General features: G+C 72.7%; 208 protein-coding genes, 1 tRNA gene, 1 pseudogene and 1 riboswitch (1 of these 211 only partly in view). Of the genes and pseudogenes, 125 read left to right on the plus strand and 85 right to left on the minus strand.

Annotation, left to right across the window (positions count from 1 at the left end):
* Together CP980_RS24135 and CP980_RS24140 are read left to right on the plus strand one after the other, a co-directional pair.
* Nucleotides 1-541: the 3' portion of an ROK family glucokinase gene (locus CP980_RS24135; RefSeq protein ID WP_132755870.1), read on the plus strand. The gene continues 401 nt to the left of window position 1, outside the view; 541 of the gene's 942 nt are visible here — the last part of the coding sequence; the start codon falls outside the window, past its left edge; it ends in the stop codon at nt 539-541.
* Nucleotides 542-600: 59 nt separating this feature from the next.
* Nucleotides 601-1,362, plus strand: coding sequence for an endonuclease/exonuclease/phosphatase family protein (locus CP980_RS24140; protein WP_150529065.1), 762 nt, complete (start codon nt 601-603; stop codon nt 1,360-1,362).
* A gap of 133 nt (nt 1,363-1,495) precedes the next feature.
* On the opposite strand, the gene CP980_RS24145 is transcribed toward CP980_RS24140, so the two are convergent.
* Both CP980_RS24145 and CP980_RS24150 read right to left on the minus strand, forming a co-directional pair.
* Entirely contained in the window at nt 1,496-2,080 is a 585-nt protein-coding gene (locus CP980_RS24145; protein WP_132755872.1) for a hypothetical protein, read from the minus strand.
* The gene (locus CP980_RS24150; protein WP_189999107.1) at nt 2,073-2,852 is read right to left on the minus strand and encodes an alpha/beta hydrolase; all 780 of its coding nucleotides are present in this window, start codon (nt 2,850-2,852) and stop codon (nt 2,073-2,075) included. The genes CP980_RS24145 and CP980_RS24150 overlap by 8 nt, the downstream gene beginning before the upstream one ends.
* Before the next feature lie 160 nt (nt 2,853-3,012).
* On the opposite strand from CP980_RS24150, the gene CP980_RS24155 reads away from it, so the two are divergent.
* From CP980_RS24155 to CP980_RS24175, 5 genes are all read left to right on the plus strand, one after another.
* Nucleotides 3,013-3,756: a lysophospholipid acyltransferase family protein gene (locus CP980_RS24155; RefSeq protein ID WP_132756131.1), complete on the plus strand. Its 744-nt coding sequence runs from the start codon at nt 3,013-3,015 to the stop codon at nt 3,754-3,756.
* Between the two features lie 39 nt (nt 3,757-3,795).
* Nucleotides 3,796-5,007: a MacS family sensor histidine kinase gene (macS, locus tag CP980_RS24160; RefSeq protein WP_165937249.1), complete on the plus strand. Its 1,212-nt coding sequence runs from the start codon at nt 3,796-3,798 to the stop codon at nt 5,005-5,007.
* Nucleotides 5,008-5,063: 56 nt separating this feature from the next.
* The gene (locus CP980_RS24165) at nt 5,064-5,708 is read left to right on the plus strand and encodes a response regulator (protein WP_048480546.1); all 645 of its coding nucleotides are present in this window, start codon (nt 5,064-5,066) and stop codon (nt 5,706-5,708) included.
* A 184-nt stretch (nt 5,709-5,892) separates the two neighbouring features.
* Nucleotides 5,893-6,921: a 6-phosphofructokinase gene (locus CP980_RS24170; RefSeq protein ID WP_150529066.1), complete on the plus strand. Its 1,029-nt coding sequence runs from the start codon at nt 5,893-5,895 to the stop codon at nt 6,919-6,921.
* A 141-nt stretch (nt 6,922-7,062) separates the two neighbouring features.
* A complete protein-coding gene (locus CP980_RS24175; RefSeq protein ID WP_150529067.1) occupies nt 7,063-7,356 on the plus strand; it encodes a hypothetical protein in 294 nt (97 codons plus the stop codon).
* 87 nt (nt 7,357-7,443) lie between these two features.
* Here CP980_RS24175 and CP980_RS24180 read toward each other — a convergent pair whose 3' ends face one another.
* Complete coding sequence (locus CP980_RS24180) at nt 7,444-9,336, minus strand: anthranilate synthase family protein (RefSeq protein WP_150529068.1); 1,893 nt, start codon at nt 9,334-9,336, stop codon at nt 7,444-7,446.
* 280 nt (nt 9,337-9,616) lie between these two features.
* Between CP980_RS24180 and CP980_RS24185 the strand changes: the two genes are divergently transcribed.
* Both CP980_RS24185 and CP980_RS24190 read left to right on the plus strand, forming a co-directional pair.
* Nucleotides 9,617-10,981, plus strand: coding sequence for a class II 3-deoxy-7-phosphoheptulonate synthase (locus CP980_RS24185; RefSeq protein WP_373312996.1), 1,365 nt, complete (start codon nt 9,617-9,619; stop codon nt 10,979-10,981).
* Between the two features lie 168 nt (nt 10,982-11,149).
* The gene (locus CP980_RS24190) at nt 11,150-11,389 is read left to right on the plus strand and encodes a (2Fe-2S)-binding protein (protein ID WP_030863597.1); all 240 of its coding nucleotides are present in this window, start codon (nt 11,150-11,152) and stop codon (nt 11,387-11,389) included.
* A 32-nt stretch (nt 11,390-11,421) separates the two neighbouring features.
* Here CP980_RS24190 and bfr read toward each other — a convergent pair whose 3' ends face one another.
* Nucleotides 11,422-11,901, minus strand: a complete 480-nt coding sequence (bfr, locus tag CP980_RS24195; protein WP_030863600.1) for a bacterioferritin — start codon at nt 11,899-11,901, stop codon at nt 11,422-11,424.
* 211 nt (nt 11,902-12,112) lie between these two features.
* On the opposite strand from bfr, the gene CP980_RS24200 reads away from it, so the two are divergent.
* The gene (locus CP980_RS24200) at nt 12,113-12,745 is read left to right on the plus strand and encodes a sulfite oxidase-like oxidoreductase (RefSeq protein ID WP_150529069.1); all 633 of its coding nucleotides are present in this window, start codon (nt 12,113-12,115) and stop codon (nt 12,743-12,745) included.
* Nucleotides 12,746-12,760: 15 nt separating this feature from the next.
* Here CP980_RS24200 and CP980_RS24205 read toward each other — a convergent pair whose 3' ends face one another.
* The 6 genes from CP980_RS24205 to thiO form a co-directional block, all read right to left on the minus strand.
* Nucleotides 12,761-13,294 (minus strand): DUF4396 domain-containing protein, encoded by a 534-nt coding sequence (locus tag CP980_RS24205; protein ID WP_150529070.1) that lies wholly within the window; start codon nt 13,292-13,294, stop codon nt 12,761-12,763.
* Nucleotides 13,295-13,376: 82 nt separating this feature from the next.
* Nucleotides 13,377-14,234 carry a deoxyribonuclease IV gene (locus tag CP980_RS24210; RefSeq protein ID WP_150529071.1) on the minus strand — a complete coding sequence of 286 codons (858 nt, stop codon included), beginning with the start codon at nt 14,232-14,234 and terminating at the stop codon, nt 13,377-13,379.
* A gap of 15 nt (nt 14,235-14,249) precedes the next feature.
* On the minus strand, nt 14,250-16,184 hold the full coding sequence (gene pknB / locus CP980_RS24215) for a Stk1 family PASTA domain-containing Ser/Thr kinase (protein ID WP_150529072.1): 1,935 nt from the start codon (nt 16,182-16,184) through the stop codon (nt 14,250-14,252).
* Nucleotides 16,185-16,305: 121 nt separating this feature from the next.
* Nucleotides 16,306-17,100 (minus strand): thiazole synthase, encoded by a 795-nt coding sequence (locus CP980_RS24220; RefSeq protein ID WP_132755893.1) that lies wholly within the window; start codon nt 17,098-17,100, stop codon nt 16,306-16,308.
* A gap of 5 nt (nt 17,101-17,105) precedes the next feature.
* Complete coding sequence (gene thiS, locus CP980_RS24225) at nt 17,106-17,306, minus strand: sulfur carrier protein ThiS (protein WP_030156043.1); 201 nt, start codon at nt 17,304-17,306, stop codon at nt 17,106-17,108.
* On the minus strand, nt 17,303-18,490 hold the full coding sequence (thiO, locus tag CP980_RS24230) for a glycine oxidase ThiO (RefSeq protein WP_132755895.1): 1,188 nt from the start codon (nt 18,488-18,490) through the stop codon (nt 17,303-17,305). The genes thiS and thiO overlap by 4 nt, the downstream gene beginning before the upstream one ends.
* Nucleotides 18,488-18,600, minus strand: a riboswitch (TPP riboswitch). It overlaps the preceding gene by 3 nt.
* A gap of 104 nt (nt 18,601-18,704) precedes the next feature.
* Here thiO and CP980_RS24235 point away from each other — a divergent pair.
* The 5 genes from CP980_RS24235 (at nt 18,705) to CP980_RS24255 (ending at nt 23,282) form a co-directional block, all read left to right on the plus strand.
* On the plus strand, nt 18,705-19,925 hold the full coding sequence (locus CP980_RS24235; RefSeq protein WP_132755897.1) for an NAD(P)/FAD-dependent oxidoreductase: 1,221 nt from the start codon (nt 18,705-18,707) through the stop codon (nt 19,923-19,925).
* Nucleotides 19,926-20,148: 223 nt separating this feature from the next.
* Nucleotides 20,149-20,514: an Rv2175c family DNA-binding protein gene (locus tag CP980_RS24240; RefSeq protein WP_030863625.1), complete on the plus strand. Its 366-nt coding sequence runs from the start codon at nt 20,149-20,151 to the stop codon at nt 20,512-20,514.
* A 75-nt stretch (nt 20,515-20,589) separates the two neighbouring features.
* Nucleotides 20,590-21,252, plus strand: a complete 663-nt coding sequence (gene thiE, locus CP980_RS24245; protein ID WP_189999105.1) for a thiamine phosphate synthase — start codon at nt 20,590-20,592, stop codon at nt 21,250-21,252.
* A gap of 92 nt (nt 21,253-21,344) precedes the next feature.
* Nucleotides 21,345-22,262: a methylenetetrahydrofolate reductase [NAD(P)H] gene (gene metF, locus CP980_RS24250; RefSeq protein WP_132755899.1), complete on the plus strand. Its 918-nt coding sequence runs from the start codon at nt 21,345-21,347 to the stop codon at nt 22,260-22,262.
* 51 nt (nt 22,263-22,313) lie between these two features.
* Nucleotides 22,314-23,282 carry a hypothetical protein gene (locus CP980_RS24255; protein WP_165937250.1) on the plus strand — a complete coding sequence of 323 codons (969 nt, stop codon included), beginning with the start codon at nt 22,314-22,316 and terminating at the stop codon, nt 23,280-23,282.
* Between the two features lie 76 nt (nt 23,283-23,358).
* Here the strand turns inward: CP980_RS24255 and CP980_RS24260 are convergent, their stop codons facing one another.
* From CP980_RS24260 to CP980_RS24280, 5 genes are all read right to left on the minus strand, one after another.
* A complete protein-coding gene (locus CP980_RS24260; RefSeq protein WP_189999103.1) occupies nt 23,359-24,771 on the minus strand; it encodes a phytoene desaturase family protein in 1,413 nt (470 codons plus the stop codon).
* 64 nt (nt 24,772-24,835) lie between these two features.
* Nucleotides 24,836-25,471 (minus strand): DUF4126 domain-containing protein, encoded by a 636-nt coding sequence (locus tag CP980_RS24265; protein ID WP_132755901.1) that lies wholly within the window; start codon nt 25,469-25,471, stop codon nt 24,836-24,838.
* A 134-nt stretch (nt 25,472-25,605) separates the two neighbouring features.
* Nucleotides 25,606-26,004 carry a DUF3040 domain-containing protein gene (locus tag CP980_RS24270; RefSeq protein WP_150529073.1) on the minus strand — a complete coding sequence of 133 codons (399 nt, stop codon included), beginning with the start codon at nt 26,002-26,004 and terminating at the stop codon, nt 25,606-25,608.
* A gap of 307 nt (nt 26,005-26,311) precedes the next feature.
* On the minus strand, nt 26,312-27,070 hold the full coding sequence (locus tag CP980_RS24275) for a methyltransferase (protein WP_123514894.1): 759 nt from the start codon (nt 27,068-27,070) through the stop codon (nt 26,312-26,314).
* Nucleotides 27,071-27,159: 89 nt separating this feature from the next.
* Entirely contained in the window at nt 27,160-27,642 is a 483-nt protein-coding gene (locus tag CP980_RS24280) for an SAV_6107 family HEPN domain-containing protein (protein WP_132755903.1), read from the minus strand.
* A 196-nt stretch (nt 27,643-27,838) separates the two neighbouring features.
* Here CP980_RS24280 and CP980_RS24285 point away from each other — a divergent pair, with 196 nt between their 5' ends.
* The 3 genes from CP980_RS24285 to CP980_RS24295 are packed head-to-tail and all read left to right on the plus strand — an operon-like array spanning nt 27,839 to nt 31,438.
* Nucleotides 27,839-28,711, plus strand: coding sequence for an ATP-binding cassette domain-containing protein (locus tag CP980_RS24285; protein WP_150529074.1), 873 nt, complete (start codon nt 27,839-27,841; stop codon nt 28,709-28,711).
* Nucleotides 28,683-30,767 carry a YhgE/Pip family protein gene (locus CP980_RS24290; RefSeq protein WP_150529075.1) on the plus strand — a complete coding sequence of 695 codons (2,085 nt, stop codon included), beginning with the start codon at nt 28,683-28,685 and terminating at the stop codon, nt 30,765-30,767. Before CP980_RS24285 ends, CP980_RS24290 begins: the two co-directional genes overlap by 29 nt.
* Nucleotides 30,768-30,811: 44 nt before the next feature.
* Entirely contained in the window at nt 30,812-31,438 is a 627-nt protein-coding gene (locus CP980_RS24295) for a TetR/AcrR family transcriptional regulator (RefSeq protein WP_229907399.1), read from the plus strand.
* A gap of 355 nt (nt 31,439-31,793) precedes the next feature.
* Here the strand turns inward: CP980_RS24295 and CP980_RS24300 are convergent, their stop codons facing one another.
* From CP980_RS24300 to CP980_RS24315, 4 genes are all read right to left on the minus strand, one after another.
* Nucleotides 31,794-34,232, minus strand: coding sequence for a transglutaminase TgpA family protein (locus CP980_RS24300; protein WP_150529076.1), 2,439 nt, complete (start codon nt 34,230-34,232; stop codon nt 31,794-31,796).
* Entirely contained in the window at nt 34,229-35,602 is a 1,374-nt protein-coding gene (locus tag CP980_RS24305) for a DUF58 domain-containing protein (RefSeq protein WP_150529077.1), read from the minus strand. The genes CP980_RS24300 and CP980_RS24305 overlap by 4 nt, the downstream gene beginning before the upstream one ends.
* Nucleotides 35,602-36,648, minus strand: a complete 1,047-nt coding sequence (locus CP980_RS24310) for an AAA family ATPase (RefSeq protein WP_132755915.1) — start codon at nt 36,646-36,648, stop codon at nt 35,602-35,604. Before CP980_RS24310 ends, CP980_RS24305 begins: the two co-directional genes overlap by 1 nt.
* A gap of 135 nt (nt 36,649-36,783) precedes the next feature.
* A complete protein-coding gene (locus CP980_RS24315) occupies nt 36,784-37,335 on the minus strand; it encodes a beta-class carbonic anhydrase (protein WP_030291882.1) in 552 nt (183 codons plus the stop codon).
* A gap of 348 nt (nt 37,336-37,683) precedes the next feature.
* On the opposite strand from CP980_RS24315, the gene rsmH reads away from it, so the two are divergent.
* The 16 genes from rsmH to CP980_RS24400 all read left to right on the plus strand — a co-directional run bounded on the left by rsmH (nt 37,684) and on the right by CP980_RS24400 (nt 55,905).
* A complete protein-coding gene (rsmH, locus tag CP980_RS24320) occupies nt 37,684-38,613 on the plus strand; it encodes a 16S rRNA (cytosine(1402)-N(4))-methyltransferase RsmH (RefSeq protein WP_229907398.1) in 930 nt (309 codons plus the stop codon).
* Nucleotides 38,610-39,137, plus strand: a complete 528-nt coding sequence (ftsL, locus tag CP980_RS24325; RefSeq protein WP_150529079.1) for a cell division protein FtsL — start codon at nt 38,610-38,612, stop codon at nt 39,135-39,137. The genes rsmH and ftsL overlap by 4 nt, the downstream gene beginning before the upstream one ends.
* Nucleotides 39,138-39,269: 132 nt before the next feature.
* Nucleotides 39,270-41,288 carry a peptidoglycan D,D-transpeptidase FtsI family protein gene (locus CP980_RS24330; RefSeq protein ID WP_167535874.1) on the plus strand — a complete coding sequence of 673 codons (2,019 nt, stop codon included), beginning with the start codon at nt 39,270-39,272 and terminating at the stop codon, nt 41,286-41,288.
* 45 nt (nt 41,289-41,333) lie between these two features.
* Nucleotides 41,334-43,049, plus strand: a complete 1,716-nt coding sequence (locus CP980_RS24335; protein ID WP_132755919.1) for a UDP-N-acetylmuramoyl-L-alanyl-D-glutamate--2,6-diaminopimelate ligase — start codon at nt 41,334-41,336, stop codon at nt 43,047-43,049.
* Entirely contained in the window at nt 43,046-44,470 is a 1,425-nt protein-coding gene (locus CP980_RS24340; protein WP_150529080.1) for a UDP-N-acetylmuramoyl-tripeptide--D-alanyl-D-alanine ligase, read from the plus strand. The genes CP980_RS24335 and CP980_RS24340 overlap by 4 nt, the downstream gene beginning before the upstream one ends.
* Nucleotides 44,467-45,537 carry a phospho-N-acetylmuramoyl-pentapeptide-transferase gene (gene mraY, locus CP980_RS24345; RefSeq protein ID WP_099893131.1) on the plus strand — a complete coding sequence of 357 codons (1,071 nt, stop codon included), beginning with the start codon at nt 44,467-44,469 and terminating at the stop codon, nt 45,535-45,537. The genes CP980_RS24340 and mraY overlap by 4 nt, the downstream gene beginning before the upstream one ends.
* A complete protein-coding gene (gene murD, locus CP980_RS24350; RefSeq protein WP_373312995.1) occupies nt 45,519-47,099 on the plus strand; it encodes a UDP-N-acetylmuramoyl-L-alanine--D-glutamate ligase in 1,581 nt (526 codons plus the stop codon). Before mraY ends, murD begins: the two co-directional genes overlap by 19 nt.
* Before the next feature lie 79 nt (nt 47,100-47,178).
* The gene (gene ftsW / locus CP980_RS24355; RefSeq protein WP_099893133.1) at nt 47,179-48,585 is read left to right on the plus strand and encodes a putative lipid II flippase FtsW; all 1,407 of its coding nucleotides are present in this window, start codon (nt 47,179-47,181) and stop codon (nt 48,583-48,585) included.
* Between the two features lie 6 nt (nt 48,586-48,591).
* Nucleotides 48,592-49,686 (plus strand): undecaprenyldiphospho-muramoylpentapeptide beta-N-acetylglucosaminyltransferase, encoded by a 1,095-nt coding sequence (gene murG / locus CP980_RS24360; protein ID WP_030291900.1) that lies wholly within the window; start codon nt 48,592-48,594, stop codon nt 49,684-49,686.
* A gap of 16 nt (nt 49,687-49,702) precedes the next feature.
* Nucleotides 49,703-50,554 carry a cell division protein FtsQ/DivIB gene (locus CP980_RS24365; RefSeq protein WP_132755923.1) on the plus strand — a complete coding sequence of 284 codons (852 nt, stop codon included), beginning with the start codon at nt 49,703-49,705 and terminating at the stop codon, nt 50,552-50,554.
* A 280-nt stretch (nt 50,555-50,834) separates the two neighbouring features.
* Complete coding sequence (ftsZ, locus tag CP980_RS24375; protein WP_132755925.1) at nt 50,835-52,040, plus strand: cell division protein FtsZ; 1,206 nt, start codon at nt 50,835-50,837, stop codon at nt 52,038-52,040.
* Complete coding sequence (gene pgeF, locus CP980_RS24380; RefSeq protein ID WP_150529081.1) at nt 52,037-52,768, plus strand: peptidoglycan editing factor PgeF; 732 nt, start codon at nt 52,037-52,039, stop codon at nt 52,766-52,768. Before ftsZ ends, pgeF begins: the two co-directional genes overlap by 4 nt.
* Before the next feature lie 3 nt (nt 52,769-52,771).
* Nucleotides 52,772-53,491, plus strand: coding sequence for a YggS family pyridoxal phosphate-dependent enzyme (locus tag CP980_RS24385; protein WP_099893140.1), 720 nt, complete (start codon nt 52,772-52,774; stop codon nt 53,489-53,491).
* 151 nt (nt 53,492-53,642) lie between these two features.
* Complete coding sequence (locus tag CP980_RS24390) at nt 53,643-54,251, plus strand: cell division protein SepF (RefSeq protein WP_099893142.1); 609 nt, start codon at nt 53,643-53,645, stop codon at nt 54,249-54,251.
* A 60-nt stretch (nt 54,252-54,311) separates the two neighbouring features.
* Nucleotides 54,312-54,608: a YggT family protein gene (locus tag CP980_RS24395; protein ID WP_030155988.1), complete on the plus strand. Its 297-nt coding sequence runs from the start codon at nt 54,312-54,314 to the stop codon at nt 54,606-54,608.
* Nucleotides 54,609-54,690: 82 nt separating this feature from the next.
* Entirely contained in the window at nt 54,691-55,905 is a 1,215-nt protein-coding gene (locus CP980_RS24400; protein WP_132755929.1) for a DivIVA domain-containing protein, read from the plus strand.
* Nucleotides 55,906-56,068: 163 nt separating this feature from the next.
* On the opposite strand, the gene ileS is transcribed toward CP980_RS24400, so the two are convergent.
* On the minus strand, nt 56,069-59,215 hold the full coding sequence (gene ileS, locus CP980_RS24405; protein ID WP_150529082.1) for an isoleucine--tRNA ligase: 3,147 nt from the start codon (nt 59,213-59,215) through the stop codon (nt 56,069-56,071).
* 594 nt (nt 59,216-59,809) lie between these two features.
* Here ileS and CP980_RS24410 point away from each other — a divergent pair.
* The 5 genes from CP980_RS24410 (at nt 59,810) to CP980_RS24430 (ending at nt 64,758) form a co-directional block, all read left to right on the plus strand.
* Nucleotides 59,810-60,868: a TraR/DksA family transcriptional regulator gene (locus CP980_RS24410; protein WP_150529083.1), complete on the plus strand. Its 1,059-nt coding sequence runs from the start codon at nt 59,810-59,812 to the stop codon at nt 60,866-60,868.
* A gap of 107 nt (nt 60,869-60,975) precedes the next feature.
* The gene (lspA, locus tag CP980_RS24415; RefSeq protein WP_150529084.1) at nt 60,976-61,536 is read left to right on the plus strand and encodes a signal peptidase II; all 561 of its coding nucleotides are present in this window, start codon (nt 60,976-60,978) and stop codon (nt 61,534-61,536) included.
* Between the two features lie 53 nt (nt 61,537-61,589).
* On the plus strand, nt 61,590-62,531 hold the full coding sequence (locus tag CP980_RS24420) for an RluA family pseudouridine synthase (protein WP_132755937.1): 942 nt from the start codon (nt 61,590-61,592) through the stop codon (nt 62,529-62,531).
* Nucleotides 62,528-62,998 carry a GNAT family N-acetyltransferase gene (locus CP980_RS24425; protein WP_150529085.1) on the plus strand — a complete coding sequence of 157 codons (471 nt, stop codon included), beginning with the start codon at nt 62,528-62,530 and terminating at the stop codon, nt 62,996-62,998. Before CP980_RS24420 ends, CP980_RS24425 begins: the two co-directional genes overlap by 4 nt.
* A 167-nt stretch (nt 62,999-63,165) precedes the next feature.
* On the plus strand, nt 63,166-64,758 hold the full coding sequence (locus CP980_RS24430; RefSeq protein WP_150529086.1) for a Na+/H+ antiporter: 1,593 nt from the start codon (nt 63,166-63,168) through the stop codon (nt 64,756-64,758).
* A 28-nt stretch (nt 64,759-64,786) separates the two neighbouring features.
* On the opposite strand, the gene CP980_RS24435 is transcribed toward CP980_RS24430, so the two are convergent.
* Together CP980_RS24435 and CP980_RS24440 are read right to left on the minus strand one after the other, a co-directional pair.
* Nucleotides 64,787-65,827 carry an SDR family NAD(P)-dependent oxidoreductase gene (locus tag CP980_RS24435; protein WP_150529087.1) on the minus strand — a complete coding sequence of 347 codons (1,041 nt, stop codon included), beginning with the start codon at nt 65,825-65,827 and terminating at the stop codon, nt 64,787-64,789.
* On the minus strand, nt 65,824-67,008 hold the full coding sequence (locus CP980_RS24440; protein ID WP_150529088.1) for a UDP-N-acetylglucosamine--N-acetylmuramyl-(pentapeptide) pyrophosphoryl-undecaprenol N-acetylglucosamine transferase: 1,185 nt from the start codon (nt 67,006-67,008) through the stop codon (nt 65,824-65,826). The genes CP980_RS24435 and CP980_RS24440 overlap by 4 nt, the downstream gene beginning before the upstream one ends.
* A 73-nt stretch (nt 67,009-67,081) precedes the next feature.
* Between CP980_RS24440 and CP980_RS24445 the strand changes: the two genes are divergently transcribed.
* Both CP980_RS24445 and CP980_RS24450 read left to right on the plus strand, forming a co-directional pair.
* On the plus strand, nt 67,082-67,783 hold the full coding sequence (locus CP980_RS24445) for a response regulator transcription factor (protein ID WP_099893160.1): 702 nt from the start codon (nt 67,082-67,084) through the stop codon (nt 67,781-67,783).
* The gene (locus CP980_RS24450; protein ID WP_123514923.1) at nt 67,780-69,183 is read left to right on the plus strand and encodes a sensor histidine kinase; all 1,404 of its coding nucleotides are present in this window, start codon (nt 67,780-67,782) and stop codon (nt 69,181-69,183) included. The genes CP980_RS24445 and CP980_RS24450 overlap by 4 nt, the downstream gene beginning before the upstream one ends.
* A gap of 37 nt (nt 69,184-69,220) precedes the next feature.
* Here CP980_RS24450 and CP980_RS24455 read toward each other — a convergent pair whose 3' ends face one another.
* Nucleotides 69,221-70,273, minus strand: a complete 1,053-nt coding sequence (locus CP980_RS24455; RefSeq protein WP_150529089.1) for a mechanosensitive ion channel family protein — start codon at nt 70,271-70,273, stop codon at nt 69,221-69,223.
* 64 nt (nt 70,274-70,337) lie between these two features.
* Between CP980_RS24455 and CP980_RS24460 the strand changes: the two genes are divergently transcribed.
* Nucleotides 70,338-70,907 (plus strand): dienelactone hydrolase family protein, encoded by a 570-nt coding sequence (locus tag CP980_RS24460; protein WP_150529090.1) that lies wholly within the window; start codon nt 70,338-70,340, stop codon nt 70,905-70,907.
* A gap of 72 nt (nt 70,908-70,979) precedes the next feature.
* On the opposite strand, the gene CP980_RS24465 is transcribed toward CP980_RS24460, so the two are convergent.
* From CP980_RS24465 to CP980_RS24485, 5 genes are all read right to left on the minus strand, one after another.
* A complete protein-coding gene (locus CP980_RS24465; RefSeq protein WP_132756143.1) occupies nt 70,980-71,924 on the minus strand; it encodes a zinc metalloprotease in 945 nt (314 codons plus the stop codon).
* 233 nt (nt 71,925-72,157) lie between these two features.
* Nucleotides 72,158-73,831 (minus strand): alkaline phosphatase D family protein, encoded by a 1,674-nt coding sequence (locus tag CP980_RS24470; protein ID WP_150529091.1) that lies wholly within the window; start codon nt 73,829-73,831, stop codon nt 72,158-72,160.
* A gap of 108 nt (nt 73,832-73,939) precedes the next feature.
* Nucleotides 73,940-74,734: a DsbA family protein gene (locus CP980_RS24475; protein WP_132755955.1), complete on the minus strand. Its 795-nt coding sequence runs from the start codon at nt 74,732-74,734 to the stop codon at nt 73,940-73,942.
* 50 nt (nt 74,735-74,784) lie between these two features.
* A complete protein-coding gene (locus CP980_RS24480) occupies nt 74,785-75,474 on the minus strand; it encodes a hypothetical protein (protein WP_150529092.1) in 690 nt (229 codons plus the stop codon).
* Between the two features lie 109 nt (nt 75,475-75,583).
* The gene (locus CP980_RS24485; protein WP_132755959.1) at nt 75,584-76,909 is read right to left on the minus strand and encodes a DUF2252 domain-containing protein; all 1,326 of its coding nucleotides are present in this window, start codon (nt 76,907-76,909) and stop codon (nt 75,584-75,586) included.
* A gap of 170 nt (nt 76,910-77,079) precedes the next feature.
* Between CP980_RS24485 and dnaE the strand changes: the two genes are divergently transcribed.
* Nucleotides 77,080-80,622 (plus strand): DNA polymerase III subunit alpha, encoded by a 3,543-nt coding sequence (gene dnaE / locus CP980_RS24490; RefSeq protein ID WP_150529093.1) that lies wholly within the window; start codon nt 77,080-77,082, stop codon nt 80,620-80,622.
* A gap of 105 nt (nt 80,623-80,727) precedes the next feature.
* Here the strand turns inward: dnaE and CP980_RS35240 are convergent, their stop codons facing one another.
* Entirely contained in the window at nt 80,728-80,895 is a 168-nt protein-coding gene (locus tag CP980_RS35240) for a hypothetical protein (protein ID WP_165937252.1), read from the minus strand.
* Between the two features lie 223 nt (nt 80,896-81,118).
* On the opposite strand from CP980_RS35240, the gene CP980_RS24495 reads away from it, so the two are divergent.
* From CP980_RS24495 to CP980_RS24510, 4 genes are all read left to right on the plus strand, one after another.
* Nucleotides 81,119-82,432, plus strand: a complete 1,314-nt coding sequence (locus tag CP980_RS24495) for an NYN domain-containing protein (protein WP_132755963.1) — start codon at nt 81,119-81,121, stop codon at nt 82,430-82,432.
* A gap of 92 nt (nt 82,433-82,524) precedes the next feature.
* On the plus strand, nt 82,525-83,562 hold the full coding sequence (locus tag CP980_RS24500) for an ABC transporter ATP-binding protein (RefSeq protein WP_189999101.1): 1,038 nt from the start codon (nt 82,525-82,527) through the stop codon (nt 83,560-83,562).
* On the plus strand, nt 83,559-84,413 hold the full coding sequence (locus CP980_RS24505) for an ABC transporter permease (protein WP_132755965.1): 855 nt from the start codon (nt 83,559-83,561) through the stop codon (nt 84,411-84,413). Before CP980_RS24500 ends, CP980_RS24505 begins: the two co-directional genes overlap by 4 nt.
* A gap of 78 nt (nt 84,414-84,491) precedes the next feature.
* Nucleotides 84,492-85,172 (plus strand): DUF2567 domain-containing protein, encoded by a 681-nt coding sequence (locus CP980_RS24510; protein ID WP_229907396.1) that lies wholly within the window; start codon nt 84,492-84,494, stop codon nt 85,170-85,172.
* 37 nt (nt 85,173-85,209) lie between these two features.
* On the opposite strand, the gene ybaK is transcribed toward CP980_RS24510, so the two are convergent.
* The 3 genes from ybaK to CP980_RS24525 all read right to left on the minus strand — a co-directional run bounded on the left by ybaK (nt 85,210) and on the right by CP980_RS24525 (nt 88,119).
* A complete protein-coding gene (ybaK, locus tag CP980_RS24515; protein WP_150529095.1) occupies nt 85,210-85,701 on the minus strand; it encodes a Cys-tRNA(Pro) deacylase in 492 nt (163 codons plus the stop codon).
* Between the two features lie 13 nt (nt 85,702-85,714).
* The gene (locus CP980_RS24520) at nt 85,715-86,455 is read right to left on the minus strand and encodes an LON peptidase substrate-binding domain-containing protein (RefSeq protein WP_132755971.1); all 741 of its coding nucleotides are present in this window, start codon (nt 86,453-86,455) and stop codon (nt 85,715-85,717) included.
* Between the two features lie 62 nt (nt 86,456-86,517).
* The gene (locus CP980_RS24525) at nt 86,518-88,119 is read right to left on the minus strand and encodes an oxidoreductase (RefSeq protein WP_132755973.1); all 1,602 of its coding nucleotides are present in this window, start codon (nt 88,117-88,119) and stop codon (nt 86,518-86,520) included.
* A 124-nt stretch (nt 88,120-88,243) separates the two neighbouring features.
* Between CP980_RS24525 and hisD the strand changes: the two genes are divergently transcribed.
* Genes hisD through hisF form a run of 8 tightly spaced genes read left to right on the plus strand, consistent with a single transcriptional unit; the run spans nt 88,244 to nt 93,959 of the window.
* The gene (gene hisD / locus CP980_RS24530) at nt 88,244-89,566 is read left to right on the plus strand and encodes a histidinol dehydrogenase (RefSeq protein WP_150529096.1); all 1,323 of its coding nucleotides are present in this window, start codon (nt 88,244-88,246) and stop codon (nt 89,564-89,566) included.
* On the plus strand, nt 89,563-90,684 hold the full coding sequence (locus tag CP980_RS24535) for a histidinol-phosphate transaminase (RefSeq protein ID WP_229907395.1): 1,122 nt from the start codon (nt 89,563-89,565) through the stop codon (nt 90,682-90,684). The genes hisD and CP980_RS24535 overlap by 4 nt, the downstream gene beginning before the upstream one ends.
* Entirely contained in the window at nt 90,681-91,274 is a 594-nt protein-coding gene (gene hisB, locus CP980_RS24540; protein ID WP_030155936.1) for an imidazoleglycerol-phosphate dehydratase HisB, read from the plus strand. The genes CP980_RS24535 and hisB overlap by 4 nt, the downstream gene beginning before the upstream one ends.
* Before the next feature lies 1 nt (nt 91,275).
* Nucleotides 91,276-91,443: a hypothetical protein gene (locus CP980_RS35245; protein WP_167535875.1), complete on the plus strand. Its 168-nt coding sequence runs from the start codon at nt 91,276-91,278 to the stop codon at nt 91,441-91,443.
* On the plus strand, nt 91,440-92,090 hold the full coding sequence (gene hisH, locus CP980_RS24545; RefSeq protein ID WP_099893198.1) for an imidazole glycerol phosphate synthase subunit HisH: 651 nt from the start codon (nt 91,440-91,442) through the stop codon (nt 92,088-92,090). Before CP980_RS35245 ends, hisH begins: the two co-directional genes overlap by 4 nt.
* Nucleotides 92,090-92,821 carry a bifunctional 1-(5-phosphoribosyl)-5-((5-phosphoribosylamino)methylideneamino)imidazole-4-carboxamide isomerase/phosphoribosylanthranilate isomerase PriA gene (gene priA / locus CP980_RS24550; RefSeq protein ID WP_099893200.1) on the plus strand — a complete coding sequence of 244 codons (732 nt, stop codon included), beginning with the start codon at nt 92,090-92,092 and terminating at the stop codon, nt 92,819-92,821. The genes hisH and priA overlap by 1 nt, the downstream gene beginning before the upstream one ends.
* Nucleotides 92,818-93,207 carry a RidA family protein gene (locus CP980_RS24555; RefSeq protein WP_132755979.1) on the plus strand — a complete coding sequence of 130 codons (390 nt, stop codon included), beginning with the start codon at nt 92,818-92,820 and terminating at the stop codon, nt 93,205-93,207. The genes priA and CP980_RS24555 overlap by 4 nt, the downstream gene beginning before the upstream one ends.
* Nucleotides 93,204-93,959, plus strand: coding sequence for an imidazole glycerol phosphate synthase subunit HisF (gene hisF, locus CP980_RS24560; RefSeq protein WP_099893204.1), 756 nt, complete (start codon nt 93,204-93,206; stop codon nt 93,957-93,959). Before CP980_RS24555 ends, hisF begins: the two co-directional genes overlap by 4 nt.
* Before the next feature lie 74 nt (nt 93,960-94,033).
* On the opposite strand, the gene CP980_RS24565 is transcribed toward hisF, so the two are convergent.
* Nucleotides 94,034-94,666, minus strand: a complete 633-nt coding sequence (locus CP980_RS24565) for a TIGR03085 family metal-binding protein (protein WP_132755981.1) — start codon at nt 94,664-94,666, stop codon at nt 94,034-94,036.
* Between the two features lie 84 nt (nt 94,667-94,750).
* Here CP980_RS24565 and hisI point away from each other — a divergent pair, with 84 nt between their 5' ends.
* From hisI to lgt, 11 genes and pseudogenes are all read left to right on the plus strand, one after another.
* A complete protein-coding gene (hisI, locus tag CP980_RS24570) occupies nt 94,751-95,113 on the plus strand; it encodes a phosphoribosyl-AMP cyclohydrolase (RefSeq protein WP_053786912.1) in 363 nt (120 codons plus the stop codon).
* A gap of 19 nt (nt 95,114-95,132) precedes the next feature.
* Nucleotides 95,133-96,623, plus strand: coding sequence for an anthranilate synthase component I (locus CP980_RS24575; protein WP_150529097.1), 1,491 nt, complete (start codon nt 95,133-95,135; stop codon nt 96,621-96,623).
* A gap of 14 nt (nt 96,624-96,637) precedes the next feature.
* Entirely contained in the window at nt 96,638-97,294 is a 657-nt protein-coding gene (locus CP980_RS24580; protein ID WP_132755985.1) for a TIGR02234 family membrane protein, read from the plus strand.
* Nucleotides 97,295-97,390: 96 nt separating this feature from the next.
* A complete protein-coding gene (locus tag CP980_RS24585; protein ID WP_099893212.1) occupies nt 97,391-97,642 on the plus strand; it encodes an HGxxPAAW family protein in 252 nt (83 codons plus the stop codon).
* Between the two features lie 75 nt (nt 97,643-97,717).
* Nucleotides 97,718-98,200 (plus strand): DUF2752 domain-containing protein, encoded by a 483-nt coding sequence (locus CP980_RS24590; protein ID WP_373312994.1) that lies wholly within the window; start codon nt 97,718-97,720, stop codon nt 98,198-98,200.
* 171 nt (nt 98,201-98,371) lie between these two features.
* Nucleotides 98,372-99,181: an indole-3-glycerol phosphate synthase TrpC gene (trpC, locus tag CP980_RS24595; protein ID WP_132755989.1), complete on the plus strand. Its 810-nt coding sequence runs from the start codon at nt 98,372-98,374 to the stop codon at nt 99,179-99,181.
* Between the two features lie 8 nt (nt 99,182-99,189).
* Complete coding sequence (gene trpM / locus CP980_RS24600) at nt 99,190-99,399, plus strand: tryptophan biosynthesis modulator TrpM (protein WP_099893216.1); 210 nt, start codon at nt 99,190-99,192, stop codon at nt 99,397-99,399.
* 227 nt (nt 99,400-99,626) lie between these two features.
* Nucleotides 99,627-100,880, plus strand: a complete 1,254-nt coding sequence (gene trpB, locus CP980_RS24605; protein WP_150529098.1) for a tryptophan synthase subunit beta — start codon at nt 99,627-99,629, stop codon at nt 100,878-100,880.
* Nucleotides 100,877-101,689, plus strand: a complete 813-nt coding sequence (gene trpA / locus CP980_RS24610; protein ID WP_099893220.1) for a tryptophan synthase subunit alpha — start codon at nt 100,877-100,879, stop codon at nt 101,687-101,689. Before trpB ends, trpA begins: the two co-directional genes overlap by 4 nt.
* 124 nt (nt 101,690-101,813) lie before the next feature.
* A pseudogene (locus CP980_RS24615) lies at nt 101,814-102,605 on the plus strand (DsbA family protein); the annotation flags it as partial.
* A 348-nt stretch (nt 102,606-102,953) separates the two neighbouring features.
* Entirely contained in the window at nt 102,954-104,015 is a 1,062-nt protein-coding gene (lgt, locus tag CP980_RS24620) for a prolipoprotein diacylglyceryl transferase (protein ID WP_132760729.1), read from the plus strand.
* 73 nt (nt 104,016-104,088) lie between these two features.
* Here the strand turns inward: lgt and CP980_RS24625 are convergent, their stop codons facing one another.
* The 7 genes from CP980_RS24625 to CP980_RS24655 are packed head-to-tail and all read right to left on the minus strand — an operon-like array spanning nt 104,089 to nt 111,911.
* Nucleotides 104,089-104,910 carry an HpcH/HpaI aldolase/citrate lyase family protein gene (locus CP980_RS24625; protein ID WP_150529100.1) on the minus strand — a complete coding sequence of 274 codons (822 nt, stop codon included), beginning with the start codon at nt 104,908-104,910 and terminating at the stop codon, nt 104,089-104,091.
* On the minus strand, nt 104,907-106,103 hold the full coding sequence (locus tag CP980_RS24630; RefSeq protein ID WP_132760727.1) for a CaiB/BaiF CoA transferase family protein: 1,197 nt from the start codon (nt 106,101-106,103) through the stop codon (nt 104,907-104,909). The genes CP980_RS24625 and CP980_RS24630 overlap by 4 nt, the downstream gene beginning before the upstream one ends.
* Nucleotides 106,100-107,035, minus strand: coding sequence for a ribokinase (gene rbsK, locus CP980_RS24635; protein WP_132760726.1), 936 nt, complete (start codon nt 107,033-107,035; stop codon nt 106,100-106,102). Before rbsK ends, CP980_RS24630 begins: the two co-directional genes overlap by 4 nt.
* Entirely contained in the window at nt 107,032-108,525 is a 1,494-nt protein-coding gene (locus CP980_RS24640) for an ADP-ribosylglycohydrolase family protein (RefSeq protein WP_150529101.1), read from the minus strand. The genes rbsK and CP980_RS24640 overlap by 4 nt, the downstream gene beginning before the upstream one ends.
* Nucleotides 108,522-109,667: an ADP-ribosylglycohydrolase family protein gene (locus tag CP980_RS24645; protein ID WP_132760724.1), complete on the minus strand. Its 1,146-nt coding sequence runs from the start codon at nt 109,665-109,667 to the stop codon at nt 108,522-108,524. The genes CP980_RS24640 and CP980_RS24645 overlap by 4 nt, the downstream gene beginning before the upstream one ends.
* A gap of 7 nt (nt 109,668-109,674) precedes the next feature.
* Complete coding sequence (locus CP980_RS24650) at nt 109,675-110,928, minus strand: ADP-ribosylglycohydrolase family protein (protein ID WP_150529102.1); 1,254 nt, start codon at nt 110,926-110,928, stop codon at nt 109,675-109,677.
* Entirely contained in the window at nt 110,925-111,911 is a 987-nt protein-coding gene (locus CP980_RS24655; RefSeq protein WP_099895760.1) for an ADP-ribosylglycohydrolase family protein, read from the minus strand. The genes CP980_RS24650 and CP980_RS24655 overlap by 4 nt, the downstream gene beginning before the upstream one ends.
* A 280-nt stretch (nt 111,912-112,191) precedes the next feature.
* Between CP980_RS24655 and CP980_RS24660 the strand changes: the two genes are divergently transcribed.
* From CP980_RS24660 to CP980_RS24670, 3 genes are all read left to right on the plus strand, one after another.
* Nucleotides 112,192-112,923, plus strand: coding sequence for a VIT1/CCC1 transporter family protein (locus CP980_RS24660; protein WP_099893236.1), 732 nt, complete (start codon nt 112,192-112,194; stop codon nt 112,921-112,923).
* Between the two features lie 342 nt (nt 112,924-113,265).
* Nucleotides 113,266-117,819: a glutamate synthase large subunit gene (gene gltB, locus CP980_RS24665; protein WP_189999113.1), complete on the plus strand. Its 4,554-nt coding sequence runs from the start codon at nt 113,266-113,268 to the stop codon at nt 117,817-117,819.
* Complete coding sequence (locus CP980_RS24670) at nt 117,812-119,272, plus strand: glutamate synthase subunit beta (RefSeq protein WP_132760720.1); 1,461 nt, start codon at nt 117,812-117,814, stop codon at nt 119,270-119,272. The genes gltB and CP980_RS24670 overlap by 8 nt, the downstream gene beginning before the upstream one ends.
* 678 nt (nt 119,273-119,950) lie before the next feature.
* Here the strand turns inward: CP980_RS24670 and CP980_RS24675 are convergent.
* Both CP980_RS24675 and CP980_RS24680 read right to left on the minus strand, forming a co-directional pair.
* Nucleotides 119,951-120,733 carry a GntR family transcriptional regulator gene (locus CP980_RS24675; RefSeq protein WP_132760719.1) on the minus strand — a complete coding sequence of 261 codons (783 nt, stop codon included), beginning with the start codon at nt 120,731-120,733 and terminating at the stop codon, nt 119,951-119,953.
* On the minus strand, nt 120,730-121,272 hold the full coding sequence (locus CP980_RS24680; protein WP_132760718.1) for a GntR family transcriptional regulator: 543 nt from the start codon (nt 121,270-121,272) through the stop codon (nt 120,730-120,732). The genes CP980_RS24675 and CP980_RS24680 overlap by 4 nt, the downstream gene beginning before the upstream one ends.
* A gap of 147 nt (nt 121,273-121,419) precedes the next feature.
* Between CP980_RS24680 and CP980_RS24685 the strand changes: the two genes are divergently transcribed.
* Nucleotides 121,420-121,809 carry an ATP-binding protein gene (locus CP980_RS24685; RefSeq protein ID WP_132760717.1) on the plus strand — a complete coding sequence of 130 codons (390 nt, stop codon included), beginning with the start codon at nt 121,420-121,422 and terminating at the stop codon, nt 121,807-121,809.
* Nucleotides 121,810-121,870: 61 nt separating this feature from the next.
* Here the strand turns inward: CP980_RS24685 and CP980_RS24690 are convergent, their stop codons facing one another.
* Nucleotides 121,871-122,287, minus strand: a complete 417-nt coding sequence (locus CP980_RS24690) for a hypothetical protein (protein ID WP_150529103.1) — start codon at nt 122,285-122,287, stop codon at nt 121,871-121,873.
* Between the two features lie 234 nt (nt 122,288-122,521).
* Between CP980_RS24690 and CP980_RS24695 the strand changes: the two genes are divergently transcribed.
* Entirely contained in the window at nt 122,522-123,817 is a 1,296-nt protein-coding gene (locus CP980_RS24695) for a DUF1906 domain-containing protein (protein ID WP_150529104.1), read from the plus strand.
* Here CP980_RS24695 and CP980_RS24700 read toward each other — a convergent pair.
* Genes CP980_RS24700 through CP980_RS24710 form a run of 3 tightly spaced genes read right to left on the minus strand, consistent with a single transcriptional unit; the run spans nt 123,810 to nt 125,677 of the window.
* A complete protein-coding gene (locus CP980_RS24700; RefSeq protein WP_132760714.1) occupies nt 123,810-124,322 on the minus strand; it encodes a pyridoxamine 5'-phosphate oxidase family protein in 513 nt (170 codons plus the stop codon). The genes CP980_RS24695 and CP980_RS24700 overlap by 8 nt on opposite strands.
* A gap of 20 nt (nt 124,323-124,342) precedes the next feature.
* Entirely contained in the window at nt 124,343-125,071 is a 729-nt protein-coding gene (locus CP980_RS24705; protein WP_132760713.1) for a VWA domain-containing protein, read from the minus strand.
* 18 nt (nt 125,072-125,089) lie between these two features.
* Nucleotides 125,090-125,677 (minus strand): PadR family transcriptional regulator, encoded by a 588-nt coding sequence (locus tag CP980_RS24710; RefSeq protein ID WP_229907341.1) that lies wholly within the window; start codon nt 125,675-125,677, stop codon nt 125,090-125,092.
* A gap of 109 nt (nt 125,678-125,786) precedes the next feature.
* Between CP980_RS24710 and CP980_RS24715 the strand changes: the two genes are divergently transcribed.
* From CP980_RS24715 to CP980_RS24735, 5 genes are all read left to right on the plus strand, one after another.
* On the plus strand, nt 125,787-126,512 hold the full coding sequence (locus CP980_RS24715; protein WP_150529106.1) for a glucose 1-dehydrogenase: 726 nt from the start codon (nt 125,787-125,789) through the stop codon (nt 126,510-126,512).
* Entirely contained in the window at nt 126,509-127,438 is a 930-nt protein-coding gene (locus CP980_RS24720) for an alpha/beta hydrolase (RefSeq protein ID WP_229907340.1), read from the plus strand. Before CP980_RS24715 ends, CP980_RS24720 begins: the two co-directional genes overlap by 4 nt.
* 94 nt (nt 127,439-127,532) lie before the next feature.
* A complete protein-coding gene (locus CP980_RS24725; protein WP_132760710.1) occupies nt 127,533-127,859 on the plus strand; it encodes a hypothetical protein in 327 nt (108 codons plus the stop codon).
* Between the two features lie 49 nt (nt 127,860-127,908).
* Nucleotides 127,909-128,301 (plus strand): ADP-ribosylation/crystallin J1, encoded by a 393-nt coding sequence (locus CP980_RS24730; protein ID WP_189999063.1) that lies wholly within the window; start codon nt 127,909-127,911, stop codon nt 128,299-128,301.
* Between the two features lie 50 nt (nt 128,302-128,351).
* Entirely contained in the window at nt 128,352-129,086 is a 735-nt protein-coding gene (locus CP980_RS24735; protein WP_132760709.1) for a class I SAM-dependent methyltransferase, read from the plus strand.
* Between the two features lie 13 nt (nt 129,087-129,099).
* Here CP980_RS24735 and CP980_RS24740 read toward each other — a convergent pair whose 3' ends face one another.
* A complete protein-coding gene (locus CP980_RS24740) occupies nt 129,100-130,131 on the minus strand; it encodes an acyl-CoA dehydrogenase family protein (RefSeq protein ID WP_150529107.1) in 1,032 nt (343 codons plus the stop codon).
* Nucleotides 130,131-131,276, minus strand: coding sequence for an acyl-CoA dehydrogenase family protein (locus CP980_RS24745; protein WP_132760707.1), 1,146 nt, complete (start codon nt 131,274-131,276; stop codon nt 130,131-130,133). Before CP980_RS24745 ends, CP980_RS24740 begins: the two co-directional genes overlap by 1 nt.
* A 79-nt stretch (nt 131,277-131,355) precedes the next feature.
* On the opposite strand from CP980_RS24745, the gene CP980_RS24750 reads away from it, so the two are divergent.
* The 5 genes from CP980_RS24750 to CP980_RS24770 all read left to right on the plus strand — a co-directional run bounded on the left by CP980_RS24750 (nt 131,356) and on the right by CP980_RS24770 (nt 136,212).
* Entirely contained in the window at nt 131,356-132,147 is a 792-nt protein-coding gene (locus tag CP980_RS24750) for an SDR family oxidoreductase (RefSeq protein WP_132760747.1), read from the plus strand.
* A gap of 87 nt (nt 132,148-132,234) precedes the next feature.
* Nucleotides 132,235-132,822: a TetR/AcrR family transcriptional regulator gene (locus CP980_RS24755; protein ID WP_150529108.1), complete on the plus strand. Its 588-nt coding sequence runs from the start codon at nt 132,235-132,237 to the stop codon at nt 132,820-132,822.
* Nucleotides 132,823-132,842: 20 nt separating this feature from the next.
* On the plus strand, nt 132,843-134,000 hold the full coding sequence (locus CP980_RS24760) for an acetyl-CoA C-acetyltransferase (protein ID WP_132760705.1): 1,158 nt from the start codon (nt 132,843-132,845) through the stop codon (nt 133,998-134,000).
* A 214-nt stretch (nt 134,001-134,214) separates the two neighbouring features.
* Nucleotides 134,215-134,418: a cold-shock protein gene (locus CP980_RS24765; RefSeq protein ID WP_008743912.1), complete on the plus strand. Its 204-nt coding sequence runs from the start codon at nt 134,215-134,217 to the stop codon at nt 134,416-134,418.
* Nucleotides 134,419-134,520: 102 nt separating this feature from the next.
* On the plus strand, nt 134,521-136,212 hold the full coding sequence (locus CP980_RS24770; RefSeq protein ID WP_150529109.1) for a DEAD/DEAH box helicase: 1,692 nt from the start codon (nt 134,521-134,523) through the stop codon (nt 136,210-136,212).
* 85 nt (nt 136,213-136,297) lie between these two features.
* Here the strand turns inward: CP980_RS24770 and CP980_RS24775 are convergent, their stop codons facing one another.
* The 5 genes from CP980_RS24775 to CP980_RS24795 are packed head-to-tail and all read right to left on the minus strand — an operon-like array spanning nt 136,298 to nt 140,714.
* On the minus strand, nt 136,298-137,236 hold the full coding sequence (locus CP980_RS24775; RefSeq protein ID WP_150529110.1) for a tyrosine-protein phosphatase: 939 nt from the start codon (nt 137,234-137,236) through the stop codon (nt 136,298-136,300).
* Nucleotides 137,237-137,265: 29 nt separating this feature from the next.
* A complete protein-coding gene (locus CP980_RS24780) occupies nt 137,266-138,351 on the minus strand; it encodes an NAD(P)H-dependent flavin oxidoreductase (protein ID WP_268257470.1) in 1,086 nt (361 codons plus the stop codon).
* 4 nt (nt 138,352-138,355) lie between these two features.
* Nucleotides 138,356-139,096 (minus strand): CoA-transferase subunit beta, encoded by a 741-nt coding sequence (locus tag CP980_RS24785; protein ID WP_132760702.1) that lies wholly within the window; start codon nt 139,094-139,096, stop codon nt 138,356-138,358.
* Nucleotides 139,093-139,944: a CoA transferase subunit A gene (locus CP980_RS24790; RefSeq protein ID WP_099893277.1), complete on the minus strand. Its 852-nt coding sequence runs from the start codon at nt 139,942-139,944 to the stop codon at nt 139,093-139,095. Before CP980_RS24790 ends, CP980_RS24785 begins: the two co-directional genes overlap by 4 nt.
* Entirely contained in the window at nt 139,941-140,714 is a 774-nt protein-coding gene (locus tag CP980_RS24795; RefSeq protein WP_150529111.1) for an enoyl-CoA hydratase family protein, read from the minus strand. Before CP980_RS24795 ends, CP980_RS24790 begins: the two co-directional genes overlap by 4 nt.
* Nucleotides 140,715-140,770: 56 nt before the next feature.
* Between CP980_RS24795 and CP980_RS24800 the strand changes: the two genes are divergently transcribed.
* Together CP980_RS24800 and CP980_RS24805 are read left to right on the plus strand one after the other, a co-directional pair.
* Nucleotides 140,771-141,535 carry an SDR family oxidoreductase gene (locus tag CP980_RS24800; RefSeq protein WP_150529112.1) on the plus strand — a complete coding sequence of 255 codons (765 nt, stop codon included), beginning with the start codon at nt 140,771-140,773 and terminating at the stop codon, nt 141,533-141,535.
* 1 nt (nt 141,536) lies between these two features.
* Entirely contained in the window at nt 141,537-142,445 is a 909-nt protein-coding gene (locus CP980_RS24805; RefSeq protein ID WP_150529113.1) for an SDR family oxidoreductase, read from the plus strand.
* Nucleotides 142,446-143,138: 693 nt separating this feature from the next.
* Here CP980_RS24805 and CP980_RS24810 read toward each other — a convergent pair.
* Nucleotides 143,139-144,029 (minus strand): hypothetical protein, encoded by an 891-nt coding sequence (locus CP980_RS24810; protein WP_150529114.1) that lies wholly within the window; start codon nt 144,027-144,029, stop codon nt 143,139-143,141.
* A gap of 131 nt (nt 144,030-144,160) precedes the next feature.
* On the opposite strand from CP980_RS24810, the gene CP980_RS24815 reads away from it, so the two are divergent.
* The 8 genes from CP980_RS24815 to CP980_RS35250 all read left to right on the plus strand — a co-directional run bounded on the left by CP980_RS24815 (nt 144,161) and on the right by CP980_RS35250 (nt 154,346).
* The gene (locus CP980_RS24815; RefSeq protein ID WP_099895767.1) at nt 144,161-144,934 is read left to right on the plus strand and encodes a serine protease; all 774 of its coding nucleotides are present in this window, start codon (nt 144,161-144,163) and stop codon (nt 144,932-144,934) included.
* A gap of 205 nt (nt 144,935-145,139) precedes the next feature.
* On the plus strand, nt 145,140-145,796 hold the full coding sequence (locus tag CP980_RS24820; RefSeq protein WP_132760696.1) for a response regulator: 657 nt from the start codon (nt 145,140-145,142) through the stop codon (nt 145,794-145,796).
* On the plus strand, nt 145,793-146,956 hold the full coding sequence (locus CP980_RS24825) for a sensor histidine kinase (protein WP_150529115.1): 1,164 nt from the start codon (nt 145,793-145,795) through the stop codon (nt 146,954-146,956). Before CP980_RS24820 ends, CP980_RS24825 begins: the two co-directional genes overlap by 4 nt.
* 69 nt (nt 146,957-147,025) lie before the next feature.
* Nucleotides 147,026-147,379: a chorismate mutase gene (locus tag CP980_RS24830; RefSeq protein ID WP_099893293.1), complete on the plus strand. Its 354-nt coding sequence runs from the start codon at nt 147,026-147,028 to the stop codon at nt 147,377-147,379.
* Between the two features lie 58 nt (nt 147,380-147,437).
* Nucleotides 147,438-149,939, plus strand: coding sequence for an aminopeptidase N (pepN, locus tag CP980_RS24835; protein ID WP_150529116.1), 2,502 nt, complete (start codon nt 147,438-147,440; stop codon nt 149,937-149,939).
* A gap of 274 nt (nt 149,940-150,213) precedes the next feature.
* The gene (locus tag CP980_RS24840; RefSeq protein WP_132760692.1) at nt 150,214-151,641 is read left to right on the plus strand and encodes a pyridoxal phosphate-dependent decarboxylase family protein; all 1,428 of its coding nucleotides are present in this window, start codon (nt 150,214-150,216) and stop codon (nt 151,639-151,641) included.
* On the plus strand, nt 151,638-153,047 hold the full coding sequence (locus CP980_RS24845) for a lysine N(6)-hydroxylase/L-ornithine N(5)-oxygenase family protein (RefSeq protein WP_132760691.1): 1,410 nt from the start codon (nt 151,638-151,640) through the stop codon (nt 153,045-153,047). The genes CP980_RS24840 and CP980_RS24845 overlap by 4 nt, the downstream gene beginning before the upstream one ends.
* Before the next feature lie 177 nt (nt 153,048-153,224).
* Nucleotides 153,225-154,346: an ALF repeat-containing protein gene (locus tag CP980_RS35250; protein WP_167535877.1), complete on the plus strand. Its 1,122-nt coding sequence runs from the start codon at nt 153,225-153,227 to the stop codon at nt 154,344-154,346.
* Nucleotides 154,347-154,409: 63 nt separating this feature from the next.
* Here the strand turns inward: CP980_RS35250 and CP980_RS24855 are convergent, their stop codons facing one another.
* Complete coding sequence (locus CP980_RS24855) at nt 154,410-156,209, minus strand: bifunctional metallophosphatase/5'-nucleotidase (protein ID WP_132760690.1); 1,800 nt, start codon at nt 156,207-156,209, stop codon at nt 154,410-154,412.
* Nucleotides 156,210-156,382: 173 nt separating this feature from the next.
* Between CP980_RS24855 and CP980_RS24860 the strand changes: the two genes are divergently transcribed.
* The 4 genes from CP980_RS24860 (at nt 156,383) to pyk (ending at nt 160,550) form a co-directional block, all read left to right on the plus strand.
* A complete protein-coding gene (locus tag CP980_RS24860) occupies nt 156,383-157,633 on the plus strand; it encodes a glycoside hydrolase family 16 protein (protein ID WP_150529117.1) in 1,251 nt (416 codons plus the stop codon).
* A gap of 100 nt (nt 157,634-157,733) precedes the next feature.
* Entirely contained in the window at nt 157,734-158,429 is a 696-nt protein-coding gene (locus tag CP980_RS24865) for an SIMPL domain-containing protein (protein ID WP_132760688.1), read from the plus strand.
* Nucleotides 158,430-158,488: 59 nt separating this feature from the next.
* Nucleotides 158,489-158,971, plus strand: coding sequence for a GNAT family N-acetyltransferase (locus CP980_RS24870; RefSeq protein WP_132760745.1), 483 nt, complete (start codon nt 158,489-158,491; stop codon nt 158,969-158,971).
* A gap of 151 nt (nt 158,972-159,122) precedes the next feature.
* Nucleotides 159,123-160,550, plus strand: a complete 1,428-nt coding sequence (pyk, locus tag CP980_RS24875) for a pyruvate kinase (protein ID WP_099893314.1) — start codon at nt 159,123-159,125, stop codon at nt 160,548-160,550.
* A 64-nt stretch (nt 160,551-160,614) separates the two neighbouring features.
* On the opposite strand, the gene CP980_RS24880 is transcribed toward pyk, so the two are convergent.
* Both CP980_RS24880 and CP980_RS24885 read right to left on the minus strand, forming a co-directional pair.
* Nucleotides 160,615-161,391: a helix-turn-helix domain-containing protein gene (locus tag CP980_RS24880; protein ID WP_150529118.1), complete on the minus strand. Its 777-nt coding sequence runs from the start codon at nt 161,389-161,391 to the stop codon at nt 160,615-160,617.
* Between the two features lie 85 nt (nt 161,392-161,476).
* Nucleotides 161,477-161,560 (minus strand) — tRNA-Leu (locus tag CP980_RS24885).
* Between the two features lie 92 nt (nt 161,561-161,652).
* Between CP980_RS24885 and CP980_RS24890 the strand changes: the two genes are divergently transcribed.
* Entirely contained in the window at nt 161,653-162,303 is a 651-nt protein-coding gene (locus CP980_RS24890; RefSeq protein WP_030155829.1) for an ANTAR domain-containing response regulator, read from the plus strand.
* A gap of 74 nt (nt 162,304-162,377) precedes the next feature.
* On the opposite strand, the gene CP980_RS24895 is transcribed toward CP980_RS24890, so the two are convergent.
* From CP980_RS24895 to CP980_RS24930, 8 genes are all read right to left on the minus strand, one after another.
* Nucleotides 162,378-163,094, minus strand: coding sequence for an ABC transporter ATP-binding protein (locus tag CP980_RS24895; RefSeq protein WP_132760686.1), 717 nt, complete (start codon nt 163,092-163,094; stop codon nt 162,378-162,380).
* Entirely contained in the window at nt 163,091-164,143 is a 1,053-nt protein-coding gene (locus tag CP980_RS24900; protein ID WP_150530345.1) for an ABC transporter ATP-binding protein, read from the minus strand. Before CP980_RS24900 ends, CP980_RS24895 begins: the two co-directional genes overlap by 4 nt.
* Before the next feature lie 5 nt (nt 164,144-164,148).
* Complete coding sequence (locus CP980_RS24905) at nt 164,149-165,882, minus strand: branched-chain amino acid ABC transporter permease (protein WP_132760685.1); 1,734 nt, start codon at nt 165,880-165,882, stop codon at nt 164,149-164,151.
* 5 nt (nt 165,883-165,887) lie between these two features.
* Complete coding sequence (locus CP980_RS24910; protein ID WP_030155821.1) at nt 165,888-166,820, minus strand: branched-chain amino acid ABC transporter permease; 933 nt, start codon at nt 166,818-166,820, stop codon at nt 165,888-165,890.
* Between the two features lie 111 nt (nt 166,821-166,931).
* Nucleotides 166,932-168,170, minus strand: a complete 1,239-nt coding sequence (locus CP980_RS24915; RefSeq protein ID WP_150529119.1) for a branched-chain amino acid ABC transporter substrate-binding protein — start codon at nt 168,168-168,170, stop codon at nt 166,932-166,934.
* A 532-nt stretch (nt 168,171-168,702) separates the two neighbouring features.
* On the minus strand, nt 168,703-168,954 hold the full coding sequence (locus CP980_RS35980) for a hypothetical protein (RefSeq protein ID WP_229907339.1): 252 nt from the start codon (nt 168,952-168,954) through the stop codon (nt 168,703-168,705).
* 371 nt (nt 168,955-169,325) lie between these two features.
* A complete protein-coding gene (locus CP980_RS24925; RefSeq protein ID WP_099893326.1) occupies nt 169,326-169,796 on the minus strand; it encodes a hotdog fold thioesterase in 471 nt (156 codons plus the stop codon).
* A gap of 57 nt (nt 169,797-169,853) precedes the next feature.
* Complete coding sequence (locus tag CP980_RS24930; RefSeq protein ID WP_132760681.1) at nt 169,854-172,124, minus strand: FdhF/YdeP family oxidoreductase; 2,271 nt, start codon at nt 172,122-172,124, stop codon at nt 169,854-169,856.
* A gap of 133 nt (nt 172,125-172,257) precedes the next feature.
* Between CP980_RS24930 and polA the strand changes: the two genes are divergently transcribed.
* Entirely contained in the window at nt 172,258-174,978 is a 2,721-nt protein-coding gene (gene polA / locus CP980_RS24935; RefSeq protein WP_150529121.1) for a DNA polymerase I, read from the plus strand.
* Between the two features lie 33 nt (nt 174,979-175,011).
* On the opposite strand, the gene CP980_RS24940 is transcribed toward polA, so the two are convergent.
* Entirely contained in the window at nt 175,012-175,872 is an 861-nt protein-coding gene (locus tag CP980_RS24940; RefSeq protein WP_150529122.1) for a DUF4184 family protein, read from the minus strand.
* Nucleotides 175,873-176,037: 165 nt separating this feature from the next.
* Between CP980_RS24940 and CP980_RS24945 the strand changes: the two genes are divergently transcribed.
* Nucleotides 176,038-177,225 carry a lytic transglycosylase domain-containing protein gene (locus CP980_RS24945; protein ID WP_150529123.1) on the plus strand — a complete coding sequence of 396 codons (1,188 nt, stop codon included), beginning with the start codon at nt 176,038-176,040 and terminating at the stop codon, nt 177,223-177,225.
* A 79-nt stretch (nt 177,226-177,304) separates the two neighbouring features.
* Here CP980_RS24945 and CP980_RS35255 read toward each other — a convergent pair whose 3' ends face one another.
* Entirely contained in the window at nt 177,305-177,451 is a 147-nt protein-coding gene (locus tag CP980_RS35255) for a hypothetical protein (protein WP_167535878.1), read from the minus strand.
* 124 nt (nt 177,452-177,575) lie between these two features.
* Here CP980_RS35255 and CP980_RS24950 point away from each other — a divergent pair, with 124 nt between their 5' ends.
* Together CP980_RS24950 and pgfA are read left to right on the plus strand one after the other, a co-directional pair.
* Entirely contained in the window at nt 177,576-177,716 is a 141-nt protein-coding gene (locus CP980_RS24950; protein WP_107489825.1) for an SPW_0924 family protein, read from the plus strand.
* A 13-nt stretch (nt 177,717-177,729) separates the two neighbouring features.
* Nucleotides 177,730-178,734, plus strand: a complete 1,005-nt coding sequence (gene pgfA / locus CP980_RS24955; RefSeq protein ID WP_132760676.1) for a cell envelope lipid trafficking protein PgfA — start codon at nt 177,730-177,732, stop codon at nt 178,732-178,734.
* On the opposite strand, the gene hrpB is transcribed toward pgfA, so the two are convergent.
* Both hrpB and CP980_RS24965 read right to left on the minus strand, forming a co-directional pair.
* Nucleotides 178,718-181,264 carry an ATP-dependent helicase HrpB gene (gene hrpB / locus CP980_RS24960; protein ID WP_229907338.1) on the minus strand — a complete coding sequence of 849 codons (2,547 nt, stop codon included), beginning with the start codon at nt 181,262-181,264 and terminating at the stop codon, nt 178,718-178,720. The genes pgfA and hrpB overlap by 17 nt on opposite strands.
* 7 nt (nt 181,265-181,271) lie before the next feature.
* Entirely contained in the window at nt 181,272-182,120 is an 849-nt protein-coding gene (locus CP980_RS24965; protein WP_150529124.1) for a class I SAM-dependent methyltransferase, read from the minus strand.
* A 368-nt stretch (nt 182,121-182,488) separates the two neighbouring features.
* Between CP980_RS24965 and rpsA the strand changes: the two genes are divergently transcribed.
* The 4 genes from rpsA (at nt 182,489) to CP980_RS24985 (ending at nt 186,282) form a co-directional block, all read left to right on the plus strand.
* Nucleotides 182,489-183,997, plus strand: coding sequence for a 30S ribosomal protein S1 (rpsA, locus tag CP980_RS24970; RefSeq protein ID WP_030292147.1), 1,509 nt, complete (start codon nt 182,489-182,491; stop codon nt 183,995-183,997).
* 160 nt (nt 183,998-184,157) lie between these two features.
* Nucleotides 184,158-185,096: a PAC2 family protein gene (locus tag CP980_RS24975; RefSeq protein WP_099895781.1), complete on the plus strand. Its 939-nt coding sequence runs from the start codon at nt 184,158-184,160 to the stop codon at nt 185,094-185,096.
* Between the two features lie 49 nt (nt 185,097-185,145).
* Entirely contained in the window at nt 185,146-185,808 is a 663-nt protein-coding gene (coaE, locus tag CP980_RS24980) for a dephospho-CoA kinase (protein WP_150529125.1), read from the plus strand.
* 66 nt (nt 185,809-185,874) lie between these two features.
* Nucleotides 185,875-186,282, plus strand: coding sequence for a tetratricopeptide repeat protein (locus tag CP980_RS24985; RefSeq protein ID WP_229907337.1), 408 nt, complete (start codon nt 185,875-185,877; stop codon nt 186,280-186,282).
* A 10-nt stretch (nt 186,283-186,292) separates the two neighbouring features.
* On the opposite strand, the gene CP980_RS24990 is transcribed toward CP980_RS24985, so the two are convergent.
* Both CP980_RS24990 and CP980_RS24995 read right to left on the minus strand, forming a co-directional pair.
* Nucleotides 186,293-186,553, minus strand: a complete 261-nt coding sequence (locus tag CP980_RS24990) for a DUF6343 family protein (RefSeq protein ID WP_053688664.1) — start codon at nt 186,551-186,553, stop codon at nt 186,293-186,295.
* A 31-nt stretch (nt 186,554-186,584) separates the two neighbouring features.
* Nucleotides 186,585-187,142, minus strand: a complete 558-nt coding sequence (locus CP980_RS24995; RefSeq protein ID WP_150529126.1) for a hypothetical protein — start codon at nt 187,140-187,142, stop codon at nt 186,585-186,587.
* A 246-nt stretch (nt 187,143-187,388) separates the two neighbouring features.
* On the opposite strand from CP980_RS24995, the gene CP980_RS25000 reads away from it, so the two are divergent.
* Both CP980_RS25000 and CP980_RS25005 read left to right on the plus strand, forming a co-directional pair.
* A complete protein-coding gene (locus CP980_RS25000) occupies nt 187,389-190,274 on the plus strand; it encodes a DEAD/DEAH box helicase (protein WP_150529127.1) in 2,886 nt (961 codons plus the stop codon).
* Nucleotides 190,275-190,316: 42 nt separating this feature from the next.
* Entirely contained in the window at nt 190,317-191,522 is a 1,206-nt protein-coding gene (locus CP980_RS25005; RefSeq protein WP_150529128.1) for an SWIM zinc finger family protein, read from the plus strand.
* Here the strand turns inward: CP980_RS25005 and CP980_RS25010 are convergent.
* The gene (locus tag CP980_RS25010) at nt 191,503-192,051 is read right to left on the minus strand and encodes a hypothetical protein (RefSeq protein ID WP_132760670.1); all 549 of its coding nucleotides are present in this window, start codon (nt 192,049-192,051) and stop codon (nt 191,503-191,505) included. The two genes, CP980_RS25005 and CP980_RS25010, sit on opposite strands and share 20 nt — an antisense overlap.
* A gap of 163 nt (nt 192,052-192,214) precedes the next feature.
* Between CP980_RS25010 and CP980_RS25015 the strand changes: the two genes are divergently transcribed.
* On the plus strand, nt 192,215-192,880 hold the full coding sequence (locus CP980_RS25015) for a chaplin (RefSeq protein WP_308439408.1): 666 nt from the start codon (nt 192,215-192,217) through the stop codon (nt 192,878-192,880).
* Here the strand turns inward: CP980_RS25015 and CP980_RS25020 are convergent, their stop codons facing one another.
* On the minus strand, nt 192,881-193,561 hold the full coding sequence (locus CP980_RS25020) for a DUF2293 domain-containing protein (protein ID WP_150529130.1): 681 nt from the start codon (nt 193,559-193,561) through the stop codon (nt 192,881-192,883).
* A gap of 152 nt (nt 193,562-193,713) precedes the next feature.
* Between CP980_RS25020 and CP980_RS25025 the strand changes: the two genes are divergently transcribed.
* Nucleotides 193,714-194,088: a cupin domain-containing protein gene (locus CP980_RS25025; RefSeq protein WP_132760667.1), complete on the plus strand. Its 375-nt coding sequence runs from the start codon at nt 193,714-193,716 to the stop codon at nt 194,086-194,088.
* Between the two features lie 46 nt (nt 194,089-194,134).
* Here CP980_RS25025 and CP980_RS25030 read toward each other — a convergent pair whose 3' ends face one another.
* The gene (locus CP980_RS25030; RefSeq protein WP_132760666.1) at nt 194,135-195,580 is read right to left on the minus strand and encodes a WGR domain-containing protein; all 1,446 of its coding nucleotides are present in this window, start codon (nt 195,578-195,580) and stop codon (nt 194,135-194,137) included.
* A 91-nt stretch (nt 195,581-195,671) separates the two neighbouring features.
* On the opposite strand from CP980_RS25030, the gene CP980_RS25035 reads away from it, so the two are divergent.
* Nucleotides 195,672-196,349 carry a nucleoside/nucleotide kinase family protein gene (locus CP980_RS25035; protein WP_150529131.1) on the plus strand — a complete coding sequence of 226 codons (678 nt, stop codon included), beginning with the start codon at nt 195,672-195,674 and terminating at the stop codon, nt 196,347-196,349.
* A gap of 166 nt (nt 196,350-196,515) precedes the next feature.
* The gene (locus tag CP980_RS35595; RefSeq protein ID WP_150529132.1) at nt 196,516-197,175 is read left to right on the plus strand and encodes a hypothetical protein; all 660 of its coding nucleotides are present in this window, start codon (nt 196,516-196,518) and stop codon (nt 197,173-197,175) included.
* A 46-nt stretch (nt 197,176-197,221) separates the two neighbouring features.
* Here the strand turns inward: CP980_RS35595 and CP980_RS25045 are convergent, their stop codons facing one another.
* Together CP980_RS25045 and CP980_RS25050 are read right to left on the minus strand one after the other, a co-directional pair.
* Nucleotides 197,222-198,148 (minus strand): carbohydrate kinase family protein, encoded by a 927-nt coding sequence (locus CP980_RS25045; RefSeq protein ID WP_150529133.1) that lies wholly within the window; start codon nt 198,146-198,148, stop codon nt 197,222-197,224.
* Entirely contained in the window at nt 198,145-199,071 is a 927-nt protein-coding gene (locus CP980_RS25050; protein WP_132760662.1) for a pseudouridine-5'-phosphate glycosidase, read from the minus strand. Before CP980_RS25050 ends, CP980_RS25045 begins: the two co-directional genes overlap by 4 nt.
* A gap of 188 nt (nt 199,072-199,259) precedes the next feature.
* Between CP980_RS25050 and CP980_RS25055 the strand changes: the two genes are divergently transcribed.
* Nucleotides 199,260-199,622 carry a cupin domain-containing protein gene (locus CP980_RS25055; RefSeq protein ID WP_099895787.1) on the plus strand — a complete coding sequence of 121 codons (363 nt, stop codon included), beginning with the start codon at nt 199,260-199,262 and terminating at the stop codon, nt 199,620-199,622.
* On the opposite strand, the gene CP980_RS25060 is transcribed toward CP980_RS25055, so the two are convergent.
* The 3 genes from CP980_RS25060 to CP980_RS25070 form a co-directional block, all read right to left on the minus strand.
* On the minus strand, nt 199,612-200,913 hold the full coding sequence (locus tag CP980_RS25060; protein ID WP_150529134.1) for an MFS transporter: 1,302 nt from the start codon (nt 200,911-200,913) through the stop codon (nt 199,612-199,614). The two genes, CP980_RS25055 and CP980_RS25060, sit on opposite strands and share 11 nt — an antisense overlap.
* 170 nt (nt 200,914-201,083) lie before the next feature.
* Nucleotides 201,084-201,656 (minus strand): methylated-DNA--[protein]-cysteine S-methyltransferase, encoded by a 573-nt coding sequence (locus CP980_RS25065; RefSeq protein ID WP_132760660.1) that lies wholly within the window; start codon nt 201,654-201,656, stop codon nt 201,084-201,086.
* Between the two features lie 54 nt (nt 201,657-201,710).
* The gene (locus CP980_RS25070; RefSeq protein WP_150529135.1) at nt 201,711-202,649 is read right to left on the minus strand and encodes a glycerophosphodiester phosphodiesterase; all 939 of its coding nucleotides are present in this window, start codon (nt 202,647-202,649) and stop codon (nt 201,711-201,713) included.
* A 258-nt stretch (nt 202,650-202,907) separates the two neighbouring features.
* Here CP980_RS25070 and uvrB point away from each other — a divergent pair, with 258 nt between their 5' ends.
* From uvrB to CP980_RS25090, 4 genes are all read left to right on the plus strand, one after another.
* Complete coding sequence (gene uvrB / locus CP980_RS25075; RefSeq protein ID WP_132760658.1) at nt 202,908-205,076, plus strand: excinuclease ABC subunit UvrB; 2,169 nt, start codon at nt 202,908-202,910, stop codon at nt 205,074-205,076.
* 86 nt (nt 205,077-205,162) lie between these two features.
* Nucleotides 205,163-205,741 (plus strand): TerD family protein, encoded by a 579-nt coding sequence (locus tag CP980_RS25080; RefSeq protein ID WP_048476673.1) that lies wholly within the window; start codon nt 205,163-205,165, stop codon nt 205,739-205,741.
* Nucleotides 205,742-205,817: 76 nt separating this feature from the next.
* Entirely contained in the window at nt 205,818-207,791 is a 1,974-nt protein-coding gene (locus tag CP980_RS25085; protein WP_150529136.1) for a TerD family protein, read from the plus strand.
* Between the two features lie 239 nt (nt 207,792-208,030).
* A complete protein-coding gene (locus CP980_RS25090) occupies nt 208,031-209,014 on the plus strand; it encodes a TerC/Alx family metal homeostasis membrane protein (protein ID WP_099893376.1) in 984 nt (327 codons plus the stop codon).
* Nucleotides 209,015-209,036: 22 nt separating this feature from the next.
* On the opposite strand, the gene CP980_RS25095 is transcribed toward CP980_RS25090, so the two are convergent.
* From CP980_RS25095 to CP980_RS25105, 3 genes are all read right to left on the minus strand, one after another.
* Nucleotides 209,037-210,404 carry an MFS transporter gene (locus tag CP980_RS25095; protein WP_373312980.1) on the minus strand — a complete coding sequence of 456 codons (1,368 nt, stop codon included), beginning with the start codon at nt 210,402-210,404 and terminating at the stop codon, nt 209,037-209,039.
* A 112-nt stretch (nt 210,405-210,516) separates the two neighbouring features.
* Complete coding sequence (locus CP980_RS25100; protein ID WP_123515051.1) at nt 210,517-211,173, minus strand: MBL fold metallo-hydrolase; 657 nt, start codon at nt 211,171-211,173, stop codon at nt 210,517-210,519.
* A gap of 9 nt (nt 211,174-211,182) precedes the next feature.
* Nucleotides 211,183-211,881, minus strand: coding sequence for a maleylpyruvate isomerase family mycothiol-dependent enzyme (locus CP980_RS25105; RefSeq protein WP_150529137.1), 699 nt, complete (start codon nt 211,879-211,881; stop codon nt 211,183-211,185).
* Between the two features lie 197 nt (nt 211,882-212,078).
* On the opposite strand from CP980_RS25105, the gene uvrA reads away from it, so the two are divergent.
* Nucleotides 212,079-215,060 (plus strand): excinuclease ABC subunit UvrA, encoded by a 2,982-nt coding sequence (gene uvrA / locus CP980_RS25110; protein ID WP_132760619.1) that lies wholly within the window; start codon nt 212,079-212,081, stop codon nt 215,058-215,060.
* A gap of 117 nt (nt 215,061-215,177) precedes the next feature.
* Here the strand turns inward: uvrA and CP980_RS25115 are convergent, their stop codons facing one another.
* Complete coding sequence (locus CP980_RS25115; protein WP_132760618.1) at nt 215,178-215,828, minus strand: NAD(P)-dependent oxidoreductase; 651 nt, start codon at nt 215,826-215,828, stop codon at nt 215,178-215,180.
* A 72-nt stretch (nt 215,829-215,900) separates the two neighbouring features.
* On the opposite strand from CP980_RS25115, the gene CP980_RS25120 reads away from it, so the two are divergent.
* A complete protein-coding gene (locus CP980_RS25120) occupies nt 215,901-216,506 on the plus strand; it encodes a TetR/AcrR family transcriptional regulator (protein ID WP_132760617.1) in 606 nt (201 codons plus the stop codon).
* Here the strand turns inward: CP980_RS25120 and CP980_RS25125 are convergent.
* Nucleotides 216,496-217,377: a carbohydrate kinase family protein gene (locus CP980_RS25125; protein WP_132760616.1), complete on the minus strand. Its 882-nt coding sequence runs from the start codon at nt 217,375-217,377 to the stop codon at nt 216,496-216,498. The two genes, CP980_RS25120 and CP980_RS25125, sit on opposite strands and share 11 nt — an antisense overlap.
* A 108-nt stretch (nt 217,378-217,485) precedes the next feature.
* Between CP980_RS25125 and CP980_RS25130 the strand changes: the two genes are divergently transcribed.
* On the plus strand, nt 217,486-217,917 hold the full coding sequence (locus tag CP980_RS25130; protein ID WP_132760615.1) for a Rieske (2Fe-2S) protein: 432 nt from the start codon (nt 217,486-217,488) through the stop codon (nt 217,915-217,917).
* A gap of 42 nt (nt 217,918-217,959) precedes the next feature.
* Here the strand turns inward: CP980_RS25130 and CP980_RS25135 are convergent, their stop codons facing one another.
* Complete coding sequence (locus CP980_RS25135; protein ID WP_150529138.1) at nt 217,960-218,922, minus strand: hypothetical protein; 963 nt, start codon at nt 218,920-218,922, stop codon at nt 217,960-217,962.
* Nucleotides 218,923-219,172: 250 nt separating this feature from the next.
* On the opposite strand from CP980_RS25135, the gene CP980_RS25140 reads away from it, so the two are divergent.
* The 7 genes from CP980_RS25140 to CP980_RS25170 all read left to right on the plus strand — a co-directional run bounded on the left by CP980_RS25140 (nt 219,173) and on the right by CP980_RS25170 (nt 228,920).
* Nucleotides 219,173-219,778 carry a papain-like cysteine protease family protein gene (locus CP980_RS25140; protein ID WP_150529139.1) on the plus strand — a complete coding sequence of 202 codons (606 nt, stop codon included), beginning with the start codon at nt 219,173-219,175 and terminating at the stop codon, nt 219,776-219,778.
* Between the two features lie 5 nt (nt 219,779-219,783).
* Nucleotides 219,784-220,599, plus strand: coding sequence for a hypothetical protein (locus CP980_RS25145; RefSeq protein WP_229907347.1), 816 nt, complete (start codon nt 219,784-219,786; stop codon nt 220,597-220,599).
* Between the two features lie 93 nt (nt 220,600-220,692).
* Nucleotides 220,693-222,750, plus strand: coding sequence for an excinuclease ABC subunit UvrC (uvrC, locus tag CP980_RS25150; RefSeq protein ID WP_150529140.1), 2,058 nt, complete (start codon nt 220,693-220,695; stop codon nt 222,748-222,750).
* Nucleotides 222,747-223,742, plus strand: a complete 996-nt coding sequence (gene rapZ, locus CP980_RS25155) for an RNase adapter RapZ (RefSeq protein WP_132760612.1) — start codon at nt 222,747-222,749, stop codon at nt 223,740-223,742. The genes uvrC and rapZ overlap by 4 nt, the downstream gene beginning before the upstream one ends.
* Nucleotides 223,739-224,809, plus strand: a complete 1,071-nt coding sequence (locus CP980_RS25160; protein WP_099893400.1) for a gluconeogenesis factor YvcK family protein — start codon at nt 223,739-223,741, stop codon at nt 224,807-224,809. The genes rapZ and CP980_RS25160 overlap by 4 nt, the downstream gene beginning before the upstream one ends.
* Complete coding sequence (gene whiA / locus CP980_RS25165) at nt 224,800-225,789, plus strand: DNA-binding protein WhiA (RefSeq protein WP_030160342.1); 990 nt, start codon at nt 224,800-224,802, stop codon at nt 225,787-225,789. The genes CP980_RS25160 and whiA overlap by 10 nt, the downstream gene beginning before the upstream one ends.
* Before the next feature lie 176 nt (nt 225,790-225,965).
* Nucleotides 225,966-228,920, plus strand: coding sequence for a M14 family metallopeptidase (locus CP980_RS25170; protein ID WP_150529141.1), 2,955 nt, complete (start codon nt 225,966-225,968; stop codon nt 228,918-228,920).
* Nucleotides 228,921-228,975: the final 55 nt, after the last annotated feature.

Raw genomic sequence — 228,975 nt, forward strand, 5'->3', positions numbered from 1 at the left:
GGGCGGCGGCATCATCATCGGCAACAAGCTGCGCCGCGGACGCTTCGGCGTGGCCGCCGAGTTCGGGCACATCCGGGTGGTCCCGGACGGCCTGCTGTGCGGGTGCGGCAGCCAGGGCTGCTGGGAGCAGTACGCCTCCGGCCGCGCGCTCGTCCGGTACGCGAAGCAGCGCGCCAACGCCACCCCCGAGAACGCGGTGGCGCTGCTCGCGCTCGGCGACGGCACCCCCGAGGGCATCGAGGGCAGGCACATCAGCGAGGCCGCGCGGGCCGGTGACCTGGTGGCCGTCGACGCCTTCCGCGAGCTGGCCCGCTGGGCGGGCGCCGGTCTGGCCGACCTGGCCTCGCTCTTCGACCCGTCGGCGTTCATCGTCGGCGGCGGGGTCTCGGACGAGGGCGACCTCGTCCTCGACCCGATCCGCAAGTCCTTCAAGCGCTGGCTGGTCGGCGGCGCCTGGCGCCCGCACGCCCAGGTGCTGGCCGCGCAGCTCGGCGGCAAGGCCGGGCTCGTCGGCGCGGCGGACCTGGCCCGCCAGGGCTGACACCCGCTGTTGACCGAACTGCCCGCCGCGCCCTCTGTGGCACGGCGGGCAGTCTGGCTATGTTGCGGTGCATGCTGCCGAACTCTGTGACGGAACCCGACGGTTCCGCGGTGATCCGAGCCCTCAGCTACAACGTCCGCTCGATGCGCGACGACGAGGAAGCCCTGGCCCGGGTGATCCGCGCCTGCGCCCCCGACCTGGTGTTCGTCCAGGAGGCCCCGCGGTTCTTCCGCTGGCGCAAGCACGCGGCGCGGCTGGCCGCGAAGACCGACCTGGTGGTGCTGAGCGGGGGCGCCACGGCCGCGGGCCCGCTGCTCCTGTGCTCCCTACGGGCCTTCGTGGAACGGACCGAGGACGTCCTGCTCCCGCGGACCCCGGGCCTGCACCGGAGGGGCTTCGCTACGGCGGTGGTCCGGTTCGGGGCCGCACGGGTCGGGGTCGTCAGCGCCCACCTGTCCCTGGACCGGGCGGAGCGGGCCGCCCAGGCGGGACTGCTCGCCCAGCGGGCGGCGTCGCTGGGGGCGCCGCACGCGATCGTGGCGGCGGACGTGAACGAGGCCCCCGGCGGGCCGGCCTACGGGCGCCTCACCGAGAGCCTGCGCGACTGCTGGACGGTGTCCCCGTGGGGCGGCGAGCGTACCTTCCCGGCGGCGGCGCCGGACCGGCGGATCGACGCCGTCTTCGCCTCGCCGGGGGTGGAGGTGCTGGCCTGCGGCGTTCCCGAGGGCCTGCCCGGAGTCACCCCCCGGGACCTGCACGCCGCCACCGACCACCTCCCGGTGCTGGCCGCCCTCCGCCTCCCGGCACAGGCCGGCGTCTGAGACGCGGGTCCGGGGCGGGTGCTGAGACGCGGGATCCGGGGCGGGAGCGCACCCGGCGCCCGGCCCCGGCGGGTGCGCCCGGACCACGGCGTTCCCACGGCGGCGTTCCCGCCGCGGCTCCTACACCGCGGCACTACACCACGGCGCCGCGCCCCGGATCGTCGTCCTCGTCATCGTCGTGCGACATCCGGGCGACGAGCGTCGCGAAACCGCCCAGGAAGCCGCCGATCCCCAGCGTCGTCAGCCACCACGTCATGTCCCACTGCAACAGCACCGCCACCAGCAGCAGCACCGGCCCGCCCACCACCGCGAGCCACGCGAACTTCGCCGTCGTGTCCGCCGGCGGCAGCTCCGGCTCCGGGGGGACGAAGTGGCCCTCGTCCTTCTCGTCCGGCTCCGCCGGAGTGTGATCGCGCGGCCCGCTCCCGGGCCCCGTGGCGCCCGGACCCACCCCCGGCGCGAACACCACCGAGCTCCCGAGCACCGTCGGCGCCGGCGGCGGCGCGGCCGGAGCCTCCGGCGGCTCCGCGGACGACGCGGCTGCCGGAGGCTCCGGTTCCACGTCCTCCTCCGGCAGCATCAGGTTCTCGATCGGCCGGAACGGCCTCGCCCCCGGCGGGTCCGGCGGCTCCTGCCCGTACCCGGCGACGATCGCCGCCCAGGCCGCCTCCTCGTCCAGCGGGGGGACGCCCCCCGGGGACTCCTCGTGCTCAGCCACCGCTGGCCGCCCCCTCCCTGCCGACGCTCTCCGCGAGCCGTCCGACGAACGCAAAACTGTCCGCGAAGATCCGCTCCGCGTCATGGTCCAACGTCGCGACGTGGTAGCTCTGTTCCAGCAGGGTCTCGGTGACGTCCGTCGACGAGATCCGCGCGAGGATCCGCGCCGAGTCGGCCGGGTTCACGACGTGGTCCTGCACGCTGTGCAGCAGCAGCACCGGCTGCGTGACCTGCGGGAGCTCGGAGTCGACCAGCTTCAGGAACTGCCGCAGCGAGGCCGCCGCCCGGGTCGGGACCCGGGTGTAGCCGATCTCGGAGACGCCCGGCTTGGCGATGTCGCTCGCGATGCCCGGGGTGGACCGCAGGAAGTGCTGCGCGACCGGAAGCGCGAAGGCCATCGGGTCGTTGATCTTGTTGACCGGGTTGACCAGGACGATGCCGCGCACCGCGTCCCCGTGCCGGGCCGCCAGCCGCAGCGTCAGCGCCCCGCCCATCGACAGCCCGAAGACGAACACCTGCGCGCACCGCTCCAGCAGCTCCCGCAGCGCCCGGTCCACCTCGGCGTACCAGTCCTGCCAGCCGGTGAGCTGCATGTCCTGCCACCGCGTCCCGTGCCCGGGCAGCAGCGGCACGGAAACCGTCAGACCCTGCTCGGCCAGGTACTCCGCCCACGGGCGCATGGACTGAGCGGTACTGGTGAAGCCGTGGCAGAGGAGGACACCGACCTCTCCGCCCTCGTGGCGGAACGGCTCGGCTCCAGGGAGGACGGGCACCAGGGTCTCCTTCGACGGGTGGGGGGTGCGTAGCGCTGTGTGACTTCACCGTACGCGACGGGGGTGACACCGACCAGGGTCGTCGCCCCCTCCGCCCCGAGCCAGGGGATATGGTCTGTTCGACAGACACAGGAAGGCGCATCAGTTGATCTACGGCGCAATGAAGTTCTCCATCGGGGGGTCCCTGAAGCTCGCCTTCAGGCCGTGGGTGGAGGGCCTCGAGAACATTCCCGCCGAGGGGCCGGCGATCCTCGCGAGCAACCACCTGTCCTTCTCGGACTCCTTCTTCCTGCCGGCCGTGCTGGACCGCAAGGTCACCTTCATCGCGAAGGCGGAGTACTTCACCTCCCCGGGCGTCAAGGGCAAGCTGACGGCCGCGTTCTTCAAGGGCGTCGGCCAGCTCCCCGTGGACCGCTCCGGCGCGCGCGGCGCGGGCGAAGCGGCGGTCAAGAGCGGTGTCGAGGTCATCGAGCGCGGGGAGCTGTTCGGTATCTACCCGGAGGGGACCCGGTCACCCGACGGCCGCCTCTACCGCGGCAAGCCGGGCGGCCTGGCCCGCGTGGCCCTGGCCACCGGGGCGCCGGTGATCCCCGTCGCGATGATCGACACCGAGAAGATCCAGCCCCCCGGCAAGGTCGTCCCCAAGCTGATGCGCCCCGGCATCCGCATCGGCAAGCCGCTGGACTTCAGCCGCTACCAGGGCATGGACGGGGACCGCTTCATCCTGCGCTCGGTGACCGACGAGGTCATGTACGAGATCATGAAGCTGTCCGGCCAGGAGTACGTCGACATCTACGCGACGGCCGCCAAGCGCCAGATCGCCGACGCGGAGAAGGCCGAGAAGGCCGCGAAGGCCTCCGCCGAGAAGAACGCCGGCAAGAGCGCCGAGAAGGCCGCGGAGTAGAACACGGGCGGCATCGCCCGCACGGGGTGGGTGGGGGAGATGGCGAAACGCGAGCGCGTCGTGCGCATGTCGGTCGAGCAGCCGCTGTGGCGGGCTCTGACCGCCTACCGGCTGCTCACCATGGTCTACGCGGTCCTGCTGTTCGCCTCGGCGTACAGGGACTTCGACCGGCCCTGGATCGCGGCCGGCTACCTCGCCGTACTCTCCGGCTGGACCCTGGCCACCCGCCGCCGGGTGGCGAACGCCGCCAGCTGCACCAAGCGGTTCCTCGGCGCCGACCTCACCGTCGCGCTCGTCGGCGTCCTGCTCACCCCGCTCGCGGACACCCACGAGCGGATCGCCGCGGGCGGCCCCACGCTCCCCTCCATCTGGACGGCGGGCTCCGTCCTCGCCTTCGCCATCAAGGGCGGCTGGCGCTGGGCCGGCTTCGCCTCCACCTTCGTGGCCGTGGCCAACATCGTCGTCCACGGTGGCCGGCCCACCCGCGACACCCTGCACAACGTGCTGCTGGTCTGGGTCGCCTCCATCGCCATCGGATACGTCGTCGAGGTCGCCCGGGCCAGTGAGGCCACCCTGGCCCGCGCCCTGGAGATCGAGGCCGCGACCCGCGAGCGCGAGCGGCTCGCCCGCGACATCCACGACGGGGTCCTCCAGGTCCTCGCCATGGTCCAGCGGCGCGGCACCGAGCTGGGCGGCGAGGCCGCCGAGCTCGGCCGGATGGCCGGGGAACAGGAGGTGGCACTGCGCACCCTGGTCTCCAGCGGGCTGGTGCCCACCTCCCGGATCTGCCGTGACGAGTCGCTCGGCGCCCTGGTGGACGCGTACGAGGTGGAGGAGCCCGGCGGCGACGGGGGCGAGCTGGACCTGCGGAGCCTGCTGGCCCCGCACGCCGGATCCCGGGTCAGCTTCGCCGAGCCGGGCACGCCCGTACCGCTGCCGGTGCCGGCGGCGAAGGAGCTGGCCGCGGCCGTCGGGGCGGCCCTGGACAATGTGCGCAAGCACGCCGGCGAGGGGGCCAGGGCCTGGATCCTGGTCGAGGACTGGGGTGACGAGGTGATCGTGACCGTCCGGGACGACGGTCCGGGCATCCCGGCCGGCCGCCTCGACCAGGCCGTGGGCGAGGGCCGGATGGGCGTGGCCCTGTCCATCCGCGGCCGGCTGCGGGACCTCGGCGGCAGCGCCGAGCTGGTGTCCGTCCCCGGGCAGGGCACCGAAGTGGAACTGAAAGTACCGAGGGGGAGGACCCAGTGAGCCAGACCGCCGAGCCGCAGCAGCAGGCGCAGCCGCAGCCGCACGAGATCAAGGTGATGGTCGTCGACGACCACCCGATGTGGCGGGACGCGGTCGCCCGCGACCTCGCCGCCGCCGGCTTCGACGTGGTCGCCACGGCCGGCGACGGCCCCGAGGCCGTCCGCCGGGCCGTGCCCGCCGCCCCCCACGTGCTGGTGCTGGACCTCAACCTGCCCGGCATGCCCGGAGTCCAGGTCTGCAAGGAGCTCGTCGGCGCCAACCCCGCGCTGCGCGTCCTGGTCCTGTCCGCGAGCGGCGAGCACGCCGACGTCCTGGAGGCGGTGAAGTCCGGCGCCACCGGCTACCTGCTGAAGTCCGCGGGGGCCCAGGAGCTGATCGACGCCGTCCGCCGCACCGCCGCCGGCGACCCGGTGTTCACCCCCGGCCTGGCCGGGCTCGTGCTCGGCGAGTACCGGCGCCTGGCCACCGACCCGGCGCCCGCCGCCCCGGACGAGCCGAAGGCCCCCCAGCTGACCGACCGGGAGACCGAGGTGCTGCGGCTGGTGGCCAAGGGGCTCTCGTACAAGCAGATCGCGGAGCGCCTCGTCATCTCGCACCGCACGGTGCAGAACCACGTGCAGAACACCCTCGGCAAGCTCCAGCTGCACAACCGGGTGGAGCTCGTCCGGTACGCGATAGAGCGCGGCCTCGACGACGCCTGAGGGGGCGTCCACCCTCCCGTACGTCGCACTCATGTCCTCGTACGAGTGAACGGGAGGACGCAACGCCCCTTGAATCCGCCGGAATTGACCCTTCCCGGGCACTTGCTGTGACCTGAGTCACCACTAGCGTGACCGCCATGCGGGCTCAGTCTGCTCAGTGGGCCCTGTGGCGAAGGGAGATTCCATGAAGGTCGGAGTGCTGACGGGCGGCGGCGACTGCCCCGGTCTCAACGCGGTCATCCGGGCCGTCGTCCGCAAGGGCACCCAGGAGTACGGGTGCGAGTTCGTCGGGTTCAAGGACGGCTGGCGCGGCGCGGTCGAGGGCGACACCGTCCCGCTCGGCATCCCCGCCGTCCGCGGCATCCTGCCGCGCGGCGGCACCATCCTCGGCTCCTCGCGGACCAACCCGTTCAAGCAGGAGAACGGCGTCCGGCGGATCAAGGAGAACCTCGCCAAGTACGAGGTCGAGGCCCTCGTCGCGATCGGCGGCGAGGACACCCTGGGCGTGGCCGCCAAGCTGTACGGGGAGTACGGGATCCCGTGCGTCGGCGTCCCGAAGACCATCGACAACGACCTGTCGGCCACCGACTACACCTTCGGCTTCGACACGGCGGTGGGCATCGCCACGGAGGCCATCGACCGGCTGCACACCACCGCCGAGTCGCACATGCGGGTGCTGGTCGTCGAGGTGATGGGCCGCCACGCCGGCTGGATCGCCCTGCACTCGGGACTGGCCGGCGGCGCCAACGTCATCCTCATCCCGGAGCAGCGCTTCGACCTGGACCAGGTGTGCGCCTGGGTGACCTCCCGGTTCAAGGCGAGCTACGCGCCGATCGTGGTGGTCGCCGAGGGCGCGATGCCCAAGGACGGGGAGATGGTGCTGAAGGACGCGACCACCGACTCGTTCGGGCACGTCCGGCTGTCGGGCGTGGGGGAGTGGCTGGCCAAGGAGATCGAGGCGCGCACCGGCAAGGAGGCCCGGACCACGGTGCTCGGGCACATCCAGCGCGGCGGTACGCCGAGCGCGTTCGACCGGTGGCTCGCCACGCGGTTCGGGCTGCACGCCATCGACGCCGTGCACGAGGGCGACTTCGGGAAGATGGTCGCGCTGAAGGGGACGGACATCGTGCGGGTGCCGATCGCCGACGCGACGGCGAAGCTGAAGACGGTGGACCCCGCGCTGTACCAGGAGGTCGGGGTCTTCTTCGGCTGAGCCGGAGTGGGTGGACGGACCATGGCACCACGCGGCCGGGCGGAGGTCGCAGAACACGCTCGTCCCGAGTGACGCGAGTTCGCCCCGAGTTCAGGCCGCGGCCATGTGTCCGGCGCGGGCGCATGGCATAGGTTCGCCCCCGTGGACATACCTTCCGCGGCCCGCTGGCTCCTGCTGGCCGCCGCCGCCGCGCAGTTCGTGTACGCCGTACGGGCCCTGCGGCCCGCGCTCCGATCCCGGCCGGGAGCGCGGCTGGACGCATGGCTGGCGTTCGCGGACCCGGCGGTGGGCGTCCCGGTGACGCTGGCGCTGGCCTTCGGGAACCTCCCGGCGTTCCTCGCGGGCATGGCGGTGCTCGGCCCGGTGCTGGCCTGGCAGCTGGTCCGCAGGGTCCTCGCCCGCCGCGGAAAGCCCGGTGAGCCGGCCCCGGCGTAACGACCCCGCCGCGCGGAGCCGGTACGCCGGGCGGCATGCGGCCGGGCCGAGGCCCGCCGGCCCGGGCCGCCTCGCGCCGCCTCGCGCCTAGACCGCGGCCGGGGTCATGCCGAGCAGGAGGTCGCGGAGCAGGGCCGGGCCGTTCAGGGTCAGCACGGACTCCGGGTGGAACTGGACGCCCGCGAAGGCGGGGGACCGCAGGGCGTGGACCTCGCCCGTCACCGCGTCGCGGGAGACCTCCACCCCCTCCTGCGACAGGCGGGCGGCCACGGCGTCGGAGCAGTGCGCCGTGTACGTGTTGTAGAAGCCCACCATCTCCGGCCTCCCGAAGAAGCCGATCCGCGTCTGCGCCCCCTGCGCCGGCTCCGCCTTGCGGATCAGCGGCAGACCCAGCTCCGCCGCCAGCAGCTCGTGGCCCAGGCAGACGCCCAGCAGCCCGTGCCGGTGACCGGCCAGGAGCTCCGCCGCCAGGGCGCGCAGCATCCGCATCTTCGGGTCGGCCGCGTCCGCCGGGTTCCCCGGCCCCGGGCCCAGGACGACCGGGCCCGCCCAGGAGAGCGCCGCCTCCCGCAGCCCGGGATCGTCGTAGCGGCGTACCGTCACCTCCAGCCCGGTCACCCGCAGCACGTGCGCCAGCATCGCCGTGAACGTGTCCTCGCCGTCCACCACCAGCGCGTGCCCGGCCGGAGCCGCCGGCCGCTCCTGCATCCGCAGCCAGAACGGCGCCAGGTCCGTCCGCCGCGCCGCCAGGGCCGCCTGCACCCGGGGGTCCTCGCCGAGGCGCGCCCCCGCGAAGGCCGCCCGCGGCGCCGCCGGGCGCACCCCGAGCGCCGCCAGCACCCCGGCCGCCTTCGCGTGCGTCTCCGCGACCTCCCCGGCCGGGTCCGAGTGCCGCACCAGCGTCGCCCCGACCGGCACCCGCAGCGCGCCGTCCGCCGCGATGTCCGCGGTCCGGATCAGGATCGGCGAGTCCAGCGTCTGGGACCCCGAGGCGTCCACGCCCAGCAGGGCCAGTGCCCCCGCGTAGTAGCCGCGCCCGCCCGCCTCGTACCGCTCGATCACCCGGCAGGCGTTCTGCACCGGCGATCCCGTCACCGTCGCCGCGAACATGGTCTCGCGCAGTACCTCCCGCACGTCCAGCGAGGACCGGCCGCGCAGCTCGTACTCGGTGTGCGCGAGGTGCGCCATCTCCTTCAGCCGCGGTCCGACGACGACCCCGCCCCTGTCCCCGACCGTGCACATCATCTTGAGCTCCTCGTCCACGACCATGGACAGCTCCTCGGTCTCCTTGCGGTCGCCGAGGAAGGCGAGGAGGGACTCGGCCGTCGGGCCCCCGGCCGGGTAGCGGTACGTCCCGCTGATCGGGTTCATCACCACCGTGCCGCCGGACATCCGTACGTGAACCTCCGGGCTGGCCCCCACCAGCGTGCGGTCCCCCGTGTGGACGACGTACGTCCAGTACGCGCCCCGCTCGCCCACCAGCAGCCGCCGGAACAGCGCGAGCGCGTCGGCCCGGCCGAAGCCCTCGATCCGGCCCTCGTAGGTGCGCCGGATGACGAAGTTCGCCCCCTCGCCGCGGCCGATCTCCTCCCGGATCACGCGCTCGACGGTGGCCGCGTACTCCTCGTCGGGCACGTCGAAGCCGCCGCCGACCACGCGCACCGGGTGCTGCGGCAGCGCGGCCAGCGCCTGCGCGAGCGGGACCTCGTACGCCTCCTCGGCGGCCAGCACGGCGAGCGGCGTGCCGTCGTCGCGCACGTCGAACCCGCGTTCGCGGATCTGCCGGAACGGGACCAGGGCGAGGGTGGGAAGCGATCGTACGGGCAGCTCGGCGAGGCGTCCGGCCTCGTGCACCGGACCGATCAGCACCTCGACGGTGTCGTGGTCGCGGCCGGGGGTGCGGCGGCGCAGCAGGGCGAACGGGGGGCAGGACTCGTCGAGCAGGCGGCTGAGCGGGTCGGGCGTGCTGCTGGGTTCCATGGCTGGCGTCCTTCTCCGTGGGGCGGGGTGAAGGAGGGGCGGCCGGGACCGGAAAACGCCGAAGGCCGCCCCTCGGGCGGCCTTCGCGTCGTGCGTGTCAGTGGGTACGCGCGAGAAGTGGGCCGCCGGGAGCGGGCCACCACCAGTTCTGGTTCGAGGGCGCGTACATACGGGCGACCATAGCCCACCGGCGAGGCGGCCAGCGAGCCCCGACGCGTTTCCAGAGACACCTGTCTCACAAAGTGGGCACCGGGCTGGACGTGGCGCAAGACGCCGTAATGTGTACGAGGTGACCGTGAACGCTGAAACCCAAGCCCCCGCCGCCAAGGCGGCCTGGCGAGACCTTCCCGCGGCGCAGCAGCCTTCGTACCCCGATGCCGAGGCACTGCGCGCTGTCGTCGCGGACCTCGAATCGTATCCTCCGCTCGTTTTCGCGGGCGAGTGCGACCAGCTGCGCGCCCGTCTGGGAGCCGTCGCCAAGGGCGAGGCGTTCCTGCTTCAGGGCGGCGACTGTGCCGAGGCCTTCGACGCCGTGTCCGCCGACCACATCCGCGCCAAGCTGAAGACGCTGCTCCAGATGAGTGCCGTCCTGACGTACGCGGCCTCCGTGCCCGTCGTCAAGGTCGGCCGCATCGCCGGCCAGTACTCCAAGCCGCGCTCCAAGGACACCGAGACCCGCGACGGCGTCACCCTGCCGACCTACCGCGGTGACTCCGTCAACGGCTTCGCCTTCACCGAAGAGGCCCGGATCCCGGACCCCGAGCGGCTGAAGCGCATGTACCACGCGTCGGCCTCGACGCTGAACCTGGTGCGCGCCTTCACCACCGGTGGCTACGCCGACCTGCGCCAGGTGCACGCCTGGAACCAGGACTTCGTGAAGTCCTCCCCCTCCGGGCAGCGCTACGAGCAGCTCGCGCGGGAGATCGACAACGCGCTGAACTTCATGAAGGCCTGTGGCACCGACCCGGCCGAGTTCAAGGCCGTCGAGTTCTACGCCTCCCACGAGGCGCTGCTGCTCGACTACGAGAGCGCGCTGACCCGTACCGACTCCCGCACCGGGAAGCTGTACGACACCTCCGGCCACTTCGTGTGGATCGGCGAGCGCACCCGCCAGCTGGACCACGCGCACATCGAGTTCTGCTCGCAGATCGCCAACCCGATCGGCATCAAGCTCGGCCCGACCACCACGGTCGACGAGGCGCTGACGTACATCGACCGCCTGGACCCCGAGCGCGAGCCGGGCCGGCTGACCTTCGTGGTCCGCATGGGCGCGGACAAGGTCCGCGACAAGCTCCCCGGGCTGGTCGAGAAGGTCACGGCCTCGGGCGCGACGGTCGCCTGGGTCACCGACCCGATGCACGGCAACACCTTCGAGGCCGCCTCCGGTCACAAGACGCGCCGTTTCGACGACGTGCTCGACGAGGTCAAGGGCTTCTTCGAGGTCCACAAGGCGCTGGGCACCCACCCGGGCGGCATCCACGTCGAGCTCACCGGTGACGACGTCACCGAGTGCGTGGGCGGCGGCGACGAGATCTTCGTCGACGACCTGCACCAGCGCTACGAGACGGCCTGCGACCCGCGGCTCAACCGCAGCCAGTCCCTGGACCTGGCCTTCCTCGTGGCCGAGATGTACCGCGACCAGTAAGCGGATCAGTACGTAGGTACCTACGACGGTGGGGCACGGATCGATGTGATCCGTGCCCCACCGTCGTGTCCAGGGGTTTTAGGCAAGCCTCACTTTAGGTACGGTTAGGTAAGCCTCACCGAATAGGGGATGGCTGCAAAGACCATTCCTGTCAGGGAGGTGAACCGCGTGTACGTCTGCTCTTGTTTCGGGATCACCGACAAGCAGGTCAAGGACCACGCGGCCGCCGGGGCCTGTACCCCCCGCCAGATCGCCTCCGTCACCAAGGCCGGCACCGACTGCGGATCCTGCGTGCGGACCATCCAGGGCATCCTGGGCCGCGGGGCCTGCCCGCGCCGGGAGCTGCTGGAGAAGGGCAACGCGGCCGCCGTGCTCGCCGCCGACCCGGAGCTCGCGGAAGCCGCGTAGGGCTCGCGGAAGCCGCGCCGAGGGGCGTGGGCTCAGCTCTCCGGCTGTTCGATCAGCTGCGCGATGTAGAGCGGCTCCCCGATGCTCTCGATGAGCTCCAGCTGGGTGTCGAGGTAGTCGATGTGGTGCTCCTCGTCGCCCAGGATCTCCTCGAAGAGGCGCGCCGAGGTCACGTCGCCCTTGCCGCGCATCACCTCGATACCGCGCTTGAGGCGGTCGATGGCCTCGACCTCGACCTGCCGGTCCGCCTGGAACATCTCCGTCAGGGTCTGGCCGACCCGTACGTGGAAGAGTCGCTGGTAGTTCGGCAGCCCGTCCAGCATCAGGATGCGCTCGGTGATCTTGTCCGCGTGCTTCATCTCGTCGATGGACTCTTCACGCGTGTACTTCGCGAGCTTCGTCCAACCCTTGTTGTCCTGGATCCGGTAGTGGAGCCAGTACTGGTTGATCGCCGTGAGCTCGCCGGTCAACTGCTCGTTCAGAAACTCGAGGACCTCGGGGTCGCCCTGCATCGCAGAGGCTCCTTCCAGGCAATGTCAGCTACGTGACGGGGCTGGGGGGTATCGCGGATGTCGCCCCAGCCGCGACTGGGGGAGTGCGCGCATCCTTGCACCGCCGCAGGGGGCCGTCCAGTAAGTGCCTCCTTAGTGTGAGTTGGTGTGAGTTGCCCGTATAGGGCCTACCTGGTCGTGACCACCCTGCGGCGTCTGTCACCATGGAGTCATGGGTCAGCCGGAAAGCCGGGAATCTCCGGGAGCAGAGCAACTGGAGCTTCCTCCGGGGCAGCGGCTGCAGCGAGGCTGGCCGGTCACCCACTACGGCCCGGTCCCCAAGTTCAAGCCGGACCGCTGGGAGTTCCGTGTCTTCGGGGCCACCGCCGACGGTGACAAGCACTGCTGGAACCACGAGGAGTTCACGGCGCTGCCGTTCGCCTCGGTCGTAGCGGATCTGCACTGCGTGACGAAGTTCAGCATGCCGGGCGCCGAGTGGGGCGGGGTCCTCGCCCGGGACATACTCGCCCTGGCGCCGCCGTCGCCGCAGGTCACGCACGTGATGGTGTGGGCCGAGTACGGCTTCAGCTCCAATCTGCGCCTCGCCGACTTCGCCTCCGACCGGACCGTGTTCGCCACCCACGAAGGCGGCGAACTGCTCACCGCCGAGCACGGTTTCCCGGTCCGGCTCGTGGTCCCGCACCTGTACGCGTGGAAGGGCCCGAAGTGGGTCCGGGGCATCGAGTACATGACCGCCGACCGCCGCGGCTTCTGGGAGGAGCGCGGCTACCACAACATCGGCGACCCCTGGCGCGAGCAGCGCTACTCGTACCAGGAGGAACCGGGGGACGGCCCCGAGCTCTAGGGCGTGTCCGGCGGATCAGTGGTACCGGTGGACGACGGCGTGGCCCTTGCCGCGGCCGATCATCCACTTGTTGACCGGGGTCGTCACCACGAAGGCGAGCGCGAGCGAGAGCGCCAGCGCGATCCAGAACAGCGCCTCCGAGAGGTGCGCGTCCATCGCTCCGGGCCAGAGCGCGATCACTCCGTTGTCGATCAGCTCCATGACGGCGATCGAAAGAGTGTCCGCCGCCAACGCCACCCGGACGGCCGTGCGCAGGTCCACGCCGGCGGCGAGGATCCCGCGCAGGGTGAGCGCGTAGCCGAAGAAGAACGCCAGGGCGATCGCCAGGACCGCCGTCGGTACGTTCCCCCAGCCCAGTGCCGTGCCGATGACCATGCCGAGCACCTCGCCGACGGCGCATCCGGTCAGGCAGTGGAGGGTGGCCCGGGCGGCCGTGGCCCAGCTCGGTCCGTCGTGGCCGCCGTGGCCGCGGCCGTCGTCGTGGTGCCGGTGGTCCGGCTGGTGCTCTTCGTGTGCGTGTGCGTGTGAGTGTCCGTGTACGTGGTCCATCGCGACCCCCTGGGGAACGCCGGAAAGCGGCCTGCCTGCGTACAGCAGAACCGTATACCCCCTAGGGGTATTCCCGCCGTGGTCAGCGGAGCTCGCGCAGTTCCTTCAGCAGGGCCACGTCCGCCGCCTGGCCCTCCTTCCCGCCCGGCGTCTCGGTGATCAGCGGTACGCCCTCCATCGCGGGGTGCGCGAACAGCTCGGCGAACGCGTCCCGGCCGATGCGGCCCTGCCCGATGTTGGCGTGGCGGTCCTTGTGGGAGCCCACGCCCTCCTTCGAGTCGTTCGCGTGGATCAGCTTCAGCCGACCCTCGCCGACCGTGTCCACCAGCAGGTCCAGCGTCCGCTTCGTCCCGCCCGCCTCCGCCAGGTCGTGCCCGGCGGCGAAGACGTGACAGGTGTCCAGGCAGATCCCCAGCTTGGGATGGTGGTCGAGCGCCTCGAAGTACGGACCGAAGTCCCAGGTCCGCGAGCACAGCGAGGAGCCCTGCCCGGCCGTGGACTCCAGCAGCAAGAAGGGGTCGTCCTCGTGCGTCAGCTCGTCCAGCAGCGGCAGCACGTACTCCCTGACCTGCGCGTACGCCGCCTCGCGCGGGCGCCCTCCGGTCGCCGAGCCCGTGTGCACGACCACCCCGAGCGCGCCGATCTCCCGGCCGCGGCGCAGCGAGTGCCGCAGCGACTCCACCGACTTCTCCACCGTCGCCTCGGTGTGCGAGCCGAAGTTGATCAGGTACGGGGCGTGCACGTACGCCGGGATCGCCCCCTCGGCGCACTGGCTGCGGAACAGCTCGTCCTGCGCCGGGTTCCCGACCGGGGTGGCCCAGCCGCGCGGATTGGCGACGAAGACCTGTACGGCCTCGGCGCCCATCTCGCGCGCGTACGTCAGCCCCACCGAGGCGAGTCCGCCGGCGACGGGGACGTGCCCGCCCACGGGGTTGCGCATGGCCCGTTCCATCCCCTACAGCCCCTTGGTCCGCACGACGATCGTGCTGCCCTCGGGCGCGCTCTGGCCGCCCGGCACCGACTGGGCGTCCACCGTGTTGCTGAAGGAGATGAGCGGCCGCTCCACCTTCACCTTGAAACCGGCCGCCTCCAGCGTCTTGCGGGCCACGTCCGCCTCCTGGCCGACCACCGGCGGGACGGGGACCAGCCGGGGTCCCTTGGACACGGTGAGCGTCACCGTGTCGCCGGTCGCGGCCTGGGAGCCGGCGCCGACCGACTGGTTGGCGACCGTACCGGCCGGGAACGGCGAGTTGACCTGCTCGGGGGCCGTCTCGACCTTGAGGCCGAGATCCTGGAGGGCGGCCCGCGCCTGGTCCAGGGGGCGTCCGACCACGTTCGTCACCTGGAGCGGTCGGCCCTTGCTGACCACGATCGCGACCGCCGTGTCCGGCGAGCGCTTCTGGCCGCCCGCCGGATCGGTGGAGATCACCGAGCCCTGGGCGACGTCCTGGCTGAACGCCTGCGTCACCAGCCCCGGCGCCAGACCGCTCTTGACCAGCTCGGCCTTCGCGTCGTCCAGCGGCTTGCCCTTCACGTCGGGGACGAAGACGACCTCCGGGCCGCGCGAGACCGTGAGCACCACCGCGCCGTTGCCGCGGATGCGCTTGCCGCTCTCGGGGTCGGAGTTCATCACCGTCCCGCGGTCGAAGGCGTCGCTGAACTTCCGGTCGATCCGCTTCACCCCGAGGCCGGCCGCCGACAGCTCCGACCTGGCCTGGGCCTCGGTCTTCCCGAGCAGGTTGGGGACCTTGGTGAACTGGCCGGAGTTGATGTACCAGACCCCGGTGCCGATGCCCAGCGCGAGCAGCACGCCCACGACGACGAGCAGGGTGGCGCGGCGCGGTCGGCGCGGGCCGCGCGAGCGCGGCGGGAGCGGCGCCTGGGCGTGGCTCTGCGCGGGCGCGGCGGCTTCCGGGCGCTCCAGCCGGGACGTCCGGTCGACGGGCGGCTGCGCCGCGAGGGGCCGCGGGATCACGCTGGTGCGGTCCTCGGCGGCGTTCCGCTGCTCTGCCCGCGCCTGCGGCGGCACCGCGTCCAGCTCGGCTTCGCCGAGCAGCGCGCGGGCGTCGAGCGTCAGCCCGAGCAGCCCGGCGGCGTCGGTGGGCCGCAACTCCGGATCGCGGGCGGTGGCGTACGTGACGAGCTGGTCCAGCACGCCGGGCAGCCCCGGGACCGCGGCCGACGGCGGCGGCACGTCCTCGTGGAGGTGCTGGTAGAGCACCTGGGCGGGGGTGCCGCCGGTGTGCGGCTTGCAGCCGGTGAGCATCTCGTACAGGACGACGCCGCAGGCGTAGACGTCGACGCGGGTGTCGGTGACGCCGTTCTCGATCTGCTCGGGGGCGAGGTAGGAGACGGTGCCCAGGACGGCGCCGGTGGTGCTGGTGACGGTGTCGACGCTGCGGACCAGGCCGAAGTCCGCGACCTTGACCCGGCCGTCGTCGCCGATCAGGACGTTCTCGGGCTTCATGTCACGGTGGACGAACCCGGCGCGGTGGGCGGCGCCGAGGGCGGCGAGGACCGGCTCCAGGATGTCGAGGGCCGCGCGCGGCTGGAGCGCGCCGCGCTCGCGGAGCACGTCGCGCAGCGTGCAGCCGGAGACGTACTCCATGGCGAGGTACGTGTACGGCCCGTCGGTGCCCTGGTCGAAGACGGCGACGACGTTGGGGTGCGCGAGGCGGGCGACGGACTTGGCCTCGCGGATGAAGCGGTCGACGAAGCCGGCGTCGGCGGCGAGCGCCGGGTGCATCACCTTGAGGGCGAGCACGCGGTCGAGACGGGTGTCGACGGCCCGGTAGACCGTCGCCATGCCGCCGGCCGCGATGCGCGCGTCGACGCGGTAGCGGCCGTCGAGTGTCTGCCCGACGAGGGGGTCATCCAGGGTCGTGTCCACCCGGCGATTCTACGAGCCGGGCCGTTCGGGCCGTCCGGGGCGTCCACGCTTGCAGCGCAGCCGTGACATGAACGGCCCGCACGAGGCCCGCGGTGCGGGCCCCGTGCTCCGCCCGCCCTCCTCAGAACGCCGGGCGTTCCGGGTCCAGGGTGGCTCGGCCCTCGGTCGGGGAGGAGGCTTGCGCGAAGCGGCGCTGGGGGATGCGGCCCGCGCGGTGCGCCAGCCGGCCCGCCGACACCGCGTCGCGCATGGCCGCCGCCATCAGGACCGGGGACTGCGCCCGGGTCACCGCCGAGGCCAGCATCACCGCCGCGCACCCCAGCTCCATCGCCAGCGCCACGTCCGAGGCCGTGCCCGCGCCCGCGTCCAGGATGACCGGGACCCCGGCCCGCTCCGCGATCAGCTCGAAGTTGTGGGGGTTGCGGATCCCCATCCCCGACCCGATCGGCGACCCCAGCGGCATGATCGCCGCGCAGCCCACGTCCTCCAGCTTGCGGGCGAGGACCGGGTCGTCGTTGGTGTAGGGCAGGACGGTGAAGCCCTCGTCGACCAGGGTCTCCGCCGCGTCCAGCAGCTCCACGCCGTCCGGCAGCAGCGTCCGCTCGTCCGCCACCACCTCCAGCTTGATCCAGTCGGTGCCCAGCGCCTCCCGCGCGAGGCGCGCCGTCAGCACCGCCTCGCCCGCGGTGAAGCACCCCGCCGTGTTCGGGAGCACGGAGATGCCCAGCCTCGTCAGCACCGACAGGACCGAGCCCTGGACCGACGGGTCCAGCCGCCGCATCGCCACCGTCGTCAGCTCCGTACCGGACGCGACCAGCGCCCGTTCCAGGACGTCCAGGCTCGGCGCCCCGCCCGTCCCCATGATCAGACGGGACGAGAAGGTCCGGCCGGCCAGCACGAAAGCGTCGTCAGCCATCGCGCTCAGCCCCCCTGTACCGCGGTGAGGACCTCGACCCGGTCGCCCTCGCCCACCGGCGTGAGCGGCCACTGTCCGCGCGGGACCACGGTCTCGTTCAGTGCGGCCGCGACGCCGGACGGCGCCGCGGTCAAGGTGGCGACCACCGCGTCGAGGGTGGTGCCGGCCGCGATCTCGCGCGGCTCGCCGTTGACGGAGATGGTCATGCGTACGACTCCTGACGTGCGGCGGAGAACCGGCGGGGGGTGAACGGGCGGGCGATCTCCGGCACCGTGCCGGTGGTCAGCAGCTGCGCCATCACGTCGCCGGTGAGCGGGGTCAGCAGCACCCCGTTGCGGTAGTGCCCGGTGGCCACGTGCAGGCCGGGCAGTTCGGTCGGGCCGAGCAGAGGGGCGTTGTCCGGGGATCCGGGCCGAAGCCCGGCCCGGGTCTCGGTCAGCGGCAGTTCGGTGATGCCGGGCACCAGCTCGTGGGCGTCGCGCAGGAGTTCGTACACCCCGCCCGCGGTGACCGTGGTGTCCCAGCCGAGTTCCTCGCTGGTGGCCCCGATGACGAGCTCGCCGTTCTCGCGCGGCACCAGGTAGACGTGGCTGCCGCGGACCACCGCCCGTACGGTCCGCGAGAGGAAGGGCGCGTACGCCGCCGGCACCGCCAGCCGCAGCACCTGGCCCTTCACGGGCCGTACGGGAGGCAGCGCCCGCGCCGGTACCCCGGCCAGCTTGCCGCTGAGCGAGCCCGCGGCCAGCACCACCTGGTCGCCGCGCAGCTCCGTGCCGTCGTCGAGCCGTACGCCGACGGCCCGGTCCGCGGCGGTCAGCAGGCACTGCGCGGCCGCCCGGCGGATCTCCACCCCGGCCCTCTCGCAGGCGGCGAGCAGCGCGGCCGCCAGCCGGCGCGGATCGACCTGGTGGTCGCCGTCCACGCGCAGCCCGCCCCGTACGCCGGGGGCCAGCATCGGCTCCAGGCGGCGGCACTCGCGACCGGTGAGCCACTCGGACTCCAGGCCGCAGCGGCGCTGGAGGGCGTGCAGTTCGCGCAGGTGCAGCCGGTCGTCGGCGTCGAGGGCGACGGCGAGCGTGCCGCAGGCGCGGTAGCCGATGTCCATCCCGCCGCTGGCCTCGGCCAGCTCGGCGGCGAACTCCGGGTAGCGGGCGGCGGAGGCGAGATTGAGCCCCAGCAGGGTCTCCTCGCCGTAGTGCAGCTCCGTGACGGCGGCGAGCATGCCGGCGGCGACCTGCGCGGCGCCGCCGCCGGGCGCCGGATCGGCGAGTACGGTCCGCAGCCCGTGCCGGGCCGCCCGCCAGGCCGTGACCAGGCCGATGATCCCGCCCCCGACGACGAGGACGTCGGCCCCCGGGGACCCGGGGGATCCGTTCCGAGATGAGTGCATGGGCGTCCAGCCCCTCCCTTCGCCGGCATGACCCGGATCAGGTTCGTACGGTCGGAGGCCGCTCAGCCTCCCTCTCAGCCCGGTCCGCCCGGACTCCCGCGATAGGTACGGGCGCCAGCCTAACCCCGCCGCCGGGGGCGGGTAAGGCTGCCTCCCCGGCCGCCGCGCCGGGCCACTGTTCCTGACGAGGTGTCAGATCGCTAGGCTGGGCGGTGTGAGCGAGCAGACGGAACAGACTCAGAGCGGCGTCGTCATCGTCGGCGCCGGAATGGCCGGGGTGCAGACCGCGGTCGCGCTGCGGGAGCAGGGGTGGCGCCGCCCGATCACCCTGCTGGGCGCCGAGCCCCACCAGCCGTACGACCGGCCCCCGCTGTCGAAGGCGGTGCTGCTCGGCAAGGCCGAGGACTCCGCGTTCGACGTGGACTTCGAGGGGCTCGACATCGTGCTCCGGCTCGGGGTGGAGGTGACCGGGCTGCGGGCCGCCGAGCGCGAGCTGGACACCGAGGCGGGCCCGGTCCCGTACGACCTCCTCGTCCTGGCGACCGGCGCCGAACCGCTGACCCTGCCCGGGTCCGAGGGCGTCCCCGGCGTCCACCTGCTGCGCACCCTGGACGACGCGGCCCGGCTGCGGCCGGTGCTGGCGCGGACCCCGGCGACCGTGGTGGTCGGGGCGGGCTGGATCGGCGCCGAGTTCGCCACCGCGGCCCGCGAGGCGGGCTGCGCGGTGACCGTGGTCGAGGCGGCCGACCGGGTGCTGGCCGGGGCGCTGCCCGCGGAGGTGGCGGCCCCCATGGCCCACTGGTACGAGGAGGCCGGGGCCGCCCTGCTGACCGGCGCCAAGGTCTCCTCGGTGGAGTCCGGGCGGGTCCTGCTCGCGGACGGGCGGGAGCTGCCGGCGGGCGCGGTGGTCGTGGGCATCGGGGCCCGGCCGGCCACCCGGTGGCTCGCGGACTCGGGGGTCGAGCTCGGGCCGGACGGCGCCGTCGCGGCGGACGAGTACCTGCGGACCGGACTGCCCGGGGTGTACGCGGTCGGCGACTGCGCGTCGTTCCCCTCGGCCCGCTACGGGGCGCGGCTGCTGGTCCACCACTGGGACAACGCCCTCCAGGGGCCCCGGGTGGTCGCGGCGAACATCGTGGCGGGCAAGGCGCTCCAGGTCTACGACCCGGTGCCGTACTTCTGGTCGGAGCAGTTCGGGCGGTTCGTCCAGTACGCGGGGCACCACGCGGACGCCGACGAACTGCTGTGGCGCGGGGACCCCGCCGAGGCGGGCTGGTCGGTGTGCTGGCTCCGGGGCGGCGCGCTGGCCGCGGTCCTGGCGGTGGGGCGGCCGCGTGACCTGGCGCAGGGGCGGAAGCTGATCGAGACGGGCGCGCCGGTGGACCCGGCCAAGGTCGCCGATCCCGCGGTCCCGCTGAAATCGGCGCTGGTCTAGGTGCCGGTCCAGGCGCCGGTCCAGGCGCCGGTCTGGGGGTGCCCTGCCGATCGGGCCGGATCAGGGGTGCGAGCCCGGCCCGAGCCCGGCCCGCGATCGGCGAGGCGCCAGGCGCCAAGCGCCCCCAGCCCTTCAGGGGGCCGGGCCCGTCCGGCCGGGTGCGGGGACCCGGACGGGTCGGCTCGGGTACCGGGTGTCGGTCCGAGGTGGCAGGCTTGTGCCCGTGACCGAGATTGACGCAAAGATCGACGCCCTTGTCCCCGCCTGGCTGTACGTACCCGACATCGCCGAGATGCTCGACATCGAAGTGACCCGGGTCCGCCAGCTGGTCAAGGAAGGTCAGCTGATCGCCGTACGCCGGGGCGAGAACCGTTCGCTCCAGGTGCCCGCCCCCTTCATCGACGGCGACAAGATCGTCAAGGGCCTGCCCGGCCTCCTGACCGTGCTCCGCGACGACGGCTTCTCCGACGAGGAGATCCTGGAGTGGATGTTCACCCCGGACCCGACCCTGCCCGGCACCCCCGCGCAGGCGCTGAGCGAGAATCGCGGCACGGAGGTGAAGCGCCGCGCTCAGGCGCTCGCCCTCTGACCCGAGCCGCCTGATCCCACCGCGGTGCGCGGGCCCCGGACGGCCCGTGCACCGCATCCACCCCGGGGGGTACCCATGTCCGCCATCGTCTCCGCGAGCGCACGGCTGCCCGACGCCCGGCTCTACCTGTGCACGGACGCCCGCAAGCGGCAGGGGGACCTCCCCGAGTTCCTCGACGCGGTCCTGGCCGGCGGGGTGGACATCGTCCAGCTGCGCGACAAGGGCATGGAGGCCGGTGAGGAGCTCGAACACCTCCAGGTGTTCGCGGACGCCGCGCGCCGCCACGGCCGGCTCCTCGCGGTGAACGACCGCGCCGACGTCGCGCACGCCATCGGCTCCGACGTCCTGCACCTGGGCCAGGGCGACATCCCGGTGCCCGCCGCCCGCGCGATCCTCGGCGAGTCCGTGCTCGTCGGCCGGTCCTGCCACGCCGAGTCCGAGGTCGACGCCGCCGTCGCCGAACCGGGCGTGGACTACTTCTGCACCGGCCCCTGCTGGCCCACCCCCACCAAGCCCGGCCGGTACGCCCCCGGGCTCGGACTGGTCCGGTACGCGGCCTCGCTGGCCCCCGCCCGCCCCTGGTTCGCCATCGGCGGCATCGACGCGGGCAACCTCGACGAGGTCCTCGACGCCGGAGCCACCCGCATCGTGGTCGTCCGCGCGCTGACCGAGGCCTCCGACCCCGGCGCGGCCGCCGCCGACCTGGCCAAGCGGGTCCGGGACCGCGTTTCCGCCTAAGGCTCCGCCGGCCGTCCGTGCAGGTGTCCAAAAACGTGTCCAAAAGGCGGACACGGCTTCGGAGACCGCGAAGGCACGTCTAACCTGCCCGTATGGCCCTTGGTACCGCTTCCACCCGCACGGACCGCGCACGCACGGTCCGCGACATGCTGGCGTCCGGGAGCCCGTCGTACTCCTTCGAGTTCTGGGCCCCCAAGACGGAGAAGGGCGAGCGCAACCTCTGGAACGCGCTGCGCCGGATCGAGGCGGTGGGCCCCAGCTTCGTCTCCGTGACCTACGGGGCCGGCGGCTCCACCCGCGGCGGCACCGTCAAGGCCACCCAGGAGATCGCCGCCGACACCACCTTGACCCCCGTCGCGCACCTCACCGCGGTCGACCACTCCGTCGCCGAGCTGCGCCACGTGATCGGCCAGTTCGCCGACGCCGGCATCCGCAACATGCTGGCCCTGCGCGGCGACCCGCCCGGCGACCCCATGGCTCCCTGGGTCGCGCACCCCGAGGGCGTGCACTACGCCGCCGACCTGGTCCGGCTGCTGAAGGAGTCCGGAGACTTCTGCGTGGGCGTCGCGGCCTTCCCCGACATGCACCCGCGTTCGGAGGACTGGGACACGGACATCCGGCACTTCGTGGACAAGTGCCGCGCAGGCGCGGACTATGCGATCACCCAGATGTTCTTCGATCCGGAGAATTATCTGCGGCTGCGCGACAGCACCCAGAAGGCGGGCTGCGAGACCCCGATCATCCCCGAGGTCATGCCTGTTGTGGGCATCAAGCAGCTCGACCGGCTGCCACAACTCAGCAACGCAGTCTTCCCCGCAGCCGTGAAAGAGCGCATGCTCGCCGTCAAGGACGATGCAGCCGCTGTACGCTCCATTGGGATCGAGTTCGCCACGGAGTTCTGCGCGCGGCTGCTGTCCGAGGGTGTCCCGGGGCTGCACTTCATCACGCTGAACAATTCCACGGCGACTCTCGAGATCTACGAGAACCTGGGCCTGCACCAGCGGGCCTGATCGGCCGACCCCCGTTTCCTGGGCGGTCGGCCGTACCGAGAGGTGCCACGCATGGGAATGACGGTCCTCTACATCGCGTTCGGTTTCGTCGCGCTGTGGCTGCTTGCCGAGGTCCTGATGCAGTACAAGGCCCGGCTGCGCTGGCGGTTGCTCGCGTTCGCCGGGTTCCTCGGTGTGGTCGCCGGGGTGGTGCTGCCGTCGGTGCCGGTCATCGGCCTGGGCGCGGCTGCGTTCGCCGTGGGCCAGACCCTGGTGACGCTCTCCTTCCGCAAGGGCTTCGAGGCCGGCTGGGCGCTGCGCCGCGGCGGCGAGCCCGTACGGCAGCGGACCCGGCGCCGCCGGGCGGGCGGTGCGCGGCCCGAGCCCGCGCTGGAGGTGACCGCGCTGGAGTACGGGCCCGACGGCACGGCGCCGGACGCCGAGGCCGCCGACCGGGCCGACGCGTCCGAGCAGGCACCTCCGGAGCCCCAGTTCCGGTCCGGGGCCGAGGAGTTCTACAGCCCGGAGCCGCTGCCCGAGGACACGGGCTCGTACGGGATACAGAGTTTCGCCCCCACCGCCGACGCGGGCCGGACGGCGCCGTTCGCCTCGCCGTTCGCCACGGCCGAGCAGGACGCCCACCAGTACGCCGCCTCCTACGGCGCCCAGGGCTACGACCCGCAGGGCCAGGGCGGCTACGACTACTCCGCGGGCTATCCGGCGGGCGGCGAACAGCAGGTCTACGCCGCCTATTCGGACCCGTACATCGGCACCGGCGGGGCCGTGATCCCGCAACAGCCGTACGACTACGCCCCCTACGCCGGCTACGCGGCCGGCGACCCGTACGCGGGCGGCCAGCAGCAGTACTCGATGGACACCCCGCCCGGCGGGGTGTGGGTGCCGCAGCAGCGCTCCACCGAGGGGGGCGCCCCGGGTTACTCCGGAGACGAGCAGAACCCGTACCCGTACCAGCAGCAGCAACAACAACCGCAGCAGTACCCGTACCAGGGCACCGGCGAGTACGAGCAGTACCGCTACTGAGGCACGACGGACACCCGCGCGGCGTGCCGGCGCGCACGTGAGCCCCCGGGGGGAACTCCCCCCGGGGGCTCCGCCGTCACTGGGAGCCGCGGAACCCGGCGCCCTCCACGATCAGCCCGGCCACCAGGGCTCCGGTCATCCCCGCGTGCGCGAGGCCGCCGCCGGGGTGCGCCCAGCCTCCCGCGAGGAACAGCCCGGGCAGGGCGGTGGTGTTGGCGGGGTAGAGCATCGCGCCGCCCGCTCCGGCGAGCGCGGGCGGGGGCACCGCGCCGCCCAGCGCGCCGGTGTCCGCCTCGATGTCCGCCGGCGTGCGCTCGTGCGTCCACAGCAGCCGCTCACGCAGTCCGGGCACCGCCCGGGCCGCCAGGTCCAGCAGGGCCTCCGCGGGGGGCGCAGAGGCGCCCTCAAGGCCGCACGGGGCGCTCACGGTGATCGCCTCGTGGTCCGCGTCGGGCCGCCCGGCGGGGTCGTCGGGGCGCAGCACGGTCACCTGGGCGGCGGGGGAGTGGACCAGGGTGCGGTGGACGGCGTCCGCCGGGCGCGCTCCGCGCAGCGCGAGCAGCAGGGTGGTCCGGCCCGCCACGCCCGGCCCGCGGGCCGGGGCGCCGCCGGCGGGCAGCGGGGCCCGCAGCTGCCGCGGGTCGGCCCCGCAGACCACGAAGTCCGCGGTGGCCCCGGACCCGTCGGCCAGGACCAGCCCGGCCGCCCGGCCGTCCCGCTCCAGGACCTCCCGTACGGGCGTGTCGAAGACGAAGGCGACCTTCCGTTCGAGGCAGCGTTCGTACACGGCGGTGGCCAGGGTCCGCATCCCGCCGCGCACGTACCAGCTGCCGAAGGTCTGCTCCATGTACGGGAGCACGGCCGCCGAGGCGGGCGCGGTGGCCGGGTCGATCCCGTACGCCCGCACCCGCGCGGTGAGCAGCTCGCCGAGCCGGCCGCCCAGCTCCCGGCCGGCCACTTCGGCGAGGGTCGGCGGGCGGCGGCGCAGCAGGCCGCTCCCCCGCACCGCCGGGTACGGGTCCCTGCCCAGCACCTGCCAGTCGGGGCGCAGCGGCTCCTCCAGCAGGGGGCGGCGGGTGGCGTTCCAGGCGTCCCGGGCCCGGCCCAGGACGGAGTTCCAGCGCTCGCCGGCTCCCGCGCCGAAGGCCTCGTCGAGGACGGCGGCGGCGCCGCCGCGCGAGCCGCCGGGGAGGGTGACGGTGGTGCCGTCGGCGAGGACGTGCCGCAGGGCGGGGTCCACCTGGACCAGCTCGGCGCAGTCCTCCAGGGGCCGTTTGCCGGTCTTGACGAACAGGTCGCGGTAGACGGCGGGCAGGTGCAGCAGGCCGGGGCCGGTGTCGAAGGCGAAGCCGTCCCGCTCGTACCGGCCGACGGAGCCGCCGTAGGTGGACCCGCGCTCGTACACCGTCACCTGGTGCCCCGCCACGGCCAGCCGGGCCGCCGTAGCCATCGCGCCCATGCCGGCGCCGATCACCGCAATTCGTGCCATGCGGATGACCCTATCGAGAGGGACCGGGGCGGGCCGGAGGAGGTCGGGGGGAGGTCGGTCGAGGTCAGCGGGGGGGTACCGCGGCCCGCGCGGCGGCCTCGCGCTCCTGGGCCGCGAGCCGCTTCTCCTCGCGGTGCTGTGCCCTTCGGCGCAGGAAGCGGCGGATCCGGCTCCAGAGGAAGACGAGTATGGCCAGACCCGCGGCCAGCAGGACGGCCGCGATGACCGCGGCGGCCTGGGGGTTGAACATCGCGAAGGTGACGATGCCGGCGACGCCCAGGTCCTCGGCGCCGCTCAGCACGATGTTGCTGAACGGCTCCGGTGAGGTGTTGACGGCCATGCGGGTGCCGGCCTTGACGAAATGGCTGGCCAGCGCGGTGGAACCGCCGATCGCGCCGGCGGCGAGGTCGGAGAGCGATCCGCTCTGGCCGGCCAGCAGGGCGCCGACCACCGCTCCGGCCACCGGGCGGATCACGGTGTGCACCGCGTCCCAGACGGAGTCCACGTACGGGATCTTGTCGGCGACGGCCTCGCAGAGGAACAGCACGCCGGCGACGATCAGCACGTCGGTGCGCTGGAGGGACGCCGGGACCTCGTCGGTCAGTCCGGTCGCGCCGAAGACGCCGAGCAGCAGGACCACGGCGTAGGCGTTGATCCCGCTGGCCCAGCCGCTGGTGAAGACCAGGGGGAGCACACTCACCGGGCCATCATGCCGCAGGACCGGGCCGCGGCACGGGCGATCGGGCGGACGGGGCGCAGCGGCGCGGGAGAGCCGTGAGGGGACGGCCGCCGTACGGCGGCCGTCCCCTCACCCGTGTCTGCGGGGGGCTTCTACTACCCCTGTTCGTCGCGGCGGCGCTGCCACCGCTCCTCGATGCGGGTCATCATCGACCGACGCTGCCGGTTCCGGCCGTGGGCCGAACCGCCTGCACTGCCGGAGACGGGCTGCTCGCCAGGCTTGGGTGCCTTGCGCCAACCGGTGACCACGAGGACCGTACAGCCGAGCATGACGAGGAATCCCACCACGCTGACCCAGAGTACGTTCGGAATGATCACACCGGTCATGAGGAGCGCGATACCCACCACAATGCCTGCGACTGCCTGGTAGACCCGTCGCCGGGTGTACGTACGCAGTCCGCTTCCCTCAAGCGCTGTCGCGAACTTGGGATCTTCGGCGTACAGCGCTCGCTCCATCTGCTCGAGCATTCGCTGCTCGTGCTCCGAGAGCGGCACGGGAGTCCTCCTCATCCGTCGGTCGCGGGGGGTAGCGACCAGGGGTCCCCTTCAGGATAGGCGGGGAATCGCCCCCGTGATACCCGCCCTCTACGCGAGGTTACAAAAACACTGCCCCGAAAAGGCACCGCCCCGAAAGGCGCCGCCCGAGCAAAACCTTGCGCGAAACCGTACCGCCGGGTGGACGGTCATGAGGCGCTTATTCCCCACTGGCCCGACCACCATGCCGGTCACTGGTCACGATCATACGGGGCCCACCGGCTGAACGGAGGGTGTCCGGCGTACTCCCTGAGCGGAACCGCGCAGATCAAGCGGGCTTGCCGCCGAGGACGTGCAATTGCGTGGCGACCGCGTGGAAGGCGGGCAGCTCGGCGGCGGCCTCCTCCAGGCGCAGCAGCGCCTCGACCGCGCCCGGCTCGGTGTCGACCAGGACTCCGGGGACGAGGTCGGCGAAGACGCGGACCCCGTGCACCGAGCCGACCTCCAGGCCGGCCCCGCCGACCAGGGCGGCGAGCTGCTCGGCGGTGAAGCGGCGCGGTACCGGATCGCCCGCGCCCCAGCGGCCGGCCGGGTCGGTGAGCGCCGTACGGGCCTCGGTGAAGTGGCCGGCGAGGGCGCGGGCCAGCACCGCCCCGCCGAGGCCGGCGGCGAGCAGGCTGAGCGTGCCGCCGGGGCGCAGGGCTGCGACCGCGTTGGCCACGCCCTCGGCCGGGTCGTCCACGTACTCCAGCACGCCGTGGCAGAGCACCACGTCGTACGCGTCGCGCTCGACGACCTCCAGCAGGCCCTGGGCGTCGCCCTGGACCCCGCGGACCAGGTCGGCCACGCCCTCCTCGGCGACGCGGCGCTCCAGCCCGAACAGCGCGTTCGGGCTGGGGTCGACCACGGTCACCCGGTGGCCGAGCCGGGCCACCGGCACGGCGAACTTGCCGGTGCCGCCGCCGGTGTCCAGCACGTCCAGCACGTCCCGCCCGGTCGCCTTCACCCGGCGGTCGAGGGCCTCCTTGAGGACCTCCCACACCACGGCGGTGCGAAGGGAGGCACGGGGGCGGGAAGTGTCCGACACGGCTGATGGCTCCTCGGCGCGACAAGGGGTGGGAGATGCGAGCCCCACCCTATTGCCTGCGCGCAGCCGTGCCGGTCACCCCGCCCAGCTCAGCCCGCGTCCGGATGCCCCGGCCGGGGCTGCGGCAGCGTCGGAGCCACCGGCTGGAGGGCGAGCATCCGCTCCACCAGCCGCAGGAACATCTCCACGGCGCGCACCAGATCGTCCGCGTCCCGGTCCGTCGCCGCGTCCGGTATCCCGGCCTCGGCCCGCGCCCGGCGGTCGGCGCCGGAGGCGAACAGGGCGCTCCACTCCGACAGCTCCGGGGCTATCTCGGGCAGTACCTCCCACGCGCTGCGGATCCGGGGCCGGCGCCTCGGGCCCACCGGCTCCGGCTTCCCGCGCGCGGCGAGCACGGCCGCGGCGGTGCGCAGCGCGGCGAGGTGGGCGGTGGCGTACCGCTCGCCCGGCCGGTCCAGCTGGGCCGCCTCGGCCAGGCCGGACCGGGCCTTGGCGAGCAGGTCGAGCGCGGCCGGCGGAGCCGCCGACCTGCGCGGGACGGGGTGGACAGGGGACGGGGACGGTGTGGCCATGACGAACCTCCTGTCGTTGCGTACTGCTGTGTCTGTGTTTGTTCCTACCCACATCGTGACGGTCGCCACTGACAATCTCGCTGACCTGCGGCTTTTCCCCCGATGTCCGGTCAACTGCCCCCCTGGGCAAGCGAGGTGCGAGCGATGGTGCTAGTTTTTGAACTGACCAGTCAGTTCAAAAGAAGGAGGGGGCGGCGTGGACAGCCCGCACGGAGCGGCCGTCAGGGCCGAGGACTTCGGACTCAAGGGGCCGCGCGGCTGGGTGTTCCGGGACGTGCGCCTCGACGCCGGGCCCGGCTCGCTCATCGCCGTGGAAGGCCCCTCGGGCAGCGGCCGGACCTGCCTCCTCCTGGCCCTCACCGGACGTATGAAGGCCACCGAGGGCCACGCCGAGATCGCCGGCCACCGGCTGCCGCGGCACCTGAGCGCGGTCCGCCGGATCGCCGCCCTCGGCCCGGTCACCGGGGTCAACGAGCTCGACCAGTCCCTCACCGTCGCCGAGCAGCTGCGCGAGGGCGCCCTGCTCCAGCGCCGCTACGAGGGCCCCGTCCGCGCCCTGTTGCGCCCGCGCGGCGAGCGCCGCACGGCAGCCCGGGCCCGGATCGACACCGCCCTGGCCGCCGCCGGGCTGGACCTCGCCACCCTGCCCAAGGGCGAGCGCACTTCCGTACGGGACCTGGAGCGGCTGGAGGCGGTCCGGCTGTCCGTGGCCATCGCCCTGCTGGGCGCACCGCGCCTGCTGGCCCTCGACGACCTGGACCTGAAGCTCTCGGACGCCGAACGCGCCGAGGCCTGGACGCTGCTCCGCTCGATCGCCGCCGCCGGGACCACCGTCCTCGCGGTGTGCAGCGAGGCCCCGGACGACGTGACGGTCCTGCGCACCGGCGCCGCCGAGGCCGCCGCCCCGGGCCCGGGCGACACGGCCGAAGAGCCCGAAGCCGCCGAAGAGACCCAGGCCGCCGAAGCCGCCGAAGAGACCCAGGCCGCCGAGGCCACCGAAGACACCGATGCCACCGAAGACACCGAGAAGGGGGCGGACGATGCGCTCGCCGAAGCTGGCCGCGCTTGAGCTGAAGCGGTTCGGGCGGGGGAAGCTGCCCGTCGCCGCTCTCATCGCGCTGCTCCTGCTGCCGCTGCTGTACGGGGCGCTGTACCTGTGCTCCTTCTGGGACCCGTACAAGAACCTGAACAAGGTGCCCGTCGCCCTCGTCAACGCGGACACGGGGGCCACCGTCGACGGCAAGCGCCTCGACGCCGGCGACGAGATCGCCAGGAAGCTCCACGACAGCAAGACCTTCGACTGGCGCGAGGTCAGCGCCGAGGAGGCGGCCGACGGGGTGGAGAAGGGGAAGTACTACCTCTCCCTCACCATGCCCGCGGACTTCAGCACCAAGATCACTTCGAGCGCGGGTGACGACCCCACGACCAGCGCCCTGCAGGTCCGTACGAACGACGCGAACAACTACATCGTCGGGTCGATCTCGCGCACCGTCTTCTCCGAGGTCCGCTCCGCGGCGTCCGCCAACGCCTCCCGCGGCTTCCTCGACAAGATCTTCGTCTCCTTCTCCGACCTGCACGACAAGACCGCCGAGGCCGCCGACGGCGCCGACCAGCTCAAGGACGGCGCCGGCAAGGCCCAGCAGGGGGCCAAGGAGATCGCCGACGGCCTCGACACCGTCGAGGAGAAGAACGGGGAGATCACCGGCGGGCTGAAGAAGCTCGACGCGGCCGCCGGCAAGCTGGAGTCGGGTACGAAGGACATCGCCGACGGCACCCAGACCCTCGCCGACAAGGTCGGCGGCGCCGCCTCCCAGGCCAAGCCCTTCCTGAAGGACCCCCAGCAGATCACCGACACGGCCCTGCTCGTCGCGGACACCGCCAAGGTCGTCAACAACCACCTGGACACCTTCGCGAAGAAGGCCCCGGCGGCCGCCGCGGTCACCCGGCGCGTCTCCACCGGCGCCTCCGACGTCTACGCCAAGACCTGCACGGCGGGCACCACGCCGGTGCCCGCGACCTGCCCCCAGCTCAAGAAGCTCAAGGACGACGCCGCCGAGGCCGCCCTGCTCGCCGGAGACGTCAACACCCTGGTCAAGGACGCGGGCGGCGACCTCGACCAGCTCAAGCGGCAGCTGACCCAGCTGGAGAAGCAGGCCCGCGCCCTCGCCGCCGACGCCCCCGCCCTCTCCTCCAAGCTCGACGCCGCCGTCGCCCAGGTCAATGCCCTCAACTCCGGCGCCCACAAGGTCGCCACCGGCATGGGCCAGCTCCACACCGGCCTCGGCAAGGCCACCGACGGCTCCGAGGCCCTCGGCAACGGCGTCGGCAAGCTCGGCGACGGGGCCCACCGCCTCGACGGAGGCATGTACAAGCTCGTCGACGGCACCGGCGAACTCGCCGGCGGTCTGCACGACGGCGTCGGCAAGATCCCGGACTACGACCAGCAGCAGCGCGACGCCCGCACCCAGGTGATGGCCGACCCGGTCAAGCTGGCCAACCAGTCCCTGCACAAGGCGCCCAACTACGGCACCGGCTTCGCCCCGTACTTCATCCCGCTCTCCCTCTGGGTCGGCGCGATGGTCGCCTACATGCTCATCGCCCCGCTGAACCGCCGCGCCCTGGCCGCCGGCGCCTCGTCCTGGCGGATCGCCGTCGCCGGCTGGCTGCCGGTGGTGGGCATCGGCGTCCTCCAGGTCCTCGCGCTGATGTCCGTACTCCACTGGGGCCTCGGCCTGGAGCTGGAGCGTCCCGCGCTCGCCATCGGCTTCCTCGCGCTGGCCACCGCCTGCTTCGCGGCGATGGTCCAGTGGCTCAACGCGAAGTTCGGGGCCGCCGGCCGGATCCTCGTCCTCGTCGTGCTGATGCTCCAGCTGACCTCGGCGGGCGGTACGTACCCCGTTCAGACCAGCCCCGCCTTCTTCAACTGGATCCACCCGTACCTGCCGATGACCTACATCGTCGACGGACTGCGCCGGCTCATCTCCGGCGGCGACCTCACCCGGGTCTGGGTCGGATGCGCGGTCTTGGCCGCGTTCACCGTGGGATCGCTCGCCCTCACCGCGCTCGCCGCCCGCGGCAAGCAGGTGTGGACGATGGACCGGCTCCACCCCGAACTGAGCCTGTAGGGACCGGGCCCGCAGAGATCGGTTGACCTGTGAGAATCAGCGCCATGGAACGCAGCAGCACCGGTACCGCCGGCGGCCGCCGGCAGGCGACCCGCCAGAAGCTCTACGAGGCGGCCGTCACCCTCATCGCCGAGCAGGGCTTCTCCGCGACCACGGTCGACGAGATCGCCGAGCGGGCGGGGGTCGCGAAGGGCACCGTCTACTACAACTTCGCGAGCAAGAACGAACTCTTCGAGGAACTCCTGCGGCACGGGGTCGGGCTGCTGACGGCCTCGCTGCGCGACGCGGCCGAGGAGACGGAACGGCGGGGCGGCACCCGGGTGGAGGCGCTCGACGCGATGATCCGGGCGGGTCTGGTGTTCATCGACCGGTACCCGGCCTTCACCCAGCTCTACGTCGCCGAGCTGTGGCGGACCAACCGGGCGTGGCAGTCCACGCTGATGGTGGTCCGGCGGGAGGCGGTGGCCGTCGTGGAGACGGTGCTGCGCGAGGGCGTGGAGCGGGGGGAGCTCAGCGCGGAGATCGACGTGCCGCTGACCGCCGCCGCGATGGTGGGCATGGTGCTGGTGGCCGCGCTGGACTGGCAGTCGTTCCAGAGCGAGCGGTCGCTGGACGACGTGCATTCGGCGCTGTCGCTGCTGCTGCGGGGCCGGGTCAGCGGGAACCGCTGAGGGGTCTCCCGGGGGGCAGCGGCCCCGGGTGACCCCCGATCGGCGGTGCCGCGGGGTGCCGGGACCGCGTAGAACTGGGGGCGCCGTCCGCTCCGCGTGAGTACGCGTACCTAGTCGCGGAGATGAGTACGCGCGCGGATGGCCCCGACCTGCGCGAACGCCAGACTGGGGATACGGACGGGGACCCGGTCCGGACCGCCGACACGGGGCGGCCGGTGCGGACCGGGTACCTGTGCCGGTGTGCGGCGCGGTGCGGCGGGGCTCGGGGGGAACGAGCCCCGCCGTTTCGCGTCGCCGTTCCGCGTCCGCCCGCGGGGCGGGGCGGCCGACGGGGCGGGGCCCGGGCCCCGCCCCGTCAGCCGCGGCCCCTGAGGGGGAGGCGCGACAGCAGCGCCGAGACCGGGGCCAGCCGGGCCGCGAGGGCCGCCGTCACGGCCGACCAGCGGGCCGCCGCCGACCAGCGCAGGCGCGCCGCCGAGCGGGGCAGGAGCTCCGCGCGGGCCCGGGAGCGGCGGTCGAGCCCGGCCAGCAGGGCGGCGCGGGCCAGCAGGACGTCCGTCCCCAGGCCCTCGTACGCGGCCTCCGTGCCCGGCGGGGCGTACAGCGAACGCTCCACCGCTTCCGCCACCCGGTGCACCGCGTCCGCCGCCTCCGGCGTCAGCCGGCCCAGCTCCACCACCCTCGCCGCGGCCCGGCGCGGGGACAGGGCCTCGTCGGGGGGGATGCCCGCGTCCCAGGCGGCGTCGGACAGCTCGGTCCACGCCTCCAGGACCTGCCCCGTCGCCAGCCGGCGCCCCCGCAGCCGCGTCCGCCACAGCAGCGGGAGCAGCGGGAGGGCCAGCAGGGCCAGGACCGGCAGGGTCCAGCCCAGCACGCCGACCAGCGAGGGCCCGCCGCCGCCGGAACCCCCCTTCGGCTGCGGCGCCGCGACCCCGCACTCGCCCAGCTTCTTCGCTTCCGGCGGGCAGTCCTCGGCCTTCGAGGGCGCCGCCGACGGCTGCGCCGCGCCCGTCGAGGGCAGCGCCGTCGGCGCGGACGGCTGGGCCGCCGGGACCTCGGCCCGGGAGTAGTCCGGGACCGAGATCCCCTGGCGCGGCGTCGGCTCGAACCGGGTCCAGCCCACGCCCTCGAAGTACAGCTCCGGCCAGGCGTGCGCGTCCCGCATCGAGACGTTCACGCTGCCGTCCGACTGCTTCTCGCCGGGCGTGAACCCGACCGCCACCCGCGCCGGGATCCCGAGCGAGCGCGACATCGCCGCCATCGAGAACGCGAAGTGGATGCAGAACCCCTCCTTGTCGGCGAGGAACCGTGCGATGGCCTGCGAGCCCGTGCCCGAGGCCACCTTCGTGTCGTAGCGGAAGCCGCCGGTCACGGCGAAGTAGTCCTGGAGCTTCACCGCCCGTGCGTAGTCGTCCTTCGCGCCCTTCGTCACCTGGCGGGCCGTGTCGGCGACCACCGCCGGCAGATTGTCGGGGATCTTCGTGTACTCGGCCTTGACGAGCGGGTCCGGCGCCGGCGCCGACTGCAGCTGCTCCGCCGTCGGGCGCAGCAGCAGGCTGCGCACCGTGTACATCGCGCCCTGGACGTTCTGGAACCTGTCCCGGCCCAGCTGGTCGCCGACCAGGGTCCGGCCGGCCGGCTCGAACCGCCACTTGCCCGGGATGTCCACGGACGTCGCCGGGTAGGGCATCGGCAGGTAGCGCTGCGCGTACGTGTCCGCCGCGGAGATGCTCGTCCGTACCTCGACCGCCGTCTGCCGGACCTGACCGCTCAGCCCCGGCGGGGCCGGCAGCCGCTCCGGCACGTCGGTCAGGGCCCGCCCCGAGGCCTCCCACTTGACGCCGTTGAACTCGTCCAGCGCGAGGATCCGCAGGTACTGCTCGCCGAGCTGCGGGCTGTCCGTGCGGTACTTCAGCACCACCCGGTTGTCCTGGGCGTTCAGGCTGCCCTGGAGGGAGACCAGCGGGTTGACCGCCGAGATCGTCCCGCCGACCCCGGTGCCGCCGTCCCCGGCCTCGCCGCCCTGCGCGCCCAGCAGCCCGCCGCCGAGCGCGGGCAGCGCCGCCGGCACCGCCAGCGCGATGCCCAGCGCCACCGCGCCGATCCGCCGCCCGGTCCGTACGGGAGCCAGCGCCCGGTCCGAGGCCGCGCCGAGGCCCCCGTACCCCGTGCCCGAAGAGGCCCGCGGGCTCGGGGCCGCGCCGAAGACCCGGCCCCACTGGGCGAGCCGGTCGCGGCCCTCGGACAGCAGCAGCAACAGGTAGCCGCAGCCGGCCAGCAGGAAGGAGACCCACGAGGCCCCGGCCCCGCCGGAGAGCCCCGCCGCGACCGAGTACAGCGCGAGCAGCGGCAGCCCGGCCGCCGCGGCGGTCCGGAAGGTCACCGCCAGCAGGTCCACCAGTAGCCCGATCAGCAGCACCCCGGACAGCAGCAGCAGCCGGATGCCGTCCGTCAGAGGCGCCGGGATCGCGAACTCGCCGACGTCGGCGACGCCCCGCCGGAACAGGGCGCCGAAGTCCGTCACGAGGTAGGCCATCGGCCCGGACCCGGTGGACTCGCCCTTGCCCGCGAACAGGAACATCAGCACCAGCAGCGACACCAGCACCTGTGAGGCCACGGTCAGCGTGCGCCCCAGCGGCACCCGCCGGGCACCGGCCCCCACCGCCCCCTGCACGGCCAGCAGGACCCCCGCCTCCAGCACCCAGAACGAGGAGTCCACCAGCGCGGCCAGCGACCACGAGGTGAGCAGCGTCGCCAGCACCGCGAAGAGCGTCACGCGCGCCCGCCCGCTCATCCCCAACCTCCGGAGGTACCCGTGCCGAGCGGAGCGTTCCCGGCCTGCCGCCACAGCTCCCCGAACGCCACCCCGGGCGGCACGGCCAGGGCCGTCCAGCCCGTGTCGCGCAGCCGGCCCACCCGCGCCCGCGCCCGCGAGGGCCGCCCGGCCCACTGCGCGGAGTCCAGGACGAAGGCCACCGCGGCCCCGCAGCGCCCGCGCATCTTGGCCGCCACCTCGGTCTGTACGTCGTCCAGGTCCCCGAAGAAGGCGATGAGGAGCCCGTCACCGCCGGCTCCGCCGAAGCCCCCGCCCCCGTGGCCGCCGCCGCTGCGCACGGCGTCGTACGCGCGGGTCAGGCCGGCGCCGTCGGAGTGCCCGACCACCGCGAGGGTGTCCATCATCAGCCCGGCCGCCTCCGCGGACTCCTGGCCGCCGGAGGTGAAGCCGCTGCCGTCGCCGGGCACCGAGGTCCCCGAGTCGGTCAGCAGCCGCACCGAGAAGCCCTGTTCGAGCAGGTGCACCAGGGTCGAGGCGGCCCCGGAGACGGCCCACTCGAACGCGGAGTCCGGTCCGGCGCCGTCGAAGCCGGTCCCGCGGGTGTCCAGCAGGACGGTGGCCTTGCTGCGCTGGGGCTGCTCCTCACGGCGCACCATCAGCTCGCCGTAGCGGGCGGTGGAGCGCCAGTGCACCCGGCGCAGGTCGTCGCCGCGCCGGTAGCCGCGCGGGATCACGTCGTCGTCCCCGGCCAGGGCCAGCGAGCGGCGGCTGCCGTCGCCGTAGCCGGAGGTCTCGCCGGTCAGCCGGACCGGGGCCAGCGCCTCGGTGCGCGGGATGACGGTGAGCGTGTCGTACGTGCTGAACGAGCGGGTCAGCTCGACCAGCCCGAAGGGGTCGGTCAGCCGCAGCTGGAGCGGGCCCAGAGGGTAGCGGCCGCGCAGGTCGGAGCGGACCCGGTAGGAGACCTCGCGGCGCCCGCCCGGCTCGACCCGGTCCAGGACGAAGCGGGGCCGGGGGCCGAGGACGTACGGCACCCGGTCCTGGAGCATCAGCAGTCCGGTGGGCAGCCGGGAGACGTTCTCCATGCGCAGCTGGACCCGGGCCTCGGAGCCCGCGGGCACCCGCATCGGGGTCAGCCGGCGGCTGCCGGAGACCCGGTGGCGGGTGCGGTGCAGGGCGAGGACGCACAGCAGCGGCAGGACGGCGAGCAGCAGCCCGACCCGGAGCAGTTCGCCCTGGCCGAGCACGTACGCGCAGAGCGCGGCGGCGACCCCGGCGGCCAGGAAGGACCGGCCGCGGGTGGTCAGCCCCGACAGCGAGGCGCGCAGCCCGCCGGCGCCCCGGCCCGTGCTCGCGCCGCCGGCGCCGCGCGGGGCACCGGCGCTCATCAGAAGCCCCGGATGCCCGCGCCGGGCGGCATCTCGCCGCGGGAGTGCGCGGCGGGGACGGGGGTGCGCTGGAGGATGTCGTGGACGACCTGCTCGGCGGTGCGCCGGTTCAGCTGGGCCTGCGCGGTGGGCAGCAGCCGGTGCGCGAGGACGGGGGCGGCCAGCGCCTGCACGTCGTCGGGCAGCACGTAGTCCCGACCGGACAGGGCGGCGGAGGCCTTCACGGCGCGCAGCAGGTGGAGGGTGGCGCGGGGCGAGGCGCCCAGGCGCAGGTCCGGGTGGCTGCGGGTCGCGGAGACCAGGTCCACGACGTAGCGCCGTACGGGCTCGGCGACGTACACCTCGCGGACGGCCTCGATGAGCTTGACGATGTCGTCGGCGTGCGCGACGGCCTGGAGGTCGTCCAGCGGGGAGATCCCGCCGTGCACGTCGAGCATCTGGAGTTCGGCGTCGGGGCTCGGGTAGCCGACGGAGACGCGGGCCATGAAGCGGTCGCGCTGGGCCTCGGGGAGGGGGTAGGTGCCCTCCATCTCCACCGGGTTCTGGGTGGCGACCACCATGAACGGGCTCGGCAGCGTGTACGTCGTGCCGTCGATGGTGACCTGGCGCTCCTCCATCGACTCCAGCAGCGCCGACTGGGTCTTCGGCGAGGCGCGGTTGATCTCGTCGCCGATGACGATCTGCGCGAAGATCGCGCCGGGCTTGAACTCGAACTCGCGGCGCTGCTGGTCGTAGATGCTGACGCCGGTGATGTCGGAGGGCAGCAGGTCCGGGGTGAACTGGATGCGCTGCACCGAGCAGTCGATGGACTTCGCCAGCGTCTTGGCGAGCATGGTCTTGCCGACGCCGGGGACGTCCTCGATCAGCAGGTGGCCCTCGGCGAGCAGCACGGTCAGCGCGATGCGGACGACCTCAGGCTTGCCCTCGATCACGCTCTCGACGGAGCGGCGCACCCGCTCCGCCGTGGCCGTCAGATCATCCCCCAGTCTCGACTGCGCTCGACCGGGGGTGCCCCCATGGCTCGCTCGGTCGTCATACGTCGTCACCTGGTTCTCCTCGGCCCTTTCCGCAGGGCCGACGCCACTGGCGCACTCCGGCCCACCCCGATACGGACGCCGGACCGGACGGTTTTCCGGGCGACGTCTTCCCGCATTCTTGACGGCGCCCAGGCCTTGTGTCACTCACGAGGCGGGATCGATCTCCCGCAGGAGTCCGGTGTGCACGTCGAAGACGAAGCCTCGCACATCGTCGCGGTGGGGCAGGAAGGGGTTCGTCCGGACCCGCTGCATGGACTGGCGGACGTCCTGGTCCACGTCGCGGAAGGCCTCGACGGCCCACGCGGGGCGCTGGCCGACCTCGTCCTCCAGCTCGTGCCGGAAGTCCTCGGTCAGGCTTTCGAGGCCGCAGCCGGTGTGGTGGATCAGTATCACCGTGCGGGTGCCCAGCGCGCGCTGGCTGATGGTGAGCGAGCGGATGGTGTCGTCGGTGACCACGCCGCCCGCGTTGCGGATGGTGTGGCAGTCGCCGAGCTCCAGGCCGAGGGCCTTGTGCAGGTCGAGGCGGGCGTCCATGCAGGCCACGACGGCCACGTGCAGGACCGGGCGGGCGTCCATTCCGGGGTCGGTGAACTCCGCGGCGTACTCCCGGTTCGCCGCGACCAGCCGGTCCGTCACGGAGCCGCCGCTGGATGCCTGGGGGGTGGTCTCTGCGGGCAGGGATGCGGAAGTCGTCATGTCTACGACGTTAGTGGTCACCGCTGGTAAAGGCATGGAGTGAGGATGGACAAAGAACGTCAACCGACGTTGTTGTGAGCTAACCCACAGGGGTGGGGTGGGGGCGGCCATTTGGATGATTCGCGGCTTTTGCGGGTTCCGTACGAGTGGCGCGCACGGCGCGCGGGGCGGTTCGTTGACCGCGGCGACCGTTGCACTAAAGTGACGCGAACCGGCCGGAGCCCGGCCCTCACCGGCCGCCCGGCCCTGTGAAGACTGGTAAGACTCCGCGTGCGCGGCGCGGCGTATGCCTGCCGCGCCGTTATCTGAGAGGGCGCTTTGACTAGCGAGTCCCGACATGTCCCGGTGATGCTCCAGCGGTGCCTGGACCTGTTGGCCCCGGCGCTGGAGAGGCCCGGGGCCGTCGTCGTCGACTGCACCCTCGGCCTCGGCGGCCACAGCGAGGCCCTGCTGACCCGGTTCCCCGAGGCCCACCTGATCGGCCTCGACCGCGACAAGGAGGCCCTGCGGCTCTCCGGCGAGCGGCTCGCGCCCTTCGGTGACCGCGCCACCCTCGTCCACGCCGTGTACGACGAGCTCCCCGACGTGCTGGACCGGCTCGGCATCCCCACCGTCCAGGGCGTCCTCTTCGACCTCGGCGTCTCGTCCATGCAGCTCGACGAGGCCGACCGCGGGTTCGCGTACGCGCAGGACGCGCCGCTGGACATGCGCATGGACCAGACGACCGGGATGAGCGCCGCCGAGGTGCTCAACACCTACCCGCCGGGCGAGCTCGTACGGATCCTGCGCCAGTACGGCGAGGAGAAGCAGGCCAAGCGGATCGTCTCCGCGGTCGTCCGCGAGCGGGAGAAGGAACCCTTCACCAACAGCGCGCGGCTGGTCGAACTGATCCGCGACGCGCTGCCGCAGGCGGCGAAGCGGACCGGCGGCAACCCGGCCAAGCGGACCTTCCAGGCGCTGCGCATCGAGGTCAACGGCGAGCTGTCGGTCCTGGAGCGGGCCATCCCGGCGGCCGTGGAGCGCATCGCGGTGGGCGGCCGGATCGCGGTGCTCTCGTACCACTCCCTGGAGGACCGGCTGGTCAAGCAGGTCTTCGCGGCGGGCGCGGCCTCGACGGCGCCGCCCGGGCTGCCGGTGGTGCCGGAGAAGTACCAGCCCAAGCTGAAGCTGCTCACCCGGGGTGCGGAGCTGCCCACGGAGGAGGAGATCGCCGAGAACCGGCGGGCGGCGCCGGCCCGCTTCCGCGGGGTCGAGCGCATCCGGGAGGCGCGGCTGTGAGCAGAGCCGGGGGACTGGGGCGGCTGCGCGCCGGCTCCGCGGGGCAGGCGGCGCTGACGCCGTTCGTCCTGCTGGTGGTGGCGTTGCTGGCCGGCGGGCTGATCAGCCTGCTGCTCCTGAACTCGGCGCTCAACCAGGGGTCCTTCCAGCTGAGCAAGCTGAAGAAGGAGACCACGGCGCTCACGGACGAGGAACAGGCGCTGCAGCGGGACGTGGACGGGTACTCGGCGCCGGACGCCTTGCAGCGCCGGGCGCACGAACTCGGCCTCGTCCCGGGCGGCAGCCCGGTCTTCATCGGCCCGGACGGCAAGGTGACGGGCACGGCCGCGGTCGCGGAGCCCCCGCCGCCGCCCCCGAGCCCCTCCGCGCCCCCGGCCGCCGCCCCCGGCGGCGCCCAGGGCCCCGCCGGCACCCCCGGCCCCGCCCCGACCGGCGCCCCGGGCTCCGCTCCGGCGGGCGCCCCGCAGGCCGGAGCGCCCGCGCCGGGCGGAGCCCCCCAGCCCAACCCGACCCCCGGAAGGTGACGTCGTGACGCGGACCCTCCCCCCGCTCCCGCCGGGGGCGTCCCCGGCGGGACGCCGCACCGGAACCTGCGCCCCGGCCGCCGCTTCGCCGCCCTCCCTCCCCGGGGCCGTGTCCGTGCGGGCGGTGGGCGCGTGAGCCCGAGGGTGCCGGGGCCCGGACGGCCGCGGCCGGGCGGCGAGCGGGCGCGGGCCGCGGGGGCCCGGCCGGCGACCCGGCCCGCCACGCGCAGGCCCGCCCCGGCCAGGAAGCCGCACACCATCCGGCTCGGCAGCCCCAAGCCGCGGCTGCGGCTCGTCGGCGTCGGGCTGACCCTGGTCATGGTGGCCTTCGTCGTACGGCTGCTCCAGGTGCAGGCCGTCGACGCCTCCGCGTACTCCGCCAAGGCCTCGGAGAACCGCTTCGCCAGCTACACCCTCGCCGCCGAGCGCGGCGAGATCACCGACCGCAAGGGCGTCGCGCTCGCGACCAGCGTCGACGCGTACGACATCACCGCCGACCCGAAGATGTTCACCCCGCAGGACAGCAAGGCCCCGGACGCCCCCGAGCAGGCCGCCGCCCTCCTCGCGCCGATCCTCGGCAAGGACGCCAAGGAGCTCACCGCCCGCCTCAAGACGAAGAACACCCGCTACGTGATCCTGGCCCGCCGCCAGACCCCCCAGGTCTGGAACCAGATCAAGGACCTCAAGCGGGTCTTCGCCGACAAGGCGGCCGCCGACAAGAAGAACAACGGCCCCGGCGCCAACGTCCTGGCCGGCGTGTTCAACGAGGACAGCAGCAAGCGCGTGTACCCCAACGGGGACCTGGCCGCCGGGATACTGGGCTACGTCAACGCCGAGGGCAAGGGCGCCGGAGGCCTGGAGTCCTCCCTCGACAAGAAGCTGGCCGGCAAGGACGGCGCGATCACGTACGCCCAGTCCGGCGGCCGCCGCGTGCCCACCGCCGGCTCCAGCGAGAAGCCCGCCGTGCCCGGCGAGGACGTCGAGCTGACCATCGACCGCGACATCCAGTGGGCGGCGCAGAGCGCCATCAGCGAGCAGGTCGCCAAGTCCGAGGCCGACCGCGGCTACGTCATCGTCCAGGACACCCGCACCGGCGAGGTGCTGGCCATGGCCAACGCCCCCGGCTTCGACCCCAACGACCTGTCGAAGGCCAGCTCCGCCGCCATGGGCAACGCGGCCCTCCAGGACGTGTACGAGCCCGGCTCCACCGCCAAGGTGATGTCGATGGCCGCCGTACTGGAGGAGAAGAAGGCCACCCCCGAGACGCATGTCGAGGTCCCCAACCGGCTGCACCGCGGCGACCGGCTGTTCAAGGACGACATCGACCACCCGACCTGGTACCTGACCCTCAACGGGGTCCTCGCCAAGTCCTCCAACATCGGCACCATCCTGGCCACCGGCCAGCTCGGCGCCAACCAGTCCGAGGCCAACCGCGTCCTCTACTCCTACCTGGACAAGTTCGGCATCGGACGGCCCACCGGCCTGAACTACCCGGGCGAGTCCCGCGGCATCCTGGCCCGGCCCGAGGCCTGGTCCACCTCCCAGCAGTACACGATCCCTTTCGGCCAGGGCCTGTCCCTCAACGCCATGCAGGCGGCCTCCGTGTACTCCACGATCGCCAACGGCGGCGTACGCATCGAACCGACCCTGGTCCGCGGCACCAAGGGCCCCGACGGCCGCTTCACCCCGGCCCCGGCACCCGAGAAGACCACCGTGATCAGCCCGGACACCGCCAAGACCCTTTCCCGGATGCTGGAGTCGGTCGTCGACGACCAGGAGGGCACCGGCACCAAGGCCCGCATCCCCGGCTACCGGGTCGGCGGCAAGACCGGCACGTCCAACCGGGTGGATCCGGCCACCGGCCGCTACAAGGGCTACACCGCCTCCTTCGCCGGTTTCGCCCCCGCCGACAACCCGCGGATCACCGTCTACTGCGCCATCCAGAACCCCACCAAGGGCAGCTACTTCGGCGGCCAGATCTGCGGCCCGATCTACAAGAAGGTCATGGAGTTCGCCCTCAAGACCCTCCAGGTCGCCCCGACGGGAACCGCCCCGGCCGGGCTCCCCGTCACCTTCGACGCCGGCCCCCCGCCCGCCACCCAGCCCTCCGCAGCGCCCTCCGCACAGCCCAGCCGGCAGCCCGGCCAGTGACCCGGCGGGCCGGCCGGCCCGCCAGAAATCCGTGAGGCACCATCAGTGACAACGATCACCCCGAAACCCGGGAACCCGTCGGCCGACGACCACACGGCCGGGCCCTCACTTCGCGAGCGGCCCGCCGCGCCCGGTACGCTCACCGCCGTGCCCCACGCTGATCAGCCCAGAACCGCCCAGAAAGACGCCCCGGCAACGCCGCCGGGAGCGCCCCGGCCCCAGGCCGCCCGCCCGACACCCCTGGGCGAGCTGGCCGACCTGCTGGGCATCGAAGCCCCCGGCGCGGCCTCCGCGCCGAAGCCCCCGCAGATCACCGGCATCACGCACGACTCCCGTGCCGTGCGCCCCGGCGACCTGTACGCGGCCCTGCCCGGCGCCAAACTGCACGGCGCGGACTTCGCCGCCCAGGCGGCCGCCCTCGGCGCCGCGGCCGTGCTGACCGACCCGGCGGGTGCCGAGCGCGCGGCCGCGACCGGACTGCCGGTCCTGGCCGTCGCCGATCCGCGCGGCCGGATGGGCGAGCTCGCCGCCACGATCTACGGCCGTCCCGGCGAGGGCCTGCTCCAGATCGGCATCACCGGCACCTCCGGCAAGACCACCACGGCGTACCTCGTCGAGGGCGGCCTGCGCGGCGCCGGACGCTCCACCGGACTGGTCGGCACCGTCGAGATGCGCATCGGCGACGAGCGGATCAAGTCGGAGCGCACCACCCCGGAGGCCACCGACCTCCAGGCCCTGTTCGCGGTCATGCGCGAACGCGGGGTCGAGGCCGTCGCCATGGAGGTCTCCAGCCACGCCCTGGTGCTCGGCCGGGTCGACGGATGCGTCTTCGACGTCGCCGTCTTCAACAACCTCAGCCCCGAGCACATGGAGTTCCACTCGGACATGGAGGACTACTTCCAGGCCAAGGCGCAGCTCTTCACCGAGCGCCGCGCCCGCCTCGGCGTGGTCAACCTCGACGACGAGTACGGCCGGCGCCTCGCCAAGGAGGCCGCGATCCCGGTGGTCACCTTCTCCGCCGAGGGCGACCGGGCCGCCGACTGGCGCGCCGAGGACGTCGTGTTCGGGCACATGGACTCCACCCTGACCGTGGTCGGTCCGCAGGGGCAGCGCGTACGGGCCACGGCCCCGCTGCCCGGCCCGTTCAACGTCGCCAACACCGTCGCCGCGATCGTCACGCTCGCCGCCGCCGGCCTCGACCCGCAGACCGCCGCCGACGGCGTCGCCGCGGTCCCCGGGGTGCCCGGCCGGCTGGAGCGGGTGGACGCGGGCCAGCCGTACCTGGCCGTCGTCGACTACGCGCACAAGACGGACGCCGTCGAATCGGTGCTCCGCGCGCTGCGCGAGGTCACGACCGGCAAACTGCACATCGTGCTCGGCTGCGGCGGCGACCGCGACACCACCAAGCGCGCCCCGATGGGCGCCGCGGCGGCCCGCTTCGCCGACACCGCCGTACTGACCTCCGACAACCCGCGCTCCGAGGACCCCCTGGCGATCCTCGCCGCGATGTTCGGGGGCGCCGTCTCCGTACCGGCCGAAGAGCGGGGCACGGTCCTCGTCGACGCGGACCGGGCCGCGGCCATCGCCGCCGCGGTCGCGCGCGCCGAGCCCGGTGACACCGTGCTGGTCGCGGGCAAGGGCCACGAGCAGGGCCAGGAGACGGCGGGCGTCGTACGGCCCTTCGACGACCGCGCGGTGCTCCGCGCCGCGATCGAACGCCAGCAAGGCAGCAACGTCCGACAGGCCGAGGTGAACCAGTGATCGCCCTCTCCCTCGCCGAGATCGCCGACATCACCGGCGGGCGGCCCCACGACATACCGGATCCGTCCGTGCGGATCACCGGGCCCGTGGTCATCGACTCCCGCCAGGTGGAGGCCGGCAGCCTGTTCGCCGCCTTCGCCGGCGAGCACGTCGACGGCCACGACTACGCCGAGCGCGCGGTCGCCTCCGGCGCCGCGGCCGTCCTCGCCGCCCGGCCCGTCGGCGTACCCGCGATCGTCGTCGCCGACGTCGAGAAGGCCCTGGGCGCCCTCGCCCGGGCCGTCGTCGAGCGTCTCGGCACCGACGTGGTGGCCCTGACCGGCTCCGCCGGCAAGACCTCCACCAAGGACCTCATCGCCCAGGTGCTCCAGACCCACGCACCCACCGTGTGGACCCCGGGCTCCCTCAACAACGAGATCGGCCTGCCGCTCACCGCGCTGCGCGCCACGGAGGAAACCCGCCACCTGGTACTGGAGATGGGCGCTCGCGGCATCGGGCACATCGCCTACCTCACCGGCCTGACCCCGCCGCGGATCGGACTCGTCCTCAACGTCGGGACCGCCCACATCGGCGAGTTCGGCGGCCGCGAGCAGATCGCCCAGGCCAAGGGCGAGCTCGTCGAGGCCCTGCCGTCCGAGGCCGAGGGCGGGATCGCCGTCCTCAACGCCGACGATCCGCTGGTGCGTGCGATGTCCGCCCGGACCAAGGCCCGTACGGTGCTCTTCGGCGAGGCCGACGACGCCGACGTACGGGCCTCGGAAGTCCGTATGACACCGGCAGGACAGCCCTCCTTCACACTCCACACACCCACCGGGTGCGGCGAAGTGACCTTGCGCCTGTACGGTGAGCACCACGTGTCGAACGCGCTCGCCGCGGCCGCCGTCGCCCATGTACTGGGCATGTCCACCGAGGAGATCGCCACCGCGCTCTCCGGGGCGGGCACCATGTCCCGGTGGCGGATGGAGGTCACCGAGCGGGCGGACGGCGTGACGATCGTCAACGACGCCTACAACGCGAATCCCGAGTCCATGAGGGCCGCACTGCGCGCGCTCGCCGCGATGGGCGGCACGGCCAGGGCCGACGGGGGACGTACGTGGGCGGTGCTCGGTCCCATGGCCGAGCTCGGGGACGCATCGTTGGCCGAGCACGACGCGGTGGGACGGCTTGCCGTCCGGCTCAACGTGAGCAAGCTCGTCGCAGTCGGGGGCAGGGAAGCGTCCTGGCTGCAACTGGGCGCATATAACGAGGGTTCGTGGGGTGAGGAGTCGGTGGTCGTGTCCGACGCGCAGGCGGCGATCGACCTGTTGCGCAGTGAACTGCGCCCGGGTGACGTCGTGCTGGTGAAGGCTTCCAGGTCGGTCGGCCTGGAGCGGGTCGCTCTGGCTCTGCTGTCCGGTGAGGGCGAGGTCGCCGACCGATGAGGCAGATCCTCTTCGCCGGTGTCATCGGCATGTTCCTGACCGTGGTCGGCACTCCGCTGCTGATCAAGCTGCTGGCCCGCAAGGGCTACGGCCAGTTCATCCGCGACGACGGCCCGCGCGGCCACGCCGGGAAGAAGGGCACGCCCACCATGGGCGGTATCTCCTTCATCCTGGCGACGATCATCGCGTACGCCCTGACGAAGGTGATCACGGGCAGCCAGCCCACGTTCTCCGGCGTCCTGGTGCTCTTCCTGATGGCCGGCATGGGCCTGGTGGGCTATCTCGACGACTACATCAAGATCGTCAAGCGCCGCTCGCTGGGCCTGCGGGCCAAGGCCAAGATGGCCGGTCAGCTGATCGTCGGCATCGCCTTCGCCGTTCTGGCACTCCAGTTCAAGGACGCCCGCGGCAACGCCCCGGCCTCCACCAAGCTGTCGTTCGTCACGGACTTCGGCTGGTCGATCGGCCCGGTGCTGTTCGTGGTCTGGGCCCTGTTCATGATCCTGGCCATGTCCAACGGCGTGAACCTGACGGACGGTCTGGACGGTCTGGCCACCGGCGCCGCGGTGATGGTCTTCGGCGCGTACACGTTCATCGGCGTCTGGCAGTTCCAGGAGTCGTGCGCCAACGCGCAGACCCTGACGAACCCCAACGCGTGCTTCGAGGTACGAGATCCGCTGGACCTCGCGATCGTCGCCTCCGCGCTGATGGGCGCCTGCTTCGGCTTCCTGTGGTGGAACACCTCGCCCGCCAAGATCTTCATGGGTGACACCGGCTCGCTGGCCCTCGGCGGCGCCCTCGCCGGTCTCGCGATCTGCTCCCGCACGGAGTTCCTGATCGCCCTCCTCGGCGGCCTCTTCGTCCTCATCACCATGTCGGTCGTCATCCAGGTCGGCTCCTTCAAGCTCACCGGGAAGCGCGTCTTCCGGATGGCCCCGCTCCAGCACCACTTCGAACTGAAGGGGTGGTCCGAGGTCTTGGTGGTGGTCCGGTTCTGGATCATCCAGGGCATGTGCGTGATCGTGGGTCTCGGACTCTTCTACGCGGGATGGGCAGCCGACAAGTGAGCACCACCGACCTGGCCGGCCTGCTCGGCCCCGATCCCCTGGGCCGGTACGGCCTGCCGGGCCGGATCACCGTGGCCGGCCTCGGCATCAGCGGCATCAGCGCCGCCCGGGCGCTGGCCGGACTCGGCGCGACGGTGACCGTCGTCGACAGCGGCGACGGCGACGCGCACCGCGCGAAGGCCGCCGAACTCGCCGAGCTGGGCATCGAGGTCCGCCTGGGGCACCTGCCCGACGGTGCCCGGGCCGGGGAAACCCTGCCCGAGGGCACCGAACTGGTCGTCACCTCGCCCGGCTGGCAGCCCGGGAGCCCGCTCTTCCGGGCCGCCGCAGAGGCGGGCGTCGACGTCGTCGGCGACGTCGAGATCGCCTGGCGGCTGCGCGGGGCCGGTGTGGAACTGCGCGCCGCCCGCCGGGCCGCCGCGGCGGCGGACGCCGGCGGGGACGCCGACGCCGACGCCGAGCGGACCCCGGCCGGGCCCGCCGAGTGGCTGGCGATCACCGGCACCAACGGCAAGACCACCACCACCCAGATGCTCGCGTCGATCCTGAAGGCCGCAGGGCTGAAGACCGCCGCCGTCGGCAACATCGGCACCCCGATCATCGACGTGGTGCTCGGCGAGGAGCAGTACGACGTGCTCGCCGTCGAACTCTCCAGCTACCAGCTGCACTGGGCGCCCTCGCTGCGCGCCCACTCGGCGGCCGTGCTCAACCTGGCCCCGGACCACCTCGACTGGCACGGCTCGATGGACGCGTACGCCGCGGACAAGGGCCGCATCTACGAGGGCAACACGGTCGCCTGCGTCTACAACGTCGCCGACCCGGCCACCGAGAAGCTCGTCGAGAACGCCGACGTCGAGGAGGGCTGCCGGGCGATCGGCTTCACCCTCGGCGCCCCCGGCCCCTCCATGCTCGGCGTCGTCGACGGCATCCTCGTCGACCGCGCCTTCGTGGAGAACCGGCAGAAGAACGCCCAGGAGCTCGCCGAGGTCAAGGACGTCAACCCGCCGGCCCCGCACAACATCGCCAACGCGCTCGCCGCGGCGGCCCTGGCCCGCGCCTTCGGCGTCGCCCCGCGCGCGGTCCGCGACGGCCTGCGCGACTTCCGCCCCGACGCGCACCGCGTCGCGTTCGTGGACGAGGTCGCGGGGGTCACGTACATCGACGACTCCAAGGCCACCAACACGCACGCCGCCGAGGCCTCCCTGGCGGCCTTCGAGCCCGTCGTGTGGATCGCCGGCGGTCTCGCCAAGGGCGCGACCTTCGACGAGCTCGTCGCCACGTCGGCGAAGCGGCTGCGCGGCGTCGTGCTGATCGGCGCCGACCGGGCGCTGATCGCCGAGGCGCTGGCGCGACACGCCCCCGAGGTCCCGGTCGTCGACCTCGACCGGACCGACACTGGGGCGATGCTCGCAGCGGTCCGGGAGGCGGCCCGGCTCGCAGAGCCCGGCGACACGGTTCTGCTGGCCCCGGCCTGTGCCTCGATGGACATGTTCGCGAACTACAACAAGCGCGGGGACGCATTCGCGGATGCGGTGCGCGAGCTGGCCGCCGAGAGCGAGTAGGCCCGGCCGGCCCGTCTCAGGTCGGCGAGTCCTCCCCGACCGGCTGCTCGCCTCGTACGAGTGGAGGGGAAGGTCACACATGCCGGCCAAGCAAGTGCTGCCGGGGCGGCGGCCGTCCGCCGTGAAGGCCGCCAGGTCCGTGAGCGGTGCCAAGTCCGCCAGGACGGTCAGGGCGCAGGGCCGCAGGCGGCCGGCCTCCGGCGGGCGTGGACCGGGCGGGCGCGGGCCGCTGGAGCGGCTGCGGCGAACGCAGCGGCGGTTGCGCAAGGCCTGGGACCGGCCCCTCACCGCGTATTACCTGATTTTCGGCAGCTCGCTGCTCATCACCGTGCTCGGCCTGGTGATGGTCTACTCGGCATCGATGATCAAGGCCCTCCAGCTGGGCCTGGGCGACGCGTACTTCTTCAAGAAGCAGTTCCTGGCCGCCCTGATCGGCACCGGGCTGCTGCTCGTCGCCTCCCGGATGCCCGTGAAACTGCACCGGGCGCTGTCGTACCCCGTGCTCGCGGGAACCCTGTTCCTGATGGTCCTGGTCCAGGTCCCCGGGATAGGGGTCGCGATCAACGGCAACCAGAATTGGATCTCCCTTGGCGGTCCGTTCATGCTCCAGCCCAGTGAGTTCGGCAAGCTGGCCCTGATCCTCTGGGGCGCCGACCTGCTGGCCCGCAAGGGCGACAAGGAACTGCTGAGCCAGTGGAAGCACCTCCTGGTGCCGCTGGTCCCGGTGGCCTTCCTGCTGCTCGGGCTGATCATGCTGGGCGGGGACATGGGCACCGCGATGATCCTCGGGGCCATCCTGTTCGGCCTGCTGTGGCTGGCGGGGGCGCCCACGCGGATGTTCGTGGCGGTGCTGGCCTTCGCGGGTGTGATCGTCGCACTGCTGATCAAGACCAGCCCGCACCGGATGGACCGGCTCGCCTGCATCGGCGCGACGGATCCCGGCCGGAACGACCTGTGCTGGCAGGCCGTGCACGGGATCTATGCCCTCGCATCGGGCGGATGGTTCGGTTCCGGTTTGGGTGCCAGTGTGGAAAAATGGGGGCAACTGCCCGAAGCCCACACCGACTTCATCTTCGCCATCACCGGGGAGGAACTGGGTCTGGCGGGGACGCTGTCGGTACTCGCCCTGTTCGCGGCTCTAGGCTATGCGGGTATCCGCGTGGCCGGACGCACGGAGGACTCCTTCGTACGGTATGCCGCGGGAGGCGTGACCACCTGGATCACGGCGCAGGCCGTGATCAACATCGGTGCGGTGCTCGGTCTGCTGCCGATCGCCGGAGTCCCGCTCCCGCTGTTCTCGTACGGGGGGTCCGCGCTGCTGCCGACCATGTTCGCGGTCGGACTGCTCATCGCCTTCGCGCGGGAGGAGCCGGCGGCGCGCGCGGCGCTCGCGATGCGCCAGCCGAAGACCGGCTGGAAGCGGACCGGGCAGAGATGGAAGTCGATGAGACGGAGCGTCAAGAGGCGTCCGTCCGGAGAGCGGTGAATTTCGGTGCATGTCGTACTCGCCGGTGGGGGGACCGCCGGCCACATCGAGCCGGCGCTCGCCCTCGCGGACGCCCTGCGCAGGCAGGACCCTTCCGTGGGCATCACCGCCCTCGGCACGGAGCGCGGGCTCGAAACCCGCCTCGTGCCCGAGCGCGGCTATGAGCTGGGGCTGATCCCGGCCGTCCCGCTGCCCCGCAAGCCCACCCCCGAGCTCATCACCGTCCCCGGACGGCTGCGCGGGACGATCAAGGCCGCCGAGGAGATCCTGGAGCGCACCAAGGCCGACTGCGTCGTCGGCTTCGGCGGCTACGTGGCCCTGCCCGGCTACCTGGCCGCCAAGCGGCTCGGGGTGCCGATCATCGTCCACGAGGCCAACGCCCGGCCGGGACTGGCCAACAAGATCGGCTCCCGCTACGCGCACGCCGTCGCGGTCTCCACCCCCGACAGCAAACTGCGCGGCGCCCGCTACGTGGGCATCCCGCTGCGCCGCTCCATCTCCACCCTGGACCGGGCGGCGGCCCGCCCGGAGGCGCGCGCCGCCTTCGGCCTGGACCCGAACCTGCCGACCCTGCTGGTTTCCGGCGGCTCGCAGGGCGCCCGCCGCCTCAACGAGACCATCCAGCAGGTCGCTCCGACCCTCCAGCGCTCCGGGATCCAGATCCTGCACGCGGTCGGTCCGAAGAACGAACTGCCGCGTGTCGACAACATGCCCGGGATGCCGCCGTATGTGCCGGTACCGTACGTGGACCGGATGGATCTCGCGTACGCCGCCGCCGACATGATGCTGTGCCGCGCGGGCGCGATGACCGTCGCCGAACTCTCCGCCGTCGGGCTGCCGGCCGCGTACGTCCCGCTGCCGATCGGCAACGGCGAACAGCGGCTCAACGCCCAGCCGGTGGTCAAGGCCGGCGGCGGCCTGCTCGTCGACGACGCGGAGCTGACGCCCGAGTGGGTGCTCAGCCAGGTCCTCCCGGTGCTCGCCGACCCGCACCGCCTGTACGAGATGTCCCGCGCCGCCGCCGAGTTCGGCCGCCGCGACGCCGACGACCTGCTCGTCGCGATGGTGTACGAGGCGATCGCCGCACACAGGAACCGCTAGCGCAGGAGGCACAGGAGTGGCCGGAGCGACGACCGCACAGCGCGGCAACCCCGGGTCCGCCCGGAAGGGCGAGGGCTCCGGCTCTCCCAAGCCGCCCAAGCAGCCCCGGTCGTCAGGGGGGTCCGGCCCGCAGGGCCCCGGTGTCCAGCGCCTCGTCAGGCGCCTGCGGCACCGGGGCCCCGTGCTGCTCGCCCTCCTCGCCGCCGTGCTCCTCACCGGGGGCGGCAGCTGGGTGCTCTACGGCTCTTCCTGGCTCCGCGTCGAGAAGGTGACCACGAGCGGTACCCAGGTGCTGACCCCCGAGCAGGTGCTGGCGGCCGCGGCCGTACCGGTCGGGGCACCGCTGGTGGGCGTGGACACCGACGAGATCGCGGGCCGCGTCCGCAGCCGGCTGCCCCGCGTCGATTCGGTCGATGTGGTGCGGGCCTGGCCGCACGGGATCGGGCTGAAAGTGACGGAACGCAAACCCGTCCTGCTCATCAAAAAGGACGCCAAGTTCGTGGAAGTGGACGCTTCGGGTGTGCGATTCGACACGGCCGCGAAAGCTCCCGCGGGCGTTCCGGTCCTCGAATTGTCAGCGGCACAGTCGCCCAGCGGCCGCCGCTTCGACGAGGAGCGGCTGCTGCACGAGGCCGTGGGCGTCGCCGGGGACCTCCCCGAAGCGGTCGCCAAGGAGACCGTGCAGGTCAGGGTGGGCTCGTACGACTCGGTCGTACTGGAGTTGACCCGCGGCCGGACCGTGGTCTGGGGCAGCGGCGAGCAGGGCGAGGCGAAGGGGCGTGCGCTGACCGCTCTGCTGAAAGCCGCGCCCAAGGCTGACCACTTTGACGTGAGCGTCCCCACCGCCCCTGCGGTGTCCGGGAGTTGACGTCGGGTCGAACAGCGACGCACCCTGGTTGGCCACCGATACGGGTGATCACATAGGGTGAAAAGAAAAACGGGAGGTTCGGCGTGTTCGTTGAACACGCGCTACTTGTCGACTTAGTGTCCTGTTCGGAAGAGTCCAAGGAACAGGCACATGCTTAACCCTAAACTTCAGGGTTAGGGTTCGGGTCGGCGCGTTCGGACCGTCCCACATTTCGGCATCAGTCGTCGCAACGCAGGCCCGCGAGGCGGCGACACGTAACTCGAGGCGAGAGGCCTTCGACGTGGCAGCACCGCAGAACTACCTCGCAGTCATCAAGGTCATCGGTGTCGGCGGCGGTGGTGTCAATGCCATCAACCGAATGATCGAGGTCGGTCTCAAGGGCGTCGAGTTCATCGCCATCAACACGGACGCCCAGGCGCTGTTGATGAGCGACGCCGACGTCAAGCTCGACGTCGGCCGTGAACTCACCCGGGGCCTCGGCGCCGGCGCCAATCCGGCAGTCGGTCGCAAGGCGGCAGAGGACCACCGCGAGGAGATCGAGGAGGTCCTCAAGGGGGCCGACATGGTCTTCGTCACCGCCGGCGAGGGCGGTGGCACCGGTACCGGCGGCGCACCCGTCGTCGCCAACATCGCACGCTCGCTCGGCGCCCTGACGATCGGTGTGGTCACCCGGCCGTTCACCTTCGAAGGACGGCGCCGCGCGAACCAGGCGGAGGACGGCATCGCCGAGCTCCGCGAAGAGGTCGACACCCTCATCGTCATCCCCAACGACCGGCTGCTGTCCATCTCGGACCGCCAGGTCTCGGTCCTGGACGCCTTCAAGTCGGCCGACCAGGTCCTGCTCTCGGGTGTCCAGGGCATCACCGACCTCATCACCACCCCGGGTCTGATCAACCTCGACTTCGCGGACGTCAAGTCCGTCATGTCCGAGGCCGGCTCGGCCCTCATGGGCATCGGCTCGGCCCGCGGCGACGACCGCGCGGTGGCCGCCGCCGAGATGGCGATCTCCTCGCCGCTGCTGGAGGCGTCCATCGACGGCGCCCGCGGTGTGCTGCTCTCCATCTCCGGTGGCTCGGACCTCGGTCTCTTCGAGATCAACGAGGCCGCGCAGCTGGTCAGCGAGGCCGCCCACCCCGAGGCGAACATCATCTTCGGCGCCGTCATCGACGACGCGCTCGGCGACGAGGTACGGGTCACCGTCATCGCCGCCGGCTTCGACGGCGGACAGCCCCCGGCCCGCCGGGACAACGTCATCGGTGCCGCGTCCACCAAGCGCGAGGAGCCGGCCCCGGCACCGGTCCGCGCGGCCGAGCCGGCCCGCCCGGCCTTCGGCGGCCTGGGTACGGTCACCCCGCGCGAAGAGCCCCCGGCCCCGGTCGAGGCGGCTCCGGTCGAGACCGCGGCCCCCGCGCCGCAGGTCCCGACGGCCCGGCCGTACCAGGACAGCCCGGCCGAGGAACTGGATGTCCCGGACTTCTTGAAGTGACGCTGGACCAGTACGACGAGAACGGCGCCCACTTCGCCTTCACCGACCGGTGGGGCGGGGTGAGCGCCGTTCCGTACGAGGAGCTCAATCTCGGCGGCGCGGTCGGAGACGACCCCACCGCCGTTCTCGCGAACCGGGCCGCCGCCGCCGGAGCCCTGGGCATCGAGCCGGACCGGGTGGTCTGGATGAACCAGGTCCACGGCCGTGACGTGGCGGTGGTCCCCGGACCCTGGGGCGCCGACGCGGACGTTCCGGCGGTGGACGCGGTGGTGACCGCCCGCCGGGGACTCGCCCTCGCGGTGCTCACCGCGGACTGCACCCCGGTCCTGCTGGCCGACCCCGTCGCGGGGGTCGCGGGCGCGGCCCACGCGGGGCGGCCCGGACTGGTCGCCGGGGTGGTGCCCGCCGCCGTGGAGGCGATGGTCGCCCTCGGGGCCGAACCCGGGCGGATCATCGCCCGTACCGGACCGGCGATCTGCGGGCGCTGCTACGAGGTGCCGGCCGAGATGCGGGCGGCGGTCGCCGAGCAGGTGCCGGCCGCCTACGGCGAGACGAGTTGGGGGACCCCGTCCGTCGACGTGGTCGCCGGGGTGCACGCGCAGCTCGCGGAGGCGGGGGTGGTGAACCGCCACCGTTCGCCGGTCTGCACACTGGAGTCGCGGGACCACTTCTCGTACCGCCGCGACCGGGTGACCGGGCGGCTTGCCGGATATGTCTGGTTGGGCTAGGTAATGACGGACCGTAAGACGGAGCTCGCGGAGAACCTCGCGCGGGTGGAGGAACGTATCTCGTCCGCCTGCGCGGCCGCGGGGCGGGCGCGGGACGAGGTGACGCTCATCGTCGTCACCAAGACCTACCCCGCGAGCGACGTACGACTGCTGGCGGACCTGGGGGTCCGTCACGTGGCGGAGAATCGTGACCAGGACGCCGCCCCCAAGGCCGCGGCCTGCGCGGATCTGCCGCTCACCTGGCACTTCGTGGGCCAGTTGCAGACGAACAAAGTCCGTTCCGTGGCGGGATACGCGCATGTCGTGCAGTCCGTCGACCGGCCCAGGCTGGTGACGGCCCTCTCGGCCGCCGCCGAAGGAGCCGGGCGCGAACTCGGCTGCCTCGTCCAGATCGCGCTCGACGCGGAGTCGGGGGAGCGCGGCACCCGCGGCGGCGCCGCTCCCGAGCAGCTCGCCGGGCTCGCGGACCTCGTGGCCGGGGCGCCCGGACTGCGGATCGACGGCCTGATGACCGTCGCCCCGCTGGCCGGGCCCTACGCGGGACGCGAACAGGCCGCTTTCGAGCGGCTGGTTGAATTGTCATCCCGCCTGCGCGCGGACCATCCGGCTGCCACGATGGTGTCGGCCGGGATGAGCGCAGACCTGGAACAGGCCGTTGCGGCCGGTGCGACACATGTACGCGTCGGCACTGCGGTACTCGGCGCGAGACCCCGGCTCGGGTAACGTCGCGAAGAAAGTCGGACCACAGCAGAAAATATGGTCATTCCCGCTGACGGGCGGACAGACCACGTGGATCGCGGGCAGTTGGTGACTTTGGTGACACAGCGACACACCTGCGACAGGGCGATCCACCACAGAGCGGAGGATTCAGAGAATGGCCGGCGCGATGCGCAAGATGGCGGTCTACCTCGGCCTCGTGGAGGACGACCGGTACGACAACCCGGGGTACGACCCCGACGACGAGTTCGAGCCCGAGCCGGAACCGGAGCGGGACCGCCGGCGCCAGCAGGCCGTGCACCAACCGCCCGTAACGGACGAACCGGTACGAATTACCCAGCCTCCGGCGCAACGGGAACCCATCCCATTGCCGGTTGAAAACGGACGTCCTGCGCGAATTGCCCCCGTGGCATCCATCACACCTGAACGCTCGAACCTGGAGAAGAACGCCCCCGTGATCATGCCCAAGGTCGTCTCCGAGCGGGAGCCGTACCGCATCACGACGCTGCACCCCCGGACCTACAACGAGGCCCGTACCATCGGGGAACACTTCCGTGAGGGCACTCCGGTGATCATGAACCTCACGGAGATGGACGACACGGATGCGAAGCGACTTGTCGACTTCGCCGCCGGCCTCGTCTTCGGTCTGCACGGCAGCATTGAACGCGTGACACAGAAGGTGTTCCTGCTGTCGCCTGCTAACGTCGATGTCACGGCGGAGGACAAGGCCCGCATCGCGGAGGGCGGGTTCTTCAACCAAAGCTAGACCGATCCGTCAGACACGGGGCCGGGGACTGAGCGAGAGCAGGGGAGAGGGAAGCGCGGGATGGGCGTCGCACTGCAGGTGGTCTACATCGCGCTGATGTGCTTCCTTATCGTGCTGATCTTCCGACTGGTGATGGACTACGTCTTCCAGTTCGCACGTTCATGGACTCCGGGCAAGGCGATGGTGGTCGTCCTTGAGGCCACCTACACTGTCACCGATCCACCGCTCAAGCTTCTCCGGCGTTTCATTCCGCCGTTGCGTCTCGGGGGCGTGGCACTCGACCTGTCCTTCTTCGTTCTGATGATCATCGTTTACATCCTCATCAGTTTCGTGAGCACCGCTGCGAGAAGCGTGTGAACGATGAGCTTCCCCGTGAGCGCGGGGACAGTCCCGATACGGTCCTGCCGACTGCCGACGACTACGTAGAGGTGAAGAAGACATGCCGCTGACTCCCGAGGACGTGCGGAACAAGCAGTTCACGACCGTCCGCCTGCGAGAAGGCTATGACGAGGACGAGGTCGATGCCTTCCTCGACGAGGTCGAGTCCGAACTGACGCGCCTGCTGCGCGAGAACGAGGACCTGCGCGCGAAGCTGGCCGCCGCCACGCGTGCCGCCGCCCAGAACCAGCAGCAGCAGGGCATGCGCAAGCCCGAGCCCCAGGACCAGCGCGGCCCCGGAGGCCCCGGCGCCCCCGTGCCCGCCGCCATATCCGGCCCGCCGGCGCAGCAGGGCCCGCCGCAGATGGGCCCGCCCCAGCTGCCGGGCGGCCAGCCGCAGCTCCCGGCCGGCCCCGGCGGACACGGACCGCAGGGTCCGGGTGGCCCCGGTCCGATGGGCGGCCCCATGCACACCATGGGCGGCCAGCAGCAGATGGGCCAGCAGGGCATGGGCCAGCAGTCCATGGGCGGCCAGAACCCGCTCGGCCAGCAGATGCAGCCCATGGGCCAGCAGATGCAGCCGATGGGTCAGCAGATGCAGCCCATGGGTCAGCCGATGCAGCAGCAGATGCAGCAGCCGCAGCTCCCGCAGCAGGGCCCCGGTGGCGACAGCGCCGCCCGCGTCCTGTCGCTGGCGCAGCAGACCGCCGACCAGGCGATCGCGGAGGCCCGTTCCGAGGCCAACAAGATCGTCGGCGAGGCGCGCAGCCGCGCCGAGGGCCTGGAGCGGGACGCCCGCGCCAAGGCCGACGCGCTGGAGCGGGACGCGCAGGAGAAGCACCGCGTCGCGATGGGCTCCCTGGAGTCCGCCCGCGCCACGCTGGAGCGCAAGGTCGAGGACCTGCGGGGCTTCGAGCGTGAGTACCGTACGCGCCTGAAGTCGTACCTGGAGTCGCAGCTGCGCCAGCTGGAGACCCAGGCGGACGACTCCCTGGCCCCGCCGCGCAACCCGGCCGGCCCGGCGCTCCCGCCGTCGCCGACGCCGTCGATGGCTCCGGCCGGAGCGATGGGGCACTCGATGGGCGGCCCGTCGCCCATGGGCGGTCCCTCGCCGATGGGTGGCCCGTCCCCGATGGGCGGCCCCTCGTACGGTGGTCAGCAGCAGATGTCTCCCGCGATGACGCAGCCGATGGCTCCGGTGCGGCCGGCCGCGCCGCAGCCGATGCAGGCGCCGTCGCCGATGCGCGGCTTCCTGATCGACGAGGACGACAACTAGGCGCCGCCGGTAGGTCGGCAGTCACGGGCCGGGCCCGGTTCCCCTTCGGGGGGACCGGGCCCGGCCCGTTGGCGTACCACCGGCAGGCGCCACCGCAGCGCGGGGGGAGCGGAGACGACTGTGGCCCGGACCCCGAGCGGGGTCCGGGCCACAGGGGCGATGACTAAGCCTTGCGCAGGCGGAACGTCAGGCCCAGGGACTCGTCCGTGAACGGGTCACCGTACGTGGTGTCGGCCTCGCCCGCGGCGTAGTCCGTCGACAGGACCTCGTCCGCGATCAGCGAGGCGTGGTCCGTCAGGGCCGTCACGACCTCCGGGTCCGAGGAGGACCAGCGCAGGGCGATGCGGTCCGCGACGTCCAGGCCGGAGTTCTTGCGGGCCTCCTGGATCAGGCGGATCGCGTCACGGGCCAGGCCCGCCAGCCGCAGCTCCGGGGTGATCTCCAGGTCCAGGGCGACGGTGGCGCCGGAGTCGGACGCCACCGACCAGCCCTCGCGCGGGGTCTCCGTGATGATGACCTCCTCCGGAGACAGGGAGATCTCCTCGCCGTTCAGCGAGATCACCGCGGAGCCGGAGCGCAGCGCCAGCGACAGCGCCGCCGCGTCGGCCGCCGCCACCGCCTTCGCCACGTCCTGCACGCCCTTGCCGAAGCGCTTGCCGAGCGCCCGGAAGTTCGCCTTCGCGGTCGTGTCGACCAGCGAGCCGCCGACCTCCGACAGGGAGGCCAGGGAGGAGACGTTCAGCTCCTCCGTGATCTGGGCCTGGAGCTCCGCCGACAGGGCGTCGAAGCCCGCCGCACCGACCAGGGCCCGCGAGAGCGGCTGGCGGGTCTTGACGCCCGACTCCGCGCGGGTCGCGCGGCCCAGCTCCACCAGACGACGGACCAGCAGCATCTGCTGCGAGAGCGTCGGGTCGATCGCCGACGTGTCGGCCTCCGGCCAGGAGGAGAGGTGCACCGACTCCGGCGCCTGCGGGGTGACCGGGACGACCATGTCCTGCCAGACCCGCTCCGTGATGAACGGGGTGAGGGGGGCGAGCAGGCGGGTGACCGTCTCCACCACGTCGTGCAGGGTGCGCAGCGCGGCCGCGTCGCCCTGCCAGAAGCGGCGGCGCGAGCGGCGCACGTACCAGTTGGAGAGGTCGTCCACGAAGGCGGACAGCAGCTTTCCGGCGCGCTGGGTGTCGTACGACTCCATCGCCTCGGTGACCTCGACGACGAGGGAGTTCAGCTCCGAGAGCAGCCAGCGGTCCAGGACCGTGCGGTCCGCCGGCGCCGGGTCGGCCGCCGACGGGGCCCAGTTCGACGTACGGGCGTACAGCGCCTGGAAGGCGACCGTGTTCCAGTACGTGAGGAGGGTCTTGCGCACGACCTCCTGGATCGTGCCGTGGCCCACGCGCCGCGCCGCCCACGGGGAGCCGCCGGCCGCCATGAACCAGCGGACCGCGTCCGCGCCGTGCTGGTCCATGAGCGGGATGGGCTGGAGGATGTTGCCCAGGTGCTTGGACATCTTGCGGCCGTCCTCGGCGAGGATGTGGCCCAGGCAGACCACGTTCTCGTAGGAGGACTTGTCGAAGACGAGGGTGCCGACCGCCATCAGCGTGTAGAACCAGCCGCGGGTCTGGTCGATGGCCTCCGAGATGAACTGCGCCGGGTAGCGCTTCTCGAAGATCTCCTTGTTCTTGTACGGGTAGCCCCACTGCGCGAACGGCATCGAGCCCGAGTCGTACCAGGCGTCGATGACCTCCGGTACGCGGACGGCCTCCAGCGAGCAGCCCTCGTGGGTGCAGGTGAAGGTGACGTCGTCGATGTACGGGCGGTGCGGGTCCAGGCCGGAGAGGTCCGTGCCGGTCAGCTCGCCCAGCTCCGCGCGGGAGCCGATGCAGGTGAGGTGGTTCTCCTCACAGCGCCAGATGGGCAGCGGGGTGCCCCAGTAGCGGTTGCGGGAGAGCGCCCAGTCGATGTTGTTGTTCAGCCAGTCGCCGAAGCGGCCCTGCTTGACCGAGTCGGGGAACCAGTTCGTCTTCTCGTTCTCCCGCAGCATCGCGTCCTTGACGGCGGTGGTGCGGATGTACCAGGACGGCTGCGCGTAGTAGAGCAGGGCCGTGTGGCAGCGCCAGCAGTGCGGGTAGCTGTGCTCGTAGGCGATGTGCTTGAAGAGCAGGCCGCGCGCGTCCAGGTCGGCGGTCAGCTTCTCGTCGGCCTTCTTGAAGAAGACGCCGCCGACGAGCGGGACCTCCTCCTCGAAGGTGCCGTCGGGGCGGACCGGGTTCACGACGGGCAGGCCGTACGCGCGGCAGACCGCGAGGTCGTCGGCGCCGAAGGCGGGGGACTGGTGGACCAGACCGGTGCCGTCCTCGGTCGTGACGTACTCGGCGTTCACGACGTAGTGGGCCTCGGCCGGGAACTCGACGAGGTCGAAGGGGCGCTGGTACGTCCAGCGCTCCATCTCCTTGCCCGTGAAGGTCTCGCCGGTGGCCTCCCAGCCCTCGCCGAGGGACTTCTCCAGGAGCGGCTCGGCGACCACCAGCTTCTCTTCGCCGTTCGTGGCGACGACGTACGTGACCTCGGGGTGCGCGGCCACGGCCGTGTTGGACACCAGGGTCCAGGGGGTCGTCGTCCAGACCAGCAGGGCGGCCTGCCCGGCGAGCGGGCCGGAGGTCAGCGGGAAGCGGACGTAGACGGAGGGGTCGACGACCGTCTCGTAGCCCTGGGCCAGCTCGTGGTCCGAGAGGCCGGTGCCGCAGCGCGGGCACCAGGGGGCGACGCGGTGGTCCTGGGTGAGCAGGCCCTTGTTGAAGATCTCCTTCAGCGACCACCACACGGATTCGACGTACTCGGGGTCCATGGTCCGGTACGCGTCGTCCAGGTCGACCCAGTAGCCCATCCGCGTGGTGAGCTCGGCGAACGCGTCGGTGTGGCGGGTCACGGACTCCCGGCACTTGGCGTTGAACTCGGCGATGCCGTACGCCTCGATGTCCTGCTTGCCGTTGAAGCCGAGCTCCTTCTCGACGGCGAGCTCGACGGGCAGGCCGTGACAGTCCCAGCCGGCCTTGCGGGCCACGTGGTAGCCGCGCATGGTGCGGAAACGCGGGAAGACGTCCTTGAAGACGCGGGCCTCGATGTGGTGCGCGCCGGGCATGCCGTTGGCGGTGGGCGGGCCCTCGTAGAACACCCACTCGGGGCGGCCCTCGGACTGCTCCAGGGTCTTGGCGAAGGTCTTGCTCTCCCGCCAGAAGTCGAGGACCGCGTGCTCAAGGGCAGGCAGGTCGACCTGGGCGGGTACCGGGCGGTACTGCGGCGGTGTGGTCATGAGGCTGAACTCTTCCTCCGGCGGGGTGTCACTTCCGTCCGGAGGGACGAGAGCCGCCCTCGTCGCCGAGGCCGCGTTGCTCCCGCGGTACCACCCTCCTTGGCCGCCGGACACCTGGTCCGATGGCCCCCTCATTGGGGTGCGAAGCCGGTTCTACCGGCCCTACGGGGATCCGTACGGGCTTTCTTCCGGCAGCTCAGGGGTGATCCTTCGCATCGCGCTCGCCCCCGGGCTCTCACCGTCCCCGGGTCGCTCATGGCTGCGTACGAAGCTACTCGTCCCCGTCCATGCCTTTCGCTGGGCCCAGTGTACGGGGCGGGGGAGCCCTCGGCAGCCCGGTTTACGGGGGGTCGCGGCGGGGCCCGGGCCGGTTCCGGGACGGGGGCCGGACGGGTCGCGGCGTGACCCGAATGGGCCGACGGGCCGTCCGGGCTCCGGTGGGACGGGAGTGGCGGATTACCGGGCTCCCTGCTGGGCACAACGGATGCAGGTCGGCATCGATGGACGCGTGCCCCGTTGCCGCGAGGCTGGAGTCGATTTATCGTTCCGGCACGATTCGCGAGCAAGATCACAGTATGTGAAGGGGCCGCGGCCATGGTGGCGAAGAAGACCGCCGGGAGAACTGCCGAGAAGGCTGTCGGAAGGGCCACCGGGAAGGCTGCGGCGGCCGAGGACGCGGGTCCGGCCCGGAAGAGGACGACCGCCGCCGGGAAGAAGACGGTCGTGAACTCCGTGACGAAGGCGCCGGCGAAAGCGGCGGCCGGGGCACCGGCCGAAAAGTCCGCCAGGACGGCTGGTGGAACGGCTGCCGAGAAGGCGACGAAACCGGCTGCCAAGAAGGCGGACGCCAACAAGGTGCCCGCCAAGAAGGTGGCCGCCAAGAAGGTGGCCGCCAAGAAGGTGCCCGCCAAGAAGGTGCCCGCCAAGAAGGCGGACGCCGAGGAGGTGCCCGCCAAGAAGACGGCGGCCGGGAAGACCGGCGCCCGGAAGGCCACGGCCAAGAAGGCCACGGCCGTGAAGAAGACGACGGCCGCGGCGAAGGCGGCCGACGCGAAGGCGACCGGCGTCGGGAAGACGACCGCGAGGAAGGTCACGGCCAAGTCGGCCGCGGCCGAGGGGGCGGCGCAGGCCGCGCAACAGACGGGAGCCCGGAAAGTGGTTGCCAAGAAGAGCACCGGCACGGCCAGGAAGACGGCCGCGGCCGCCACCAGCGGGCTGCCGAAGGTCAGGGTCACGGCAGCGGCGGCCCTGGCGCCGGGCGAGCTGGCCGTACGGCCCGGCGAGGACCCCTGGACCCCTGCGGAGGTGGCCGAGGCCCGTGCCGAGCTCCAGAGCGAGGTGCTGCGGCTGCGCGACGAGCTCCAGGCCTCCGACGCGGCCATCTCGGGCCTCATGCGGGACTCCGGCGACGGCGCGGGCGACGACCAGGCCGACACGGGCACCAAGAACATCACCCGGGAGTCCGAGCTGGCCCTCGCCGCGAACGCCCGCGAGATGCTCGAACAGAGCGAGCGCGCCCTGGAACGGCTGGACGCCGGTACGTACGGGCTCTGCGAGAACTGCGGCCAGCCCATCGGCAAGGCCAGGATGCAGGCCTTCCCGCGCGCGACGCTGTGCGTGGACTGCAAGCAGAAGCAGGAGCGGCGCCACTAGCGGCGGGCGGTGCAGAGGCTCGGACCGGGCTGCCGCCGCGGGCGGACCCTGACGTACCCTCGTGTCTCGTCAGGAGCGGCCTGGTTCGAGCTAGTCGAAGGACTCACGTGGCAGAGGCGGAGAGCATCATCGGTACGCCGGAGGTCGGGGACGACGCCCAGCCGGAGTCCGCCGCGCCCAGGGGGCGTCGGCGGATCGTCGCGCTGCTCGTGGTCGCGCTGCTCGCCTACCTGCTCGACTTCGGCAGCAAGATGCTGGTCGTGGCGAAGCTGGAGCACCAGCCGCCGATCCGGATCGTCGGCGACCTGCTGAAGTTCGAGGCGATCCGCAATCCGGGCGCCGCGTTCGGCTTCGGCGAGGCCTTCACCATCATCTTCACCTGCATCGCGGCCACCGTGATCATCGTGATCGTGCGGCTGGCCCGGAAGCTCTACAGCCTGCCGTGGGCGATCGCGCTGGGCCTGCTGCTGGGCGGCGCGCTGGGCAACCTCACCGACCGGATCTTCCGTTCGCCGGGGGTGTTCCGGGGGGCCGTGGTCGACTTCATCGCACCCGCCCACTTCGCCGTCTTCAACCTCGCGGACTCGGCGATCGTGTGCGGCGGCATCCTGATCGTGCTGCTGTCCTTCAGGGGCCTGGACCCGGACGGCACCGTCCACAAGGACTGACCGAAGGACTGATCGCGGGACGGGTGCCTCGTCGAGTCCTGCATACTCGACAGGTGAGTACGATTCCCGAGATCCGCACCCTGCCCGTTCCCGATGGCCTCGAAGGCGAGCGCGTGGACGCCGCCATCGCCCGTATGTTCGGTTTTTCCCGGACGAAGGCGGCCGAGCTCGCCGCCGCGGGGAAGGTGTCGGTCGACGGCAGCGTCGTCGGGAAGTCCGAGCGCGTGCACGGCGGCGCCTGGCTCGAAGTCGAGATGCCCGCGCCGCCGCGGCCGGTCGAGCTCGTCGCCGAGCCGGTTCCGGGCATGGAGATCGTCCACGACGACGACGACATCGTCGTGATCATGAAGCCGGTGGGCGTCGCCGCCCACCCGAGCCCCGGCTGGACCGGCACCACCGTCATCGGCGGGCTCGCCGCCGCCGGCTACCGGATCTCCACCTCCGGCGCGTCCGAGCGCCAGGGCATCGTGCACCGCCTCGACGTCGGCACGTCCGGCCTGATGGCCGTGGCCAAGTCGGAGCGCGCGTACACCTCGCTGAAGAACCAGTTCCGCGAGCGGGTCGTCGACAAGCGCTACCACGCGCTCGTCCAGGGCCACCCGGACCCGATGAGCGGCACGATCGACGCGCCGATCGGCCGCCACCCCAGCGCGGACTACAAGTGGGCCGTGACCCAGGAGGGCAAGCCCTCCGTCACCCACTACGACCTGATCGAGGCCTTCCGAGCCGCCTCGCTGCTCGACATCAAGCTGGAGACCGGGCGTACGCACCAGATCCGCGTGCACATGTCCGCGCACCGGCACCCGTGCGTCGGCGACCTCACCTACGGCGCCGACCCGACGGTGGCGAAGCGGCTGGGCCTGACCCGGCAGTGGCTGCACGCGGTGCGGCTCGGGTTCGAGCACCCGGCGGACGGCCAGTGGGTCGAGTTCGAGAGCACCTACCCGGCCGACCTCCAGCACGCGCTGGACGTGATCCGGGCGGAGAGCGAGTGACCTCGCCGGTCGAGGTCCGGGTCGTCGCCTCGGAAGAGGAGCTGAAGGCCTGTTTCGCGGTGCGGACCGAGGTGTTCGTCGTCGAGCAGTCCGTGCCCGAGTCGATCGAGTACGACGCGTACGACGCCGTCGCGGTGCACGTGCTGGCCGTGGCGCCGGACGGGGAGCCCCTGGGCACCGGCCGGCTGCTGCACGGGCCGGAGGCGCTGGGCAAGACCGGCGGCGACCTGACGGTCGGCTCCCTGGGACGGCTGGCCGTGCGCAAGTCCGCGCGCGGTCTGGGCGTCGGGGTGGCGCTGGTACGGGCGATCGAGGCGGAGGCGGTCCGGCTCGGCCTGTCGGCCGTGGACCTGGGCGCGCAGACGCACGCGCTCGGCTTCTACGAGGCGCTGGGGTACGAGGCGTACGGCCCCGAGTTCGAGGACGCGGGCATCGCGCACCGCGCGATGCGGCGCACCCTGCCGTAGCCCCGCCGGGCGGGGAGCGGGCGGGGACCTGGGGCGCAGGCGCAGCGAGAGCCGCGTGGCATCCCGGGTCCGGAGCCCGCGCCCGGCGGTGGCGGCGGAGCCGCCAGGTGGGGGAGGCCACGTCGGGGCAGGGTCATCCCTGGCCGGCGGTGGGGCAGGGTGGGGGAGTGGATCAGCTTGCTCTGCTTTTCGTACTGCTGCTCGGGGCCGTGGTCAGCGTGCCGCTCGGGGACCGGCTCGGGCTGCCCGCGCCCGTACTGATGACCATCGGCGGGGTGGCGCTCGCGCTGGTGCCGGTCGTGCCGAACGTCGACGTCCCACCCGAGTACATCCTGCCGCTCGTCCTGCCCCCGCTGCTCTACGCCTCGGCGCAGCGCACTTCCTGGCGGCAGTTCGCCGCCAACGTCCGGCCCATCCTCCTGCTCGCCGTGGCCCTCGTGTTCGTCACGACCGCCGCGGTCGCCGCCGTCGCCAACGCCGTCGTCCCGGGCCTGCCGATCGCCGCCGCGGTCGCGCTCGGCGCGCTCGTGGCCCCGCCCGACCCCGTCGCGGCGACGGCCGTCGCCGGAGCGCTCGGGCTGCCGCGCCGCATGGTGTCGATCCTGGAGGGCGAGGGCCTGTTCAACGACGTCACCGCGATCGTGCTCTACCACGTGGCCATCGCCGCCACCGTCAGCGGCACCTTCTCCTGGCCGGACGCGCTGGGGGAGTTCGTGCTCTCCGCCGTGGTCGCCGTCGCCGTCGGGCTCGGGCTGGGCTGGGTCACCAACGCGCTCATGGGCCGGCTCGGCGACGCCACGCTCCAGATCGGGCTGACGCTGCTCGTGCCGTTCGTCGCGTACGTGCTGGCCGAGGAGCTCCGGGGCTCCGGGGTGCTGGCGGTGCTGACCACGGCCCTGTTCCTCGCCGAGTACGCCTCCGACGCGGACGACGTGCTCGGTCGGCTCGCCGGGCACACCTTCTGGGAGGTCGTGGACATGCTGGTCACGGGCGTGGCGTTCGGTCTGATCGGGCTGGAACTGCACAACGTGTTCGGCGTCGCGGCGGGCCGCGCCGGGGAGATGGCGGGGTGGGCGGCCGCCGTGATCGCGGTCGTGGTCGGCGTACGGCTGCTGTGGCTGCTGCCGGCCGGCTGGCTGGCCAAACGGCTGCACACGCGGCGCGACTACGACGAGGAGATCCCGCTGAGCTGGCGGGAGAGCGTGGTCATGTGGTGGGCCGGGATGCGCGGAGTGGCCTCGGTGGCGCTGGCGCTGGCCATCCCGCTGAAGGTGGACGGCGGGGCGCCGTTCCCGGCGCGGGACGAGATCATCTTCATCGCCTTCGCCGTCATCATGGTGACGCTGCTCTGCCAGGGGCTGACGCTGCCCCGCCTGGTGCGGCTGCTGGGCGTGGAGGCCGACGAGGACGCCGAGCGGGAGACGGAGCGCAAGCTCGCGGTCCGCGCGGCGAAGGCCGCGAAGCGCAGGCTGAAGGAGATCGAGGAGGTGGAGGACCTGCCGGAGGACCTGGTGGAGATGCTGTACCGGCGGGCGTACGACGTGGGGGCCAGGATCAGCCCCGACATGGTGGACGAGGAGCGGCGGGAGGCGTACGCGAAGCGGGTCGAGCGGATCCGCGACGTCCAGCGGATCCAGCGGGAGATGATGTCGGCCGCGCGGCACGAGGTACTGGCCGCGCGCAGCGAGCCGGGCGCGGACCCGGAGATCGTGGACCGGGTCCTGCGCCACCTGGACGTCCGCAGCCTCCGCAGCAGCTAGAGCGGTCGGTCGAGGTCCGGCCCTGGCGTCAGACCTGGTAGCGCGACGGGGCGAAGAGGTCCAGGTTCTCCGCGATCCACGCGGAGGTGCGGATCAGGCCCTCCGCGAGGGAGACCTGCGGCTTCCAGCCCGCCCACTGCCTGGCGCGGGAGTTGTCCGACAGGAGGCGCTGGACCTCACTGCCCGCCGGGCGCAGGCGGGACGCGTCCACCACCACCTCCGCGTCCCGGCCCGACGCGGCGATCAGCGCCTGCGCCAGATCGCCGATCGAGATCTCCTCACCCGTACCGAGGTTGACCACCCCGCCCAGCGCCCGGTCGCATTCGGCGACCGCGAGGAAGCCCTCCGCCGTGTCCGTCACGTACGTGAAGTCCCGGGTCGGGGAGAGCGAGCCCAGCCGGACCTCCCGCGCGCCCGCGTGCAGCTGCGCCAGGATCGTCGGGATCACGGCACGCGCCGACTGGCGGGGCCCGTACGTGTTGAACGGCCGCACCACCGTCACCGGCAGCGCGAACGCGTGGTGGAACGACAGCGCCATCATGTCGGCGCCGATCTTCGACGCCGAGTACGGGGACTGCGGCTGGAGCGGGTGCGATTCCGAGATCGGCGCGGTCAGCGCGGTGCCGTACACCTCGCTGGTGGACGTGTGCACCAGGCGGCGCACCCCGTGCCGGCGGCAGGCCTCCGCCATGTTCTGCGTACCGGTCACGTTCGTCTGGACGTAGGCGCCCGGCGAGGCGTAGCTGTACGGGATCCCGATCAGCGCGGCCAGGTGGAACACGGTGTCGCAGCCCTCGACCGCGTCGCTGACCCGGCCCGCGTCGCGGACGTCGCCGGCCCACATCTCCACCGGCCCGCCGGGGTCGGCCAGGTAGCGGGCCAGGTGGCCCTTCTCGGCGTACGGCTTGTAGTGGACGAAGGCGCGCACCCGGGCGCCCCGCGCCACCAGCAGGTCCACCAGGGTGGATCCGATGAACCCCTCGGCTCCGGTGACGAGGACGGTGCGGCCGGTCCAGGGGTTCACGGTGTTCGTGTCCGTGTTCGTGTCCGTGTTCGTGTCGGTGTTCATGCGCGCTCCAAGGCGGGAAGGGGGAGGCCGGCCACGCGGAGGACCTCCGCGGCCAGCAGTTCGGCGGCCCGGGCGTGCGGGCCGGGGTCGGCGGCGCCGGCCATGGCGGCCAGCCGGGCCGGGTCGGCCAGCAGCGGGCCGAGCAGCACCGCCAGTTGGTCGGCGGTGGTCGCGGCGTCGGGCAGCAGCAGCCCCGCCCCCGCGTCGACGAGGACCCGGGCGTTGTGGGTCTGGTGGTCGCCGGGGGCGTGCGGGTAGGGGACGAGCACGGCCGGGACCCCGGTCGCGGCCAGCTCGGCCACCGCCGCGGAGCCGGCCCGGCACACCACCAGGTCGGCGGCCGCGTACACGAGGTCCATCCGGTCCAGGTACGGCACGGCCCGGGCGATCCGCTGCCCGCCGCAGGCGGCGAGATCGGCGGCGGTGTCCGCCAGCGCCTTCGGGCCCGTCTTGATCAGCAGCTGTACGTCGTCGCGCCCCTGCCAGAGCCCGGCCAGCCCGACCGCGGCCCCGGTCAGGCGGACCGCGCCCAGGCTGCCGCCGTTGAAGACGACCAGACGGCGGCCGTCGGGGACGTGCAGGGCCCGCCGGGCACCGGCGCGCAGGGCCGCCCGCTCGGGACGGGACAGGCAGGCCAGCCGGGCCAGCGCCGCCGATATCGGCATGCCGGTGGTCAGCGCCCGCGCCCCGCCCGCCAGATGGGACCGGCTGCGGTCGAAGGCCACCGCGATGTGCGGGGTGAGCCGGGCCGCGAACTGGTTGGCGCGGCCCGGCACCGCGTTGGACTCGTGGATGAGCGCGGGCAGCCCGGCCATCCGGGCGCCCAGCACGGCCGGCGCGCTCGGGTAGCCGCCCATGCCGACGACGGCGTGCGCGCCCTGGGCCCGGATCACCGAGCGGGCCTGCCCGGCCGAGCGCAGGAGCGCGGCGGGGAGCAGATAGCGCTTCGCGCCGAGCGAGGGGTCGAACGGGATCATGTCGACGGTGTGCAGGCGGTACCCGGCGCCCGGGATCAGCTCGGTCTCCAGGCCCCGCTCGGTCCCGACGAACGAGACGACGGCATCCGGGACGGCCGCGCGCAGTGCCTCGGCGAGGGCGAGCCCCGGGTAGATGTGGCCGCCGGTGCCGCCCGCGCCGATCACCACGGACAGGGGCCGGAGAGAGGTGCGTCGTGTGGTCATGGGCGCAGCCTCCCGGTGCGCCCTAAGAACGTTCTAAGAGGTTCTCTCAGAACTGTTTGGCAGGCTTTGCCCCATGAACAGTGGCACGGGTGGCGCGCAGCGGATCCTGGTCGTGGACGACGAGCCCGAGGTGCGGGCCGCCGTCCAGGACGGGCTGGCCGTCGAGGGGTACGAGGTACGGGGGGCCGGCGACGGGCTGGCCGCGCTGTCGGAGGTGGCCGGCTGGCAGCCAGACGCGGTGGTGCTCGACGTGATGATGCCCGTACTGGACGGGCTCGGGGTCTGCCGGCAGCTGCGCGCGCTGGGCGACCGCACGCCCGTACTCGTGCTGACCGCGCTGGACTCGGTGAGCGAGCGGGTCGACGGCCTGGAGGCGGGCGCCGACGACTACCTGGTCAAGCCGTTCGCGCTGGACGAGCTGGTGGCCCGGGTCCGCGCCCTGCTGCGGCGGGCCGCGCCCGATCCGGCCGGTGCGGGCCCGCTGGGCTTCGCGGACCTCGTACTCGATCCCGGGACGCGGACCGGAAGGCGGGGCGGGAGGCCCCTGGAGTTCAGCCGGACCGAGGCGGCGCTGCTGGAGCTGCTGCTGCGCCACCCCGGGCAGGTGCTGCCGCGGGAGCTGATCCTGGAGCTGGTGTGGGGGCGGGACTTCGGACCGGACTCCAATTCCCTCGCGGTGTACGTGGGCTACCTGCGGCGGAAGCTGGAGGCCGGGGGCGAGCCGCGGCTGGTGCACACCGTCCACGGGGTCGGGTACCGGCTGGGACCGGCGTGAGCGGCGGCGGGCGCGGCCGGCGCCGGCTCGGGGCGCCCTGGCGCAGACGCCGGCCGCTGCGGACCCGGCTGGCGCTGGCGGTCACCGCGGCGGTGGCGCTGGTCGCGGTCGGGGTGTGCACCGCCGCGTTCTTCGTCGTACGCGGCGCCCTGTACGAGCAGCTGAACCTGAGTCTGACCCAGTCCGCGCGGCTCGCGGCGCAGCGCAATCCCGACTCCGGGCCGGACACCCTGGCGGGGGAGTGCCGGTTCCTGGCGGCGCCCGCCTGCGCGGAGGTGGTGCCGGCTGATCCGGCGAAGGACCCGGCCGCGCCGTACCTGCTGCCGGTGGACGCCACGACGCGGGCGGTGGCGGCGGGGCGGCACGCGCCGTTCTACACGGACATCGTGCACGCCGGGCACCCGACGCGGATGCTCACCACCGACTACGCGAAGGGGCGGGCGCTCCAGGTGGCGCTGCGGGCCGACACCGTCGAGGACGGGATCGAGGAGGCGGCGTGGTGGCTGGCGCTGATCGGCGCGGGGGGCGTGGTGGTGGCGGCCGGGCTCGGGTACTGGGTGTCGCGGACCGGCCTGGCCCCGGTGACCCGGCTGACGGCCACCGCCGAGCGGATCGCGGCGACGCGCGATCCCCGGCACCGGATCGAACTGCCGCCGCCGGGGCCCCCGGGCTCGCCGGCCCGGGAGGACGAGATCACACGGCTGGCCGGGAGCTTCAACACCATGCTGGGCGAGCTGGAGCAGTCGGTGACGGCGCAGCGGCGGCTGGTGGCGGACGCCTCGCACGAGCTGCGGACCCCGCTGACGGCGCTGCGGACGAACGCGGAGCTGCTGGCGCGGGGGGAGCGGCTGACGCCGGAGCAGCGCGAGCGGGCCTCGCTGGCACTGGGGCGGCAGCTGCGCGAGGTGACGGGGCTGGTGAACGACCTGATCGAGCTGGCCCGGGACGAGGAGCCGCAGCCGCTGGTGGAACAGGTGCGGCTGGCCCCGCTGGTGGAGCACTGCGCGGAGGCGGCCCGGGCGCACCGGCCGGCGGTCCCCGTGCACGTCCGGGTGGCCGAGGTGGTGGTGCCGGGGGTGCCGGCGAGGCTGACGCGACTCGTGTCGAACCTGCTCGACAACGCGGCGAAGTTCAGCCCGGCGGGCGCTCCGGTGGAGGTGGAGCTGGTGGCGAGGGCCGGGGGCGGCGCCGAGCTGACGGTACGGGACCACGGCCCGGGCATCGCGGCCGAGGACCTGCCGTACGTCTTCGACCGCTTCTACCGGGCGGGGGCGGCGCGGGCCCTGCCGGGCTCGGGGCTGGGCCTGGCGATGGCACGGCAGATCGCCCGGGCGCACGCGGCGGAGCTGGTGGCGGAGGCCGCCCCGGGCGGGGGCGCCCTGTTCCGGCTGACGTTCTGAACCGGGCCCGTGGGCCGCGGCCCGCGGCCCGCTGCCGTCAGGGCGTGCCCGGGCGGGGGTCCGCCGCGGAGGTGGCGATGCGCGGGAGGGCGTACGGGTGATGGGCCAGCAGCCAGCTGATCAGGCGTTCGCGGACCTGGCAGCGGACCGTCCAGATGTCCGTGGCGTCCTTCGCCGTGACCACCGCCCGGACCTGGATCGTGTGCGGGGTCGTGTCCGTGACCGCGAGGGTCCCGGTGCGGCCGTCCCACTCCGGGACGTCCTCCAAGATCGCCTGGAGCTGCTCCCGCATGAGGTCCAGCGGTGCGCTGTGGTCCAGGTGCCAGAAGACCGTTCCGGTCATCTGCGCGCCGCCGCGCGACCAGTTCTCGTACGGCTTGCCTGTGAAATACGACACGGGCATGGTGATCCGCCGTTCGTCCCAGGTGCGGACGACCAGGAAGGTGAGGGTGATCTCCTCGACCGTCCCCCACTCCTCGTCCACGACCACGGTGTCCCCGATCCGCACCGTGTCGCCGAAGGCGATCTGCAGTCCGGCGAACAGGTTGCCCAGGGAGGACTGGGCCGCGATGCCCGCCACGATGCCGAGCACGCCCGCCGAGGCCAGCATCGAGGCGCCCACGGCCCGCATCGGCGGGAAGGTGAGGAGCATCGCGGCCACCGCGACCACGACGACGACCGCCGTGACCACCCGGTGGATCAGCGTGACCTGGGTGCGCACCCGCCGCACCCGCGCGTCGTCGGGGTGCTGGGCGGCGTAGCGGGCGTAGGAGGAGTCCACGACCGCCGTGGCGATCCGCACCAGCAGCCACGCCGCCGAGCCGATCAGCACGAGGGTCAGCGCGCGGCCGACGGCGAAGACGTAGTCCCGCGGAATCCCCATCCGCCGGTGGGCCCCGTACAGCAGTGTCGTGCACAGGACCAGTTGGAAGGGCAGGCGGCAGTGGCGCAGGCGTGCCCACAGCGTGGTCTCGCCGTGGCGGGCTCCGGTCCGGCGCAGCACCAGGTCCAGCAGCCATCCGGCGAGCAGCGTGACGACCAGGGCCCCGCCGACGACGGCGATCGGGCGCAGAACGGTGTCCGTGTCCATGCGGGTCAACGTAACCGGAACGCGGCTCCGACCCGCGGCATTCGGCGAATGGCACGATGGGGGCATGAACATCGTGCTTTTCCATTCGACGTACGGGCTGCGGCCCGCGGTGCACGCGGCGGCCGACCGGCTGCGCGCGGCCGGTCACCAGGTCCAGGTGCCGGACCTCTTCGAGGGGCGCACCTTCGAGACCGTCGAGGAGGGCATGGCACACCGGGACGAGATCGGCCGTGACGAGCTGCTCAAGCGTGCGGTGCTGGCCTCCGCCCCCTACTCCGACCAGGGCCTGGTCTACGCGGGCTTCTCCTTCGGCGGCTCCGTCGCCCAGCACCTGGCCCTCGCGGACGAGAAGGCGCGCGGGCTGCTGCTCCTGCACGGGACGGCGGACCTGGACGAGGACGCGGCGGTGGACGAGCTGCCGGTGCAGCTGCACATCGCGGATCCCGACCCGTTCGAGACGCACGACTGGCTGACGGCCTGGTACCTGCGGATGCGGCGGGCGGGCGCGGACGTGGAGGTGCACCGCTACCCGGGCGCCGGGCACCTGTTCACGGACCCGGACCTCGACGACTACGACGCCGAGGCCGCGGAGCGGACCTGGAAGGCCGCCATCGGCTTCCTCGACAGCCTGTAGAGGCCGGAGAGGGGTGAGGGGCGGGGCGCGCAGTGCGTGCCCCGCCCCTCACCGTTTCACGTCACGTGGTGACTAGCCGCGGTACGCGCTCCACATGCTCTTCATGCGGGACACCTGGCCCGCGGTGAACTGGTACATGCACGAGTCGTACGTGTAGTCCATGAAGTTGTGGATCGGGTCGACGCCCGCCTTGGTGGTGCAGCTGTCACGGCCGGTCGGGCACTCGAAGGCGGCGCTCTTCTCGGCCGGGGTGTCGGAGACGGAGTCGCCGCTGCCCGAGCAGCCGCCCTGGAAGGTGTGGTAAAGGCCCATCCAGTGGCCGACCTCGTGGGTGGCGGTGTCGCCCTCGTTGTAGTTGGCGGCGGAGCCGCCCGGCAGCGAGGTGTTGAGGATGACGACGCCGTCCATCTTGGGCTGCGAGGCGTAGGAGCTCGGGAAGGTCGCCCAGCCGAGGAGGCCGCCGCCGAGGTTGGCGGTGTACAGGTTGAGCGCGTTGGCGCCGCCCTTGCGCAGGGCGTTCTTCATGTCCTTCTCGGCCTGGGTGCCGTCCGAGACGTTGTACCAGGCGGCGTTGTCGGTGTAGTCGGTGGACACCAGCGAGAACTGGTAGCCGGAGTCGACGTTGCCCGTGCCCTTGCCGCTGTAGGCGGCGTTGAGGACCGCGATCTGGTTGTTGACGTCCGTGGCGGTCAGCTTGCCGGCGGAGCCGGACGTGATGACGTGGACGTACACCGGGACGGTCGTCGCGGCAGTGACCTCGGCGGCGCGCATCTGGCGCTGCGGGCCGAGCTCGGCGTTCTTCTTGGCCAGGTCGGCGTCCATGGCCTTGACCTGCGCGTCCGTCACCTCGTTGGGGTCGGCCGCGTGCTGGTCCTTCGGGCGGGCGACGCGGGCGTTGGCGGAGGCGGTGCCGGCGTCGGCACAGGCCTCGGCGCCGGTCTTGGGCGCCGCGGCCACGGTGGTGGGGGCCGTGAGCGGGGCGAACGCCAGGGTTCCGGCCAGAACGGCCGTACCCATGAGGCGGCGGCGGAGCATGGGGGATATGCGGGCGGAAGCGCGCACGTTGACTCCTCGCGAAGCGTGGTGGGGGGTGAGGGATTTCCTCACGCTGGCGCGAAGCTTATGTGTCCATGTCATGCACTGAGCAAGCCCTTTGCGTAAAAGATTTGTTGCTTCTGATGCCGAAGGGGCGCCCGGTCTGCACCAGACGCCCCTTCGGACAACAGAATTGACGGACCGTCAATAAAGCCTCAGCCCACCGGCTGGTACGACCGCTCCACCTTCTGGGTGCCGTTCGCCGTGCGGTACGAACGCGTCCACGCGGTGGTGGCGGCCGGATTCCGCTTGTCGGACACCACGTAGTAGTCCATCTGCGAGCGCTCGGCCGTCACGTCCAGCACCCCGTAGCCGTGTGCGTCCATGTCCAGCCACTTCACGTGCCAGTTGGCGGCCTTGACCGCGGCCTCCGCTACGAGCGAGGCGGTGTCCGCCGGCACGTGCAGGAGGTCGTCGATGTTGTCGGAGGTCACCGAGGTCACCACGAACTCCGTGGCCGCCGTGCCCGAGCCCGGGTACGTCGCCATGTTCATCGGGACCTCGTTCGCCCACGCCATGTGGATGTCGCCGGTGAGGAAGACCGTGTTCTTGATCTTCTGGTCCTTGAGGTGGTTCAGCAGCTCCTTGCGGTCGTCCGTGTAGCCGTCCCACTGGTCCACGTTGACCGCGAGTCCGCCCTCGGGCAGGCCCAGCAGCTTCGTCAGCGGCGCCAGCAGGTGTGCGGGCAGCGAGCCGAAGGCCACCGGCGAGATCATCACCGAGGTCCCGACCAGCTTCCAGGTCGCGTTCGAGCTCGCGAGGCCCGACTTGAGCCAGTCCAGCTGGGCGCGCCCGGTGATGGTGCGCTCCGGGTCGTCGACCGCGCCGCTGCCCACCTTGGCCTGCTGGGAGCGGAAGGTGCGCAGGTCCAGCAGGTGCAGGTCGGCGAGGCTGCCGAAGCGCAGCCGCCGGTAGACGGTGCCGGCGGTCGAGGTGCGGACCGGCATCCACTCGAAGTACGCCTGCTTGGCGGCGGCCGCGCGGGCCGACCAGTCGCCCTCGGCTCCCGGGGTGTGGTTCTCCGCCCCTCCCGACCAGGCGTCGTTGGCGAACTCGTGGTCGTCCCATATCGCCACGATCGCGTGCGCGGCGTGCATCGCCTGGAGGTCGGCGTCGGTCTTGTACGCGCCGTGCCGGGTCCGGTAGTCGGCGAGGGTGAGGATCTCGTGCTTCGGCTCGTGCGCGCGCACGCCGTACTTCGCCTCGGGGTAGACCCCGTTCGCGTACTCGTAGATGTAGTCGCCGAGGTGCAGGATCGCGTGCAGGTCGCTGCGGGCGGCCAGGTGGCGGTAGGCGGAGAACCAGCCGGCCTCCCAGTTGGCGCAGGAGACCACGCCGAAGCGGACCCCGGGGGTGCTCGCGTCGTGGCCCGGGGCGGTCAGGGTGCGCCCGACCGGGGAGACGGAGCCGCCGGCCGTGAACCGGTAGAAGTACGGGGTCTGCGGCCGCAGTCCGCGCACGTCCGCCTTGACCGTGTGGTCGGTGGCGGCGCTCGCGGTGACGGAGCCGCTCGCCACGATCCGGGAGAAGGCCTTGTCCTCGGCGACCTCCCAGTCCACCGGGGTGGCCGGGCCGGCGCCGGAGCCGGGTGCGGCCTCCGGGGTCGGGGTGACGCGGGTCCACAGCAGGATCCCGTCGGGCAGCGGGTCGCCGGAGGCGACGCCGTGCAGGAAGGCGGGCCCGTTCGAGGCCGCCGACGCGGGGGAGGCGGCCAGGGCGGCCGTCGCGAAGGGCGCGAGGGCGGCGGTGGCCGCGGCGGCCTTGACCACCGTGCGGCGGCGCGGAGTTGCCGCGATGGGGGAGGGGAGATGACTGGTCACGGCCGGCATATTACTGACGGGTAAAGCCGCTGGTACACCCCTCGGAAGGCAACGGGCGGGCGAACTCTCGGAGTTCGCCCGCCCGTTCCCGTGTCCGGTGTTCCCCGGTTCGGCCGATCAGCCCGCGATGGCCTTGTCGACCGCGGCCGTGAACTCCTCCGGGGTCATCTTGACGTCGATCTTCTTGCCGTCCATCTTCAGCGACGGGGTGCCCGTCATACCGCTCTTGTCGAAGACCTTCGACATCTCGATCGCCCAGCGGTTGTACGTGCCGTCCTCGACGGCCTTCTTGAACTCGGCGTTGCCCTTGAGCGCCGGCACCTGGTCCGCGATCTTCAGCAGGTAGTCGTCCTTGCCGAACTTGTCGTCGCGCTCCTCCGGGTGGTTCTCCTTGGAGTACAGGGCGGTCTTGTACTCCAGGAACGCCTCGGGGCTGACGTTCAGCGCCGCGCCCAGCGCGCTCAGCGCGTTCTTCGCGCCGGTGCCGCCGAAGCCCTTGTCGAGGAAGGTGGCGCCGATGTACTGGATCTTGTACTTGCCGGCGTCTACGTCCTTCTTGATCTGCGGGCCCACGGCCTGCTCGAACTGGGAGCAGACCGGGCAGCGCGAGTCCTCGTAGACCTCCAGGGTCTTCTTGGCGTCGGCCTTGCCTATGACGACCGTGGTGCCGTTGTCGCCCGTGGTGTTCTTCGGGGCGACCAGCGTCGCGTCGGCGGCCTTGTCCCACTCGCTCGGCTGGTTGGCCTGGACGACCAGGTAGCCGACGCCGCCGGCCAGGGCGAGGACGCCGACGACGCCGGCGGCCACCAGCACCTGGCGGCGCGCCTTGGCCTTCTTCGCCTGCTTCTCGCGCTCGGCGCGCAGCCGGTCGCGGGCCGCCGCCTTGTTGGCCTGGCTGTTGCGTGCACTCATGGTGATCTCCGTGGGGTGTGGCTCGGGGGAAAGGGACTGCGTACGTGGGGTCAGGCGCAGACGAGCGCGCCGCGTACGGGAGGTCCCCGGCGTCCCACGGAATGGGCGGGGAAGCGGGTACGGGCCCCCGCGCCCGCCCGGGCCGGGCGCGGCATCCGCCGCGCCGGACCGGAAGAGGCGGCCACCGAGGCCACGGCCAGCAGCAGCGGCCGGAACGCGAAGGCGGCCACCGCGCGCAGCAACTGCCCCAGCGCCCGCTCCCCGTACCGCAGCCAGGCCGCGGCGAGCAGCCCGACCGAGACGTGGGCGCCGAGCAGCAGCCACGGGGTCCAGGGTCCGGGCGAGGCCAGCAGGGCCACCGGGTCGGCGACGGCGCCGGGCACCTCGGCCAGTGGCCCGCCCAGCGGCGGCCCGCCGCACAGCTCGTCGAGGCCGAGCGCCCGCAGCGGCCCGGCCACGGGCCCGCCGGCCGGTCCGTAGCAGACGTGCTGCCCGGCGGTGAAGACCGTGTCGGCCGCCAGCTCCAGCGGGACCAGCAGTCCGGCGATGGGGCCGAAGCCCCGCTCGCGGCCGGCCAGCGCGTACGTGAGCAGGAACACGCCGGCGAAGGCCCCGGCCACGGTGGCGGGGGGCAGCGGGACGCGGGACATCAGGACGTGCGAGCCGGCCGAGAGCAGCACGACGAGCGCGCTGAACAGCGCGGCTCGCAGCCCTCTCAGTCCCGCCCTCGACATGTCCATCGCCGCGAGTCTGCCACGAGACCCTGTGAAGAGGGGTCCCAGGTCCCGGAACGGCCGGTTCCTGATGCCCCTCCCCGTCCCGCCCGGCGGACGGCCCCGCATGATGCGGTCAGTGCGTGATGCGGCCGTTGCGGAACAGGTCCACGAAGATCTGGTGGTCGGCGCGCGCCCGGGCCCCGTACGCGTGCGCGAAGTCGACCAGCAGCTCCGCGAAGCCCTCCTCGTCGGCGGCGATGGCCGCGTCGATGGCCCGCTCGGTGGAGAACGGCACCAGGGAGTGCCCGCTCTCGGCCTCGTCGGCCGAGGCGTGCATGGTCGCCGTCGCCCGGCCCAGGTCCGCGACGACGGCCGCGATCTCCTCCGGGTCGTCCAGGTCCGACCAGTCCAGGTCCACCGCGTACGGGGAGACCTCGGCCACCAGCTGCCCGGACCCGTCCAGCTCGGTCCAGCCCAGCCACGGGTCGGCGTGGGCCTGCAGGGCGCGCTGGGAGATCACCGTACGGTGCCCCTCGTGCCGGAAGTAGTCCCGCACGGCGCGGTCGGTGATGTGCCGGGAGACGGCCGGGGTCTGCGCCTGCTTGAGGTAGATCACGACGTCGTTCTCCAGGGCGTCGCTGTGCCCCTCCAGCAGGATGTTGTACGAGGGCAGGCCGGCCGATCCGATCCCGACGCCGCGGCGGCCCACCACGTCCTTGACCCGGTAGGAGTCGGGCCGCACCAGGGACTCGTCGGGCAGGGTCTCCAGGTACCCGTCGAAGGCGGCGAGCACCTTGTAGCGGGTGGCCGCGTCCAGCTCGATCGAACCCCCGCCGGAGGCGAAGCGGCGCTCGAAGTCGCGGATCTCGGTCATCGAGTCCAGCAGGGAGAAGCGGGTGCGGGAGCGGGCCGAGCGCAGGGCGCCCAGCAGCGGGCCCTCGGCGGTGTCCAGGGTGAAGGAGGGCACCTCCTCGTTTTTGGCGCCGGTGGCCAGGCGGTGGATCCGCTCCCGGTAGGCGCCCGCGTAGGTCCGCACCAGCTCGCTGATCTGCTCGTCGCTGAGCGCCTTGGTGTAGCCGATCAGGGCGACGGAGGCCGCGAACCGCTTGAGGTCCCAGGTGAAGGGGCCGACGTACGCCTCGTCGAAATCGTTGACGTTGAAGATCAGGCGGCCGTTCGCGTCCATGTACGTGCCGAAGTTCTCGGCGTGCAGGTCTCCGTGGATCCAGACCCGGCCGGTCCGCTCGTCCAGGTAGGGCCCGCCGTGGCGGTCGCGCTCCAGGTCGGCGTAGAAGAGGCAGGCCGTACCGCGGTAGAAGGCGAAGGCCGAGGCCGCCATCTTGCGGAATTTGACCTGGAAGGCCGCGGGGTCGGCGGCGAGCAGCTCACCGAATGCGGTGTCGAACACATCGAGTATCTGCTCGGCGCGCTGCTCGTTCGTCGTCTCGGGGACCGCCATGGCGGGTGCCTCCTGGTGCACGGGGTGGTACAGGTTCTGACCGACTGGACGCCGGGTGGGTCGTCCTGGTTCTGCAACGCCCGACCGTACCCGTCCGTGCCCGGGATCTGTCACTCCTGGGACGTAGGATTCATAGCTGCCGCCGCCCCCACCGTCAGGAGCCACCCGCCGTGACCAAGCCGCCGTTCACGCACCTGCACGTTCACACCCAGTACTCGCTGCTGGACGGTGCCGCGCGGCTGAAGGACATGTTCAACGCGTGCAACGAGATGGGCATGACGCACATCGCCATGTCCGACCACGGCAACCTGCACGGTGCGTACGACTTCTTCCATTCCGCCCAGAAGGCCGGGGTCACCCCGATCATCGGGATCGAGGCGTACGTCGCCCCCGAGTCCCGCCGCAACAAGCGGCGCATCCAGTGGGGCCAGCCCCACCAGAAGCGCGACGACGTGTCCGGCTCCGGCGGCTACACCCACAAGACGATCTGGGCGGCGAACGCCACCGGCCTGCACAACCTCTTCCGGCTCTCCTCCGACGCGTACGCCGAGGGCTGGCTGACCAAGTGGCCGCGCATGGACAAGGAGACCATCAGCAAGTGGTCGGAGGGCCTGATCGCCTCCACCGGCTGCCCCTCCGGCGAGCTCCAGACGCGCCTTCGCCTCGGTCAGTTCGACGAGGCGCTGAAGTCGGCCTCCGAGTACCAGGACATCTTCGGCAAGGACCGGTACTTCCTGGAGCTGATGGACCACGGCATCGAGATCGAGCGCCGGGTCCGCGACGGCCTGCTGGAGATCGGCAAGAAGCTCGGCATCCCGCCGCTGGTCACGAACGACTCCCACTACACGTACGCGAGCGAGGCCGGCGCCCACGACGCCCTGCTCTGCATCCAGACCGGCAAGAACCTCTCCGACCCGGACCGCTTCCGCTTCGACGGCACCGGCTACTACCTGAAGTCGACCGACGAGATGTACGCCATCGACTCCTCGGACGCCTGGCAGGAGGGCTGCGCCAACACGAAGCTGGTCGCGGACCAGATCGACACCGAGGGCATGTTCACGTTCCGGAACCTGATGCCGAAGTTCGACATCCCGGAGGGCCACACCGAGGTCAGCTGGTTCCGCGAGGAGACCATGCGCGGCATGCACCGCCGCTACCCGGGAGGCATTCCGGACGACCGGATGAAGCAGGCCGAGTACGAGATGGACACGATCATCTCGATGGGCTTCCCCGGCTACTTCCTCGTGGTCGCCGACTTCATCATGTGGGCCAAGAACCAGGGCATCGCGGTGGGGCCGGGCCGAGGCTCCGCGGCCGGCTCGATCGTCGCGTACGCCATGGGCATCACCGACCTCGACCCGCTCACCCACGGTCTGATCTTCGAGCGCTTCCTGAACCCCGAGCGCGTCTCCATGCCCGACGTCGACATCGACTTCGACGAGCGCAGGCGCGTCGAGGTGATCCGGTACGTGACCGAGAAGTACGGCGCCGACAAGGTCGCCATGATCGGCACCTACGGCACCATCAAGGCCAAGAACGCGATCAAGGACTCGGCCCGCGTGCTGGGCTACCCCTACGCCATGGGCGACCGGCTCACCAAGGCCATGCCCGCCGACGTCCTCGGCAAGGGCATCCCGCTCTCCGGCATCCTCGACCCGAACCACCCCCGCTACAGCGAAGCGGGCGAGATCCGCTCGATGTACGAGAACGAGCCGGACGTGAAGAAGGTCATCGACACCGCCCGCGGTGTGGAGGGCCTGGTCCGCCAGATGGGCGTGCACGCCGCCGGCGTGATCATGTCCAGCGAGACGATCACCGACCACGTGCCCGTCTGGGTGCGGCACACCGACGGCGTCACCATCACCCAGTGGGACTACCCGAGCTGCGAGTCGCTCGGCCTGCTGAAGATGGACTTCCTGGGCCTGCGCAACCTCACGATCATGGACGACGCCGTCAAGATGGTGAAGGCCAACAAGGGGATCGACATCGATCTCCTGGCCCTGCCGCTCGACGACCCCAAGACCTTCGAACTGCTCGGCCGCGGTGACACCCTCGGCGTGTTCCAGTTCGACGGCGGGCCCATGCGCTCCCTGCTGCGCCTGATGAAGCCCGACAACTTCGAGGACATCTCCGCCGTCTCGGCCCTGTACCGGCCGGGCCCGATGGGCATGAACTCGCACACGAACTACGCCCTGCGCAAGAACAAGCAGCAGGAGATCACCCCGATCCACCCGGATCTGGAGAAGCCCCTCGAAGAGGTGCTCGCGGTCACCTACGGCCTGATCGTTTACCAGGAGCAGGTGCAGAAGGCCGCCCAGATCATCGCCGGGTACTCCCTCGGCGAGGCCGACATCCTGCGCCGCGTGATGGGCAAGAAGAAGCCCGAGGAACTGGCGAAGAACTTCACCATCTTCCAGGAGGGCGCCCGCAAGAACGGGTACACCGACCAGGCCATCCAGGCCCTGTGGGACGTCCTGGTCCCCTTCGCCGGCTACGCCTTCAACAAGGCGCACTCGGCCGCGTACGGCCTGGTCTCCTACTGGACCGCCTACCTCAAGGCGAACTACCCGGCCGAGTACATGGCGGGTCTGCTCACCTCGGTCAAGGACGACAAGGACAAGTCCGCGATCTACCTGAACGAGTGCCGGCGCATGGGCATCAAGGTGCTCCCGCCGAACGTCAACGAGTCCGAGCCGAACTTCGCGGCCCAGGGCGACGACGTGATCCTCTTCGGCCTCACCGCCGTGCGCAACGTCGGCCAGAACGTCGTCGAGTCGATCATCAAGACCAGGAAGGCCAAGGGGAAGTTCTCCTCGTTCCCCGACTTCCTGGACAAGGTCGAGGCCGTCGTCTGCAACAAGCGCACCGTCGAGTCGCTGATCAAGGCCGGCGCCTTCGACGAGATGGGCCACACCCGCAAGGGCCTGGTCGCCCACCACGAGTCGATGATCGACAACGTGGTCGCGGTCAAGCGCAAGGAGGCCGAGGGGCAGTTCGACCTCTTCGGCGGAATGGGTGACGAGGGCGCGAGCGACGAGCCGGGCTTCGGGCTCGACGTCGAGTTCTCCGACGTGGAGTGGGAGAAGTCCTACCTGCTCGCGCAGGAGCGCGAGATGCTCGGCCTGTACGTCTCCGACCACCCGCTCTTCGGCCTGGAGCACGTCCTCTCCGACAAGACGGACGCCGGCATCTCCCAGCTGACCGGCGGGGAGCACTCCGACGGCGCCGTCGTCACCATCGGCGGCATCATCTCCGGCCTCCAGCGCAAGATGACCAAGCAGGGCAACGCCTGGGCCATCGCCACCGTCGAGGACCTCGCCGGATCCATCGAGTGCATGTTCTTCCCCGCGACCTACCAGCTCGTCTCCACGCAGCTGGTCGAGGACACCGTCGTCTTCGTCAAGGGCCGCCTCGACAAGCGCGAGGACGTCCCGCGGCTCGTCGCCATGGAGATGATGGTCCCCGACCTCTCCTCGGCCGGGACGAACGCCCCCGTCGTCCTCACCATCCCGACGGTCAAGGTCACTCCTCCGATGGTCACCCGCCTGGGCGAGATCCTGCGGCACCACAAGGGCAACACCGAGGTCCGCATCAAGCTCCAGGGGCCCCGGTCCACCACCGTGCTGCGCCTCGACAAGCACCGGGTCCAGCCCGACCCCGCGCTCTTCGGCGACCTCAAGGTGCTCCTCGGACCGTCCTGCCTGGCCGGATAGCGCCTCCCGCCGGGGTCCTCGTACGGCCCTCGGCCGTCGCCGTACGTGAAGAAGGGCGCGCCCAGAGCTCTGGGCGCGCCCTCGTGCGTGGTGCTCGCGGAGGCGTCAGTTGTGGCCGAACTTCTTCTGCTTGCCCTTGCGGGCCATGTCCATCGGACTCGGAGCGCCGCCCGAGGGCTCGGACACGGACTCCGACGAGCTCTTCGACGGATCCTGCGAGGACGAGCGGGCCTGCTGCTTCTGTTCGTGCTGGCGGTTCTTGTTCTTGGCCATGGTGGAGCCTCCGTGAGGGTCTAGGGGCCAGGACCGCCTTCACCCTCACACGGCGCCACAAACCGCGCATTTTGGATCTTTACTCCGCGTAGTCGCCGGCCCCGTTCCCGGGTCGGGAACGAGATCCGCCACGCCGATGATCGAGTTCCGGCCGTCAACACCCTTGCGGTCGGGCAGACTCGGGGAACCCGCGACACACACAGAGGAATCCCCAGGGAAGAGGGTGGTACGCGTGGACCGCTGCGTCGTCCTGGTGGACGCCGGCTATCTGCTGGGCGCCGCCGCCAGTCTTCTCGCCGGGGAGCCCTCCCGCTCCCGCATCACCGTCGACCATGCCGCCCTCATCCAGGGCCTGCGCGAGCGCGCCGAGGCCGACACCGAGCAGCCCCTGCTGCGCATCTACTGGTTCGACGGCGCGCCCGACCGGGTGCCCCAGCCCGAGCACCGGCGGCTGCGCGTCATGCCCCGCGTCACCGTCCGACTGGGCGCGCTGACCCGCAGCGACGGCCGCTGGGCGCAGAAGGGCGTCGACGCCGCCATGCACGCCGAGCTCACCGAGCTGGCCCGCAACCGCGCCTGCTCCGACGTCGTGCTCGTCACCGGCGACGGGGACCTGCTGCCCGGCCTGATGTCCGCCAAGGAGCACGGCGTCGCCGTCCACCTGTGGGCCGTCCAGGCCGCCGACGGCGACTACAACCAGTCCGAGGACCTCGTCGCCGAGGCCGACGAACGCCGCGTCCTGGACCGGGCCTGGATCACCCGGGCCGTCCGCGCCAAGGACCTGGCCGGACTGTGCGCGCCGCCTCCCGCGCCCCGCCCCGAGATCGCCGCCATCCTCTCCGCCCCGCTGCCCGAGGCGGCCCTCGCCGAGGCCGCCCGCAGCGCCGGGACCAACGGCGCCGCGGCCCCCGCCCCCGCCGAGCCCGAGGGGGGCGGCGCCCCGGTGCCCGCCCCCGCCGCCGGGGGCAAGACCGTACCCACGCCCAAGGACCTCGCCGGCTCGCTGCGGGCCCCCGGCCAGCAGTCCGGGCCCGCGGGCGGCCACGGGCACGCGGGCGGCGCCCAGCCCCCGGCCGGCAGCGCCCTGCGCTGGTCCTCCGACAAGGGCTGGATCGACCGGGCCGGACCGCTCGGCGAGCCCGCCGAGACCGCCTCGCTGCCCACCCTCGCCCAGCTCACCTCCGCAGAGCAGCGCTGGGCGGACCGGGAGGAGGACATCACCACCGTCGGCGGCGACCCCTTCGAGGTCGGCCAGGTCTTCGCCCGGCGCTGGATGGAACGCCTCCCGGAAACCGTCCACCTGCAAAAACTCGCCACGATGTACCCGCGGATCCCGCACCGCATCGACGGGGAACTGCTGCGCTACGCGGCCCGCTTCGGGCTGCTCGCGCACAAGGACGACCAGATCGACGAGCACGACCGCTACGCCATCCGCGCCGGGTTCTGGCGGGAGATCGACGTCCGCGCGGCCGCCGAGCACGTCGCCGCCTCCCCCTCCGCCGTACCCGCCGGACCGGCCCCGCAGGCGGCCGAGTAGGGCGCGGGCGCGGGGCCGGCGGCGGCGCCGGACAGGGCGCCGGCGGCACCTCCCGGCGGGGGCCGGACGAAAGCCGCGTAGGCTGCTCCCTCGTGAGTACGGGCACAGCAGCAGCACAACCGAACACGGCAGCGGCCGCGGACGCGGCCTCGGACGTGGTCTGCGCGGTGCGTGACCTGGTCAAGACGTATCCCGCGGTACGGGGACGGCGCGGAGCTCCCGCCCTGCCCGAGACCCGGGCCACCGACGGGATCTGCCTGGACGTGCGGCGCGGCGAGATCTTCGGGCTGCTCGGCCCCAACGGAGCCGGCAAGTCCACCCTGGTCCGCCAGCTCACCGGCCTCATGCGGCCCGACTCCGGCTCCGTGACCCTGCTCGGCCACGACCTCGTACGCCACCCCGAGCGGGCGGCCCGGCTGCTCTCCTACCTCGGTCAGGAGTCCACCGCCCTCGACGAGCTCACGGTCGCCCTGGCCGCCGAGACCACGGGACGGCTGCGCGGGCTCGACGCGGCGACGGCGCGCGCCGAACGGGACGCCGTCCTGGAGGAGCTCGGGCTGACCGGGATCGCCGGACGGCCCCTGAAGAAGCTCTCCGGCGGGCAGCGGCGCCTGGCGTGCTTCGCCGCCGCACTGGTGGGCGAGCGGCCCGTACTGGTCCTCGACGAGCCCACCACCGGCATGGACCCGGTCGCCCGGCGGGCCGTGTGGGCGGCCGTGGACCGGCGGCGCGCCCAGCACGGGGCCACCGTCCTGCTGGTCACGCACAACGTCATCGAGGCGGAGACGGTCCTGGACCGGGTCGCCGTCATCGATCAGGGCCGGGTCATCGCCTGCGATTCCCCGGCCGGGCTGAAGGCGCGGGTCTCCGGAGAGGTCCGGCTGGAGCTGGTGTGGCGCGAGAGCGCCCCGCTGGAGGTGCCCGAGGTGGCGCGGCTGCACGAGGACGCCGTCGTCTCCGGACGCCGCTGGGCGCTGCGACTGGCCCCGGACGAGGCGCGGACCGCGGTGGCCGCGGTCACGGGCGGGCCGGCCTTCGCGGCCCTCGACGACTTCACTCTGGCGACCCCCAGCCTGGAGGACGTGTACCTCGCCCTCGGCGGCAAGACGAAAGGGCTGGTGAAGTCATGAGCGAGCGCACACCGGGCGCGGTGGCGCAGGCCATCGGCCCGGCGCCGGTCCCGGCGCCGGTCCCGGCCGCCGCGACGAGCCCCGTGTCCCGCCCGGCGGCGCCCCTGGCCCCGCGGGCGCGGCTGTTCCCCGCGCTGGCCGCCGTGTACCGGGCGCAGCTGTCCCGGGCCCGGGTGTCGCGGATCCCGCTGCTCTTCGTGGCCACCTTCCAGTCCGTCGGGATCATGGTCCTGATGCGGGGGGTGGTGGACGGGGGCTCGGAGGCCCGGGCCGTCGTCGCCGGCTCCTCCGTCCTGGTCGTCGCCTTCGTCGCGCTGAACCTGCTCGCCCAGTACTTCGGGCAGCTGCGGGCCAGCGGCGGGCTGGACCACTACGCCACGCTGCCCGTGCCGCCCGCCTCGGTGGTGCTGGGCGCGGCCGCCGCGTACGCCTCCTTCACCCTGCCGGGCACGCTGGTGACGGCCGTGTTCGGATGCCTGCTGTTCGGGCTGCCGATGGGCGGGCTGTGGATCCTGGCCGCCGTGGTGCCGCTGGCCGGGGCCGCGCTGGCCGGGCTGGGGGCGGCCCTCGGGCTGCTGGCGCCGCGGCAGGAGCTGGCCACGCTGGCCGGGCAGCTCGGCATGTCGGCGGCGCTGCTGCTGGGGGTGCTGCCGCCGGAGCGGATGCCGGACCCGATCGTGTGGGCGCGGGACCTGCTGCCGTCCACGTACGGGGTGGAGGCCTTCGCCCGTACGTTCGCACCGCATCCGGACTGGGCGGCGGTCGGGCTGGACCTCGGGGTGTGCGCGGCGGTGGGCGTGCTCTCGCTGGCCGTCGCCACGTGGGCGTACCGCCGGGCCGCCGTCCGCTGAGCCGACGGCCGCCGGGGCCCGTCGCCCCCGGGTGGTCCTGCTGATGTCGACGCCGTCGGCACCTGGCACGATGTGGGGGTGACCGAAGCCGTGACCACGCCCTCCCCGCACGAACCGCCGCTGCCGCCCGACAAGCCGGGCGGCTCCGCCGGGGGCATCACCCCCGCGGACATCCGCGACGGGGCCGCCGTGGCCCTGGTGATCGGGGTGGCCGGTGTGCTGCTCGGAGTGCTGTGGGCGTGGCTGGCGCCGAAGGCGCAGTACGTCTCGAACGGCGAGGCCGTCTTCCTGAAGAACTCCGAGAGCGAGGCCCGGATCGGGGCCGACGGGACGTTCTTCCTGCTGTCGCTGGGGTTCGGCGTACTGAGCGCCGTGCTCGTGTTCCTGTGGCGTCGCCGGGGCGGCGTCCCGCTGGCCGTCGGGCTGGCGATCGGCTCCTGCTTCGCCTCGCTGGTGGGGTGGCGCACGGGGCTGTGGCTGGGCCCGTCCTCGGACGTGGCCGCCGCTGCCGTGAAGGCGGGCAAGGGGGTGGCCTTCGACGCGCCGCTCCAGCTGCTGGCGCAGGGGGTGCTGCTGGTCTGGCCGATGGTCGCCGTGGCCGTCCACCTCGGCCTGACGGCCCTGTGGACCCCGCCCGACGAGGACCCGTCCGAGGAAGCCGGCGACGCCTGGGCCGTCTACCCTCCGCCGCACGTCCACGGGGCACCCGCCCCGGCCCCGTCGGACGACCCGTCCGCGCCGGAGCCCCCGCGGGCCTGATCGTCAGGGGCCGCGCCGTGCGGGACCCGCGCGGCGGTCACGCGCGGGCGATGGGCGCCACGGTCGCGTCCGTCAGCGTCGTCAGGGTGGCGGGCGGGAGTTCCACCTCCAGGCCCCGGCGGCCCGCCGAGACGCAGATCGTGGCGTGCGCGCCCGCCGACTCGTCCACCACCGTGCGCAGCCGCTTGCGCTGGCCCAGCGGGGAGATGCCGCCCCGTACGTAGCCCGTCGTGCGCTCCGCCAGCGCCGGGTCGGCCATCGCCGCCCGCTTCCCGGAGACGGCGGTCGCGAGCGCCTTCAGGTCCAGGCTGCCCGACACCGGGACCACCGCCACCGTCAGCACGCCGTCCACCTCGGCGACCAGCGTCTTGAAGACCCGGTCCGGGGAGACCCCCATGGCCTGGGCCGCCTCCTCGCCGTACGAGGGGTGCGCCGGATCGTGCTCGTACGCGTGCAGAGTGAACTCCGCGCGGGCGGAGGTGAGGGCCGCGATCGCCGGGGTCCCCGCGGGGGCCTTCTTCTTCGCCATCAGTCCTTCGCCATCAGTTCGGGCTCGTCGGCGCGCGCGTCAGGTCCACCGCCGGCAGCGACGGCAGGTGGCGGATGACGGCCGTCTCCGCGCGCAGCAGCTTCAGTTCCTCCGCGAGCCGCGTCGCGGTGTCCGGCGCCTGGAGCAGCCGCTGCTTCGCCGGGATGTCCAGTACGGCCGCGGCCGCCACCAGGTACGAGACCACCGAGGGCTCGTCCGGCAGGTCCGCCGCCGAGGTCAGGGACCGTTCCCGGGCGCCGGCCAGCCGCTTCTGGTAGTTCCGGAAGGCCCGCAGGACCCCTTCCGCCAGCGCGCCCGCGCCCTCGCCCGCGTCCTCCGGGAGCTCCTCCAGCTCCGCGACCAGGTACGGGCCGGAGGCGTCCACCGACAGCAGGCGCACCCGCGCCGTACCGGTGGCGAGCACCTCGAAGCTGCCGTCCTCCCGCTCCCGGATCGTCGCCGCGTCCGCGATGCAGCCCACCCGGTGGAAGGCCTGGACGGGGTCCGGGCCGAAGCCGGCCGTCGGGCCCCGCTCGGGCAGCGCCGTCTGGTCCGGCAGGCCCGGGGCGGTGGGCGCGACCTCCCGGCCGTCGCGGATCGCCACGACCGCGAAACGGCGCGGCTCTTCGTCGCCCGTCTTCAGCAGCTCGCGCATCATGGCGCGATAACGCTCCTCGAACACGTTCAGCGGGAGGACGAGTCCCGGGAACAGCACCGAGTTGAGCGGGAAGAGGGGCAGACGAACGGAGGTCACGAGGCACAGGGTAGTGGCCGGGGGGCAGGGGCTGTCACCTCAGTTGTCCGCACTCCGCGCGCTCACCCCCGCCTCAGCAGCCGTGAGGCTCCCGCCGCCACCGTCGTCGCCAGGGTCCAGCCCAGCAGGACCAGCGCCGCCGAGCCCCACTGCCAGCCGCCCTCCACGTTCCACTGGCCGTCCTGGCCGAGATCGATCACCGGCAGCAGCAGGTCCAGGGCGTACAGGGCGGCGTCCCAGTGCGGGTGCTCGTCCGCCTTGATCGGGGGCGGCTGGTGCCGGGAGAACAGCAGCCCGCCCGCCGCCCACAGCACCGCCATCCACAGGGCGGCCCGGCCCGGGCGGTACCCGTACGCCACCGTCCAGTCCTGCAGGTACCCCCAGGCCTTGAGCGCCGGCGGCAGGGTGGCCCGGCGCCGGCGCTGCTTGGCCAGCAGCACCTCGCGGGCGTCCGCGTCCTCGCCGCTGGCGCGCAGGACGGAGGCCAGCCGCTCGTACGGCTCCGGCGAGTACTCGGGGGTGGCCGCCGCCACCCAGTCCAGCCGGCGCGCCAGCGGGAAGTGGCCGCGGGGCGCGAGGTTCTCGTACGCGAACCCCTCCATCGAGACCCCGCCCGGGCCGGGCCAGCTGGTGGAGGTGTCGACCAGCTTGACCACCTTCGCCCCCGACAGCACCACCCGGCCCCGCTCCGGCCGCTCGCCGACGAACCGCAGCTCCGGGGTCTGGATCCGGCGCAGCGAGACCTCCTGCTCCGCGGTCAGGACGAACCGGGCGCCGTAGAAGTCGACCGCGTCGCCGAAGCGGCCGTCGTCCAGGCGCAGACCGCCCCGGCACTCGAAGCGCTGGGCCCGCTGCCCGCGCGTGGGCGTCTGGCCGAGCCCGTACGGGGGAGTGGAGGAGCCGGAGTCCCCCAGGACGTAGTCGAGGGCGATCGAGGTCAGGTACAGGGTCCGCTCGACGGTCAGCTGCGGGGCGTTCAGCGCGCGCCGCCCGTGCGGGTTGCGCAGCCGGGCCCCGCGCAGGTTCATCGACACGCCGACCTTCGCCCCGCGCAGGCTCACCTCCCCGTCCGTCTCCAGCAGCTCGCCCTGGAAGTCCTGGGCCACCGACATGCCGTCCGCGGCGATGGCCCGGCCCTTGTCGTCCCGGCGCACCACGGCCTGGCTGATCAGCAGGTCGGTGCCGATCTGCGCGTCGGTCAGCCGGATCCCGCGGGCCACCCGGCAGCGCGGCAGGTGCAGATCGCCCTCGGTGTGCAGCCGGGAGGCGTCCAGCCGCGGTATCGCGCAGTTGATCATGCGCAGGGTGATGAACCGGGTCTCCGACAGCTGGATCTCACTGTCGAAGCGACAGGACTGGAGTTCGACGTACGGCTGGACCGTCCCCCCGGACAGGTCCAGCCGCCCCGTGATCCGTACACCGCGCAGCTTCAGTGCCGACACCCGGCCCGGCACCGGCGGCGGCCCGTGGAGCAGCAGCAGCGCCACCACCTGGGCGCGGACGCTGCGCCCGGCGCCCCAGGTCCGCCCGCTGTCGTGCGGATCGTCCTCGTTGGCGGCGCGGGCGCTGAGATCGCAGACGCTGCCGGTCCGGTACGCCTGCCACATACGGCGTTCGGGATCGGTCAGATCCGCGGGCTGCTCGCCCGCCCGTGCCTCCGCCATGGCGGCCCCCCTCCGCTGCGCATACGTGTAAGGGAACGCTAGTGGGCGCCCGTGACATCCGGGGCGTGTATCAGCCAGTGATACGGGCGGACGGTGGCGGGAGACGGTCTGAGAGAATTGGGAGGTGATCTCTCGTATCGACCTGCGCGGTGACGCCCTCCCCGAGGGCGGCGCCCTGCGCGATCTGCTGCCCCGTGCCGAGTTCGACGTGGAAGCCGCCCTGGAGAAGGTGCGGCCCATCTGCGAGGACGTCCATCATCGCGGCACGGCGGCGTTGATCGAGTACGCGCAGAAGTTCGACGGCGTCACGCTGGAGCAGGTCAGGGTCCCCGCCGAGGCCCTCAAGACCGCCCTCGAAGAGCTGGACCCGGCCGTGCGCGCCGCGCTGGAGGAGTCCATCCGGCGCGCCCGGATCGTCCACCGCGAGCAGCGCCGCACCGAGCACACCACCCAGGTGGTCCCCGGCGGGACCGTGACCGAGAAGTGGGTTCCGGTCGAGCGCGTGGGCCTGTACGCCCCGGGCGGCCGCTCCGTGTACCCGTCCTCCGTCGTCATGAACGTCGTACCGGCGCAGGAGGCGGGCGTCGAGTCGATCGCGCTCGCGTCCCCGCCGCAGAAGGAGTTCGGCGGGCTGCCGCACCCGACGATCCTCGCCGCGTGCGCGCTCCTCGGCGTGGACGAGGTGTACGCGGCCGGCGGCGCCGTGGCCGTCGCGATGTTCGCGTACGGCACGGAGGACTGCCTCCCGGTCAACATGGTGACCGGCCCCGGCAACATCTGGGTCGCCGCCGCCAAGCGCTACTTCACCGGCCGCATCGGCATCGACACCGAAGCCGGCCCGACCGAGATCGCGGTCCTCGCGGACTCCACGGCCGACCCGGTCCACGTCGCCGCCGACCTCATCAGCCAGGCCGAGCACGACCCGCTGGCCGCCGCCGTCCTCGTCACCGACTCCGAGGAGCTCGCGGCCGCCGTCGAGCGGGAGCTGGAGCCGCAGGTCGCGGCCACCAAGCACGTAGAGGACCGGATCAAGCCGGCGCTCGCGGGCAAGCAGTCCGCGATCGTCCTGGTCGACAGCCTGGAGGACGGCCTCAAGGTGGTCGACGCGTACGGCGCCGAGCACCTGGAGATCCAGACCGCCGACGCCGCCGCCTGGGCGGCCCGCGTGCGCAACGCCGGCGCGATCTTCGTGGGCCCGTGGGCCCCGGTCTCGCTCGGCGACTACTGCGCCGGATCGAACCACGTGCTGCCCACCGGCGGCTGCGCCTGCCACTCCTCCGGCCTGTCCGTGCAGTCCTTCCTGCGCGGCATCCACATCGTCGACTACACGCGCGACGCCCTCGCCGAGGTCACCCACCACGTGGTGACGCTCGCCGAGGCCGAGGACCTGCCGGCGCACGGCGCGGCCCTCAAGGCCCGCTTCGGATGGAAGGTGCCCGGCCAGTGACCTCGTACGACCAGGTCGGCATCGACGACCTCCCCATCCGCGACGAGCTCCGCGGCAAGACCCCGTACGGCGCCCCCCAGCTCGACGTGCCCGTCCAGCTGAACACCAACGAGAACCCGTACGAGCTCCCCGAGGAGCTGGTCCGGCGCATCGCCGAGCGCGTCGCCGAGGCCGCCCGCACCCTCAACCGCTACCCCGACCGGGACGCGGTGGAGCTGCGGACCGAGCTGGCCGCGTACCTCACCCGCACCGGCAAGCACCCGGTCGGGCCGGAGAACGTCTGGGCCGCCAACGGCTCCAACGAGGTCATCCAGCAGCTGCTGCAGACCTTCGGCGGGCCCGGGCGGACCGCGATCGGCTTCGAGCCCTCGTACTCCATGCACGCGCTGATCGCGCGCGGCACCGGCACGGGCTGGATCTCCGGTCCCCGCCGGGAGGACTTCACCATCGACGTGGAGGCGGCCGGGCAGGCCATCGCCGAGAACGCTCCCGACGTCGTCTTCATCACCTCGCCCAACAACCCCACCGGGACCGCGGTCGAGGCGGAGACCGTCCTCGCCCTCTACGAGGCCGCGCAGGCGGCCAAACCCTCCCTGGTCGTCGTGGACGAGGCGTACGTGGAGTTCAGCCACCGCGACTCGCTGCTGCCGCTGATCGAGGGCCGCCCCCACCTGGTGGTCTCCCGGACCATGTCCAAGGCCTTCGGCGCCGCCGGGCTGCGCCTGGGCTACCTGGCCGCACACCCGGCCGTGGTCGACGCCGTCCAGCTCGTACGCCTGCCGTACCACCTGTCGGCCGTCACCCAGGCGACCGCGCTGGCCGCCCTGGAGCACACCGACACCCTGCTCGGCTACGTCGAACAGCTCAAGGCCGAGCGGGACCGCCTCGTGACCGAGCTGCGGGCCGTCGGCTACGAGGTCACCGAGTCCGACGCGAACTTCATCCAGTTCGGGAAGTTCGAGGACTCGCACACCGCCTGGCGGAAGATCCTCGACCAGGGTGTCCTGGTCAGGGACAACGGCGTACCGGGATGGCTGCGGGTCACCGCGGGCACCCCGGCGGAGAACGACGCGTTCCTGGAAGCGGTTCGCGCACTGAAGAAGGAGCAGCACGCATGAGCCGCATCGGACGGGTCGAACGGACCACGAAGGAGACCTCGGTCCTCGTCGAGATAAACCTCGACGGCACCGGCAAGGTCGACGTCTCGACGGGCGTGGGCTTCTACGACCACATGCTCGACCAGCTCGGCCGCCACGGCCTCTTCGACCTCACGGTCAAGACGGACGGCGACCTGCACATCGACAGCCACCACACCATCGAGGACACCGCCCTCGCCCTCGGCGCCGCCTTCAAGCAGGCCCTCGGCGACAAGGTCGGCATCTACCGCTTCGGCAACTGCACCGTGCCGCTCGACGAGTCCCTCGCCCAGGTGACCGTCGACCTGTCGGGCCGCCCCTACCTCGTGCACACCGAGCCCGAGAACATGGCGCCGATGATCGGCGAGTACGACACGACGATGACCCGGCACATCTTCGAGTCCTTCGTCGCGCAGGCCCAGATCGCCCTGCACATCCACGTCCCGTACGGGCGCAACGCCCACCACATCGTGGAGTGCCAGTTCAAGGCCCTCGCCCGCGCCCTGCGCTACGCGGCGGAGTTCGACCCGCGCGCCGCCGGGATCCTGCCCTCCACGAAGGGCGCCCTCTAGCGTGAACGGCCTGAACACCATCCTCATCGTCCTCGGCCTCTTCCTGGCCGGCGGCGTCTACTCCTTCCAGAAGCAGAAGATGCCCGCGTCGGTCATCGTCCTGCTCGCCATCGGCTCCGCGATGTGCCTCGCCGCCGGAGTCCTGCGGATCCAGGGGATTTGGGAATGAGCGCAGCCCGACCGACCAAGACGGTCGTGGTCTTCGACTACGGCTTCGGAAACGTACGTTCCGCCGAGCGCGCGCTGGCGCGGGCCGGGGCGGACGTGGAGATCACCCGCGACTACGACAAGGCCATGGACGCCGACGGGCTGCTCGTCCCCGGTGTCGGCGCCTTCTCCGCCTGCATGCAGGGGCTCAAGGACGCCCGCGGCGACTGGATCATCGGCCGCCGGCTCTCCGGCGGCCGGCCCGTCATGGGGATCTGCGTCGGCATGCAGATCCTCTTCGAGCGCGGCATCGAGCACGGCGTGGAGACGGAGGGCCTCGACGAGTGGCCCGGCACCGTCGAACCGCTGCGCGCCCCGGTCGTGCCCCACATGGGCTGGAACACCGTGGACGCCCCGGCCGACAGCCAGGCCTTCAAGGGGCTGGACGACGAGGCCCGCTTCTACTTCGTGCACTCGTACGCGGTCCGCGACTGGAGCCTGGAGGTCACCAACCCGGTGATCCGCGCCCCCAAGGTCACCTGGGCCACCCACGGCGAGCCCTTCGTCGCGGCGGTGGAGAACGGGGCCCTGTGGGCCACCCAGTTCCACCCCGAGAAGTCCGGCGACGCCGGTGCCCAGCTCCTCACCAACTGGATCGAGACCCTCTGATGACCGCCAGCAAGCTGGAACTGCTGCCCGCCGTCGACGTCCGCGACGGCCAGGCCGTCCGCCTCGTGCACGGGGTGTCCGGCAGCGAGACCTCGTACGGGTCCCCGCTCCAGGCCGCCCTCGCCTGGCAGGCCTCCGGGGCCGAGTGGCTCCACCTCGTCGACCTCGACGCCGCCTTCGGCACCGGTGACAACCGCGCGCTCGTCGCCGAGATCACCGGTGCCATGGACATCAAGGTCGAGCTCTCCGGCGGCATCCGCGACGACGCCTCGCTCGCCGCGGCCCTCGCCACCGGCTGCACCCGCGTCAACCTCGGCACCGCCGCCCTGGAGACCCCCGAGTGGGCCGCCAAGGCGATCGCCGAGCACGGGGACAGGATCGCGGTCGGGCTCGACGTGCGCGGTACGACCCTCAAGGGCCGCGGCTGGACCAGCGAGGGCGGGGACCTCTACGAGACCCTCGCGCGCCTGGACTCCGAGGGCTGCGCCCGGTACGTCGTCACCGACATCGGCAAGGACGGCACGCTGACCGGCCCCAACCTGGAGCTGCTGAAGAACGTGTGCGCCGCCACCGACCGGCCGGTCGTGGCCTCCGGCGGCATCTCCTCGCTGGACGACCTGCGGGCGCTGGCGGAGCTGGTGCCGGCGGGCGTCGAGGGCGCGATCGTCGGCAAGGCCCTGTACGCGAAGGCATTCACGCTGGAAGAAGCCCTGAAGGTGGTCTCCGCATGAGCTCCGTCCGTCGCATCTCCTCCGGCGGCCCCTACGAGGACGTCATCGGGTACTCGCGCGCCGTGCAGCTCCCGAACGGGCTCGTGCTCGTCTCCGGCTGCACCGCCGGCGACGCGGGCGGACCGTACGACCAGACCGTCGCCGCGTTCGGCGTCGCGTTCAAGGCCCTCGCCCAGGCCGGACTCGGCCCCGAGGACGTGGTGCGCACCCGCATGTACCTCACCCACGCCCGCGACGTGGACGAGGTGGGCCGCGCCCACAAGCTCCTGTTCGACGCGGTCCGGCCCGCCGCGACGATGCTGATCGTCTCCGGCTTCGTCGACCCGTCGATGGTCGTCGAGGTCGAGGTCGAGGCGTACCGCCCGGTTCAGGAGGCCTCCGCATGACCCTCGCCGTACGCGTGATCCCCTGCCTCGACGTGGACAACGGCCGCGTCGTCAAGGGCGTCAACTTCCAGAACCTGCGGGACGCGGGCGACCCGGTGGAGATGGCCAAGCTGTACGACGCCGAGGGCGCCGACGAGCTGACCTTCCTCGACATCACCGCGTCCTCCGGGAACCGCGAGACCACGTACGACGTGGTCCGCCGGACCGCCGAGCAGGTCTTCATCCCGCTGACCGTGGGCGGCGGCGTCCGCACCGCGCAGGACGTGGACAAGCTGCTGCGGGCCGGCGCCGACAAGGTCGGCGTGAACACCGCCGCCATCGCGCGCCCGGAGCTGATCCGGGAGATCGCGGAGCGGTTCGGCCGGCAGGTGCTCGTCCTGTCCGTGGACGCCCGCCGCACCGCCACCGGCTCCTTCGAGGTCACCACGCACGGCGGCCGCCAGGGCACCGGCATGGACGCCATCGAGTGGGCGCACCGGGCGGCCGAGCTGGGCGCCGGGGAGATCCTGCTGAACTCGATGGACGCCGACGGCACCAAGGACGGGTACGACACCGAGATGATCGCGGCGGTGCGCAGGCACGTCACGGTCCCGGTGATCGCCTCGGGCGGCGCCGGGCGGCTGGAGCACTTCGCCCCGGCGATCGCGGCCGGCGCCGACGCGGTGCTCGCCGCCTCGGTGTTCCACTTCGGCGACCTGCGCATCGGCCAGGTCAAGGACACCCTGCGCGAGGCGGGCCACCCGGTCCGCTGACCGCCGACCGCCGCGCGGGGCCGGCCGGCCCCGCGCGGATCCGCCGGAGACCCCCGGGTGCCCGGCCTGGCCGTCTAGATGCCCAGCTTGGCCGTCGTCAGCTTGGCGACGGCCTCCTTCGGGCCGTCCAGCTCCACCGCGGCCGCGTCCTGGCGGCCGAAGCAGAAGAGGGTCAGCTCGCCCGGCTCACCGGTGACCGTCACCACCGGGGTGCCCTTGTGCGCCACCGCCGTCTGGCCGTTCGGGCGGCGCAGCACCAGCCCCACCGGTGAGCGGCGGCCCGTCAGCCGGGCCAGCTTCTCCAGGCGGGACCACAGGGCGTCCGAGAAGACCGGGTCCAGCGCGCGCGGCGACCAGTCCGGCTGGGCGCGCCGTACGTCCTCGGCGTGGACGTAGAACTCCACCGCGTTGGCCGCCTCGTCGATCTGTTTCACCGAGTAGAGGGACATCTTCGGCGGCCCGGTGCGGATCAGCTGGATCAGTTCCTCGTACGGCTTGGCCGCGTACTCGGCCATCGCCTTGTCGAGCCGGTCCTTGAGGACGTTCAGCAGCAGACCGCCCGCCGCGTCCGGGCGGCGTTCCCGGACCACCACGTGCGCCGCCAGTTCCCGGGCTCGCCAGCCGTCGCACAGGGTGGGCGCCTCCGGCCCCGCCGCCTCCAACAGGTCCGCCAGCAGCAGGCGTTCGCGCTTCGCATGGGTAGACATGGGGGCCACCCTACGACCGGCGGCCCCGCTTCGCCCGCCCATCAGGCGGACGGTGATCCGTCACGGCCGTCCGGGCGCGGCACAATGGCCCCCATGAGTACGTCCTCCCTCGATCCCGCCATCGCCGCCCGGCTCAAGCGCTCCGCGGACGGCCTGGTCCCGGCCATCGCCCAGCAGTACGACACCGGTGAGGTGCTCATGCTCGGCTGGATGGACGACGAGGCCTTGCACCGCACCCTGACCACCGGCCGCTGCACGTACTGGTCCCGTAGCCGCCAGGAGTACTGGGTGAAGGGGGACACGTCCGGCCACTTCCAGCACGTGAAGTCCGTGGCCCTCGACTGCGACGCCGACACCCTCCTCGTCAAGGTCGACCAGGTCGGCGCCGCCTGCCACACGGGCGCCCGTACCTGCTTCGACGCCGATGTCCTTCCGCTGGCCGAATAGGTAGGTAGGGTCCCACCCCATGGATCTTGAGACGTTCCGCAAGCTCGCGGCGGACCGCCGCGTCATCCCCGTGAGCCGCAAGCTGCTGGCCGACGGTGACACCCCCGTCGGGCTCTACCGCAAGCTGGCCGCCGAACGCCCGGGCACCTTCCTCCTGGAGTCCGCGGAGAACGGCCGCTCCTGGTCCCGCTACTCCTTCGTCGGGGTGCGCAGCGCCTCCACGCTGACCGTCCGGGACGGTCGCGCGCACTGGATCGGGACCCCGCCCGTCGGCGTCCCCACCGACGGCGACCCGCTCGAAGCCCTGCGCGCCACCGTCCAGACCCTGCACACGCCCCGCGACCTGGCCGCCGGGATGCCGCCCTTCACCGGCGGCATGGTCGGCTACCTCGGCTACGACATCGTGCGCCGCCTGGAGCGCATCGGCGAGCACACCGACGACGACCTGCGGCTGCCCGAGCTGACCATGCTGCTCACCTCCGACCTGGCGGTCATGGACCACTGGGACGGCACGGTCCAGCTCATCGCGAACGCCATCAACCACAACGACCTCGACACCGGCGTGGACGAGGCGTACGCGGACGCCGTGGCCCGGCTCGACGCGATGGAGGCCGACCTCGCGCGCCCCGCCCCGTACACGCCCACGCCGCTGCCCGCCTCGGAGCTCCCGCAGTTCTCGGCCCTGTGGGGCGGCGAGAAGTACCAGGACGCCGTCGAGGACATCAAGGAGCGGATCCGGGCCGGCGAGGCCTTCCAGGTGGTGCCCTCGCAGCGGTTCGAGACGCCCTGCGCGGCCTCCGCGCTGGACGTCTACCGGGTGCTGCGGGCCACCAACCCGTCCCCGTACATGTACCTGTTCCGCTTCGAGAACGGCTTCGACGTCGTCGGCTCCAGCCCGGAGGCCCTGGTCAAGGTCGAGGACGGGCGGGCCATGGTCCACCCGATCGCCGGCACCCGCCACCGCGGGGCCACCCCGCAGGAGGACCACGAGCTCGCCGAGGAGCTGCTGGCCGACCCCAAGGAGCGCGCCGAGCACCTGATGCTCGTCGACCTGGGCCGCAACGACCTCGGCCGGGTCTGCGAGCCGGGATCGGTCGAGGTCGTCGACTTCATGTCGATCGAGCGGTACTCGCACGTCATGCACATCGTCTCCACGGTCACCGGCCGGGTCGCCGAGGGGAAGACCGCCTTCGACGTGCTGACCGCCTGCTTCCCGGCCGGCACCCTCTCGGGCGCGCCCAAGCCGCGCGCCATGCAGATCATCGAGGAGCTGGAGCCCACCCGGCGCGGCCTGTACGGCGGCTGCGTGGGCTACCTCGACTTCGCCGGGGACTCCGACACGGCCATCGCCATCCGCACGGCGCTGCTGCGCGACGGCACCGCGTACGTCCAGGCGGGCGCCGGGGTCGTCGCGGATTCGGTGCCCGAACTGGAGGACCTGGAGTGCCGCAACAAGGCGGCCGCCGTGCTGCGCGCGGTGGGAGCGGCGAACCGGCTGAACGGCGCGTGACGCGGTAGGGGATAGTGGGGTGCGTGAGTGCCGTACCCCCACCCCGAAACGACGCCGACACCCCCGATGCCCCGCAGGCCCCGGACGCTCGCGGCGGCCGCCGCAGCGTGGCCGTCGCCCTGCTGTTCGGAGCGCTCGGCGCCACCGTCGTCCTGCTCGCCTCCGGCCGCGTCTGGGCCCGGGGCACCGCCGCCGTCGGGGGCGGCTCGCTGCCGCTGACCGCGGACGGGCGGGCCGTCACCGGGCTGCCGGCGGCCCTGGCCATCGTGGGCCTCGCGGCCCTGGTGGCCGTGTTCGCCGTACGCGGCAGGAGCCGGCTGCTGGTCTCCGGGCTGCTGGCGCTGAGCGGGCTGGGCGCGGCGCTGGCCGCCGTACTGGCCGCGGACGACCGGCGGGCGCTGGACGAGCAGGCCGCCCGTACGGCCGCGGACACCGCGGCGCAGGTGGGGGCGCTGACCCACACGGCCTGGCCGTACGTCACGGCCGCCGGCGGGGCGCTGATCCTGCTCGCCGGACTGCTGGCCCTGCGGTTCGGCGGCGGCTGGCCGGCGATGGGCGGCCGCTACGAGCGGGACGGCAGCCCCCGGCCCCGCAAGGCGGCGACGGTGGACCCCGACCGGCCCGAGGACCTGTGGAAGGCCCTGGACCGCGGCGAGGACCCCACCCGCTGACCACGCACCCCTGCCGGTGCGGGACAATGAGCACCGAGCATTCGACACACTGCGATTTCTGAACCGCACTGCGACAGAGCAAACGAGGAGCAACTCATGGCGGGCACTAACCACGGACACACCCCGGCCGCCTGGACCGGTGTCATCATCGCCTTCATCGGTTTCTGCATCTCCGGCGCCTTCATGGTGCTCGCCAACCCGCTCGGGTTCTGGGCCGGTCTCGTCGTCGTCGCGCTCGGCGGTGTGGTCGGTCTGGCGATGAAGGCCGCGGGCATGGGCATGCCGAAGGCCGCCCACGAGGACCTGGCCGTGGTCATCGCCTCCAACAAGGCCGCCGCCAAGGTCTGACCGGTCGGTGCACACCCCCGAAAGGCGCGGCCCCGTGGGGCTGCGCCTTTTGTCATGAGCGGAGACAATCAGCGCGTGGACGCCCCTCACAGCCCCTACGCCGTGCCGCCGGTGCCGCCCGTGCCGCCCGTGCCCGAGTCCGCGCCCGCGCCCGCGCAGGGCCTCGTCCGGCGGCTGGCCCCGCCGGGGCTGACGCTGGCCGCGGCGGGCCTGGCGTTTGCGTACGTGGGCACCGTGGATCCGAATGAACCCGGCCACTATCCGGTCTGCCCGCTATTCCGGCTCACCGGAATCCTGTGCCCCGGATGCGGCGGTCTGCGCAGTGCGCACGCCTTCGCCCACGGCGACCTGATCACCGCTTTGGGGGCAAATGCCCTGGCCGTCGCCGGCTACTTCGTCTTCGCGGGCTTCATGATCCTGTGGCTGGTTCGCGCCGGTCGCGGCGGTCCGACCCCGAGCTTTACCCTGCGGCGGCCGTACTGGTGGGCCGTCGGGGTACTGGCCCTGGTCTTCACGGTGGTCCGAAACCTGCCGTTCGGGGCCGCGCTGGCCCCGTGAGACCGGGAGATTCCCTTATGAATCCCGGATTCCGAATGTCCATTCCCTGGGACGCCGTCAACCGCGTGCGGAGGGCAAGGCCTCCTGCGGATACCATTTGATTGCTGACCTTGCAGTTGTACGTGTCTGCAAGGCGGCCGACCGTCATCGACCCGGAAGGGGGCCGCTCGCGTGAGTGTGCTCGACGAGATCATCGAAGGGGTCCGCGAAGACCTTGCCGAACGGCAGGCCCGCGTGAGCCTCGACGAGCTCAAGGAGCGTGCCGCCAAGGCGCCCCAGGCCAAGGACGGCGTCGCTGCCCTGCGCGGCGACAGCGTCAAGGTGATCTGCGAGGTCAAGCGCTCCAGCCCCTCCAAGGGCGCGCTGGCCGCGATCGCGGATCCGGCCGGGCTCGCCGCCGACTACGAGGCGGGAGGTGCGGCGGTCATCTCCGTCCTCACCGAGCAGCGCCGTTTCGGCGGCTCGCTGGCCGACCTGGAGGCCGTCCGCGCCCGCGTGGACATCCCGATCCTGCGCAAGGACTTCATCGTCACGGCGTACCAGCTGTGGGAGGCCCGCGCCTACGGCGCCGACCTCGCGCTGCTCATCGTCGCGGCCCTGGAGCAGGAGGCCCTCGTCTCCCTGATCGAGCGGGCCGAGTCCATCGGGCTCACCCCGCTCGTCGAGGTCCACGACGAGGACGAGGTCGAGCGCGCGGTTGCGGCCGGCGCCAAGATCATCGGCGTCAACGCCCGCAACCTCAAGGACCTCAAGGTCGACCGCTCCACCTTCGAGCGCGTCGTCGGCGAGATCCCGGCCCACATCGTCAAGGTCGCCGAGTCCGGCATCCGCGGGCCGCACGACCTGATCGCCTACGCCAACGAGGGCGCCGACGCCGTCCTCGTCGGGGAGTCCCTGGTGACCGGACGCGACCCGAAGGCGGCCGTGGCCGACCTCGTCGCCGCCGGCGCCCACCCCGCCCTGCGCCACGGACGGAGCTGACCCGTCCCATGGCCCCCAACCGTCCCACCGTCCGCACCCGACCGGGCCACGGCCCGGCCGGCGTGCCGACGGCGCACGCGCCCCTGGCGCGCGGCTGCCGCCCCCGCGGCTGCCGCGCCCCGGCCCGGCGCGTGCACGGGCGGCGGGTCCGGTACGTGATCGGCTCCGAGCCCGGTCAGGTCAACGGCATGCGATGGCGCACCGCAGGCGCGCTGTGACGAGGACCGCCCCGGTCCGGTACGCCTGACGCCACCGTCGCCTTCCGACGGTGCGGGCGTACCGCCCCGCGCGGTACCCGCTCACGGCCTGTCGCCCCGGGCCGCCGGCCCCGGGCACGGGCCGCTGCGCCCGTACGCATCCCCACCCCCGCAGCGGGGTGCGCGTGCGGCGGGCCCACGGCGCAATACGGTGCATCCATCCCATCGCACCCGTAGGAGTACTGGCCATGTCCAGCAACTCGTTCTTCATCCCGGACCCGGAGGGTCACACCCCGAACGCCGAGGGTTACTTCGGCGACTTCGGCGGCAAGTTCATCCCGGAGGCGCTCGTCGCCGCCGTGGACGAGGTCGCCGTCGAGTACGACAAGGCCAAGGGCGACCCGGCCTTCGCGGCCGAGCTCAACGACCTGATGGTCAACTACACGGGCCGGCCCAGCGCCCTCAGCGAGGTGCCGCGCTTCGCCGAGCACGCCGGCGGCGCCCGGATCTTCCTCAAGCGCGAGGACCTCAACCACACCGGCTCGCACAAGATCAACAACGTGCTGGGCCAGGCGCTGCTCACCAAGCGCATGGGCAAGACCCGCGTCATCGCCGAGACCGGAGCCGGGCAGCACGGCGTGGCCACCGCCACCGCCTGCGCCCTCTTCGGCCTGGAGTGCACCGTCTACATGGGCGAGATCGACACCCAGCGCCAGGCCCTGAACGTGGCCCGCATGCGGATGCTGGGCGCCGAGGTCATCGCCGTGAAGTCCGGCTCCCGCACCCTCAAGGACGCCATCAACGAGGCGTTCCGCGACTGGGTCGCCAACGTGGACCGCACCCACTACCTCTTCGGCACGGTCGCCGGCCCCCACCCCTTCCCGGCCATGGTCCGCGACTTCCACCGGGTCATCGGCGTCGAGGCCCGCCGCCAGATCCTGGAGCGCACCGGGCGGCTACCCGACGCCGTCGCGGCCTGCGTCGGCGGCGGCTCCAACGCCATCGGCCTCTTCCACGCCTTCATCCCGGACACCGACGTCCGCCTGGTCGGCTTCGAGCCCGCCGGGCACGGCGTCGAGACCGGCGAGCACGCGGCCACGCTGACCGCCGGCGAGCCCGGCATCCTGCACGGCTCCCGCAGCTACGTCCTCCAGGACGAGGAGGGCCAGATCACCGAGCCGTACTCCATCTCGGCCGGCCTGGACTACCCGGGCATCGGCCCGGAGCACTCGTACCTCAAGGACAGCGGCCGCGGCGAGTACCGCGCGGTCACCGACGACGCCGCGATGCAGGCCCTGCGCCTGCTCTCCCGTACGGAAGGCATCATCCCGGCGATCGAGTCGGCGCACGCGCTCGCGGGCGCCCTCGACCTCGGCAAGGAGCTCGGCAAGGACGGGCTGATCGTGGTCAACCTGTCCGGCCGCGGCGACAAGGACATGGACACGGCGGCCCGCTACTTCAACCTGTACGACACCGACGCCTCCGAGGGGGAGACCAAGTGAGCGGCAACATCGAACTCCTCTCCGCCACCCTCGCGAAGGCCAAGTCCGAGGACCGCGCGGCCCTCGTCGCCTACCTCCCGGCCGGGTTCCCGACCGTGGACGGCGGCATCGAGGCCGTCAAGGCCGTCATCGCGGGCGGCGCGGACGTGGTCGAGGTCGGGCTCCCGCACAGCGACCCCGTCCTGGACGGCGCGGTCATCCAGACCGCCGACGACATCGCCCTGCGCGGCGGGGTCAAGATCGCCGACGTGCTGCGCACCGTGCGCGAGGCGCACGCGGCCACCGGGGCGCCGGTGCTGGTGATGACGTACTGGAACCCGATCGACCGCTACGGCGTGGAGCGGTTCGTCACCGAGCTGGCCGCGGCGGGCGGGGCGGGCTGCATCCTGCCCGACCTGCCGGTCCAGGAGTCCGCACTGTGGCGCGAGCACGCCGACAAGCACGGTCTGGCGACCGTCTTCGTCGTCGCCCCGAGCAGCAAGGACGAGCGCCTGGCGACCATCACGGCCGCCGGTTCCGGCTTCGTGTACGCCGCCTCGCTGATGGGCGTCACCGGCACGCGCGAGTCGGTCGGCAACGAGGCCCAGGAGCTGGTCCGCCGGACCCGGGCCACCACCGAGCTGCCGGTCTGCGTGGGGCTGGGCGTCTCCAACGCCGTCCAGGCCAAGGAGGTCGCGGGCTTCGCCGACGGCGTGATCGTCGGCTCGGCCTTCGTGAAGCTGCTGCTGGACGCGCCGGACCTGCCGGCCGGGCTGGCGGCCGTGAAGGCGCTCGCCGGCGAGCTGGCGGAAGGCGTCCGCAGGGGCTGACGCCCGCAGGCGGGCCGGTGCGTTCGATCGGCGGCGCGAACCCCTGAGCGGGTTCTGTAGCCCGATCGGGTGGAAGTGGGAGCGGGGAGGCACGCGAGTGCCTCCCCGCTTCGTTTGGCCGAACGTGAGCGAGAAGAACGACGGTGCGAACCGCGATGCGAAACGATCGGCCCGCGAGCGGCTCCAGGTGGAGCGCGAGCGCGAGAAGAAGAGGGAGAAGCGGCGGCGGACCATCGTCGTGGCGTCGGCCGTGGTCGGCGTCCTCGGCCTGGCGGCCGTCGTCGGCCTGATCGCGGCCAACACCAAGAAGGGCGACAGCTCCGCGGCCGGGGGCCCGGTGACCGCCCCCTCGGGCGCCACGGGCAAGGACGCGCTGGCCATCCAGGCCGGCAAGCCGGAGGCCAAGTCCACGCTGACGGTGTGGGAGGACTTCCGCTGCCCGGCGTGCAAGGCCTTCGAGACCAACTACCGGGACACGGTCCACGAGCTGGAGGCCAAGGGCCTGCTCAAGGTCGACTACCACCTGGTCACCCTGATCGACGGGAACATGGGCGGCAGCGGCTCGCTGAAGGGCGCCAACGCGGCCGCCTGCGCGCAGGACGCCGGGAAGTTCCCCGCCTACCACGACGTCCTGTTCGAGAACCAGCCGCAGGAGACGGACGACGCGTACGGGAACAACGCGAAGCTGCTGGAGCTGGCGGGCAAGGTGGACGGGCTGGTCACCCCCGAGTTCCGCAAGTGCGTCGAGGACGGGATCCACAACAGCTGGGTGAACAAGTCCTACGAGGCCTTCCGCGCCGGGAAGTTCCGGGGCACCCCGGCCGTGCTGCTGAACGGCAAGGACATCTTCGCCGACCAGGCCAACCCGGTGACCCCGCAGAAGCTCAAGGAGCAGGTGGAAGCGGCCGCGAAGGGCAGCGGCGGAGGCGACGCCGCGGCCTCGCCGTCCGCGTCGCCCTCGGCCTCGGCCTCGGCCTCGCACTCCGCCTCGCCGAGCGCGGCCGCGAAGGGGTCGAAGACCTCGGGCTCCGGCTCATCCTCCGGCTCGTCCTCCGCCTCCTCCTCGGCCGTGGCGAAGTCCTCCGCCACCTCGGCGGGCTCACGGGCCGGCTCGGCGGGGGCCGCGAAGGGGGCCGGCGAGGAGTGAGCTGGGGTGCGTCCGGCGCGACCCGCCGGACACCCCCCGCGGCCCGTCTCGATTTGGCGCCAGGTTGCCGGGCGGGTTGCGGTCCGTACCGCCCGGCAGGGTAGCGTCGGCCCTGCCATGAACCTTGCCTATATCCCCAGCCCCTCGACCGGCGTGGTCCATCTCGGACCGATCCCGCTGCGCGGCTACGCGTTCTGCATCATCATCGGCGTCTTCGTCGCCGTCTGGCTCGGCAACAAGCGGTGGATCGCGCGCGGCGGAAAGCCCGGCACGGTCGCGGACATCGCCGTGTGGGCCGTGCCGTTCGGCCTGGTCGGCGGTCGCCTCTACCACGTGATCACCGACTACCAGCTGTACTTCGGCGAGGGCCGCAACTGGGTCGACGCCTTCAAGATCTGGGAGGGCGGCCTCGGCATCTGGGGCGCGATCGCGCTGGGCGCGGTGGGCGCCTGGATCGGCTGTCGCCTGCGCGGCATCCCGCTGCCGGCCTGGGCCGACGCCCTGGCCCCCGGCATCGCGCTGGCCCAGGCCTGCGGCCGCTGGGGCAACTGGTTCAACCAGGAGCTGTACGGGCGGGCCACCGACCTGCCCTGGGCGGTCGAGATCAGCGACGGCCCCAACCGGCTCGCCGGGACCTACCACCCGACCTTCCTGTACGAGTCGCTGTGGTGCCTCGGCGTCGCCGCGCTCGTGATCTGGGCCGACCGCCGCTTCAAGCTCGGACACGGCCGGGCGTTCGCCCTGTACGTCGCCGCGTACTGCGTGGGCCGCGGCTGGATCGAGTACATGCGGGTCGACGAGGCCCACCACATCCTCGGTGTCCGGCTGAACGTGTGGACCTCGATCGTGGTCTTCATCCTGGCCGTGGTCTACCTCGTGCTGTCGGCGAAGCTGCGGCCGGGCCGCGAGGAGGTCGTGGAGCCGGACCGCGGGCCCGCGGCGTCCGACCCCGCGACCAAGGACGGGGCGCAGGACGGCGCCCAGCAGGACGGGGCGCAGGACGGCGCCGAGGACGTCGCCGCCGCGGCGAAGGACCCCGCGGACGGGGAATCCGGGCCGAAGACGGACGCCGGGGCCGGAGCCGGGAGCGACGCCAAGGCCGCGGACGCCTCCGCCGAGGCGACGGAGGACGCCGTGCCGGCGGACCCCGAGGCCCCGAAGACCGCCAAGAAGCTCTGACCGGGCCTTACGGGCCACACGGGAGGGGCGCCGCGCACACCGCGCGGCGCCCCTCCCGTCGTACGTGCGGGCGTCACGACAGGACGGGGGACTCCCGCCGGGCCAGGGCGACGACCCGTTCCGCGCCCGCCAGCACCGCCGGGTCCACGAAGCGGCCGTCCGGCAGGGCCACCGCTCCCGGGGTGCGACGGGCCGCCGCAACGATCTCCTCGGCGGCGGTGACCTCCGCCGGGCCGGGCAGGTAGGCCCGCTCGATCACCGGCAGCTGGCGCGGGTGGATCGCCGCCCGGCCGAGGAAACCCAGCGCCCGGCCGCGCGTACAGGAGGCGGCCAGCGCCTCCAGGTCCCGGATGTCGGGGAAGACCGACTGCGCGGGCGGGGCCAGCCCCGCCGCCCGGGCGGCGATCACCACCCGCGAGCGCGGCCAGTCCAGCCCCGCCTCCGCGCTGATGCCCAGATCGGCCCCGAGGTCGGCCTCGCCGAGGGAGAGCCCGCGCAGGGCGGGGTGCGCGCGGGCGATGTCGTACGCGCGCTCCACGCCCAGCGCCGACTCCAGCATGGCGTGGAGGGCCACCCCGCCGGTGCGGTCGGCCACCGCGGACACCTGCTCCGGGGCCGTGATCTTCGGCAGCCGCAGCCCCGTAAGGCCGTGCAGCCCGGTCAGTGCGGTGAGGTCGGCGCCGGCCCAGGGGGAGTCCAGGGCGTTGACCCGGACGAACACCGGGACCGGGGGCCGCTCGGCCAGCCGCTCCGCGGTGGCGGCGCGGGCGTACTCCTTGCGGGAGGCCGACACCGCGTCCTCCAGGTCGACGATGACGGCGTCGGCCCCCGAGCGCAGGGCCTTGTCGACCACCCCGGGGCGGTCGCCGGGTACGTAGAGCCAGGTCAGGATCACAGGGCCCCTTCCATCCGGAGTGCGCTGATCTCGGTCTCGGACAGCCCGAGTTCGGTGAGTACGGCGTCGGTGTCGGCGCCGTGCGGGCGGCCGGCCCAGCGGATCCCGCCGGGGGTCTCCGACAGCCGGAACAGGATGTTCTGCATCCGGATCGGGCCGAGCTCGGGGTCCTCGACCTCGGTGACGGTGTCCAGGGCCGCGAACTGCGGATCCGCCATCACGTCCCGTACGTCGTAGACCAGGGCCACGGCGGCCTCGGCCTCCTCGAAGGCGGCGACGACCTCCTCGGCCTTGTGGCGGCCGATCCAGCCCCCGACCGCCTCGTCGAGGACGGGCGCGTGGGCGGCCCGGCCGGAGCCGCTCGCGAACCAGGGCTCGGCGATCAGCTCGGGCCGCCCGACGAGCCGCATCACGCGCTCCGCGATGGACTGGGCCGAGGTGGAGACCGCCAGCCATCGGCCGTCGGCGCTGCGGTAGGTGTTGCGGGGGGCGTTGTTGGTGGAGCGGTTGCCGGTGCGCGGCTGCACGTAGCCGAGCTGGTCGTACCAGAGCGGATGCGGGCCCAGCACGGTCAGGATCGGCTCGATGATGGCCAGGTCCACCACCTGCCCGTGGCCGGTGCGCTCCCGCCCGGCGAGCGCGGTCATCACGGCGTAAGCGCAGGTCAGCGCGGCGATGGAGTCGGCGAGGCCGAAGGGCGGCAGGGTGGGCGGGCCGTCGGGCTCCCCGGTGATCGCGGCGAAGCCGCTCATCGCCTCCGCCAGGGTGCCGAAGCCGGGGCGGCGGGCGTACGGGCCCTGCTGGCCGAAGGCCGTGACACGGGCCAGGACCAGCCGCGGGTTGGCTGCGGACAGCTCGGGCCAGCCCAGGCCCCATTTCTCCAGGGTGCCCGGGCGGAAGTTCTCGACGACCACGTCGGCGCCGGCGGCCAGCCGCAGCAGGGTCTCGCGCCCGCCCGGGGTGGACAGGTCGAGGGTCATCGTCCGCTTGTTCCGGCCGAGCAGCTTCCACCACAGGCCGACGCCCTCCTTGGCGGGGCCGTGGCCGCGCGAGGGGTCGGGGCGCAGGGGGTGCTCCACCTTGACCACGTCGGCGCCGAAATCGCCGAGCAGGGTGGCGGCGAGCGGCCCGGCGAAGAGGGTCGCGAGGTCCAGCACCCGCACCCCGTCGAGGGGCCCGGCGGCGGGCGTCACGAGGTGGCCCCCGGGTGGGGGCCGGCCGCGGGGAGGGGGCCGGCCGCGGCGAACGCGTCCGTCTCGGCCCGCGTCGGCATCGAGTCCTGGGCGCCGGGGCGCTGGACGGAGAGGGCGGCCGCCGCCGAGGCCCAGCGCAGCGCCTGCGGCATCGGGCGGCCCTCCCCGAGGGCCACCGCGAGTGCCCCGACGAAGGTGTCCCCGGCGGCGGTGGTGTCCACGGCCCGGACCCGGGGCGCGGGCACGGTCAGCGGCTCCTGCCCGCGGGCCGCGTACAGGACTCCGGCCGCGCCGAGGGTGACCACCACCTCCGGTACCTCGCGCAGCAGCGCCTCGGCGGCCCCCAGGGGGTCGGTGAAGCCGGTCAGCGCCGCCGCCTCGTGCTCGTTGGGCACCAGGAGGTCCACCAGCCCCAGCAGTTCGTGCGGCAGCATGCGGGCGGGGGCCGGGGTGAGGACCGTGCGCACCCCCTGCGCGCGGGCGGCCGAGGCGCCCGCGAGGACGGCCTCCATGGGGAGTTCGAGCTGGAGCAGCAGGAGGTCGGCGGCGCCGATCCGCGCCGCGTCGCCCGCCTCCAGGCCGGTCACCCCGCCGTTGGCGCCGGGGATGACGATGATGCTGTTGCCGCCCTCGTCGTCGACGGTGATGTGCGCGGTGCCGCTGGCGCCCTCGACGGTGCGCAGGGCCGCCGTCTCGACCCCGGCGGCGGTGAGCGCGGAGCGCAGCCGTACGCCGAACTCGTCGGCGCCGACCGCGCCGATCATCACCACCTCCCCGCCGCTGCGGGCGGCGGCGACGGCCTGGTTGGCGCCCTTGCCGCCGGGGACGGTGCGGAACGCGCTGCCGGTGACGGTCTCCCCGAGGCGCGGGGCCTTGGGGACGTAGGCGACGAGGTCCATGTTGGTACTGCCGAGCACGGCGATGGCCGTCATGGGCGGGCTGCCTCCTGTGCGGTGAGCTGGGCGAGGGCGTCGAAGCCGATGCCGTCGAAGCCGGGGACGGTGGTGGCGAGGCGGTTCTTGAGCGGGGCGGACCAGCGGTGCGGAACGCCCTCCGGGTCGACGAGGGCGGCCAGCGAGCCGGCGGTGGCGCCGTTGGAGTCGGTGTCCCAGCCGCCGGAGACCGCGCGGCAGACGGAGCGGGTGAAGTCCCCGTCGGCGTGGGTGAGGGCGGCGGCGATCAGGGCGGTGTTGGGGATCGCGTGGACCCAGTGGTAGTGGCCGTACCGCTCGTGGAGGTCGTCGACGACGCGGTCGAAGTCGGCGTGCCGCCGGGCCGCGCCGACGGCGTGGCGCACGGCCTCGGCCAGGCGCGAGCGGGGCGGTACGACGGCCAGCCCGGCCCGCAGCGCGCTGTGGACGTCGGCCCGGCCGCCGGCGGCCTCGGCGATCGCGGCGGCGGTGAACAGGGCGGCGTAGAGGCCGTTGCCGGTGTGGGTGAGGGCGGCGTCGCGGTACGCCTGGGCCGCCGCGGCGGCCGGGTCCCCGGGGTGGGTCCAGCCGTGCACGTCGGCCCGGATGAGGGCGCCGATCCACTCGCGGAAGGGGTTGTGGTGGGTGGCGGTGGCCGGGGGCTCCAACCCCTGGAGGAGGTTGCGGTAGGCGAGGCGCTCGGCGGTGAAGGTGCGGCCGGCGGGCAGCTCGTCCAGCCAGAGCCGGCCGACGTCGGCGGTGGTGAATCCTTTGCCGTGGCGCTGGAGCAGCCGGAGCCCGAGGAGGGGGTAGTTGAGATCGTCGTCCTCGGGCATGCCGTCGATGTTCTCAGCGAGGGAGGTGGCGGCGGAACGCCGGTTCCAGGGGTGCGCGGCCAGCAGCTCCGCGGGGACGCCGCGCCCGGTGAACCAGTCGCCCGGCGGCCAGTTCCCGGCGGCCCGGCCCAGCGCGCGGATCGCGTGCAGCGGCAGCTTCTCGACGGGCTTGCCGAGCAGGCACCCGACGGCCCGCCCCGTCCAGGCCGCCTCCAGCCGGCGGCACAGGTCCGCGTCGACCCCGGCCCGGGGCTCCGGCCGCGGAGGGTGGTCCGCCGGGCGGGGGCGCGTGGCGGCCGGGGCGGAGGAGGGCGGGGGCGCGGGCCAGGTCGCGGTGATCGCGGGCCAGGAGGACGGCTCCGCCGCGGCCGAGGGGACCGGCAGGGCCGCGAGTTCGTCCAGGAGGCGGACGGCCAGGGCGCGCAGTTCCGGCGGGGCCGGGGCCGGGGAGGCGCCGGCCCGGGCGGGCGCCGGGTGGCCGCCCGCCGCCGCCCAGGCCCGCGCCACCGGCCCGGCGTCCCGGCCGTCCTGGGCCGCCTGCCGCAGCTCGTGGCCGACCAGGTCCTCCGGCTGCGCCCAGGTCAGCCGTACGGTCCCGGCCCGGCCGGCGCCCGGGGCCCGCGCGGGCGCCGGCCCCGCGGGGGCGGCCGGGGCGGCGGGCGGCGCGGGGGTCATCGGGGTCCGGCGATCGAGGTGAAGGCCGCCTCGTGGGCCCGGCGGCGGGCCCGGTCCCGCGCGAAGACCTCGCGGGCCACCGCCGCCAGGGCCGCCGCCGGGGCGTGCAGGTCCAGGCGACTGGCCTCGGCGACCTCCTTGGCCCAGGCGGGCGGGACCGCCCGGGCGCCCGCCAGGGCTCCGGAGATCGCCCCCGCCATCGTGGCGATGGAGTCACAGTCCCGGCCGTAGTTGACGGCGCCGAGCACCGAGCCCTCGTACGCCCCGTCGGAGACGACCAGCATGCCGAGCGCGACCGGCAGTTCCTCGATCGCGTGGAGGCGGGAGGGGCGGCGGGCGCCGAGCGAGGGGGAGCGGTAGTCCGGGCCGACCGAGTCGTACGGGGCGACCGCCGCGCGCAGCGGGGCCAGTGCCGATTCGAAGTCCCGGTGGCGGGCGGCCACTTCGCACACCGCGGCGATCGCCTCCCGGGTGCCGTCCTTGGCCAGCTCCAGGGCGGTCTCCACCACCGAGGACGCCGTGGCCCCCGGCCGGCAGGCCGCCGCGACCGCGGCCGCGAAGACGCCCGCCGCCTCCCGCCCGTACGAGGACTGGTGCGCCCCGGCGATGTCCAGGGCCTCCGCGTACGCGCCCTCCGGATTTCCCGCGTTGACGATGCCGACCGGGGCCATGTACATCGCCGCCCCGCAGTTGACGATGTTGCCGCTGCCCGCCTCGCGGGGATCGACGTGCCCGTAGTGCAGGCGGCTCACGATCCACTTCTCCGCGAGGAAGATCCGCTGCAAGGGCAGGGCCCGCGCCTCCAGTTCGGGGATCCAGCGCGGGTTCGTCATCAGGTCGGGGACCAGGTGCTCGGCGACCGCGTACGCGTCCAGGTGGTCCCGTACGGCCTCGTAGACCCGTACCAGCGCGTGCGTCATGAGGGTGTCGTCGGTGACGTGGCCGTCGCCCTTGTGGTACGGCGCGAGGGGGCGGGCCGTACGCCAGTCCTCGTGCCAGGGGCCGACGATGCCGTGCACGCGGCCGCCGTGCCGTTCCACGATCTGGTCCGGGGACCAGCCCTCGACCGGGCCGCCGAGCGCGTCGCCGACGGCGGCCCCGACGAGGCAGCCGGCCGCCCGGTCTTCGAGAGTGAGCGTCATGTCCGAATCATCCCTTGGGTGAGGTGAGTTCCGTACGAGCGAGCAGCGCGGCGAGTTCGACGAGGTCGGTGCCGGCGAGGCGGGGGAGGGAGCAGCCGGAGAGGGTGCGGCAGGCCTCGCGCCAGGCGGCGGGGATCGAGTCGCCGCCGCCGAGGGCGCCGGTGAGCGCGCCGGCGAGGGCGGGGGCGGAGTCCGCGACGCGGGACAGGCAGGCGGCGGCCGGTACGGCCTCGGCGGCGCGGCCGCGGGCCGCGGTGGCGAGGGCGAGGGCCACGGGGACGGTCTCGGCGGCCGCGATCCCGTAGCTGTAGACGTGGTCCACGATCTCGTGTTCGAGGGTGGGGACGATGGCGAAGGCGCCGCCCTCGGCGTGGAGGCGGGCGAGCTTGACGGCGTGGCGGGCGTTGCGGCCGATCTCGGTGGCCTCGGGGAGCTCGCCGAGGGCGGCGTCGACCGCGGTGTCGGTGTCCGCGCCGGCGAGGGCGGCCGCGATGGCGGCGGCCATCGCGCGGGCGCCGTGGACCCCGTCGCCGTCCTGGGTGTAGCGGGCGTCGAACTCGGCGAGGTCGGCGGCGGCGGCCGGGTCGCCGGGGTGGACGACGGCGAGGACGCAGGCGCGCACGCAGGCGGCGTCGTCGAAGTAGTGCGGGTTGTCGTGGCCGGTCGCGGGTGGGCGCAGGCCGGCGGCGAGGTTGCCGAGGCCGGCCCGTACGGAGATCCGGGCGCGCAGCGGCAGTACGGCGGACTCCACCTCGGGGGCCCGCTCGGCCGCCGCGGCGATCTCGCTGGCCAGGGCGTTCCACGCGAGGTCGATGGCGGCCCGCATGCGGCGGGACCGGCTGAGGTCGCTGAGCAGCGCGCCGGCCGCGGTGAGCACCGATTCCGCTGCGAAGGCGGCCCATTCCGCGTCGTCGGAGGGGCCGAGGCGCAGGGGTTCCGGGGGCTGGTTGAGGGCGATGGGGACGGGGAGGGTGGTGGTCTGGTTGTGCTCGGCGAAGGTGTCGAGCTCGCGGGTGAGGCGGCGGGTCCACTCGGGCATGCGGCTGGCGCGGTGGCGGGCGGCGGGCCACCCGGCGGCGTCGCCCGCGGCGAGCCCGAGCAGCAGCCCTTCGATCCGCCGCACGTCGGTGGGGGGACGCGCGGCCCCCGCGTCAGGGAGGGGATCGAGGGCCGTCGGGGCCTGCGCGGCGGCGGTGCGCACCGCCGGGCCCGGCGCGGCGTCGACCGCCGGCGGGTTCGGGGGGACGGCGGGGGGCGTCATCGGGCGGTCTCGGATTCCGGAGTGAGGAGGTCCGCGATGTCCAGGACGTGGTAGCCGCGCATCGAGGGCAGGCAGCTGCCGCGGACCGGCCCGATGGCCCCGGCCCACTCCTCGGGGATCGCGCCGACGCCCGACAGGGCTCCGGAGAGGGCGCCCGCCACGGCCGCCGTGGTGTCGGCGTCCCGGCCCATGTTCACCGCCGTCAGGACCGAGGGGACGAACGCGCCGCCGCAGGCGGCGAAGGCCCCGAACGCCAGGCCCACGGCCTCGGGGGCCAGGTCCGTCCAGGGGTATCCGCCGATGACCACCGCCGAGCGCACGGCCCGTTCGCCGCGCGGGGCCGCCGTCACCGCGCGGCGCAGGGAGCGGGCCGTCCAGGAGTCGGAGGGGATCACGGACAGGGCCGCGGAGATGACGGAGGCGGGGGAGCCGCCCGCCATCGCCGCCGCGACCCCGGCCGCGACCGCCTGGCCGCCGTAGATGCCCTCGCCGTCGTGGCTGACCGAGCCGTCGATGGCGACGAGCCGCGCCGCTTCCGCCGGGCGGCCCGCGGCGAAGACCCCGAAGGGGGCCGCCCGCATGGCCAGCCCGTCCGACCAGGCGTGCCGGTGCTGGGCGGAGATGGGGGCGGCCAGGCCCCGGCGGAGGTTCTCCAGCGTGCCGCGCTCGCTGAAGCCCGCCCCGCGGAAGGGGCCTTCGTCGAGGTCGGCGATCCAGTGGTGCCAGGCCCGCTCGACGTGGGAGACGGTCAGCGCCGACCCGTGGCGGGCCAGCAGCAGCCCGGAGAAGATCGCGTACTCGGTGTCGTCGGTGCCCGCCGGATCGTCCGACACGAACCCCTCGATGCGGCCCCATTTCGCCCGGATCTCCGAGGGCTTCATGTTCTCGGCGGGGGCGCCGAGCGCGTCACCCGTGGCGAGGCCGAGAAGAGCGCCCCTGGCCCGTTCGAGGAGGACCTGCGGATTGCATGCAATCAGCTTCATCGGCTCCATGGCGCGCCTCTCCCACTGTGGATGGGGCTCATCATGAGCCCTAGGGGGATTTGTGCCATGTCATGTGGTTTGTCGCTTGTCGCGAAACACCCCGCCCAGGCCCCCGTCACCCGGTCGCCGACCCGCGAAACCCCAGGTAAGTACGGCCTTCCTTGCTGGCGGGCGGCGGAAATCGTGCGTAGTTTCGAGGTGTTCCGGGGGAGTGGATGCCTGCGTGTCGCGCAGGGCGTGGTTCCGCGTGCCCGCTCGTACAAAAGGGGAGGAATCCATCATGTCTCTCATCGACATCGAAGCGCCGCTGCACACCGCGCACCGCGACAACCACACCCACCGCGACGTCAACGGCGGATGGCTGCGACCGGCGGTTTTCGGTGCCATGGACGGGCTGGTCTCCAACCTCGCGCTGATGACCGGCGTGGCCGGCGGCGCCGTCGCCCCGCAGACGATCGTGATCACCGGGCTGGCGGGCCTCGCGGCCGGAGCCTTCTCGATGGCGGCCGGCGAGTACACCTCCGTCGCCTCGCAGCGCGAGCTGGTCCTCGCCGAACTTGACATAGAACGGGCGCAGTTGCGAAAGCACCCCGTGGACGAGATGGAGGAGCTGGCCGAGCTCTACGTCTCGCGCGGGGTCGAGCCCGCGCTCGCCCGCGAGGTCGCCGTGCAGCTCTCCCGGGACCCCGAGCAGGCGCTGGAGATCCACGCCCGCGAGGAGCTCGGGATCGACCCCGACGACCTGCCCTCGCCGATGGTCGCCGCGGTGTCCTCCTTCGGCTCCTTCGCGCTGGGCGCGCTGCTGCCCGTACTGCCCTACCTGCTCGGAGCCACCTCGCTGTGGCCGGCGGTGCTGCTCGCCCTGGCCGGGCTCTTCGCCTGCGGCGCGGTCGTCTCCCGGGTCACCGCGCGCAGCTGGTGGTACAGCGGCCTGCGACAGCTGGTGCTGGGCGGCGCGGCCGCGGGTGTGACGTACGTCCTGGGAACCTGGATCGGCGGAGCCGTAGGCTGACCGCGCGCGCAGTGAGACACTATGCAGCCCCTGACATAAGTAGTCCGTTACTCGGCGGTTTCGATCCCATGTCCGCCGGGCATCACACCAGGGCGCCGCGCGCCGGGCAATGATGCCCGCACGCTGCGGAGTCTCCACTTTCCGATGCGTGCAGTGTCCGCATGGTGAAACGCCATATCCGCTTCTCGGGATTGCAGTCATCATGTAACCTGCACGAAATTTCGCAGAGGGCCAACGTCGTCCCTCGGCTATGACACATATGCCGCTACGACGACGGGAGAGCCGATGCGTTCCGCATCCACGCACTCCGCGACCGGCCTCAGCACCACCGCCTGGTCGCCCATGGACGGTCGCCCCGCCCCCCAGGGCATGTACGACCCGCGCAACGAGCGCGACGCCTGCGGCGTCGGCTTCGTGGCCAACCTCAGCGGCGAGGCCAGCCACACGCTGGTCGAGCAGGCGCTGACCGTATTGCGGAACCTTGAGCACCGAGGCGCCACCGGATCCGAGCCCGACTCGGGCGACGGCGCCGGAATCCTCTCCCAGGTCCCCGACGCGTTCCTGCGCGAGGTGGCCGGATTCGACCTCCCCGAGGCCGGCGCCTACGCCGTCGGCATCGCCTTCCTCCCCGCCGACGGCACCGCACAGGCCGTCGCCGTGGAGCGGATCGAGGCCATCGCCGCCGAGGAGAACCTGACGGTCCTCGGCTGGCGCGAGGTCCCGGTCACCCCCGACCTGCTCGGCAACGGCGCCCGCGCCACCATGCCGGCCTTCTCCCAGCTGTTCGTCGCCGACAGCGAGAGCACGGACATCGCGCTCGACCGCAAGGCCTTCGTGCTGCGCAAGCGCGCCGAGCGCGAGGCCGGCGTGTACTTCCCGTCGCTCTCCGCCCGCACCATCGTCTACAAGGGCATGCTGACCACCGGCCAGCTGGAGCCCTTCTTCCCGGACCTCTCCGACCGCCGCTTCGCCTCGACGCTCGCCCTGGTCCACTCGCGGTTCTCGACCAACACCTTCCCGTCCTGGCCGCTGGCCCACCCGTACCGCTTCGTCGCGCACAACGGCGAGATCAACACGGTCAAGGGCAACCGGAACTGGATGAAGGCCCGCGAGTCCCAGCTGGCCTCCGACGTCTTCGGCGACGGCGCGCTGGAGCGGATCTTCCCGATCTGCACCCCGGACGCCTCCGACTCGGCCTCCTTCGACGAGGTCCTGGAGCTCCTGCACCTCGGCGGCCGCTCGCTGCCCCACGCCGTGCTGATGATGATCCCGGAGGCGTGGGAGAACCACACCTCCATGGACCCGGCCCGCCGCGCCTTCTACCAGTACCACTCCACGCTGATGGAGCCCTGGGACGGCCCGGCCTGCGTCACCTTCACCGACGGCACCCAGGTCGGCGCGGTCCTGGACCGCAACGGTCTGCGCCCCGGCCGCTACTGGGTCACCGACGACGGCCTCGTCGTGCTCTCCTCCGAGGTCGGCGTCCTCGACATCGACCCGGCCAAGGTCGTCCGCAAGGGCCGCCTGCAGCCCGGCAAGATGTTCCTCGTCGACACCGCCCAGAAGCGGATCATCGAGGACGACGAGATCAAGGCCGGTCTGGCCGCCGCCGCGCCGTACGCGGACTGGCTGGAGTCCGGCGAGATCGAGCTGACGGACCTGCCCGAGCGCGAGCACATCGTCCACACCCACGCCTCGGTCACCCGCCGCCAGCAGACCTTCGGCTACACCGAGGAAGAGCTGCGCGTCATCCTCGCGCCGATGGCCCGCACCGGCGGCGAGCCGCTCGGCTCCATGGGCACGGACTCGCCGATCGCGGCCCTGTCCGAGCGCCCCCGGCTGCTCTTCGACTACTTCACGCAGCTCTTCGCGCAGGTCACCAACCCGCCGCTGGACGCCATCCGCGAGGAGCTCGTCACCTCGCTGCTGTCCTCGCTGGGCCCCCAGGGCAACCTGCTGGAGCCGACCGCCGCGTCCTGCCGCAGCGTCACCCTGCCCTTCCCGGTGATCGACAACGACGAGCTGGCCAAGCTCATCCACGTCAACGCCGACGGCGACATGCCGGGCATGAAGGCCGCCACCCTCTCGGGCCTCTACCGGGTCTCCGGCGGCGGCGAGGCACTGGCCGCCCGCCTGGAGGAGATCCGCGGCGAGGTCGACGCGGCCATCGCGGGCGGCGCCCACCTCATCGTCCTCTCGGACCGCCACTCGGACGCCGAGCACGCGCCGATCCCCTCGCTGCTGCTCACCTCCGCCGTGCACCACCACCTCATCGCCACCAAGCAGCGCACCCAGGTGGGCCTGCTGGTCGAGGCCGGCGACGTCCGCGAGGTCCACCACGTCGCGCTGCTCATCGGCTACGGCGCCGCCGCCGTCAACCCGTACCTCGCCATGGAGTCCGTCGAGGACCTGCTGCGCGCCGGTACCTTCCTGTCCGGCCTGGAGCCGGAGCAGGCCATCAAGAACCTGATCTACGCCCTCGGCAAGGGCGTCCTGAAGGTCATGTCCAAGATGGGCATCTCCACCGTCGCCTCCTACCGCGGCGCCCAGGTCTTCGAGGCCGTCGGCCTGAACGAGGAGTTCGTCGGGGCCTACTTCCAGGGCACCGCCACCAAGATCGGCGGCGCCGGCCTGGACGTCATCGCCAAGGAGGTCGCCGCCCGCCACGCCAAGGCGTACCCGGCCTCCGGCATCGCGGCCACGCACCGCGCGCTGGAGATCGGCGGCGAGTACCAGTGGCGCCGCGAGGGCGAGCCGCACCTGTTCGACCCGGAGACGGTCTTCCGCCTCCAGCACGCCACCCGCAACCGCCGGTACGACATCTTCAAGAAGTACACGGACCGGGTGAACGAGCAGTCCGAGCGCCTGATGACGCTCCGCGGGCTCTTCGGCTTCAAGGGCGCCGAGGACGGGGGCCGCCCCCCGATCTCCATCGACGAGGTCGAGTCGGTCGCCGACATCGTCAAGCGCTTCTCCACCGGCGCCATGTCGTACGGCTCCATCTCGCGCGAGGCGCACGAGACCCTCGCCATCGCCATGAACCAGCTGGGCGGCAAGTCCAACACCGGTGAGGGCGGCGAGGACCCGGACCGCCTGTACGACCCGGCGCGGCGCTCGTCGATCAAGCAGGTCGCCTCCGGCCGCTTCGGCGTCACGAGCGAGTACCTGGTCAACGCCGACGACATCCAGATCAAGATGGCGCAGGGCGCCAAGCCCGGCGAGGGCGGCCAGCTGCCCGGCCACAAGGTTTACCCGTGGGTCGCCAAGACCCGGCACTCCACCCCGGGCGTCGGCCTGATCTCCCCGCCGCCGCACCACGACATCTACTCCATCGAGGACCTGGCTCAGCTGATCCACGACCTCAAGAACGCCAACCCGGCCGCGCGCATCCACGTGAAGCTCGTGTCCGAGGTCGGCGTCGGCACCGTCGCCGCGGGCGTCTCCAAGGCCCACGCGGACGTCGTGCTCATCTCCGGCCACGACGGCGGTACGGGCGCCTCCCCGCTCACCTCGCTCAAGCACGCGGGCGGCCCCTGGGAGCTCGGCCTCGCCGAGACCCAGCAGACCCTGCTGCTCAACGGGCTGCGCGACCGCATCGTCGTCCAGACCGACGGCCAGCTCAAGACCGGCCGCGACGTGGTCATCGCCGCGCTGCTCGGCGCCGAGGAGTTCGGTTTCGCGACCGCGCCGCTCGTCGTCTCCGGCTGCGTCATGATGCGCGTCTGCCACCTGGACACCTGCCCGGTCGGCATCGCCACGCAGAACCCGGTCCTGCGCGACCGCTTCTCCGGCAAGCCCGAGTTCGTCGTGAACTTCTTCGAGTTCATCGCCGAGGAGGTCCGCGAGATCCTGGCCGAGCTGGGCTTCCGTACGATCGAGGAGGCCGTCGGCCACGCCGAGCTCCTCGACACCAGCAAGGCCGTCACGCACTGGAAGGCGCAGGGCCTCGACCTGGCGCCCCTCTTCCACGTGCCGGCGCTGCCCGAGGGCGCGGTCCGCCACGCCCTGATCGAGCAGGACCACGGTCTGGAGAAGGCCCTCGACAACGAGCTGATCAAGCTCGCCGCCGACGCGCTGAACGCCGAGACCGCCGAGGCCGCCCAGCCGGTCCGCGCACAGGTCGCCATACGGAACATCAACCGGACCGTCGGCACCATGCTCGGCCACGAGGTCACCAAGAAGTTCGGCGGTGCGGGCCTGCCCGACAACACCATCGACCTGACCTTCACCGGCTCGGCCGGCCAGTCCTTCGGCGCCTTCCTGCCGCGCGGTGTGACGCTGCGCCTGGAGGGCGACGCCAACGACTACGTCGGCAAGGGCCTGTCGGGCGGCCGGGTCGTGGTCCGCCCGGACCGCGGCGCCGACCACCTCGCCGAGTACTCCACCATCGCCGGCAACACCATCGGCTACGGAGCCACCGGCGGCGAGATGTTCCTGCGCGGCCGCACCGGCGAGCGCTTCTGCGTCCGCAACTCCGGCGCCCTGGTCGTCTCGGAGGGCGTGGGCGACCACGGCTGCGAGTACATGACCGGCGGCAGGGCGGTCGTCCTCGGCGAGACGGGCCGCAACTTCGCGGCCGGCATGTCGGGCGGCGTCGCGTACGTCATCGACCTGGACATCGACAACGTCAACGTCGGCAACGCGGGCGCGGTGGAAGCCCTCCCCGACGCGGACAAGCAGTGGCTGCACGATGTGGTGCGCCGCCACGAGGAGGAGACCGGCTCGACCGTGGCCGCGAAGCTCCTGGCTGACTGGGACGCCGCGGCGGCCCGGTTCAGCAAGATCATCCCGACCACGTACAAGGCAGTGCTCGCCGCCAAGGACGCCGCTGAGCTGGCCGGACTCTCCGAGTCCGAGACCACGGAGAAGATGATGGAGGCGGCGACCCATGGCTGACCCGAAGGGCTTCCTCACCACCGAGCGCGAGACCGCCTGTTCCCGTCCGGTCGCCGACCGGCTGAAGGACTGGAACGAGGTCTACGTCCCGGGCTCGCTGCTGCCGATCATCAGCAAGCAGGCCGGCCGCTGCATGGACTGCGGCATCCCGTTCTGCCACAACGGGTGCCCGCTCGGGAACCTGATCCCGGAGTGGAACGACTTCGCGTACCGCGAGGACTGGTCGGCGGCTTCGGAGCGGCTGCACGCCACGAACAACTTCCCGGAGTTCACCGGGCGGCTGTGCCCGGCTCCCTGTGAGTCGGCGTGCGTGCTCGGCATCAACCAGCCGGCCGTCACGATCAAGAACGTCGAAGTCTCGATCATCGACAAGGCGTGGGACAACGGCAACGTCACCCCGCAGCCGCCGGAGCGGCTGTCCGGCAAGACGGCGGCCGTCATCGGCTCGGGCCCGGCGGGCCTCGCCGCGGCCCAGCAGCTGACCCGGGCCGGGCACACCGTGGTGGTGTACGAGCGCGCGGACCGCATCGGCGGCCTGCTGCGCTACGGCATCCCCGAGTTCAAGATGGAGAAGGTGCACATCAACCGGCGCATCGAGCAGATGCGCGCGGAGGGCACCAAGTTCCGCACCGGCATCGAGATCGGCCGCGACCTGTCCGCGACCGACCTGCGCAAGCGGTTCGACGCGGTCGTCGTCGCGGCCGGCGCCACCGTCTCCCGCGACCTGCCGGTCCCGGGGCGCGAGCTGGGGGGCATCCACTTCGCGATGGAGTACCTCCCCCTCGCGAACAAGGTCCAGGAGGGCGACTTCGTGGCGCCCCCCATCACGGCCGAGGGCAAGCACGTCGTGGTCATCGGCGGCGGCGACACGGGCGCGGACTGCGTGGGCACGGCCCACCGCCAGGGCGCGCTGTCGGTGACGCAGCTGGAGATCATGCCGCGTCCGTCGGAGGACCGGCCTGCGGGACAGCCGTGGCCGACCTTCCCGATGCTCTACAAGGTCACCTCGGCGCACGAGGAGGGCGGCGAGCGGATCTACTCCGTCTCCACCACCCACTTCGAGGGCGACGAGGACGGCAACGTCCAGGCGCTGCACCTGGTCGAGGTCGCCTTCGAGGACGGCAAGCTGGTCCAGAAGCCCGGCACCGAGCGGGTCCTCCCGGCCCAGCTGGTCACCCTGGCGATGGGCTTCACCGGCACCGACCAGGCCAACGGGCTGGTCCAGCAGTTCGGCCTGGAGCTGGACGAGCGCGGCAACGTGGCGCGGGACGCGTCGTACGCGACCAACGTGGACGGCGTCTTCGTGGCCGGCGACGCGGGCCGCGGCCAGTCGCTGATCGTCTGGGCGATCGCGGAGGGCCGCTCGGCGGCCCGAGGCGTGGACCGCTACCTGACGGGCGCCAGCGCCCTCCCGTACCCCATCAAGCCGACGGACCGCTCGCTGATGGTCTAGCCCGTCACCCCTCCCCGCAGGGGAGGACCCCTCATACGGTCCGTACAACGGTGTGCGGAACTCCGACACAGCGCCCGCCATGGCGTCCTTCTGGACGCCGTGCTCGCGCCGCTCGGCCGCTGGCGGCCTCCCGGGCTTCGCCCGGCTGCGCCGGCCTCCGACCGGCGGCGCGGGGGGCTGTGCCACCGGCAGTGCCCCTCCCTGCGGGGAGGACCCCTCATACGGTCCGTACAACGGTGTGCGGAACTCCGACACAGCGCCCGCCATGGCTCCTTCTGGACGCCGTGCTCGCGCCGCTCGGCCGCTGGCGGCCTCCCGGGCTTCGCCCGGCTGCGCCGGCCTCCGACCGGCGGCGCGGGGGGCTGTGCCACCGGCAGTGCCCCTCCCTGCGGGGAGGACCCCTCATACGGTCCGTACAACGGTGTGCGGAACTCCGACACAGCGCCCGCCATGGCTCCTTCTGGACGCCGTGCTCGCGCCGCTCGGCCGCTGGCGGCCTCCCGGGCTTCGCCCGGCTGCGCCGGCCTCCGACCGGCGGCGCAGGGGGCTGTGCCACCGGCAGTGCCCCTCCCTGCGGGGAGGACCCCTCATACGGTCCGTACAACGGTGTGCGGAACTCCGACACAGCGCCCGCCATGTCCCCGACCAGGGATGGCGGGCGTTGTGGCGTTTCGGGGGTCAGGCTTCGGGCGTGAACTCGTACCGGAGCTCGTAGAGGTGCCCGGCCTTTACCATCACGGTGACTTCGACGGGGCGGTCGCCATCTCCGTACACCGTCCGCAGGGTGCGCAGGACCGGCAGCCCGCCGGGGAGACGCAGGGCCGTGTACTGCTCCTGCGTCGCCACGCGGGCGGAGACCCGGTCCACGCTGCGGCGCGGCCGGAAGCCGAGTTCCGTCAGCAGGGTCGGTGTGCCGCCCCGGATCCGCCGCGGCTCGGCCAGGGCGGTGCCGCGTGCGAGGTCCAGGGGGTAGTACGAGGCCACCAGCTCCGCCGGTTCCCCGTCGATGGTGATCAGCTGGCGGCGGCGTACGGCCGTCCCGCCGTGCCCCGTACCGAGCGCCTCGGCGACATCACCGCAGACCGATACCTCTTCGACGGACAGCACGGTGCTGCGTACGGATGACGGCCGGTTCGCGGCATGGGCCAGCCAGGGGTACACCTCCCCGGTGGCCGCCCGCGTGAGGGATTCGGCGGGGTGGACGGTCCGCTGGCGGGTCTCCCGTACGGTCACTGCGGCACCGGCCCGCCCGACAGCGAGCCCCTCGTCCTTCAGCAGGTGCACGGCCTTCTGGATGGTGGCGTTGGAGGCGTCGAAGCGTTCCTTCAGCTGCGCGGTCGACGGAAGCTTCGCACCCGCTGCCAGCTCGCCGCTCAGGATCTCCTCGCGGAGGTCGGCGGCGATGCGGACATGGAGGGGTCGCGGGTCGAGCGCGTCGGCTTCGTGGCTGTGCAAGGTCATCCGATCCTGATCTCGTACCGGAGCTGATGGCGTCCGGCGGGCATGACCATGATGTCCGCCTGGATGGCCCGGTCGGCTGAGTCGTAAGTGGTGCGGGCAAGTTGCAGTACCGGCTCGGCCGGAGCGAGGTGAAGCTGTGCGCGCTCCTCGTCGTCTGGCATCCGTGCCGTCACGCTTTCGATGACGCGTACACCGACATGCCCCAGGGCGGCCAGCAGGGTGACGGCGCCGCCACGGATCTTCGCAGTTCCGGCGAGGGCGGTGCCCGCGGCGATGTCCGGGGGATAGTAGGTGTCGGTCAACTCTGTCGGCTCCTGGTCGAGTTCGATGATCCTTCGGCGTACCACGACCGTACTTCCGACAGTCAGGCCGAGCATGAGGGCGACGGTGTTGGGGGCTGCCACCTCTCCGGCGTGAAGGACGCGCTGACCGCCCCGTCGTCCGGCCTCCGCGGCCTCATCCGTCCAGGCGTCCGTTGCGCCGGGTGGGCGGGCAGCCAGATACGGCATCGACTTACTGGTCCACTGGTTGCCGCTCACAGTGCCTCCCGTGCCTGAATTCCACTTCGCCGCCTCCACGTTATGTGACAGCGCCTGTCGGACTCACTCTCCCCAACCTTGCCGCTCTTCGCGAATAGCGATACGTTCCGTGTGGCCTTGAAAGCTCAGAGTTAAGGCGGTGTGCCTGTGTCCTCGTCCACGGAGCAGCGATTCCCTCGGGCTCGCGCATCGGCGCGTGCGGTCCGGCAGTTCGTCGGCGACACGCTTGCGGGGTGGGGTGTGTCCGACCGGCGCGATGACATGCGCCTGTGCGCTTCCGAGATGGCGGCGAACGCCGTCCTGCACGGTGCCCCGCCCGGACGGGAGTTCTCCGTGCGGCTGACGCGGGAGCGGGAGGGGATGTGGATCGAGGTACGTGACAGCGGCCCTGGCCGCCCGATGCTGTGGCGGCCCGGCTCCGAGGTGGAGCGGGGGCGTGGCCTTTGGTTGGTCGGTGTACTCGCCGACGAGTTCGAGGTCCGCGAGGAGGTGGTGGGCAAGACGGTCCGGGCCGGCTTCAAGCTGGCGCGCGACTGAAGGGGTGGCGCGGCGCCCGCCGGCCCCGGCCGGGGCCGGCGGGCGCCGGGGTGGCTTCGGGTTACTCGGGCTGGGTGACCGTGGCGCCCCAGTGGGTGGTCGGGGTCGAGACCGTCACCCAGGCGCCGAAGCCGCCCTGGAGACCCGTGCCCAGGGGGACGGTGACACGGGCCGGGGCCGTCTCCGGGCAGTCCACCGTGAAGGGGGCCGGGTCGCGGTCCGGGTGGTCGTCGAGGTGGAAGGCCACCTCGATGGCGCCGCCGCCCGCGCAGCCGAAGGTGATGAACGTGTCCAGGTGCGGGGAGAGGCCGCCCGATACGAAGCCGCTGGAGCCGGCCTGGTCCGCGATCCAGATCAGGCCGTCGGGGCCCGGGTAGCCGATGATCCCGTCCGTCGGCGCGGCCTGGGCCGGGGCCGCCGACAGGAGCAGGGCGAGTGCCGGGACCAGGGCCGCCAGGGCGGTCGTGCGCTTCTTCATGTCGTCCCCCAGGTTGTCGTGTCGTCCGTCCGTCGGACAGTCGCGACGCTACCCAGCGCTACTGACAATCCGCCTGAGCACGCGTACTCATCCGCGCTGACGGGCCCGGGCCCGCATCACTCGTGCAGGTGACCCGCACCGACCGGCCCGGCGGGGCCGGACTGGGCCGGACGGGCCAACTGTGCTCGCGGCGGGCGCAGTTCACCGAGCCGGAGTCTGGTACCCATCTGGATCATGGTCCCCATCCGAACCCTGCTGAGCGGCCTGCTCGGCGCCGCCGCCCTGTTGGTTCCCGTCCAGCCCTCCACCGCCGCCGAGGACGGCCGCACCGTCGAGTACCGGGGGCTGCGGGTCACCGTGCCCGGGGAGTGGCGGGTCGTCGACCTGGACCGGGATCCCGGCGCCTGCCTGCGGCTGGACCTGCCGACGCTCTACCTCGGGCACGCCGGTACGCAGGGCGAATGCAGCGGGCGAGCCGTGCGCCGGCGGGCCGACACCCTGCACCTGGAGCCGCTTCACGGGGCTCCGGCGCGGGCCGACATCCCGACGCTGACGGTCGACGGGCCCGGCGGGATCCCCGAGGCCGCGGGGGACAGCCACGAGGTGCGGTACGCCCTGCGCGGGGCCGGGGTGATGGCCACGGTCTCGTACGGGGGCACCTCCAAGGCGGTACGGGACGTGCTCGCACGGGCCGGCGGCAGCATCGGCGGCAGGGCCGCCGCCCGCGGAGGCTCCTCCGAGCCCGTGTCCGCCGCAGCCGGTCCGAAGCCCGTCCGGGCCCAGCGGTCCCTCACCGGCGCCGGCTTCGACACCTGCACCGCCCCGACCCAGGACACCATGGACCGCTGGCGCTCCGCGTCCCCCTTCGGCGCCGTCGGCGTCTACATCGGCGGCCGCGCCCGGGCCTGCGCCCAGCCCCGGCTCACGGCCGGCTGGGTCCGGCGGCAGGCCGAGGCGGGCTGGCACCTGATGCCGCTCTGGGTCGGCCCGCAGCCGTGGAACAACCCGGCCACCGGCCTGTCCACCGACCCCTCCCGGGCGAACCAGGAGGGCATCGAGGCCGCCGAGGGCGCCGTCGGGGCGGCCCGGTCCCTGGGCCTGGCCGAGGGCGCGGTGCTCTACAACGACCTGGAGAACTACACCGACCGCACCACCTGGGACCCGCCGGTCGTCGCGTACCTGACCGCGTGGACGGTCCGCCTGCACGAGCTCGGCTACCGTGCCGGCGCCTACGTGGCCGCCAGCTCCGGGGCCAAGGCCCTCAACGAGCACCACGACCAGGCCCCGGAGGCCATGCCCGACGTGCTGTGGGTGGCCTCCTGGAACGGCAGGGCCTCCGTGGCCGACGCCGACACGGGCCTGCCCGCCGGCACGCACCGGTGGGCCGGCCGCCGCCGCGCCCACCAGTACCGCGGCGACCACGACGCCACGTACGCCGGGGTCACCCTCAACATCGACCGCAGCTGGATCGACATCGACCCCGCGGCCCTGACCGGCCCCGTCCAGACCCGGCCGTCCCTCTTCAGCTGACCGGGTCCTCGCGCGGGGGTTCGTCGTCGTTGCCCCGGCGGAAGGTGTGGAGGCCGTGGGCCGGGGTCCAGGTGCGGACCACCAGGTCGTCGCCGTCGATGCCGGTGAGGACCACCTCCGTCAGGTCAGCGTGGAAGAGGTGGAAGGGGTGCGGGGTCTCCGTCTCCTCCGCGTACCGGTGCAGCTCGGGCGGGTCCAGCAGCTCGATCGCGCGCCCGGAGATCCGCGCGTCCCCGTCCGGCATCTCCTCGCCCGCGCCGGGGTTCGTGTGCAGGGCGAAGCGCGGGTCGCGCTGGAGGTCCCTGGCCTTCATCGAGCCCGGCATCATCCCGAGCCACAGCTCGCCGCCGCGGATGTCCACGTTCAGTCCGGTCAGCCGCGGGGAGCCGTCCCTGCGGAGCGTGCCGAGGACGTGGTGCGGGTACTGCGCGAAGCGGGCCCGGACGATCGCCGCGAATTCCGGCTCCTGGTTCTCGAACGATGCCCAGTTGTGCGTGGTCGTCATACGTCCATCAAAGCGCCTGCTCAGGTGCGTACGATGCCCGCCGCGCGGGCCGACGCCAGCCAGGACGGGAACTCCATGACCAGCCGGTCGAACAGCACGGAGTCCGGGACCTCCCTCGGGTCCGGGCCCGCGTGGAAGTAGCCGGCGTTGTCCACCACCCGCCGCCCCGGCACGGGCAGTTCGTCCAGCCGCCGCAGGAAGTCGAACTGGGTGCTGCGCGTCTGGCCGAAGCCGACGAACTGCCAGAAAAGCGGGAGCCGGGCCGCCTTGCACAGGTACCGCTCCGCCGCCGTCTTGTCGATCGGCCCACCGTCCGTCTGGAAGACGACCAGCGCCGGATCCGCCGCCCCCGAGTCAAGGTAGTGGTCGATCACCGCCTCCATCGCCGCGTCGTAGGCCGTCTTGCCCATGTGGCCCAGCCGGGAGGCGATCTCGGCGATCCGCCCCTGGTGTCCGGCGATCGGTATCTCCTCCACCGCGTCGACCCCGGTCGAGAAGAACACCGCCGGCACGCGGCCGTCGTCGTCGAGGTGGGCCGACAGGCCCAGGACCCGGTCGGCGAAGGCCTGGACCGTGCCGTCCCGGTAGTACGGACGCATCGACCCCGAGTGGTCCAGGACCAGGTACACCGCGGCGCGCACGCCCTCCAGGCCGTGCTTGCGCAGCGAGATCCCGGCGCTCTTGTAGAGGCTCACGAGCGCCGGAGCGGTCGCTTCCATCGTGCGGAGGTCGATCGCGCTGCCCGTCATGGCCCGAGGGTACGTCAGCTACCGGCCGCCGGGGCCGCGATCCTCCAGGCCCGCGAGATCGTCGAGCATCGCGGCCGCGAGGGCGCCCTCGGAGGCGTAGTAGCGCTCCGCCCACCGGAGGGTGAGCGTCGGGTAGGCCCAGGCCGGGTCGTCCAGCGCGTCCGCGGCGTCGGCCGCCGCGGCCAGCCGCATCCCCTCCGCGAACTCCTGCTGCTTCACCAGCAGTTCGCGCAGCCGGCCGGGGTCCAGTAGGTGGCCCAGCCACAGGCGCAGCATGGGTCCGTGCTTGAGGACGGTCGGATCGGCCGGGGTCTCGCGGGCCCATTCCCGTACGGCCGCCATGCCCTCCTCGGTGATCCGGTACACCCGCTTTTCGCGGGTGCCGCTCTCCTGGGCGACCAGCCGGGAGGAGGCGTAACCGGCCTTCTCCAGGCGCCCCAGTTCGCTGTAGATCTGACTGAAGGACGGGCTCCAGTAGAAGAAGCGCAGCGAGCGGTCCGACCACTTCTTCAGGTCGTAGCCGGAAAGCTCCTGCCCGAAGGAGAGCAGCCCCAGCACCGCCCAGCCGGTCGCCGGGAGCGGGCGCCTCTTCTTCTCGTCTGCCACGCAGCGCAGTCTACGACCGGCCCCCGGGCCGCCCCCGTCCCCTTCCTTCCTCCAGGTATGACTGATAGGAGTATTTCTATTAGAAGTACAGCGTGGGGAGGGGTGTCGGGTGGTCTCGCTGGACGGGAAGGTCGTCGTCATCACGGGCGCCGCGCGCGGGCAGGGCGCGGCCGGGGCCCGGCTGTGCGCGGAGGCCGGAGCGCGGGTGGTCGTCACGGACGTACGGGAGGAGGAGGGCCGGGCGGTGGCGTCCTCGCTGGGGGACCAGGGCCTGTACGTACGGCACGACGTGGCCCGGGCGGAGGGCTGGGCCGAGGTCGTACGGGAGGCCGTACGGGCTTTCGGCACGGTCTCGGCGCTGGTCAACAACGCGGCGGTGTGGCGCACGGCCCACGTGGAGCTGCAGCCGCCCGAGGAGTTCGAGCTCTTGGTGCGGGTGAACCTGCTGGGGCCGTTCCTCGGCATCCAGGCGGTGGCGCCGGTGATGCGGGCGGCCGGGAGCGGGTCGATCGTGAACGTCTCCTCCGCGGCCGGACTGGTCGGCATCCCCGGTCACGCGGCGTACGGGTCCACCAAGTTCGGGCTGCGCGGACTGACCCGGTCGGCGGCGCTGGACCTGGCGGGGGACCGGGTCCGGGTCAACTCGGTGCATCCGGGGGCGATCGACACCCCGATGGTGGCGGAGGTCGCCGGACGGGACTGGTCGCACGTGCCGCTCGGGCGGATGGGCCGGCCGGAGGAGGTCGGGGAGCTGGTGCTGTTCCTCTGCTCGGACGCCTCCTCGTACGTGACGGGGACCGAGTTCGCGGTGGACGGGGGGATGACGGCGAGGTGAGCGAGGGGCGGGTGAGCGGGGTGGCCGGGGGCGCGGCGGGTGACGCGCTGTCCCCCGGGGCCCGGGCGCTCTGCGATGCGATGGCGGCGGCCTTCCCGGGCCCGGGGGACGTGGCGGCCCTGCGGGCGGCCGCGACCGGCGGCCGGTCGGCGGGGCCGGAGGTGGCCTCGGTCCGCGACGGTGAGGCCGCCGGGGTCCCGGTCCGGGTCTACGATCCCGCGCCGGGCGGGGCGGGCCGGCCGCTGGTGGTGTTCTTCCACGGCGGCGGCTGGGTGATGTGCGGTCTCGCCACGCACGACGCGACGTGCCGGTCGCTGGCCGCCGGGTCGGGCGCGGTGGTGGTCTCCGCCGACTACCGCCTCGCCCCCGAACACCCCTGGCCGGCGGCGCCGGACGACGCGCTGAACGTACTGCTGTGGGCCCGGTTGCGGGCGCCGGCGCTGGGCTGCGATCCGGGCCGGGTGGTGGTGGCGGGAGACTCCAGCGGCGGCAACCTGGCGGCGGTGACCGCCCTGCGGGCGCCGGAACTGGTGGCGGGCCAGCTGCTGGTGTACCCGCCGCTGGACGCGGCCATGGTGACGCGGTCCACCCGCACGTACGGCGAGGGCCACTTCCACACCGCGGCCCACATGGCCTGGTACTGGGAGCAGTACGGCGGCGACCCCGCGCACCCGCACGTCTCGCCCCTGCGCGCCCCCGACCTCGCGGGGCTCCCGCGCACGCTGCTGGTGCTGGCGGACTGTGATCCGCTGCGGGACGAGGGGCTGGCGTACGCGCGCCGGCTGGGCGCGGCGGGGGTGGACTGCGCGGTGCACCTGTACCCGGGGGTCTTCCACGGCTTCCTGGGCCTGCCGCTCCCGGCGGGCCGGGCGGCCCTCGCGGCCGCAGCGGCCTGGCTGCGGCTGCCGCCGGCGCCGCCCGTATGAACCGGTCGCCGGCGGGCCGCTGATCGGGTCGGCGCCGGGCCGCGGCGGGCGGCGGGGGTGCCGGTCGCCTGAGTGCGGCGGGCATGATGTGCTCATGTCGATGTTGCTCCGCAACCTGCTCGTCCTGGCGGTGGAGTTCGGCGCCGCGCTGCTGCTGCGCGAGCCGGGCGCCCCGTGGATCCCGGTGCTGCTGGCCGTCTTCGTCGTCGGCTCGGGCGTCCTGCACGGCACCGACGCCGAGTTCGTACCCCGCTTCCTCGTCGCGCTGGTCGCGGTGGGCGTCGCCGAACTGGGCAGCAGGGCCTGGGCCTCGCCCGAGGCCCTCCCGACGGCCGGGACGGGCACCGCGATCCTGCTCGCCGTCCAGCTGCTGATCCTCGTCCGCTACTCCCTGCGGCGCCCCGGCCGCCGCCCGGCCTGAGCGAAACCCGCTGGTCGGCAGGGTGCTGCCACATCTAGGGTCGGGCCTCATGTCCACGACGACCCCGAACACCGACACCAGTACCGACGTGAGCGCGAACGCGAACACCACCACGCTGTGGCGTCCGACGGGCCCCGTGGAGCTCGACCTCGTCCGCGCCCTCGATCGGCGGGCCTGGCCGCCGCGACTGCCGGACCAGCCGATCTTCTACCCCGTCCTGAACGAGGACTACGCGATCCGCATCGCCCGCGACTGGAACGTCAAGCACAGCGGCGCCGGCTTCGTGACGCGCTTCGAGGTCGACACCGCGTTCCTGGCCCGCTACCCGGTCCGCCAGGTGGGCGGGGAGACGATCCTGGAGCTGTGGGTGCCGGCGCAGGAGCTGGACGAGTTCAACGCGCACATCGTGGGCCGGATCGAGGTCGTCCACGAGTTCCGCTGAGCCGAGATCAAAGCCTGGTCCGGGGAGCCGTGAGCGAAAACAATGGCGGTATGACCTCCACGCCGCCCACCCGCGCCCGGTCCTTCGACGCCGCCGCCGCGCTGTACTCCGCGAACCGGCCCGGATATCCCGGGGAGTTGTTCGACGCCGTCGAGGAGCTCGCCGGGCGCGGGCTGCGCGGGGCCAGGGTGGCCGACGTGGGGGCCGGGACCGGGATCGCCACCGGGCTGCTGCGCGCCCGCGGGGCGGAGGTCCTCGCCGTCGAGCCCGGCGACGGAATGGCCGCCGAGTTCCGGCGCTCGAACCCCGGGATCCCACTCGTGCGCGGGGACGGGGACCGGCTGCCGCTCGTCACCGCCGGGTTCGACTTCCTGACGTACGCCCAGGCCTGGCACTGGACCGACCCCGCCCGCTCCGTCCCCGAGGCCCGCCGCGTGCTGCGGCCCGGCGGGGCGCTCGCGCTCTGGTGGAACGACATGGACCCCGCCGTCCCCTGGATCGCCGAGCAGGACGAGCGGATCCGGGACCTGTTCGACGCCGGCGGGCTCACCTACCGGGCCCTGCCCGCGGAGCTGGACCTCACCGTGCGCGAGATCCGCTGGTCGCGGCGGATCCCGCTCGACGTCCACCTCGCCAACCACGCGAGCCACTCCGCCTTCCTGATGCTCGGCCCGGCCGGCACGCGGGAGTTCCTCGACGCCGAACGGGCCCGGCTGACCGCGCTGTTCCCCGACGGGACGGTCGAGGAGCGCTACGTGGTCACCCTCGCCGTGGCCCTCGTATGAGCCGCTGCCCTCCCTACCGCTCGTGGAGCACGGCCGCCCGGCACTCCGACGGCGAGCCCCACGCGTCGCGCAGCGGCCGCGCCTTGCGCAGCCACAGGGAGAGGTCGAGTTCCTCCGTGTAGCCGACGGCGCCGTGGAGCTGGAGCGCCGTCATGGCCGCCCCGTACGCCGCCCCGCCCGCCGCCAGCTTCGCCGCCGCGACCTCCCACGGCGCCAGGCCCAGCGCCGCCGCCCACACCAGCGGCCGCGCGAACTCCAGGGCCAGCAGGGTGTCCGCCAGCCGGTGCTTGACCGCCTGGAAGCTCCCGATCGGCGTGCCGAACTGCGTGCGCTGCTTCACGTACGCCACCGTGCTCGCCAGCAGGGCCTCGCCCACCCCCAGGCACTGGGCCGCCGTCAGCAGCCGCGCCCAGACCAGGGCCGTCCGGGCCGCCGCCAGGACCCGGGGGCCGGCGGCCAGCAGCTCCCCGTCCGCCGCGGGCCGCGACAGCCTGCGCGCCGGGTCCGTGGATTCCAGCGGCTCGCCCGGGCCGGGCGCCAGCCGGAGTTCGCCCGCCGCCGAGACCGTGAAGCGGTACGTCGCCGCGTCCGCGTCCAGTGCGTACGGACCTCCGCCCGGCAGGGTCAGCGTGGCCAGGGCCTCGCCGCCCACCAGCCCCGGCAGGAATCGTTTCGCCGGCCCGTCGTACCCCTCGCCCCCGCCGTACCCCTCGTGCCCCTCCTCCCCGGGCCGCGCCAGCTCCGACAGCAGCACGGCCGCCGCCGCCGTCTCCACCACCGGCCCCGGCACCCCCGCCCGCCCCAGCTCCACGAAGCCGAGCGCCAGCTCCACCGGCAGCGGCCCCAGCCCTCCCACGTCGCCGTGGGCCTCGTCCGCCGCGAGGGCGAACAGGCCCGTCCCCGCGAGCCTCGACCACAGCGCCCGCCCGGGTCCGTGGTCCCCCGCGCCCCAGGCCCGTACGGCCGCCGGGACCTGCGAGGCGCCGAGGAGGCCGTGCAGCGTACGGGCGAACTCCGACTGTTCGCCGGTCGGCAGGAAGCGCATCAGCGGCGGCCCTTCGGGAGGCCGAGCAGCCGCTCGGCGATGATGTCGCGCTGGATCTCGTTGGTGCCCGCGTAGATCGGCCCGGCCAGCGAGAAGATCCAGGGCTCCGCCCAGGGGCCCCGCGCCAGCTCCGCGTCCGGGCCCAGCAGGTCCAGCGCCGTCTCGTGCAGGGCGATGTCGTACTCCGACCAGAACACCTTGTTCAGGCTGGACTCGGCGCCGATCCGCTCACCCGCCGCGAACCGCGAGGCCGCCGCCCAGGTGAACAGCTCGTACGCGCGCGCCCCGACCACCGCGTCGGCCACCCGGTCCCGCAGGGCCGTGTCCGCCGGATCCGCCCCGGCCCGCCACAGCGCGCGCAGGCGCTGCGCCGCCGCCAGGAAGCGCCCCGGCGAGCGCAGCGTGAGCCCGCGCTCGTTGCCCGTCGTCGACATGGCGATCCGCCAGCCCTGCCCCGGCTCCCCGATCACGTCCTCGTCCGGTACGAAGACCTCGTCGAGGAAGAGCTCCGCGAAGGCGGGCTTCCCGTCCAGCCGGCCGATGGGCCGCACCGTCACCCCCGGCGCCCGCAGGTCGAACATCAGGTACGTCAGCCCCTGGTGCGGTTTCGCGGCCCCCGGGTCGCTGCGGAAGATGCCGAAGGCCCGGTCCGCGAACGCCGCCCGCGAGGACCAGGTCTTCTGCCCCGACAGCAGCCAGCCGCCCCCGGTGCGCACCGCCCGCGACTTCAGCGAGGCCAGGTCGGAGCCCGACTCCGGCTCCGACCAGGCCTGCGCCCAGATCACCTCGCCGCTCGCCATGGGGGGCAGCACCCGCGCCCGCTGCTCGGCGCTCCCGTGGTCGAAGAGGGTCGGCGCGAGGAGGCTGATGCCGTTCTGCGAGACCCGGCCGGGCGCGCCCGCCGCCCAGTACTCCTCCTCGAAGACCAGCCACCGCTCGATGTCCACGCCCCGGCCCCCGTACGCGGCGGGCCAGGACACCGCCGACCAGCGGTCCGCGTGCAGCCGGGCCTCCCAGGCGCGGTGCGCGGCGAAGCCCTCCGCGGTCTCCAGGGAGGGGAGGGGGGTGTCCGGGACGTGCGCGGCGAGCCAGGCGCGGGCCTCGGCCCGGAAGTCCGCCACCTCCGGTGCGTGGGTCAGGTCCATCAGCTGTCCGCCTCCGTCGTACGGGCCCGCTCGACACTTCCCTAACAAGTGTTTGGTAGGTTAACGTACGGTCATGAGCATGAACACCCCCAAGGCCCCCGACTACGTGCCGGGTCACGGGCTGCTCCGAGGCCGCACGGCCGTCATCACCGCCGCCGCCGGGGCCGGGATCGGCGGGGCCACCGCCCGCCGCTTCCTGGAGGAGGGCGCCCGCATCGTCATCGGCGACGCGCACGCCCGCCGCCTGAAGGAGACCGAACAGGCCCTCGCCGCCGAGTTCGGCGCCGGCCGCGTGACCTCCCTGCCCTGCGACGTCACCGACGAGGACCAGGTCGGGGCCCTGTTCGCGCACGCCGAGCAGACCCACGGCGGCCTGGACCTCGTCGTCAACAACGCCGGCCTCGGCGGCACCGCCGACCTCGTCGACATGACCGACGAACAGTGGGGCAAGGTCCTCGACGTCACCCTGAACGGCACCTTCCGCTGCACCCGCGCCGCCCTGCGCTCCTTCAAGGCCTCCGGCCGGCGCGGGGTCGTCGTCAACAACGCCTCCGTCGTCGGCTGGCGCGCCCAGAGGGGCCAGGCCCACTACGCCGCCGCGAAGGCCGGGGTGATGGCCCTGACCCGCTGCGCCGCGCTGGAGGCGGCCGGGTTCGGCGTACGGGTCAACGCGGTCGCCCCGAGCCTGGCCATGCACCCGCACCTGGTGAAGGTCACCAGTCAGGAACTGCTGACCGAGCTGACGGCCCGCGAGGCCTTCGGCCGGTACGCCGAGCCCTGGGAGGTCGCCAACGTCATCGTCTTCCTGGCCAGCGGCTACTCGTCGTACATGACCGGCGAGACCGTCTCCGTCAGCAGCCAGCATCCGTAGGCCCAGAATGGGCCCGTGCCAACGAACAAGCCGACAGCCCGGCCGACAGCCAAGCCGACAGCCCAGCCGCCCGCCAAGAAGCCCCAGGTGAGCGCCTCGCCCGAGCGCCGCCGCGAGCTCCTCGACACCGCCGCCGAGGTGTTCGCCGCGCAGGGCTACAACGCCACCACCGTCCGCAAGATCGCCGACGCCGCCGGCATGCTCGCCGGCAGCCTCTACTACCACTTCGATTCCAAGGAATCGATGCTCGACGAGATCCTCTCGGCCTTCCTGACCGAGCTCTGGCAGGGCTACGACACCGTCCTCGCCGCCGGCCTCGGCCCCCGGGAGACCATCGAGGCCCTCGTCACCGAGTCCTTCCGGGAGATCGACCGGCACCGCGCCGCCGTCGCGATCTACCAGAAGGAATCCCGGCACCTGTCCGCGCAGCCCCGCTTCCACTACCTCTCCAACTCGCAGCAGAAGTTCGAGAAGGCCTGGCTGGGGACGTTGGAGCGCGGGGTCGCCGCCAAGGTCTTCCGGGCCGACCTCGACATCCGCCTCACCTACCGCTTCGTCCGCGACACGGTGTGGGTGGCGGCGTCCTGGTACCGGCCGGGAGGACAGCACAGCCCCGAGGAGATCGCCCGCCAGTACCTGTCGATGGTGCTGGACGGGATCGCCGTACGCAGCTGACCCCCGAAGGAGCACCCGTCATGCCCGAGGCCTACATCGTCGAAGCCGTACGCACCCCGGTGGGCCGGCGCGGAGGGGGCCTGTCGGGCGTCCACCCGGCCGACCTGGGCGCGCACGTACTGAAGGCGCTGGTGGAGCGGTCCGGGGTGGACCCGGCCGCCGTCGAGGACGTGGTCTTCGGCTGCCTGGACACGGTGGGCCCGCAGGCCGGGGACATCGCCCGGACGGCCTGGCTGGCGGCGGGGCTGCCGCAGGAGGTCCCGGGCGTCACCGTCGACCGTCAGTGCGGCTCCTCGCAGCAGGCCGTCCACTTCGCGGCCCAGGGCGTGCTCTCCGGGACCCAGGACCTGGTCGTGGCGGGCGGCACCCAGAACATGTCGATGATCCCGATCGCCTTCGCCTCACGGCAGGCGGCCGAGCCCCTCGGTTTCACGCAGGGCCCGTACGCGGGCAGCGAGGGCTGGCGGGCCCGGTACGGGGACGCGCCGGTGAACCAGTTCCACGGCGCGCAGCTGATCGCGCGGAAATGGGGGATCTCGCGCCGCGACATGGAGGAGTTCGCGCTCCGCTCCCACCGGAGGGCCGTCCGGGCCATCGACGAGGGACGTTTCGCCCGCGAGACGGTGGCGTACGGGGACGTCCGCGTCGACGAGGGCCCGCGCCGGGACACCACCCTGGAGAAGATGGCGGGCCTGAAGCCCGTGGTCGAGGGCGGCACGATCACCGCGGCCGTCTCCTCGCAGGTCTCCGACGGCGCGGCGGCGATGCTGATCGCCTCCGAGCGGGCGGTGGCGGAACACGGCCTGCGGCCGCGGGCCCGCGTCCACCACCTGTCCGTACGGGGGGAGGACCCGATCCGGATGCTGTCGGCCCCGATCCCGGCGACGGCGTACGCGCTGAAGAAGACCGGCATGTCGCTGGACGACATCGACCTGGTGGAAATCAACGAGGCCTTCGCGCCCGTCGTCCTGGCCTGGCTGAAGGAAACGGGCGCCGACCCCGAACGGGTGAACGTCAACGGCGGGGCCATCGCGCTGGGCCATCCGCTGGGTGCCACAGGGGTGAAACTCATGACCACGCTGCTCCACGAACTGGAGCGGACGGGCGGCCGGTTCGGCCTCCAGACCATGTGCGAGGGCGGCGGCCAGGCCAACGTCACCATCATCGAGAGGCTGTGACGGGAAGCCGACCGGGGGCTTCGCCCCCGGATCTTTCCCCGCCAAGCGCAGGCGGGGCTGGGTGCCGACGCCGAGGTGTGCTAGCTTGGAGAGCGTTGCAGTTGTGGTACCCATGAACTTTATGTGCGCCTGACGGGAATGTTCCTCAGGCGCTTTTATTGTTTTGCCGGAATCTCCGGATGGGGCCCTTTGCCGCCTATTCAGGAGATTTAAAATGGCACTTGGCACCGTGAAGTGGTTCAACTCGGAAAAGGGCTTCGGCTTCATCGAGCAGGACGGTGGCGGCCCGGACGTCTTCGCCCACTACTCGAACATCGCCACCCAGGGCTTCCGTGAGCTCACCGAGGGTCAGCGCGTCTCGTTCGACGTGACCCAGGGCCAGAAGGGCCCCCAGGCGGAGAACATCCTCCCCGCCTAATTTCTTCAGCTTGCCGGGGTCCGCACCGCGAGGTGCGGGCCCCGGCTTGTCTGCTGTCTCGACCTTTGCATGACCTTGCCGGTTTCAGGAGGGCTTTCTCGCATGACCAGCTCCAGCTCCGCACGACCCAGCCGCCGCCCCACCCGGGGCCGAGGTGCGGCCCAGGGACGTCCGAAGGCTGGCGCGGGACGGCAGAAGTCCGCCCCCGTCGCCCGGCCCCAAGAATTCACCATGCCCGAACCGCTGGCCCCGGCCCTGGAGCCGGTCGCCGCGTTCGAGGACATGGGCATGCCCGAGGCGCTGCTGAAGACCCTCGCCGCCCAGGGCGTCACCGAGCCGTTCCCGATCCAGGCCGCGACGCTGCCGAACTCGCTCGCCGGCCGTGACCTGCTCGGCCGCGGCCGCACCGGCTCCGGCAAGACGCTGGCCTTCGGGCTGGCGCTGCTGGCCCGCACCGCCGGCCGCCGCGCGCAGCCCAAGCAGCCGCTCGCGCTGGTCCTCGTACCGACGCGCGAGCTGGCGCAGCAGGTCACCGACGCGCTGGCCCCGTACGCCACGGCCGTCAACCTGCGCACGACGACCGTCGTCGGCGGCATGTCGATCAACCGGCAGTCCGGCGCCCTGCGCCGCGGCGCCGAGGTGCTCGTCGCCACCCCGGGCCGTCTCAAGGACCTCATCGACCGCGGTGACGCCGACCTCTCGCAGGTCGCGATCACGGTCCTCGACGAGGCCGACCAGATGACCGACATGGGCTTCATGCCGCAGGTCACCGCCCTGCTCAAGCAGGTCCGGCCCGACGGGCAGACCATGCTGTTCTCGGCGACGCTCGACAAGAACATCGACAAGCTCGTCAAGATGTTCCTGACCGACCCGGTCGCCTTCTCCGTCGACCCGTCCGCCGGCGCGGTCAGCACGATGGAGCACCACGTCCTGTACGTCATGGACGAGACCGACAAGAAGGCCGTCGCCACGCGCATAGCCGCTCGCGACGGCCGGGTGATCATGTTCGTGGACACCAAGCGCGGTGTCGACCGCCTGGTCAAGAAGCTCCAGGCGGACGGCGTCCGCGCCTCCGGCCTGCACGGCGGCCGCTCGCAGCCGCAGCGCAACCGGACCCTGGACTGGTTCAAGACCGGTGAGGTCACCGCACTGATCGCCACCAACGTGGCCGCGCGCGGCATCCACATCGACGACCTCGACCTGGTCGTCAACATCGACCCGCCGACCGACCACAAGGACTACCTGCACCGCGGCGGCCGTACCGCGCGCGCCGGCGAGTCCGGCAGCGTGGTCACCCTGGTGCTGCCCGACCAGAAGCGGGACATGTCCCGCCTGATGTCGGACGCCGGCATCTCGCCGCGCACCGCGCAGATCAAGTCCTCCGACGAGGAGCTGTCCCGGCTCACCGGCGCCAAGGAGCCCTCGGGTATCCCCGTCGTGCTGGAGGTGCCGCAGCAGCCGGCCCCCGCCAAGGCGCGCGGCGGCTCGGGTGGTGGCTCCGGCTCCCGCCGCCGGTCGGGCGGCGCCCGTACCGGCTCCGCCACGGGCGCCGCTCCGGCGGCCGGCGGCCGGGGCCGCCGGTCCGGCGCCCCGGGCTCCGGCCAGGGCGGCGCGGGCGCGTCGGCCGGGTCGCAGCAGACCCGGCGCGGCCAGGGCGGCTCCGCCGGTGCGGGCAACGGCGGCCAGGCCCGGCGCGCCGCGGGAGCCGGCTCCGGCTCCGGCGGCGGTGCGGCCGCGGCCTCCTCGCGCAGCCGCGTCGGCACCGGGGGCCAGGGGCGGCGCCGGGCGGTCTGACCCGTCTCCGTGAACGCGATGACGCCGGGCGGCACCTGTGGGTGCCGCCCGGCGTCGTGCTGTGCCGTCCGCCGTGCGGGACGGTTCAGCGCACCAGCTTGTCCTGGAGCTTCGCGAGGGTGCGCAGGTCCAGGCCGAGGCCGTCCGTGAGGTAGCCGTAGAAGCCGCCGTAGTCCGCGTCCATCTGCGCGGTCGCCGCGTCCAGGTAGTCCTGGCGGACCTCCTGGAGCGGGATCAGCAGGTCCGGGTTCTGCATCCGCCCGGACTGCTTCAGGCCCGCCCGCAGCTGGGCGTCGTACGCGGCGCGGAAGGTGTTCGACGCGAGGTAGTCGCTCGTGGCGGTGGACTCGGGGACGGCCAGCGCGCGCAGCAGGACGTAACTCATCCAGCCGGTACGGTCCTTGCCCGAGGTGCAGTGGTACAGCAGCGGGCCCTGCTTGCCGTCCGCGATCTCCCGCAGCGTCGTCGCGAACTGCGCCCGGTTCTCGGGGCCGGTCACGAAGGTGCGGTAGATGTCGCGCATGTAGGCCTCGGCGCGGCCGCCGCCGAGCATCTGCTCCTGCGTGGCGGGGTCGCCGCTGGATATCGCGCCGAGGAGGGTGGCGTACAGGCCGAGGTCGCTGACGGGCCGGGAGGTGGCGGTGAGCCCGGCGGGCAGCCGGTCGGCGCCGTCGTACTGGAGCTCCATGGGGATGCGGAAGTCGACGACCTTCCCCAGGCCGAGACCGGAGAGGGTGGTGACGTCCGCCGGGGTCAGCTTGGCGAGCGCGTCGGAGCGGTAGACCAGCCCCTGGCGGACCCGGCCGCCGCTCCAGGTGGGGTAGCCGCCCAGGTCGCGGACGTTGACCGCGCCCTGGAGGGGGATCTGGCGCATCGTTTCCGCCTGCGGGTGGTACCGGCCGGCGGGGGTGCTTGCGGTGGTGCTGTGCCCCCTCGGCGCGGCGTGCGCGGCGGCGGGCAGGGTCCCGATGGCGAGGGCGGACGCGAACACCGCGATCGCCAGGCGGATCCGGGCACGGCTCATCTGGCTGCTCCTGCAACGGAGGAGGAGGGTCACCCTGGTGGTGGCAGGGAGTCGAGCGACCGCAGGTGTGCGAGCACACCGTGGGCCTCGGCCATGACGCGGGCGACGAGCTCCGCACAGGACGGGAGATCCTCGATCACCCCCGCGACCTGGCCCGATGCCATGACGCCGAGGTCCGTACGGCCCTCGACCATGGACGCCTTGAGGAGCATGGGGGTGTTCGCGGCGAGCAGGACCTGGCTCCAGGACAGGTCCCTGCCGTGTTTCATCGCGAGGCCGTCGCGCACGATCTGCGCCCAGGACAGGCCCGACAGCCCGCGGAACGCGGCCGCGTGCCGGACCGCCCGGGCCAGCGCCCTGGTCCGGCCCGCCCGCTCCAGGGACGCCACGAGCTCGGTACGGAGCATCCGGTGCGGGAGTCCGTCCACGGCCGTCGTGACCGTGACGTCCTTGACCCCCGCCGCCAGGTACCGGGCCTTGACCGCGTCGGGGACGGTGGAGTCCGAGGTCAGCAGGAAACGGGTGCCCATGGCGATGCCCGCGGCCCCGTACGACAGGGCGGCGACCAGCCCGCGCCCGTCGTGGAAGCCACCCGCCGCCACCACCGGGATGTCCACGGCGTCGACCACCTGCGGCAGCAGCACGGTCGTGGCCACGTCCCCGGTGTGCCCGCCGCCCTCGCCGCCCTGCACGATGACCGCGTCCGCGCCCCAGGCCGCGACCTTCTCGGCGTGCCGGCGGGCCCCGACCGAGGGGATCACCACCACGCCCGCGTCCTTGAGCCGGGCGATGAGCTCCTTCGACGGGGCGAGCGCGAACGAGGCCACCCGTACGCCCTCGTCGATGATCAGCCGGACCCGCTCGGCCGCGTCCCCCGCGTCCGCGCGCAGGTTCACCCCGAACGGGGCGTCCGTACGGGAACGGACCTCGCGGACCGCCGCGCGCAGCTCCTCCACCGTCATCGTCGCCGAGGCCAGGATGCCGAGGGCGCCCGCGCCCGCGGCCGCCGACACCAGCCGGGGGCCGGCCACCCAGCCCATGCCCGTCTGCACGATCGGGTGCGCCACCCCGACCAGTTCCGTGAACGCCGTCCTCAGCGGCGTCGCCGTCGTCATCGCCTCAGGCCCGCACTTCCCGGTCGCGCAGCCCCTTCGGGTCGATCACCTCGCGGATCAGCCGCAGCTCCTCGGCGGTCGGCTCCCGCGTGTACGGGACCTCGGCGGGGAGCGCCAGCTCGAACCCGGTGGCCGCCCGGACCTGTTCCACGGTGACGCCCGGGTGCAGGGAGGCCAGCCGCATCGAGTGGTCCGGGCCCTCGAAGTCGAAGACGCCGAGATCGCTGACCACGCGCGGGAGCCGGTGGAAGCGGGTCACCCCGGCCGCCGCCGCCCGGTCGTGGCCCACCCCGCTCACCATGTCGACCCGCTCGACGAACACCCGCGCCGAATGCCGAGGGATCCAGTAACTCACCGGATTGTTAAGCGTGTTGACGGGCGCGCCGCGCACTCCGAGGAGCTGGCGGGTGGGCCGGGCCCAGTCGCCGATGCAGGAGATGTTCTGGTTGCCGAACCGGTCGATCTGGCTCGCGCCCATCATCACGTGCCGCCGCCCGCCGGTGACCATCGCCAGGTGGCGCCGGTACGGGAGCCAGCCCTCCGTCTCCCCGTCGAGACCGACGAGCAGCGCCTCGCCGTCGGTCAGCAGGAGGTCGGGGGAGAAGGTCCGCTTCGCCAGCCGGGCCCCGAAGGACGGGATCAGCCCCATCGGACTGGCCAGCACCTCCCCGTTTCCGCGCCAGGCCTCGGCGCAGGCGATCACGCAGTACTCCGCGCGGCCGGCGGTGGTGGTCGGGCTGCTCAACGCTCCTCCTCGTGCCAGGCCTGGACGGCCGACTGGTAGGCCTGCTCGCTGCCGCCGGAGAGGAAGCGGGCGCGGAACTCCGGCCAGGGGGTGGCCGCGTACAGCTTCTGGAAGGCCTCGTCGCGCCCGTAGTCGGGGACGCAGGAGGTGAAGTGCGCTCCGTTCGGGGTCTCGACGACGCCCGTGACGGAGTGCCGGCTGACCAGCAGGGACTGCGGGGGGCCGGCCTTGGCGAGTTCGGCGGTCTCCACGAGCTGCTCGCAGGAGACGTACGCGGCGTCCGCGGCCTCGCAGAACAGGTCGTCGAAGTACGGGTCCGGGCCCAGGTACTGGGCGTTGCCGAGGCGGTCGGCGCGGTTGAGGTGGACGAGGGCGGCGTCCATGCGCAGGGCGGGGACGGCGACGAACTCCTCGCCGTCGGCGTAGGGGGAGGTGACGGTGCGCAGCTCCGGATTGACCCGCATGACGTCGGAGCCGAGGCCGGCCCGGACGGGGAGGAAGGGCAGCCGGTTCGCGGCCGCGTGCAGGCCCCACATGAACATGGCCTCGTCGTACTCGGTGAGGGTGAGGGCGCCGCTCTCGCGGGCGGCCCGGAAGTGCGGCTCCAGCGGGATCGAGTCGAGGGTGGCGAAGGGGGCGACGAGGCGGCGGATCCGGCCGGCGGCCGCGAGCACGCCGACGTCGGGGCCGCCGTACGAGACCACGGTGAGATCGGTGATCTCGCTGCGGAGCAGTGCCCGCACCAGGGCCATGGGCTTGCGCCGCGAACCCCAGCCGCCGATGCCCAGCGTCATCCCGCTGCGCAGTCGCCCGACCACCTCTTCGGGGGTCATCGTCTTGTCGGTCATGAGTGCTCCTTCCCCGCGGACGCCGGCGCCGCCGGCCCTCCGAAGGTGTCGCGGACCCGGTCGGCGACCCCGCTGAGGTTCGCCTCGAAGGTGAACCCCTGCTCGAAGCGGTAGCTGCGCCGCACGTCGACGGGGTCGATGCCGTTGATGGCCGCCTTGGCCAGCCGGATCAGGTAGCCGTCCTTCCGCGCGATCTCGGCGGCCAGTTCCAGCGCCGCGTCCCGCAGCTCCGCGCGCGGCACCACCTTCCACACCGAGCCGTGCGCGTGCAGTTCGGCGGCGCTCGCGGTGCGGGAGGTGTAGTAGAGGGCGCGCATCAGGTGCTGCGGGACGAGCCGGGCCAGGTGGGTGGCGGCGCCGAGGGCGCCCCGGTCGAGCTCGGGGAGTCCGAAGCTCGCGTCCTCGCTGGCCACGATCGCGTCGGCGTTGCCGACGAGTCCGATGCCGCCGCCCAGGCAGAACCCGTGGACGGCCGCGACGACGGGCACCTCGCACTCGTACACGGCGGCGAAGGCCTCGTAGCAGCCGCGGTTCGCGCCGATGAGGGCCCCGTGGCCGGTGTCGCGCTGCATCTCCTTGATGTCCACGCCGGCGTTGAAGCCGCGGCCCTCGGCGGCCAGTACGACGCAGCGGGTGGCGGGGTCGCGGCCGGCGGCGCGCAGGGCGTCGGCGAGCTCGTACCAGCCCTGTACGGGAAGGGCGTTGACGGGTGGGAAGTCGACCGTGACGAGTGCGATGCCCTTGCCGGGGCTTGAGGTGGAGACACCCATGGGAGGATCAGCTACCTTTCCACCAAACATTTGTTAGGTGGGGAAGGTAGCAGCCTATGGAGCTCGACGGGAGGGTCGTCGTCGTCACCGGCGGAACCCGCGGCGTCGGCGCCGGGATCGCCCGGTCGTTCCTGCGGGCGGGCGCCGAAGTCGTCGTCTGCGCCCGCCGCCCGCCGCGGGAGCCGGTCGCCGCGGACGGCCGTACGGCCTCGTTCACCGCCCTGGACCTGCGCGATCCGGCCGCCGTCGAGGAGTTCTTCGGGGCGGTGGAGCACCGGTACGGGCGGCTCGACTGCCTGGTCAACAACGCCGGGGGGACCCCGTACCGGCTGCTGGGGGAGGGCGAGGCCGAGCGGCACGCGCGGGTCGTCGAGCTGAACCTGCTCGCGCCGATGACGGCCTCGCTGGCCGCGTACCCGCGCCTGCGCGACAGCCGGGGCTCGGTGGTGATGATCGGCAGCGTCAGCGGGACCCGGCCATCGCCCGGGACGGCCGCGTACGGGGCGGCGAAGGCGGGACTGGAGAACCTGGCCCGGTCCATGGCCGTGGAGTGGGCGCCCGAGGTACGGGTGAACTCGCTGGTCCTGGGCATGGTGCGGACCGAACTGGCCCATCTCCACTACGGGGACGAGGCGGGGATCGACGCCGTCGCGGCGACGGTTCCGCTGGGCAGACTTGCCGATCCCTCGGACGTCGGGGCGGCGGCGGTGTTTCTTGCCTCGGGCCGGGCGGGGTATGTGAGCGGGGCGAGCCTGCTCCTGCACGGCGGCGGGGAGCGCCCTGCGTTTCTGGATGCGGCAACGGTCAACAAGGAGAGTTGAGATGGGACTTGCCGAGGGTCGTGTGGTCATCGTGACGGGCGCCGGTCGGGGGCTGGGCCGGGCCCACGCGCTGGCCTTCGCGGCGGAGGGGGCCAAGGTCGTCGTCAACGACCTCGGGGTGGGCCTCGACGGGCAGCCGGGGGAGGACAGCCCGGCCGGGCGGGTGGTCGCCGAGATCCGGGCGCTGGGCGGCCAGGCGGTGGCCCACGGCGAGGACATCGCCTCCCCGGAGGGAGCGTCCTCCCTGGTCGGGGCGGCGCTGACGGCGTTCGGCCGGCTGGACACGCTGGTCAACAACGCCGGGTTCCTGCGGGACCGGATGCTGGTGAACCTGGAGGAGGCGGACTGGGACGCGGTGATGCGGGTGCACCTCAAGGGGCACTTCCTGCCGCTGAAGTACGCGGCGGCGCACTGGCGGGCGCAGGCGAAGGCGGGCCGCGCGGTGGCCGCGCGGGTGGTCAACACCTCCTCGGGGGCGGGGCTGCTGGGCTCGGTCGGGCAGGGCAACTACAGCGCCGCCAAGGCCGGCATCCTCGGCATGACGCTGGTCGCGGCGGCGGAGATGGGCCGGTACGGGGTCCAGGTCAACGCGATCGCCCCGGCGGCGCGGACCCGGATGACGGAGCGGACGTTCGCGGAGACGATGACGGAGCCGGGGGCGGGCGCCTTCGACGCGATGGCCCCGGAGAACGTCTCGCCGCTGGTGGTGTGGCTGGGTTCGGACGCCTCGGCGGGGGTCACGGGCAGGGTCTTCGAGGCGGAGGGCGGCCGGATCACGGTGATGGAGGGCTGGCGCCCGGGCCCGACGGCGGACCGCGGAGCCCGCTGGACCCCGACGGAGGCGGGCGAGGCGGCGACGAAACTCCTCGCGGAATGCGAACCCCCGCACCCGGTCTACGGGGCGCAGTAGCCGGCCGCGCGGACAGCCCGTACTCGTCCGCCGCCCGCGGCCGCGCTCCACAGCGCGGCCGCGGGCGGCGACCTGCGGTTTTGCCTGGACGGGCCCGCCTCTCCCCGGCCGGGCGGCCGGCCGCAGGGACGTCCTGCTCACGACCGTGTGCGCCGCGCTGGCCGCGGTCGCGGCCGGCTAAGTCTTCGCCGCGTACGTCGGCATCAGCGCCCGTGCGGGGGCGGACATGGACGAGGGCTTCGCGTTCGCCTCCCAGGAGCACCTGAGCCGGTCCTGCTCCAGCAGTACGCCGCGCTGCGCTACCGCTCGGCGGCCGACCTCGACGCCTACCTGGACGCGGTGACGCCGGGCGTGGCCGGAGACGTCCTGAACGTCGTGGCGGCCGCGGCGGCCGCCCACTTCGCCGTCCGCCTGCACCGCATGCAGGCGAGCGGTGCCTAGTCGGCCGGCTGCGCCGAGGACCTGACGGTGCCCGGCGACCGGGACCGGTCGGTGGGTCATGACGCAGGAACGGCCCCGGCCCCCTGGCGGGGGGGTCGGGGCCGTACCGTCACTCGTGCGATGGGATAGGACTACCCATGCCGGTCGCGCTTTGAACCGCTCTCAGCCCCACAACTTGTCCCTTCTCGGCCCGGATACTTGCGCCCCGTCGACGCCGCGCTCGCGCCGCGCCCGCGTCCGGCCGGCGCCCGCTCAGGTGTCGCAGTCCAGCACCGTGCGGCACAGCCCGCACCGGGCGCGCACCGGCCCGCGCACCGGCAGCCGCAGCCGCTGCCCGCACACCGGGCACGGGAAGCTCACCCGCGCGTCCCCCGCCGGATCCCGTTCGAAGCGGTACGGGGCCCCCGGCGCGGCGGTGCCCGCCCGCCGGTCCCGGGTGTAGCGCCGCCGCTCCGCCCGGTCGGCGGCCGCCAGCGGGGCCCGGCGCAGCTCCCGCTGGGCGAGCGCGCGGCCGCGCACGTACGCCTCGTACGCCTGCGGGCTGGTGAACCAGGGGGACGGGTCCTCGCCGAGCAGCAGGCCGCGCCGGGCCAGGACGTAGCCGAACTCCTCGGGGGTGAGGTAGCCGAGCTTCTGGTGGGTGAGCTCGTCCTGGCGGTAGGCGTCGAGGAGCAGCCAGCCGGCCCCGAGGTAGGCGGCGGCGGTGTCGGTGAGGATCTCGTTGTCGGCGGTGAGGGGGAAGCGCAGGTCCAGCCGGTGCAGCAGGACGTGCGTGACCTCGTGGGCGAGGGCGGCGGCCAGATCGCGGCGGTGGGTGCGGAAGCGGTCGTTGACCTCGATGAAGTACTCGGGCCCGGCGGTCAGTTCGACGGTGGCCGCCTGCTCCATCGCCCCGAAGCAGACCACCATCCGGGCGTCGGGCAGCCGCAGCGCGCGCACGATCGCGGAGGCCACGCGGTGCGCGCCGAGGTGGAGGTCCTCGTCGGCGCCGAAGGCGGCGTCGGCGGGGGAGAAGCTCGTGTCGTAGGTGCGGATCCCCTCGTAGGAGAGCCGCCGGAAGAGGGCGGTGATCGCCGCGCGGACGGTGTCGAGATGCGGAAATCCGTGCTCGACGGGGCTGGCGCGCCGGCCGTTCCACGTCATGGCGCCCCCCGGACCGCACGTTGTCCGAAAACGCGTTCTTGATGTCCGGTCAGAGGCGGGTGTGACATGTACGTGTCATTCACCCGATGACGCGCACGGCCCAACCCCCCACGAAAGGCAGTGTGTCGACCATGTCCACCCTTGCCGCACTCCTCAGGCGCACCCTCGCCGTCGGCGCGGTGGCGCTCGCCGCCGTCAGCCTCCAGCCCGGCGCGGCCAACGCCTCCCAGGCACCCGTCGTCGGCGGCACCCGCGCCGCCCAGGGCGAGTTCCCGTTCATGGTCCGCCTCTCCATGGGCTGCGGCGGAGCCCTCTACACCCAGCAGATCGTCCTCACCGCCGCCCACTGCGTGAACGGCTCCGGCAACAACACCTCCATCACCGCCACCGCCGGAGTCGTCGACCTCAACAGCTCCAGCGCCATCAAGGTCAAGTCCACCAAGGTCCTCCAGGCCCCCGGCTACAACGGCAAGGGCAAGGACTGGGCCCTCATCAAGCTCGCCAAGCCGATCAACCTGCCCACCCTCAAGATCGCCGACACCAAGGCCTTCGACAACGGCACCTTCACCGTCGCCGGCTGGGGCGCCACCCGCGAGGGCGGCGGCCAGCAGCGGTACCTGATGAAGGCCACCGTCCCCTTCGTCTCCGACGCCAGCTGTCAGAGCTCCTACGGCAGCGACCTCGTCCCCGGCGAGGAGATCTGCGCCGGACTGCCCCAGGGCGGCGTGGACACCTGCCAGGGCGACTCCGGCGGCCCCATGTTCCGCCGCGACAACAACAACGCCTGGATCCAGGTCGGCATCGTCAGCTGGGGCGAGGGCTGCGCCCGGCCCAACTTCCCCGGCGTCTACACCGAGGTCTCGACCTTCGCCACGGCCATCCAGAACGCGGCCGCGACCCTCTGACCCCTCCGACCCCCGCGCTTCGTCCTTCCGGCCGAGCACACCGGAGCCGGAAGGACGAGGCCCCGGGCCCCGTACGTCCGTAAGGTCGGCCGCAGTGGCCCGCGGCCGACACCCCGCCGGCCCGGCCCCGCCCGGTTGCGGGCCGGCCCGCCCGCCGGTCCCATGGGAGGGCACGGACAGCGGGCGACAGTGGGGCAGGCAGCGCATGGCGATCAGAGTGGTCATCGCCGACGACCAGGAGATGGTCAGGACCGGATTCCGGATGATCCTCGAAAGCCAGCCGGACATCGAGGTCGTCGCCGACGCCCCCGACGGCGAGGCCGCGCTCGCGGCCGTCGCCGCACACCGGCCGGACGTCCTCCTCCTCGACATCCGCATGCCGAAGCTGGACGGGCTCGAAGTCACCCGGCGCCTCGCCGACCGGGACGGTCCGCGCATCGTGATCGTCACCACCTTCGACCTCGACGAGTACGTCCACGCCGCGCTCCACGGAGGAGCATCGGGGTTCCTCCTCAAAGACGCCAGCCCCGCGATGCTGGTTGAGGCGGTCCGCGCGGCGGCCGTCGGCGATTCCCTCGTCTCGCCCGCCATCACCGTACGGCTGCTGCGCGAAATGGCCCCCCGGGCCTCCGCCGCCCAAAGCACCCGCCGCCCCACCGAGCCCCTGACCGAGCGGGAACAGGACGTCGTACGGTGCGTGGCGCGCGGCCGGACGAACGCCGAGATCGCCGGAGAGCTGTTCGTCTCCCTGTCCACCGTCAAAACCCACCTGGCCAACGTCCAGACCAAACTCGACGCCCGCAACCGCGTGGAGATCGCCGCCTGGGCCTGGGAGTCCGGCCTGGCCGCGCCCCCGACGTGAGCCCGCTCGCCTCCTGGGCCCGGCGCCATCCGCACACCGCCGACGGGATCCGGCTCACCCTCTCCCTCGTCCTGCTCGCCCTCGTCACCTTCGAGGGCGTCGTCCTCGCCCGCCAGCCCAGCCTCCCCCACGCCGCCGTGTGGATCTCCGGCATCCTCGTCTGCCTCAGCGCCGCCCCCTGGCCGCGCATCCCCCTCCTCACCCGCGCCTGGTTCGCCGCCGCCGTGACCTGGACCGTCACCCTCCTGCTGATCTTCGGCAACCACCCCCTGGTCGTCTGGGGCGGCGGCGAGGCCATCGCCCTGCTCGTCCTGCTCTCCCAGGTACTGCTGCGCGCCCCGGTCCGCACCGCCGCCGTCCTCGGCCCCCTCCTCGGCCTCGGCTGCATGGCCGTACCCGTCCGCGACACCGACCCCGGCCGGTTCACGCTCCTGTTCTCCGTCCTGGCCGTCGTCGTCGGCGCCTACTCGCTCCTGCTGCGCCTGCAGTCCGGCCAGCGGGTGCGCGAGCTGCACGCCGTACGCACGGCGGAGCGCCTGGAGCTGGCCCGGGAGCTGCACGACCTCGTGGCCCACCACGTCACCGGCATCGTGGTGGAGGCCCGCGCCGCCCGCTTCACGCACGTCACGGCCGAACGGGCCGCCGAGATCTTCGGCCGCATCGAGACCGCCGGGGACGAGGCCCTCGGCTCCATGCGCCGCCTCGTCAAGGTCCTGCGCGAGAGCGGGGACCAGCCCTCCGCGGGAGGCCGCCCCGGCACCGCCCCCGTCGCCGGCCTCGCCGACATCCGCACGCTCACCGAGCGGTTCTCCGCCACCGGGCCGCCCGTCGCCCTGTACGTCGAAGAGGGGCTGGCGCAGCGGCTGCCCGGCGACGTCGCCGCCACCGCCCACCGCATCGTCCTCGAAGCCCTCACCAACACGGCCAAGCACGCCGCGACCGCCACCGCCGTCCGCGTCGGCCTCAGGACCGTCCCCGCCGGACTGGAGATCCGCGTCGCCGACGACGGGGGCCGCCCGGCCCGCCTCTCCGAGACCGCCCGCGGCGGCGGGTACGGCCTCGTCGGCATGGCCGAGCGCGCCGAGGCCCTCGGCGGCTCCCTCGCCGCCGGCCCCGCCCCGGAGGGAGGCTGGCTGGTCACGGCCGTCCTGCCGCTCTGAACGGTGCCCCCGTCTCACGGACCGGCTCGCCGATGAACCACACGCGCCCGCCACGTATTCTCGGGAACCATGAACAACAGCGCCCCCGACGAAGCCGCCACCGCAGCAGCCGCCACCCCCGGCGCCGTCGACGAGTCCGTCGCCGCCGAGCTGGCGCGGCTGCGCGACAGCATCGACAACATCGACGCGGCCGTGGTCCACATGCTCGCCGAGCGCTTCAAGTGCACCCAGCAGGTCGGCCACCTCAAGGCCAAGCACCAGCTGCCCCCGGCCGACCCGACCCGCGAGGCCAACCAGATCGCCCGCCTGCGCCAGCTCGCCGAGAACGCCAAACTCGACCCCGCGTTCGCCGAGAAGCTCCTCAACTTCATCATCGCCGAGGTCATCCGCCACCACGAGACGATCGCCGCCGGCGAGGACTAGGCCGAGAGCGGACGCGGAGGCCGCGACCGGGGCCCGCCCTTCGGGCAGCATGGGCCCCATGTCCGCACTGACGCGCAACGAAGCGCAGCTCCGAGCCCAGCTCATCGACGTCCAGCACTACGCCGTCACCCTCGACCTCACCGGCGGCGAAGACACCTTCGAGTCCACGACCGTCATCCGGTTCACCGCCCGCACCGCCGCGGACACCTTCGTAGAGCTGAAACCGGACGAACTGCACTCCGCCGAACTCGACGGCAGCCCCCTCGATCCCGCCGACCTCGCCGACAACCGCCTCGCCCTCACCGGCCTCGGCGAAGGCCCCCACGAGCTGCGCCTCGCCACCCGCATGCGCTACTCCCGCACCGGCGAGGGCCTGCACCGCTTCACCGACCCCGCGGACGGCGAGACGTACGTCTACACGCAGATGTTCATGGACGACATCCAGCGCGTCTTCCCGGCCTTCGACCAGCCCGACCTCAAGGCCGTCTTCGAGTTCACCGTCACCGCCCCCGCCCACTGGACCGTCCTCGCCAACGGCATCACCGAACGCGTCGGCGACCGCGAAGGCGACGGCGCCGGCATCTGGAAGTCCGCCCCCACCCCCGTCATCTCCACCTACCTCGCCGCCGTCGCCGCGGGCCCCTGGCACAGCGTCCGCACCGAACACGCCGGACTGCCCTTCGGCATCCACTGCCGGCGCTCCCTCGCCCCCCACCTCGACGCCGACGCCGAGGAGATCCTCTCCGTCACCACCGCCTGCTACGACCGCTACCACGAGAAGTTCTCCGAGCCCTACCCCTTCGACTCCTACGACCAGGCCTTCGTCCCCGAGTTCAACGCCGGCGCCATGGAGAACCCGGGCCTGGTCACCTTCCGCGACGAATACGTCTTCCGCTCCGCCGTCACCGACACCCAGCGCCAGCGCCGCGCCATGACCATCTCCCACGAGATGGCCCACATGTGGTTCGGCGACCTCGTCACCCTGCGCTGGTGGGACGACATCTGGCTCAACGAGTCCTTCGCCGAGTACATGGGCTACCAGACCGTCACCGAGGCCACCCGCTTCACCGGCACCTGGACCGAATTCGCCATGGACCGCAAGCCCTGGGGCTACGACGCCGACCAGCGGCCCTCCACCCACCCCGTCGCCCCCGACCCCGACGCCGTCCCCGACACCGCCAGCGCCCTCCTCAACTTCGACGGCATCTCCTACGCCAAGGGCGCCTCCGCCCTGCGCCAACTCGTCGCCTGGCTCGGCGAGAAGGACTTCCTCGCCGGCATCAACACCCACTTCACCCGCCACAAGTTCGCCAACGCCTCCCTCGCCGACCTCGTCGAATCCCTCGCCGCCCACACCGACCGCGACGTCCACGCCTGGGCCGAGATCTGGCTGCGCACCACCGGCATCGACACCCTCACCCCCCGCATCGAGGAGAGCCACGGCGGCTGGACCCTCACCGTCGACCACCGGGGCACCCGCCCCCACCACATCGGCGTCGGCCTCTACGACCGCGAACCCGACGACACCCTGGAGTGCCGCGAACTCCTCACCGTCGACGTCCCCTCCGACGAGATCCTCTCCTTCAGCGGCCCCCGCCCCGCCCTGCTCCTCCTCAACGACGGCGACTTCGGCTACGCCAAGATCCGCCTCGACCGGAGCTCCATCGACACCGCCCTGCGCGACCTGTCCGCCCTCCCCGGCCCCCTCACCCGGGCCGTGGTCTGGAACTCCCTGCGCGACATGGTCCGCGACGGCGAACTCGAACCCGCCGCCTACCTGGCCACCGCCGGCGCGCACCTGCCCGCCGAAGCCGACCTCGCCATCGTCCAGAGCGTGCTCGGCTTCACCCGCCACCACATCGCCGACCACTACCTCGCCCCCGAAGACCGCACCGAGGCGCTCGCCACCCTCACCTCCATCGCCCGCGCCCTGCTGCGGCGCACCGAGGACGGCTCCGACCCCGGGCTGCGCCTGTCCGCCGTACGCGCCCTCATCGACGCCGCCACCCAGCCCGACACCCTCGCCGCCTGGCTGGAGGACGACACCGTGCCCGGCGGCCCCGAACTCGACCCCGAGCTGCGCTGGCGCATCCTCGCCCGGCTGTCCGTCCTCGGGGCCGTCGGGGAGCGCGAGATCGACGCGGCGCTCGCCGCCGACCCCAGCGCCACCGGCCGGGAAGGCGCCGCCCGCTGCCGCGCCGCGCTCCCGGCCGCCGAGGCGAAGGCCGCCGCCTGGGAACGCCTCTTCCGCGACGACTCCCTCTCCAACTACCTCTTCAGCGCCACCGCCCAGGGCTTCTGGCAGCCCGAACAGGCCGAGCTCGTACGGGAGTACGTACCGCGCTTCTACACCGAGGCCATCGCCCTCGGCGCCCGCCGCGGCCCCGCGATCGCCGAAGCCGCCGGCCGCTACGCCTTCCCCGGCCACGCCGTCGACGAGGACAACCTCCGGGCCGGGCGCGCCGCCCTCGACGACCCCGCGCTCGTCCCAGCCCTGCGCCGCAAGCTGGTCGACCAGCTCGACGACCTGGCCCGGGCCCTGCGCGTGCGCTCCGCCTGACGCGCTCCCCGCGCAGGCCCCTCCCGGCCGCCCGCCCCGCCCCCACCGGCCGGGCGGGCGGCCGGCCGCGTTCCCGGCGGCAGCGGGCCGCCACCGGCCGCCACCGCCCGTCGCACGAAAAACAACAAGCGGGCAAACCCCGGCGGTTACCCCATTCGGGTCTGATCGTTGTACAGGTCGGGCCACCGGGCTGTCACCGCAGCAGCGCCCGCCGCCAGGCACCCCACGACAGGGCCGGCCCCCTGCCGCAGACCCGTTCCCGTGAGGACACCGCATGACCGCGCCGCCCGGCACCCCGCCGCCCGCACCCCCGCCGCCACCCCCCGCGCCCCCGGGGCCCCCGCTCGCCGGCGGCCTCCTCGGCCCACGGGCCCTGCGGCCCCTCCTCGACACCGTCCTCGAAGCCCTGCACGACGGAGCCGAGGAGCGCGGCGGGCCGATCCCGGCCGGCGGCCCCGACGCCGTCGCCGCCCGCGTCGCCGCCGCGCTGGGCGACGTACTCCCCGAAAAGGGCCACGGCGACCACGAAGCACTGCGGACCCTCGTGCGCGTCCTCGCCGCAGGCGCCGCCGACCCCGCCGACCCGCTGTGCGCCGCCCACCTCCACGGGCCGCCCCTCGCCGTCGCGGCCGCCGCCGACCTCGCCGCCTGCGCCCTCAACCCCTCGCTCGACTCCTGGGACCAGGCCCCCGCCGCCTCCGCGATCGAAGCCCTCCTCACCCGCACCCTCGCCGCCGAGTTCTACGACACCCCCCGCCCCGACGCCCTCGTCACCACCGGCGGCACCGAAGCCAACCAACTCGGCCTGCTCCTCGCCCGCGAACGCCACGGACCGGCCCTGACCGTCCTCCACGGAGCCAACGCCCACCACTCCGTGCCCCGCGCCGCCTGGCTCCTCGGCCTGCCCCCCGCCACCAGCCTCCCCACCCCCGCCGGCACCCTCGACCCCGCCCGGCTCGCCGAAACCCTCGCGGCCACCTCCGGGCCGGTCCTCGTCACCGCCACCGCCGGCACCACCGACGCCGGCCTCATCGACCCCCTCGAAGCCATCGCCGACCTGTGCGAGCGGTACGGCGCCGACCTCCACGTCGACGCCGCGTACGGCGGCCTCCTCGCCCTCAGCCCCCGCCACCGGCCCCGCCTCGCAGGACTGGCCCGCGCCCACTCCCTCACCGTCGACCTGCACAAACTCGGCTGGCAGCCCGTGGCCGCAGGACTCCTCGCCGTCCCCGACACCGCCCTGCTGGCCCCCCTCGCCCACCAGGCCGACTACCTCAACGCCCCCGACGACACCGAAGCGGGCCTGCCCGACCTCCTCGGCCGCTCCCTGCGCACCACCCGCCGACCCGACGCCCTCAAGATCGCCGCCACCCTGCGCTCACTGGGCCGCGAAGGCCTCGCCCACCTCATCAATCACACCTGCGCACTCGCCCACCACCTCGCCCGCCTCCTCGACGCACACCCCCGCTTCGAACTCCACGCACCCCCCACCATCAGCACCGTCCTCTTCCGCCCCACCCACACCGACGACACCGACCTCGCCGCCCTGCGCCGCACCCTCCTCCTGGGCGGCCACGCCGTACTCGGCCGCGCCACCGCCGACGGCCGCCTCTGGCTCAAAGCCACCCTGCTCAACCCCCACACCACCCCACGGGACCTGGACACCCTCGTCACCCTCCTGGAAGGCAGCAGCCACCGATGACCGCCCAGCTCGATGCACCCCACGACCTCGTCGGAATCGGCATCGGCCCCTTCAACCTGTCCCTCGCGGCCCTCGCCCAGGGCCTCCCCGACCAAGGAGCCGGCCAACTCGCCACCGCCTTCTACGACCAGCGCCACGACTTCCGCTGGCACCCCGGGCTGCTCATCGACGGCACCACCCTCCAGGTCCCCTTCCTCGCCGACCTCGTCACCCTCGCCAACCCCACCAGCCCCTGGACCTTCCTCAACTACCTCCGGCACAAGGAACGGCTCTTCCCCTTCTACTTCGCCGAGCAGTTCCACATCCAGCGCGCCGAATACGACGCCTACTGCCGCTGGGTCGCCGGACGCCTGCCCGGACTCCACTTCGGCCACCAGGTCGACGCCGTCCGCTGGAACCCCGAACGCGACCTCTTCGAAGTCGACTACACCCAGCTCGACACCGACCGCGAAGCCGTCGCCCTCGGCCGCACCTACACCCGCAACCTCGCCCTCGGCATCGGCACCGCCCCCTACGTCCCCGAACCGCTGCGCCCCCTCGCCGACGCCCCGACCGTCCCCGTCATCCACTCCGCCGACTACCTCGACAACCGCCGGCGCATCCTCGGCGCCGAGCACGTCACGGTGATCGGATCCGGCCAGTCCGGAGCCGAGGTCTTCCTCGACCTGCTCCGCTCCCGCCCTCCCGGCCGCGAACGCCTCACCTGGCTCGCCCGTACCCCGTCCTTCGCGCCCATGGAGTACTCCAAGCTCGGCCTGGAACACTTCACGCCCGACTACACCCGCTACTTCCACGCCCTGCCCGAGCCCGTACGCGACCAGCTCGTCCCCGCCCAATGGCAGCTCCACAAGGGCATCGACGCCGCGACCATCGCCGCCATCCACGACGAGCTCTACCGGCGCACCCTCGACGGAGGCTGGCCCGACGCGGTCCTGACCCCCGGAGTCAGCGTCCGCACCGCCGGCCGCGTCGCCACCACCAAGGTCGAACTCCACCTCGACCACGCCCAGCAGGGCACCCGCTCCCGGCTCACCACCGACGCGGTCGTCCTCGCCACCGGCTACCGCGAACGACCCCTCACCAGCCTCCTCGCCGGCCTCGACCCCTACCTGCGCAAGGACTCCTCCGGCCGGCCCCGCATCGACGAACGCCACCGCATGATCCTCGACCCCAGCGTCACCGGCAGCATCTTCGTCCAGAACGGCGAACGCCACAGCCACGGCGTCGGAGCCCCCGACCTCGGACTCGCCGCCTGGCGCAGCGCCGCCATCCTGAACACCCTCACCGGCAAGGAGCCCTACCCCCAGCCCGCGCGCACGGCCTTCACCACCTTCGGCCTCGAACAGCGCGAGCACACCCGGCCCGCCCCGACGGTCGAGCTGCTCCCGCTGGTCGAACACCCCTGAGAGCCCGCCGCCCGGTGATCGCACCCCGCCCCCGCCGCCGCCCCCGCACGCCGTGTTCCCGCCCCGTGGGGCGGGAACACCGCCACTACAACCATCCGTAGGGGTCGAACGTCTCTTCTGCCGAAGAAACGTTTCCAGGGGGTTTTGTCTGTGAAGTTTTCCCGGATCGCCGCAGCGGTGACCACCGCTGCCCTTGCTCCGGCCGTCCTCATCGCGTCACCCGCGTTCGCCGCCGGACCCGGGACCCCGGACGCCGGCCACCAGCCGGCGACGACCACACCGGACCAGGACGCGCCCGACCGGACCGAAGAGGACCGCAAGACCATCCTCGCGATCATCGCCCACCCGATGGCCAGCGAGTACATGAAGGAAGCCGGCCGCAAGGCCATCGCCGACGGCCCGCAGGCCATGCGGAAGTTCATCGAAGTCGACCAGCACAAGATCCGCCTGGACGACTACCGCATCGCGATCAGCCGACTCACCGCCGACGCGGGCCCCGCCCTGAAGGCGGGCATCAACAAGCTCCTCAGCGGCAAGAACGACATCGAAACGCTGCGCCACTTCTACGAGGTGACCCAGCACGAGCTGCGCGACGACGACAACATGGTCGAGATCTCCCGCCTGGTCGCCGCCGGCGGCCCGGCCGTGAAGGAAGCCGCCGAGAAAGCGCTGAGGGGCACCCCCGCCGACCGCGCCGCATTCCTGAAGACCGGCCGGTTCCTCGCCCAGGCCTCGGACGACCTGGTCGAACTGGCCCGCATCGACGAAGGCTGGGACGGCCCGATCCTCAGCGCGGCGATCAGCAAGCTCATGAACGGATCGCCCACCCCGGCCGAGCTGCGCCACTTCCTCGAAGTGACCCAGTACGAGCTGCGCGACCAGGACAACCGCGTCGCCATCGCCAAGATCATCGACGGTGGCGGTCCGGAACTCGTCAAGGCGGGCCGCGCCGCGCTCGCGGGCACCCCCGCGGACCGGACCGAGTTCCTCAAGACGGGCCAGTACGAAGCCCGCGCGAAGGACAAGGCGGCCAAGGACAAGGACAAGCCCGCCCCCGGCGAGGACGGCCAGGACCAGGGCAACGGCTCCGGTACCGGCTCAGGCTCAGCCTCCGGTACCGCGGCCGCCGCCACCGGCAACACCGCCACCACGGCCCAGGGCCACACCGGCGCCCCCCTCGCCACCACCGGCGCGGGCGACCACACCCCCCTGATCGCGGGCGGCGCGGGCACCGCGCTCGTCGCCGGCGCCGGACTGCTGCTCGCCGCCCGGATGCGCCGCGCCGGCGCGCAACGCTGACCGAACCCGCACCACCGGCATGGCCGGCCGCAGCACACCGCGGCCGGCCGCGCCGGACACCCCCTAGAACACCGGAACCCCGGCGCGCGTCAGGCGCCAGTCCACCGACGCGAACTGCGCCGGATCGACCGTTCCCTTCGCCTTCACCCACTGGATGATCGTGTTGCGGATCTCCTCCGAATTCGCCCACACCTGCTTGGCCTGCGGCACGTGCGGGAAGTTCCCGCCGCCCGACGCCCGGTAGTTGTTCACCGCCAGCACGAACCGCGCCGCCGGATCCACCGGCTTGCCCTGGAACGACAGCCCCGAGATCCGCGAACCGGCCGGCTGCGCCACGTCGATGTCGTACGCCAGCCCGTACACCGCGTCGTAGTTGTAGTCCGGGATGTTCTCGGCGTTCGTCAGCTTCGCCGGGTCCACCGGCGCACCCGCCGCCGTCTGCACGTAGTACCGCGCCGAGAACTCCAGGTAGTCCTTCAGCTGGGCACCCGTCAGCAGCCGCGCCTCAAGGGTGTTCTCGAACGGGTACAGCCCCGCCGCGTCCTTGATCGTCACCTGGCCGGCCGGGATGGCCGCCGTCCGGGAGAAGCACGAGGCCTGCGAGACCACCGGCAGCGCCGCCCACTCCGTACCGGCCAGCGCCCCCTTCACCGTCTCCGCCTGCACATGGCTGATCAGGTCGATGATCGCGACGTCCTTGACCGGGCCCTCCGCCGAGGACATCGCCTGCGTCGAAGTACCGATCACCTGGTTGACGTACGCCACGACCTTGCGGTGCTCGTCCGACAGCAGCCGGGTGATCTTCGGGTCCTCGGCGACCGTGTTGGAGTTCAGCACCTGCGCCGAGACCTTCGCCACCGACCAGCAGCCCTTCGACCACGTCAGCTCGAAGTCGAACAGCGTCAGGCGCTGGCCCCACTTCAGGGGCTCCGACAGCACCACGTCCTTGCCGGTCGCCTTGTTCTTCACCCGGTACTCCGGGATCTCCGTGTGCGCGTGCCCGACCAGGATCGCGTCGATCCCCGGCACCTGCTCCGCCACCAGAGCGGCCGCGTTCTCGATGTACGGCAGCTGGTCACCGTACGAGGACGTACCGCTCGAACCGGAGTGCGCGGACACGATCACCACGTCCGCCCCCATGGAACGCAGCTTCGGCACGTACTTCGCCGCCTGCTCCTCCAGACCCGGGAACGTCATCTTGCCCTGCACGTTCGCCTTGTCCCAGATCGCGATGCCCGGGTTGGTCAGCCCCAGCACCGCCACCTTCACGTCCCGCCCGTGCGGGGTGCGCAGCCGGTGCATGCTGTACGGCGCGAACGCGGGACGCAGCGTCTTCGCGTCGAGCGCGTTCGCCCCGAGCAGCGGGAAATCGCACTGCTCCTCGAACTTGCGCAGCACCGGGATGCCGTAGTTGAACTCGTGGTTCCCGAGCGCCGCCGCGTCGTAGCCGATCGCGTTCATCGCCTGCGCCATCGGGTGCACCGGCCCGCGGCGCGCGGTGATCGGGTCCACCTTGGCGTAGTAGTACGACAGCTGGGTGCCCTGGATCGTGTCGCCGGCGTCGATCAGCAGGGTGTTGCGGCGCCCCTTGTCCGCGCGGACCTGGTTCACGAGCGTCGAGATCTTCGCGAGGCCGACATCGTTGTGCGCCTTGTCGTCGAACTCCTTGTCGGTGAAGTAGTCCCAGTTGAAAACGTTTCCGTGCAGGTCGGTGGTACCCATCACCGTGAACGCGTACGTGTGCTGCCGCTGCGCGGGCGCCTGCGCCGCGGCGGAGGCCGGGGTGCTCGCGGCCCCCGTCAGCGCGACGGCAGCACCCGTCGCCGCCGAGGTGCCCAGGAACTTCCTACGGTCGAACGTCATGCCATCTCCCCTGATAGGCGTGAACAACGCGCGTAGATTCTGACCGATGGCCACCGGCCGCAACACCCCCACCAGGTGCCGATGTCTTGACGCGGCCCCGTCATGAGCCTTCAATCAAGCACTGAACTAAGGCAGTTGAAGGTGCATCCCCCCACCTGAAGTGATGTGATGTCATGACCATCCGCACCACCTGGCGCCGCCGCACCGCACTCGGCGCCCTCGCCCTGCTCTGCTGGGGCGGCCTCGCCGCCCCCTCCACCGGCGCCTCGGCAACCCCCACGACCGCAGCCGCCGCAGCCACGTTCACCGACGAATTCGACGGACCGGCCGGAGCCGCCGCCGACCCCGCGAAATGGCAGACCGAGACCGGCGACAACGTCAGCAACCACGAACGGCAGTACTACACGGCCGGCAACCGCAACGCCGCCCTCGACGGCCAGGGCCACCTCGTCATCACCGCCCGCCGCGAGAACCCCGCCAACTACACCTGCTGGTACGGACGGTGCGAGTACACCTCTGCCCGGCTCAACACCGCCGGCCGCTTCACCCAGGCCTACGGACACGTCGAAGCCCGGCTCAAGGTCCCGCGGGGCCAGGGGATGTGGCCCGCGTTCTGGATGCTCGGCAACGACATCGGCCAGGTCGGCTGGCCGAACTCCGGCGAGATCGACATCATGGAGAACGTCGGATTCGAACCCTCCACCATCCACGGAACCCTGCACGGACCCGGATACTCCGGCTCCGGCGGCATCGGCGCCGCCTACACCCTCCCCGGCGGCCAGGCCTTCGCCGACGCCTTCCACACCTTCGCCGTCGACTGGGCACCAAACTCCATCAGCTGGTCCGTCGACGGCACCGTCTACCAGCGCCGCACCCCCGCCGACCTCGGCGGTCGCACCTGGGCCTTCAACAAGCCCTTCTTCCTCATCCTCAACCTCGCCGTCGGCGGCTACTGGCCCGGAGACCCCGACGCCAGCACCGCCTTCCCCCAGCAACTCGTCGTCGACCACGTCCGCGTCACCACCTCCGACACCGGCACCGGCCGCACCGGCCCGATCACCGGCCTCGCCGGAAAATGCGTCGACGTCGCCGGCGGCAACACCGCCAACGGCACCCCCGTCCAGCTCTACGACTGCAACGGCAGCCCCGCCCAGCAATGGACCGCCGCCACCGACGGCACCCTGCGCGCCCTCGGCAAATGCCTCGACGTGACCGGCGGAGCCACCGCCGACGGCACCCCCGTCCAGCTCTACGACTGCAACGGCACCCCCGCACAACGCTGGGCCCTGCCCGCAGCCCGCGACATCGTCAACCCGCAAGCCGACAAATGCCTCGACGTCACCGGCAACAACCCGGCGAACGCCACCCGCCTCCAGCTCTGGACCTGCGGCGGAACCCCCAACCAGAAATGGAACCTCCCGTAGGCACCGGGCCGGGACACGAACCCAGGGGGTGTCCGGCGGACCACGGCCCGACCCGGCCCGGATCCGCCGCACACCCCCCGGACAGTGCGACAGTGAAAACATGACCCAGGAATCCGCACACCAGCCCTACGGAACCCCCGAAGTCCCCCGCGTCGCCGTACGCGGCGAAGCCCACCTCGAAGTCGACCCCGAAATCGCCCGCATCACCGTCACCGTCACCGCCCGCGGCACCGACCGGCGCACCGCACTCGAAGACCTCACCCGCCGCAACAACACCGTCCTCGACCTCGTCAAAAGCTACGGCGACGCCGTCGAAAAACTCGAAACCGGCGCCTTCTCCATCAACCCCGAACTCACCCGCCACGGCCGCGCCGAACGCATCCGCGCCTACCACGGCCGCGTCCACATCACCGCCGAACTCGGCGACTTCACCGCCCTCGGCGAACTCACCACCCGCCTCGCCGACCTCGAACTCACCAGCGTCGACGGCCCCTGGTGGGCCCTGCGCCCCACCTCACCCGCCCACGGCGAGGCCCGCCGCCAAGCCGTACTCGAAGCCGTCCAGCGCGCCCGCGAATACGCCGCAGCCCTCGGCGCCGAACTCGCCGCCCTCGTCGAACTCGCCGACCTCGGCGCCGAGAACGCCCCCGCCTACCCGCCCGCACCCGGCGGCATGCGCACCATGGCCTTCAGCGCCTCCGAGGAAACCGCCCCGCCCCTCGACCTCGAACCCCAGCGCCAGACCGTCCACGCCCAGGTGAACGCCCGCTTCACCATGACCCCGCCCCAGCTCTGAACGCCCACGACCGCGCGCACGCCAGCGCGCACGCCAGCGACCACGCCAGCGCCTGGACCCTGGAGAGCCTCCGCGCCGACCACGCCCCGGCCCTCCTCGACTTCGAGCGCCGCAACCGCGCCTACTTCGCCCGCACCGTCCCCGACCGCGGCGACGCGTACTTCACCGAGTTCGCCGCCCGCCACCGCGCCCTGCTCGACGAGCAGGAGACCGGCCTGTGCCGCTTCCACGTCCTCATCACCCGCGAGGGCGAACTGGTCGGCCGCGTCAACCTCGTGGACATCGAGGACGGCAGCGCCGAACTCGGCTACCGCATCGGCGAGAGCGCCGCCGGCCGCGGCCTGGCCACCGCCGCCGTCGCCGAGATCTGCCGCGTCGCGCAGTCCACGTACGGGCTCACCCGGCTCGTCGCCGTCACCACCCCGGACAACCCCGGCTCCATGGCCGTGCTCCGCCGCAACGGATTCACCCAGGTCGAGACCCTGACCATCGACGGCCGGCCCGGCATCCGCCACGAGCGCCCGCTGACCCCCGCGAACTGATCGGAAAGCGCGCACCGGCAGGCCCATGGGGGTGCTCATCAGAGCACCCCCATGCACATTCAACAATTGTCAACAACCTTTCGCCCAAAGGTTGTTGAGTGGACACCCGGAACCAATTTCCTACTGCCTGGTAGGGGCATACGCTCGCCCCATGCGCCGAGCAAAAATCGTATGTACCCTGGGCCCCGCCACCGACTCATACGACCAGATCAAAGCCCTGGTCGAAGCCGGAATGGACATCGCCCGCCTCAACCTCAGCCACGGCACCTACGCCGAACACGAGGAGCGCTACCAGCGCGTACGCAAAGCCTCCGACGAGACCGGCCGCAGCGTCGGCGTCCTCGCCGACCTTCAAGGCCCGAAGATCCGCCTCGGCCGATTCGCCGAAGGCCCCGTACTCCTTGAACGCGGCGACGAATTCACCATCACCGTCGAAGACCACGAAGGCGACCGCCACACCTGCGGCACCACCTACAAGGGCCTCGCCTCCGACGTCACCACCGGCGAACGCATCCTCGTCGACGACGGCCGCGTCACCCTCGAAGTCACCGGCGTCGACGGCCCCCGCGTCCAGACCCTCGTCATCGAAGGCGGCATGGTCTCCGACCACAAGGGACTCAACCTCCCCGGCGTCGCCGTCTCCGTCCCCGCCCTCTCCGAAAAGGACATCGACGACCTCCGCTGGGCCCTGCGCACCGGCGCCGACGTCATCGCCCTCTCCTTCGTCCGCAGCGGCCGCGACATCGAAGACGTCCACCGCATCATGGACGAGGAAGGCCGCCGCCTCCCCGTCATCGCGAAGATCGAAAAGCCCCAGGCCGTCGAGAACATCGACGACATCGTCGCCGCCTTCGACGGCATCATGGTCGCCCGCGGCGACCTCGGCGTCGAAATGCCCCTCGAACAGGTCCCGATCGTCCAGAAGCGCGCCGTCAAACTGGCCAAGCGCAACGCCAAGCCCGTCATCGTCGCGACCCAGATGCTCGACTCGATGATCGACAACTCCCGGCCCACCCGCGCCGAAGCCTCCGACGTCGCCAACGCCATCATCGACGGCACCGACGCCGTCATGCTCTCCGGCGAGACCAGCGTGGGCAAATACCCCATCGAAACGGTCAAGACGATGTCTCGCATCGTCGAAGCCGCCGAAGAGGACATCCTCGCCAAGGGCCTCCCCCCGCTCACCGAACGCAGCAAGCCCCGCACCCAGGGCGGAGCCGTCGCCCGCGCCGCCGCCGAAATGGGCGACTTCCTCGGAGCGAAGTTCCTCGTCGCCTTCACCCAGAGCGGCGACACCGTCCGCCGCCTCTCCCGCTACCGCTCACCCATCCCGCTGCTCGCCTTCACCCCCGACCCCGCCACCCGCTCCCAGCTCAACCTCACCTGGGGCGTGGAGACGTTCCTCGGCCCCCACGTCGACTCCACCGACGCCATGGTCGCCCAGGTCGAGGAAGAACTCCTGCGCATCGGCCGCTGCGTGCGCGGCGACGTCGTCGTCATCACCGCCGGCTCGCCCCCCGGAGTCACCGGCTCCACCAACCTGGTCCGCGTCCACCACATCGGCGACCCGGTCCGCTGACGCCGCCCGGCAACACCCCCGCGTCGGGCCCCGTCCGCCCGACGCGGCCACGGCCTGCGGCCCGCTAGTACTTGGGCCCGACGTGCGCGTCCATGAGCGCGACGGACCCCTTGCGCGCGACGGAGACGTTGTACGGCTGCCCGTTCCGCGTGCAGTTCGTCCACGCGACCCCGAGCCGGTCGAGCGTGTCCGTGAACAAATTCCGGATGTCGCCGGAGACGTTGGTGAACCAGTAACGCGGATACTCGTACCGCTTGCCGTTCCGCACGGTCCAGTTGGTGATCCGGCATCCGTCCGAGTGGATCAATCCTCGGACGAACTCCCACGGGTGTTGATCCACGATCTCCTGCTGCCACGGTTCAAGGGCTATGAGGCGCTCGTGTTTCCTGCCGGGGCCGTGCTGCGGGAACATGCAGGGCAGGTGCGTCGAGTAGACCTTGATGTTGTGGGCCCCCTTCACGCGCACCCTGCACGTCGAGTGGCGGGGGAACACCGCCTTGAGCGCCGCCTCCGCCTCGTCCTGGATGCCGGGCCAGTGGTCGTCGAGGGTGATCATGAGGCTCCAGGTCCGGTGCCCGGAGTAGCGGCTGACATGGCCGTCGCCCAGATAGAGGCCCAGGAGGTACGCGTAGGCGGGTCGGTCCAGCGGGACGCCGTCGCACCGAGCGCAGTCGCGCGCGCGACGGCCGGGGCATTCGCCACGCTTGGCGCGGTCCTTGTGCTTCCAGTAGCCCACGGTGCCGAGGGGCACGTTCAGCTGTCGGGCCACGTCGGCGTTCTTGGCTCCGCCGCGCAGCAGCGAGAGGGCCATTTGCCGTATTTCGAGGCTGTGGAACTCCATGGACCGACTGTGCGTGACCAGCCGTGGCTTGGTGTAGCAATAAGCGGACGTTCACGCGGAGGTGAACGTCCGCTTATCGGACAAGTGCCGGGTATGGGATTCGAACCCACACGTCCTTTCGGACAGAGGTGTTTGAGACCTCCGCGTCGACCAGTTGCGCCAACCCGGCAATGTTGCTGGTCGGAGTGTACCGGGTGACCGCCCCGCACTGCAGCTAGGTAGGCTCATCCAAGCAGCACCGCCCCGCAACGAGGAGCCATCGTGACCGCCGAGCACGAGTCGACGCCCACGCCCGACGCCGACCAGTCGCACGTTCCGCCGCTGACGACGCGTGTCGTCATCGCCGAGGACGAGGCGCTCATCCGTCTTGATCTCAAGGAGATGCTGGAGGAGGAGGGCTACTCCGTCGTCGGAGAGGCCGGGGACGGGCAGACGGCCGTCGAGCTGGCCCGGGAGCACCGGCCCGACCTCGTCATCCTCGATGTGAAGATGCCCGTCCTGGACGGGATCTCCGCTGCCGAGAAGATCGCGGAGGAGTCCATCGCCCCCGTCCTGATGCTCACCGCGTTCTCGCAGCGCGACCTCGTCGAGCGGGCGCGGGACGCCGGGGCCATGGCGTACCTGGTGAAGCCGTTCAGCAAGAGCGACGTCGTGCCGGCCATCGAGATGGCGGTGTCGCGGTTCGCGGAGCTGAAGGCGCTGGAGAAGGAGGTCGCGGACCTCTCGCTGCGGCTGGAGACGCGCAAGCTGGTGGACCGCGCCAAGAGCATCCTGCAGACGCAGTACGGGCTGACCGAGCCGGCCGCGTTCCGGTGGATCCAGAAGACGTCGATGGACCGCCGCATGTCCATGCAGCAGGTCGCGGAGGCGGTCATCGAGGACGCCGAGGAGAAGAAGAACGCCGCGAAGTAGCGGCGTCCCCGGGTATGCGTGAGGCCCGCCACCGTTTCCGGTGGCGGGCCTCACGCGTGTGCGGGGGAGCTAGCTCAGTCCTCGCCGAGGTAGGCCTTGCGGACGTCCTCGTTGTGCAGGAGCTCCTGGCCGGTGCCGCTGAGCACGATCTTGCCGATCTCCATCACGTGGGCCTGGTCGGCCAACGAGAGGGCGGCCTGGGCGTTCTGCTCGACGAGCAGGATGGTGGTGCCGGTGGCCTTGAGTTCGGCGATGGTCGCCATGATCTTCTGCATCATGAGGGGCGAGAGGCCCATGGAGGGCTCGTCCAGCATGAGCAGCTTGGGGCGGGACATCAGGGCCCGGCCCATGGCGAGCATCTGCTGCTCGCCGCCCGAGAGGGTGCCGGCGGCCTGCTTACGGCGTTCGCCCAGGATGGGGAACATCTCGTAGGCGCGCTCGACGTCCTTTTCGATGCCCTCCTTGTCGGTGCGCAGGAAGGCGCCGAGCTGGAGGTTCTCGGCGATCGTCAGCCGGGGGAAGATGTGGCGTCCCTCGGGGGAGTGGGCCAGGCCCAGGGAGACGATCTTGTGGGCGGGGACCTGCGCGAGCGGCTTTCCGTCGAAGGTGATGGTGCCGCCGGCGGGCTTGAGGAGGCCGGAGAGGGTGCGCAGGGTGGTGGTCTTGCCGGCGCCGTTGGTGCCGACGAGGCAGACGATTTCGCCCTGGTTGACCTCGAAGGAGATGCCCTTGACGGCTTCGATCTTGCCGTAGGCGACCTTGAGGTCCTTGACCTCTAGCAGTGCGGTCACTTGGCCTCTCCGTCCTTGCTGGTGGTGCTGTCCGAGTCGGCGGCCGGCTCGGGGGCCGTGGCCGTGGCCGTGGCCGGCTCGGCGGCCGGTGCCGTGTCGGCTTCGGCTGCCGCCGGTGCCTCGGGCTCGGCTTCGGTCTCGGTGTCGCTCTCGGTGTCGGCCTCGGCCTCGGCTTCCGCCTCGGCCTCCGCCTCGGCCACCGCGTTCTCCTCGGCGGCTTCGACGCCGGCGACCTCGGCCGCGCCCGGGTCGCCTTCGAAGGGCTCTCCGAGGTAGGCGGCGATGACGCGCTCGTCGCCCTGGACCTCGGCCGCGGTGCCTTCGATGAGCTTCTCGCCCTGGACGAGACAGGCCACGCGGTCGCAGAGGTTGAAGATGAAGCGCATGTCGTGCTCGATGACGAGTACGGCGATGCCCATGTCCCGGATGGCGAAGATGAGCTCTTCGGCCGCGCGGGTCTCCTGCGGGTTCATGCCGGCGGTCGGCTCGTCCAGGAGGATGAGGCCGGGGTCGCTGGCGAGGGCGCGGGCGATCTCCAGCTTGCGCTGCTCGCCGTAGGGGAGGTTCTTGGCGAGGTGCTGGGCCTTCTTCTCCAGGCCGATGAACTCCAGGAGTTCCATCGCGCGTGCCTCGCTGGCGGCTTCGGCCTTCTTGAAGCCGGGGCCGCGCAGGAGGGCGGACCAGAGGCCTTCCTTGGTGCGGGTGTGGCGTCCGACGAGGACGTTCTCCAGCACCGTCATGTTGTGGAAGAGCCGGATGTTCTGGAAGGTGCGGGCGATGCCGGCGCTGGTGACCAGGTGCGGCTTGGGCGGCAGGACCGTGCCCTTGTAGCTGACGGTGCCCTCGGTGGGGACGTACAGCCCGGTCAGGCAGTTGAAGAAGGTGGTCTTGCCGGCGCCGTTGGGGCCGATGAGGCCGACGATCTCGCCCGCGTTGACCTTGAGGTCCACGCCCTTGACGGCGGTGAGGCCGCCGAAGCGCATGGTGACGCCGCTGGCTTCGAGGACGGTGGTCGTCGCCGTGGTGGTGGTGTCGGTGGTGGTGGTCATGGTGTTCACGCACCCGCCTTGGCGGTGGCCAGGTCCGCGGGGGCCTGGTCAGTCGTCTCTTCGTCGTGGTACTCGAGCTGCGCGCGCTTGTTGGCGATGAGGCCTTCGGGGCGGAAGCGCATGAGCAGGATGAGGGCGATGCCGAACGCGAGGAGCTGGTAGTCCTGGAGGAAGGCCAGCTTCGCGGGGATCAGGAACAGCAGTGCGGCGCCGAGGATGGGGCCGCGGATGGTGCCCATGCCGCCGAGGATGACGGCGGCGAGGAGGAACGCGGAGTTCGGCGGGACGGGCCCGGCGAAGACGTAGTTCTCGGGGACGACCGTGCTGTTGACGTGTGCCTGCACCGTGCCGGCGAGGCCGGCGAGGGTGGCGCCGAGGGCGAAGGCGATGAGCTTGACCTTGAAGCCGTTGATGCCCATGGCTTCGGCGGCTGTCTCGTCCTCGCGGATGGCGACCCAGGCGCGGCCGATGCGGCTGTTGCCGGCACGGGCGAAGACCAGGATGACGAGCGCCATCACGAGCAGCATCAGGAAGTAGTAGTTGGCGTAGGCGCCGAGGACGATGCCACCGACGTTGTGCGACTCCCCGAAGTTCCACCCGAAGAGTTCGAGGTGGGGGATGTTCGGGATGCCGTTGGGGCCGTTGGTGACGTCCGGGCCGGAGGTGCCGTCGAGGTTGCCCATGGCGATGCGGAAGATTTCTCCGAAGCCGAGGGTGACGATGGCGAGGTAGTCGCCGCGCAGACGCAGGGTCGGGGCTCCGATGACCACGCCGAAGATCAGCGAGGCCAGGGCGCCGACGATGACGGCCGCCCAGAAGGGGAGCTGGAAGCCGAAGGCGGAGGCGGTGCTTCCGGAGACCAGGGCCGCGGCGTAGGCGCCGACGCCGAGGAAGGCGACGTAACCGAGGTCGAGGAGGCCCGCGAGGCCGACGACGACGTTGAGGCCGAGGGCGACGGTCGCGAAGATCAGGATGTTCACCGCGATGAGCGTGTACGTGTCGCCGCTCTGCTGGATGAACGGGAAGGTGATCGCGGCGGCCGCGCTGCCGATCAGGGTGACCTGGCGGTTCTTCGCGGTGATGGCGCTGAACCGGTCGAGGAGGCCCGACTTGAGCAGGGCGAGGGCCGCGGAACCGACCGTGATCAGGTAGGCGACGAAGAGCTGGGGCTCCTTGTCGTCGGTGTCGATGCCGTAGGTGACGACGTAGAGGCCGAGGGCGAAGACGGCGACGATGATGAGGATTTCGGCCCAGGACGGCAGCTTCTTGGCGGGGGCCGCCTTGTGGCTGTCGTCCGGGAGCTTGAGGGAGAGCAGGGCCGGGATGAGCGAGCCGACGAAGGCGACGTAGGCGCCGGGTTCGAGGTGGACGACACCGCCGAGGACGACGGTGATCGAGACGACCGTGAATCCGGTGGCCAGGAAGTTGCCCACGGCCAGGAACTCGATGGCCTTGCGGGAGCCCGTGGGGGCGAGCCAGCCGAGGCCCTTCACGCCCAGCGCGGAGAGCGCGTAGAGGAGGGTGAGGACGGCTCCGGCGAGGCTGACGAACTGGATGGGGGCCGGGCTGCCGTAGTAGGTGAGGTCACCGGGGAACTCGGCGGTCCAGGTCCAGGCGAGGAAGGCGCTGACGACGGTCAGCAGGCTTCCGCCGATGATCCCGTAGAGCAGTGCGGTGCGGGAGAGGCCGGCGCTGGCGCTGGCTTCGGCTTCGAGCGGGAGGGTTGCTTCGTTGGTCATGGTTCTCACGCCCGATCCGCGACGCGCTCACCGAGCAGGCCTTGTGGCCGCACGAGGAGGACGACGATGAGGAGTACGAACGCCCAGACGTTGGACCAGGCTCCACCGCCGAGCTGCGACATGCCGGGGATGTCTTCGATGTAGGCGATCGACAGGGCCTCGGCGAGGCCGAGGACGACGCCGCCGACCATGGCTCCGTAGATGTTGCCGATGCCGCCGAGGACGGCCGCGGTGAACGCCTTGAGGCCGAGGATGAAGCCCATCTCGAAGTTGATCTGGCCCTTGTCGAGGCCGTAGGCGACGGCGGCGACGGCGGCGAACGCGGCACCGATGGCGAAGGCCATGACGATGATGCGGTCGGTGTTGATGCCCATCAGCTTCGCGGTGTCCGGGTCCTGCGCGGTGGCCTGCATGGCGCGGCCGCTGCGGCTCTTCTGGACGAAGATGCCGAGGGCGAGCATGCAGAGGGGGGCGAGGATGAGGACGAAGAGGTCCGCGCGCTGGATGGCCAGGCTGTCGGTGATCTTGAAGGCTTCGCCCTTGAACTCGGGGAAGCTGACGGCCTTCTTGGCATCCGGGTAGAACTGCCAGACGAGCTGCTGGAGCGCGATCGAGAGGCCGATTGCGGTGATGAGGGGGGCGAGCCGGGGAGCGCTGCGCAGGGGACGGTACGCGAAGCGTTCGGCTGCGGTGGCTACGGCGACGGAGGCGAGTGCGCCTCCGACGATCATGACGGGGATCGCGATCAGCAGGGAGGTGCCGGTCGGGAGTGCGGCGTAGGCGGTGAGCGCGCCGAAGCCGCCGATCATGAAGATCTCGCCGTGGGCGAAGTTGATGAGCTGGACGATGCCGTAGACCATGGTGTACCCGATGGCTATGAGGCCATAAAGGGCACCGAGGGCAAGGCCGTTGGCCAGCTGTTGCGGCAGTTCGTGCACCGCAGGGCCTCCGATGAGCGTGTCGGATAAGACTCCGCGCGAGGGCGCTGTTGCGCCCTCGCGCGGTGGGTGTGGTTCAGGTGCGGCTGGTGATGCGGGGGTCCTACGGGATTACTGGTTGAACGTGTCGCTCTTGACGTCGATCCACTTGCCGCCCTCGACCTTGTAGACCGTGAGCTGCTTGTTGGTGGTGTCGCCGTACTCGTCGAAGGCGACCTTGCCGGTCACGCCCTCGAAGGACACCTTGCCGAGAGCCTCGACGACCTTGGCGCGGGCGTCGGTGGGGAGCTTGCCGCCGTTGGCGGCGACGACGGCCTTGACGGCCTGGACGACGGACCAGCCGGCGTCGTAGGAGTAGCCGCCGTAGGCCGCGTAGGGGTCCTTGTAGCCGCCGGCCTGGTAGTCGGCGATGAAGGTCTTGGCGGTGGGCAGCTTCTCGACCGGGTAACCGATGGAGGTGGAGAGGTCGCCCTCGTTGGCCTCGCCGGAGGCGGTGATGAAGGCGGGGTCCTGGATGCCGTCGCCGCCCATGAGCGGGATGTTGGCTCCGGCCTTCTTGACCTGGTCGGCGAGGAGGCCGCCCTCGGGGTACTGGCCGCCGAAGTAGACGGAGTCGGCGCCGGAGGACTTGACCTTGTCGGCGGTGGAGGAGAAGTCGGTCTCCTTCACGGTGACGTGGTCGGTGCCGACGACCTCGCCGCCGAGCTTCTTGAACTCTTCGGAGAAGATCGCGGCGAGGCCGGCGCCGTAGGTCTGCTTGTCGTCGACGACGAAGACCTTCTTCTTGCCGGCGTCCTTGAAGAGGTACTGGGCGGCGAACTTGCCCTGGACCACGTCGGTGGCGGCGGTGCGGAAGTAGGTCTTGAAGGGGCGCTTGAACTCGCCCTTGCCCCAGTTGTCGCCCTGGCTGAGCGCGGGGTTGGTGTTGGCGGGGGAGACCTGCGCCAGGTTGGCGGAGGCGAAGACGCCCTGCATCTGCTGCGCGACGCCGGAGTTCAGCGGGCCGACGACGCCGACGACGTCCTTGTTGCCGACGAGCTTGGTGGCGTTGGCCTGGCCGGAGGCGGGGACCGCCTGGTCGTCGAGGGCTTCGACCTTGAACTCGATGCCCGGGACCTCGTTGTTCTTGTTGGCCGTCTTGGCCGCGAGGTCGACCGAGTTCTTGATGCCCTGGCCGAGCGCGGAGAGCGAACCGGTGAGGGGGGCGTCCACGCCGATGACGACGACGGTCTTGGCGCCGTCGGCCTTGTCCCCGCCGGTCTTGGCCTCATTGCGCGAGCCGCAGGCGGTGAGGGTCAGTGCTCCCGTGGTGATCACGGTGGTGAGGACGAGCAAAGAACGGTGTCGCACGATTCTTCCTTTCCCTGGCGCGGCCCCCTCATGTGAGGTGCCGTTGGGTCGCCGGGCCGCACTGGGATGTCCACGGCCGTGCTGGGTTGCGCCCTGCGGCGCGGTGACTGGCCGTGACTCTAGGCCGAGGTGGCGAGTGCGGGGAGCAGGGAAAGGATGATGTGACTGTCTTGTTATGCCGAGGCCAAGAATGTGTGGCCGTAGTGCGGACAACTCGGACGTTTGGTTACCTCGGGGAATGTCCGCATGGTGAGAATTCCCCGTTCCCCTAAGGGGCTTGAGGGGTCCATGCTCCTGTCATTGATCAAAAGCGGCCGAATGTCGCTGGCTGTGCCCGGAAGAATCCGGCGGGTGGCATTCCGCCGGGGAAAAAGGGGATTCTGTGGGGCGTCGGGATTACTGAGGGTAATTTTCCCCCTTGATCCACTTCGGGCGGATCGATCTTGGTCCGGGGTGCGGAGGGCCTGCGACCTGCGGATCGGGTCCGTGCCGCAGGGCGACCGGAAGTCGGACAGGGTGCGCGGGATTCCGGTCACCCGGGCGGGCTCGGGGGCCGCCAGTTCTCCGAGCTCCAGGTTGCCCCGTTCTGTTCGGTGCAGCGCTGCGCCACGAACCGGTCGACGAGCTCAAGTGCCTTGTCCAGACCGTCAGTTCGTTCCTCCGTCCGGCCTGCGGCGACGGCTTCCTCGTGGATCTTGTACTGGTCGTTGGACATGCCCTTCTGCTCCCAGTCGAGGCCGGCCCACTTGCCGCCCTTGAGGGCCTCCTTCGCCCAGTAGGACACCAGACTTGTGCAGATCTGGGCGGGCGAGGAGGGGCTGGAAACGGGCGTTGGCGTGGTCCGCGGGGCGGGTGGGGTGGATGTGGAGCATCCGGACAGGGCGAGTGCCGTCAGGAGTGCGGCGGCACCGCAGCGGCCCGCGGTACGTGGCTGGGTCCCCATGAAGGGAAGGTAGGCCGTCACCTTCGGTGACACAACACTCGTCGCGGGGCCGGGCGCGGACTGGCGGATTCCGGGCGGTTGCGGGGCCCGTACGCGCCGCAGGCCTCGGCCCGTACGCGCCGCGGGCCCGGGTCCGGCCCCTTGGTGCGGGGCGGGATCCGGGCCCGCGGGGCTCGGTCTGTGAGGCTTGCGGGGCTCGGCCCGCGGGCGGGTCAGGCCCCGGCGGCGGCGTCCGCGTCGCGCAGGAGGCAGGTCAGGCGGGCGGTGCACACGCGCCGGTCCTGCTCGTCGCTGATGACGATCTCGTACGTGGCGGTGGAGCGGCCGCGGTGCACGGGGCTCGCGACGCCGGTGACCAGGCCGGAGCGCACGCCCCGGTGGTGGGTGCAGTTCAGGTCCACGCCGACGGCGACCTTGGTGATGCCGCCGTGCATCATGGCGCCCACCGAGCCGAGGGTCTCGGCGAGCACGGCCGAGGCCCCGCCGTGCAGCAGCCCGTACGGCTGGGTGTTGCCCTTGACCGGCATGGTGCCGACGACCCGCTCGGCCGAGGCTTCGAGGATGCGGACGTCCATCCGCTCGCCGAGGTCGCCCGCAGAGAACAGCGCGGGCAGGTCGATGCCCAGGGCCGCGTACTCGTCGAGGACCTCCTGCGGGAACTTCACGGTGTGCTGCTCGCCCATCGGCCGGCTCCTTCGTGTGTCAACGCTCGTTAACCGTCTTGTCCTGAGGTCGTTCTATCAGGCCGGTTCGAAGCGCACGACGACGGACTTGCTGGCGGGGGTGTTGCTGACGTCCGCGGTGGAGTCCAGCGGGACCAGCACGTTGGTCTCGGGGTAGTAGGCGGCCGCGCAGCCGCGGGCGGTCGGGTAGTGCACGACGCGGAAACCGGGCGCGCGCCGCTCCACGCCGTCCTTCCACTCGCCGACCAGGTCCGTGTACGAGCCGTCCGCGAGGCCGAGCTCCGCCGCGTCCTCGGGGTTGACCATGACCACGCGGCGGCCGCCGGTGATCCCTCGGTAGCGGTCGTCGAGGCCGTAGATCGTGGTGTTGTACTGGTCGTGGCTGCGCAGGGTCTGCAGCAGCAGCCGGCCCTCGGGGACCTTGGGGTACTCGACGGGCGCGGCGGTGAAGTTGGCCTTGCCGGTCTTGGTGGGGAAGCGGCGCTCGTCGCGCGGGGCGTGCGGGAGGCGGAAGCCCTCGGGGCGGGCCGCGCGGGCGTTGAAGTCGTCGAAGCCGGGGACGACGCGGGAGATCCGGTCGCGGATCGCGGCGTAGTCGCGCTCGAACTCCTCCCACGGGGTCCTCGACGCGTCGCCGAGGACGGCGCGGGCCATGCGGGCGACGATCGCGGGCTCGGAGAGCAGGTGCGGGGAGGCGGGGGCCAGGTTGCCGCGGGAGGCGTGGACCATGCCCATCGAGTCCTCGACCGTCACGAACTGCCTGCCGCCGGCTTGGACGTCCTTGTCGGTGCGGCCGAGGGTGGGCAGGATCAGGGCGCGCCGGCCGGTGACCGCGTGGGAGCGGTTGAGCTTGGTGGAGACGTGGACGGTCAGGCGGGCGCGGCGGATCGCGGCCTCGGTGACATCGGTGTCGGGGGTGGCACCGACGAAGTTGCCGCCCATGGCGAACAGGACCTTGGCCTCGCCGTCGCGCAGGGCCTCGATGGAGCGGACGACGTCGTAGCCGTGGCCGCGCGGGGAGGTGATCCCGAATTCGCGGTCGAGGGCGTCGAGGAAGGCGGGCGCGGGGCGTTCGAAGATCCCCATGGTGCGGTCGCCCTGCACGTTGGAGTGGCCGCGGACGGGGCAGACGCCGGCGCCGGGGCGGCCGATGTTGCCGCGCAGCAGGAGCAGGTTGACGACCTCGCGGATGGTGGCGACGGAGTGCTTGTGCTGGGTGAGGCCCATGGCCCAGCAGACGATGGTCCGCTTCGAGGCCAGGACCATGGCCAGTGCCCGCTCGATCTCGGGGCGGGTCAGGCCGGTGGCGGTGAGGGTCTCGGCCCAGTCGGCTTCCGCGGCGGCGGCCGCGAGCTCCTCGTAGCCGTGGGTGTGCTCGCGGATGAAGGCCTCGTCGGTGGCGCCCTCGGTCTCGATGACGAGCTTGTTGAGGAGGCGGAAGAGGGCCTGGTCGCCGCCGATGCGGATCTGGAGGAAGAGGTCGTTGAGGGCGGTGCCCTTGAGCATGCCGACCGGGGTCTGGGGGTTCTTGAACCGCTCCAGGCCGGCCTCGGGCAGCGGGTTCACCGAGATGATCTTCGCGCCGGCGGACTTGGCCTTCTCCAGGGCGGAGAGCATGCGCGGGTGGTTGGTGCCCGGGTTCTGCCCGGCGACGATGATCAGGTCGGCCTGGTGGAGGTCTTCGAGGCTGACGCTGCCCTTGCCGATGCCGATCGTCTCGTTCAGCGCGGAGCCCGAGGACTCGTGGCACATGTTGGAGCAGTCGGGCAGGTTGTTGGTGCCGAACTCGCGGGCGAAGAGCTGGAAGAGGAACGCGGCCTCGTTGCTGGTGCGCCCGGAGGTGTAGAAGAGGGCCTCGTCGGGGGAGCCGAGGGCGCGCAGCTCCTCGGCGATGATCTCGAAGGCCCGCTCCCAGGAGACGGCCTGGTACCGGTCGGCGCCTTCGGGCAGGTACATCGGCTCGGTGATGCGGCCCTGCTGGCCCAGCCAGTAGCCGGAGCGGCCGGCGAGGTCGGCCAGGGGGTGCTCGGCGAAGAACTCCGGGGTGACCCGGCGCAGCGTGGCCTCCTCGGCGACGGCCTTGGCGCCGTTCTCGCAGAACTCGGCGGTGTGCCGCTCGTCCCCCTCGGGCCAGGCGCAGCCCGGGCAGTCGAAACCGTTCTTCTGGTTGACCTTGAGCAGGGTGCGCGCGGTACGGGCGAGGCCCATCTGCTGCTGCGCGATCCGCAGGGTGTGGCCGATGGCCGGCAGGCCTGCCGCGGCGCGCTTGGGGGGCGCGACCTGCGGCGCGTCCTGTACGGGATCACCTGCGGGCGGCTTGGTGGCCATGTCGCTCCCCTTCGAGCAGTCGAGCATCGCGGCGTCGGCCGCCGCGCGTATTCGCGTAGGCGTCCGATCCTGTCACGCCCTGCGGACATCGCCGACGCCGGAATTGTCGGCGGGGCCGCCTAGGATCGGGTGCGTGGCAGAGAACGCATCGAAGAAGACCGACCAGACGACCGCAGCGGACCGCCCCCGCCTGATGCTCATGGACGGGCACTCCCTGGCGTACCGGGCGTTCTTCGCGCTGCCCGCGGAGAACTTCACGACGGCGACCGGGCAGCCGACGAACGCCATCTACGGCTTCGCGTCGATGCTGGCGAACACGCTGCGCGACGAGGCGCCCACGCATTTCGCGGTGGCGTTCGACGTCTCGCGCAAGACGTGGCGCTCGACGGAGTTCCCCGAGTACAAGGCGAACCGTTCCAAGACCCCCGACGAGTTCAAGGGGCAGGTCGAGCTGATCGGCGAGCTCCTGGACGCGATGAACGTGCCGCGGTTCGCGGTCGACGGCTTCGAGGCCGACGACGTGATCGCCACGCTGGCGACGCAGGCGGAGGCCCTCGGCTTCGAGGTGCTGATCGTCACCGGCGACCGGGACTCCTTCCAGCTCGTCTCCGAGCACACCACCGTGCTGTACCCGACCAAGGGCGTCTCCGAGCTGACCCGCTTCACCCCGGAGAAGGTGGAGGAGAAGTACGGTCTCACCCCGCAGCAGTACCCGGACTTCGCGGCGCTGCGCGGCGACCCGTCGGACAACCTGCCGGGCATCCCGGGCGTCGGCGAGAAGACGGCCGCGAAGTGGATCACCCAGTTCGGGTCGTTCGCGGAGCTCGTCGAGCGCGCCGAGGAGGTCAAGGGCAAGGCCGGGCAGAACTTCCGGGACCACCTGGAGGCCGTGAAGCTCAACCGGGTCCTGACCGAGATGGTCAAGGACGTCGAGCTGCCCAAGGCCGCGGGCGACCTGGAGCGCCTGCCGTACGACCGCTCCGCCGTCACCGGCGTGCTGGACGTACTGGAGATCCGCAACGCCTCGCTGCGCGAGCGGCTGCTCGCCGTGGACCCGGGCGCGGCCGAGGAGCCGGCGCCGGCGCCGGCCGCCGGCGTGGAGCTGGACGCCAGCGTGATCGGCGCGGGCGACCTGGCGCCGTGGCTGGCGGCCCACGCGGGCGGGCCGCTGGGCGTGTCCACCGTGGACAGCTGGGCGCTGGGCCAGGGCAATGTCAGCGAGATCGCGCTGGCCGCGGCGGGCGGCGCCGCCGCCTGGTTCGACCCGTCCGTACTGGACGAGGCCGACGAGCGGGCCTTCGCGGCCTGGGCCGCCGACCCGGCGCGCCCCAAGGTGGTGCACAACGCCAAGGGCCTGATGCGGGTCTTCCCCGAGCACGGCTGGAGCCTGGCCGGCGTCACCATGGACACCGCGCTCGCCGCCTACCTGGTCAAGCCGGGCCGCCGCTCCTTCGCGCTGGACGTGCTGTCCAACGAGTACCTGCACCGCGAGCTCCAGCCCGCCGCCGCCGACGGCCAGCTGGCCTTCGGCGCCGACGAGACCGCCGAGGCGGAAGCCCTGATGGCGCAGGCCCGCGCCGTCCTGGACCTCGGCGAGGCCTTCACCGGCAAGCTGGAGGAAGTGGGGGCCACGGAGCTGCTCCACGACATGGAGCTGCCCACCTCCCAGCTGCTGGCGCGGATGGAGCGGGCGGGCATCGCCGCCGACCGCGACCACCTGGAGGCCATGGAGCAGCAGTTCGCCGGAGCCGTGCAGCAGGCGGTGAAGGAGGCGCACGCGGCGGTCGGGCACGAGTTCAACCTCGGCTCGCCCAAGCAGCTCCAAGAGGTCTTCTTCGGCGAGCTGGACCTGCCGAAGACGAAGAAGACCAAGACCGGCTACACCACGGACGCGGACGCGCTGGCCTGGCTGGCCACCCAGACCGACCACGAACTCCCGGTGATCATGCTTCGCCACCGGGAGCAGGCCAAGCTGCGCGTCACCGTGGAGGGCCTGGTCAAGACGATCGCCGCCGACGGCCGGGTGCACACCAGCTTCAGCCAGACCGTCGCCGCGACCGGCCGGCTGTCCTCCACCGACCCCAACCTGCAGAACGTGCCGGTGCGCACCGACGAGGGCCGGGCCATCCGCCGCGGGTTCGTCGTCGGCGAGGGCTTCGAATCCCTCATGACCGCCGACTACAGCCAGATCGAGCTGCGCGTCATGGCGCACCTCTCCGAGGACGAGGGCCTGATCGAGGCGTTCACCTCCGGCGAGGACCTGCACACCACCGTGGCCTCCCAGGTCTTCGCCGTCGAGCGCGACCGGGTCGACGCCGAGATGCGCCGCAAGATCAAGGCCATGTCCTACGGTCTGGCGTACGGGCTGTCCGCCTTCGGCCTCTCCCAGCAGCTGAACATCGAGCCCGCCGAGGCGCGCGGCCTGATGGAGACGTACTTCGAGCGGTTCGGCGGCGTCCGCGACTACCTGCACCGCGTGGTTGAGGAAGCCCGGGCCACGGGGTACACGGCGACGGTCTTCGGCCGCCGCCGCTACCTGCCCGACCTCAACAGCGACAACCGCATGCGCCGCGAGTCGGCCGAGCGGATGGCGCTGAACGCCCCGATCCAGGGCACCGCGGCGGACATCGTCAAGGTGGCGATGCTGCGCGTGGACAAGGCGATCACCGGGGCCGGGCTGAAGTCGCGGATGCTGCTCCAGGTCCACGACGAAATCGTGCTGGAGATCGCCCCGGGCGAGCGGAAGAAGGTCGAGGAGCTGGTGCGCCGCGAGATGGCCGCCGCCGTCGAACTGCGCGCCCCGCTGGACGTGTCGGTGGGCGTGGGCCCCGACTGGGAGTCGGCGGCGCACTGAGCGAGGTCACCGGACGCCCGTCCCCGCAGGCCGCTACGCGGTGGGGACGGGCGTCCGCGCGTCCTCGTCCGTACGGGACGGCTCGCCCCGGCGCGTCAGGAGCCGTACGAGCACCCCGTACAGCAGCAGCCCCACGGCGAGGCCGCCTCCCGCGCCGAAGCAGACGGTCGGGATGATGTCGAGCGGGGTGCGGATCCGGTCGAAGAACGTGAAGAAGCGCAGCACGCGCATCGTCACCCCGACGGCCACGCACACCGCGACCAGCGCGAACGCGCCCAGCAGTCCGGCCCGGCCGAGCACCGGCACGGCAGCGGGAGCGGGAACGCCCGAGCCGGGCAGGCGGCGCACGGCGGTCACCGTGAACCAGAGCAGTGCGCAGGCCGCGAGCGCCGAAGTCCCGTACTGCACGAACGTGTAGAGGGGGAGCCCGAGGGCGAACGGTTCGCCGAGCACGGGCAGCGCGTCCGTCCCCCATCGGTGCGGGTGCGTGAAGCTGTCCCAGACCACGTGCGTGAGGGAGCCGGCGACCGCGGAGAGGTAGAACCACAGCGCGAGGGAAGGCAGTCGGCGGCCCCGCCAGTCCTCTCCCCGTACGAGGACGTGTATCCGGCCCTGGCGGCGGCGCGGCAGGAGGGCGACCAGCGGTTCGCGCAGCAGCAGCCAGCACGCCGCGAGCGCGGCGGTCAGCACGGCGTCCGCGGTGAACACCCCGGGCAACGAGTGAGCGAACGCGCCGTACGCCCAGACGCCGGGGACGACGGCGTCCGCGAAATAGAAGGTGTCGGGCGCGAACGACCCGAGGACGAGCGCCGACGCGACCAGCGGTCCGCGGGCGCGGCCCGTCCTGCGGACGGCCGGCAGGACGGCCGCCGCGTGGCTGAGGGTGAACGGCATGACATCTCTTCCTTACTTCGGGCCAATGCGCCCCGAACGGTCCGGGTCAGTATGCGTGAGCTGCCCGGCAGGTGGGGAAGTCGTGAATTCCGGGCGCTGATCGGTGCAGGATGAAGGGAGTTGACGTAAGGTCGCGCCGACGTCGAGGGGGAGGGGACCCGGCTCATGTCGGCTCGGATCGGAAGCAGGCTGCGCAGGAGTGGGGCCGCGGTCCTGGTCTGCGCGTTCGTCGCCGCGGCGCTCACGGCGTCCGGGGCCCCCTCACGGGAGCGGATATCCGCCGCGGACTCCGAAGAGGCGGCCGCGGGTCCCGCACAGCCGGCCGGGTCCGGAGGGGACACCGACTACCTGACCGAACTCCCGCCGGTGGCGGCCGAGGTGCCGCAGGAGGTCCCGGCCGCCGCGCAGCCGGCGCAGCCCGACGCCGGGGCGGCGGCGACGCACAACGAACCGGTGGCCATGGGCGGCGGGGAAGGCGCGCAGGGAATCCCGGCGACGGTCCTGGCGGCGTACCGGCTGGCCGAGCGAGAGGTGGGGCGGAGCGATCCCGGTTGCGGACTGCGCTGGCAACTCCTCGCGGCCATCGGCAAGGTCGAGTCCGGGCAGGCGCGCGGCGGCCGCGTCGACGCCGCCGGCACCACCCTGCGGCCGATCCTGGGCCCCGTGCTCGACGGCAACGGCTTCGCGAACATCCGCGACACGGACGGCGGACAGTACGACGGCGACGCCGCGTACGACCGGGCGGTGGGCCCGATGCAGTTCATCCCGTCCACGTGGGCGGTCTGGGGCCAGGACGCGGACGGCGACGGCCGCCGCAACCCGAACAACGTGTACGACGCGTCCCTCGCGGCCGCCCGCTACCTCTGCGCGGGCACGCGGGACCTGCGCGTACCCGCCGATCTGGACCGTGCGGTGCTCTCGTACAACCAGTCCGCGGAGTACCTGCGCACGGTGAAGTCCTGGTTCACGTACTACCTCCAGGGCGCCCACGAGGTCCCGAACGCGGGCGCGGACCAGCCCCCGGCGCCGCCCGGGCCGAGCCCGAAGCCGACGCCGACGCCGAGCCCCACCCCCAAGCCGACGCCCACTCCGACGCCGACCCCGACGCCCACTCCGACGCCGACCCCGACGCCGACCCCGACGCCGGATCCGAAGCCCACGCCCAGCCCGACGCCCACACCCGCGCCTACGCCGACCCCGACGCCCAAGCCGACTCCGACCCCGACGCCCTCGCCTACGGCGAGCGCGCGGCCGACCCCGGCGCCCACCCCGAGCCCCACGGCCACGCGCAAGGCGTCTCCGGCCGCCTCCCCCTCCGTTTCTCCGGCCCCGACCGGGACCAGGGCTCCGTAGCAGGGACCTTCATCGAGCAGCCCGACGGCCCGCCGGAGAACCGGCGGGCCGTCGTCGTCCCCTGGGCCGCCTGCGCCGGTTACGCCCCCGGCACCAGCAGTTCCGCCGTGAGCTGCGGAGCCACCGTCACGTCACCGAAGGCCGTCGCCATCGACACGGCTTCGGTGCCGGTGCACTGGAGGGCGTGGAGGGAGATCACGTCACCCGCGTCCAGCCCCGATCGCACCCGGCTCTCCCGGCGGGCCGCTGGGGCCACCTGTGATCCGGTGACCGGACGGTTCTCATCTCCGCCCCGCGTTGCTACGGTGCGGCTCCGCCCTGACGTCCCATCAGATTCCGGAGGCCCCGGCATGCGCGCACTCCTCGCCGCCGCCATCGGGCTTGCCGCCGCGCTGGCCCTCGTGTTCGCCGTCACGGCGTTCGGGGCGCCCGAAGGCAAGACCTCGCCCAAGCCCCTGCTCACCACCGCGCCCACCGCGCCCGGACAGTAGAGGAGGCCCGGCCTTGAGACGCACCGCCAGCCTCGTCCTGCTCGCCCTCGCCGTGTTCCTCGCCGCCCTCGCACCGCTGCTGCGCTGGTACGCGTACCCCCGGCTCGCCAAGATCCCGCCGAACCAGTACCAGGAGATGGTCCTGGAGGCGAGGGACGCGACCCTCCTCGACTACACCGCCGGCATGCAGCCCAAGAAGGTGGACAAGGTCACCATCGTCCAGACCCTGAAGGGCAACGTCGAGGCGTCGAAGGAGATCGAGGCGAGCGCCGGCAAGGACGTCGTCGTCTGGGACACCCTGTCGTACATCATGGGCCCGGACGGGAAGATGGTCTCCCAGATACCCGAGCGCTACATCTTCGACGCCCATACCCAGGACCCGGTGCACGCCACCGGCGAGATGGTCGACGGCGACCCGGTCAAGCGCGAGGGCATCGAGTTCAAGTGGCCGTTCTTCACCGAGCCGCGCGACTATCTCTACTTCGACGCGCAGACCCGCACCGCCTCGCCGATCCACTACGTCGGCCCGCGCACGTACCGCGGGATGGACGTCTACTACTACGAGCAGACCGTCCCCTGGACCAAGGTCTCGCTCCCGAAGAAGATGCCGATCGAGGGCATCGACCCGAAGACCTTCGAGCAGACCACCGGCACCAGCCTCTGGTACCAGGTCAAGGCGATGTTCTGGGTCGACCCGGTGACCGGGGCGCCCGTCAACGCCGAGCAGGTCATCGAGCAGGAGATGCGCGGCGGCATCGCGGCCGGGGCGCCCGACGGCAGGCTCACCGTCTTCGCCGGGCACGTGAAGATGCGCGAGGACTACGCCGATTACACCGTCGACCTGGTCAAGTCCAACCGTACGAAGGTCCTCGCACTCCACACCTACGCGCCGGTCGGCCTGGCGGCCGGCGCCCTCGTCCTGCTCGGACTGGCCCTGTGGCTGGAGGCCCGGGGCCGGCGCCGCGACGGGCCCGAGGACGGTCAGGGCCTCACCGCGCGGCTCACCGCGGCCGTCTGAGCCGGGCGTTGGTGTGCCGGGTGGGCTCGGCGGTCGCCGGGTCCTCCGGCCAGGGGTGCTTGGGGTAGCGGCCGCGCAGCTCGGCGCGTACGGCGCGGTAGCCGCCCCGCCAGAACGAGGCCAGGTCGGCGGTGACGGCGGCGGGCCGCCCGGCCGGGGACAGCAGGTGCACGAGTACGGGAACCCCGGCCACCCTCGGGGTCTCGGCCAGCCCGAACAGCTCCTGCAGTTTCACCGCGAGCACGGGCTGACCGTGCCCCTGCTCGTGCTCGGCGCCGTAGTCCACCCGGATCCGGGAGCCGCTGGGCACCTCGATCCGCTCCGGGGCCAGCTCGTCGAGGCGGGCGGCCTCGCCGGTGGCCCAGGGGAGCAGCCGGTTCAGCGCCTGACCGGCGTCGATCCGCCCGAGGTCCGCGCGGCGGCGGGCCCGGGACAGCTCCGGCTCCAGCCAGTCGTCGGCACGGTCCAGGAGGGCGCCGTCGTCCTGGACGTCGGGCCAGCCGCCGCCGAGCGTGCGGTGCAGGAAGCCGAGCCGGGCTCGCAGCGCCCGCGCGTCCGGGGTCCAGCGCAGCAGTCCGAGGCCTTCGCCGCGCAGCCCGTCGAGGAGGGCCGCCCGTACGAGAGCCGGGTCGGGGTCTTTGATCGGGCGCACGGCGAGCTCGATGGCGCCGAGCCGCTCGGCGGCGCGGGCGACGAGGTCGCCGTCCTCCCAGCGCACCTCCTCGCCCGCCGCGAGCAGGTGGCCGGCCGCGGCCCGGGCGGTGTCCTCGTCGATGACGGCGGCCAGCCGGACCCGGGCGGAGGCGGAGTGCGGGCCCCGGTCCGCGACGGCGACGGCCAGCCAGGGCGCGGTGCGCAGCGGCGACCCCTCGCCGAGCTCGGCTCCGGTGCCGTTGGCCATCAGGAAGGCTCCCCGGCCCCTGGTCCTGGCGACGCGCTCCGGGAACGCGAGGGCCGCCACGAGCCCGGCGGCGGCGTCGTCCCCCGCGCGGGCGCCCGTGGGCGCGGCCCCGGCCCCGGTTCCGGAGACGGCGCGCTCCAGGCGCCCGGCTTCCGCGCGCCAGCGGGAGCCGTACGCGTCGGCGCCCGTGCGGGCCCGGCGCCAGGCGGCGGCCAGGTCGTCCCCGTACTCCCGCGGCGGCTCCTCGCTCAGCAGGGCGACGATCTCCGCGGCCCGGCGGGGCCCCAGCTCCGCGGAGCCGTCCAGCAGGGCCCGGGCCAGGCGCGGGTGCAGCCCGAGCCGGGCCATCCGCTGCCCGCGCCCCGTCACGGCACCCGTCGCGGACACGGCGCCCACCGCGACCAGCACCTCCCGCGCCGCGGCCATCGCCCCGGCCGACGGGGGGTCCGGCAGGGCCAGCCCGGCCGCGTCCGGATCGCCCCAGCAGGCCGCCTGCAGCGCGAACTGCGCCAGGTCCGCGATCCGGATCTCGGGCGAGGGGAACGCCGGAAGGCGGCCGTCCTCAGCCTCCGGCCAGCAGCGGTACACCGCTCCCGGCGCCTCGCGCCCGGCCCGGCCCGCCCGCTGGCGCCCGGCCGCGCGGGACGCCCGTACGGTCGCCAGCGCGCCCAGGCCCCGCGCGTGGTCCACGCGGGGTTCGCGGGCCAGCCCGGAGTCCACGACCACCCGTACCCCCGGCACGGTCAGGCTCGACTCGGCCACCGCCGTGGCCAGGATCACCCGGCGGTGCGGTGCGACCGACAGCGCCGCGTCCTGCACCGCGGCCGGGGCGCGCCCGTGGAGCTGGAGCACCTCCGCCTCCACGCCGCCCAGCTGCCCCGCGACGCGGGCGATCTCGCCGACGCCGGGCAGGAAGCACAGCACGTCCCCCGGACGCTCCGCCAGCGCCCGCCGCACCACGGAGGCCACGTGGGTCAGCTGCGCCGGGTCCACCCGCATCCCGTGCGGGGGCCGCACCGGCCGGGCCGGCGGGGCCCAGACCGTCTCCACCGGGTACGAAACCCCCGCGGCCTCCACCACCGGAGCCCCGCCGAGCACCCGTGCCCAGCTCGCGGAGTCCGTGGTCGCCGAGGCCGCCACCAGCCGCAGCTCCGGGCGCAGGGTCTCCCGTACGTCCACGAGGAACGCGGCGACCGTGTCGGCGTCGAGGTGCCGCTCGTGGCACTCGTCCAGAACCACCACGTCCACGCCGGCGAGCTCCTGGTCCCGCTGGAGCCGCTGGAGCAGGACACCGGTGGTGACGACCTCGACCACCGTGTCCGGCCCCGCCGCCCGCTCGCCGCGCACCGTGAACCCCACCGGGCCGCCGACCGGCTCGCCCAGCAGCCAGGCCATCCGGCGGGCCGCCGCCCGGGCGGCGATCCGCCGGGGCTCGGCGACGATCACCCGGCGCCGGGGCCCGCCGCCCACCAGCCCCGCCAGCACTAGGGGCACCAGCGTGGTCTTGCCGGTGCCGGGCGGGGCGCAGAGCACCGCCGCGCCGTGGGCGTCCAGGGCGGAGAGCAGTGCGGGCACTGCCTCCCGGACGGGAAGGGCGTCGAGGTCGGACTGCCGCAGCTGTCGGCTCAAGGGGCCCTCAGTCCCTCTCGCAGACGAAGATCGCGGTGCCGGGGATCAGGTTGCCGCGCAGCGGGGACCAGCCGCCCCACTCCTGGGTGTTCCACTCGGGCCATTCCGGCTCCACCAGGTCGACGAGGCGGAACCCGCCCGCCACCACGTCCCGGACCCGGTCGCCGAGGGTGCGGTGGTGCTCGACGTAGACGGCGCGCCCCTGCTCGTCCTGTTCCACGTACGGGGTGCGGTCGAAGTAGGAGGCGGCGATGGAGAGCCCCTCGGGGCCGGGTTCGTCGGGGAACGCCCAGCGGACGGGGTGGGTCACGGAGAAGACCCAGCGGCCGCCGGGGCGCAGGACGCGGTGGACCTCGCGCATGACGTTCACGGGGTCGGCGACGAAGGGGACGGCCCCGTACGCCGAGCAGGCGAGGTCGAAGGAGGCGTCGCGGAAGGGCAGGCGTCCGGCGTCGGCCTCGACCAGCGGCACGCCTTCTCCGATGCGCAGGGCGTGCTGGAGCTGGCGGTGGGAGAGGTCGAGGGCGACGGGGCGGGCGCCCTGAGCGGCCAGCCAGCGCGAGCACTGGGCGGCGCCGGCGCCGATCTCCAGGACGTCCTTGCCCTTCAGGGAGTGCGCCGGCCCGAGCAGTGCGGCGTCCGCCTCGTCCAGGCCCTCCGGCCCCCAGACGAAGCGGTCGTCGCCGAGGAAGGCGCCGTGCTCGTTCTGGTACTCGTCGGCGTTGCGGTCCCACCAGCCCCGGCTGGCCCGGCTGCTCTCCGCCTCGTCGGCCTCGCGCCGGGTGGCCTCGGCGTCCTCGCCGGAGCCGTCCTCGGCTTCGTACGCGTCTTCGGGGGCGTAGTCCTCTTGGTTCATGGGGCCCGTCGTCGTAGTCTGCGGAAAGAGTCGGAAAGAGTCACAACACGGCAGGGAGGGGCCATCAGCGCCTGCCCGCCCACGAATTGTGCCGGTTATGCGGTGATCCGCCCGGGGTGTGCGCCTTCGCGCATTGACCCTGTCCGGCTGCCCCCGTATGCTACAAGTTGCGCTGCGAGCCTGTGCTCCTCAGACCTAGCAGGCTGCGCTTGCATCTGTTGATGACCCCTCGGTTCTCGAGGCCCTGACCCGCTTCACGGCGGAGTAGGGGCTTCCTTGGCTGTCCGGCTTCTTCGGCAGATGCCGATAAGGGCTCCCGGCGTAGCAGTACCTACGACTTTCTGTCCGTAACCGGAGCCCTTTCCCACATGACGAGCAGCACCGAGACCACCTCTACCACCCCGCAGGTAGCGGTCAACGACATCGGTAACGAGGAAGCCTTCCTCGCCGCGATCGACGAGACGATCAAGTACTTCAACGACGGCGACATCGTCGACGGCGTCATCGTGAAGGTCGACCGGGACGAGGTCCTGCTCGACATCGGTTACAAGACCGAAGGCGTGATCCCGAGCCGTGAGCTCTCGATCAAGCACGACGTCGACCCGAACGAGGTCGTCAAGGTCGGCGACGAGATCGAGGCCCTGGTTCTCCAGAAGGAGGACAAGGAAGGCCGCCTGATCCTGTCCAAGAAGCGCGCCCAGTACGAGCGCGCCTGGGGCACGATCGAGAAGATCAAGGAAGAAGACGGCATCGTCACCGGTACCGTCATCGAGGTCGTCAAGGGTGGTCTCATCCTCGACATCGGCCTCCGTGGCTTCCTGCCGGCCTCCCTCGTCGAGATGCGCCGCGTCCGCGACCTCCAGCCCTACGTGGGCAAGGAGCTCGAGGCGAAGATCATCGAGCTGGACAAGAACCGCAACAACGTGGTCCTGTCCCGCCGTGCCTGGCTGGAGCAGACCCAGTCCGAGGTCCGCCAGACGTTCCTCACCACCCTGCAGAAGGGTCAGGTCCGCTCCGGCGTCGTTTCCTCGATCGTCAACTTCGGTGCCTTCGTGGACCTGGGTGGCGTCGACGGTCTCGTCCACGTCTCCGAGCTGTCCTGGAAGCACATCGACCACCCGTCCGAGGTTGTCGAGGTCGGCCAGGAAGTCACCGTCGAGGTCCTCGACGTGGACATGGACCGCGAGCGTGTCTCCCTGTCGCTGAAGGCGACGCAGGAGGACCCGTGGCAGCAGTTCGCCCGTACGCACCAGATCGGTCAGGTCGTCCCGGGTAAGGTCACCAAGCTGGTTCCGTTCGGTGCGTTCGTCCGCGTGGACGAGGGCATCGAGGGTCTGGTCCACATCTCCGAGCTGGCCGAGCGCCACGTGGAGATCCCGGAGCAGGTCGTCCAGGTCAACGACGAGATCTTCGTCAAGGTCATCGACATCGACCTGGAGCGTCGCCGGATCTCGCTGTCCCTGAAGCAGGCCAACGAGTCCTTCGGTGCCGACCCGGCGTCGGTCGAGTTCGACCCGACCCTGTACGGCATGGCCGCGTCCTACGACGACCAGGGCAACTACATCTACCCCGAGGGCTTCGACCCCGAGACCAACGACTGGCTCGAGGGCTACGAGACCCAGCGCGAGACGTGGGAGCGCCAGTACGCCGAGGCGCAGGTCCGCTTCGAGCAGCACCAGGCGCAGGTCATCAAGAGCCGCGAGGCCGACGAGGCCGCCGCTGCCGAGGGCGCTGCCGCCCCGGCCGCCGGTGGCAACGCCGGTGCGGGCATCTCGGGTGGTTCCTACTCCTCGGAGTCGGACGAGACCTCGGGCGCCCTGGCCTCCGACGAGGCCCTGGCCGCGCTCCGCGAGAAGCTGGCCGGCGGCCAGAGCTGATCGCAGCGCATCACACCCCGGTGTGAGCTGAGCTGAATACAAGGCCCGTCCCCTTCGGGGGGCGGGCCTTGTTGCGTTCCTGTGAAAGGGGCCAACTGGGGAATGGAGCCGTTGCCTTGGACGTTGTGCGCACAGAAGGCAGCGAAGAGGAGTGGTGGCGGTGCTTGATCCACAGGGTTTGTACGAATGGGACGCCAAGGGCCTGGCAGTGGCGGATCTGGCGCTTGCCCAGGACTCGGCCGGGCTGGTCATGCTCTACCACTTCGAGGGGTACATCGACGCGGGTGAGGCCGGGGAGCAGATCGTCGAGCGGCTGCTCGACACGCTGCCCCACCAGGTCGTGGCTCGGTTCGACGCCGACCGCCTGGTCGACTACCGCGCCCGGCGCCCGCTGCTGACCTTCCAGCGCGACCACTGGACCGAGTTCGAGGAGCCGCGCCTTGAGGTGCGCCTCGTCCAGGACGCCACGGGCGCCCCGTTCCTGCTGCTCTCCGGCCCCGAGCCGGACGTGGAGTGGGAGCGCTTCGCCGTCGCCGTCCGGCAGATCGTCGAACGCCTCGGCGTCCGGCTCTCGGTCAACTTCCACGGCATCCCCATGGGCGTCCCGCACACCCGCCCCGTCGGGATCACCCCGCACGGCAACCGGACCGACCTGATGCCGGGCCACCGCAGCCCGTTCGACGAGGCCCAAGTGCCGGGCAGCGCGGAATCGCTGGTCGAGTTCCGCCTCGGGCAGGCCGGGCACGACGTGCTGGGCGTCGCCGCGCACGTACCGCACTACGTGGCGCGCTCCCCATACCCGGACGCCGCGCTGACGGCGCTGGAGGCGATCACGGCGGCGACCGGGCTGGTCCTGCCGGCCGTGGCGCACGCGCTGCGCACCGAGGCGCACCGTACGCAGACGGAGATCGACCGGCAGATCCGCGAGGGCGACGAGGAACTTGTCGCCCTGGTCCAGGGGCTGGAGCACCAGTACGACGCGGCGGCGGGAGCCGAGACGCGGGGCAACATGATCGCGGAGCCGCAGGAGATCCCGTCGGCGGACGAGATCGGCCGCGAGTTCGAGCGCTTCCTCGCGGAGCGCGAGGGCGAGGGCTGAGGGCCCCCGGCCGTACGGGGGCCGGGGCGCGGGGTCTACTCTGCTGAGCATGCTGAAGGTGGGCCTGACAGGCGGAATCGGTGCCGGCAAGAGCGAGGTCTCGCGGCTGCTGGCGGGGTACGGGGCGGTCGTCGTGGACGCCGACCGCATCGCGCGGGAGGTCGTGGAGCCCGGTACGCCGGGGCTGGCGGCCGTCGTGGCGGCCTTCGGGGAGTCCGTGCTGGGCGCCGGGGGGACGCTGGACCGGCCGAAGCTGGGCTCGATCGTCTTCGCCGACCCGGAGAAGCTGCGGACCCTCAACGCCATCGTGCACCCGCTGGTGGGGGCGCGTTCGGCCGAGCTGGAGGCCGCCGCCGGGCCCGACGCGATCGTGGTGCACGACGTACCGCTGCTGGCGGAGAACGGTCTGGCGCCGCTGTACGACCTGGTGGTCGTGGTGGACGCCGCCCCCGGGACGCAGCTGGCCCGGCTGACCGCGCTGCGCGGGATGGCCGAGGAGGAGGCGCGGGCCCGGATGGCCGCGCAGGCCACGCGGGAGCAGCGGTTGGCGGTGGCCACGCTCGTGATCGACAACGACGGGCCGCTGGAGGCGCTGGAACCGCAGGTGCGCGCGGTGTGGGCGGAGCTCAGGGAGCGGGAAGCGGCGGCGGGGGCCGCCGGTGGTGCCGGTGCCGCAGGTGCCGCAGGTCCCGCGGATGCTGCCGGTGCCTGACGTGCACATGGAATAGCAGGCGGGGCGCGGGGCGTTGAACGCGCCCGCAGAGGGAAGGATCAGACCGTGTCCGACACCACGCCGCCGCCCATACCGGCGCAGCCGCCTCCGCCGTCCGGCTCGTCGCCCGAGACCCACGTCATCGACTACCGGGCCGCCGAGCAGCTGCTGGCCGCCCGCGACCCGCAGGGCGCCGTGAAGCTGCTCGACTCGGTCATCGCCGCGCACCCCGAGAACACCGCGGCCCGCCTGCTGCGCGCCCGCGCCTTCTTCGCGGCGGCGCAACTGCGTCCGGCGGCGCTGGAGTTCGAGCTGGTGCTGGAGCGGGAGCCGGACAACGCCTTCGCGCACTTCGCGCTGGCCCGCACCCACGAGCGCTCCGGCCGTCCCGAGCAGGCGCGCAAGCACTTCCGCCTGGCGGCCGCCCTGGACCCGCAGCCCGACTACCTCGCGGCGGCCCGCTTCGAGGAGTAGCGGGCCGCGGTCACCGCTGGTGCGGGGGCTCGTACGGGGGGACGTCCGGGCCCGGCTGGTAGTGCGGGCCCTGGTGGATGTGGTGCAGGACCACGGCCAGGTCCACGAGCGCGAGCACCGCCACCACCCCGCAGGCGGCCGCCCACCCGGGACGGCCGACCAGCGAGAACGCGGCGGTCCCGGCGGCGGCCCAGACGAACCCCCACAGGCTCAGCCAGAACCGCAGCCGCAGCGGACTGCGGGCGGTAACCGGCTCGTTTCCGGAACGCATGACCATCGCCTCGGTTCCATGGTCGCACCACTCAGGGATCGAGGCGGTTCACGGCGGTGGTGGTCGTCCGCCTGAAGGCGGCGACGGGGGCGTCGCCCAGGTCGCCCATCTGACCCCACTGGACGACGGTCACGGTGGCGCCGTCGCGTCCGATGCCGAAGAGGTGCACGCCGGGCTCGGAGTCGGGGATCGAGGTGTGCACGCCGTAGACGTGGGCGCCCTCCTCGACGGGGAGGGCGCCGTAGTCCGTGGAGCCGGCCGTTCCCTCCGGGTGCTCCCGCAGCCAGTCCGCGGCGCAGGCGGCGACGGCCCGCTCCAGGTTCCGGGCCAGCCGGGCGGCCGCCGCGTCGGAGGAGGCCCGTACGGAGACCTGTACGGCGCCGGTGTCGAGGTCGGTCCCGAACCGCCGGTGCCAGCTCCCGGCGGCCGGAAGCACCCCGTCCAGGCAGAACGGGGCCGTCTCGGGCAGCCCCTTGGTGATCTTCCCGGCATGCCAGGGCGAGGTGGGATGCGGCGGCAGATCGGCGGCGCCGAGGAATCCGGGGGCGGCGAGCGTGAGCGCGATGACGGCGGCGAGGCCCTGGAGCACGGTGGTTTCTCCCCCTGCGGCAGCTGGTGCGGTGCCCCTGCCTTCCCCACCCCGGGGACGGCTCAAACGCCCGCCGGTCCCCGCTCCGGCACGCTCCGGCACACTGCGGCCCGCTGCCGACGGCTCCGGCCCCGCGGTCGGCGTCCGCGCAGCCCGGCGGCGTTGTCAGTGCCCCCACCTAGACTCGACGGCAGACGGGAACCCCGTCCACATCCGAGCGCGCCGCGAGGGAGAGGAGCCGACACCGTGACACCGCGTACGCCCGCGCAGCCGCCCACGACCGCGCTCCTGCGCCACCCCGCCGTGTTCCTCCCCGCCGCCGTCCCCCGCGAGGCCCGCTTCGCCTTCTGGGCCCCCGACGGGGACGCCCTCCCGGAGGAGGAAGGCGCCGGGACCCCGGCCCCGCTCACCGTCGTCCGCCCCCACGGCCAGGGGATCCGCACCCGCAGCGTCCCCTCCCGCACCCTCCCCGTCGCCGACGCCCTGCCCCTCCTCGTCCGCGCCCCCCGCAGCCCCGCCGCGCATCCCGCCACCCGCGCCTGGGGCACCGCCGCGCTGCACGCGCTCGCGCTCGCCGCCCGCGGCCGGCTCCTGCCCGGCGTCACCCCCGACGGGATCGACGCCTGGCGGGCCGGCCCGCTCGACGCCGAGGACGTCGGCCACCTGCGCGCCGTGGCCGCCGCCCTGCCCTACGAGGGGTACGCGACCCCCCTGACCGGCCGCCGCCCCCTCCAGGTGCCCGAACCGGAGGCGTTGGTACGGGCGTTCCTGGATGCCGTCGCCGACACCCTGCCCCGCACCCCGGCCGCGCCGGTGGCCGCCGGGCGGCCCTTCGCCGCGCGGGAGCCCCAGCGGGTGCCAGGGATACAGGAGTGGGCCGCGCAGGTCGCGGCCGGCGCCGACGCCGGGGTCGGGATCTCGCTGCGGCTCGACCTGTCCTCGTTCAGCCTCTTCGACCGGCCCGACGACCCCGTCGGCACCGACGACCCCGACGGTACGGGGGACACCGGGACCGCCGAGGTCCGTCGCGCGGGCGCCGCCGTGGTCCAGGTGCACAGCCTCGCCGACCCCACCCTCGTCACCGACGCCGGGCTGCTGTGGGCCGGGGCGGCCGCCGCCGGGTTCGGGCCGCGCGCCCGGATCGACGCCGTACTGGCGCTGCGCCGGGCCGCCCGGGTCTGGCCGCCGCTGCTGCGGCTGCTGGACCAGCCCGTCCCGGATGTCCTCGCCCTCTCCGACCCGGAGCTCGAAGACCTCCTCGGCCGGGCCGCGAGCCGGCTGGCGGCCGCCGGGGTCCTGGTCCACTGGCCGCGCGAGCTGGCCCGTTCACTGTCCGCGACCGCGGTCGTACGGTCCACCGCGCCCGGCTCCGCCACCGACGGCACCGCCTTCTTCGACGCCGGCCACCTCTTCGCCTTCTCCTGGGAGCTCGCGCTGGGCGGCGACCGGCTCACCCCGGGGGAGATGGACGCCCTGGCGCAGGCGCACCGGCCCGTGGTGCGGCTGCGGGACCAGTGGGTGCGGGTCGATCCGGAGCTGGTGCGCAAGGCGCGCAAGCGGGAGCTGGGCCTGCTGGACCCGGTGGACGCGCTGGCCGCCGTACTGACGGGGACGGCCGAGGTCGACGGGGAGCCGGTGGAGGCGGTCCCGGTGGGTGCGCTGGCCGCTCTGCGGGAGCGGCTGACCGGCGAACTGGCCCCGTTGCCGCAGCCCGCCGCCCTGAAGGCCACCCTGCGCGACTACCAGGCCCGCGGCCTGGCCTGGCTCGACCTGATGACCTCGCTCGGCCTCGGCGGCTGCCTCGCCGACGACATGGGTCTGGGCAAGACGGTCACGCTGATCGCGCTTCACCTGCACCGGGACCGCCCCGAGCCGACGCTCGTCGTCTGCCCCGCGTCGCTGCTGGGCAACTGGCAGCGCGAGATCGAGAAGTTCGCGCCCGGAGTCGCCGTGCGCCGCTTCCACGGCGGCAGCCGCAGCCTGGACGGGCTGGCCGGCGGGTTCGTCCTCACCACGTACGGGACGATGCGCGCCAGCGCGGCCCGGCTGGCCGAGCAGCCCTGGGGCATGGTCGTCGCCGACGAGGCACAGCACGTGAAGAACCCGCATTCGGCGACGGCGAAGGCGCTGCGCACGATCCCTGCGCCGGCCCGGGTGGCACTGACCGGCACCCCGGTGGAGAACAACCTCTCCGAGCTGTGGGCGCTGCTCGACTGGACCACGCCCGGGCTGCTGGGCCCGCTGACGGCGTTCCGGGCCCGGCACGCCCGCCCGGTGGAGCACCAGCAGGAGGAGGACGGGGGCAACGAGGCGGCGGTGGCCCGGCTGGCCGCGCTCGTGCGGCCGTTCCTGCTGCGGCGCAAGAAGTCGGACCCGGGGATCGCCCCCGAGCTCCCGCCGAAAACGGAAACCGATCATCCGGTCTCGCTCACGCGCGAGCAGGCCTCGCTCTACCAGGCCGCGGTGGAGGAGGCGATGGCCGTGATCGAGGCGAGCGAGGGCATCGAGCGGCGCGGCATGATCATGAAGTTGCTGGCCTCGCTCAAGCAGATCTGCAACCACCCCGCGCAGTACCTGAAGGAGGAGCAGCCCCGGATCCCGCACCGCTCGGGCAAGCTGGCCCTGCTGGACGAGCTGCTGGACACGATCCTCGCGGAGGACGGCGCGGTGCTGGTCTTCACCCAGTACGTGACCATGGCCCGGATCATCGAGCGGCACCTGGCCGCCCGCGGGATCTCCCACCAGCTCCTGCACGGCGGAACGCCCGTGGCGCGCCGGGAGGAGCTCGTGGACCGCTTCCAGTCGGGCGAAGTCCCGGTCTTCCTGCTCTCGTTGAAGGCGGCGGGCACGGGGCTGAACCTCACGCGGGCCGGCCATGTCATCCACTTCGACCGCTGGTGGAACCCGGCGGTGGAGGAGCAGGCCACCGACCGCGCCTACCGGATCGGCCAGACGCAGCCCGTCCAGGTCCACCGGATCATCGCCGAGGGCACCGTGGAGGACCGGATCGCCGAAATGCTGGAGGCGAAGCGGGCGCTGGCCGATGCCGTGCTCGGCTCGGGGGAGTCGGCGCTGACGGAGCTGACCGATCGCGAGCTGGCCGACCTCGTCTCGCTGCGCAGGCCCGCATGACCACGGCGCGGAGGCCAGCATGACCACGGCGCGGAGGCTCGCATGATCACAGCGAGGGAGGACCGCCGCCGGACCTTCGAGACGGTGCCGGCCGGGGTGGAGGCCACCAGCTGGTGGGGCCGTGCCTGGGTGTCGGCGCTCGAAGAGGCGTCCGGCGACCCGGCGCGCCTGGCCCGGGGACACGCGTACGCGGCCGAGGGCCATGTCGACGCGGTCACGGTCACCCCCGGCCGGATCGTGGCGTACGTGCGGGGCAGCCGCGCCCGCCCGTACCGCACCGAGCTGGCCCTGAGCCCCTTCGCGGACGCGGAGTGGAGCGAGCTCCTGGAGGAGGTCGCCGCGGACCCCACGGCCCTCGCGAGCCTGCTGGAGCGGGAGGTTCCGCAGTCCCTGGCGGGATCGGTGCTGCCCGGTGCCGGCGAGCTCGTCGCGCGCTGCTCCTGCCCCGACACCGCCCGGCCGCCGTGCAAGCACGCCGCGGCCCTCTGCTACCGGGCGGCCCGCCTCCTCGACGAGGACCCGTTCGTCCTGCTGCTCCTGCGCGGCCGGGGAGAGCGGGAGCTCCTGGACGAGCTGACCCGCCGCAACGCCGCCCACGCCGCCCGTGAACAGCCCGACGCCGCACCGGACTTCCCCGGGGTGCCGGCCCGCGCCGCGCTGGCCCGCACCGGGATGCCGCCGCTGCCGGCCCCGCTGCCCGCGCCGGCCGCCGTGGGCCTCCCGCCCGCGTACCCGGCCGACCCGGCGGCCCCCGATCCGCTGGCCTTGGACCAGCTCGCCACCGACGCCGCCGCCCGCGCCTTCGCGCTGCTCACCACCGCCGAGGACCCGATCGCCGGGCTCACGCTCTGGCAGGACGCCGTGCGCCTGGCCTCCGCGCACCACACGGCCGGCCTGACCGGCGCGGCCCGCACCCTCTACCGGGACCTGGCCCGCGCCACCGGCCGCACCACCACCGACCTGGCCCGCGCCGCGGCGGCCTGGCGTCAGGGCGGGCGGGCCGGGCTCGCCGCGCTCGAAGAGCCCTGGGACCCGCCCGCCGGTCCCTTCGACCGGGCGCGCCCGGCCCTCATCGCCGCAGCGCAGGGCGCCTTCCGCCCCGAGCGCAACCGCCTCACCGCGCGCACCCGCCAGCTCCGCCTGGGCCGCGACGGCCTCTGGTACGCCTACGAGTCCCGCCCGGACACCGAGGACTGGTGGCCCACGGGCGCCCCCGCGGCCGACCCCCTCACCGCCCTGCGCCGCTGACCTCCGCCGCCCAGCGCGTCAACGTGGTGAAATCGCGCTCGCGCAGTCCGTGGCGGGCATGGATGGTGAGGAGGAGGGCCGGAGCCGGGTGGTGGGCCTCGATCCAGGCGCGGTCCTGCGGGGTGATCATGTCGTCGACCCAGGCGAAGGGACGGCCCGCGGCCCAGTCGAGGAGCGGGCGGGTCTTCCAGAAGAGGCCGTCGGGGTCGTGGGCGAAGAGTTCCGGCCATTCGATGACGGGAAGATCGCCGGGTAGCCCGATGTGCGGGGCGATCATCGTGTTGGCCTGGTGCATCCAGGCGGTGGCCCACGTGAGTTCGAACGGCAGGGCCAGCAGGCGGGCGCCGTGCGCGGGGTGCAGGCGGACCCGCAGCCCGCGCCGCGCGCTGCGCGATCCGGGGTCCCGGCGGGACATCCAGTCCGCCGGATGCATCCGGTGACTCGCGTACCCCCGCAGCCCCGCGAGGCGCGAGCGGAAGGGGTTCAGCGGGCCGTCCACGTCGAGGAGCAGGAGCGGGCGTTCAGTCATGAAGTAGCCATTACCCAGTACACGATGGGGTGAAATGCCTATCGCCTCTATAACCCGAACGGGTTTACCGCGTTGTTTCCGGTGCGGGTGCAGCGCCCGTGAACTCCTCCGGAAGGCAGGGAAACTCATGCGTCACAGTCGTCGGAATGGCTTGATCGCGGCGGTGGTTGCGGGAGGCGGACTGGCGGTCGCGGGTGTCGGCGGGTTCGCCTACGCCGATGCGGACGCGGGCGGGCAGGCGGAGCGCTCGCCGGGGCTGCTGTCGGGGAATCTGGTCCAACTGCCCGTGCACACCCCGGTGAACGTGTGCGGCAACACCGTGAGCGTGGTCGGGCTGCTCAACTCGGCATCGGGCAACCGCTGCGCCAACCAGGGCGCTGGCGGCGACGGGCATCCAGGGTCGGGGTCCTCGCATCCTTCGAAACCTGGAACCGGGGCCGGCAGCGGCTCCCACACGGGTGGGGGAGCCCATGCCGAAGGGGGAGGAAAGGATTCGCCGGGGCTGCTGTCCGGCAACGGGATCCAGCTCCCGGTCGACGTCCCGGTCAACATCAGCGGCAACTCGGTGAACGTCGTCGGGATCGGCAACGGCTCCACCGGCAACACGTCCGTCAACGGGGACGAGCCCAGCGGGGGGAAGCCGCCGCAGCAGCAACCGCAGCCGAAGCCGACCCCCGTCGTCGAGCCGCCCGTCACCCGGGCCGCGCCCCCGCAGCACGGCCCGGCGCTCGCCCACACCGGGGCCGACGGCGCCGGCTACCTGCTGCCCGGCGGCGGGGCGCTGCTGCTGGGCGGGGTGCTGCTCTACCGCCGTTTCCGCCTCCGGTAATCAGCCCCGGAGCTCCGCGCCCGGGGCGGGCGGGAGCCTGCGCCAGGCGTCCAGGATCGCGTCGATCCGGGGGGCCAGCCGGGCCCGGGCGGCGAACCGCGGGACGCCCGCCATCAGCAGGGCGTCGTACTCGGTGTCGGTGTGCCGGACCGCCGCCCGGACCGCCACCGACACCGCCTGCTCGTCGAGGGCCCGGCCCGCCGCCGTACGGCCCACCCGGCCGCTGCCGCGCAGCGAGGCATGGGTGGCTATCGCCACCGCCCGCTCGGCCGGGCACCCCGGGAACAGCCGCACGATCTCGGCCGCGAAGGCCGCCGTGAACCGGGTGTCCTCCACCGCGCGGCGCAGCCGGTCGCGCTCCCGGCGGCGGGCCCGCGCCTCGGCGTCCGCGAGGCAGGCGCGCTCCGCGAGGGCCAGGGCGGGGTCCTCGACCAAGAGCCCCTGTCGCTCGTAGCGGCGGCGCCGCTTGTTGAAGCGGACGACGACGGCCGAGAGCGAACTCGCCTCCCGGGCCCGCCGGGTGAGGGCGGCGTCCCCGCGCGGCAGGTAGACCAGGTGCCCGAGGTCGGCGCAGTCCAGGCAGCGGGGCACACCGACCTCGCGGACGAGATGCCGCAGCGGCCCCTGCCGGCACTCCGCGCAGTGGATCTGCTTCAGCGACTCGAAGACCACGAGGCTCATGACGATGTGATACCGCTGTCCGGTCCGCTTATCACCTTGCCGAAAATGGCGGTTGAGGTTTCGCCAACTTTCCCCGATGGCCGGATGCCCCTCTACCGTGAGCAGTTGGGGCTGCGGTAATGCCGTGATGCCCATGGGGGAGGGGTGCATACATGGGTGGATGGCAGCCGACGGCGCGGCTCGTGCGGGCCGGAGAAGGCGGGGCGGAGGGCCTCGCGGGCCGGGAGGTCGTCATAGAACCGGGCGGCTGCACCGGCTGGCACTTCCACCGCGTCCCGCTGATCGCGCTCGTCAAGTCCGGGACGCTGACCCGGATCCTGCACGACAACTCGGTCGTCGTGCACCGCCCCGGCACCAGCTTCGTCGAACCCCCCGGCGCGGAGCACCTGCACCTCGGCCGCAACCTCGGCTCCGTACCGGTCGTGCTGTACGTGACCTGCACGCTCGCCGAGGACGAGGCCTTCTCCATACCCGCGGACGCCCCGGCAGGCGCCGAACCCTGCGCCTGCCGGGGGAGCCTGCCGTGACCCGGTCCGCCCGGCGCGACGGGGTGCGCGGCGCCCCGCCTCCCGCTCAGACCAGGCGGCGTATCTCACCGCGCACCCGGTAGAACCCGCCCGAGGCCGCATGCAGCCCGTCCACCACGTACCGGGCACCCGGTTCCCGGATCCCGCGCGGGAACTGCACGTTCCACGAGGGCTCGAAGCCGCCCGACACGACCTGCACCCGCATGCGGCCGCCCTGCTGCACGCACTCCACCACGACACCGTCCGCCGGGGCCGCGGCCACCGAGACGGTCGCCACCGCCGCCGCGGAGGCCGCCGGGGTGAACACCGGCAGCGCGGCCGCCGACTTCACGTCCACCGCCGTCGGCACCGAGCCCCGCTGGGCCGCCAGGATCGCCGCCTCGCTCGCGTCCATGCAGATCAGGGACCCGTCCGTGGTGACCAGGTACAGCCGCTCGTCCAGGTACTGCATCGAGAGGGCCGAACCGCCGCCGGTGCCCAGCTTCCACAAGCGCCGCCCGTCGGCATCGAAGCAGTACACCGACGAGGCGTAGTCGGCGGCGAACACATGACGGCCGTCCGGCGAGGTCGCGCACGCGTACACGGCGGCGTCGCACCGGTACGAGGCCTCCACGGCCCCCGTCCCCTTCGCCAGCCGCTGCACGGTGTGGCGCCCGGTGGCCGCGTAGACCGTGTGGTCCTCCTGCCAGCCGAACAGCACCGAGCCGTCCGTCGGCGTGTGCCACAACTGCGCCCCGCCGTCGGCCGCGTACGCCGTCACGCCCTGGCTGTGCCCGTGGTAGACCGCCCGCTCGTCCGCCCGCACCATCCACGCGTTCGAGCCCGGCGAGCGCCGCGACCACTGGAACTCGTCCTCGTGGTCGATGACCGTCAGCCCGCCGCTGCGGTCCGACACGCTCAGCACCCCCTCGTGGATGTCGAGCCAGAAGATGTCCACGTCCGCCGCTATGTCGTACGCCCCGAACGGCACCTTCGACGACAGGTCGTACACCGTGCCGTCGTCACAGCCCGCGTATATCCAGAACTCGTCCGCCACCAGGCATTTCACCCCGTCGGGCAGCGAGTAGCGGGCCAGCACCTCGCCCTCGTGGCTGAGCGTGTAGACGTCCCCCGCCTGGTTGCCCACCCAGCAGCGGTCCTCGTCCACATGGATCCCGAACGCCGAGGACCCCGTACGGAACCGCCACAGCACCGGGGCCACCGCACGCGCCGTCGACGGCGCCGAGGTGACCTGGCGGCGCGACACCGCCCGGGCCGCGCGCGCTCCGGCCACGGCCGGCGCGTACCCCTTGCGGACCTTCTCGCCGATCTTCTTCGCGGCGGCCGCCCGGGCCTTCTCGGCGGTCGGGAACGAGGAGCTCTGCAGCTGGCCGTCCGCGCCGATGCGCCCGTACCGCACCGAGACGGCCGTGCCGTCCACGGTCACCTCGTAGAACTTGTGGGCGCCGCCGCCGTCCTGCGACAGCTCCAGATACGTCGTCTCGCGAGCCATGACAGACCCCTCCCCAAGGCCGGGCCAACGGCTCTTTCCCGCCGGTGATCCCTCGTGAAAAACGTTAGGGCCCACCACTGACAATGGGCCCGTGCAGCTGGAAGCGATCACATGGCAGCGGATGGCCGAGCGGCTCGCCGGCCACCTCGACGAACACCTGGGCGGACACCTCGGCGGACACGGTTCCCCGCCGCAGGAGAGGAGTTGGCAGCGGGTCGGCATCGACGGCGCGCCCGCCGCCGACACCGGCGTACTGGCCGGCCACCTCGCCGACGCGCTGCGCCTGCGCAGCCGCCCGGCCCTGGTGGTCCCGGCCGAGGGGTTCCTGCGCCCGGCCTCCCTCCGCTTCGAGTTCGGCCGCGAGGACGTGGACTCCTACCTGGGCGGCTGGTACGACACCGCCGCCCTGTGGCGCGAGGTGTTCGGCCCGACCGATCCCGGCGGCACCGGCCGCGTGCTGCCGGACCTCTGGGACCCGGTGAGAGACCGGGCGACCCGCAGCCCGTACACCGAACTCCCGCCGGGCGGCGTCGTGATCGTGCACGGCCCCCTGCTGCTCGGTCACTGGTTCCCCTTCGACCTCAGCGTGCACATCCGGCTCTCCCCGGGGGCGCTGGCCCGCCGCACCGAGGAGTCCGCACGCTGGACCCTGCCCGCCTTCGCCCGCTACGAGGCCGAGACCGACCCCGGGGCCCGGGCCGACGCGGTGGTCCGGGCCGACGACCCCCGCCACCCCGCCTGGACCGGTCTCACCGGCCCCACCGGCTGACGTGCGCGCCCGCGGTCCGTCACGGAGGTACGGGATCCGCAACAACGCCATCGCGGGCCGGTGACGAACGGGATCCGGCCATCGCGCCCCGCCCCGGCCGCGCACTACGTTGACGCCACGCTTCGACGGCGGCCACCCGGTGGCGCCTTGGCAGAAGGAGACGGCAATGGGCGGACTGGGTACGGCGGTTCTGGGTCCGAGACGGCTGCGGCGGCAGGCGGCCGCCGCGCTGCTGCTCTGCGGGGCGCTGACCCTCACGGCGTGCAACGGCGACGACGGCGCCGGCGCGGGGGCCGCCGGCGCGAGCCCCGGCGCGAGCCCGGCGAGTCCCACGCCCGCGGCCCCCGCCTCCGCCACGCCCGCGGGAGCGGCCCCGGCCGCGTCCGCCGCCTCGCCCTCGAAGAAGCCCGCCCCCACCGCCCCCGCCCCCACCGCCCCCGCCCCGGCCAAGCCGGCGCCGTCCGCGCCCGGACCCGCCTGCGCCTCCAAGGACGCGGTCTCGCCGCACGAGATCGCCGTCTACCGCTACACCCCCGAGGGCGGCCAGTACAGCCTGATCGTCAAGCGCGGCCACTGGGCCTGCCCCGTCGCGGGCGGCACCACCCCCTTCGTGACCGTCGGCGAGGAGACCTACATCCCGATCGCCGAGGACGCCGAGATCGGTGTCCACGCCCCGATCCTCTCCGGCTCCACGAACAAGCCGATCACCACGCACGAGCTCACCTCGTGGCTGGAAACCCACCCGAACAAGGGCCTGGTGTTCCACTACGACGTGAACAAGGCGGGCGTGATCGAGACCCTCGGCCAGGAGGAGTACACCCTCTAGCCGCCCGCCCGGGACCCCGGGCCCGCCGTGGTCCCCAAGACCCGGCCTACGGGCGCCCGCCCAGCCGGGTCACCGCCCGCGCGGCGGCCCGGCACCCGGCCCGCGCCGCGTCCGCAGCGCCCGCACCCGCCAGCCGGGCCGCGAGGAACCCGCCGGTGAACGCGTCCCCGGCCCCCGTCGAGTCCACCGCCTCGGCCGACTCCGCCGACACCTCGGCGGTCACCCGGCCCCCCTCGGCCACCAGCGCCCCGGCCGCACCCCGGGTGACCACCACCAAGGGCACCCGCCGGCTCAGCTCGGCCGCCGCCCGGGCCGCCCCGGCCCCCTCCGGCAGCCCGGCCAGCAGCCGCGCCTCGTCCTGGTTGGGCAGCAGTACGGCGATCCCCGCCACCTCCTCCAGGAAGCGCTCCGGCCCCAGCCCGGCCAGGAACCCCGCCGAGGCCGGGTCCACGCTCACCGGTACGCCCAGGGCCCGGGCGGCCCGCAGCGCGACCAGGGCCAGCGCGCGGCTGCTGTCGGCGAAGAAGAGGTAGCCGGACAGGTGCAGATGGCCGGCCCCGTCCAGCAGGGCCGGAGCCCAGTCCTGCGGGGAGAGCCGCAGCGCGGCGCCGCTGTCGGTGAGGAAGGTGCGCTCCGCGTCCCGGCCGACCAGCGCCACCACCGTCCCGGTCGGCTCGGCCGGATCGACCACCAGCTGCGGCCGCACCCCCGAATCCCGCAGGGCCTGCTCGTGCCACCGGGCCGATTCGGCGCCGACCCGCGCGAGCAGGCGTACGTCCGCCACCCCGGCGTGGGCCGCCCAGCAGGCCGCGTTGGCCCCGGCGCCGCCCGGCAGGGTCCGGATCCGCGCGGCCGTGTCCGTGGCCGGGGCCAGCGGCTCCGGATGCACCGCCACGACGTCCGTCACCACGTCCCCGACGACCAGCAGCGCCCCCGGCGCGCCGGGGGCCCCCTGACCGGCGGCCGCCCTCACGGCCGCGCCGCCCAGGCCCCCGCGATCCTGGCCCCGAGCGCCACGTTGCCCCGTACCGCCGCCAGGTTCGCCTCCAGGGAGGCCCCGCCCGTGGCCCGTACCAGGAACCCCAGCAGGAACGGGGTCACCGCCTGTCCCGTGATCCCGCGGGCGTGGCACTGCGCCAACGCATCGGCCAGGACCCGGTCGTGCAGCTGCGGATCCAACTGCTCGGCCTCCGCCACCGGATTGGCCACGAGCAGCGCGGACGCGGGCCCGCCGAGCGCGTCCTGGGCGGCCATCACCGCCGCCACCTCCTCGGGCCGGTGCACGGTCCAGTCCACCGGCTCGCCGGAACTGGCCAGGTAGAACCCGGGGAAACGTTCCGTCCCGAACCCGAGCACCCCCACCCCGAGCGTCTCCAGCCGCTGCAAGGTGGCCGGCACGTCGAGGATCGACTTCACCCCCGCGCACACCACCGTGATCCGCGTCCGCGCCAGCAGCGCCAGGTCCGCCGACTCGTCCTGCGTCTGCGCGTACTCCCGGTGTACGCCGCCCAGCCCGCCCGTGGCGAAGACCCGCAGCCCCGCCCGCGCGGCCAGGAAGGCCGTCGCGGACACCGTCGTCGCACCGGTCGCGCCCGTGGCGAGCGCGGGCGCCAGGTCCCGGTGGCCGAGCTTGCGCACCCCCTCGCCGCCCGCGATCCGCTCCAGCTGTGCCTTGTCGAGCCCGGCGTACGCCACACCGTCGACGACGGCGATCGTGGCCGGAACCGCGCCCTCGGCCCGTACCAGCGCTTCGAGTTCCTCACCCACGGCCAGATTGCGGGGGCGGGGCAGGCCGTGCGCGATGATCGTCGACTCCAGCGCCACGACGGGCAGGCGCCGCTCCAGCGCCTCACGGACCTCTTCGGACAGGACGGGGACCTCGGATGATGTGTGCATGTCCCATCCATGGCACGCGATCCGGGGCTCCAAACGCCCTCGCGCCGGCCGTCGCCGAACCTGTCCGAGGAGCGTGTCCGTGGCCGGCAGCGGCTGGACAGGTTGACCTGTCCGGCGGGCGGAGCCTGGACGTTGTGGTCACCGCGCGGGACCGGAGGGGCGGATTAGGGTGACTCGCCATGAGCACCATGAGCACCAGTGAGCACGGTCCCGCCTCGTTCGCCGTATCCGTACCGGACGCCGAACTGGAGGCCGAGGACCTCGACCCCGGCCAGATCCTCTCCGGCGACCCCGTCGTGACGGGCAAGGTGCTGTGGGAGTCCCCCGACGGCACGCAGGTGCGCGGCATCTGGCAGATCACCCCGGGCGTGGTCACCGACACCGAGGCGAACGAGCTGTTCGTCGTGGTCAGCGGCCGCGCCACCATCGAGGTCGAGGGAGGCGCGACCCTGGAGGTGGGCCCCGGCTCGGCCTGCGTGCTGCGGGAGGGCGACAAGACGACCTGGACCGTCCACGAGACGCTGCGCAAGGCCTACCACATCAGCTACTAGCGGCCTGGGCGGGCGCGGCGGCGGGGTGGCGGCGTGCGGTGAACAGGGCCAGCGCCGCCATCGGCAGCAGCAGGGCCGCGCCGATCGCGTTCAGCCAGCCGTAGCCCGCGTGCGACATGACCAGCCCGGCCGCCGCACCGCCCACGCCCGCGCAGGTGTTCATCGTGAGGTCGCTCAGGCCCTGTACGGCGGCCCGCGCGGCCTGCGGCACCGAGTCGGTGAGCAGAGCCGAGCCGGAGACCATCCCGGCGGACCAGCCCAGACCCAGCAGGAACAGCCCGATCGCGCTCTGCGCGTGACTCGGCCCGGCGGTGCCGGCCAGCAGGGCGGCCACCGACAGCAGGCCGGCCGCCAGGCCGATCACGGTCAGCCGGCCAACCCGGTCCGCGAGCCAGCCCATGACCGGCGAGAAGGCGAACATGCCGGCGATGTGACCGCTGATCACCAGGCCGACGAGCTCCAGCGTGGCGCCGTGGTGGCCGAGGTCCACCGGGGTCATCACCATGATCGAGACCATGGCGGTGTGGGACACCGCGACGGTGACCAGGGCGAGGCGCGCACGCGGGGACTTCTTGACGGCCGCGAGACCGGCGCGCAGTGAGCGGCCGCCCGTGGCCCGCTCCGCGGGCGAGGCCAGTGCCCGCGCCGTCAGCAGCGGGTCCGGCCGCAGGAACAGGCCGATCATGGTGCCGGTGAGCACGAAGACGGCGCCGGCCCACACGAAGGGGCCCGCCGTCTCGGGTATGGAGGTCCCGGCGAAGCTGCGGCCGGCCGGTGCGGAGAGGTTGGGGCCCAGCACCGCGCCCAGGGTCGACGCCCAGACGACGAGGGAGACCGCCCGGGCCCGGCGGTCCGGGGCGGCGAGGTCGGCGGCCGCGAACCGGGCCTGGAGGTTGGCCGAGGAGGCGGCGCCGAAGGCGGCCATGCCGAGCATCAGCAGCGGGAAGTTCTTGATCGCGGCGGCCAGGACCACCAGGCCCGCGCCGACGGCGCCGATCCCGTACCCGAGGACCAGCCCGGGCCGCCGGCCGCGCGCGGTCATCAGCGCGGCGAGGGGGAGCGAGACCGCCGCGGTGCCGATCACGGCGGCGGTGGAGGCGAAGCCGGACAGGGCCTCGGTGCCGCTGACCTCCGTGGCGAGGACCGGGGCCAGGGCGATGCTGATGGGCACGCCGACGCCGCCCAGCATCTGGCTCGCGATCAGTACGGCGGAGACGCGGCGCTGGAGCCGGGGCAGGTCCGCCGGGCCCACGGGCGGGGCGGGGCGGTCGGTGCCGGGTATCGCGGTCATGCCGTACACCCCCGTCGCGGCGGCGCAGGGCTGTGTACGGGCGCGGTGCGGCCGGAGGCGCTGGTAGAGGTCACCGCGGCAGTTTCCCACCCCTCACGGCCGGACGGAACGGGGGACGCACCCCTACGCCCGTGCCCGCGCCCCGGCCCGCGCCCGGCCCCGCCGCCCCCTCAGAAGAGCGGCTGCGGCAGGACGCCCTCCAGGGCCAGCAGACCGCGCTTGGTCTCCACACCGCCGCCGAAGCCGCCGATCCCGCCGTCGGTCTCCACGACCCGGTGGCAGGCCACCACCAGCGGCAGCGGGTTCGACCCCATGGCGTTGCCCACGGCCTGGGCCGCGCCCGGCTGCCCGACCCGGGCCGCGAGCTCCCCGTACCCGACGACCGCCCCGTACGGCACCGAGCGGTCCAGCTCCTGGAGCACCTGCCGGTTGAAGCCGGAGCTGAGCCGCCAGTCCAGCGGCAGTTCGAAGCGCTTGAGCGAGCCCGCGAAATACGCCTTCAGCTGGCGTATCGGCTCGGCCAGCAGCACCTCCCGCCCCGGCTGCGGGCGCCAGGCGTCCGCGCCGAGCCGGGAGACCAGGGAGCCGATCATCGTGTCGACCCGGTCCGGCCCGGCATGGAACTCGACCCGGACCAGCCCCTCCGGGGTCGCGGCCAGGAGCAGGGGCCCGCCGATCGTGCCTTCGCCGGCGACGACGGTCCATTCGAGGCGCGGCCCGCGGGGCCGCTCGGTGCTGTCCACCCCTCCACCGTACGGGGAGGGTCCGACACCCGGCGGCGACCGCGCGACGGCGTCCTAGAACCCGAAGGAGCCCAGCACCGCCTGGTGGACGACGTCCGGGGCGTTGGTGATGATCCCGTCCACGCCCATCCCCTGGACCTTCCGCGCCGTCGCCGCGTCGTCGACGATCCAGGTGTCCACCTCCATCGACCTGCCGTGGGCGCCCCGCAGGCCGTGCACCGCCGCCACCCAGTCGGCCGAGATGGTGGTGTGCCACGGGTTGATCCGGTCCGTGAACTCGGCGTACTTCGGCAGGTCGGCGACGGTCGGGGTGCCCAGGAAGGCCGTCACCAGGTCCGGGCGCATGCCGTGCACGAGGCGTACGGAGTCGGCGCTGAAGCTCTGGACGACCAGGCGCCGCTGCACGTGGTCCGTGTCGAGCCAGCCGGTCTCGTCCAGCAGCTGGAGGGTCTGCTTCTCGATGCCGGGGTAGAGCTCGGGCTTCTTGATCTCCAGCAGCAGCCGCTGCCGGTTGCGGTCCACCCGGTCGAGGTACTCCCGCAGGGTCGGCACGCGCTCGCCCGCGAACTCCTCGCCGAACCAGCTGCCCGCGTCGAGCGTGGCGATCTCCGCCGCCGTGAAGTCCTTGACCCGCCAGGGCCCCCGGCCCGGGAAGGCCTGCTCGGCATCGGTGGTGCGGGCCAGGGTGTCGTCGTGGACCACGACCAGCTCGCCGTCCTTGGTGCGCTGGACGTCGTTCTCTACCCAGTCGAAGCCCAGCCGCATCGCCAGGTCGATCGCGGCGATCGTGTTCTCCGGGGCGTACGCCGAGGCCCCCCGGTGGGCGTACACGACGGGCCCCAGCAGCCCCGGGGCGCCGCCGGTGCCGGTGGGGCCCCGCGAGCCGGAGGGGACGGAGGGACCGGTGGCGGCGGACGCGGCCGTCCCGCCCAGCAGGGTCAGGGTGAATCCCAGGAATGCGGCGGCGGCCGCGGCGGCGGGTCGGACGTACATGTGCGTTCTCCTCGGTTCGGGAGCCCTGTTCCTGCGTCAGACGCGTGCGGACTGGCAGACGTTGCGGCGATGCACTACACGGGTGACCTTCACGGCGATCATGCGGTCGAAGATCACCGCGCCGCCACCGAACTACGACAAACGGACCAGAAAGGAGGACGTCCGGGCCGTCGGCCGGACGCTCCGCGCCCACCCTGCCGGAGCGCCGCCGACCCGCGCGGCTGCGTGAGTGTCGGTGGGGGGTCGTACCGTGGACCCATGCGGCCCGTATCGAAGATCGAACGCACGGTGGCGCCTTTCGAGGTCGTCAGCCCCTACCAGCCCAGCGGCGACCAGCCGGCGGCCATCGCCGAGCTGGAAAAGCGCATCCGTGCAGGTGAGAAGGATGTCGTCCTGCTGGGCGCGACCGGCACAGGCAAGTCGGCGACGACGGCCTGGATGATCGAGAAGCTCCAGCGCCCGACCCTCGTGATGGCGCCGAACAAGACGCTCGCCGCCCAGCTGGCGAACGAGTTCCGCGAGCTCCTGCCGAACAACGCCGTCGAGTACTTCGTCTCGTACTACGACTACTACCAGCCCGAGGCCTACGTACCGCAGTCGGACACCTACATCGAGAAGGACTCCTCGATCAACGAGGAGGTGGAGCGGCTGCGCCACTCCGCCACCAACTCGCTCCTCACGCGGCGGGACGTGATCGTCGTCGCCTCCGTGTCCTGCATCTACGGCCTCGGCACCCCGCAGGAGTACGTCGACCGGATGGTCCCCCTCAAGGTCGGCGAGGAGATGGACCGCGACCAGCTGCTGCGCCGCTTCGTGGACATCCAGTACACGCGCAACGACGTCGCCTTCACCCGCGGCACCTTCCGGGTCCGCGGGGACACCATCGAGATCTTCCCGGTCTACGAGGAACTGGCCGTCCGCATCGAAATGTTCGGCGACGAGATCGAGGCCCTGTCCACGCTGCACCCGCTGACCGGCGAGGTCATCAGCGAGGACCGCGAGCTCTACGTCTTCCCCGCCAGCCACTACGTCGCCGGGCCCGAGCGCATGGAGAAGGCGGTCCGCGGCATCGAGGCGGAGCTGGCCGAGCGCCTCGCCGAGCTGGAGAAGCAGGGCAAGATGCTGGAGGCCCAGCGGCTGCGCATGCGCACCACCTACGACCTGGAGATGATGCGCCAGATCGGGTCCTGCTCCGGCATCGAGAACTACTCGCTGCACATGGACGACCGCGCTCCCGGCTCCGCGCCCAACACCCTCATCGACTACTTCCCGGAGGACTTCCTCCTGGTCATCGACGAGTCGCACGTCACCGTGCCGCAGATCGGCGCCATGTACGAGGGCGACGCCTCCCGCAAGCGGACCCTCGTCGACCACGGGTTCCGGCTGCCGTCCGCCCTCGACAACCGGCCGCTGAAGTGGGAGGAGTTCCAGGAGCGCATCGGTCAGACGGTCTACCTGTCGGCGACCCCCGGCAAGTACGAGCTCTCCCGCGGCGACGGATTCGTCGAGCAGATCATCCGCCCCACCGGGCTCATCGACCCCGAGGTCGTGGTCAAGCCCACCGAGGGACAGATCGACGACCTCGTCCACGAGATCCGCCAGCGCGTGGAGAAGGACGAGCGCGTCCTGGTCACCACCCTCACCAAGAAGATGGCCGAGGACCTCACGGACTACTTCCTGGAGCTCGGCATCCAGGTGCGCTACCTGCACAGCGACGTCGACACGCTGCGCCGCATCGAGCTGCTGCGCGAGCTGCGCGCCGGCGAGTACGACGTCCTGGTCGGCATCAACCTGCTGCGCGAGGGCCTCGACCTGCCCGAGGTCTCCCTGGTGGCGATCCTCGACGCCGACAAGGAGGGCTTCCTGCGCTCGGGGACCTCCCTGATCCAGACCATCGGCCGCGCGGCGCGCAACGTCTCCGGCCAGGTCCACATGTACGCGGACAAGATGACCCCGGCGATGGAGAAGGCCATCGAGGAGACCAACCGGCGCCGGGAGAAGCAGATCGCGTACAACACGGCGAACGGGATCGACCCGCAGCCGCTGCGCAAGAAGATCAACGACATCGTCGCCACCATCGCCCGCGAGGAGCTGGACACCGAACAGCTGCTCGGCACCGGGTACCGCCAGGGGAAGGACGGCAAGGGGGCCAAGGCTCCCGTGCCCGCGCTCGGCGTGGTCAAGGCGGGCCAGGTCACCGTGGGCGGCAAGGCCGTCAAGGGCGCCAAGGCCGCGAAGGCGGCCAAGGACGCCGCCGTGCTGACGGACCGTCCGGCCGAGGAACTGGCCGCACTCATCGAGCAGATGACCGAGCGGATGCGCGGAGCCGCCGCCGAGCTCCAGTTCGAGGTCGCGGCCCGGATCCGCGACGAGGTGGGCGAGCTGAAGAAGGAGCTGCGTCAGATGAGGGAAGCGGGCCTCGCCTGACCCGGAGCCGGTCAGTAGGGTTGGCGGCAGCCGCAGGTACACATGCGCACCCACATCGGGGGCGGGCTAGGGAGAGGGGACAGCGCGTGACGGTCAACATGACCAAGGGTCAGGCCATCAGTCTGCAGAAGCAGGACGGGGGCACGCTGACCGCGGTCCGGATGGGCCTCGGCTGGCAGGCGGCCAAGCGCCGCGGACTGTTCGGTTCGCGGACCCGGGAGATCGACCTCGACGCGTCGGCGGTGCTCTTCGCCGACAAGCAGCCGGTGGACGTGGTGTTCTTCCGCCACCTGCAGAGCGACGACGGCTCGGTCCGGCACACCGGTGACAACCTCGTCGGCGGAGCCGGCCAGGGCGGGGACGACGAGTCGATCCTCGTCGACCTCCAGCGCGTGCCGGTGCACATCGACCAGATCGTCTTCACGGTGAACTCGTTCACCGGCCAGACGTTCCAGGAGGTGCAGAACGCGTTCTGCCGCATCGTCGACGAGACCAACGGCCAGGAGCTCGCGCGCTACACGCTGGACGGCGGCGGCCAGTACACCGCGCAGATCATGGCGAAGGTGTCGCGCGTGGGCGGCGGCTGGCAGATGACGGCCCTCGGCAACCCGGCCAACGGCCGGACCTTCCAGGACCTGATGCCGGCGATCCTGCCGCACCTGTAAGCGGCAGCGCCGGCCGCGCGGGAGCGGCGCAGAACAGAACAGAGCGGACGAGCAGGGCACGGGGGAGGGCTGCAGGATGACGGCCGAGTTGGTCCGGGGGCAGAACCACCCCCTGTCCCAGGCGCGGGTGGAGATCAGGGTCTCGGCGGGTACGCCCGTACTGGCCCTGGCCTCGGCCTGCGATGACGCGGGCCGGCTGGCCGGGCCCGGGTCGGTGGCCCACCCCGGCGCCCGGAGCCTGCCCGGAGTGGAGGTGCCGGGGTCGGTGGCGGGCGAGCACCGCTTCGCCGTCGACCTCGACGCCGTCGAGCCCGCCGTGCACCGGCTCGGGGTGGTCCTCGTCCTGCCGCCCGGCGGGCCCGTGCGTTTCGGCGCGGTCCCGGCCCCGTACGTGGCCGTGGCCCAGCCGGGAGGCGCCGACCTCGCCGGCTTCACCCTGACGGGGCTGGACTCCGAGAAGGCCGTCGTGGCCCTGGAGCTGTACCGGCGCCAGGGGGCCTGGAAGGTCCGCGCCGTGGGCCAGGGGTACGCCGAGGGGCTCGGCGCGCTGCTGGCCGACGCCGGGCTGGCCGGCCCGGCCGCCACCGCCCTGGCGGAGGTGGCCACCGGGCTGGTGCCCTCCGGCGACATCACCCTGGCCGCCCTGCCGACGGCCACCCCGCCGACCGTTCCGCACGGCCTCAGGGCCCCGCAGGACGCCCCGGCCGCGGCCACTCCGCCGCCACCGCCGGATCCGCTCCCCGTCACCGGCCTCCCGTACCAGGGCGCCCCCGCGGCCGCACCCGGTTCCCCGTCCGCCGACACCATCGGCGGACCGCCCACCATCGACTACGCCCACCCGCGCCGCCGCCGCACGACCACGGAGCCCCCCGAGCCCGGCCCGCGGGCCGTTCCCTCCCCGGAGGCGGACCGGCCCCCCGCCCCGGTCGCGGGCGACGCGAGCGGCTGGTCCCTGGAGGAGCGGCTCTACAACCAGGTCTGGGGCATGTTCGAGGACCTGGCCCGGTCGGTGGCCGCCTACCGCAGCGCCTGCGACTTCGCCGAGTCCCGGATGGACCGCGAGCTCGACGACGCGCTGTCCGACCCCCGCCTGCGCCTCGCGGGAGCGGGCAACGCCGCCCGCGACGCGGCCCGGGCCCGCCACGACGAGCTCGTCGCCCAGGCCAAGGCCGTGCTCGACCGGGACCTGGCCCAGCTGATCGCCGAGTCCGAGGTGGTCGAGCCCGCGCTGCCGGCCCCGTACGCCCACTGGGCCAACCCCGTCTGGCACGGGCACGGGGTCCCCGAGGAGGCCCCGCTGGCCCTGCGCCTCGGCGACCTGCACCTGCCCGAGCGGCCCGACCTGCGCATCCCCATGCTGGTGCGGGCCCCGCTGGAGCGCGGGCTGTGGATCGACAACGGACGCACCGGCTCCGAGGCCGCGATGACCATGGACACCGACCGGTTGCGCCGGGCCGCCATGGACATGGCCGTCGCGCACGCGGTCCGGCTGCTCGCGGTCCACCCCGGCGACCGGCTCTCCGTGCACGTCATCGACGCGGCCGGGGCGGGTGCCGCCTCCCTGGCGCCGCTCGTCGCGGCCGGGGTGCTGGCCGGGCCGCCCGCCGCCGGGGCCGCCGGGGTCACCGCGACCCTGGAGGCGCTGACCCGCCGGGTGGACCTCGTACAGATGGCCGTGCGGGCCGGGGCGCCCGAGGACCTGCCGCCCGATGTGGACCTCGCCGACCAGCTGCTGATCGTGCACGACTTCCCGCACGGGTTCGACGACAGGGCCGTCACCCGGCTGCGCTACCTGGCCGACGAGGGTCCGGCGGTCGGGGTGCACCTGCTGATGGTGGCGGACCGCGACGAGGCCTCGGCGTACGGGCCGCTGCTCGATCCGCTGTGGCGCTCGCTGATGCGGCTGTCGCCGGTGCCGGACAACCACCTCGCCGATCCGTGGGTGGGCCACGCCTGGACCTTCGAGCCGGACCTGCCGCCGCCGGGCAGCCGGGTCCTGGAGCAGACGCTGGAACGGATCGCCGCCGCCCGGCGCGATGCCCGCCCATGACCTTTCCTTGGTCTTCCCTTTACCTTTGCGCGCTCTGACGGGTACCCTGGGCAGGCGGAGGGGAGTATTCCTGCTTTCCTGCTACGGCGTACCCGTCAATACGGACCACTGCGGTCGTGTGCACCGCAGTCGGACCCGGGGCGCCGGCCCACGGCCTCCAGGCCGCCCGGGTGGAAGAGACCTCCGGCAGCGATGACGCTGACATGTGTGCTGAGCCATCTGCCGGAGGCGAATAAGCAGTGGACGTTTCGTGGACCCTCTGGGTGCTGACCATTCTCGGTCTGAGCATCCTCATCGGCGCCGACTTCTTCATCGGCCGCAAACCGCATGACGTATCGATCAAGGAAGCGGGCACCTGGACGATCGTCTGGATCGTCCTCGCCGCACTCTTCGGCCTCGGCCTGTGGTTCTTCGGGAACCCGCAGGCTTCGCAGGAGTTCTTCGCCGGCTTCATCACCGAGAAGTCCCTGAGCGTCGACAACCTCTTCGTCTTCGTCCTGATCATGGCGAAGTTCGCGGTGCCCTCCCACCTCCAGCAGCGCGTCCTGCTGGTGGGCGTGCTGATCGCCCTGGTGCTGCGCGCGATCTTCATCGCCGCCGGCGCGGCGATCATCGCCAGTTTCTCGTGGGTCTTCTACATCTTCGGCGCGTTCCTGATCTACACCGCCTGGAAGCTGATCCAGGAGGCGCGCAAGGACGAGGACGAGGAGGAGTTCGAGGAGAACCGTCTCCTCAAGTCCGTCGAGAAGAAGTTCGGCGTCGCCGACAAGTACCACGGCACCAAGCTGTTCATCGAGAGCAACGGCAAGCGCGTCCTGACCCCGCTGATGGTCGTCATGCTCGCCATCGGCACCACCGACGTGCTGTTCGCCCTGGACTCGATCCCCGCGATCTTCGGCCTCACCCAGGACCCGTACATCGTCTTCACGGCCAACGCCTTCGCCCTGATGGGGCTGCGCCAGCTGTACTTCCTCATCGGCGGCCTGCTCAAGAAGCTGGTCCACCTCAGCTACGGCCTGTCGATCATCCTGGGCTTCATCGGCGTCAAGCTGGTGCTGCACGCCCTGCACGAGTCCGGGCTGCACGTGCCGGTCGTCTCGATCCCGGTCTCCCTCGGCGTCATCTGCGGTGTCCTCGTGATCACCACGATCACCAGCCTGATCGCCTCGAAGAGGCAGGCGGCCGCCGAGGCCGCCGCCCGCCCGGAGAGCATCGACGCGTAGGGACTCGCCGGCCCCTGAGGGGCTACGCGGGGGCGGTCGCTCCGGCCGCCCCCTTTCCCGTACCCGCGCCCGCCCGCGCCCGTACGACCGCCGGGTTCGTCTCCGGCAGCAGCGCGAAGCAGACCAGGCTCAGCAGGGCGATCCCGCTCAGGTACAAGGCCACGCCCCAGGGCGGGCCGGAGCCCGCCGCCAGCGCCGTCGCCGCGATCGGGGTCAGCGCCCCGCCCAGCACCCCGCCCAGGTTGTAGCCCACGGCCGCGCCCGTGCAGCGGATCCGCGGGGCGTACAGCTCCGGCACGTACGCGCCCACCACGCCGAACATCGTCACCATGCCCAGCAGCCCGCCGAGGCAGCCCAGCGTCATCAGCAGCGGGTCCGCCGTCCGCAGCAGCGCGACGAACGGGAACATCCACACCAGGCACATCGCACTGCCGATCAGGCAGAGCGGCCGCCGCCCGTACCGGTCGCCGAGCACCGCCACCACCGGGGTCAGCGTGCCCTTCAGGGCGACCGCCGCCATGATGCAGGCCAGCATCACGGTGCGGTCGACCTTCAGGTGTTCCGTGGCGTAGGCGAGGGACCAGGTGGTGACCGAGTAGAAGACCGCGTACCCGGCGGACAGGGCCCCGCCGGTCAGCAGGACGAGGCGCCAGTGGCCGCGTACGACCTCGGTCAGCGGGGCGTCGGAGCGCCGGCCGGTCTCCGCGAGGGCGCGGAACTGCGGGGTCTCCTCCACCGAGCGGCGCAGCCACAGCCCGGCGAGGGCCAGTACGCCCGCCGCCCAGAACGGTACGCGCCAGCCCCAGGACGTGAACTGCGCGTCGGTCAGCGCCGCCGACAGGGTGAGGGTCATGCCGTTGGCCAGCAGGAAGCCCAGCGGCGGTCCGACCTGCGGGAAGCTGGCCCACAGCCCGCGCCGCTGCTCGGGTGCGTGCTCGGCGGTCAGCAGGACCGCGCCGCCCCATTCGCCGCCGAGGCCGAGCCCCTGGAGGAAGCGCAGTACGAGCAGCAGCAGGGGCGCCGCCACGCCGATCGTGGCGTACGTGGGCACGCAGCCCACCGCGACCGTGGCGAGGCCGGTGAGCAGCAGGGAGGCGAGCAGGACGGGGCGCCGGCCGTAACGGTCGCCGATGTGGCCGAAGAGCACGGAGCCCAGCGGGCGGGCGAGGAAGCCGACGCCGAAGGTGCCGAAGGCGGCGAGGGTCCCGGCGAGCGGGGAGAAGGACGGGAAGAAGAGCGGGCCGAGGACGAGGGCCGCGGCCGTCCCGTAGACGAAGAAGTCGTAGAACTCGATGGCGGTCCCGGCGAGCGAGGCCATCGCGAGCCGCAGCATCGAGGGCGGCCGGGGAACCGCGCGCCCGGGGAGGGCGGGGGAGGGGTCTTGTTGCATGGTGCAGCAACTACCCCGCCCCACACCCCCAGGACGTGCGTTCGGTCATCTTCGACCGGAAGGAGTGCTTCCTGTCGCGGTGTTGACCGGGGACCGCGTCCGGGGGCGCCCGTTACCAGCCGCGCTCGCGCCATTCGGCCAGGTGGGGCCGTTCGGCGCCGAGCGTGGTGTCGTTGCCGTGACCCGGGTAGACCCAGGTCTCGTCCGACAGCTGCTCGAAGAGCTTGTGCTGGACGTCGTCGATCAGCTGCTCGAAGGCCTTCGGGTCGCCCCAGGTGTTGCCGACGCCGCCGGGGAAGAGGCAGTCGCCGGTGAAGACGTGCGCGTGCCCGTGCGGGTCGTCGTAGATCAGGGCGATGGAGCCCGGGGTGTGGCCGACCAGGTGGCGGGCGGTCAGCGTGACCCGGCCGACCGTGACCGTGTCCCCGTCCGCCACCAGTACGTCGGTGGCCACCGGGATGCCCTCGGCGTCGTGGGCGCCCGCGTACGTACGCGCCCCGGTCGCCTCGACGACCTCCGCGAGCGCGCCCCAGTGGTCCCCGTGCCGGTGGGTGGTGACGACGGAGGCGATGCCGTCGTCGCCGATCAGGCTGAGCAGGGTGTGCGGCTCGGCGGCCGCGTCGATCAGCAGCTGCTCGCCGGTGGCCCGGCAGCGCAGCAGGTACGCGTTGTTGTTCATGGAACCCACCGCGACCTTGGAAATCATCAGGTCCGGGAGTTCGTGCACGTCGGCCGGACCGCCGACCTTGACTGCTCCGCTGTACGTCATGTCCTGATCCTAGAGCGGGGGAAGGGCCGGGAGGCGGCCGCCGACGACAGTGAGGTGTGCGCCCCGGTCCCCGCGGCCCGCGAGCCAGCCGAGGAGCTCGGCGCCGGTGCCGATGAGGGTGACCGGGCCGCCCTCGGAGCCGCCGGTGTGCCAGGTGGTGCCGCCGCCGTCGCCCGCGAGCTGGAGGGTCACCGGGGGCACCTCCGGGCGTCCGGACCAGCGGTCGGCGAGGAAGGCGATCTCGCGGGCGGTGAACTCCTGCGGGAGGTCGCAGAGCGCGTAGCCGATGTTCAGGTCGACGTGGTGCAGCTCGACCTCGACGAGGCGGCGGAACGGCACGTTCGAGGCGAGGTCGGTGACCCCGTTGCGCAGCTCCACCGTGCGCGACCAGTCCTGGTCCCGCTCGGTCTCGGCCAGGAAGGCGGCGTGGGTGGCGCGCACGTCGGCGAGCTGGACGTCCAGCGGGCGCGGGGCGTCGCGCTCGATGTCGGAGTCGCGGGCCTCGGCGCTCTCGTACATCGGGCGGCCGGCGAAGACGTTGACGAGGGCGTCCGCGTTCCGCGCGAGGTGGGCCAGTACGTGGCCGCGGGTCCAGCCCGGCAGATGTGACTCTTCGGACAGGGCCGCGTTGTCCAGTTTCGTGAGAGCGGTCAGCATTCGGTCCGTGGCTTCACGTACAGATTGCAGGTCGTGCACATGATCAGTCATGGAGCCGAGCCTAGTGCCGCGGACCTCCGGCCACACGAACGGGTGAACCCGTCTGCCGAGTGCCGTAAATCGAATGCGCGTGCTATACGCTCGAAGTCCAAGCTCTTCTCCATCGCAGAGGCGCCCGCCCAGTCACCCGTACGCTGGACAGTCGGGGGCCCCGTGCCCCCGCTCTCTCAAGAAAGGTGCGCACCGGCGTGACCGACCGTCTCATCGTTCGTGGCGCTCGCGAGCACAACCTCAAGAACGTCTCGCTCGACCTGCCCCGCGACTCACTCATCGTCTTCACCGGACTCTCCGGTTCGGGCAAGTCCTCCCTGGCCTTCGACACGATCTTCGCCGAGGGCCAGCGCCGCTACGTCGAGTCGCTCTCGTCGTACGCCCGCCAGTTCCTGGGGCAGATGGACAAGCCCGACGTGGACTTCATCGAGGGGCTCTCGCCGGCCGTCTCGATCGACCAGAAGTCGACCTCGCGCAACCCGCGCTCGACGGTCGGCACCATCACGGAGGTCTACGACTACCTCCGCCTGCTCTTCGCGCGCATCGGCAAGCCCCACTGCCCCGAGTGCCGCCGCCCCATCTCGCGCCAGTCGCCGCAGGCGATCGTCGACAAGGTGCTCGCCCTGCCCGAGGGCAGCCGCTTCCAGGTGCTCTCGCCGCTGGTGCGCGAGCGCAAGGGCGAGTTCGTCGACCTCTTCTCCGACCTCCAGACCAAGGGCTACAGCCGGGCGCGGGTGGACGGGGAGACCGTCCAGCTCTCCGAGCCGCCCACGCTGAAGAAGCAGGAGAAGCACACGATCGAGGTGGTCATCGACCGCCTCACCGTCAAGGAGAGCGCCAAGCGCCGCCTCACCGACTCCGTGGAGACCGCCCTCGGCCTCTCCGGCGGCATGGTGATCCTGGACTTCGTCGACCTCGCCGAGGACGACCCCGAGCGTGAGCGGATGTACTCCGAGCACCTCTACTGCCCGTACGACGACCTGTCCTTCGAGGAGCTGGAGCCGCGCTCCTTCTCCTTCAACTCCCCCTTCGGCGCCTGCCCCGAGTGCACCGGCATCGGTACGCGCATGGAGGTGGACCCGGAGCTGATCGTCCCCGACGAGGACAAGTCCCTCGACGAGGGCGCGGTCTCGCCCTGGTCCCTCGGCCACACCAAGGACTACTTCCAGCGCCTGGTCGGCGCGCTCGCGGGCGAGCTGGGCTTCCGTACGGACATCCCGTGGGCCGGGCTGCCGCAGCGGGCGAAGAAGGCCCTGCTGTACGGGCACAAGACGCAGATCGAGGTCCGCTACCGCAACCGGTACGGCAGGGAGCGGGCGTACACGACGGCCTTCGAGGGCGCCGTGCCGTTCGTCAAGCGCCGCCACGCGGAGTCGGAGAGCGACGCCAGCCGCGAGCGCTTCGAGGGCTACATGCGCGAGGTGCCCTGTCCGACCTGTGAGGGCACGCGTCTCAAGCCGATCGTGCTCGCGGTGACGGTGATGGACAAGTCCATCGCCGAGGTCGCGGCGATGTCGATCAGCGAGTGCGCCGACTTCCTGGGGCGGATGCGGCTCGACGCCCGCGACAAGAAGATCGCCGAGCGGGTCCTGAAGGAGGTCAACGAGCGGCTGCGCTTCCTCGTCGACGTCGGCCTGGACTACCTCTCGCTGAACCGCGCCGCCGGCACCCTCTCGGGCGGCGAGGCCCAGCGCATCCGGCTGGCCACGCAGATCGGCTCCGGCCTGGTGGGCGTGCTGTACGTGCTCGACGAGCCGTCGATCGGCCTGCACCAGCGGGACAACCACCGGCTGATCGAGACCCTGGTGCGGCTGCGCGACATGGGCAACACGCTCATCGTGGTCGAGCACGACGAGGACACCATCAAGGTGGCCGACTGGGTCGTGGACATCGGCCCGGGCGCCGGTGAGCACGGTGGCAAGGTCGTGCACAGCGGTTCGCTGAAGGAGCTGCTGAAGAACACCGACTCGATGACCGGGCAGTACCTGTCCGGGAAGCGGTCCATCCCGGTGCCGGACATCCGCCGGCCCGTGAACGGGGAGCGGAAGCTGACCGTCCACGGCGCCAAGGAGAACAACCTGCGGGACATCGACGTCTCCTTCCCGCTGGGCGTGCTCACCGCGGTGACGGGCGTATCGGGGTCGGGCAAGTCCACGCTGGTCAACGACATCCTGTACACGCACCTGGCGCGCGAGCTGAACGGTGCCCGCTCGGTGCCGGGACGGCACACGCGGGTGGAGGGGGACGACCTCGTCGACAAGGTCGTGCACGTCGACCAGTCGCCGATCGGCCGCACCCCGCGGTCCAACCCGGCGACGTACACGGGCGTCTTCGACCACGTGCGCAAGCTCTTCGCGGAGACCATGGAGGCGAAGGTGCGCGGCTACCTGCCGGGTCGCTTCTCCTTCAACGTGAAGGGCGGCCGGTGCGAGAACTGCTCCGGCGACGGCACGATCAAGATCGAGATGAACTTCCTGCCGGACGTGTACGTCCCGTGCGAGGTCTGCCACGGCGACCGGTACAACCGGGAGACGCTGGAGGTCCACTACAAGGGCAAGTCGATCGCCGAAGTCCTGAACATGCCGATCGAGGAGGCGCTGGACTTCTTCGAGGCGGTGCCGACGATCGCGCGGCACCTGAAGACGCTGAACGAGGTGGGGCTCGGGTACGTCCGGCTCGGCCAGTCGGCGCCGACGCTCTCGGGCGGTGAGGCGCAGCGCGTGAAGCTGGCGTCGGAGCTGCAGAAGCGGTCGACGGGGCGGACGGTCTACGTCCTGGACGAGCCGACGACGGGTCTGCACTTCGAGGACATCTCGAAGCTGATCAAGGTGCTGTCGGGACTGGTGGACAAGGGGAACTCGGTGATCGTCATCGAGCACAACCTGGACGTCGTCAAGACCGCGGACTGGGTCATCGACATGGGCCCCGAGGGCGGTTACGGGGGCGGCCTGGTGGTGGCCGAGGGCACGCCGGAGCAGGTCGCGTCGGTGGGCGCGAGCCACACCGGCAAGTTCCTGAGGGACATCCTGGGCGCGGACCGGGTCTCCGACGCGGCGGCGCTCGTGGCCCCGCCGAAGAAGGCCGCCGCGAAGCGGACGGCGGCCAAGAAGGCCACGGCCGCGGCTCCGGCGAAGAAGGCCGCCGCCAAGAAGACGACGGCCCGGGCCCGCAAGGCCTGACCGCGCGGAGCCGGGCGTGGAGGGGCCCCCGCAGCCGGACGCGGCTGCGGGGGCCCCTCCGCACTCCCGCGGGCGGCTCCACCCCCGTGGGGGCCGCCGGGGCGGGGGAGCGCCGGGTCAGGCCGCCACGCCCACCGCCCGGCCGGCCGTGGCGGGGTCCGTCAGGGAGGTGAGCAGGGCGTCGGCCACGTCGGCGCGGGAGATCGTGCGGCCGTCCGGGACGTTGGCGCCGATCACCCGGCGGTAGGTGCCGCTGCGCGGCTTGTCCAGCAGGCGGGGCGGCCGGATCACCGTCCACTGCGTGCCGCTCGCGCGGATCGTCGCCTCCATGACCGCCAGGTCCGCGTACAGGTCGCGCAGGGCGAGGCGGAGCAGGGGGAGGAAGACCCTGCGGGCGATGAACCCGTCGCTCTCCACGTCCGGGCCGACCGGGGCGGCGCTGACCGCCGCGAGGCGGCTCACGCCCGCCCGGTCCATCGCCGAGACGATGGCCCGCAGGGCCGGCCCGGTGACCGGGCTGAGCCGGGCCTGCTTGTTGCTCGCCGAGCCCAGTGCGGAGATCACCGCCGACCGGCCGGACAGGACCGGCAGCAGCGCCTCCTCGTCGGTCAGGTCGCGCACCACGGCCACCTCCAGGCGCTCGTGCGCGGGAACGTCCAGGCGGGCGGGGTCGCGGACCACCGCCGTCACCTCGTGGCCCGCGTCCAGGGCCTGTCGTACGACCTCGCGGCCGACACCGCCCGTGGCTCCGAACACCGTCAGTTTCATCGCCGGCTCCCGTTCAAGGCATCCATGGGTGGGTGAGCATTCACTCACCCCTGCTTCCGCTAGGGTGAGTGAATGCTCACCCCGAAGTCAAGCCGGCCCACCCCCGAGCGGCTCCTCGACGCCGCCGAGAAGCTCATGCGCACCATCGGTCTCGCCAACACCACCACCAAGGCCATCGCCCGCGAGGCCGGCTGTTCGGAGGCCGCGCTCTACAAGCACTACGCGAACAAGGAGGAGCTGTTCGTCCGGGTGCTGATGGAGCGCACGCCCAACGCCGGGCCGCTCATGGCCGAGCTCGACCGCGACCACGCCGAGCGCTCCGTCGAGGAGGGGCTCGCCGCGATCGCCCGCCACGCCTCGCTCTTCTACGCCGACGCCGTGCCCATGGCCGCCTCGCTCTTCGCCGAGCCCGCCCTGCTGACCCGGCACCGCGAGGGCGTCCAGGAGATCGGCACCGGCCCCCACGTCGTACGCGACGCCCTCGCCGGGCGGCTGCGCCGCGAGCTGGAGCGGGGGCGGCTGCGCCCCGACGCCGACCCGGAGGCCGCCGCCGCACTGCTGCTCGGCGCCTGCTTCCAGCGGGCCTTCTTCCTGCACTTCTCCGGAGCCCACGTGGTTGCGCCCGTCGACGAGTTCGCCCCCGCCGTGGCCCGGACCCTGTGGGCGGCTATCCGCTGAGCTCGGCGGCGTACGGCGGCTCCGCACCGGCCCGCGTGCAGGTCAGCGCCGCCGCCTGGGCCGCGTACGCCAGGACGCCCGGCCAGTCCACCGGGGCGCCGGCCGCGATCCCCGACAGGCGGTGCAGCAGGGCCGCGTTGACCGTGTCGCCCGCCCCGATGGTGTCCGCCACCGCGACCGGGCGGGCCGCCACCTCGTACCGCGCACCCTCGCGGGTCCAGGCCGCCAGCCCCCGCGCGCCCCGGGTGAGCACCACCGCCGAGGGCCCGGCCGCCAGCCAGTCCGAGACGCTCCCGCCCAGCCACCGGGCGTCCTCCTCCGACAGCTTGAGGACGGACACGTACGGGAGCCAGCCCAGGAACCGGGCCCGGTACGCGGCCGGGTCCGCGATCAGCGCGGGGCGGATGTTGGGGTCCAGCAGCGTCAGCACCCCGCGCCCGGACTCCCGGCGCAGCAGGGCCTCGTACGCGCTCGCGCCCGGCTCCAGGGCGAGGGAGCAGGTGCCGAGCGCCAGGGCCCGGGTGCCCGCGGGGAGCTCCGCGGGCAGCGTGAACAGCCGGTCGGCCGTGCCCTCCACGTAGAACCCGTACGCCGCCGAGCCGTCCGGGGCCAGCGAGGGCACGGCGAGGGTGGTGGGCTCCGGCCCGCGCTGCACCAGCGAGAGGTCCACCCCGGCCGCGCGCAGCCCGGCCAGCAGGTCCTCGCCGAAGCCGTCCGTCGAGACCCGGGAGCAGAAGGCGGCCTCCGCGCCGAGCCGGCCCAGCGCCAGCGCGGTGTTGTACGGCCCCCCGCCCGGCCGCGGCACGAGCGCACCCGGCGGCTGCGCCACGGGCACGAGGTCGATCAGGGCTTCTCCACCGACGACGATCACGCGGGGGAAGGTATCCCATCGAGCGGCGCGATCGGGCGGCGGTATCGTCGGGGGGCCCGGTCCGACCACCCGGACCACCCTCATCGACCCTCAGGCCAGGAGATCCGCATGTCCGCGTCGCAGCCCGCCGCCCGCCGTACCGTGCTCAAGGGCGCCGCCGCGATCGCCGGGGCCGTCGGCGGCGGGGCGGCCCTCGCCGCCTGCTCCACCGGGGGCAACAGCGGCTCCGGCTCCCCGGCCGTCCCGGCCGCCCCGGTGGAGCTCGGCGCCGTGTCCGAGGTCCCGGTCGGCGGGTCGAAGCTGTTCCGCGAGAAGAAGCTGGTCGTCAGCTGCCCGGCGCAGGGCACGTACAAGGCGTTCAGCGCCCAGTGCACGCACGCCGGCTGCGTCCTGGACAAGATCGACGAGGGCGAGGGCAACTGCCCCTGCCACGGCAGCCGCTTCGACGTGACGACCGGCAAGGTGCTGCGCGGGCCGGCCACCGACCCGCTGCCCGCCGTCCCGGTCAAGGCCGAGGGCGGCAAGCTCATCGCGGGCTGACCGGGCCGCGCCGGGAAGCGGCGGGCAGGGGGCCGCGTCCGGCTACGCCCAGTCCCAGGAGATGCCCAGCAGCCCGCGCCGCACCCCCGGCTCCACCAGGTGCACGGCGCGGTGGCGCCCGCTCGGCGTCAGGTCCACCAGCCCGCTGCGCGGCGCCCCGGGCCCGGACCGGCTGAAGCGCCGGCAGCGCACCGGCAGGGCCGCCTCGTCGAAGCGGACCTGGAGCACGTACTGTCCGCCGCTGTAGCTGAACCCGCGCACGTACTCGGTGCAGCGCCCGGCGGTCCCGTCCTCGAAGCCGTAGCCGAAGACGTACGTGTCCCCGGTGCGCAGCCGGGCGTCGAAGAGCAGCTCGGCGACCAGGACCTCGGCCTCGGGGTGCCAGCGGACGCGCCCGGTGCGGCAGTTCTCGTCCGCCCGTACGCGGACCCGGGCCGGATCGCAGCCCGGGTCGCCGTGGTGGACGGCGAGGTACCGGTCGACGCCGTCGCGGTGGGCCCGTACGACGTGCTGCGATTCGCGGCCCAGCAGCTCGCCGGCGGCCCCGATCCGTACCCGCTCGTGGTGGCCGACGGTGTGCAGGCCGCCGTCGGCGGGCAGTTCCATGCCCGCCAGCAGCCCCTCCACGGCCGCGCCCACGCTGACCAGGGCCCGGTAGGAGCGGGTCGGCGGACGGGTGCTCTCGGGCCCGGCGCCCTCCGGGGCGGCCAGCAGCCGCAGCAGGGTCCCCTCGGGCAGTTCCAGGATCTGCTCCAGGGCGCGTACGGCCTTCAGGGACTCGGGGCGGCGCGGCCGGCGGGCGCCCTGCTGCCAGTAGCTGAGGCTGGTCACGCCGAGCTTGATGCCCCGGGCCGCGAGCCGGTGCTGCACCCGGTGCAGGGGGAGCCCGCGGGCGGTGAGGGCGGCGCGCAGGGCGAGGTGGAAGGGTCCGGCGCGCAGCAGGTGCCCCAGCTCCTGCGCGCTCGTCTGTCTGCTCTCCCGTGTGCTGTCGCCGGTCGACCGCATGAGGGCACCTCCTGTGAACGTTCACGCGCGGTGGGGCGGGAGGGCTCGCCGGTGGCACCCGGGTACCAGGTGAAAGGACGGCAGTCGTTCACACTGCGGTCCCGCCGTTCACACTGCAATGTCACGGCGTATTGAAGCCTGTTGACCTGATCCCGACAACACCCTGATGCTCCTCAGCAGCGTCCGGACGCGCTCCTCCATCCCCACCTCCCCGGCCCCACCGGGGGGATCCCCACACGGGAGGAACGCGATGCGCAAACCCCACCGGCGGCTTTCCCTGGCCGCCGTCCTCACCGCCGTGCTCTTCGCCCTGCCGAGCACCGCCGCGACCGCCACCGCTGCCCCCACGAGCGATGCCGGCGCCGCGTCGGCCCTGGCGTACAAACGCCTGGACATCACCATGCAGGCGCAGGCGAAGACCAACTGGTGCTGGGCCGCGAGCGGCAACACCATCGCCACGTGGTTCGGCCGGAACTACACGCAGAACCAGTTCTGCAACGCCGCCTTCAACCGCCAGCAGGGCTACGACTGCCCCAACAACCAGGCCACGCTCGGCAATGTCCAGACCGCCCTGAACTGGGCCGGAATCAGCTCCGGCTCGTACGTCACCGGCTGGCTCCGCTACACCACCGTGCAGAGCGAGATCGACGCCGGCCGGCCGGTGGAGACGCGGATCCAGTGGTCCAACGGCGGTGGCCACATGCACGTCGTCTACGGCTACGACACCGCCAACAGCTGGGTCTACTGGGGCGATCCGTGGCCGTCGAGCGACCGCTACAACTGGGCCTCGCACGCCTGGTACGTGGACAACAGCACCTTCTCCTGGACCCACTCCCTCTACCGGATCGGGGCGTGAGCGCCATGACCTCCACGCCGAAGCGCGTCCCCGTCGCCGTTCTCGCGGCGTGCGCCGTGCTCGTACTGGCCCCGCAGGCCTCGGCCTGGGCCGCGCCCGTGCCGCAGCCGCAGTCCTTCACCGCGGAGACGAAGGAGGCCGCCGCGCGGGCCGCCACCGCCCCCGACACCCTGGCCACGCTCTCCCGCTTCTTCGCCCGGGAGGGCAAGGTCGCGCCGGACGCGGCCCGGCCGCGGGTGGAGGGCGAGGCGATACCGGTCAGCTACCTGTCCCCGGACTTCGTGGCGGGCAAGCCCGGGGCGGGCGTGGCCCGGCTGGAGTTCCTCGCCAGCAGGGCGGTGTCCTCGGACGGGCAGCAGGCCGCGCTGTGGACCGCCCGGACGGAGGCGGGCTGGCAGGTCGTGAACATCGCGACGGGCGACGACGAGTTCCGCTACGCGCGGCTCGGCGCCGCGAAGCTGCCGGGCGGCACGGTGTTCCGGGAACCGCAGATCGACGCCTGGTACGTGGCCGCGGGGAGCAGGGTGCTGCCGCTGGACGAGGACGCGGAGCGGGCGGTCGGCGCCGCGGGCGTGACCCTCGCCGCGTACCGGGCGCGGGTGGTCAAGGCGTACGGGGACAAGCTGCCGGACTCGGCCTACGCGAAGCGGGGAGAGGCCGGCGGGTACGCGGAGGCCGCCGAGGGCGGTGCCGGCGCCGGCACCGGGTCCCGTGGCGGTGCGCCGGTGGCGGCCGGGGCCGTCGCGGGCGGTCTCGCGCTGGCCGCGGCGGGCGTGCTCGCCGTACGGCGCTCGCGCCGGGGCCGGGACGCCCCGGCCTGAGGTGACGCGCCCCGCCGGGGCCCGGGCGCCGCGCCGGCCGCCCGGGCCCCGGCGGCGCCCCCCTCGTCAGTCCCCGCAAGTAGGGTGGGCGGCATGGCCGACCCTTCCAGCTACCGTCCCGCGCCGGGGCAGATTCCCGACTCCCCGGGGGTCTACCGATTCCGCGACGAGCACCGCCGGGTGATCTACGTCGGGAAGGCCAAGAGCCTGCGCCAGCGGCTGGCCAACTACTTCCAGGACCTCGCCGGACTGCATCCGCGCACCGCCACCATGGTGACCACGGCCGCCTCCGTCGAGTGGACCGTCGTCTCCACCGAGGTCGAGGCCCTCCAGCTCGAATACTCCTGGATCAAGGAGTACGACCCCCGGTTCAACGTCAAGTACCGGGACGACAAGAGCTACCCCTCCCTCGCGGTGACGATGAACGAGGAGTACCCGAGGGTCCAGGTCATGCGCGGGCCCAAGAAGAAGGGCGTGCGGTACTTCGGGCCCTACGGGCACGCCTGGGCGATCCGCGAGACCGTCGACCTCATGCTGCGGGTGTTCCCCGTGCGGACCTGCTCCGCCGGGGTGTTCAAGCGCTCCGCCCAGATCGGCCGGCCCTGTCTGCTCGGCTACATCGGCAAGTGCTCCGCCCCCTGCGTCGGCCGGGTCACCCCCGAGGAGCACCGCGAACTCGCCGAGGACTTCTGCGACTTCATGGCCGGGCGGACCGGCGCGTACCTCTCCCGCCTCGAAAAGCAGATGCACGACGCCGCCGAGGAGATGGAGTACGAGAAGGCCGCCCGGCTGCGCGACGACATAGGAGCGCTGCGCCGGGCCATGGAGAAGAACGCCCTCGTCTTCACCGATGCCACCGACGCCGACCTCATCGCCGTCGCCGAGGACGAGCTCGAAGCGGCCGTGCAGATCTTCCACGTCCGCGGCGGCCGCGTGCGCGGCCAGCGCGGCTGGGTCACCGACAAGGTCGAGGCCGTGGACACCGCCGGACTCGTCGAACACGCGCTCCAGCAGCTCTACGGGGAGGAGAGCGGCGAGGCCGTCCCCAAGGAGGTGCTGGTCCCGGCGCTGCCCGAGGACGCGCCCGCGCTGGGCGAGTGGCTCGCCGGGCGGCGCGGGTCGAACGTCAGCCTGCGCATCCCGCAGCGGGGCGACAAGAAGGCCCTGATGGAGACCGTCCACCGCAACGCGCAGCAGTCCCTGGCCCTGCACAAGACCAAGCGCGCCAGCGACCTCACCACCCGCTCCCGTGCCCTGGAGGAGATCTCCGAGGCCCTCGGGCTGGACGGCGCGCCGCTGCGCATCGAGTGCTTCGACATCTCGCACCTCCAGGGCGACGACGTGGTGGCCTCGATGGTCGTCTTCGAGGACGGGCTGGCCAGGAAGAGCGAGTACCGGCGCTTCCAGATCAAGTCCTTCGAGGGCCAGGACGACGTCCGGTCCATGCACGAGGTGGTCTCGCGGCGGTTCCGCCGCTACCTCCAGGAGAAGCTGAAGACCGGCGAGTGGTCCCCGGAGGACGGGGACGAGGGGGAGAACCCCGGGGAGAACCCCCTCGCCGAGGACGACGGGCGGCCCAGGCGCTTCGCCTACCCGCCCCAGCTCGTCGTGGTCGACGGCGGCCAGCCCCAGGTGGCCGCCGCGAAGCGGGCCCTGGACGAGCTCGGCATCGACGACGTGGCCGTCTGCGGTCTGGCGAAGCGGCTGGAGGAGGTCTGGCTGCCCGGCGAGGACGACCCGGTCGTCCTGCCCCGCACCAGCGAGGGGCTCTACCTGCTCCAGCGCGTCCGTGACGAAGCCCACCGGTTCGCGATCCAGTACCAGCGCAACAAGCGCGGGAAGCGGCTCAAGGCGGGCCCGCTCGACGAAGTGCCCGGTCTCGGCGAAAGCCGCAGGCAGGCCCTGGTCAAGCACTTCGGTTCGGTGAAGAAGCTGAGACAGGCGACAATCGACCAGATCTGCGAGGTCCCGGGCATAGGCCGCAAGACGGCCGAGACCGTGGCCGCGGCGCTCGCCCGGTCGGTTCCCGCCGGTCCTGCCGTCAACACGGCGACAGGAGAGATCATTGAGGATGAGACCCCGCCCCCGCGGGTGGGGGCACCTCCCGGCGGAAGCCGGGGGACATCGTCCGAACGGGGGACCGAGCAATGACCGAGCGCGAGACCGGCCAGACGAGCGGCGAGAACGCCGAGCAGACGACCGACCACACGACCGAGCACGACCGAGACGGAGCACAGGTGAGTACGGGCACGACAGTGGAGCCCGGCGATACCGCCGAGGCGGCCATCCCCGAGCTGGTGATCATCTCCGGGATGTCCGGGGCCGGCCGCAGTACGGCGGCCAAGTGTCTGGAGGACCTCGGCTGGTTCGTCGTCGACAACCTCCCGCCCGCACTGATCCCCACCATGGTGGAGCTGGGCGCCCGCTCGCAGGGCAACGTGGCGCGCATCGCCGTCGTCGTCGACGTCCGCGGCCGCCAGTTCTTCGACGCCCTGCGCGAGTCCCTCTCGGACCTCGACAGCAAGGGCGTCACCCGGCGCATCGTCTTCCTGGAGTCCTCCGACGACGCGCTGGTGCGCCGCTTCGAGTCGGTCCGCCGCCCGCACCCCCTCCAGGGCGACGGCCGCATCACCGACGGCATCGCCGCCGAGCGCGACCTGCTGCGCGAGCTGCGCGGCGACGCCGACCTGGTCATCGACACCTCCAGCCTGAACGTGCACGAGCTGCGCGCGAAGATGGACGCCCAGTTCGCGGGCGACGAGGAGCCCGAGCTGCGGGCGACCGTCATGTCCTTCGGCTACAAGTACGGCCTCCCCGTCGACGCCGACCTCGTCGTCGACTGCCGCTTCATCCCGAACCCGCACTGGGTGCCCGAGCTGCGCCCCTTCACCGGCCTCAACCCGGAGGTGTCGGGCTACGTCTTCAGCCAGCCCGGCGCCAAGGAGTTCCTGGACCGCTACACCGAGCTGCTCCAGCTCATCGCCACCGGCTACCGCCGCGAGGGCAAGCGGTACGTGACCATCGCGGTCGGCTGCACCGGCGGCAAGCACCGCAGCGTGGCCATGTCCGAGAAGCTCGCCGCCCGCCTCGCCTCCGAGGGAGTCGAGACCGTCGTGGTCCACCGGGACATGGGGCGCGAGTGACCGGACGTACCCTGCGGCTGCGCCGCCTGCGCCGCCTCACCTCGGGGCGGGACGAGGACGGCGCGGGCCGCACCGGGCCGCGCCGCGGCGCGGCCCCCAAGGTGGTCGCACCCAAGGTCGTCGCCCTCGGCGGCGGCATGGGCCTGTCGGCCTCCCTGGCAGCCCTGCGCCGGATCACCGGCGAGCTCACCGCCGTCGTCACCGTCGCCGACGACGGCGGCTCCAGCGGCCGCCTCCGGGAGGAGCTCGGCGTGCTGCCGCCCGGCGACCTGCGCAAGGCGCTGGCCGCGCTGTGCGGGGACGACGACTGGGGCCAGACCTGGGCCCGCGTCATCCAGCACCGCTTCCAGTCGGCCGGTGCCCTGCACGAGCACGCCGTCGGCAACCTGCTGATCGTCGCCCTGTGGGAGCAGCTCGGAGACCCCGTCCAGGCCCTCGACCTGGTCGGGAAGCTGCTGGGGGCGCAGGGCCGGGTGCTGCCGATGTCGGCGGTGCCGCTGGAGCTCCAGGCGCTGGTCCGCGGCCACGACCCGGCCCGCCCGGGCGAGGTCGACACCGTCCGGGGGCAGGCCACCGTGGCCACCACCCCCGGCGAGGTGCTCTCCGTACAGGTCGTGCCAGGCGATCCGCCGGCCGTGCCGGAGGCCGTCGCGGCGGTCCTGGACGCGGACTGGGTGGTACTGGGTCCCGGGTCCTGGTTCTCGTCGGTGATCCCGCACCTGCTGGTGCCGGAACTGCTCGACGCGCTGATCGAGACCAAGGCCCGCAGGGTCCTCTCGCTGAACCTCGCGCCGCAGCCCGGCGAAACAGAGGGCTTCTCTCCGCAGCGTCATTTGGAGGTTTTGGCCCGACACGCCCCTAAACTCGCCCTGGACGTGGTGCTGGCCGACGAGGCCGCCGTGCCCGACCGCGAGTCCCTCGCCGATGCCGCAAAACGGTTCGGTGCCGCGGTCGAGCTGGCGCCGGTGGCCAGGCAGGACGGCTCTCCGAAGCACGACCCGGAGCTGCTCGCCGCCGCGTACGACCGTATTTTTCGGATGCATGGAAGGATCGGCCCATGGCGATGACGCCAGCGGTGAAGGATGAGATCTCCCGGCTCCCCGTCACCCGGACCTGCTGCAGGAAGGCGGAGGTCTCGGCGATTCTTCGGTTCGCGGGCGGGCTGCACCTGGTGAGCGGGCGGATCGTCATCGAGGCGGAGCTGGACACGGGGATCGCTGCCCGGCGCCTGCGCAAGGACATCCTGGAGATCTTCGGCCATTCCTCGGACCTGGTGGTCATGGCCCCCGGCGGTCTGCGCCGCGGCAGCCGGTACGTCGTCCGGGTCGTGGCCGGCGGTGACCAGCTGGCACGCCAGACGGGCCTCGTGGACGGCCGGGGCCGACCCATCCGGGGTCTTCCCCCTCAGGTGGTCTCCGGGGCCACCTGCGACGCGGAGGCGGCCTGGCGCGGCGCCTTCCTGGCCCACGGCTCGCTCACCGAGCCGGGCCGGTCCTCCTCCCTGGAGGTGACCTGCCCCGGTCCGGAGGCAGCCCTGGCCTTGGTGGGCGCCGCCCGCAGGCTCTCCATCGCCGCCAAGGCGCGCGAGGTGCGCGGCGTGGACCGGGTCGTGGTCCGCGACGGCGACGCGATCGGCGCCCTGCTGACGCGGCTCGGCGCGCACGAGTCGGTGCTGGCCTGGGAGGAGCGGCGGATGCGGCGCGAGGTGCGCGCCACGGCCAACCGCCTCGCCAACTTCGACGACGCCAACCTGCGCCGCTCGGCCCGTGCCGCGGTGGCCGCCGGCGCCCGGGTCCAGCGCGCGCTGGAGATCCTCGGCGAGGAGGTGCCCGAGCACCTCGCGGCGGCCGGCCGGCTGCGCATGGAGCACAAGCAGGCCTCCCTGGAGGAACTGGGCGCGCTCGCCGACCCGCCGCTGACGAAGGACGCGGTCGCCGGCCGGATCCGCCGCCTGCTGGCGATGGCCGACAAGCGCGCGCAGGACCTGGGCATCCCGGGCACCGAGTCCAACCTGAGCGAGGACCTCGCCGACAACATGGCCGGCTAGCCGGTCCCGCCCCGGCCGCGCCGGGATCCCCCGTACGCCTCGCGCCGTACGTCTCAAAGGGGCCCGCACGTCACACGTGCGGGCCCCTTTGAGACACGCCCCATTGACATGGGCATCGCTTGATCGTGAGCCTGTCGTCCGAACGCTTTCGTGGCAGACGACGCCCAGGGGGGCACATGAGGCACCGCGCGAGATCGATCCTCGCCGCAAGCGCACTCGTCTTCGGAACCACACTGGCCGCCCTCCCGGTGGCCCACGCCCGCCCCGCCGCCGACGCCGCACCCGGCGCCGACGAGGTCCGGGTCTACGACGCGGAGGTCACCAAGGAGCAGGTACCCCTGCTCCTCGCCGCGGGCCAGGACGCCCACGAGCTCACCGAGCGCGCCCCGCAGAGCGGGACCGCGAAGGTCGAGCTCTTCCTCACCGGCGGCCAGGCCAAGGAACTCGCCGGGCAGGGCGTCAAGCTCGCCGAGCACAAGGTCCCCGCGAACGCGGCCCGTTCCCAGACCGCCGGCGACGGGGTCTTCCGTCCCTACAGCGGCAAGGGCGGGCTCCAGGAGGAGATCCTCAAGACGGCCCAGGCCAACCCCGGGCTCGCCAAGGTGGTCTCCATCGGCAAGACCGTCCAGGGCAAGGACATCCTCGCCCTGAAGGTCACCAAGAACGCCCGGACCACCAAGGACGGCGGCAAGCCGTCCGTGCTCTACATGTCGAACCAGCACGCGCGCGAGTGGATCACCCCCGAGATGACCCGGCGGCTGATGCACCACACCCTCGACAACTACGGCAAGGACCAGCGGATCACCCAGCTGGTGGACTCCACCGAGCTGTGGTTCCTGCTCTCCGCCAACCCGGACGGGTACGACTACACGCACTCCCCGGACGGCGACCGGCTGTGGCGCAAGAACCTGCGCGACAACAACGGCGACGGCAAGATCACCACCGGTGACGGAGTCGACCTCAACCGGAACTTCGCCTACAAGTGGGGCTACGACAACGAGGGTTCCTCGCCGAACCAGTCGAGCGAGACCTACCGCGGTGCCAAGCCCTCCTCCGAGCCGGAGACCGTCGCCCTCGACAGGTTCGAGAAGCGCATCGGCTTCAAGTACGCCATCAACTACCACTCCGCCTCCGAGCTGCTGCTCTACGGCGTGGGCTGGCAGGTGGCCACCCCCACCCCCGACGATGTCGCCTACAAGGCGCTCGCCGGCACCCCGGAGAACTCCGCGATCCCGGGCTACTACCCGCAGATCTCCTCCGAGCTCTACACCACCAACGGCGAGGCCGACGGCCACGCCGCGAACGTCAACGGCGTCATGATGTTCACGCCGGAGATGACCACCTGCCAGACGGCCTCCGCGAGCGACCCGAACGACCGGTGGAAGCCGGAGGACTGCCAGTCCGGCTTCAACTTCCCGGACGACGAGAAGCTCATCCAGGCGGAGTTCGCCAAGAACGTCCCCTTCGCCCTCGCCGTCGGCGAGAGCGCCGCCCACCCGGACCGGCCGAAGTCCTCCGTGGGCCTGAGCGCCGCCGACTTCACCCTGGACCCCTTCACCACCTCCTACGTGGCCAAGGGCGAGGACCAGACGGTCTCCGTCACCGCCCGCAAGGCGCTGAAGGACAAGCAGCTCAAGTTCCGCATCAACGGCGGCCGTACCCACGACGACGGACTCAAGGCCTGGAAGGGCGGCGACGTCTACGGCGGCGAGGACAACAACTGGTTCGACGAGTACCGGGCGAAGGTCGACGGGGCCAAGCCCGGCGACAAGGTCGAGGTCTGGTTCACCGGCCGCGACGGCTCCGGCCGTCAGGTCTCCAGCGAGCACTTCACGTACACGGTCGCCGCGCGGCCGCGCGCCGACGTGCTGGTGATCGCCGAGGAGGGCGCCAAGGCCCAGCACGCGCAGGAGTACGTCGACGCCCTGCGCGCCAACGGCAGGTCCGCCGCGGTCTGGGACGTGGCCGTGCAGGGCGCCCCGCACCACCTCGGCGTCCTCTCCCACTTCCGTACGGCCGTCCACTACACCGGCGCCAAGGCCCCCGGCGGCGACACCCAGCTCGCCGTACGGGACTTCCTCAACGAGGGCGGCAAGCTGATCGAGGCGGGCGAGCTCGCGGGCGGCAACGCCCAGGTCGGCCGCGCCGTGACGGACGACTTCAGCCAGTACTACCTCGGCGCCTACAGCCGTACGAGTGCCTCCGGCGCGACCGGCTTCACCGGTACGGGTGCCCTCGCCGGAGCCAAGGGCGGCCTCGGCGACGCGGCGGGCAACCCGCTCAATGCCCCCGGGTCCTACGCGGTCACCTCCGACGCCCTCCCGGCGGACCGGTTCCCGCAGTTCAAGAGCGCGCAGGCGGGCTCGTACGCCGGGGTCGTGAATCCGTACGCCCCCTACGCGGGCACGGGGATGGCGGCGGCCACCCACGAGGACGACGAGTGGAAGCGGCTGACCCGCACCATCGACCTGACGCAGGTCACCGCAGCCGACAGGCCGCAGCTCAAGATGGCCCTCAACTGGAACACCGAGCCGGGCTACGACAACGCGATCCTGGAGGCCCACACCACCGGCGCCGAGGACTGGACCACGCTGCCGGAGGCGGGCGGGCTGACGGGCACCGCCGTCCCGACGGAGTGCGGGGCCGGGTTCTACGTCAACGGCCACCCGTTCCTGAAGCACTACCTCACAGTCGACAGCGCCGGCTGCACCGCCAGCGGCAGCAGCGGTCAGTGGAACAGCTTCACCGGCTCCTCCGACGGCTGGAAGCAGGTCGCCTTCGACCTGAGCGCGTACGCGGGCAAGACCGTCGAGGTCTCCCTCTCGTACGTCACCGACGGCGGCTCCGGCGGCCGCGGCCTCTTCGCGGACGACGCACGCGTCTCCGTCGGCGGGACCGACCAGGCCGTGGAGGGGTTCGAGACCTCCTTGGGCGCCTGGACCGCCCAGGGCGCACCTGCCGGAAGTCCCGTGGTCCCGGGCGATTGGGCCCGGTCCGGAGAGCTGTTCAAGTCCTACGCCTCGGTCACTACGCGTGACACGGTGCTCCTCGGCTTCGGCCTCGAACACCTGCCGACGGCGGCGGACCGAGCCGTACTCATCGGTAAGGCGCTCAGGTCGCTGCACCACTGATCATTCGAGCCCCCGACGCTCACTCTGAGTGACGGGGGTCAAGGTCCCCCGGGTC

Origin of the sequence: Streptomyces vinaceus, assembly GCF_008704935.1 — a bacterium.
Lineage (GTDB): Bacteria > Actinomycetota > Actinomycetes > Streptomycetales > Streptomycetaceae > Streptomyces > Streptomyces vinaceus.

Bases quoted from the DNA above. Each gene is read 5' to 3' on its own strand.
- CP980_RS24675 (WP_132760719.1), bottom strand. From the start codon at position 120,733: ATGACCTTGCACAGCCACGAAGCCGACGCGCTCGACCCGCGACCCCTC.
- macS (WP_165937249.1), top strand. From the start codon at position 3,796: ATGGCGAAACGCGAGCGCGTCGTGCGCATGTCGGTCGAGCAGCCGCTG.
- CP980_RS24900 (WP_150530345.1), bottom strand. From the start codon at position 164,143: ATGACCACCACCACCGACACCACCACCACGGCGACGACCACCGTCCTC.
- CP980_RS24780 (WP_268257470.1), bottom strand. From the start codon at position 138,351: ATGACGACGGCGACGCCGCTGAGGACGGCGTTCACGGAACTGGTCGGG.
- CP980_RS24315 (WP_030291882.1), bottom strand. From the start codon at position 37,335: ATGACGACTTCCGCATCCCTGCCCGCAGAGACCACCCCCCAGGCATCC.
- CP980_RS24760 (WP_132760705.1), top strand. From the start codon at position 132,843: ATGCCCGAGGCCTACATCGTCGAAGCCGTACGCACCCCGGTGGGCCGG.
- CP980_RS24280 (WP_132755903.1), bottom strand. From the start codon at position 27,642: ATGGCCACACCGTCCCCGTCCCCTGTCCACCCCGTCCCGCGCAGGTCG.
- CP980_RS24205 (WP_150529070.1), bottom strand. From the start codon at position 13,294: ATGGACCACGTACACGGACACTCACACGCACACGCACACGAAGAGCAC.
- CP980_RS24455 (WP_150529089.1), bottom strand. From the start codon at position 70,273: ATGGACACGGACACCGTTCTGCGCCCGATCGCCGTCGTCGGCGGGGCC.
- CP980_RS24735 (WP_132760709.1), top strand. From the start codon at position 128,352: ATGACCTCCACGCCGCCCACCCGCGCCCGGTCCTTCGACGCCGCCGCC.
- CP980_RS24725 (WP_132760710.1), top strand. From the start codon at position 127,533: ATGTCGATGTTGCTCCGCAACCTGCTCGTCCTGGCGGTGGAGTTCGGC.
- CP980_RS25135 (WP_150529138.1), bottom strand. From the start codon at position 218,922: ATGCGGTCGACCGGCGACAGCACACGGGAGAGCAGACAGACGAGCGCG.
- CP980_RS24460 (WP_150529090.1), top strand. From the start codon at position 70,338: ATGAACATCGTGCTTTTCCATTCGACGTACGGGCTGCGGCCCGCGGTG.
- CP980_RS24395 (WP_030155988.1), top strand. From the start codon at position 54,312: ATGGGCGTCGCACTGCAGGTGGTCTACATCGCGCTGATGTGCTTCCTT.
- CP980_RS24255 (WP_165937250.1), top strand. From the start codon at position 22,314: ATGGGAATGACGGTCCTCTACATCGCGTTCGGTTTCGTCGCGCTGTGG.
- CP980_RS24840 (WP_132760692.1), top strand. From the start codon at position 150,214: ATGACCGCGCCGCCCGGCACCCCGCCGCCCGCACCCCCGCCGCCACCC.
- CP980_RS24525 (WP_132755973.1), bottom strand. From the start codon at position 88,119: ATGGCGGAGGCACGGGCGGGCGAGCAGCCCGCGGATCTGACCGATCCC.
- CP980_RS24695 (WP_150529104.1), top strand. From the start codon at position 122,522: ATGGTCCCCATCCGAACCCTGCTGAGCGGCCTGCTCGGCGCCGCCGCC.
- CP980_RS24200 (WP_150529069.1), top strand. From the start codon at position 12,113: ATGGGTCAGCCGGAAAGCCGGGAATCTCCGGGAGCAGAGCAACTGGAG.
- CP980_RS25060 (WP_150529134.1), bottom strand. From the start codon at position 200,913: ATGACCGCGATACCCGGCACCGACCGCCCCGCCCCGCCCGTGGGCCCG.
- CP980_RS24905 (WP_132760685.1), bottom strand. From the start codon at position 165,882: ATGACCAACGAAGCAACCCTCCCGCTCGAAGCCGAAGCCAGCGCCAGC.
- rapZ (WP_132760612.1), top strand. From the start codon at position 222,747: ATGACCGAGCGCGAGACCGGCCAGACGAGCGGCGAGAACGCCGAGCAG.
- CP980_RS24295 (WP_229907399.1), top strand. From the start codon at position 30,812: ATGGAACGCAGCAGCACCGGTACCGCCGGCGGCCGCCGGCAGGCGACC.
- CP980_RS25105 (WP_150529137.1), bottom strand. From the start codon at position 211,881: ATGACTGATCATGTGCACGACCTGCAATCTGTACGTGAAGCCACGGAC.
- hisF (WP_099893204.1), top strand. From the start codon at position 93,204: ATGACCCTCGCCGTACGCGTGATCCCCTGCCTCGACGTGGACAACGGC.
- CP980_RS24945 (WP_150529123.1), top strand. From the start codon at position 176,038: ATGTCGGCTCGGATCGGAAGCAGGCTGCGCAGGAGTGGGGCCGCGGTC.
- CP980_RS24770 (WP_150529109.1), top strand. From the start codon at position 134,521: ATGACCAGCTCCAGCTCCGCACGACCCAGCCGCCGCCCCACCCGGGGC.
- pyk (WP_099893314.1), top strand. From the start codon at position 159,123: ATGCGCCGAGCAAAAATCGTATGTACCCTGGGCCCCGCCACCGACTCA.
- CP980_RS24650 (WP_150529102.1), bottom strand. From the start codon at position 110,928: ATGACGCCCCCCGCCGTCCCCCCGAACCCGCCGGCGGTCGACGCCGCG.
- CP980_RS24410 (WP_150529083.1), top strand. From the start codon at position 59,810: ATGGTGGCGAAGAAGACCGCCGGGAGAACTGCCGAGAAGGCTGTCGGA.
- CP980_RS24820 (WP_132760696.1), top strand. From the start codon at position 145,140: ATGGCGATCAGAGTGGTCATCGCCGACGACCAGGAGATGGTCAGGACC.
- gltB (WP_189999113.1), top strand. From the start codon at position 113,266: ATGGACGGTCGCCCCGCCCCCCAGGGCATGTACGACCCGCGCAACGAG.
- CP980_RS25010 (WP_132760670.1), bottom strand. From the start codon at position 192,051: ATGACTGAACGCCCGCTCCTGCTCCTCGACGTGGACGGCCCGCTGAAC.
- CP980_RS24585 (WP_099893212.1), top strand. From the start codon at position 97,391: ATGGCGGGCACTAACCACGGACACACCCCGGCCGCCTGGACCGGTGTC.
- CP980_RS24645 (WP_132760724.1), bottom strand. From the start codon at position 109,667: ATGACGCTCACTCTCGAAGACCGGGCGGCCGGCTGCCTCGTCGGGGCC.
- CP980_RS24640 (WP_150529101.1), bottom strand. From the start codon at position 108,525: ATGACCCCCGCGCCGCCCGCCGCCCCGGCCGCCCCCGCGGGGCCGGCG.
- CP980_RS25130 (WP_132760615.1), top strand. From the start codon at position 217,486: ATGTCCGCGTCGCAGCCCGCCGCCCGCCGTACCGTGCTCAAGGGCGCC.
- CP980_RS24400 (WP_132755929.1), top strand. From the start codon at position 54,691: ATGCCGCTGACTCCCGAGGACGTGCGGAACAAGCAGTTCACGACCGTC.
- CP980_RS25030 (WP_132760666.1), bottom strand. From the start codon at position 195,580: ATGGCTCGCGAGACGACGTATCTGGAGCTGTCGCAGGACGGCGGCGGC.
- rsmH (WP_229907398.1), top strand. From the start codon at position 37,684: ATGCTCCAGCGGTGCCTGGACCTGTTGGCCCCGGCGCTGGAGAGGCCC.
- hisI (WP_053786912.1), top strand. From the start codon at position 94,751: ATGGCCCCCATGAGTACGTCCTCCCTCGATCCCGCCATCGCCGCCCGG.
- CP980_RS24440 (WP_150529088.1), bottom strand. From the start codon at position 67,008: ATGACCACACGACGCACCTCTCTCCGGCCCCTGTCCGTGGTGATCGGC.
- CP980_RS24700 (WP_132760714.1), bottom strand. From the start codon at position 124,322: ATGACGACCACGCACAACTGGGCATCGTTCGAGAACCAGGAGCCGGAA.
- CP980_RS24880 (WP_150529118.1), bottom strand. From the start codon at position 161,391: ATGGAGTTCCACAGCCTCGAAATACGGCAAATGGCCCTCTCGCTGCTG.
- CP980_RS24865 (WP_132760688.1), top strand. From the start codon at position 157,734: ATGACCCAGGAATCCGCACACCAGCCCTACGGAACCCCCGAAGTCCCC.
- CP980_RS24730 (WP_189999063.1), top strand. From the start codon at position 127,909: ATGTCCACGACGACCCCGAACACCGACACCAGTACCGACGTGAGCGCG.
- ybaK (WP_150529095.1), bottom strand. From the start codon at position 85,701: ATGGCGAAGAAGAAGGCCCCCGCGGGGACCCCGGCGATCGCGGCCCTC.
- trpB (WP_150529098.1), top strand. From the start codon at position 99,627: ATGTCCAGCAACTCGTTCTTCATCCCGGACCCGGAGGGTCACACCCCG.
- CP980_RS24775 (WP_150529110.1), bottom strand. From the start codon at position 137,236: ATGAGCCGTGCCCGGATCCGCCTGGCGATCGCGGTGTTCGCGTCCGCC.
- CP980_RS24165 (WP_048480546.1), top strand. From the start codon at position 5,064: ATGGTCGTCGACGACCACCCGATGTGGCGGGACGCGGTCGCCCGCGAC.
- CP980_RS25120 (WP_132760617.1), top strand. From the start codon at position 215,901: ATGCTCACCCCGAAGTCAAGCCGGCCCACCCCCGAGCGGCTCCTCGAC.
- rpsA (WP_030292147.1), top strand. From the start codon at position 182,489: ATGACGAGCAGCACCGAGACCACCTCTACCACCCCGCAGGTAGCGGTC.
- CP980_RS24180 (WP_150529068.1), bottom strand. From the start codon at position 9,336: ATGGAACCCAGCAGCACGCCCGACCCGCTCAGCCGCCTGCTCGACGAG.
- mraY (WP_099893131.1), top strand. From the start codon at position 44,467: ATGAGGCAGATCCTCTTCGCCGGTGTCATCGGCATGTTCCTGACCGTG.
- priA (WP_099893200.1), top strand. From the start codon at position 92,090: ATGACCGCCAGCAAGCTGGAACTGCTGCCCGCCGTCGACGTCCGCGAC.
- murD (WP_373312995.1), top strand. From the start codon at position 45,519: ATGGGCAGCCGACAAGTGAGCACCACCGACCTGGCCGGCCTGCTCGGC.
- thiE (WP_189999105.1), top strand. From the start codon at position 20,590: ATGTCCGCCATCGTCTCCGCGAGCGCACGGCTGCCCGACGCCCGGCTC.
- CP980_RS25085 (WP_150529136.1), top strand. From the start codon at position 205,818: ATGACGGCCGAGTTGGTCCGGGGGCAGAACCACCCCCTGTCCCAGGCG.
- CP980_RS24925 (WP_099893326.1), bottom strand. From the start codon at position 169,796: ATGGGCGAGCAGCACACCGTGAAGTTCCCGCAGGAGGTCCTCGACGAG.
- CP980_RS24670 (WP_132760720.1), top strand. From the start codon at position 117,812: ATGGCTGACCCGAAGGGCTTCCTCACCACCGAGCGCGAGACCGCCTGT.
- CP980_RS24860 (WP_150529117.1), top strand. From the start codon at position 156,383: ATGACCATCCGCACCACCTGGCGCCGCCGCACCGCACTCGGCGCCCTC.
- rbsK (WP_132760726.1), bottom strand. From the start codon at position 107,035: ATGACGGCCATCGCCGTGCTCGGCAGTACCAACATGGACCTCGTCGCC.
- CP980_RS24655 (WP_099895760.1), bottom strand. From the start codon at position 111,911: ATGAAGCTGATTGCATGCAATCCGCAGGTCCTCCTCGAACGGGCCAGG.
- CP980_RS24140 (WP_150529065.1), top strand. From the start codon at position 601: ATGTTGCGGTGCATGCTGCCGAACTCTGTGACGGAACCCGACGGTTCC.
- CP980_RS24470 (WP_150529091.1), bottom strand. From the start codon at position 73,831: ATGCCGGCCGTGACCAGTCATCTCCCCTCCCCCATCGCGGCAACTCCG.
- CP980_RS24855 (WP_132760690.1), bottom strand. From the start codon at position 156,209: ATGACGTTCGACCGTAGGAAGTTCCTGGGCACCTCGGCGGCGACGGGT.
- CP980_RS24815 (WP_099895767.1), top strand. From the start codon at position 144,161: ATGTCCACCCTTGCCGCACTCCTCAGGCGCACCCTCGCCGTCGGCGCG.
- CP980_RS24830 (WP_099893293.1), top strand. From the start codon at position 147,026: ATGAACAACAGCGCCCCCGACGAAGCCGCCACCGCAGCAGCCGCCACC.
- CP980_RS24705 (WP_132760713.1), bottom strand. From the start codon at position 125,071: ATGACGGGCAGCGCGATCGACCTCCGCACGATGGAAGCGACCGCTCCG.
- CP980_RS24575 (WP_150529097.1), top strand. From the start codon at position 95,133: ATGGATCTTGAGACGTTCCGCAAGCTCGCGGCGGACCGCCGCGTCATC.
- whiA (WP_030160342.1), top strand. From the start codon at position 224,800: ATGGCGATGACGCCAGCGGTGAAGGATGAGATCTCCCGGCTCCCCGTC.
- CP980_RS24305 (WP_150529077.1), bottom strand. From the start codon at position 35,602: ATGAGCGCCGGTGCCCCGCGCGGCGCCGGCGGCGCGAGCACGGGCCGG.
- ileS (WP_150529082.1), bottom strand. From the start codon at position 59,215: ATGACCACACCGCCGCAGTACCGCCCGGTACCCGCCCAGGTCGACCTG.
- CP980_RS24465 (WP_132756143.1), bottom strand. From the start codon at position 71,924: ATGGGTACGGCCGTTCTGGCCGGAACCCTGGCGTTCGCCCCGCTCACG.
- CP980_RS24385 (WP_099893140.1), top strand. From the start codon at position 52,772: ATGACGGACCGTAAGACGGAGCTCGCGGAGAACCTCGCGCGGGTGGAG.
- metF (WP_132755899.1), top strand. From the start codon at position 21,345: ATGGCCCTTGGTACCGCTTCCACCCGCACGGACCGCGCACGCACGGTC.
- CP980_RS25145 (WP_229907347.1), top strand. From the start codon at position 219,784: ATGACCTCCACGCCGAAGCGCGTCCCCGTCGCCGTTCTCGCGGCGTGC.
- CP980_RS24210 (WP_150529071.1), bottom strand. From the start codon at position 14,234: ATGCGCAACCCCGTGGGCGGGCACGTCCCCGTCGCCGGCGGACTCGCC.
- CP980_RS24745 (WP_132760707.1), bottom strand. From the start codon at position 131,276: ATGGACCTGACCCACGCACCGGAGGTGGCGGACTTCCGGGCCGAGGCC.
- CP980_RS25025 (WP_132760667.1), top strand. From the start codon at position 193,714: ATGGGTGGATGGCAGCCGACGGCGCGGCTCGTGCGGGCCGGAGAAGGC.
- bfr (WP_030863600.1), bottom strand. From the start codon at position 11,901: ATGCAGGGCGACCCCGAGGTCCTCGAGTTTCTGAACGAGCAGTTGACC.
- CP980_RS25095 (WP_373312980.1), bottom strand. From the start codon at position 210,404: ATGCAACAAGACCCCTCCCCCGCCCTCCCCGGGCGCGCGGTTCCCCGG.
- CP980_RS24765 (WP_008743912.1), top strand. From the start codon at position 134,215: ATGGCACTTGGCACCGTGAAGTGGTTCAACTCGGAAAAGGGCTTCGGC.
- hisB (WP_030155936.1), top strand. From the start codon at position 90,681: ATGAGCCGCATCGGACGGGTCGAACGGACCACGAAGGAGACCTCGGTC.
- CP980_RS24965 (WP_150529124.1), bottom strand. From the start codon at position 182,120: ATGAACCAAGAGGACTACGCCCCCGAAGACGCGTACGAAGCCGAGGAC.
- CP980_RS24740 (WP_150529107.1), bottom strand. From the start codon at position 130,131: ATGCGCTTCCTGCCGACCGGCGAACAGTCGGAGTTCGCCCGTACGCTG.
- uvrC (WP_150529140.1), top strand. From the start codon at position 220,693: ATGGCCGACCCTTCCAGCTACCGTCCCGCGCCGGGGCAGATTCCCGAC.
- ftsW (WP_099893133.1), top strand. From the start codon at position 47,179: ATGCCGGCCAAGCAAGTGCTGCCGGGGCGGCGGCCGTCCGCCGTGAAG.
- CP980_RS25100 (WP_123515051.1), bottom strand. From the start codon at position 211,173: ATGACGTACAGCGGAGCAGTCAAGGTCGGCGGTCCGGCCGACGTGCAC.
- CP980_RS25140 (WP_150529139.1), top strand. From the start codon at position 219,173: ATGCGCAAACCCCACCGGCGGCTTTCCCTGGCCGCCGTCCTCACCGCC.
- CP980_RS25050 (WP_132760662.1), bottom strand. From the start codon at position 199,071: ATGCACACATCATCCGAGGTCCCCGTCCTGTCCGAAGAGGTCCGTGAG.
- CP980_RS35595 (WP_150529132.1), top strand. From the start codon at position 196,516: ATGGGCGGACTGGGTACGGCGGTTCTGGGTCCGAGACGGCTGCGGCGG.
- CP980_RS24565 (WP_132755981.1), bottom strand. From the start codon at position 94,666: ATGTCTACCCATGCGAAGCGCGAACGCCTGCTGCTGGCGGACCTGTTG.
- CP980_RS25055 (WP_099895787.1), top strand. From the start codon at position 199,260: ATGAGCACCAGTGAGCACGGTCCCGCCTCGTTCGCCGTATCCGTACCG.
- CP980_RS24805 (WP_150529113.1), top strand. From the start codon at position 141,537: ATGGGACTTGCCGAGGGTCGTGTGGTCATCGTGACGGGCGCCGGTCGG.
- CP980_RS24220 (WP_132755893.1), bottom strand. From the start codon at position 17,100: ATGGCTGACGACGCTTTCGTGCTGGCCGGCCGGACCTTCTCGTCCCGT.
- CP980_RS24555 (WP_132755979.1), top strand. From the start codon at position 92,818: ATGAGCTCCGTCCGTCGCATCTCCTCCGGCGGCCCCTACGAGGACGTC.
- CP980_RS25020 (WP_150529130.1), bottom strand. From the start codon at position 193,561: ATGAGCCTCGTGGTCTTCGAGTCGCTGAAGCAGATCCACTGCGCGGAG.
- CP980_RS24800 (WP_150529112.1), top strand. From the start codon at position 140,771: ATGGAGCTCGACGGGAGGGTCGTCGTCGTCACCGGCGGAACCCGCGGC.
- CP980_RS24790 (WP_099893277.1), bottom strand. From the start codon at position 139,944: ATGACCGACAAGACGATGACCCCCGAAGAGGTGGTCGGGCGACTGCGC.
- CP980_RS24170 (WP_150529066.1), top strand. From the start codon at position 5,893: ATGAAGGTCGGAGTGCTGACGGGCGGCGGCGACTGCCCCGGTCTCAAC.
- CP980_RS24475 (WP_132755955.1), bottom strand. From the start codon at position 74,734: ATGAGTGCACGCAACAGCCAGGCCAACAAGGCGGCGGCCCGCGACCGG.
- pepN (WP_150529116.1), top strand. From the start codon at position 147,438: ATGTCCGCACTGACGCGCAACGAAGCGCAGCTCCGAGCCCAGCTCATC.
- CP980_RS24845 (WP_132760691.1), top strand. From the start codon at position 151,638: ATGACCGCCCAGCTCGATGCACCCCACGACCTCGTCGGAATCGGCATC.
- CP980_RS25070 (WP_150529135.1), bottom strand. From the start codon at position 202,649: ATGTACGTCCGACCCGCCGCCGCGGCCGCCGCCGCATTCCTGGGATTC.
- CP980_RS24260 (WP_189999103.1), bottom strand. From the start codon at position 24,771: ATGGCACGAATTGCGGTGATCGGCGCCGGCATGGGCGCGATGGCTACG.
- thiO (WP_132755895.1), bottom strand. From the start codon at position 18,490: ATGCACTCATCTCGGAACGGATCCCCCGGGTCCCCGGGGGCCGACGTC.
- CP980_RS24795 (WP_150529111.1), bottom strand. From the start codon at position 140,714: ATGGGTGTCTCCACCTCAAGCCCCGGCAAGGGCATCGCACTCGTCACG.
- CP980_RS24480 (WP_150529092.1), bottom strand. From the start codon at position 75,474: ATGGACATGTCGAGGGCGGGACTGAGAGGGCTGCGAGCCGCGCTGTTC.
- CP980_RS24990 (WP_053688664.1), bottom strand. From the start codon at position 186,553: ATGCGTTCCGGAAACGAGCCGGTTACCGCCCGCAGTCCGCTGCGGCTG.
- CP980_RS24155 (WP_132756131.1), top strand. From the start codon at position 3,013: ATGAAGTTCTCCATCGGGGGGTCCCTGAAGCTCGCCTTCAGGCCGTGG.
- CP980_RS24930 (WP_132760681.1), bottom strand. From the start codon at position 172,124: ATGGCCACCAAGCCGCCCGCAGGTGATCCCGTACAGGACGCGCCGCAG.
- CP980_RS24445 (WP_099893160.1), top strand. From the start codon at position 67,082: ATGAACAGTGGCACGGGTGGCGCGCAGCGGATCCTGGTCGTGGACGAC.
- CP980_RS24435 (WP_150529087.1), bottom strand. From the start codon at position 65,827: ATGAACACCGACACGAACACGGACACGAACACGGACACGAACACCGTG.
- CP980_RS25115 (WP_132760618.1), bottom strand. From the start codon at position 215,828: ATGAAACTGACGGTGTTCGGAGCCACGGGCGGTGTCGGCCGCGAGGTC.
- CP980_RS24810 (WP_150529114.1), bottom strand. From the start codon at position 144,029: ATGACGTGGAACGGCCGGCGCGCCAGCCCCGTCGAGCACGGATTTCCG.
- CP980_RS24300 (WP_150529076.1), bottom strand. From the start codon at position 34,232: ATGAGCGGGCGGGCGCGCGTGACGCTCTTCGCGGTGCTGGCGACGCTG.
- CP980_RS24750 (WP_132760747.1), top strand. From the start codon at position 131,356: ATGAACACCCCCAAGGCCCCCGACTACGTGCCGGGTCACGGGCTGCTC.
- CP980_RS24390 (WP_099893142.1), top strand. From the start codon at position 53,643: ATGGCCGGCGCGATGCGCAAGATGGCGGTCTACCTCGGCCTCGTGGAG.
- CP980_RS24290 (WP_150529075.1), top strand. From the start codon at position 28,683: ATGCGCTCGCCGAAGCTGGCCGCGCTTGAGCTGAAGCGGTTCGGGCGG.
- CP980_RS24690 (WP_150529103.1), bottom strand. From the start codon at position 122,287: ATGAAGAAGCGCACGACCGCCCTGGCGGCCCTGGTCCCGGCACTCGCC.
- CP980_RS25005 (WP_150529128.1), top strand. From the start codon at position 190,317: ATGATCACAGCGAGGGAGGACCGCCGCCGGACCTTCGAGACGGTGCCG.
- hisH (WP_099893198.1), top strand. From the start codon at position 91,440: ATGAGCGCAGCCCGACCGACCAAGACGGTCGTGGTCTTCGACTACGGC.
- CP980_RS24505 (WP_132755965.1), top strand. From the start codon at position 83,559: ATGAGCGAGCGCACACCGGGCGCGGTGGCGCAGGCCATCGGCCCGGCG.
- CP980_RS24940 (WP_150529122.1), bottom strand. From the start codon at position 175,872: ATGCCGTTCACCCTCAGCCACGCGGCGGCCGTCCTGCCGGCCGTCCGC.
- CP980_RS24660 (WP_099893236.1), top strand. From the start codon at position 112,192: ATGTCTCTCATCGACATCGAAGCGCCGCTGCACACCGCGCACCGCGAC.
- CP980_RS25170 (WP_150529141.1), top strand. From the start codon at position 225,966: ATGAGGCACCGCGCGAGATCGATCCTCGCCGCAAGCGCACTCGTCTTC.
- CP980_RS24950 (WP_107489825.1), top strand. From the start codon at position 177,576: ATGCGCGCACTCCTCGCCGCCGCCATCGGGCTTGCCGCCGCGCTGGCC.
- thiS (WP_030156043.1), bottom strand. From the start codon at position 17,306: ATGACCATCTCCGTCAACGGCGAGCCGCGCGAGATCGCGGCCGGCACC.
- CP980_RS35240 (WP_165937252.1), bottom strand. From the start codon at position 80,895: ATGGCCAAGAACAAGAACCGCCAGCACGAACAGAAGCAGCAGGCCCGC.
- uvrB (WP_132760658.1), top strand. From the start codon at position 202,908: ATGCGGCCCGTATCGAAGATCGAACGCACGGTGGCGCCTTTCGAGGTC.
- trpM (WP_099893216.1), top strand. From the start codon at position 99,190: ATGGCCCCCAACCGTCCCACCGTCCGCACCCGACCGGGCCACGGCCCG.
- lgt (WP_132760729.1), top strand. From the start codon at position 102,954: ATGAACCTTGCCTATATCCCCAGCCCCTCGACCGGCGTGGTCCATCTC.
- CP980_RS24485 (WP_132755959.1), bottom strand. From the start codon at position 76,909: ATGGCGGTCCCCGAGACGACGAACGAGCAGCGCGCCGAGCAGATACTC.
- coaE (WP_150529125.1), top strand. From the start codon at position 185,146: ATGCTGAAGGTGGGCCTGACAGGCGGAATCGGTGCCGGCAAGAGCGAG.